The following is a 225,960-nucleotide window of genomic DNA, read 5'->3' as shown; positions in this document are numbered from 1 at the left end:
TCCGGCGCATTTTCGGCCATGAAATAGGTCACCGCCCATGCGGTCAGGGCGGGCACGGTCAGCAGGCTCAGCAGGCTGATCACGGCTGTGAGCGAAACGGACAGGGCCACATCCGCGCGCGCCCATTTGGAAATGACGTTGGATGTGACGCCACCGGGGCAGAACGCCAGCAGCATGATACCGGCGGAGAGGGCGGGCGGCAGATCAAAGGCAAGCACGATGCCAAAGGCCACGACGGGCAGGATGATCACCTGTGCGATGGCCCCGGCGGCAAATGCGCGTGGCGCCTTGAGCACGCGGGTGAAATCACCCACCGTCAGCCCGATGCCGAGGCTGAACATGATGATGGCCAGCGACAGTGGCAAAACCACGTTGATAAGTATGTCCATGACGTCCTCCCGCGCTCACGTTAACCGCGTTCTGCCAAGGTGCAACGTTTACCCTTGGTCAGGTCGTTTTCCATCGTCGTGCCGTCCTCAGAGCGGCCAGAAGACAAGGATCGCGGGGATTGAGACGGCCACGACAATGACCTCAAGCGGCAGACCGATCCGCCAATAATCCCCAAAGCTGTAGCCGCCCGGGCCAAGGATCAGCGTGTTGTTCTTGTGCCCGATGGGCGTGAGGAAGGCGGAAGAGGCCGCGACGGCCACCGCCATCAGGAACGGGTCGGGTGAGACGCCCAGCGTCTGCGCCATCTGGATGCCCACCGGGGCGGCCACGATGGTGGTCGCGGTGTTGTTGAGCACGTCCGACAGGCTCATCGTGACCACCATCAGCACGGTCAGCACCGCCCATGCGGGCATGCCGTTTGTGAGGGTCACCAGCCATCCCGCGATCAGCTCGGTCCCGCCCGAGCTTTCGAGCGCCGCACCCAGCGGGATCATCGAACCCAAGAGAACAATGACGGGCCACTCGATATGGGTGTAAAGTTCGGACAGTGGCACGATCTTCGACAGGACAAAGGCCACCACAACAAGCCCTAGCGCCACGGGCAGGTAAAGCAGACCGACGCTGGCCGCCGCCACCGCCCCGACAAAAAGACCGATGGCCAGCCACACCTTGTCGTCCGCCGTAACTGCCAGCCCGCGTTCGGCCAGGGGGAGCGCGCCGAGCCATTGCGTGACATCCGCCCCGGTGTCGCGGGGCACCAGCAGCAACAGGATGTCGCCCGCCCGTATCGGCGTCTTGCGGATCTGTTTGGTGATTTTCTGGCCGCCGCGCGATATCCCCATCAAGATCGTCGATTGCCGCCAGCTGAGCCCAACCGATTGCGCCGTGCGCCCGATCAGACGGGATTGGTCGGTCACGACGACTTCAATGATTTCAACACCTTCGCCCGCGGCCTTCAACTGGTCTTCGCGCTTGGCCTCGGCCACGGCGAGCCCGCTTGCGGCACGGAATTCATCCAGCGCATCGGGGGTGGCCTCAAGCACCAGCGCGTCCTCGGCCTGCAGCGCGCTGTTGCGTGCGCGCCCATAGCGCCGCCTGCCGTCGCGGATCAGCCCGATGATGGCGACATCCGCCTTTTCGGCGTCCTCTTCCAGTGCGCCCAAGCGCTGTCCGATCAGTTTGGACTCCGTAGGCACCGTCAGTTCCGCGATATATTGCGAGACCTCTTCGCTGACGCTTTTTTCGTCCTCCCGCGCCGGGATCAGCCGCCAGCCGACCAGCGCGACGAACAACAGCCCGGCAATGGCGGCCACACCGCCGACGGGGGCAAAGTCGAACATGCGGAACGGTTCGCCCAGACTGTCCTGCCGGATTGCCGCGATGATGATGTTGGGGGGGGTGCCGATCAACGTGACCATGCCACCCAGGATCGTGGCAAAGCTGAGCGGCATCAGGCTGAGCCCCGGACTGCGCCCGGCCTTGCGCGCGGTCTGGATGTCGACGGGCATCAGCAGGGCAAGGGCCGCCACGTTGTTCATGAAGGCCGACAACACCCCGCCGATGGCGCCCATCAGCGCGATATGGCTGCCAAGGCTGCGGCTGGCATCGACCAGCGTGCGCGTGATCAGGAACACGGCCCCCGAGCGGACAAGCCCGGCTGAGACCACCAGCACAAGTGCGACCACCAGTGTCGCCGGGTGGCCAAAGCCCGAAAACGCATCAGCGCTTGGGACAACGCCCAGAACGACGCCGATCATGAGCGCGCTGAAGGCCACGATGTCATAGCGGAACCGCCCCCAGAGCAGCAGGCCGAACACGGCGCCGAACAGCGAGAAAAGGATGATTTGATCGGTGCTCATGCGGCCTTTCCGATACATGTGTCATTGCGGGTGGCTGCACGTTGTCACAGGCCGGGTCAGGGGGCCAGCCCTCTCGGCCTGCGGCCTCACCCCCGGGATTTTTTGGAAACAGAGAAGGGTGCAGGTTGCGCCTGCATCGTGTCGTCCCAAGGCCTTGCCCCGCCTTGCCGCCTTGTCCTATATCGGCGCGGCAGGCATACCGAGATTTGAACGCGCGAAGGAGGCAGCCATGGCAGGCCACAGCAAATGGGCAAACATCCAGCACCGCAAGGGGCGTCAGGACAAGATCCGGGCCAAGCTGTTTTCCAAGATGTCCAAGGAAATCACAGTGGCGGCCAAGATGGGCGACCCGGACCCGGACAAGAACCCGCGCCTGCGTCTTGCGGTGAAAGAGGCCAAGTCGAACTCGGTCCCCAAGGACGTGATCGACCGCGCGATCAAGAAATCGCAGGCCGGTGAGGGGGATGAGTACGAGGAAATCCGCTATGAGGGCTATGGCCCCAATGGCGTGGCGGTGATTGTCGAGGCGATGACGGACAACCGCAATCGCACCGCCTCGAACGTGCGCTCGACCTTTACCAAGAACGGCGGCAACCTCGGCGAGACGGGCAGCGTTGGCTTCATGTTCGAGCGCAAGGGCACGGTCAGCTATCCGGCGGATGTCGGGGATGCCGACACCGTCATGATGGCGGCGATCGAGGCCGGGGCCGAAGATGTCGAATCCGGTGAAGGCGGCCACACGATCTGGTGTGCGGACACGGACCTTAACGAGGTGTCAAACGTGCTCGAGACCGAACTGGGTGAATCCGAGTCCACCAAGCTGGTCTGGCGCCCCACCACCACAACCGAGATGGACCTTGAGGCCATGCAAAAGCTGATGAAGCTGATGGATGCGCTGGAAGATGATGACGACGTCCAGCAGGTGACCACCAATTTCGAAGCCAGCGACGAGGTCATGGCGCAGCTGGACGAAGACTAACCCGATCGGGCAACACACCGTTCAGGCATTAAAAAACGCCGCCCCGGTCACGGATGCGGCGTTTTTCGTGAGTGGTGGTTTTTTGGTCTAGAAGAACAGCTGCCGTGCGGCCTGGCTCCACGTGGCGGCGGGCGCCCCTTGCGAGGAAGGCGTCTGACGGCGCAGGCGACGCATCAATCCTTTGAGGTCGTTGAGGCGGGTGCGCGCAGCATTGCCGCCGGCGCGGCTTTGGACCGACAAGATCTTTTCCTGCGTCTGCAGGGCGGCCTCGATCAACTCGAGGTCTTGAAGGGTCAGGTCAACGCTATGTGTCTCATCCAGCATCGGAGTCAGTCCTTGTTATCTTTGACCAGCATACGTTTTCATCAGGGATACGCTAATCATCTATGATCAGATCACTGTGATAACCACTACTGGTGACACCTTTTGGCACGAGGTCGCCATCCGGGTCTCAAGGATATAGGGTGTGCTGCGCGCAATTGCTCTGTGTTTGTGTGCATGGCTGGTGTGCAAAAAACGTATAGCTTGGATATGCTTGTGACCGGAACTTGCACCACTTGTGCCGCTCAGTTCACGGCGCGAGGTGTGCTGGAATGACAACTTTCTTGCCCGGCTTTTTTCTGTCGATCTCGCTGATCCTCGTGATCGGTGCGCGGAATGCCTTTGTGTTGTGTCAGGGGGTGGGGCGCGCCCACGTGGTCTGCGTATGTCTGGCCTGCGGGGTGTCTGATGCCCTGTTGATCGCGTCCGGTATTGCCGGGTTTGGGGCGCTTGCCCGGGCCGCTCCATGGGCTGAGCCGGTGATGCGCTTTGGTGGGGCTGCGGGTCTGCTGTGGTATGGATGGCGCCATGCCCGCGCGGTCTGGCGTGGGGGTGCCGCACTGACGGTCGATGGGGCAGACAGCCAAAGCGTGCGACAGGCGGTTCTCGCGGTGCTGGCGCTGAGCTGGCTCAATCCGCGCGTCTATCTGGACATGGGTGTGCTGATCGGTTCGATGTCGTTGCACTATGACAACCGGGGGATCTTTGGCCTCGGCGCGGTGATGGGCAGCGTCGCGTTTTTCTTTGCCCTTGGATATGGCGCGCGGCTTCTGGCGCCACTCTTTGCGCGGCCCCGTGCGTGGCGGGTGCTGGATGCGATCATTGCGCTGACCATGTGGGCCATCGCATTGAAACTGCTTTATCTTTAAAGGGCTGTAACGGGCTTGCAAGCCTCGACCCAAGCCCGCATTGATAGGGTATGCAACACGGCGACCCCAAACCCCTGAAGGGCATATTCTGGATGCTGGTGACGGGCCTTTGCTTTGTCGCTGTCACGGCGATTGTCAAATATATGGGCCCGCGTGTGCCCCCGGCCGAGGCCGCGTTTCTGCGCTATCTCCTAGGACTGGGTTTTCTCATTCCGATGTTGCCTGCGGTACGTGCGGCCCACCTGACGCCGCGCCAGTGGCGGCTGTTTACCTTGCGCGGAGTGTTTCATTCCGGCGGCGTGATCCTGTGGTTTTTTGCCATGACCCGCATTCCCATCGCCGAGGTGACAGCGATGAATTACCTGGCCCCGGTCTATGTCAGCGTCGGAGCAGCCCTGTTTCTCGGCGAAAAGCTGGCCATGCGCCGGATCGCGGCAATCGCCGTAGCCCTGATCGGCACAGCGGTCATCCTGCGCCCCGGTTTCCGGACGGTTGAGCAGGGTCATATCGCGATGATGTTTTGCGCCGTCACCTTTGCGGGGTCCTACCTGCTCGCCAAGGTTCTTGCGGATGAGGCAAAACCGGCCGTCGTCGTCTTCATGCTGTCGGTTTTCGTGACCCTTGGGCTGGCCCCGTTTGCGCTGGCGGATTGGGTCACGCCAAGCTGGGGCGATCTGGGGCTGCTCTTTGCCGTGGCCTGTTTTGCGACCGCCGGACACTACACGATGACGATGGCTTTTGCCGCCGCACCGGTCACGGTCACACAGCCGATCACGTTTTTGCAACTGGTTTGGGCCGTTGCGCTCGGCGCGTTGGTCTTTTCCGAGCCGGTCGACATCTGGGTGATCATCGGCGGCGGACTGATTCTGGCCTCGGTCACCTTCATCACGTGGCGCGAGGCGGTGCTGAAGCGGCGGCCTATCACGCCGCCGACCCCTGCGACCAAGATGTGATTTTTTATTGATTGACGAGTCAATAAAAAACCAGCAGGTTGGCGCGCACTGTCAATCTGGGGGTCAGATATGCCGAAACTTGGGATGGAGCCGATCCGCCGCGCTGCATTGGTCGAGGCCACAATCGCCGAGATCGGGGCGGCGGGATCGCTGGACGTCACGGTGGGGCAGATCGCCAAGCGGGCCGGCATGTCCACGGCGCTCGCACACCATTATTTCGGCGGCAAAGACCAGATATTTCTGGCGGCCATGCGCCAGATCCTGCGTGATTTCGGGATCGAGGTTGTGGCTGGCCTGCGCTCCGCCCGCACGCCGCGCGCCCGCGCGGAGGCGCTGATTGCCGCCAGTTTTGCGCCCTCCTGCTTTGCGCCCGCTACGGTCAGCGCGTGGATGACGCTTTATGCGCAGGCCACGACCCATCCCGAAACGCACCGGTTGCTGTTGCTTTACCAGCGCCGCCTGCGTTCAAACCTCACCCACGCCCTGCGCCCGCTCAGCCGTGATCCCCGCCGGGATGCCGAACTGCTGGGTGCCCTGATTGACGGGCTTTACCTGCGCGCAGGGCTGGGGGCAGATGGCTCGGTCGATACGGCCAAGGCCACGGCGGAGCGCGCCCTTGATACCCTCACCACAGGTGCGCCATGACCCGTCCCAACATCCTCATCTTCATGGTCGACCAGCTGAACGGCACCCTGTTTCCTGACGGTCCTGCGGACTGGCTGCACGCGCCGAACCTCAAGAAACTGGCCGCCTGCTCGACCCGGTTCAAGAACTGCTACACCGCGTCGCCACTTTGTGCGCCGGGGCGTGCAGCGTTCATGTCGGGCCAGTTGCCAAGTGCGACGGGCGTCTATGACAATGCGGCCGAGTTCACCTCGTCCATCCCCACCTACGCCCACCATCTGCGCCGCGCGGGCTATCAGACGTGCCTGTCGGGCAAGATGCATTTTGTCGGCCCCGATCAGATGCATGGGTTCGAGGAACGGCTGACCACCGACATCTACCCCGCCGACTTCGGCTGGACCCCGGACTATCGCAAACCCGGCGAGCGGATTGACTGGTGGTATCACAACATGGGGTCGGTCACCGGCGCGGGCGTGGCGGAAATCTCCAACCAGATGGAATATGACGACGCGGTCGCCTTTCATGCGACGCGCAAGGTCTATGATCTGGCGCGCGGCCATGACGCCCGGCCCTGGTGCCTGACAGTCAGCTTTACCCACCCGCATGATCCATACGTGGCGCGCAAGAAATATTGGGATCTCTACGAGGATTGCGAGCATCTCATGCCAACCGTCGGCCCGATCCCTTACGAGGATCAGGACCCGCATTCGCAGCGCATCTTTGACGCCAATGACTGGCGCAGCTTTGACATCACAGACGAGGACGTGCGCCGCTCGCGCCGGGCCTATTTCGCTAACATCTCCTATCTCGACGACAAAATCGGTGAGGTGATGGAAGCGTTGGAAACCACCCGGCAAGAGGCGATCATCCTCTTTGTTTCCGATCACGGCGACATGCTGGGCGAGCGGGGGCTGTGGTTCAAGATGTCTTTCTTTGAGGGCTCTGCGCGCGTGCCGATGATGATCAGTGCGCCGGATATGACCCCGGGTCTGATCATCGACCCGGTCAGCAATATCGATGTCTGCCCGACCTTGTGCGATCTGGCCGGGGTCAGCATGGACGAGGTCGCGCCATGGACGACAGGCCAGTCGCTGGTCCCGCAAGGGCAAGGGGTGGAGCGCACCGAACCGGTGGCGATGGAATATGCCGCCGAAGGCACCCAGGCCCCGATGGTGTCGCTGCGCTATGGCAAGTGGAAATACAACCGATGCGCGCTGGACCCAGACCAACTCTTTGACCTTGAGGCCGACCCGCATGAGCTGACCAACCTTGCCGAGGTCGCCGCACATCAGGGCACACGCGACCAGCTCAGGGCCAAATCCGAGGCGCGGTGGGATTTGGATCGCTTTGACGCTGATGTTCGGACCAGTCAGGCGCGGCGCTGGGTGGTTTATGAGGCGCTGCGGCAGGGGGGCTACTACCCTTGGGACTACCAGCCGCTGCAAAAGGCGTCCGAGCAGTACATGCGCAACCACATGGACCTCAACACCGTCGAAGAAAACCAGCGCTTCCCGCGCGGCGAATGAGCCTGTTTCTTCTGACCAGAAATACCACCGCCGGAGGCGAAATTGACCTATCCAACCCAACCCACCGCCAGCCATTTCATCAATGGTCGATATGTCGAGGATGACGGCGGCGCGCCCATCGACGTGATCTATCCCGCCACAGGGGCCGTGATCGGGCGGGTCCATTCCGCGACCCCGGCGATCATCGATCAGGCGCTGAATGCGGCGCGTGACGCCCAAGGCACATGGGCCGCGCTCAGCGGAACCGAGCGGGGCCGCATCCTGCGCCGCGCCGCCGACATCATGCGGGAACGCAATCATGATTTGTCGGTGCTGGAAACCTATGACACCGGCAAACCCTATCAGGAAACCTCCGTTGCGGACGCCACCAGCGGCGCGGATGCGCTGGAATATTTCGGCGGCATGGCCGCGACCCTGACGGGTGAGCATATCCAGTTGGGCGAGGACTGGGTTTATACCCGCCGTGAACCGCTCGGCGTTTGTGTGGGCATCGGCGCGTGGAACTATCCCACCCAGATCGCGAGCTGGAAAGGCGCACCGGCGCTCGCCTGCGGCAACACGATGGTGTTCAAACCGTCCGAAACCACACCGCTGTGTGCGCTGAAAGTGGCAGAGATTTTATACGAGGCAGGGGTGCCTGCGGGTGTTTACAACGTCATTCAGGGCCTTGGCGATGTGGGCGCGGCGCTGGTCAGTGACGCGCGCGTCGACAAGGTGTCACTGACCGGATCAGTGCCCACCGGGCGCAAGGTCTACGCCGCTGCGGCGGCGGGCATCAAGCATGTGACGATGGAACTGGGCGGCAAATCCCCCCTGATCGTCTTTGACGATGCGGATGTGGAAAACGCCGTGTCCGGTGCCATCCTCGGCAACTTCTATTCCTCGGGGCAGGTCTGCTCCAACGGGACGCGGGTCTTTGTGCAGAAGGGGATAAAGGACGCATTTCTCGACCGCCTCGCACAGCGCCTTGCGGACGCCGTCATTGGCGATCCGCAGGATCCGGCGACGTCCTTCGGACCGATGGTTAGCGAACGGCAATTGGGCATCGTGGAGGGCTACATCGCCAAGGGACAGTCCGAGGGCGCGCGGCTGGTCTATGGAGGTAAGCGACTGGAGCGGGAGGGGTTTTTTATCGAGCCCACCGTTTTTGCCGATGTCACCGATGACATGAGCATTGCGCGCGAAGAGATTTTTGGCCCGGTGATGGCCGTCCTTGATTTCGAGGACGAAGCTGAGGTGCTGGCGCGTGCCAATGATACCGAATTCGGGCTCGCCGCAGGCGTCTTTACCCGTGATCTGACCCGCGCGCACCGGGTGGCGGCGGGCTTTCAGGCGGGCACTTGTTTCATCAACTCCTACAATGATGCCCCGGTCGAGGCGCCCTTTGGCGGATCGAAATTGTCGGGCGTCGGGCGCGAAAACTCCAAGGCGGCGATCGAACACTACAGCCAGCTCAAGTCGGTCTATGTGCGCATGGGCGATCTGGAGGCACCGTTTTGAGAAGTCGGGACGCCCTTTTTGGCGCGCGCCCACCCGCCCACCCCGCACGCCAAAAAGGGCGGCATCGGGGGCGAGCGGTGCGCCGGTTGAAACAGAAGGATTTTGGCTGAGAGGTGCTTGAGGGCGCTGTGTGCGCCGCAAGTGACCTCATCGAGAATAAGACGCGATTCCCCGAAGCCCCAAGGACAGGCCGCGCTGCGCGCGGTGCTTCGCATCCTTGATCCTTCGCGGAATCACCAAGAGGTGAAAGATGGAAGCAGATTTTGTAATTGTCGGGGCTGGCAGCGCAGGCTGCGCCGTGGCCTATCGGCTGGCTGAGGCCGGGCAATCGGTGCTGGTGATTGAGCATGGCGGCACCGATGCGGGCCCGTTCATCCAGATGCCTGCGGCGCTGTCCTATCCGATGAACATGAAACGCTATGACTGGGGGTACCAGTCCGAACCCGAACCGCATCTGGGCGGGCGGCGTCTGGTTTGTCCGCGCGGCAAGGTGGTCGGCGGCTCGTCCTCGATCAACGGCATGGTTTATGTACGCGGCCACGCGATGGATTTTGACCATTGGGCCGAGGCGGGGGCCGACGGTTGGGCTTATGCGGACGTGCTGCCCTACTTCAAAAGGATGGAGACATGGGACGACGGCGGCCATGGCGGCGATCCGCATTGGCGCGGCAGTGATGGGCCACTGCACGTGATGCGCGGGCCGCGCGCCAACCCGCTGTTCCACGCCTTTGTCGAGGCGGGGCAACAGGCAGGTTATGAGGTGACCGACGACTATAACGGGCAGAAACAGGAAGGCTTCGGCCCGTTTGAGCAGACCGTTTACAAAGGGCGACGCTGGTCCGCAGCCAACGCCTATCTGAAACCTGCGCTGAAACGGCCCAATTGCGATCTGATCCGGGGGCTGGTCGAGCGGGTGGAGATGGCGGACGGTCGCGCCACTGGTGTGGTCTTGGCCGATGGGCGGATCGTGCGTGCCCGACGCGAGGTGATCCTGGCCGCCTCGTCGATCAACTCGCCCAAGATATTGATGCTGTCGGGTATCGGCCCCGCCGCCCATCTGGCTGAACATGGGATTGATGTGGTCGCCGACCGCCCCGGTGTCGGGGCAAATCTGCAGGACCATCTCGAGATGTATATCCAGATGGCGTCCAAACAGCCGATAACACTTTACAAACACTGGAACATCGTCTCAAAGGCCATGATCGGGGCGCAATGGCTGTTCACGGGAACGGGGCTTGGAGCCTCAAACCAGTTCGAAAGCTGCGCCTTTATCCGCTCTCAGGCGGGCGTGCCGTACCCGGACATACAGTACCATTTCCTGCCCATCGCCGTGCGCTATGACGGCAAGGCGGCAGCGGAAGGGCACGGATTTCAGGCCCATGTCGGGCCGATGCGCTCGCCCTCGCGCGGCGCGGTGACTTTGCGCTCAAATGATCCGAAGGATGATCCGGTGATCCGCTTCAACTACATGAGCACGGATCAGGACTGGGAGGATTTTCGCCGCTGCATCCGCCTCACGCGCGAGATTTTTGCCCAGCAAGCCTTTGAACCTTATGTGAAACATGAAATCCAGCCGGGTGCGGCGGCGCAAAGCGACGACGAATTGGACGCGGTCATCCGCGAACATGCTGAAAGCGCCTATCACCCCTGCGGTACCTGCCGGATGGGGCGGGCGGACGACAAAACGGCGGTCGTGGACCCGCAGGGTCGTGTCATCGGGGTTGATGGGTTGCGGGTGGTGGACAGCTCAGTCTTTCCTCGCATCACCAATGGCAACCTCAATGCGCCATCGATCATGACCGGTGAGAAGATGAGCGATCATATCTTGGGGCGCGACCCACTTGCGCGCAGCAATGACGCCCCGTGGATACACCCGGAGTGGGAGTCAACACAGCGTTAACGATTCCCCGCGATTGCGTTTGAAAAGTAAACGCAATCGCCCCACATAGAGGAGATGTTAAGAATTTGTTCTGCCCTTGTTCTAGTCTGCGCCAGCTTGCCCTCATGGGCGGACGTTGCGGGCCCCGTGCGTGTCATCGATGCGGATACGTTTGATGTGGGTGCAACCCGCGTGCGCCTGCACGCCATCGACGCCCCCGAACAGGACCAGATGTGCCTCACCGAACATGGGCTCGCCTTTGCCTGCGGGGCGTGGGTCAGCGAACAGGTAATTGCCCGTTTCGAGGGCCGCGTGGCCACCTGCGCACAGACAGACATCGACCGTTATCAGCGCGTTGTAGCCACCTGCCGGGTGGACGGCGTCGACATGGGGCAAGAGATCGTGGCCAATGGCTGGGCCTTTGCCTATCGCAAATACGGGATGGATTACGATCTGGACGAAAAGGCGGCTTATGTGGCCGATCGCGGCCTGCACGGGTTTCGCGTCCAATCCCCCGCCCAGTTCCGCGCCACCCGTGCCAAGGGGCGCATCCCTCTCGATCCCAATTGCCGGATCAAGGGCAACATCTCGAAAAACGGGCAGATTTTCCACGTGCCCGGACAGGAATTCTATGAACGCACCGGGATCAACACCGGTAAGGGCGAACGTTGGTTTTGTTCCACCGCCGAGGCGCAGGCGGCGGGCTGGCGGCCTGCGCGGCGCTAGCTGACCACGTAAGGCAGCACCCCGCGTGTGTCTGGATCGACCGACAATTGCCGCTCGAGCGGTGGGACAGAGCGCTGGTGACATTCCTTGCGCTCGCAGATGCGGCAGGAAATCCCGATAGGCTCAAACGCCGCGTCTCGACTGATGTCGAGCCCGTCTGCAAACACCAGATGCGGCGCGTGCTTGACCTCGCAACCAAGCGCGATGGCATAGCGGCGCACAGGTGCCCCGAACCGCCCCCCAGCCTTTGAGACGTCACGCGCAAGGCTGATATAGCGCGCGCCATCTGGAGTTTCGGCCAGTTGCCGCAGGAACTGGCCGGGCTGTTCAAAGGCACGGTGGACGTTCCACAGCGGGCAGGCGCCGCCAAAACGGGCGAACTGCAGCCGGGTCGCAGAATGGCGTTTCGTGATCGTCCCGGCCTGATCGACCCGCACAAAGAAAAATGGGATACCCTTGGCCCCGGGGCGCTGCAGCGTGGACAGACGGTGGCAGACTTGTTCGATGGAAGCGCCAAACCCGGTGGCGAGTTGTTCCAGATCGTGTCGCGTGGCCTGAGCCGCCTCAAGGAACGCTGTGTAGGGCATCAGCGCCGCCCCGGCGAAATAGTTGGCGAGGCCAATCTTGGCGATGGCGCGCGCCTCGTTGGAATGGAAACGCGCGAGGTCAAGCGTCGCCTCCAGCAGCGGGTCTTGACGCACAAGCGCGACCTGCAACAGCAGTTGGAACGTCTGGCTTTGATGGGTGGCGCGGGTCGATATGCTGAGCGTGCCCGCCTCCGGATCGAATTGGCGCAGCGTGTCGCTGTCGTCAAAACTGACAGTTACGCCTGCATTGGCCAGTGCCGAGACGGCGGCGACGCGGATGTTGCCGTGCCCGCCCTTGGCGGTGGCAAAATGCTCGGCAGCGCGGTCGACCGCGTCGATATAGTTGTCGCAATAATGAAAGAAATCGCGCACCTCTTCCCACGGGGACGGGCGCAGGCGGGCATCTTCGCGCCCCAGCGCCTCGTCGAGCGAGGCAAGCCGTTCGTGGGTTTGCCGGTAGGCGCGGTGCAGGTCAAGAAAGGCGCGCGCGAGCGCCGGAGCATTTGAGGCGACAAGACGCAGATCGGCGAGGGGCGGCATGTCGGCGACAAAGACCGGGTCGGCCAGCGCCTCGCGCATGTCCGACACGACCCGCGCGCCATCCCCGGCGCTCAACTCGGTCACATCCAGCCCGAATTCCTTGGCCAGACTCAGCACAACCGACGTGCTGACCGGCCTGTTATTGTTCTCCATCTGGTTCAGATAGGGCAGGGACACGCCCAGCTTGGCGGCAAAGTCCTTTTGGGTGAGGCTGACGCGTGTGCGCACTTCGCGCAGCTTGGCACCGGCATAGAGTTTTGGGCTGGCCATCCGAATCCCGTCTTTGCAGATTTGCATTTGCTGCAGGCTAGGTTTGCAAAGCGTCTGGTGCAACCCTTAGGCGAGGGTGAGGCGCCGCTCGCGACGGTAGACGGCTGTGATCGCCAGCAAGGCACAAACGCCAGTGCCGCACATCAGGCCCAGCAGTGGAAAGGCCCCGGTTTCGGGGGTCAGCAGGAAGCCGGCCAATGCCGACAGGGCCGCACCTCCGCCGATCATAATCGCCCCGCCAAGGCCCGACGCCGTGCCCGCCAAATGTGGGCGCACCGACAGCATGCCTGCGGTTGCGTTGGGGATGACCAGCCCGTTGCCCAGTCCCACAAACGTCATCATCCCGAAAAAGCTGATCGGGGTGCCAAGGCCTGCCACGAAAATCATCAGCGACAGGAAGGTGCCAAAGGCGTTTGCGATGCAGCCGAACAGCACCAGTTTGTTGACGCCAAATGTCGTGGAATATCGCCCGGACAGGAAGTTTCCTAGGAAGTAGCCCACTGCCGGCGCGCCGAAGAAAAAGCCCAACTCGGACGGACCCATACCAAAGACCTGCGTGCCCACAAATGGCGCGCCGCCCAGATAGGCAAAGAACGAACCCGAGCAAAAGGCCGCCGCCATCGAATAGCCCCAAAAGCGCGGCGAACGCAGCAGTTCGGGGTATTCCTTGAACTGCTCGATCAGGGTTTTCGAGGATTTTTGCGCCGTCTCGCCAAGGTCCGAGTAGACCAGCCACAGCATCAGGCCGCCGATGCCGAAAAACAGCCAGAACACCGATTTCCAGCCAAAGGCTTCGTCCAGCAGGCCGCCAAGAAACGGCGAAATCATCGGCACCACCGCCATGCCCATGGTCACGTAGCCGATCATCGATGCCGAATGGTCCTGATCATAGAGATCCCGGATCACCGCGCGGCTGAGCACCATGGCCACGGCGACAACCGCCTGGCTCATGCGAAAGAACAAAAAGACCTCTGCATTGGGCGCAAAGATGCAGCCCAGCGTGGCCAGCATGAACAGGGCGATGCCCCACATCAGCACACGGCGGCGCCCCAGATTGTCCGAGATTGGGCCGATGATCGTCTGCATCACCGCCGAGACTGCCAGGTACAGCGCCACGGACAGCTGCATGACGCTGTAGTCGGTCTCGAAATAGGCGCTCATGTTCGGCAGGCTGGGCAGGAACATGTTCATGACCATGGCCGACACCCCGGCCATCAGGATGAGCGTTGATATATGCGGTGGGGTGGAGCGGTCCAGAAAGCGGACCTTGGGGTGGTTGTCCATTTCTCCTGAGTTAGGACGGGATAACTGAACTGTCCAGTGCAGTTTTGCACGTGTGGGTGTGCTTTGCAGATTAGCAATTTGCAAAAGAGTCATGGGAAAGGCTTTGCAAATATTCCAAAAGCCCATTCACGTCAGGCGTTTGCCCTTGTATGATCCCGCAAAATCACCAGCGGGGACAGCATGAACGATATCCTGACCGAATTGGAATCGCGGCGCGCAGATGCGCGTCTGGGCGGCGGGCAAAAGCGGGTCGATGCGCAGCACGCGCGCGGCAAGCTGACCGCACGCGAGCGGATTGAACTGCTGCTGGATGACGGCTCGTTCGAGGAATTCGACATGTTTGTCACCCATCGCTGCACCGATTTCGGGATGGAGCAGCAAAAGCCTGCAGGCGATGGCGTCGTGACCGGATGGGGCACGATCAACGGGCGCATGGTCTATGTGTTCAGTCAGGATTTCACCGTTTTGGGCGGGTCGGTCTCGGCCACCCACGCCTCAAAAATCTGCAAGATCATGGACATGGCGATGGACAACGGCGCGCCGGTCATCGGGATCAACGATTCCGGTGGCGCGCGCATTCAGGAAGGTGTCGACAGTCTGGCAGGCTATGGCGAGGTGTTTCAGCGCAATATCAAAGCCAGCGGCGTTGTCCCGCAGATCAGCCTGATCATGGGCCCCTGCGCGGGCGGGGCGGTTTATTCCCCGGCGATGACCGACTTCATTTTCATGGTCAAGGACAGCTCTTACATGTTCGTGACCGGCCCCGATGTGGTCAAAACAGTCACCAACGAACAGGTCACGGCCGAGGAACTGGGCGGGGCCACCACCCACACCCGCAAATCGAGCGTGGCGGATGCCGCTTTTGAAAACGATGTAGAGGCGCTGGCCGAGGCCCGCCGCCTGTTCGACTTCCTGCCGCTCAACAACCGTCAGAAGCCGCCCGTGCGCCCGTTTTTCGACGACCCCGCACGCAGCGAGACCAGCCTTGATACGTTGGTGCCGTCCAATCCCAATACCCCCTACGACATGAAAGAGCTGATCGAAAAGCTCGCTGACGAGGGCGATTTCTATGAGCTGCAGGCAGAGTTCGCCAAGAACATCATCACCGGCTTTATCCGCCTTGAGGGGCAGACCGTCGGTGTGGTTGCCAACCAGCCCATGGTGCTGGCGGGCGTGCTGGACATCGACAGTGCGCGCAAGGCCGCCCGCTTCGTGCGGTTCTGCGACTGCTTCGATATCCCGATCCTGACCCTGATCGACGTCCCCGGATTTTTGCCCGGTACAACGCAGGAATATGGCGGCGTGATCAAGCACGGAGCCAAGCTGTTGTTTGCCTATGGTGAGGCGACGGTGCCCAAGGTGACCGTTATCACGCGCAAGGCCTATGGCGGGGCCTATGTGGTGATGTCGTCAAAACACCTGCGCGGTGATTTCAACTATGCCTGGCCCACGGCCGAGATTGCGGTGATGGGCGCCAAGGGCGCGACCGAGATCATCCACCGCGCCGACCTGGGTGATGCAGAGAAAACCGCACAGCACACAAAGAATTACGAGGACCGCTTTGCCAATCCATTCGTAGCTGCCGAGCGCGGGTTCATCGACGAGGTGATCCAGCCCCGCTCGACCCGCAAACGCGTGGCCCGCGCCTTTGCGTCATTGCGCACCAAAAACGTGCAGATGCCGTGGAAAAAGCACGACAACATCCCTTTGTGAGCGGTGTTCGACAATGCGGAGAATTGATCAAGTTGTAGAAGTGTTCACCGCTCTTGGCGGAGCGGCACGGTTGCCAGACGTGTACGCCTTTTTTGAAGCAACGGCCAACGAACCGCTTCCGAAGACGTGGCAAGAAGGCATCCGTGGCCGAATCTACGAGCACTCGTCCGACGCGGGAGGCGACCTCAAAACTGATTTATTTGAGAAAATAGAGGAGGGGTTCTGGAAGCTTCGAGGCGCCAATATAGAACCAAATTTGGTTGCTGAACGACGTGATTTGTCTGCTGATGAAGTTGTGGCCCGTGTGTTGGTCAAAGAGCATTGGCGCAGGCTTCCAAAGCAACGAGATGCGCAAGATCAACCCATCTTCCACCTCCTCAGCCAGGGCCCGCGCCCCGTCGCCCCGTTTTCCCATGCGGTGGAGGCCGATGGCTGGGTGATCCTTACCGGGCAGATGCCGACCGACCCGGATGCGCCGGACGCGCCGTTGCCTGACGGGGTCGAAGCGCAGACCGCCCGCGTGATGGAAAATCTTGAGATCATTCTCAATGGTCTCGGCCTTGATCTGTCTCACGTGGTGCAATGCCGCGCCTACCTGACCGAGTTTGAACGTGACTATGCGGCGTTCAACGAGACCTATCAGACCTACTTCCCCGCCGACCGCCGCCCGGCGCGCACCACCATCGGGGTCACCGCGCTTGCCGTGGGGGCGTTGGTCGAAATCGACTGCGTGGCCCGCAGGCCATGAGCGTGCGTTGGCATATCGTGGAGGAGGCGGGCGAAATGACCCTGTGTCGCCAATTGCCGCCCCGCTTTGATGTGGCAGCCTCTGCGCATCTGCCCCCGGCGCGGCCTGCGCGGCTGGCACATCAGATCCGGCAGGATCTGTGGCGGGCGCTGGCCAATGTGCGGGGCTTTTCGCCCGTTGTTCGCCTTGCGCCATCGGATACTGGCTGGCGGGTCACCGCCGGCGGGCGCGTGATGGGGCGCATCTCGCCGTCCGTTGAGTCCACGAATGATGCGCTGCTCAACGACGCCTCCAAACGGGCGCGATGGGTCAAAAGTGCGAGGCTCAACGCATGAGTACGTGGAAAAATCAGGCCTTTGTCATCTCTCATGCGGACGGCGGCACCTTTGAAGGGGCGGGGTTGCGCCCCTTCTTTGAATACCGCCAACTCGGCATCAAAGAGGCGACAGAAGGCAAATTCGGTGCCCACGTCATCCGCGCGGTGCCGGGCATGGAAAGCCCGGGCACATGGCACAGCCATGATCTGGATTTCCAGATGGTCTATGTCACCAAGGGTTGGGTTGTGTTCGAATACGAAGGGCAGGGCGAACATACCCTGCGTGCCGGATCGAGCGTGCTGCAGCCCCCCGGAATCATCCACCGCGAAGTGCGTCATTCCGACGATATGGAACTGATCGAAATCACCTCACCTGCCGACTTTACAACGCAGGAAGAAGGTGCAAAATGAATTGTCGTCACGCACATACGTTGGCGAACAGAACAGTGCGCAGGCAGATTTTCGCCCGCACAGCAGCCCCGGAGGGAGGAGCCCGAGACTGGAAACGGAACTGGGTCCGGGGCTGCGCTTTTTTCATAATGCTGGCGGGTTCGGCTGCGGCACAGGATGTGCCGTCCGGGCAGTCCGTGACCCTGCACGAGGCGCTGATTGACACCGTGAACGGCGAAAGCTGGCTGCGCCTGCGCTTTCTTGCGCCGCAAATCGCGCAGGACGGGGGCGGTGTGTCTTACGTGCAGGCCGAAGCGGATTTCGAGCAGCTCTGCCAGAACGTGGGTCTGCCCTATATCACCGAATACGACCTTGCGCCCGATCTGATCGTGGTTGCCCTGATGGATCGGCCCGTGCCGTTCGGACAAGCCGACCCCGATGCCACCCAGTTTATCGAGGCGTTCCGGATCGGTGCCGATGGCTGCATCTGGGAGGCGTTCTGATGCGCAGATCACTCATCCGGGGCAAAGATGGCGCTGCGGCTTTGTGGCCACAACCCGCGCAACGTGTTGCGATACCGTTTCTTTTGCTCCGGAATTGCCGTATATGGCGATTAAGGGGTCCCCAAGATCGCCTTACCTCGCAGGGCGTGCGTGCGAGCGCGCGTCCGAATTTTGAATACAGGAGAGACAGATGTCCAAGAGCATCAAAGTTTTCGGCCTCGTTGGCCTCATGGTTCTGGCCGCTGCATGCGGTCGCAACAACAACGAAGAATTCGTTGTGGTTGACCCAGAGCCGATCAGCCAAGAGCCAGTACACACAGGCAAGTTCAAGTAAGTTTGCAGGGCGGGCCTTTGCGTCCGCCCTCATTCCCCTCTCCGCGGGGGGCAGCCCATGCTGAAACATCGCGGATTCCCCGGACGCCTGTCCGGCACTGATTTCCAATTCACAATCCGACGCCCGAACCCCAAAGGGGTCACGCCGCTGACCCGGCGCGAGAGATTTCCCGACCGCCGTCCCCCTGACAAGCGGGCTGACGCGGCCTTTATGGCAGCGCTTTGGGCACAGTTCGGTCCCGAACCTTTCGAGCGCGGCAATCTGGATGCGGGACGTCTGTCCTGGCTGTTTGGCCGCGAGGTTGTCCCGGCCACGGACCCCTTTGATGTCGCTGATTACGAAGCACTTCTGGTCATTGACGAGTCGGTTGCAAGGGCCTCGTTTCCAGATGTATTTGACGGGGAGGCGGGCCCATGAGTACGACCGTCATCGGCGCAAAACCGCCAGAGTATTCCCGTATATGGCGAAACTTGGCTGATCGGCCGCAGTTCCGGAAAATCCGCTATGCGGGCTCGGCTGGCGCATGCAACGGTGGAATCGTGTCGGCGGTTCCCCAGAACAACCCCGTCGGCCAATACCATTTCCGTACCCCTTCCCCTGGTGGGCAGCAGGTGTTTCCCAACACCCTGCTGCCCACCTTTTTTTCGGGTATGCCAAGGCGTAGTTTCACTGTCCGGCGCCAGCGGCGGGCGGTTCTTTGCTCATTTCGGCAGGACCGCGCGCATTTTGGCCGGGCCGTTTCGGAACGATTGACCCTTTGCGAAGTTGAGGTATCCAGACCCCACACGAGCAAAGGAAAAAAATCATGGCTTTCAAACCAGTTATTCTCGCGACTGTTGCAGCACTTGGCCTTGCCGCCTGTGGTGACACGGTTGCAGAGCGCGCGGTCATCGGTGGTGCAGTCGGCGCAGGCGCCGGTGCAGTCACAGGCGGCAGCGTCGTTGGCGGTGCTGCAATCGGTGCTGCGGGCAACGTGCTTGCCTGCGAGCTGGACGTCGTCAACTGCTGACCCTCTGACGCCACACGCGTCATCCAACCAGACATTCTGTGAACGCCGTCGCGCATCCCTGCGTGGCGGCGTTTTGCGTATCACATCCAACTCAAGTGAGGCCCCATGTTCAAAAAGCTTCTGATCGCAAACCGGGGCGAAATCGCCTGCCGTGTCATCAAGACCGCGCGCAAGATGGGGATTTCCACTGTCGCGATCTATTCGGACGCCGACGCCCAGGCGCTGCATGTGCAGATGGCGGACGAGGCGGTCCATATCGGCCCGCCGCCCGCCAACCAGTCCTATATCGTCATTGAGCGTGTGATGGAGGCCATTAAATCCTCAGGCGCGCAAGCGGTCCATCCGGGCTATGGTTTCCTGTCGGAAAACTCGAAATTCGCCGAGGCGCTGGATGCCGCCGGCGTCGCCTTTGTGGGTCCCCCCGTAGGCGCGATTGAAAAGATGGGGGACAAGATCACCTCCAAAAAGATCGCCAAGGAGGCCGGGGTCAGCACCGTGCCCGGCTATATGGGTCTGATCGCGGATGCGGATGAGGCGGTAAAGATCTCCAACGAGGTTGGTTACCCGGTGATGCTCAAGGCTTCGGCCGGGGGTGGGGGCAAGGGCATGCGCATCGCCTGGAATGATGAGGAGGCCCGCGAAGGGTTCCAGTCTTCCAAGAACGAAGCGGCCAATTCCTTTGGAGACGACCGGATTTTCATCGAGAAATTCGTGACCCAACCCCGTCATATCGAAATTCAGGTGCTCTGTGACGCCCATGGCAACGGCATTTATCTGGGCGAGCGTGAGTGTTCGATCCAGCGCCGCAACCAGAAGGTCGTCGAAGAGGCCCCAAGCCCGTTCCTGGACGAGGCCACCCGCAAGGCGATGGGTGAGCAGGCTGTCGCACTGGCCAAGGCCGTCGGCTATGCCAGCGCGGGCACCGTCGAATTCATCGTGGACGGATCCAAGAACTTCTACTTCCTCGAAATGAACACCCGCCTGCAGGTCGAACACCCTGTGACCGAGCTGATCACCGGCGTCGATCTGGTTGAACAGATGATCCGTGTGGCGGCAGGCGAGCAACTCTCGATCACGCAGGATGACGTCAAACTGACCGGCTGGGCCATCGAAAACCGCCTGTATGCCGAAGACCCATATCGCGGCTTTTTGCCGTCCATCGGCCGTTTGACCCGTTACCGCCCTCCGATGGAGGTCGCGGCGGGCCCGCTGCTTGAGACCGACAAATGGCAGGGCGATGCGCCCGCAGGCCCCACGGCAGTGCGCAATGACACCGGCGTCTACGAAGGCGGCGAGATCAGCATGTATTACGATCCAATGATCGCGAAACTCTGCACATGGGGCCCGGATCGCGCCACGGCCATCGAGGCCATGCGCGTGGCGCTGGACAGTTTTGAGGTCGAAGGGATCGGCCACAACCTGCCCTTCCTGAGTGCCGTGATGGATCACCCGATTTTCGTCAGCGGCGACATGACCACCGCCTTTATCGCCGAAGAATACCCCGACGGGTTCGAAGGGGTGACACTGCCGCAGGCCGATCTGGCCCGTGTGGCGGCGGCCTGTGCGGCCATGCACCGGGTTGCCGAAATCCGCCGCGCGCGGGTGTCGGGCCGCATGGACAATCACGAGCGCAAGGTGGGCACTGAGTGGAATGTTACGCTGCAGGGTACGTCCTTTGACGTGACCATTGATGCTGACCACGACGGGGCCACCGTCAGTTTTGAGGATGGCACTGCACTGCGGGTGTCAGGACCGTGGACGCCCGGTGATCAACTGGCGTTGATGACGGTCGACAATGCGCCGCTGGTGCTCAAGGTCGGCAAGGTTTCGGGGGGCTTTCGCATCCGCACCCGAGGGGCGGACATGATCGTGCATGTGCGCACGCCACGTCAGGCCGAACTGGCACGTATGATGCCCGTCAAGACGCCGCCGGACACGTCGAAACTGCTGCTCTGCCCGATGCCGGGTCTGGTGGTGAAACTGCATGTCGAAGCAGGGCAAGAAGTGCAGGTGGGCCAAGCCCTGTGCACCATCGAGGCGATGAAAATGGAGAACATCCTGCGCGCCGAACGCAAGGGCACGGTGTCCAAGGTCAACTGCGCCGAAGGTGACAGCCTCGCCGTTGACGAAGTCATTCTCGAATTCGAGTGAGCGGGGCAGGCGGCATAAGCGGCTGGCTTTCAGCCATCGACCCGCGCGTCTGGCAGGCGGTGCTGGCGGGCCTGTTCGTGGCCATCGGCTGGCTGGTCAACGGCGCACAGAACCGGCGCGAGGCGACCCGCCTGCGCCGCGAGCAACGCGACGATGTGCAGCGCGCGCTGGTGGCCGAGATCAAGCACTATCTCGAAGTGCTCGAAACCGAGGATGTCGATGCCGCATGGGCAGAGATGCAGCCCCGCATCGCGCATGGCTATGTGCCGTTTCTGCCGAGCGAGGCGAACGACATGGTGTTTCAGTCGGTGCTGGGCAACATCCACATTCTGCCGAAAACGGTGATCGACCCGGTGGTGAAATACTATTCACAGCTCAAGGCGATCGAGATGCAGATCAAGGATTCCCGCCTGCCTGCCTTTGTCGAGGGCACGGATGCCGACAGCCGTGCACGGCGCGAGGCGGTCTATGAGGAATATCTGGGAATGAAGGTGCGCGCGCGCAAATTTGCGCTGGCAGCGCTTGCCAAGATGGGTGCAGATCCGAGGCTTAGTAGCCCGGACGCGGCCCGTTCCGGCCAGTGATAGGGGTAGAGCGTTTGGTCGGTTCAGTCATATCCGTCCCTCATAAATGCTGGTGGCAGATGCCACCCTTGCACAGCATCAATATAGAGCGCCGGGCGCTGTTTCACAAGATGTCTCAATCCCCTAGCCGATCAGACCTAAGGGCGGGTAAACGCGCCGGTCAACTGTCGTCATTCACCCGGCGTTCGCGGATTTCGCGCTGCCGCATCGGCATTTTGTCGATGGTGCGGGAAATCTCGCGCACATCCCACGGAAAGGGCTTGCGCAGCTTCACGCCGCCATCCTTGCCAATAAGCACCATCATGAACCCGCGCGGGCGCAATTTGGTGCGCAGCGCACTTTGCACGGACGGGTCAGTATCGGTCAGAACCACCACATCCCGCTGCTCGAGATCCTCGACGCGGGCCTTCAGATACTCCATCTGCAGACCAAAGCTTGAGTCGTTCGGACTGTCCGCAAAGACGATGATGGGGCGTTTTTCCCAGACAAATTGGCTCAAATCTTCCACATCACCCTCGATAAAGATCGAAGGAACAGGGGTCTCCCCATCCTCGGCGGCTGCCAGTGATCCGCCCAAAAGCCCTGCAATAACAACGGGTAGTACGTACTTCATGTGCTCTCCTGATGTTCGTTATGTAGCGGTTTTTTCGCCGATTACGACTGCCTGTCACATCATTTTTAGCTTTAATCGCTCTGCAAGTGTCTGCATGCAAGTCTTCCCCCGCGAGCGCACCCTATCGGCGCGCCACATGGCCCATAGGGCATCAAAAGGGGCACAGATGAAAGTCATTCTGCACATCGGAGCGCATCGCACCGCCACAACCAGCCTGCAATCCTATATTCGCCGCCACGCGGTTGAATTGCGCGGTGACGGCGTCGGGTTCTGGGGGCCTGTACGCACCCGCAAGGGGTTGTTTGCGGGTATTCAGCCCACGCCCGGTCTGGGTCTTGCCGCGGCACGCCGGGCCCGTGGGCGCATCCTGTTGCAGATGAAAAAGGCGCAGAACAACGGCGTCAAGACGCTGGTGGTCAGCGAGGAAAACATGATCGGCTCAGTGCGGCTGAATCTGCGCAAGGGGCGTTTGTACCCGGATGTGGGCGAACGCATGTCGCGCTATATCTGCGCCTTTGACCAGCGGGTGGACAAGGTGGTCATCTCGGTGCGCGGGCTTGATCACTACTGGGCTTCGGCCATCGCCTATGGTGTCGGGCGCGGTCATCCCCTGCTGGATGCGGACCGGTGTGCTGCCATATCGCAGCATATGCGCACATGGCGTGACGTGATTGCCGATGTGTCCTGCGCTGCCCCCCTGGCGCAGATCGAGGTGATCCCGTTCGAAGTGTCCGCAGGCCGCCCCGATCTGATGCTGAGCGCCTGCACCGGCCATGTCGCACCACGCGATGCAACGCCCGAATGGCTCAACCGTTCGCCCAATGCCCGCCAGTTGCGCGCTCTTCTGGCCGAACGTGGCGAGGATCCGCGCGACGTGCCGAACACACCAGACCGCTGGAGCCCATTTGACGCAACCGGGCGCGCCGCCCTGCGCGAATCTTATGCCGACGACATGCACTGGCTGGTGGCCGGTGCAGACGGGTTGGCCACACTGACAGAGGAACTGGACCAGACACGCGCGGGGAAAACCCCGCCACATGGTCCGCATCACAGAGGACAAGGACATGACATCGAAGAAAGGCGCATGGCGCAGCCTCGCTGAAGGCGAACTGCGCGGTAAAAGCCCGGACGATCTGACGTGGAAGACACTTGAGGGCATCGACGTCGCCCCGATCTATACCGAAGAAGACCTCGATGGTGTCGACCATCTGGGCACCATTCCCGGCGAAGCCCCGTTCACCCGCGGCGTCAAGGCCACGATGTATGCCGGCCGCCCCTGGACAATCCGCCAATATGCGGGCTTTTCCACGGCCGAGGAATCCAACGCCTTTTATCGCCGCGCGCTGGACGCGGGCCAACAGGGCGTCTCTGTCGCTTTCGATCTGGCGACGCACCGTGGCTATGACAGCGATCATGACCGGGTTCAGGGCGATGTGGGCAAGGCGGGTGTCGCCATTGATTCCGTTGAGGATATGAAGATCCTGTTCGACGGTATCCCGTTGGAAAAAGTCAGCGTTTCCATGACGATGAACGGCGCAGTTATACCAATCCTTGCGAATTTCATCGTCACCGGAGAGGAACAGGGCGTCGACCGCGCCGCCCTGTCTGGCACCATCCAGAACGACATCCTCAAGGAATTCATGGTGCGCAACACCTATATCTATCCGCCTGAACCCAGCATGCGGATCATCGCGGATATCATCGAGTATACCTCTGCCGAGATGCCCCGGTTCAACTCGATCAGCATCTCGGGCTATCACATGCAAGAGGCGGGTGCGAACCTTGTGCAGGAGTTGGCCTTTACCCTTGCCGATGGGCGCGAATATGTGCGTGCGGCCATCGCGCGGGGTATGGATGTGGATGCCTTTGCCGGACGCCTCAGCTTCTTTTTTGCCATCGGCATGAACTTTTTCATGGAGGCGGCCAAGCTGCGCGCCGCCCGTCTGCTGTGGCACAAGATCATGGCGGAGTTCGAACCCAAGAACCCCAAATCCTCGATGCTGCGCACCCATTGCCAGACATCCGGCGTCAGCTTGCAGGAACAGGACCCTTACAACAACGTGGTGCGCACCGCTTATGAGGCGATGGCGGCGGTGCTTGGGGGGACGCAATCCCTTCACACGAACTCCTTTGACGAAGCCATTGCTTTGCCTACACAATTTTCATCTCGCATCGCGCGCAACACGCAGCTGATCCTGCAGAACGAGACGGGTGTCACCAACGTGGTCGACCCGCTCGCGGGCAGCTATTACGTCGAAAAGCTGACCCACGATCTTGCGACAGAAGCCTGGAAGCTGATCGAAGAGGTCGAGGAAATGGGCGGTATGACCAAGGCTGTCGCCTCGGGCATGCCCAAGCTGCGGATCGAAGAGGCGGCCGCGACAAGGCAGGCGCTGATCGACAAGGGCGACGAGGTGATCGTGGGCGTGAACAAATTCCGCCTCGAGAAAGAAGACCCGATCGACATCCTCGACATCGACAACGCCGCGGTGCGCGACGCCCAGATCAAGCGCCTGAACCGCATCCGTGCCGAGCGGGACGAGGCAGCCTGTCAGGCCGCCCTTGATGCCCTCACACAAGGGGCAGAGGCCAGCGGCAACCTGCTCGAATTGGCGGTCAATGCCGCCCGCGCCCGCGCAACAGTCGGAGAGATCAGCATGGCAATGGAGAAAACGTTTGGCCGTCATCGGGCCGAGGTCAAAACCCTCGCTGGCGTCTATGGTGCCGCCTATGAAGGCGACGAAGGGTTCGCCGCGATCCAGAAATCTGTCGAGGCCTTTGCCGAGATCGAGGGGCGCCGTCCGCGCATGCTGGTCGTCAAGATGGGGCAAGACGGCCATGATCGCGGCGCCAAGGTGATCGCGACCGCCTTTGCCGATATTGGCTTTGACGTGGATGTCGGCCCTCTGTTCCAGACCCCGGCAGAGGCGGCGCAGGATGCGGTCGACAATGACGTGCATGTGGTCGGCATCTCGTCGCAGGCTGCCGGGCACAAGACGCTCGCGCCACAACTGGTGCAGGCGCTCAAGGACGCGGGGGCCGAAGAGATCATCGTCATCTGCGGCGGGGTGATCCCGCAACAGGACTACCAATTCCTCTATGATGCAGGGGTCAAGGCGATCTTTGGCCCGGGAACGAACATCCCGACGGCGGCGCAGGAAATCCTGACGATCCTCGAAAAGACAAAGGTTTAGGCGGTGATCTTCGACCATCTTGTCGTCGGCGCCATAACGCTGGCCGAGGCACAGGGTCATATCGAAAATGCCTTGGGCCTGCCTATGCAACCGGGCGGGCAGCATTCGGTGTTTCACACGCATAACGCGTTGATGGGGCTGGAAGACGGCCTGTATCTCGAAGCGATCGCGCCCGACCCGGACGCACCACCGCCTGCACGTCCGTGCTGGTACGATCTGGACCGCTTTGAAGGCCCTGCTCGCCTGTCCAACTGGGCCTGCGCGGTCGATGATCTGGACAAGGAACTGTCCAAAATGCCTGACGGGTGCGGCGCACCGGTCAAGGTCACGCGCGGTGCATTGCATTGGCACATGGCGGTCTCGGATCAGGGAACGACGCCCTTTGACAACCTTTGGCCTGCGCTGTTGCAGTGGCCCGCCGGGATCGTGCATCCCGCCACGCGGCTTGCCCCGACCGGCATACGCCTCAGGCGTCTGACGCTGGTGCATCCAGAGGCCGAACGCCTTGCCGATGCGCTGACCCGCCATCTGGACGACCCGCGTGTTGCTTTTGAGACCGGCTCCGTGGCGATGCAGGCCGTCTTTGACACGCCACATGGGCAGCGCACGCTGTGATCCGGAGGGCAGAGACATCGGATGCAGGCTGGATTGCTGCCCTGTGGACGGCGATGATCACCGACACTCTGTTTACCTTCACGACCGAGCCCAAAACGCCGGACGACGTAGCGAAAATGATCGCGACGCGCCCCTTTCTGGTGCTGCCGGACAAGGGCGGCTTTGCCACTTACAGCCCGTTCCGGTCGGGCCCGGGATATGCGGCGACGATGGAGCATTCGATCCTGCTTGATCCCTCTGCCCAAGGGCGGGGGGACGGGCGCAGGCTGATGCAGGCCTTGCTCGATCATGGGCGCAGCGAAGGGCATCACGCGATGATCGGTGCCGTCAGCAGCGCGAATCCCAACGCCATCGCCTTTCACGCCGCGATGGGCTTTGACACGGTCGCGCAGATGCCCGAGGTCGGCCGCAAGGGCGGGCAGTGGCTCGACCTGATCCTGATGCAAAAGCTGCTCTGAGACCCCAATCTTGGCTAACATGCGGCCCCGGCTTGGCCTATAAGCTTGGCTCATGTCACTTTGGACCCGTATATCCGACGCGCTGGCCGCCCTGTCCGCGGGCGAGGGTCTGACGGCGATCTTTGACCGTTTGCGCGCGCCACCAGAGCGCAGCGTCGCATTTGCCATCGCCGTGATCGCGCTGGGGGCCAAGATGGCCAAGGCCGACGGACACGTGACCCGCGACGAGGTCACCGCCTTTCGCGACGTCTTTCACATCGCGGCACAGGACGAGGCGGGGGCGGCGCGGGTGTTCAACCTGGCCCGCCAGGACGTGGCGGGGTTCGAGGAATACGCAACGCGCATCCATTCCATGTTCTCTGAACAGCCCGAAACCCTGACCGATCTGATGGAGGGGTTGTTCCACATCGCCATGGCGGATGGGTTCTACCACCCAAACGAGGATGCCTTTCTGGAGCAGGTGGCGCAGATTTTCGGGATTCCGGATGTCGAGTTTCGCGGCCTGCGCGCGCGTTTTGTGCCGGACGCGGTGCCTGATCCCTATTCGGTTCTGGGGGTCACACCGGATATGGATCTTGAGGACATGCGCGCCATCTGGCGCAAGCTGGTGCGTGAAAACCACCCGGATGCAATGATGGCCCGCGGTGTGCCCGAAGAGGCGGTCCGGCTGGCCGAAAAACGTATGATCGACATCAACCGCGCCTGGGAAGACATCCGGGCCAGCGCCACCTGATGCGCATCGCCACCTATAACATCGAGTGGATGAACAGCCTGTTTGCCGATGATGGCAGCCTGCTGGATGATGGCGGGTGGTCGTCGCGCCATGACGTGACGCGGGCCGATCAGATCGCGGCACTTGGGGTCGTCTTTCGCGCTTTGGATGCAGATGCGGTGATGGTGATCGAGGCCCCCGATGACAGCCGCAGCCGCAGTGCCGTGCCCGCGCTTGAGACCTTTGCCAGCCATGCCGGCCTGCGCGCGCGCAAGGCGATCATCGGCTTTGCCAACGACACGCAGCAGGAAATTGCGCTACTTTACGATCCGGATGTGATGCGCGCGCGCCATGACCCGCAGACCCATGCGGGCGCGCCAGCATTTGACGACGCCTTTGCCATTGATCTCGACATTGATGCGACGCAGGACCGCGTCGTGTTCTCCAAACCGCCGCTTGAACTGGCGATTGAGACGGCGGCAGGCTTTCAATTCCGCATGATCGGAGCGCACCTGAAATCCAAGGCGCCTCATGGCGCGACAAACCGGGACGAGGTGCTGCGCATCTCGATTGCCAACCGGCGCAAGCAACTGGCCCAGGCGATCTGGCTGCGCGCCCGTATCGCGGCCCATCTGGATCAGGGCACGCCGCTGATGCTGATGGGCGATCTGAATGATGGGCCGGGGCTGGACGAATACGAACACCTTTTTGGCCGCTCGTCGGTCGAGATCATTCTGGGGGACGGGGCGACCACGCTGTTTGACCCCCATGCCCGCACTGCCCTGCAACGCCGCCTCGGGGCAGCGCCCACCACCGCCCGGTTCTGGATCAGGCAGGAAAAACGGTTTTTGCAGGCGCTGCTGGATTACATCATGGTCTCGCCCGATTTGGCCGCGCGCGACGGGAGGTGGCGGATCTGGCATCCACTTGACGATCCGGAGTGCTGGGCGCAACCGATGTTGCGCGACGCGCTGGTCACTGCGTCGGATCATTTTCCGGTCAGCTTGGATATTGCGCTGTGAAGGCCCATATTAAGGGCATGAAACGTCTGATCCTGATTGTATCGCTCGGGCTCGCGCCCCCTGCCTATGCGCAAGGGGAAGAGGACAGCCTGTCGCTGATGGAACGCGGCGCGCAGATGCTGATGGAAGGGCTGATGCGCGAGATGGAACCGGCGCTGGAAGACCTGCAGGGGCTCGCCGAAGAGTTTGGCCCGGCCCTGCGCGACTTTACCGCCCAGATGGGCCCTGCCTTGCGTGACCTGCTGGACGAGGTCGAAGACTGGAGCGTCTACGAGCCGCCCGAGATGCTGGACAATGGTGACATCATCATTCGGCGCAAACCCCCGCAAGAAGATCCGCTGCCGGAACCGGACAGCGACGGTCAGATCGAGCTTTGATCACCGGGCCCGTAAGGCGCAGGTGTCCTGCGCCTAGCGCTTGCGCTGTTTGACTGTGACCTCGGCCTGAAGCGAGTCGGCCAGCGAGTTCAGCCGCGCTTCTGCCACTTCACCGAACAGCGGCATGGCATCCCGGGCAAGGTGCAGTTCCAGCTGACGCTTTTTCGGGAACCAGCGGAATTCGCCCAGCTTGGCATCCTTGTCCATCCACAGCATCGCGCCAAAGCGCATGGCCTTGCCGAGCACTTCGGCTTCCAGCTTGGTCTTGTCGTCAACCAGTTCGTAGAGCCCCTCGAAATGGGTGCCTTCGCGCTTGTTGGTGTAGCGGTGTAGCAAGGCGAGGCCGAGAAAGATACGCTCAGCGTGTTTGAGACCACCCAGGTTCGCGCGGGTGGCGTTGTCAAAACAGACCTCTGCGCGATAGTCGGGATGGGCGCGCCAACTGACATCATGCAACAGGCATGCGGCCTTGATCAGTCGTTTGCGCGCCGGTGGGGCGGATTTGAAGATTGGCTCGATGAAGGCATAGAGCAGCTTACCAAAGCCCGGCATGCGCGCGTCCTTGGCCTCGGCAAAGCGGCAGGCCTCGACCAGCGGGTCGCGGTCGCGCAGGCGCTGAGGCATCTGTTCGTACAGCATGCCTTCGCGGATGCCATAGCTGGAAATGGCGATGTCCTTGGGTTTGAACGTCTTGACCAGCCGCATCAGCACTTCGGCGGCGAGCGGCACCAGCGCCATCCGGGTGGAAGAGATGCCGCAGGCGGCGCGCAGGGCCTCGTGATCTTCGTGCTTGGCGATAAATTTGGCGGTCTGGCGCACAGCTTTTGGGGTCATGCGGTATTCGTGCAGCACCTGCAGCGGATAGCCGCGTCGGTGCATGTCGACCTTGCAGATGGCCCGCCACGACCCGCCCACCAGAAACAGGCGGTCGCGCTGCGCACCCATGGCGGCCTCCAGCCGCTCCATCGTGGCTTTGATATGGGCGGTGCGCCCCTTTTTGCCGCCCTTGACCGTCTGCAGCTTGAGCGGGCCAAGGTCCGAGGTTTCACGCCGCCCCACGATACCGCCCGAAATTTCGGCCAGTTCCATGGACGATCCACCAATGTCGCAGACCAGCCCGTAAGACCCGGGCCAGCCCAAGAGGACCCCTTGGGCGGACAGGCGCGCCTCTTCCCGCCCGTCGATGATCCGCACATACAGGCCTGTTTCGCGTTCCACGTCCGCACAAAAATCCGGCCCGTCGCTGGAGTCGCGCACCGCGGCGGTGGCCACAACCGTCAGATCAGACAGGCCCATGCCCATGGCGAGATGCTTGAACCGGCGCAACGCCCCAAGCGCGCGGACACGGCCCGTGGGGTTCAGATGCCCGGTGTCGGACATACCCGCCCCCAGGGCACACATGATCTTTTCATTGTAGAAATAGGCCGGGCTGCGCGCGGCACCGTCAAAGACCACCAGACGGACCGAGTTCGACCCCACATCCACAACCCCGACACGCGCCAGCGCGCGGGCGGATGGGTCTTCGAACAGCGGACGGCCAAAGAGGCCCCCGTCGTGATGCGGTTCGACCAAAGCGTTCATGGAAGCCCCCGTGGTGCCGTGCCTTGGTCAGTGATGGACCAGCGCGCCCTTCGGGTCAATGCGCGTGCGTCGGTGGGCGGCTCTGTTTCGGCTGCGCCGAAAGACGCCCGCCCGCCGACCCCGGCTGATGCGCTTTCAGTCTTCGGTGTGGGTCAGTTTGGGCACGTCCGACGCTCCCGCCGAACCGCGACCCGACAGTGACGGGTTTTCCATGAAAAAGCGGTGGCAGTTGAAAGCGAATGTGCCTTCGGGCAATTCGGGTCTGGTGAATGAGCCGTCAGGCGCCATCACCCAGCTTTGGGCCACATCGGCGAGGTTGGCGGCCATTACCTGGCTCACGATCTGGGCCTTGACGGTTGCGTTTTCGATTTCGACCAGGGTTTCGACCCGCCGGTTGAGGTTGCGCCCCATCCAGTCCGCGCTTGAGATGAACACGCGCGCCTTTTTCGACGGCAGCCCGTGGCCATTGCCGAAACAGACGATGCGCGAGTGTTCAAGGAAGCGGCCGACGATGGATTTCACACGAATATTCTCGGAGAAGCCTTTGATTCCGGGGCGCAATCCGCAGATGCCCCGGATCACGAGGCTGATCTTGACCCCGGCTTGCCCGGCGGCATAAAGCGCGTCGATCACCTCGTCATCGATCAGCGAATTCATCTTGGCCCAGATTTCCGCAGGCTTGCCCTTGGCCGCATGCTCGGCCTCGGCAGCGATCATTTCCAGCAGGCGCGGCTTCAGCGTCGTCGGCGAAATGGCGAGATTGGCGAGGCCTTCGGGCGGGGCGTATCCCGACAGGTAGTTGAACACTTTGGTGGCATCCCGCCCCAGCACCGGATCGCAGGTGAACAGGGACACATCCGTGTAGATGCGGGCGGTGATCGGGTGATAATTGCCGGTGCCGTAATGGGTGTAGGTCACCAGTTTCTTGCCCTCACGCCGTACCACGGTGCTGATTTTTGCGTGGGTTTTCAGATCGATGAACCCGTAGACCACATGCGCGCCTGCCCGTTCCAGACGGCGGGATTGGCGGATGTTGGCGGCCTCGTCAAAGCGGGCCTTGAGTTCGACCAGCGCGGTGACGGACTTGCCGTCCTCGGCTGCTTCGCACAGGGCTTCGACGATGGGCGAGTTTTTCGAGGTGCGATAAAGCGTCTGCTTGATCGCTACGACATCTGGGTCGCGCGCTGCCTGCTGCAGAAAGCGGACCACCATGTCGAAGGTTTCGTAAGGGTGATGCAGCAGCATGTCCTTTTGGCGGATCGCGGCCAGCATATCGCCTTCAAAATCGCTGACCCGTTCGGGCACGCGGGGCGTAAAGCTGGGCCAGAGCAGGTCGGGGCGGTTGTCGAGCACCAGCGCGCCGAGGTCGGAGAGACCCAGCATGCCATCGACTTCGACCACTTCGGATTCGCGCACGCCCAGCTCTTCCATGATCACGGCCTTGAGCGCCTCGGGGGCGCCTGCAGAATGGGTCAGGCGCACCACTTCGCCGCGACGGCGGCGTTTCAGCGCCACTTCGAATTCGCGCACGAGGTCTTCGGCCTCTTCCTCGACTTCCAGGTCACTGTCGCGCAGCACGCGGAATTCGAAATGCGCCTTGAGTTTGTAGCCGGGAAACAGGTTGGGGATGTGCAGGATCAGCAATTCCTCAAGCGGCAGGAATCGCTGGCCGGGCCCGGGCAAGGCGATAAAGCGGTCGATCTGCGCCGGGATCGGCAACAGAGCCTGCAAGGTGCGCTTGTCGGCCTTGCGCTCCATCTGCAGGGCCAGTGCGTAGCCTGTGTTGGGGATGAAGGGGAACGGGTGTGCTGGGTCGATGGCCAGCGGGGACAGAACCGCAAAGACCTCGGCGAGAAACACCTCTTCGAGATGGGCGATGTCCTCTTTGGTCAGCTCCTCCGGGGTGAGGACGTTGATGCCTTCGGCGTCCATTTGTTCGTGCAGGTCCACAAGGACCCTCTGTTGCTGGGTCAACAGGTTGCGGGCGTTTTCGTTGATCAGCACCAGCTGTTCGGCAGGGGACAGCCCGTCAGCGGCGGGCGTGGTGTTGCCTGCAATGGCCAGTTCGCGCAGGCCCGCGACGCGCACGGTGTAGAATTCGTCAAGGTTCTGGGCCGAGATCGACAGGAACCGCAGCCGTTCGAGCAGCGGCACGCGCGGGTTCTCGGCCTCTTCCAGCACCCGCCAGTTGAACCCCAGCCAGCTGAGTTCACGGTTGAAGAACCGACCCGGCCCGCTGGTGTCCAGCTCGGGCAGGTCAGTGGCGACCGGGAATGGCGAGGCAAGGAAATCTGCATCTGTCATGGCAGGGATATGGCGCTCACATGTGAAGGTTAGATGACGGTTATCCCCCAGGCGCGGTGCCCTTGTCCAGCAGCTCTGCCGCCAGCGCCCGGGTGACGGGTTTCTTGCGCGCAAGGCTGGTGGCATCAAGCGCCGTCACGATGCGCCCTGCTGCGTCAAAGCTGCGCTCCATATGGGTGACGAGATAAGGGATCACGTCCGGGCGCGGCGTCAGTTGGCGGTCGTTGAACAGTTTGGCCAGCACGGCGGCCAGCAGCTTGTCGTCGGGAGCATCGAGCGCGGCGTGGCCTGCGGCGTCAATGCGGCTTTGCAGGTCGGGCAGGGACATGCGCCAAAGCGACGGGGGCAGCGTGCCGGTCATCAGCAGGGGCTGGTTTGCCGCATGTTGCAGGTTGTGCAGGTGGAAAAGGGCGGTTTGTGCAGCCATGTCGCCTGCGATATCCGGCACATCCTCGATGGCAACGGGGCCGCTGGCCTCGATCATGTGGGGGTTCAGATCGCGCGCCGCGATGATCTGCGCGCCACTTGCGGCGGCCCAGACATGGGTGAGGTGGGTCTTTCCTGACCCGTCCGGTCCGCTGAGCACCAGTTTGTTCAGGGGCCAACTGGTCCAGTTGTCGATCATCGCCAGCGCAAGTGCGTTGGAGGGGGCGACCATGAAGTCGTCGCGCCCGAGCGCTGCGCGGGCAGGCAGGTCCAATCCCAGTTGCGTGGCCATGATCAGTCGTCGACCCCGTTGCGGTCCACCGCTTCGAGGCCCTGATAGAGGCGGCTGTCCTGATAGCGTTCGATCAGGAAGCGCACAAAGACACCCAGTGAGGCGGCCAGTGGCACCGCGACCAACATGCCGACAAAGCCAAAGAGCGCACCAAACACGGTCAGGGCAAGGATCAGCCAGACAGGGTGCAACCCGACGCTTTCGCCCACCAGTTTCGGAGTCAACACGTTGCCCTCGGCCACTTGACCGATCATGAAGATGATGCCCACGGCCGCGATCCAGCCCCATTCCCCCCAGAACTGGAACAGCGCCAGCCCAAGGGCCAGCGCGCCACCCACAAGGGCGCCCACGTAAGGGATGAAGGTGAGAAGGCCCGCGACAAAGCCCACAACCAGCCCGAATTGCAGCCCCACCAGCATGAGCGCGACGGCATAATAGGTGCCAAGCAAGAGGCAGACGGTGCCCATGCCGCGGATGAAGCCTGCGAGAGTTGCGTCGATCTCTGACGCGAGACGGCGGATCACCGGGGCATGGTCGCGCGGCAAAAGCTGGTCGACGCGGGCCACCATCCGGTCCCAGTCAAGCAGCATGTAGACGGCCACGACCGGCACGATCACGAACAGGACGATAACGTTGATCAGGCTTGCCGCAGAGGTGAGCGCGGAGTTGAGCAGCGCGCCACCCCGTTCGGAAATGGTCTGGCCCAATCCGTCGAGCGATTTGCGCACGGTGGAGCCTTCATCCAGCAGGCTGGGAAAGCGTTCGGCAAGGAAGGTGCCGATGTTGCGGGCGATTTCGGGGGCGGCGTTGAATAGAGCGACCGCTTGTTGGACGAGGTTCGGGATCACCAGAAGGACGAGCAGAACAAACACGATGATGGCGCTGATGGTGATTATGGCTGTTGCAAGCCCCCGGCTGCATCCATGGGCCTCGAGCCAGTCCGCGACGGGGTCCAGGAAATAGGCAATGGCCGCGCCCAGAAAGAACGGCAGCAACTGGTCCCCAAGCGCGTAGAGCAGCACGAAAAAGACCACCGCCGCGGCCCCCCAATATTTCAGCTGTTCGCGCACTGGCAGGGCCATGCTGGTCTCCGAGCGATTGGTGATGGCTTACAAATGCGGGGTTTTGACGGATGCTGCAAGTGCTTTGCCGTGATTGGCTGCTGTCAAACGGAGCGCTTGCGCGCACGCTTTTTCATGAGGGGCTCTGCCCCGGCGCTGGCGCACCTCCCCGGGATATTTCTCAATCAGAGAAGGGACGTTGCGGGTCTTTGTCCTTTGTCCTAATCAGGAGCGAATTGAAAAGGAGAGGTCCTCGTGCGTCTGAGCCGTTATTTTCTGCCCGTTCTGAAGGAAAACCCCAGCGAGGCGCAGATCGTCAGCCACCGTCTGATGTTGCGTGCCGGCATGATCAAGCAGGCGAGCGCGGGCATCTATTCCTGGCTGCCGATGGGCTTCAAGGTGTTGCGCAAGCTGGAAAACATCGTGCACGAAGAGCAGGCGCGCGCAGGCCATATGGCGATGCTGATGCCCACCATCCAGTCTGCGGACCTTTGGCGCGAGAGTGGTCGTTATGATGCTTATGGCGACGAGATGCTGCGCATTAAGGACCGGGGCGGGCGCGACATGCTGTTCACTCCCACCGCCGAAGAGTTGATCACCGACATCTTCCGCGCGCATGTGGGCAGCTACAAGGATCTGCCGCTGACCATGTATCAGATCCAGTGGAAATTCCGCGACGAAATCCGCCCCCGCTTTGGCGTGATGCGTGGCCGCGAGTTCCTGATGAAGGACGGCTATAATTTTGATCTGACCAAAGAGGATGCGCTGCACGCCTACAACCGCCATCTGGTCACCTATCTGCGCACCTATGAGCGCATGGGCCTGCAGGCGATCCCGATGCGTGCGGATTCCGGACCCATTGGCGGGGACGACACGCATGAGTTCCTCGTACTGGCCGAAACCGGTGAATCCGAGGTGTTTTATGACAGTGCAGTCACCGATCTGACCTTTGGCGATCGCGACATCGACTATGATGACGTGGCCCAATGCGCTGGCGTGATGGAGGAATTCACCAACCTTTACGCCCGCACCGACGAGACCCACGACGAGGCCTTGTTCAACGCCATCCCCGAAGGACGCCGTCGCGTGGCGCGCGGTATCGAGGTGGGGCAGATTTTCTACTTTGGCACCAAGTATTCCGAACCTTTGGGCGCTGTGGTGCAGGGCCCTGACGGCAAACAGGTGCCGGTCCATATGGGCAGCCATGGCATCGGCGTCAGCCGCCTGATGGGCGCGATCATCGAGGCGAGCCATGACGACAAGGGCATCATCTGGCCCGAAGGCGTCACGCCCTATCATTGCGGTATCGTGAACCTGAAACAGGGCGACGCGGAGGCGGATGCCGCCTGTGAGGCGCTCTATTCCAGCCTTGGTTTGCTGGGGCTCGAGCCACTTTATGACGACCGCAATGAACGGGCAGGGGGCAAGTTTGCCACCATGGACCTGATTGGCCTGCCCTGGCGCATCACCGTCGGCCCACGCGGTCTCAAGAATGGGGTGGTCGAACTGACCTCGCGTCGCACAGGCGTTAGCGAAGAATTGCCACCCGAAGAGGCCATCAAGCGCGTGGCGGAGATTTACGCGAGGTCCTGAGCGGGGATTGTGCTAGGCTGAGCGCAATGCAGGCGCGTGTTCTTATACTGTTGATCTTGATGGTGTTGCCCCATGCGGGGGCCGCGCAGGATGCGGATCGCATGAACGCCTTTCGCCAGGCCTATGCCGACTGGCTGGTGCGGCGCGAGATCAGAGGCACAGGTGCCATCGCTTATCGCGGCACGCCAAAGATGGCGATTGGCGATGCCACGGCCCCGATTGAGCTGGCCAGCGTCAGCAAATCCATCACCGCGTTGTGTGCGGCGGCTCTGTCGGATGCCGGGCAGCTCGACTTTGCCGCCAGCGTGCGTGACGTGCTGGGGCGAGGCCCAGATGTGAGCGTTGCCTCGCTTGTCACCCATACCAGCGGCATCGTCATGGATATCACGCAGCCGTTGATGGCGTTGTGGCTGAACTCGGACGAACATCGGGCCGAATTTGTGCTGAACCTGATGAAGGACCCTGTCGGCGCACCGGGCGAGTTTGTCTACAACAACGTGAATTACGCGCTGCTTGCGTTGGTGATCGAGGCCAGCACCGAGGGGTCCTATGAGGATATTTGCCGCCGTCTTGTTCTGGTGCCTGCCGGGGCAGACGGAGGACCGTCGCCCAAGAGCGGTGCGTTCCTCAGCTGGGGTGGCTGGATGATGTCGCCGCTGGATTACGCGCGCCTGCACAGCCACTGGTTTGGCGCGGCAACCCCGACGGGGCGTTCGCCGCTGGATTACCCCCACTTGGCACGCGGTGATAGCGGGTTATACTACGGGCTTGGCACCGCTTTTCGCGCCAACCACACCGGGGACGGGACCTATAATTTCTGGCATTTCGGATCGCTTTGCATGCCGGGCCTGCTGACCATCGGGACCTATGCGGTGACCTGGGGGGCAGAGTGGACGGTTATGGCGGGCTATGACGCGTGCGTCAGCGATGACGATCGCCGCGCGCTGGATTCGGTGATGGGCAAGGCCGCCTATGGGCCGCTCAAATGATCGTGCGCGTGGTGGCGCTGGCGGCTGGGCTGCTGGGTGGGGCGGCGGGATCGCAATTTCCAGAATATGCGCAGCAGTACACCCAGCGTCTGGGCGGGGCGGTCGACGCACTTGGCGAAGTGGTCGCCGATTTTGACGCCTCTGCCGCGGATGCCGGGCTGAGCCGTGATGCAGCGCTTGCCGAATTGCAGGGCAGCGCGTTTCTGGAGGCGCGCCGCCGCGATATGACCCGCACATTTCAGCGCTATGACAGGTTGCGCGAAGACTTGCGTATGCTGGAACGGGCTGGTCCGTTCATGCGGGCCTATCACGCCGCACGGATGACCGACCGCGATGTGGCGCGTGCGGCGATGGCGACGTTCGAGCCCGCAGTGCCCCTGACATTGCCAGGCGTGATCTTTGCCGGGACCGGATTTCTGGCGGGCATGATCGCGGTCTGGGCTGTGCTGCGCACTCTTCTTTGGCCGATCACGCGCAGGCGGGCAGTTGCGCCGGGGGCTTGACCTTGGGGCGCGCCCCGGCCACTTGTGACAAAACGCCCGAGCAGGAGCCGTAAATGGCCACCCAACCCGTCCCCTTTGCCCCGTTCGAGTGGCTGATCGCCTGGCGCTATCTGCGCGCGCGGCGTGCCACGGGTGGGGTGTCGACCATGACGTGGATCAGCCTGATCGGGATCACGCTGGCTGTGTTTGCTCTGATTGCGACCCTGTCCGTGCGCTCAGGCTTTCGCGCAGAATTTGTCGACACGATCCTTGGCGCCAATGCCCATGTGACCGTCTACCAGATCGGCGAGGTCACCCCGACCGGTGCAGTGGATCGCACCATCTCCGACTATGACGAGATGGCCGAGGCCCTGCGCGGCGTGCCCGGTGTCACCCGAGCGGCCCCCATCGTGCGCGGGCAGGTCATGGCCAACCTTCGCCAAAGCAATGCAGGCGTGCAAGTCTATGGAATGTCTGCCGAAAACCTCGCCAGTCTGCCGCGCATTGCAGACCCTGAAACGGCCCAAGGCGATATCGCCCGCTATGATCAGGGCATCGCCATCGGGTCGGGCGTGGCACTGGAACTGGGCGCGCAGGTGGGTGACCGGATCAAGCTGATCTCGCCCAACGGGGTCAAGACCGCCTTTGGCACCAGCCCGCGCATCAACGCCTACGAGGTCACCTATATCTTTTCCGCCGGGCGCTATGACATCGACCGGGTGCGGGTCTATCTGCCGCTGGCCGAGGCGCAGACATTTTTCAACCGCGAGGGCGTCGCGGACGAGATCGAAGTGATGGTGGACAGCCCCGAAGCGGTCGAAAGCTATGCCACCGCCCTGCTCGAGTCTGCCGGAGGCCGGGCGCAGCTGTGGACATGGCGCGATGCCTCGGGCGGCTTTCTGCGCGCGCTTGAGGTCGAGGACAACGTGATGTTCATCATCCTGTCCATCCTTGTGCTGATCGCGGCGATGAACATCGTTTCGGGCCTGATCATGCTGGTCAAGAACAAGGGGCGCGACATCGGTATCCTGAGGACCATGGGGCTGACCGAGGGCTCGGTGTTGCGGGTCTTTTTCATCTGTGGCGCGTTCACGGGGCTGATCGGCACGGCGATGGGTGTGGTGCTGGGCTGCCTGTTCGCGCTCTATATCGATCCGCTGTTTTCATTTGTGAACTACGTGATGGGCGGCGGTGTGTGGGACCCGTCCATTCGCGGCATCTATGCACTGCCTGCGCAGTTGAACCTGCCGGATGTGCTGAGTGCTGTGGCTCTGTCGCTGGGCCTGGCCTTTGTGGTCACGATTTTTCCGGCCCGCCGGGCGGCGCGGATGAACCCGGTCGAGGCGCTGCGCTATGAGTGATCCTGTGCTGACGCTGGAGGGTATCGCCAAGACCTACAATGCCGGGTTACCCAGCGAAGTGCAGGTGCTGCGCGGTGTAGACCTCAGCGTGGCGCCGGGCGAAGTTGTGGCCCTTGTCGCGCCTTCAGGTGCGGGCAAGTCGACGCTGCTGCACATCGCAGGTCTGCTCGATACGCCCGACACGGGCACCGTGACCCTTGCGGGCCAGAATCTGACCGGGCAATCCGACCGTCGCCGCACGCTGGCGCGCCGGGCGGATGTCGGATTTATCTATCAGTTCCACCACCTGCTGCCCGAATTCTCTGCCCTTGAGAACATCGTGCTGCCACAGCTGAGCAACGGCACATCCAAACCCGCCGCCGCCGAAAGAGCGCTGATGCTGCTGGACAAGGTGGGTGTGGCACCGCGCGCTGCGCATCGCCCGGCCGAGTTGTCGGGAGGCGAACAGCAGCGCGTCGCCTTTTGCCGCGCACTTGCCAATGCGCCGCGCCTTTTGCTGGCGGATGAACCGACAGGCAACCTTGATCCCGGCACGTCGGATCAGGTGTTTGACGCTCTGATGGCGCTGGTGCGCGATACGGGTCTGTCTGCGCTGATCGCGACTCACAACCTTGATCTCGCCGCGCGGATGGATCGCACGCTGCGGTTGGATGCGGGCCGTTTGACCGCGCCATGAGTGGCGCACAAAGGCCCGCGCTTCACTGTCACGCTTGACGAAGCTTGCGCGGTTTGCTCAGACTGAGCGTCGCGGCCTGTGCCGTGAGGGACCTGACCATGCCATCCGTCTCATTGGCTGACATAGAACGTATCGTTCAGGCTGCACTGATGCGGCATGGGGCCGGTGCTTTTGCCGCGGCCGAAGTGGCGCGTGCGGTGGCGCGAGCCGAGGCGACGGGCAACCGAATTTGCGGTCTGTACTATCTGGAAAGCTATTGTGCGCAGCTAAAAACGGGCCGGGTGCAGGGTGACGTGGTGCCTGCGGTGACCGCGATGCGCCCGGCGGTCATCCACGTGGATGCGCTGATGGGCTTTGCCCAGCCTGCCTTTGCCTACGGGCTGGCCCCCGCACTGGACGCGGCGCGCCAATACGGCGTGGCGACATTGGCGGTGGGCCATGCCCATACCTGCACGTCGCTGGGATATTTCACCGAACAGATCGCACAGGCCGGGCTGATCGGTCTGGGGATGACCAATGCCTCGCCCATCGTGGCCCCTCCCGGGGGCAAGACCCGAATGATCGGCACCAACCCCATCGCCTTTTCGGTGCCAGATGGGGACGGAGGGTTGGCCATGCAGTTCGATCAGTCCACCACTACAGTTGCCCTGGGCAAGATCACCATGGCCAAGGCAGCGGGCGAGAAAATCCCGCTGGGCTGGGCGCTGGATGCCGAAGGCAAGCCCACGACCGACCCGGAGGCCGCTCTGGCCGGGTCACTCGTGTCGATGGGGGGCTATAAGGGCTGGGGCTTTGGCCTGATGGCCGAACTGTTGGTGGCTGGCATGACCGGCGGCGTGCTCAGCCGCGATGTCAAACCCCTCAAAGCGCCCGAGGGACCGCCTCACGACCTTGGGCAGTACTACATTCTGATCGATCCCAGCGCGTCGGATGTGTTTCGTGACCGCCTTGCCAGCCTCGCCGAGATGGTCGGGCAGGACGAAGGCGGGCGGCTGCCCGGTCAGCATCGCATCATCGCCGACCCGGCTGATGTGGACGCCGCCGCTTGGGCGCAGGCGCAGGAACTGGCGGCAACCGAATAGGGAACGCCCGCCTTACGCCACCTGCGTCAGCCACACTCCGGTTGCCATCAGGGCAATCCCGCCAATCCGCGCCGGGCTGAGCGCCGTGGCTTGCGCGCCGAACAGACCAAAGTGATCGATGGCCGCGGCCGAGATCAACTGCCCGATCAGCACAAAGAACACCGCGTTGCCGATGCCGAAATGCGGGGCGATGAAGGTGATGGACAGCACATAAAACGCAATCAGCGCCCCGGCGAGAAACAGGTGTTTGGGGGCTGCCGCCACCTTGTTCAGCCCGTGCGCCCCGGTGAAGGCAAACACAATCGACGCCGCCAGCAGTGCCACCATGAACAGCACAACTGCCGCTGCCGCCGGATTGCCCAACCGTGTGCCAAGGGCAGCATTGAGCGCGGCAAGAATCGGGATGCCGATCCCGGCCAACAACATGATCAGGGCATAATGGGCCATGGGCGAGGTCTCCTTTTGCATCAGCCGCAGATTCCGTTCAGCTCGACCCCGTCCCAGGGCAGGCGCACATCGTGTTCGCGCGATTGAGGCAGGTCGGCCACGGGCATGGCCTTGGAAATCAGGGCATGCAACCGCTTGGTGCGGGGCGCTTGCGGGGCGAGGGCGCGGCAGCAGACAAACTCTTCGACGATGGAGCCTTGTTGTTCGTAGCCGAATTCGGAAAACTGACGTTCTGCCTCGATATCAAAGAGATAGGGGTCGTCGCTCACCTGATGTTCGCGCGCGGCGCGCAGGGGGGAATAGCCCGTCACGGCCCGGTTTTGCCATTGCCAGACATGGGTCAACTCATGTGCGAGCAGCATGGCGGCGATCAGGTTGATCTCGTCCGGGTAGTCCGGAACGTAGTCGTCCAGATACCAGTCCTTGTCGAACAGCACGCTGTGCCAGAGGGCGACGGCGGCAGGTTTGGCGGTGATGATTGCGTCCGTGGGCGGCGGCAGGATCAACTCGCGACATGTGGTGCGGGGCCGGGCCTTGCGCCGGAATGTCACGGCCCGTGTCGGGGAGCCTTTGACCAGCCGCACCCGATCCGTGTTCAGAGCGTCACCGTGGATGGTCGCGGAAAAGGCGATTTCGGCGGGGGTCAGAGGCCGACCGCAGCTTGCAAGCAGGGTCAGGATCAAAAGGGCACGCAGGATCATGGGCGCAGTAGGGGACAGATCGGGAAAAGGTTCAAGACGCGATTGAGTGAGATTCGGGCGAGCATTAACCCGGCAGCGCGAATGTGGCGGTGGCATGGGCAATGGGCTTGGCTGCGGGCAGGGCGGAGAGGGTGCAGCGTGCAAAGATCATGGAGCGTCCAGCGCGGATGATTTCGGCCTCGGCCCTGACAGACTCACCACTTCCGGGCCGCAGGAACTGGGTGTCGAGCGTAACCGTCGCCACCGGCATCATCCGCCCCAGATGCGCTCCGGCGGCCAGAACCATGGCCGTGTCGGCGAGTGTGGCAAGCGCTTGGCCCGACACAATCCCGCCCACCCGCGCGATGTCGTCGGTGATCGGGATGTCGAGGGTGAGGCCGGATGTGCTGCAGGCCGTGACGCGCGGGGACAGCGCCAGCACCCAAGCGGCGAAATTCTGGTCGAGAAAGGCCTGAGCGTCTGCGTTTGTAATCATGGCGCCAGCCTGCGCCAGCCCATCGGCGGATTCAAGCCGGTGTGCGCGATGTGGTCAAAACCAGTTCTCTAAAATGCCTTGAAGATGCCTTGCTTTGGTAAACACGTGTTCACCTTTTGAGGGCAAAAGAGGGGGAGCCACGGTCCGAGTTGTGGTCCGTTGGTTTGGTAACGAGTATGGAGCGGGGGCGAGAGCCCCCGTTCCTTTTTGTGCTTTTTTGGGTGCTTGATTGCCCTGATTGGCTGGGCGGACGGGCGGTTGCGGACCGCACGCGCCCTATCCCAACGTGCCGCCTTGCAGCACGCGAGAAGAGTCGGGGCATCGCTGTGCTCACAAGGCGGAATCAAGGCCGCAGGCCGCCGCCCAACGATGGGGCGGCTTGGTTCGGTCTCGAAGAACGCGCCGCGAAAACGCCCCGCGTTTTCGCCGCCCCCGACCGCCCCCATGGGCGGGGGCGACTGCGTCACCCCCGGGGTCTTTCGACCCTCTGCGGCCTCAAAGGCTCCACTGGAGCCGATGCAAGACGGCCTCCGACCCGCGGTCGGGGGCTACAACGGAATCGTATGGTAAGGTTGACTAAGATCGAAGGATTTGAAGTTAAAATGAATTCTGGATGGAGCTCCAAGACTGTACAGTCCGTCTTTATTTATTCCCGGTAATCCGATGCGTTTATTGATGCATAAGTGTTCAAACTTTTCCTCGTCAGGATAGGCAATTGAATACCCCAGACGACATTGCGTACATACCGCACACGCCCAGATTTCCGCTTCCGCAAAATACAAGATACTGTTGGCTGCTCCTGCATTGGTCATGCAGAGTTCGCAAAAATAGTTCATCATGGATTGGTTGGCCATTCATCGGTTCCCCTATGACACATAGAAAACCATCGCATAAGCAAGCCACTGCCAGCAATGCACGGCAAATCTGCTGTAACTTACGAAATTGCCACTGATCTATTTAGTTTAAAGAAATCAACGCCTAACTCAAACATCCAACTCCTCCACAAACCGCGCGTTCTCCTGAATGTACTGAAACCGCATCTCCGGCTTTTTGCCCATCAACCGTTCCACCAGATCACCTGTCTCTCCGGGCTCATCATCGTCTATGCTCACTCGGATCAGTTTGCGGGTCGCGGGGTTCATCGTGGTGTCTTTGAGGTCCTTCGCGTCCATTTCGCCCAGACCCTTAAAGCGGGAGACGTCGATTTTGCCCTTGCCGCCCAGACCTTGCTCCATCAGCGCGTTCTTTTCGGCCTCATCGAGGCAATAGACCCGTTTGGCCCCTTGCGTCAGGCGAAACAGCGGCGGGCAGGCGAGGTAGAGGTGGCCAGCGTCAATCATGGGGCGCATCTGGGTGTAAAAAAACGTCATTAACAGCGCTGCGATATGGGCGCCGTCCACGTCCGCGTCGGTCATGATGATGACCTTGTCATAACGCAGGTCGTCAACGTTGAACTTGGCCCCAAGACCGACCCCAAGGGCTTGGGACAAATCGGAAATCTCGGCATTGGACCCCAGCTTCGAGCTTGCCGCGCCAAGTACGTTCAGGATCTTGCCGCGCAGAGGCAAGAGCGCCTGGGTCTTGCGGTCCCGCGCCATCTTGGCCGACCCACCCGCAGAATCGCCTTCGACGATGAACAGCTCGGTCCCTTCGCGCGCCTTGTTGGAGCAGTCGGTCAGTTTGCCGGGCAGGCGCAGCTTTTGCGTAGCGGTCTTGCGCGCGGTTTCCTTTTCCTGACGGCGGCGCAGCCGTTCCTCGGCCCGCAGCACCAGAAAATCGAGGATCGCGCCTGCGGATTTCGTGTCCGCCGCCAGCCAGTTGTCAAAGTGGTCGCGGACCGAGTTTTCGACCATGCGTTGGGCGTCGACCGTGGCGAGGCGATCCTTGGTCTGGCCGACAAATTCCGGCTCGCGAATGAAACAGGACACCAGCGCGCCCGCCCCGGTGACCAGATCCTCGCGGGTAATGGTCGAGGCCTTGCGGTTGTTCACCAACTCGCCATAGGCCTTGATCCCCTTGAGGATCGCGGCCCAGAACCCGGCCTCGTGTGTGCCGCCTTCCGGCGTGGGCACTGTATTGCAATAGGACTGGATGAAGCCGTCGCGCGCGGGCGTCCAGTTGATTGCCCATTCGACCTTGCCCGGCACCTTGAACTTTTCAAAGCTGACATTGCCTGAGAACGGGGCCTCGGCATAGGTGGTGGCGCCGGCCATGACTTCGTTCAGGTAATCGGCGAGACCCCCGGGAAAGTGGAACGTGGCCTCGGTCGGGGTATCGCCGTCCTGAATCGCCGTCTTCCAGCGGATTTCGACGCCCGAAAACAGATAGGCCTTGGAGCGCGCCATCTTGAACAGCCGCGCAGGTTTGAGCTTGAGCGAGCCGAAAATCTCGGGGTCCGGATGAAAGGTGACAGCCGTTCCACGCCGGTTGGGGGCAGCACCGATCTTTTCCAGCTTGCCCTGCGGCAGGCCGCGCGAGAATTCCATGGCGTAAAGCTCGCGATTGCGCGCCACCTCGACCCGCAGATGATCGGACAGGGCGTTCACGACGGAAGAGCCGACGCCGTGCAGGCCGCCTGACGTCTCGTAAGAGTCGCCGGAAAACTTGCCACCCGCATTCAGCGTGCAAAAGATGATCTCGAGCGCGGATTTGGTCGGGTCCTTGGGGTGCGGATCGGTGGGGATGCCCCGCCCGTTGTCGCGCACGGACACATGGCCGTTTTCGTGCAATTCCACCTCGATCCAGGTGGCGTGGCCCGCGACGGCCTCGTCCATGGAGTTATCGATGATCTCGGCCACCATGTGGTGCAGGGCGCGGTCATCCTTGCCGCCAATATACATGCCCGGGCGCAGCCGGACGTGTTCCATATCCTCCAGCACCTGAATGGAAGAGGCGTCGTAATCCGAGGCCTTGGCGGCCCCGCTCAGCAGGTCGGTCATGGCAGCTGCTCTTTATTGTTTGTTTGGCGCTGAGTATGGCAGACCGCGATTTGCGGGGGAAGGGGTTTGCGCGTGTCCTGACCGGGCAGGCCCATACGAAACAGGCGGACCCAAGGCCCGCCTGCAAAGTCGTTAACTGTTGTGTTGCGTCAGTCGCGCGTCTTGCGACGGCGCATGGCGCCAAGGCCGCCCAATGCCGCGATCATCAACCAGCCTGCCGCAGGCAGCGGAACGGGTGATGTGTCCGACAAGGATGCGGTGAACAGAAAGTCGTTCGAGCCGGGGCTGCTTGCGATCCAGCCGCGTCCGGCGATACCGGTCGACGAACCCAGACGGTGCCCGTCATTGGCAAACTTGAAGTAATAGCTGCCGTTGGACGATGTGCCCAGCGAGATCACCTCGGTACCAAGTGTGAGTGTGCCGCTTGAATTGGCTGTCTCCTGCACAAAGAACCCGCCGCCAAGGTCGGTCAGGCCGGACAGCGTGTAGGACAGGGTGTAGGCGTTGCCCACGGTCCCGACGCCTGTGCTTTCAAACACCGACCCGCTCAGCGTCGCTTCGAAGGTTGTGTCGTTATAGGTCAGCTGCGCAGCAGAGCCATTCCCGAAGGTGAAGAAACGCGCGCTTGGCTGTGCGCCGTCAAGGCGGATGCCATAGTCAAAGTTGCCGCGCTGGTTTCCATCCGGGTGATCGGCCAGATTGTAAGTGTAGGTCGCTGCCTGGGCGATCGTCGCGCCAACAAGCGATGTCGCCATAACAGCGAACGTCATCATTAATTTTCTCAAAACACGTCCTCGCCCAAAAATTAAACTAACTCCGCCCAAGTTACGCCATATTCACAGAAGGGAGCGATTGATTTCTGAGACTGGAAATACTACTTTCGCGAGAAAATCTTGCATTAATCGTTTCTTAACAAATCCTTACGCCGCTTTTCTGGGTAAAAAGATTCTCGCGGTATTACCCACCAATTTCGGAACAACATCCCGTAAATCCACGGAATCGTTTCTGAGTGCTACCTGTAGTTGGTAGGTCCCGCCGACGCGCCAATTCCGCACACAATGCGCGAATCGGGGTGTATTATCGCCCCGATCCTCAAAGTCGCTGCCATTTTCATCCCGGCCAGCGTGCGCCCAGAATGCCTGCAACCTGCTGTTCGTCGATCACACGGCGGTAGTGTTTCATGCTGTGATCGGGGCCAAAAACCGAGCGTCGCGCGCGCGCCTTGTGTACACGGCCCATATGGTGGAACGAGCCGGGCAGGTCGCACACCGCGTCATCATCGCGGTTGATGCAAAGGCACAGATGCGAGTGCTTGATCGCCCCCCGGCTGCGGCGTGGGCGTGGGGCAGCAAAGCCGATGCCGGGCACGCCGTAGGTCCGCACGAGGATCTGCGTCGCCGCTGCCCCCAGTGAATGTCCTATGATGAATTTGGGCCGCAGCCGTTCGCGTTCGAGCCACGCATAGATCATCTGCGCGTGCCGCAAGAACCCTTGGTGCCAGATCGTGCCCGAGGCTCCGGCCTCGGTGTCGTCATCGTTCAGGCGGAACCGTTTGCCGCCGATATTGAGGATGCGCAGGTTGAACTTGAGGTAATCGGCGACCGAGTTCGACCCCGGGATCAGCAGGATATCCCCTTTGAGGAACAGCGCCTGCACGTCATCCTCATCCAGTTCCTTGCGCAGGGCAGTGGCCAGTGATCCGTGTCCGCGCCCCGCATAAGAGGCTTCGGCCATCTGGGCGGCCAATTTGATTTCATAGCTATGTGACATGACAAATACCTTCGTTGAATGCTGCCACTATGACGCGAAAATGCGCGCAAGCAAAGCGTGGATCAAGCCAGCCAGTCCCGGATGATGCTGGCAATCCGGTCGGGGTGCTGGTGCAGGACCCAGTGATCACCGTCCGCAATCGAGACGCGGGTGAGGTCAGGCACGAAATCCTCCAAGCCTTCTGTGGCCTCGGGCAGCAAGGCGGTGTCCCCTTCGCCCCAGATCAGCAGATGCGGGCAATGCACCATGAACCTGTCGGTCGGCAGATCGGGCAATTCGACCGGCTTGCGGTGGTCAGCCACCACCAACGGCGAGGCACGGTACCAGTTGATCATGCCCCGCAGCCCCGATTGCCGCCACGCGGCCTTTTGCGCCTCAAGCACGTCGCCTTGCAGCCATTCGGTATTCATCTGCGAGGAAAACAACTGCATCAGCCGGGCAAAGTCGTCCTTTGCCAGCGCCGCATCGGACCCTTCATTGCGCAGCGCGTTGATGTATTGCGAAGCTTCCGATTGTGCGCCTCCGGCGGCGATGGCGCGTTGAAAGACGATTGGGTGTACGCCGTTGGCCACAATCAGGTGGCTGACGAGTTGAGGCATGAACATCGCCAGCCCATAAGCCACCGCTGATCCCCAATCATGGCCCATCACGATCACCGGCTCAGGGCCAATCAGGGCCGCCATATCCCCCACCAGCGCCTCCATCGCATAGTCCTCGACCGCGTCCGGAGCATAGCTGCCACCATAGCCGCGCTGATCTGGCGCGATGCAGTGAAACCGGTCCGACAATTGCAGGGCCAATGTGTTCCACGCCCCGCCATATTCGGGAAAGCCGTGCAGCATCAGCAGCTTGGGCAGCCCTTCGACCCCCCATTCACGCACAGTGAAAATGTTGCCGTTCAACTCACGCTCTGAGACCCGCATCATTCGCCGCGACCTTTCGTTTCGAACCGCAGCCCCTTGGCGGTGCGGGCAGCAAACCCGGCCCAATAGGTGTGATCCTCGCTCGGTTTGCCTGCATCATCGAGCGCGTGCAGCCCGTCGTTCGATTTGGGGATCAGGTCGAGATAGGCGGCCATGTCAGACTCGCCTTGCAGGTGCAGCCCCATGAAGGCCGTGGCGAAATGCTGGGCGATGTTGTTCATCCGCGTCGTGTCCCAGACGGCGTCGGCGTAGTGTTCAAAGGGTGCGAAATCGAGCGTGTCCGAGGGCAGCCACGCCTCTGCCGGGGCGGGCATCGGGGCGGCTGCGTTGTGGTTGGCGTGGTCAAAGGTCAGCAGGTGCCGCTCGGTTCCGACCGCGCCGTCGAACACCCCGCGCATGGCCTCGTATACGGACACATCGTCATCGCTGCCCGCCATCAGCATCAGCGGCACACGCAGTCCTGCGAGCCCTTCGAGATCCCAGAACCCCGCATTGTTGCCCCATGGCCCGATGGCGATGATGGCCTTGATCCGCGGGTCCATCAGCGCCTCATGGCTTTCGGACCCGGCAAGGTGCTGTTCCAGCAGCCCGTTTGGCGTGCCCCAACTGAATTCGGTCGAGGCCTGTGTGACCCCCGCCCCGCCAAAGATCAGCGCGCCGTATCCGCCCATGGAATAGCCAATGACGCCAGTGTTGGCCGCGTCGATGATGGCACCCAGTGGCCCGTCCAGTGCCGCCATGTGATCCACAACAAAGGCCTGATCAAGCGGGCGGTTCAGCAGGGTCGAGCCAAAGGCATCCTGATCGGAATAGGTACTGTCGGTGTGATCGACGGACACTGCCACGTATCCTTTGGAGGCGAGGTTTTCGCCCAGATGGCTCATCAGGTAGCGGTTGCCGGGATAACCGTGGCTGATCACGATCAGCGGAAACTGTGCCCCCGAGGCGGGCACCGCATCGCGCGCCGCCCGGCCCGTCAGTGTCACCTCCGTCACGCCGTCGCGCAGAATGGCGGTGTAGCTGCCGCCCTCGACCGTGCCCAGTTCCGCCGGATACCAGACCTCGAGCGTGAGGGGTCGGTCATAGCGCGGCACTTCGCCGCCCGAGACGTTCAGCACGTCGATACTGTCGGGGATCGTGGCGCTGAGCGTTTGGACACCCACAGGAAACAGACCAAAGCCTGCCAGTTCCGGCGCGTCGGGTCGAATGCGGTCGATGGGATTGGCAAGGGCCGCTCCCGTCAGGGCAGCGGCGGCAAGGGTGGCCATGGCCGGGATCGGGCGCAGTGTCATGTCAGTCTTCCTTTGCAGGTGTTCCGGCGGTGAGGCGCGCCGGAGTTATTCCCCATTTACGGGAATCATTGTGACAGAGCGGGGCTGTCGATCAAGACCTATCACCAGCACGTCAGACCGGCGTCTCTCTGCCCAGTTTTATTGCCCACAGGGTTGAGGCCCATCGGCGGCGTCGCTACATGCATTCCATGTCCAATTTGCGCGCGCCCCTGCTGGCCTTGTGCCTGTTTTTTGTCCCGACCCTTGGGCAGGCGCATCCGCATGTGTTCATCGATGCGTCCTTGCGCGCTGTGGTCGATGCCGATGGCATGTTCAAGGGGCTCGAAGTGCAATGGGCCTATGACGATTTCTATTCCCTGCTGATCTTTGCCGATCTGGAGTTGGATTCCGATGGCGATGGCCGCCTGCGCCCGGACGAGGTGAAGCGTCTGGAGGGGTTCGATCTGCAATGGGTCGATGGCTATGAGGGCGACAGCTATGCCAGCCTCAATGGTCGACCGGTGGCCCTTGGGGCGCCGCAGTCGCGCGGCACCAGGGTTGAGGGCGGGCGCATCATCACCACCCATTTCCGCCCCGCAAACGCTCCGGCAGCGGGGCTGCAGATCAAGGCCTATGATCCGACCTTTTATACCGCTTACGAACTGGCCGGGCAGGTCGAGGTCGACGGCCCCTGTACCGCCCGCATCGAAGCAGCCGATCTGGACGCGGCCTATACCAAGCTGGAAGAGCTGCTTTACGCCACGCCGGAATCCGAGGCGACCGATTACTACCCAGAAGTGGGTGAGTCTTTTGCCGATACGGTGATGCTGTCATGCGCGCCCTGAGGATTGGCGTTTTGCTGGTCGCTGCTGCCGTCTTGCTGTGGCTGTTCGGCTTTGGCGGGATGTCGGATCTGTCCCAATGGGCCAATGCCCAGCAACGCGAAACCCAGAATGCGCTGGCCCAAGGGTTGCGGGCCGTCCGCGCGGGCGAGGCCGGGGCCTGGGCCACTCTTATGGGCCTGTGCGCCGCTTACGGCTTTTTCCACGCGGCGGGGCCGGGCCATGGCAAACTGGTGATTGGGGGCTATGGTGCGGCGGCCCGTGTGACGGCGGTGCGTTTGTCGGCCCTTGCCGTCGCTTCATCTCTGGCGCAGGCGCTGGCAGCGATCCTGCTGGTGGGTGCCGGGGCACTCGTGCTCGGGTGGAGCCGCACTCAGATGACCGACGCTGCTGACAAGGTTCTCGCCCCGGCCAGTTTCATTGCTATCGCACTGGTGGGCACGTGGCTGGTGATCCGCGGCGCGCGCCGGGCGTGGTCGGCCGCCGCCCATCCGGTGGACGCCGACGGGCACTGCCACACCTGCGGGCACGCCCATGGCCCCAGCATCGATCAGGCCGAGGCGGTCACCTCATGGAAGGACGCTGCAGCCATCATCGCCTCGATCGCCATCCGCCCCTGCACCGGGGCCGTGTTCCTGCTGATCCTGTGTTTTGCCCTTGGCATCCCATGGGCCGGTATTGCCGGGGCCATTGTCATGGGGCTTGGCACTGCCGGTGTCACGGTTCTGGTCGCGCTGGCGGCCGTGGGCACGCGCCGCTCGGCGCTGGCCGGGTTCAGCGGGGCCGGGGCCGTGCGTGCCATGGCCCTCGTCGAGGTTGTTGCAGGCGGTTTGATCGCACTTGTCGCCACCGCTTTGGCCCTGCCGCTGCTCTGAGACAGGGCCGCACAGGCACCTTTGTGATTGCCGAACACTGCAGGGCTTTCATTGCCCAAAAAGCAGGCGTAAGACAGTCCGATGGCCCTCTCGCATATGTCATATTCCGGTCACGCCCGCGCGGTGCTGGTCCTTGGTCTGCCGCTGATCGGCGGGCACCTTGGCCAGACGGCCATCGGGATCACCGACACGATCATGCTGGGTCGCTACGGGGTCGAGGAACTGGCCGCGATGACCGCGGCGGGGTCGTTCTTTTTCGTGCTGTTTCTGATGGGGTCGGGCTTTGCCTGGGCGGTGATGCCCATGGTGGCGTCCTATCACGCCGAGAATGACGAGGTTGCGCTGCGCCGCGCCACCCGCATGGGTCTGTGGCTGAGCACCGGATTTGCGGTGGCGGTAATGCCGCTGATGATCTGGTCAGAGGCGATCCTGCTGGGCCTTGGGCAATCCGAACAGGTGGCCCGCGACGGGGCCGATTATCTGCGTATTGCGGGCTGGGGGATCATCCCTGCGCTCATTGTGATGACCTTCAAAAGCTACCTGGCCGCCCTTGAACGCACGCAGATCGTGTTGTGGATCACGCTGGTGGCGGCGTTGGTCAATGGCCTGGCGAACTATGCCTTTATCTTCGGCAACTGGGGTGCGCCCGAAATGGGGATCGAAGGGGCGGCTATCGCCTCGGTGGCCACGCAACTGGTGTCGCTGGCGGGGGTGATTGCTTATGCGCTCTGGGCCTTGCCGCAACACGCCATCCTCGTGCGCCTCTGGCGGCCTGATTTCGAGATGCTGGGCCGGGTGTTTCAGCTTGGCTGGCCGATTGGGCTGACCTCCTTGAGCGAAGTGGGCCTCTTTGCGGCCTCCGCCTTCATGATGGGCTGGATCGGGACAATTCCGCTGGCCGCGCACGGGATCGCGCTGCAACTGGCCTCGATCACCTTCATGGTCCATCTCGGGCTTGGCAACGTGGCCACAATCCGGGCAGGCAACGCCTATGGGCGGCGCGATCTGGATCACATGAAACGCGGTGCGCGCATGGTGATCGGCATGAGCGTTGGCATGGCGCTTGCAACCATTGTGCTGTTTGTCGCGATGCCCGTGCCGCTGATCAGCATTTTTGTGGATGCCGGGCAGGAGGCCCGCAACGAAGTGGTCGCCATCGGTGTCGTGCTGCTGGCGCTGGCCGCCCTGTTCCAGCTGGTGGATGGGGCGCAGGTTGTGGCACTTGGGCTCTTGCGCGGGGTGCAGGATGCCAAGGTGCCGATGGTGCTGGCGGCAGTGTCCTATTGGGTTGTGGGCATGCCTGTGTCTTACGTACTGGGCTTTGTTGTCGGCTGGGAAGGCGTCGGTGTCTGGCTGGGGCTGACAGTGGGGCTGGCCTTTGCCGGGGTGGCGCTGATGGTGCGGTTTTGGTGGGTCATGGTGCCGCGACTGGGACGCGGCGACGCGCCGGACGGAGGCGATGATGTGCCCTTGGACGGCGCACCCGTGGTGCGCAAACAGCGCCCTTAATTGCCCGATGTCAGCCTGTCGGCCTTCTTGCGCACAAGGACTGAACGCAGATCGTGCATCGCCAAAAGCAGCGCGTCGGTCACATCCTCGAGCTGTTCATCGCTGGCGCGCGATTGCGCCCATTGGGTGGTGAGGTTGAGGTAATCCACGGCCCTGTGGATGTCGTCGATGTCGCGATGGGCCAGCACATTGGCCCGCTCGTCCATCCACGCCTTGATCCGCGCCAGATCATCCTCGGACAGGACACGGTCGCCCTGCGGCTTGATCTCGCCATTGCGAATGTTGACCACGGCGATCTGGTCCATCTCGATCCGACGCTGGCGGTTTTCGGTGTCCACCCGGAACACCGCCGCCCCGTTTTCGCGCACGCGGAAATAGTAGTCAGGTAGTTCGGTGCCCATCGCCCCCGCCTCAGGTCAGTCCCGCACAGAAGGTCTGAATGCGGCTGCACGCCTCTTTCAGCGCCTCGTCGGACGTAGCGTAGCTGACCCGAAAGTTGGGCGATACCCCGAATGCCGCGCCGAACACCACGGCAACTCCGGATTCCTCGAGCAGCGCCGTGGCAAAGGCTTCGTCATCGACAATCACGCTGCCTGCGGCACTGGTTTTGCCGATCAGACCCTTGATCGAGGGATAGACGTAGAACGCGCCTTCGGGCACCGGGCACTCCATGCCCTCGATGGCATTCAGCATCTCGACCACCAGATTGCGGCGCCGCACGAACTTGTCGTTGTTGGGGGCAAGGAAATCCTGCGGCCCGTTCAACGCCTCGACCGCCGCCCATTGGCTGATCGAGCAGGGGTTCGAGGTCGATTGCGACTGCACCTTGCGCATCGCCTTGATAAGCGGCTCCGGGCCTGCTGCATAACCGATGCGCCAGCCTGTCATCGCATAGGCCTTGGAGACCCCGTTGACCGTCAGCGTGCGTTCATAAAGGCCCGGTTCAACCTCGGCAGGGGTGCAGAATTTGAACCCGTCATAGGCGAGGTGCTCATACATATCATCCGTCATCACCCAGACATGGGGATGGCGCATCAGAACGTCCGTGAGGCCTTTTAATTCGTCATGGCTGTAGCCAGCACCCGTAGGGTTCGAGGGCGAGTTGAAAATCAGCCACTTGGTCTTGGGGGTGATTGCCGCCTCAAGCTGTTCAGGTGTCATCTTGAAGGCGGATTCGATGCCGCAGGCCACGGTCACGGGCGTGCCACCGGCCAGCAGCACCATGTCCGGATAGCTGACCCAGTAGGGGGCGGGCACAATCACCTCGTCGCCAGGGTTCAGCGTTGCCATCAGCGCATTGTAAAGCACCTGCTTGCCACCTGTGCCCACGGTGACCTGCGCGGGGGTGTAGTCAAGGCTGTTGTCCCGCTTGAACTTGGCGCAGATCGCCTGTTTCAGCTCTGGAATGCCGTCCACAGCGGTGTATTTTGTCTTACCCAAGGCAATGGCGACGACAGCGGCATCCTTGATCGATTGAGGTGTATCAAAGTCCGGCTCGCCCGCGCCAAGTCCGATCACATCCCGCCCCGCCGCCTTCAACTCGGCCGCTTTTGTGGTCACAGCGATGGTGGGGGACGGTTTGACGCGGTCGAGCGTCGCGGAAAGGAATGTCATGTCGGTCCGAGCCTCGTTAGTAAGGGGTTGACCCCGTCATAGGCCTGCCGTCCGGTGCGGGCAAGCGCCGCGCGCGCAAACACAAGGAGAATGGTCATGGAAGATGCAGTGGACTGGTACAGTGCAGCGACAGCAACTTTCGGAGATCGCGTCGCCGCCGCGCGCGAGGCCGCTGGCATGTCGCAAAAACAACTGGCCAAGCGGCTGGGTGTGCGGCTGACAACCCTGCGCGGTTGGGAAGATGACCTGAGCGAGCCGCGCGCAAATCGTCTGTCGATCATGGCCGGTTTGCTCAACGTGTCGATGATGTGGCTGATCAACGGCGAGGGCGAAGGGCTGGTTGGCCCTTTGGACACACGGCCCGTGACCGATGAAACCCGCAGCATCCTGACTGAATTGCGCGATTTGCGCGCCGATATGCTGGCGCGCGCCGAACAGGTGGCGCGGTTGGAAAAGCGCCTGCGCGCGACGCTGGACATGTCCGGCGATGAGTGACGAGCCGCGCGACCACCGCCTGAAACGGCTGCACATGCGCTCGATGCGGCGCGGGATCAAGGAAATGGACCTGATCCTGTCGGCCTATGCAGGGGCTCATCTGGCAGACATGGACGCGGCCCAACTGGGCACATATGACGCGCTGCTGAACGAGAACGATCAGGATCTGATCCGCTGGGTGACCGGGCAGGAACCGGCGCCAGAGCCGTTTGCGGAGCTGATTTCCGATATTTCACAGACCTTTCAGGGGAAAAAGCCAAGCGATTTCGACGCTTAACTGAATATTTGCGAATCATGTCCATTTTCTGACCCCGAGCAGACACTGAGTCGGAGAACGCGGATGAGCATTCAGGACCCCATCGCCCAACCCACCGGGCAGGAAGACACCACGCCGCGCAATAACGCGGGTTTCATGATCGGCTATCTCGAGGCGCTGTCGCTGGTCGAACGGCTGCACCGGTTGCTGCTGGACGTGATCAAGGACGAATTCGAGCGAGTCGGCGTGCTGGAAATCAACGCGGTTCAGGCACTGCTGTTGTTCAACATCGGCGACAACGAGGTGACGGCGGGCGAATTAAAAAGCCGCGGTTACTATCAGGGCTCAAACGTCAGCTACAATCTCAAGAAACTGGTCGAAATGGGGTACATGCACCATCAGCGTTGCGAGATTGATCGCCGCTCGGTCCGGGTCAAGCTGACCGACAAGGGCAGCAAGATTCGCGATGTGGTGTCAGAACTGTTCCTGCGCCACGCCGATGGCCTTCAGGCCAAGGGCGTGCTGGGACCAGAAGGTATCGTGGATATCACCGCGTCGCTCAAGCGGATGGAACGCTACTGGACAGATCAGATCCGCTATATCTACTGACCAGGCAGGCGCGGGTGCGACACCCGCGGTATATCCCCGAGGATCAGCGTCTCCAGTTCCCGCTCCAGCTTGCGGGCCATGGCATTTGCATAATCTTCAAACCCAAGCGCGGTTTCCACGAAACTGTCCGAGCCGACGATGACATTGGCCTGAAAATAAGCCGACAGCCCCGAAATCTCGGCCTGCCTGATATCGCCCAGCGACGGGGCATCGGCACCAATGACCAGCGCATTGATGGTGATGCCTGTCGGTTCGATCTCGCGTTTGATGTCGACGGGGCGGGGACCAAGGTTAGACTTGCCATCACCGGACAAATCCAGTGTTCGTTTCCAGCACTCGGTGCGCTGATCGAGATGCCCCAGACCTTCGCGCATTGCCAGTCCAAGGGCGGTGCCGGGCGTCGCATTGCGCCGCTGCACGCTGCGCAACTCCCCGATGATACCGTTCAGAACCTGAGGCCCGGTGACGGCTGTCCATGGCAGGACAACGGTCGGATCTTCGGGGCCGCTCCACTCATAGACCAACAGATGCACGGGCGTGCCGGGCATAATGAGCAACGCCTGACGAACCTTGGGGTCATCAAAAGCCGCCGCCAAGCCATCCATCTGCAAACGGTATTCGCGCGCATCGACCGATCCCGACACATCGAGCCCCAGCGCCAGCGCCTGCCGACAGGCGGCCTCTGCGGTGCCGCCAAGTGCGCCAAGCGCAAGTGCGGCCAGCAGCGCTCTCATCCGGCTTGCCGCTTGTCGATCAGACCGCCGATCACAGGCGGCGTCAGCTCGCGTTCCAGCTTGCGCCGCATCGCGCGTTCGTAATCCTCGAACCCCTGTGCCACTTCCATGAACGCCCCGGGCCCCCACAACACTTCGTTCTGATAAAATTCGATCAGTTGGGTCTCCGAGGCAAACTCGGCCGCATTCACCACCAGCCCGTTCACCGTGATATCGGCAAAATCGAACTCGCGATAGGCAAGCTGAGGTCCGAACCCTTCGTTGTTCTGTCCGTCCCCGGCCATGTCGATGGTCTGATAGAGGCAATTCGGTGCGCGGCGCAGCATTTCCGACCCGTAGCCAAGGGCATAGCCCATGGCCGTGGGAAATTCATTGTGGCTGCGTTTGCTGGCCGCAATCGTTTCCGCCGCGGTCAAAAGGGCCGCTGGGCTGTCGATCAGGATCCAGTCCAGCACAACCTCCTGATTGTAGCGACCCGACCATTCAAACACCGCCAAAGCCACCGGGGCATCAACGGCAAAGAAGGCAGCCCGGACCTCAGGCGAGGTAAGCGCGGCGACAAGGCCACCACGCTGCAACTGATCTTCGGTTGCATCCACAGATGACGACACATCCAGCGCCAACAGCAGCGCCAGACGGCACGCAGCCGCTGGCGAGGCCGCAAGACAGGCGACCAGAATGGCCGCAGTTCTTACCAATGGCCCGTGTTTTCCATGCTGGCCCAAGGCTCTGCCGCGGGCAGGTTGTCGCCGTCCTGCAGCAACTCGACCGAGACGTTGTCGGGCGAGCGCACAAAGGCCATGCGCCCGTCACGTGGCGGGCGGTTGATGGTGACGCCATTGTCCATAAGGTGCTGACACATATCGTAAATATTCTCGACACTATAGGCGAGATGCCCGAAATGGCGGCTGTCATCGGGCAGGGCGTCATCACCGTCCCAGTTATAAGTCAGCTCGACCGGGCAATCCGGCTGATCAGGCGGTGCCATGAAAACCAACGAAAAGCGCCCGCTTTCGACGTCAACGCGCCGGGTCTCTTCCAGCCCCAGAAGTTTGTAGAACGCCATCGAGGCGTCCAGATCTTTGACCCGGACCATCGTGTGCAGGTATTTGGTTGGCATCGTTGCGACTTTCCTTGTTAGGCAAATATATGCGCTAATCTATCACGTCGCGCGGGCAGGGCCAGCGCCTCTCAGAACTTTGATTGAATGCCGAGGCTGATGGTCGTTTCGCTGATTTCGAACCGGTTCACGTTGGAGGATCGCCGCCCGGTGCGCACCTGCACTGTGGGTGCAAATCCCGCGAAATCGTAATCGGCAAAGAACAGCGACACGTCGCCATAAAGCGACGTATCTTGCCGCCCGCCATCAACAGGGCGGACCAGCACATAAGAATCGTAGTCGGTATATCCGTAGGTGAGGCCGGTGGTGACCTGCACAGGCCCGACTTGTTTGGCAAAAGTATAGCGCGCCCGCAGGCTTGCCGTCTGGAAATCGGCGTTGATGTTGTCGCCCGACACGTCCTGCACCGTGACCCCAATGCTCAGCCGGTCCCCGCCCGCCAGTTTGTGCCCAAGGTTTGCCCCCAGCGTCAGCACATTCGCATCGCGCAAGGACGAGACGGCGGACAGCCGCTGCTCGACCACGCCGCTCAGCGACAGGCGGTTGTTGGGGGACAGGCGCACGTCGCGCTGCACCAGTACCTTGGCAAAATCATAGGACCGATTGCCGCCCGACCAACTGGCCCCGAAGGCCGCCCCGAGGGTCATCGCGTTGCCAGCCGCGCCCAATGCGAATTGATGATTGACGCCCAGTTCTGCATAGGTCGAGGCAAAATCGCTGTTGGTAACGTTGGGCGCGATGGTGCGCGCCTCGCTCGACAGGTCCACCCGGCGGGTGTAGAGGCGCGCATTTGCCGTGGTGCGCGACGACTGATCCGCGCGCAGGCGATAGCGCAACTGCACATCCAGCACTCCGACCGTGCCCGAAAGCGCGCGCGAGCTGCCCTGGAACTGGCCCAGCGTCGGCACGCCATTGATGACCTCAAGCACGTTGTCCGTGCCGTTGTTGACGTTGTCGGACGGGGCAACAGAGAGGTTGATGTTGAAACGCAGGGGGTTGGCCGCCCGGGCGCGGGCATATTCGCGCGCCACCAGTGTGTCCTGCTGCGGCGTGTCCGCGTGGGTCGCCGCGATGCGCAACCATGCCTGAGACGCCGTGGGCCGTTCCTGTTGGGCGGCCACGCTGGCGGCGGTGCGCGCGGCACCAAATTTCTGCACGTCCGTCTCGGAATAGCGGTAGGACAGGCGCGCTGCAGCGCGGGCAAGGCGTGGATCATCCAGCCGCGAATGGGCTGCTGCCAACACGCCGTAGGCAAAGGGATCTTTGGCATCTGCCTGAAGCAGACCCATGGCAATCTGGCGCGCCAGTTCGAATTGCCCGTTGTGCAACGCCTGCCGGGCCACCAGCCGCGCTTCATCCAGACTGAATGTCGCGCTGTCGTCAGTCCCTGCGTTTTGCGGTGCGGCGACCGTCGCCCAAAGTGCAACGACCCCCGCAACAAGTGCGCGTTTCATAGCGATCAGGGTTGCAGGGCGTTGACGCAGATTGGATCAGTGTTGCCCGTCTCACAGAGGTCGAGCACGAACACGCCATACTCCAATTCGTTTTCCAGATCGTCCGAGAATTCGCTCAGGGTAATGCCACCCGCCATCGCGTTGCCACCGGGCCCACCAATGACACCAGCGAAGTCACCGATGTCGTTTCCGACAGGATTGGACGGCGTACCAGAGTTGGTGTCGGTTGCGTCAAATTCCACGTTGCCGCTGAACGTACCGTCGCCAGCCAGCGTACCTTCGACCAAAACGAGGTCGGGCAGATCGGCGAAACCACCGGAAAACACACCTGTCCGGTCGTAAATCTCGCCTTCGACCGACATATCGTTGAGGTCGACGTTCACAAACATCAAACCGCGCACATAGGCGGTTTGCGACGGGGTATTCACATCCGGATCAACGCCAACGACGGGAAACAGGTCGGTGATGGGGCCGGAGCTGTTGATGCCGCCCGCGTAGTTTCCGTAATAGGTGACGTCGAACCGGCTCTCCGGTGCGGTGGGCGCCGAATAGGTGCCCGAGCGTTCAAAGAACGACCCGCCAAAGAACTTGTTGAACTGCGGACCTGTCATCACAACCCCGGCCTGCAATCCTTCGCGGCTGGCCACAAACGCTGTCGCATGGCGGCCCAGCGGGTCGTTCTGACCGGTAAAGGTGACATAGCCGGGCGCGAATGTGCTGGCGATGGCCCTGTATTCATTGACCAGTGGCACCCCGTCCTGCGTGAGGCCGGTGACCGTCAGCGTGTTCGTCGCTGCGTTAAAGTCGATCCGTTCCAGATCGTTCAGGATGGCCGCAGGCACACCTGACACCGGCGTCCCCGTACTGGGAGGGGTCGTTGTTGTCGTCCCGTCTGTGAATGGATTGCCATCCCCGCACGCCACTACCCCGAGGGCGAGCGCACACATTGCTGCTGTCCGTTTCATACCTGCCAAACCTTTTGCGGTTTAATTTTTCTGCCTCTTTGGGGCGAGACTCTGCGCCAATCGTTCAAAAGTCAACGAAATCTTGAGGCTATGGCACAGACCTCAACCAGAACCGTTGCCAAAAGCGCACCCTCATATGGTGGTTCACGTATCAACTTCCACCATATAGAGTGAACGCCTGACAGATTCTGTGGATAAAGGATGGGACCCATGCCGCTTGAACCGGACCAGCTTGCCGAAATCGAAGACCTGCGCGCCAATCCCCAGCCGACTTTGCGCGCCACAGTTCCGGCGATGGAGGCGCATCTTTATCATGCCCGCCCCGTGCTGGATCACGGCTTTGTCCGGGTCATCGACTATATGGGCGACGATTCAGCCATCTGTCAGGCGGCGCGCGTGAGCTATGGCAAGGGCACAAAATCCGTGCAGAATGACGAAGGGCTGATCCGCTATCTCATGCGTCACTGGCACTCGACCCCGTTCGAGATGTGCGAGATCAAGCTGCACGTCAAACTGCCCGTCTTTGTCGCCCGCCAGTGGATTCGCCACCGCACGGCCAACGTCAACGAATACTCGGCCCGCTATTCGATCCTGGATCGCGAGTTTTATATTCCCGAGCCTGACGCGCTGGCCGCCCAATCCGTGATCAACAACCAGGGGCGGGGGGCGACGCTGGAAGGGGCCGAGGCCGCACGGGTCCTCGAAATCCTGAAAACCGACAGCAACCGGGCCTATGACAATTACGAGGCGATGATCTCGGATGAAGGCCAATCCGGCCTCGCCCGCGAACTGGCCCGCATGAACCTACCCGCCAACATCTACACCCAATGGTACTGGAAGGTGGACCTGCACAACCTCTTCCACTTTCTGCGCCTGCGCGCGGATGCCCATGCCCAGTACGAGATCAGGGTCTATGCCGAAGCGATCTGTGAGATGGTCAAGGATTGGGTTCCGGCCGCCTATGGCGCGTTCGAGGATTACCGGCTGGGCGGGGCGACCATGTCCGGTAAGGCGCTGGACTGCGTGCGCCGCATGATCAAGGGCGAAGAGGTGACGCAGGAGACGTCGGGGATGAGCAAGGGGGAATGGCGGGAGTTTATGGGGGTTGTGAACGACCCCGCTTAGCGGGGATGAAACGCTCCGGGGGAGCGTTTCAAGTTCAAAACGGGCGCGGCGCAAGACGCGGCCAAAGCAGGTGAGATAATGTCGACAGTAAAACCATTCGCTTTTGTCTTAATGCCATTTTCTCATGAATTTGATGACATCTACAAGTTCGGTATCAAGAAATTGGCAGAGAGCTTTGATGTCGTTGCAGAACGTGTAGATGAACAACACTTTTCAGAGTCAATTCTTGAACGAGTTTACCGACAGATCGAAAATTCGGACTTTGTCATTGCTGAAATGACTGGAAAAAACCCAAATGTGTTTTACGAAGTTGGGTATGCTCACGCAAAGGGAAAGCTGTGCGCCCTGGTAACGCAGAGCGCGACGGATATTCCTTTCGATCTGAAACACCATACTCATGTAATTTATGATGGTAGCATAGCTGACTTAACAGAGAAATTGGGTCCAAAAATAGAATGGTTGAAAGCGGAAACATTGAGGAGGCGCGAGCAACGTATTCAGGTAAGCCATAGTTCAGACCCCGGATTTTTAGAGAAAAGTGAGTTCAGGCACTCCGGTAGCATGGACTTGGAAGTTACTCTGAGAAACGAATCCAAACATCGCAGTCCCGAGATTGAAGCATATTACTTTGTGACCACTAGACATTGGAATTTGAGCGTTGATGGAAAAGACTGTCCGCAAGATGACTTTGAGGGACAAAATGGCCTAGAACTGAGAAAACACCTGATTAGACCAGACATAAACCGATTGTCACCTGATGCGTTCACCCAAATTAAAACCAAGTTCTCTCGTGAATTTTGGACAAAGTGGAGTGGCGACGAGGAAAAAAGGACATACCAGTCAAAAGGCATCGTTACGCTTGAAGTTGTAACGTCGGAGGGAACTCTGACCTATGAGTTGCCTGTACAAACTACATTTGACGAGATCCCCTTCTAATTGCTCAGGTCGGTACGCTTTTGAGGGTAAGCGCGGAATCAAGGCCGCAGGCTGCCGTGCCAGCGCCGACCCCGGGGCTCCGCCCGTTCGCACCTCAAACCCTCCCCCGGAGGGTTTGCCGCTTTGCGGGCCGGTGCTCACCCCCGTCGTCGCGCCCGGTCTCGCAGGGACTCCACCACGTCCGGGTTCATCGCCTCCCACTCTTTCCATCGCCTGTACCCTTCGATCTGGGCGGCGGGGCCGGTGAGGTCTTGGGCAAAGCGAACCTTGACCGCGTGGTAGTGCCCCATGCACCGCGTCCATTCGTCGGGCGCGGGGAATTGCGTTTCGGCGGCGATTTCGCAGGCATAGTACAAGGCCAGCAGGCGCAGGAATTCTGACATTTCTCCTCCGAATGGTGGGAAGGGACTGTTTTCAGATTAGCCGGGAATGAAGCATATTTGAGTAAATTCGGCGTTAACCGACGGGGCGGCGCATCCGCGCGGACCGTCGCTGCAAGCAAGAAGAAACATGGCCCACGCACCGCACAACGCTGAACGGTTCCGTGGGCAAAGCGGGCGGCGCCTGCGCTCAAACGCGGCCGCCCGGGCAATCATGTGGTGCATGCTGCGATGGCATGTACCGTCGTCAACCCAGTCGCTCAGAGCAGTTTCAGATCGTCTGCCATTTCACGTCCGTCGCGCCCTTCGCGCATTTCAAAGCCGACCTTCTGGTTGTCAGCCAGCCCTGTCAGCCCCGACCGTTCCACAGCTGAAATATGTACAAAAACATCTTTTCCGCCGTCGTCAGGGGCGATAAATCCGTAGCCTTTTGTGGTGTTGAACCACTTCACGGTGCCAGTTGGCATGGTCCGTGCCTCCTTTTGCCTTGCAGTCTGTCCCGCAGATGCGGGGTTCTTCCAATGCGCCGTTGCTCCCGGATCCGGGTGACGCATGGTTCATCAGATTGCTCTTTGGGCTTGAAAATCAAGTCGGCAGGGGTGCAAACCGGGCCAGTTGCCGCTTAATTCTACGAAAAAGTGAAGGTTGGTATGGAAATATACGGTTTGAAAACCTGCGACACCTGCCGCAAGGCGATCAGGGCGCTGCCGCAGGCCCGCTTTGTCGATGTGCGCGCAGATGGCGTACCGGACGCGGTGATGACGCAGGCGCGCGCGCAGTTTGGTGCGGCCATGCTCAACACCCGTTCGACCACGTGGCGGGGCCTGTCAGAGGCGGAACGGGCCGAACCGCCAGAGGCGCTGTTGTCCGCCCATCCGGTCCTGATGAAGCGCCCGCTGATCGCGGATGGCGACGTGCTGCACCTTGGCTGGAGCAAGGATGTGCAGGCGGCGCTGGGTGTGGCTTAGGCTTCGACCGCGCGCGGTTTCAGCGCCCGGTCAAAGGACAGCGGCCCGGCGCCCTTGATCACCAAAAGCAGCAGCAAGAACATCCACAACGCGCGCTGGTCCATGATCAGGCTGTTGGACGGCGCGTCGAACCACGCCCCCAACACCAGCCCGTCGCCCCATTTGTCATGGCCGTTGAGATCGGTCAGCGACTGCACCACGATGAAGGCGATCATGCCCAGCGACGCCAGCCGCGTCATCAGACCGATGATGATCAGCACGGGCAGGATGAATTCGGCGAGTGTTCCAGCCGTCACCACGGCCCAGTGGTACACGCCCAGTTGCGTGATGTCATAGCCGACGCTTTCCATCACCTTTGGAAAGACCTGCGCATAGGCCCCGAGCGAGGGTTGGAACACGCCGAACAGCCCTTCGCCAACCTTGGTCAGACCCGACACCCAGAAATAGGCCGCAAGGATGGCCGCAAAGAGGAACCGCGCCAGCGTGGGCAGGATCCAGTCGGCGCGCTCAAGCGGGGCGAACAATGCGGTGTGCAGGCGTCTCAGGGCGGTCATGGGCTATTCCTTTGGGGTCGTGAGGTCGGCGATGGCGTTGGTCTGGATCAAGAGGCTCAGCAGCGGCGTGAGATCAAAGTCCGGATCATGCGCGCTGGCTGCGTCCTGGGCTGCGGCCAGCGTGGCCCCGGCGCGGATTTGGGTGATCCATGCGACTTGTGCTGCGTCCAGCGCATGCGGTACGGGGTCAAATTCGGTGCGGGTGATGAGGGCCGATTGCGGGACGCTGCGCGGCTTGTCCGCCCCTTTGGCGGTGTTGTAGCGCCAGATTTCGACCAGCGGCCAGGGCGAGCGCACAAGCTCAACCGCCGGGGCGAGGGTCAGGGTCGAGGCCATCAGGACATCCGTGGTCACCACGCCCAGCCGGGCCGGATCAAAAGCGGGCGCGTCGGCGGCGTGGTAGGAGCGGCGCAGCGCCAGTTCCAACCGAGACACGTCCGGCAGGTAGGCGATGTGGGACAGCGGTGCAAAGCCCTCGAGAAAGGCGGGCATCGCGCCGCCATAATGCATCATCAGCGGCGTTTCGGGCGGGTGCGCCCGGACAAAGAGCCGTGCCAGCTGGTCAAAGTTCTGCGTGCCGAGCAGCTTGTGCAGTACCGGGAATGCGGTGCGCAGCGCCTCGATCAGGGCGACGGTCACGTTGTTGCGGTAGACGTCGAACCGCTTGGCCGCGGGGCGCCCCTGACCGTCGCGCAGGCCCGTCGGTGTTGGGGCCTCGGGGTCGAGCAGCGCGGCTCGGAACTGGGAGTGCAGCTTGGTCATCTGCGCCTAGCCAGACACATGGGCGGAGAGCGTCAGCGCCGCGCGCTCCGCTTCGGCGCGCAGGGTTGGCCAGTCGGGCACGTCATTGTCCCATTCGACCAGAACGGGGGCCGGGCCGATGCCCGCAAGCGCGTGATCCAGCAGCGCCCAGACGGGATCGGCCGTGGCGCTGCCATGGCTGTCAATCAGCAAAGGTGCGCCGTGGTCATCGGCGTCCTCGGCGTGACCACCCACATGGATTTCCCCAACGGAAGTGAGGGGGTAGGCGTCGAGGTAACCGCGGGGCGTGTAGCCCAGATTGGTCGCCGAGATGAACACGTTGTTCACATCCAGCAACAAGCCGCAGCCCGTGCGGCGCACCAGCGCGCTCAGGAATTCGGTCTCGCTCATCGTGCTTTGCTCGAAGGCGAGGTAGCTGGACGGGTTTTCCAGCAGCATCTGACGGCCCAGAACGTCCTGGACCTGATCAATGTGATCGGCAACGCAGGCGAACGTGGCCTCGGTATAGGGCAGGGGCAGCAGGTCATCGAGGAATTCGGCGCCGTGGGTCGACCAGGCCAGATGTTCGGAAAAGCTGGCCGGTTCCAGCCAATCGACCAGCGTCTTGAGACGGGCCAGGTGGCCGGCGTCCAGCGGGTCTTGGCCACCGATGGACAGACCGACCCCGTGCACCGACATTGCAAAATCGGGGCGCAGGGCGCGCAGTTGTGCGTGTGGGCGTCCGCCGTCACCCATGTAGTTTTCAGCATGGATTTCCAGCCACTTCACCGGTCCGGGATCGGCGCGCAGGTCGGTGAAGTGCTGGGCTTTGTATCCGACTCCGGGGGCGGCGGGCAGGCGGTGCGCAGGGGATGTCGCATCCAGCATGGTGTGGCCTTTCCGAAACGGGATCAGGTTTGCTGCGCCCCGGCAGGAGAAGGGAGCGCAGCCGTCGGTCTTTTGCCGTGCGCTTAGGCAGGCAGGTCGCGGTTCAGCTCTTCGAGCGAGCCTGTGCGCGCTGTGCCGTCTGCCATCGCGGGCAATTCGATTTCGGCGCAGGTGCCTGCATCGACCAGTGTCCATGCGTTGCCCTGATAATCGGTGACGGATGTGCCCGCGCATGTGGTGCCGGGACCGGCGGCGCAGTCGTTTTCACCAGCAAGCGAAACGCCATAGCATTTCTCTTTGCCAGCGGCTTGCGCTGGTGTTGTTGACTGTGCGGCCAGGGCGGCGGCGACGGCACCGGCGATGGCAACAGATTTCATTGTGTTCGACATTTTCAAACTCCCTATGGATGTTCGTGGCATAACTGTGTGTGCCCTGAACTAAGGTACTCTCCGGGCAGATTACCACTCACAGCGCCGTGAGTCACAGAGCCGTTACAGGATGTTAGAATTTGAGCCCGATTTGCGCACAAACGGGCTCAAATGTTGCAGATTTTCGCCTAGCGCAGGTCGGGCGGCGTGGCCTCTTTTGACAATTCCGCGCTGACGGTGTCGAGCGGCTGAACGCTGGTCTGTTTTTCGCCAAGACGGCGCACCGTGACGGTCCGTTCCTCGACTTCGCGCGCGCCCACGGCAAGGATCACAGGCACCTTGCCAACCGAGTGTTCGCGCACCTTGTAGTTGATCTTTTCGTTGCGGATGTCGGCCTCGGCCCGGACGCCCTGACGGCGCAGGGTTTCGACAACTTCGTGCACATACTCATCCGCATCCGAGATGATCGAGGCCACAACCACCTGACGCGGTGCCAGCCAAAAGGGCAGCTTGCCAGCGGAGTTCTCGATCAGGATGCCGATGAACCGCTCGAACGAGCCAAGGCAGGCGCGGTGCAGCATATAAGGCCGCTGTTTTGATCCATCGGGTGCGATGTAAGTCGCGCCCAACCGTTCGGGCAGGTTCGGGTCCACCTGGAAGGTGCCGCACTGCCAGACCCGACCAATCGCATCGGTCAGTTTGAAGTCGAGCTTGGGCCCGTAAAACGCCCCTTCGCCCGCGTCCAGAGTGTAGGGATGCCCGGTGGCCTTGATTGCGTTTTCAAGCGCGGCCTCGACATGATCCCAGCTTTCTTCGGACCCGACCCGCTTTTCCGGGCGAGTGGCGAACATGATTTCAAAACTTTCAAACCCGAGGTCGGCATAGACCGACGACAGGTAGGTGATGAATGAGGCGCATTCCGCCTCGATCTGGTCCTCGCGGCAAAAGATGTGCCCATCGTCCTGCGTGAACCCGCGCACCCGCATAATGCCGTGCAACGCGCCCGAGGGCTCGTAACGGTTGCAAGATCCGAATTCGGCCATGCGCAGGGGCAGGTCGCGATAGGATTTCAGACCCTGATTGAAGATTTGCACATGGCACGGGCAGTTCATCGGTTTGAGCGCGTTGATCGCCTTTTCGCGGGCGTGTTCCTCGTCCACTTCGACGATGAACATGTGTTCCTGATACTTGTCCCAGTGCCCGGACGCTTCCCACAGCTTGCGGTCCACGACTTGTGGCGTGTTGACCTCGACGTAACCCGCTGCACGCTGTTTGCGGCGCATGTAGTCCTGCAACTCGGTGTAGATCGACCAGCCGTTGGGGTGCCAGAACACCTGACCGGGGGCCTCTTCCTGCATGTGGAACAGGTCCATCTCGCGGCCCAGCTTGCGGTGGTCGCGCTTGGCCGCCTCTTCGAGCATGTTGAGATGCGCGCGCAGCTTTTCCTTGCCGGTGAAGGCGACGCCGTAGATGCGTTGCAGCATCGCGCGATCCGAATCCCCGCGCCAATAGGCGCCCGCGATGGACATCAGCTTGAACGCATCACCCGGCACCTGCCCGGTGTGTTGCAGATGCGGGCCGCGGCACAGGTCCTGCCAGTCGCCGTGCCAATACATGCGCAAGGGCTCGTCCCCCGGAATGGCGTCGATCAGCTCGACTTTGTAAGGCTCACCACGGTCCTTGTAATACTGGATCGCGACATCACGCTCCCACACTTCGGTGCGGACGGGGTCGCGCTTGTTGATGATCTCGCGCATCTTTTTCTCGATCACGCCGAGGTCTTCCGGAGTGAACGGCTCGGCCCGGTCAAAGTCGTAATACCAGCCGTCCTTGATGACGGGGCCGATGGTGACTTGGGTGTCGGGCCAAAGCTCCTGCACGGCGCGGGCCATGATGTGGGCCAGGTCGTGGCGCACCAATTCATTGGCCTGTTCCTCGTCGGCCATGGTGTGGATGGCAATCTGTGCGTCGCCGTCAATCGGCCATGCCAGATCCCAGTGCTGACCGTTCACAGTCGCGCTGATCGCCTTTTTGGACAGGGATTTCGAGATGCTTTCGGCGACGGCGGCAGGGGTTACTCCGGCCTCATAATCGCGCGCATTGCCATCGGGGAAAGTCAGAGAGATTGGGGCCATATCGGCACTCCTCGTCAGTTTGGCGCCCACGGAACGCCCGGTTGCGGGTTATGTGTGTTGCGGCATGTGGCAGGGGGCGCGCGTTTCGTCAAGCATCCGCGCTGTCCCAAACCGGGAAAAGACGCGCAGTGCGGCCCGGATACGTCAGGTCACGGTATACGATCGTGTGCCGAAAAAGCGACTTTTGGCGGTCTTTTTGCGACGTTTTGGGCTGGACCTTTGCGCGGGAACACCTACTTTGGATGGCAGTTCACTATCGGAAACTTCTGATCGCAAGAGGAACGCGCAGTGCCCAAATACAACACGACATTCGAACTGAGCATCGAAGAACTCGACCTGATCGAAGACGCGTTGCGGCGCCGGAAGCTGGCCCAGACACAAGCGGACCTGAAAGCTGGCAAATCCGGCGATGGTGCGCGTCAGATCCACGAGCTGCTGGGCAAGCTGCACAATCAAAAGACATTCTATCGCCCCGCCAAGGGCACCTATGTGGGCGGCTGATCCAGCCGCATGCCAAATCGCGGCCCGCTGGTGCTGCGCCGCAGGAACCCGCAGCGTTCGTAGAACCGCCCGGCCACATGATTGTCGGGATGCGTGCCCACGGTGATAAAGCTGCAGTCCAGCGCTCGCGCCGTGTCCTGACAGGCGCGCACAAGTGCCGCACCCACCCCATGCCCGCGCGCGTCGCGGTGCACGAAGAGGTGGTGCATATCCATCCCCCGCACCCCGAACGCCAACTGCGCCATCGGCATGAGCGCGGCATAGCCGATCGCCTGTGACCCACCGCGCGCCACCAGAACGTGGACCCATGGATTGGGCCCCAGTGCATCGCGCATCAGCCGTGCGGCATCTATGTCCGGCACATCGTCGTGATGCGCGGCCAGCGCGCTGATCATGGTGACAACCTGCGGCACATCGGCTGCGGTTATCTTCTCTATGGTGATGGGCATCTCTGCCTCCTTTTCTCGAACGGGCCGCGTTCGGGAAGGCAGGGATATAGCCGCTCGAACGCGGCTATTTGGGTGTTACGCAGGCACACCAAAAGCACGCAAGGGATGCGTGCCAGAGTAATAGCGGTGTGCGATGCGAATGCTCATGCCCGCACTCAAGCCGGATGGCCCGCGCCCGTCAAGGGCACGGGATCACTTCAGGCGGTAAAAAGGGCCCACGCCATCACAAGGCAACAGATCCAGCCACCGGTAAAGATCAGCGGGCGGGCGGGAAACCGTGTCGTGCCAGTGATATAGCCGATCGCATGGGCGATGCGCAGGATCAGAAATGCAACGCTGGCCCACAGGGTCAGGGCGCTGAACCCGTCCGCCCGGTCCACCAGCAACACCAGAATCGCAAAGGGCACGGACTGTTCCAGAAGGTTGAGATGCGCGCGATAGGCGCGCCGCACCCAGGGGCGGTGCACATTGGGGTCCGGTGGCAGGATGAACCCGTCAGGCGCGTCCGCGGGAAGAGAGCCGGGCGGGGCGGTGGCTGCGCCGATGATATAGGGCATCCAAAGCGAGGCGGCCATGACCGCGAGGCCAGCGAGGATCGTCAGTTCGATGGGCATGAATTATGCCTCCGCCGCGCCGCGGGAGCCGAAATGCGCGTCCTGTCCGGTTTCGAGCCAGGTCTTGAGCCCGGCCGCCCAGCGGGCCCAGCCATCTGCCACCCCTTCGCCTGCGACCACTGGAAAGGTCAGGTCGTAATGTTCGACGGTGAGCTTGATGAAATCGCCTTCGGGTTCCAGCAGGTAGATTACGCGACTGGGCGCGCCGCCGCCCTCCCAATGCGGTTCGAAGGTGGATTCGATGCGGGACTTGGGGTCAGTCTTGAGAACGGATTGTGACATCAGCGGCGTGTCATCGGGCAGCAACAAGGTGGTGCGCGCACCATCCCGCGTCGCGTGGCTGGCCATAAAATGATAATGGGCCACGTTCTTTTCATCCGACAGTGCATCCCACAGCCGGTCTTGGCTGGTCTTGATATAGGTTTGCATAACGAAATCAGGCTTTTGCATGGGGTCTTTTCCTTCGAGCTGAGATTTGAGGTCAAGTACCGCTCGGGCCGCCGGTTTGACGAGCAAGGGCTCGATCCAGCGGTCAATGGCCTGCTGCAGAGGCAAGGCGTTGAGGTAGTGATGCTTGAAGCGCCCCACCTTTTTCGTGGTGATCAGCCCGGCCGTTTCCAGCACGCCAAGGTGCTTCATCACCCCGAACCGCGTCATGTCCAGATGCGCCTGCAATTGTTGCAGGCTCTGTCCATCACGGGTGCGCAGGCTGTCGAGCAATGTGCGGCGCGCGGGGTCGGAGAGGGCTTTGAACAGGGCATCCATGGTATGTCTATATGTGATTCTTTAGTCACGTGACAATATGGTCACCTAAATAAATCCGCAAGGAATTCTCCCAGCGTCAGGATGGACAGTGCGCAGCACCCTGCGCATGATCCCTGCAAAACCAAAGGGGAGAGGGGCAAGCATGGCAGCGCCTGAATATCTGGAAACAGCGCAAGGACGGCGGCTGGCCTATCATCTGACGCCCGGGGACGGGCCGACGGTTGTGTTCCTGGGCGGCCTCAAATCCGACATGGAGGGGACCAAGGCGATCCACCTCGAGGCGTGGTGTGCCGCACATGGCCGCGCATTCCTGCGATTCGACTATTCCGGCCATGGCGAAAGCTCGGGCACGTTCGAAGAAGGCTGCATCGGCGACTGGGCAGAAGATACGGCACATGTGTTAACATACCTTACCAGCGACGCACTGATCGTAGTGGGCAGTTCGATGGGGGGCTGGCAGGCGCTGCTTTTCGCCCGCGCGCATCCCGACCGGATCGCGGGTTTGGTCACCATCGCCGCAGCGCCCGATTTCACCGAAGACGGTTATGCCGCGTCCTTCACCAAGGACCAGTGGGCCACGCTTGAGAGGGACGGGCAGGTCGAGATGCCCTCGGACTATATGGAGCCCTACATCATCACCCGCCGTCTGATCGAGGATGGCCGCGACCAGTTGGTGCTGCGCGCGCCCTTGCCGCTGCCCTTTCCGGTGCGCTGCCTGCAGGGCACTGCCGACACCGCCGTCAGCACCGAAACGGCGGTGCGGCTGCTGAACCATGCCGAGTGTCCCGACATGCGCCTGTTGCTGGTAAAGGACGCTGATCACCGGTTTTCGGACGGTCCCTGTCTGGGCGTGATCGAGGCGGCGATCACGGAAATTCTGGACACGGGCGCATGAGGCGGGTGTTGGGCTATGTGCTGGTCGGGATTGTCGTCGTTGTCGTGGCGCTGTGGCTGTTTGGCCCCTATGAGGATGCGACGCTGACGCCGCGCCCCGTGACGGTCGATGCGGACTTGGACTCCTATTTCGCGGGCGTCGAGGCGGGGTTTGATGACATCACCCCCGGCGTGGAAAAGCGGGTGATCTGGGCGGGCGATGCGGGCGCGCAGACCGAGTGGGTGATCCTTTATGTACATGGGTTTTCGGCGACGTCTGAAGAAACGCGGCCAGTGCCGGACCGCCTTGCGGCAGAGCTTGGGGCCAATCTGATCTTTACCCGCCTGCAAGGCCATGGGCGCGATGGCGCAGCGCTGGCCACCGGCACGGTGCAGGGTTGGGCCACTGATCTGGACGAAGGGCTGCAGGCCGCGCGGATTGCCGGGCGCAAGATCCTGATCATGTCGGCCTCGACCGGCGGCACTTTGGTGGTCGCACTTGGCCAGAATGCCGAGATGATGGAGGGGGTTGCGGGGCTGATCTTTGTCTCGCCCAATTTCGGCATCAAGAATCCGGTTGGGCGGCTGCTCAGCTGGCCTGCGGCGCGCTATTGGCTGCCGCCGCTGGCAGGGGCGGAGCGCAGTTTCGCCCCGCAAAACGACGCCCATGGCACCTATTGGACCACGGAATATCCCAGCGTGTCGGTGATGCCGATGGCCGCCCTGATCGATGCGGCCAACGCGCAGGATCACACAGGCCAAACCATCCCGGCGCTGTTCTGGTTCTCGCTGGAGGATCAGGTGGTTGAGCCTGAACGGACGGCCGAGGTGGCCGCGGTCTGGGGCGGAGGGGCCACGGTGGTGAACCCCGATCTGGGTCCCGGGGATGCCCCGTTCGCCCATGTTATTGCCGGCGATATCCTGTCGCCGGGGCAGAATGATGCAGCGGTTTCAGGTATGCTGGACTGGGTGCGCAAGCTGGAGGGGCAATGATGGAGCAACGGGTTTCACTGATCACATTGGGGGCACGGGACGTGGACGCGCTGGCCGCGTTTTACGAGGCGTTGGGCTGGGCGCGGGTGGACAGTCCGGACGGCGTGATTGCCTTTGATCTGATCGGGCAGACGCTGGGATTGTATCCGCTAGCGGGGCTGGCGGACGAGATTGGCGTATCCGTAGACACGCTGGGGCACGGCGCGATGGCGCTGGCCCACAACGTGCGTGAAAAGGGCGATGTAGCCGCGCTGCTCGCGCAGGCCGAGGCGGCGGGGGCACGGGTGCTGAAACCGGCCGCGGACGTGTTCTGGGGCGGGCATCACGGCTATTTCGCAGACCCCGAAGGACACATCTGGGAAGTGGCGTTCAACCCGTTTTCCCCGCTTGGCCCGGACGGCGCCTTTCAGTGGAACGGGGTTGGCTGATGCGGCGACCGGCCAGCATGTGGAGCCTTGAGACCCTGGGTCGCGTGCGCCTGTCCAAGCACTTTTTCATGCGCGATTTCCTGTATTCGGAGATCGGAAACTTTCACGAAATCAGGAACCTGCCGCGCGATCCTGATCTGGCCATCGCCAACGGGCGGATGCTGTGCACAGAGCTGTTGGACCCGTTGGAAGAGACCTTTGGGCGGCTCGCGATCCGCTCGGGCTATCGCTCGCCCGAGTTGAACCAGTACGGCAACGAGAACAAGCTGAACTGCGCGCGCAACGACAATCCGCTCGAGTGTCACATTTGGGACTGGGGCACGGGCGAGGCTGCGATTGCAGGCACGTCGCTGGCGATTCCGTGGTTCACGAATCGCTATGAGGCGGGGCGTGACTGGCGCGATCTGGCGTGGTGGATACATGATCATCTGCCCTATTCTGCAATGTGGTTTTTCCCCAAGCTTTGCGCCTTCAACCTTGATTGGCGCCCCACGCCGCGGCGCATGATCGGCAGCTATATCGCGCCCAAGGGGCTGTTGTTGCGCAGCGTGCAGGTCCCGGATGAGCCACTGGAGGAACGGCGCAAACGCTATGCTGACTTCCCGCCGTTTCGCGGAATTGCATATCCTTGATCCGCAGCAACATCTTGGGCTTGCCGCGCCGCTTCGGGCAAGCCATTGTGGCGTCAGGGACCAACAGGGGATGGTTGACGAAATGAGGCTGTGGCATGGCTGAGCCGTTGGTTTTGCTACCGGGAATGATGTGCGATGCGCGCCTGTTTGGTCCGCAAATCGCTGAGTTGTCCGCCGAATTCTCGATCATGGTCTCGCCCATCACACGAGGCGAGCGGGTCGAAGAGATCGCCAGTGGATTGCTGGACGAATTGCCCGCCCGCTTTGCCCTTGCGGGCCTGTCCATGGGCGGGATCGTGGCGATGGAGCTTTTGCGCCGCGCGCCGGACCGGGTCACCCGTCTGTGCCTGATGGACACCAGCCCGCTGGCCGAAACGCCGCAGGCCTCGACCGCGCGCGAACCTCAAATCGTCAAGGTGCGCACGGGGCAATTGCAAGAGCTGATGCGCGACGATGTGCTGCCGGAATATCTGGGCCCGGGCCCGTTTCGCGCCGAGATCACCGAGCTGATGCTGGACATGGCCGACGCCCTTGGGCCGGAGGTGTTTGTGCGCCAGTCCCGCGCCCTGCAGCGCCGTCGCGACCAGCAGGGTACCCTGCGCAAATGCAAGGTGCCGACGCTTGTCCTGTGCGGTGAACATGACGCGCTGTGCCCGGTCAAACGGCACAGTTTCATGGCCGAGTTGATCCCCGGCGCAGAGCTGCGCGTGATGGAGGGAGCGGGCCATATTCCGACCCTCGAAAGGCCCGCTGAAGTCACGCAAGCACTGCGCGACTGGATGCGGCAACCGCTGATTTTGCGCTAGAGGGCGCATTCGGCGCTATATCGGTGTTTTACTGATTGTTCAGAAAGGTTTACGGCGCAAAGTGGTTGTGCACCGGGCGTGCACACACTGTGCACCACCTGTGCACCGGGCGGATGCATTTGGCGATGGATTAACGCCCCGTGCGGGTCAGAACTCAGCCTTGTGGAGCGGTGGCAGCGGCGCGTTCGTCTTTGCTCAGCACGTAGATTTCCGCGACCGGTTCCAGCGTGGCGGGATCAAAGAACGGGGTCGCCTTCCAGCCCCCCGTCAGGCGCGCCGGGATCGCGTTGCGCGCGAGCGTCAGCACCGCGTGACGCAGCCCGTCGTGATAGGAGGTGCCGTCGCCTTTCTGGACGTTGGCGCGGGTCTTGACCGGGCCCAGGGGACTGGCATCCGGCGTGCGGTCGGTAAAGAAGGCGGCAAAGGCGACCTTGGGCGAGCGCAGCGTGTTGAACAGCATCGCCCCGCAGCAGCGCGCATGCCAGCGCAGAATGCCCTTGGGCGAGAGCGAGAACACCGCCAACTGGTCCGCGCCTGCCTCGAAGTGGATGCGGTTGGGCGTGGTCTGGTAAAGCTGCACCGGACCATCGGGCGCGCTGTTGTCGGGGTCGGCAAAAACGATCGCCGCGCGACAGTCGCCGCAATAGCAGTCGACCCGGTTGCCATTGCCGGGGCTGACGCCGCGCAGGGTGCCCCGCACAGTGCCGCAGGTGCAGGAAAAGGGCAGATCGACGCCTGCCATCCCGCTCAGGCCGCTTTGTTCTTGTTGGCCGGTTTCTTCTTCGCGGTACCGGGCGAATTGGCGTCGATGAATTCGAGCACCAGCGGGCGGATGTTGTTGCGCCAGCTTTTGCCCGCAAAGATCCCGTAATGGCCTGCGCCTTCTTCGACGTGGCTTGCCTTTTTCTCGTCCGGCAGGCCCGTGCACAGATCAAGCGCGGCGATGCACTGGCCGGGGGCCGAGATGTCATCATTGGTGCCCTCGACCGTTTTCACGGCCACGGTGGTGATCTTGCCGATATCGACCGCTTTGCCGCCCACGGTGAACGCGTTCTTGGCGATTTCGCCGTTCTTGAAAATGCGGTCCACGGTGGAGAGGTAGAATTCGGCCGTCATGTCCATGACAGAGAGATATTCGTCGTAGAACTTGTTGTGCTTGTCGTGATCGCTGGCGTCGCCGCGCGCCACGGCGCCAATCTGGTCCTGAAACGCCTTGGCGTGTTTTTCACCGTTCATCGAGATGAACGAGGCCAGTTGCAGAAGGCCCGGATAGACCATGCGCCCCACGCCCGGATATTTGAACCCGACGCGCTGGATCATGGTTTCCTCAAGCTGGCCCATGGTGACGCGGCGGCCAAAGTCGGTCACGTCCGTCGCGTTGGCATCCGGATCAATCGGCCCGCCGATCAGGGTGAGCGAGCGGGGCTGGGCCTTGGGGTCTTCTTCAGCCAGATAGGCGGTGGCGGCCAGCGTCAGCGGCGCGGGCTGGCAGACAGCGATCACATGGGTGTCGGGGCCGAGGTGGCGCATGTAGTCCACCAGATAAAGCGTGTAATCCTCGATATCGAACTTGCCGGCGCTGACGGGAATGTCGCGCGCATTGTGCCAGTCGGTGACGTAAACTTCGCAATCGGGCAGCAGCGACATCACGGTCGAGCGCAGCAGCGTGGCGTAGTGGCCCGACATTGGCGCGACCAGCAGCACCTTGCGGCTGCGTTTCTTGCGGCCCGGTACGTTGAAATGGATCAGATCGCCAAAGGCGTTCGGCACAACGATGTCGATGCTGATGGGGTGGTCCTTGCCGTCTTCGCAGGTGACCGACGGGATGCCCCAATCGGGTTTGACCACCATGCGCTGGAAGGTCCGTTCGGTGACTTCGCCCCAGGCACGCATCCATTCCATGGCCGGGTTCGGGATCATTGCAAATGCCGGATAACTGCCCAAGGCTTGCGCGGATGCGCCCAGCCATTGGTTGGTGTTCCGCATCGTTTCCATCAAATCGTAACTGGCCATGTAGCGCATCGTGCACTCCTCATACAAACGGGGGCGGGCGCGCACTGCCCGCGTGGGACTTGGTGTCGCTTTGCCCCCTGAAACATGCGACGATATAGGGGCACCAATTGGGCAGGCCCAAATGCTGCATGTGCGAAGACTACGGGGAAGATGTTAACATGACAACCAAGACGACAGAAAACACCACAATTGGTGCAGTCTCGGGCGAAAACCTCGACAAATTGAACACAAATCTTAAGAAAGTCGAAGAACTGACGCAGCGTCTGACCCAGGTTATGTCGCATCGCAGCATGCACAACGCCGCTTTGGACGGCCCGAATCAGGAGTTGTTCACCAAGGCCGCCACCGCCTATTGGTCTGAGGCCTTGCGCGACCCGGCCAAGGTGCTGGAGCACCAGTTGCAGTTCTGGTCCAAGTCCGTGACCCATTTCGTTGAGGCTCAGCAGGCGCTGTCCAGTGGCAAGCTGCAGGCCCCCGCCGATCCCGGTCCCAAGGACCGCCGCTTTGCCAATCGGCTCTGGGACACGCATCCCTATTTCAACTTCGTCAAGCAGCAATACCTGATCAATGCCGCCGCCGTCGAACAGGCCATTGATGATGTCAGCGACATGGACAGCAAGGAAAAGCAGCGCCTTGCCTATTTCGGCCGCCAGATCCTCGACATGATGGCACCGACCAACTTTCTGGCCACCAACCCCGACGCGCTGGAAAAGGCGGTCGAGACCGAGGGCCAATCCCTTGTGCAGGGGCTGGAGAATCTGATTTCCGATCTTGAGGCCAACAATGGCGAGCTGATCGTCAAGCTGGCCGATGACAAGGCGTTCGAGCTGGGCGGCAACATCGCCACAACGCCCGGCAAGGTGATTTTCCGCAACAAGATGATGGAGCTGATCCAGTACACGCCCACCACCGAGAAGGTGCACAAGATCCCGCTGGTGCTGTTTCCGCCGTGGATCAACAAATTCTACATCCTCGACCTCAAGGCGCAGAACTCGATGGTCAAATGGCTGGTCGATCAGGGTCACACGCTGTTCGTGGTGTCCTGGGTCAACCCGGATGCGGCCTATGCGGGCGTCGGCCTTGAGGACTATGTGCAGGACGGATACCTGACCGCGATCAACGAGGCTAAGGCGATCACCGGTCAGAAACAGGTCAACGCCATCGGCTATTGCATTGCGGGCACCACGCTGTCGCTGACGCTGAGCCTGCTGAAACAGCGCGGCGATAAGTCCGTCAAATCCGCCACCTTCTTTACCGCCCTCACCGATTTTGGCGATCAGGGCGAATTCGCGCCGTTCCTCACGGATGACTTTATCGATGGGATCGAGGCGGAATGTGCCGACAAGGGCATTTTGCCGTCCGTCATCATGGCGCGCACCTTTACGTTCCTGCGCTCCAACGATCTGGTCTATCAGCCTGCGATCAAGAGCTACATGATGGGGCAGACGCCACCGGCCTTTGATCTGCTTTACTGGAACGGGGACGGGGCCAACCTGCCGGCCAAGATGGCGATGCAGTATTTGCGGGGGCTGTGTCAGCGCAATGAGCTGGCCACCACCGGCTTTGATCTGATGGGCCATCACCTGACGCTGGATGATATTGACGTCCCGCTGTGTGCCATTGCCTGCGAGACCGATCACATCGCGCCGTGGAAGGACAGCTATCGCGGCATTCAGGCGATGGGGTCCAAGGACAAGACATTCATCATGACCCAGTCGGGTCACATCGCGGGCATCGTCAATCCGCCGACCAAGAACAAGTACGGGCATTATACCAACACGGACCTGAACCTTGATTATCAGGACTGGGCCGAAAGTGCGGAGTTCCACGAAGGGTCGTGGTGGCCGCGTTGGGGTGAGTGGCTGAAGAAGCGGGCAGGGGCGCAGGTCAATGCACGCGATCCGGGTGATTCTGCGCACCCGATTCTGTGTGATGCGCCCGGAACATACGTTACCGTCAAGGCGAAACCCTAGAAAAACTGCCATTTTGTCGTTGCTTTTCGTAGGGTTAACTTTTTTGCTGCAGCGCAGCGAAAATACTTGAAATGCTGCGGCGCAGCATCTATGTTCTGGTTCAGGAATTAAACCGTGGGTCCTCCCCCCACACCTGAACACAAAGGACTGATACAATGGCTAAGACACAAGACATGAGCGCGATGTTCAAAGACGTTATGGGTTCTTTCCCCGTCGACACAGCATCCATGGAAGACGCTTTCAAAACAGCGACATCGCTGAACGAAAAGCTGAGCACCGTCGCAATCGACGCGGCTGAAAAATCGACAGAAATCTCGTCCAAATGGACAAAAGAGACTCTGGCCAAACTGGCGGACATGTCGAAAGCCAAAGCCGAGCCAGCCGACTACGCCAAGGCAATGACCGATTTCGCATCGTCCTACGCCGAAGTGACAGCCGAGCACATGGCCGCTTTCGCTGAAGTTGCGAAAAAAGTCCAAATGGACACCGTCGAGCTGATGATGGCCGCTGGCAAAGACATGAGCGAAGACGCTTCTGCCGCCGTGAAAAAAGCCACAGGCGACATGACAGCTGCTGCCAAGAAAGCCGCTGCTGCAAAGTAAGCGCACAAGAGATATCGCGCCCACCTTCCTCCCTGAACGGGTGCGATGACTTTGGCGGGTCCTGCGGGGCCCGCCTTTTTCTTTGCCTCAGGCCCTGAGCGACCGGGCGAGCCAGTCATAGACGCGACGCACCCGCGGGCTGGTGCGCACCTCACCATGTGCAGTCAGCCACATCGGCAGGGTCGCCACCGCATTGTCGCCGGACACCCGGACCACCCGCGGGTCCGCATCGCCCACGGACATCTGGCCAAAGCCGATGCCGCATCCGGCCACAACCATTTCCCAACACGCCACCTGATCGTCGCAGCGCAGTGCAAAACTGTCGCGCGTCACCTCAAAACCTGCGCGCGCAAACCCGTCGATCAGCAAAGTGCTGCGGTCATAGCCAATCAGGACATGGTTGCGGATATCCGCAAGGCTATCCGGTTGCCCATGTTGCGCGATATAGGCGTGGGCGGCATAGGCCGCCACGGGCACGTCGGCCACGTGCTGCGCGATCACGTCCTGCTGCGTGGGTCGGTACATCCGCAGCGCGATATCGGCCTCGCGCCTGAGCAGATTGTCGGTGCTGTCCGAGGCGACAACCTCGATCGCGATTTCCGGGTAAGTGTCGCGCAGAGATTTCAATTGCGCGGGCAGCACATAGGTGGCCACAACCTGGCTGGCCGTGATGCGCACGGTGCCGGCCAGATCGCTGCCGCGCCCCGTGGCGGTCATTGCAAAGCGGGCGGCGGCATCCGCCATCTGGCCCGCATGTGCGACAAGGTCTTTGCCTTTTGCGGTCAGCGCCATGCCGCCCCGGCTGCGGTCGAACAGCCGTGTGCCAAGGTCGCTTTCCAGAAGGGCGATGTGACGGCTGAGCGTGGGTTGGCTGCTGCCAAGTGCACGGGCGGCGGCCGAGAGCGATCCGTGTTCGGCCACGGCGGCGAAGGATTGCATTTGGGTCCAGTCGGGGGTAAGCATCTATTATCCAATTATGAATGGAAACTATCACATTTAGCCAAATGATATCGGAAATCAAATGCTTTATCCAGATGTCAGAGGATCAATCGGCGAAAGGATATCAGATGGGTCATGTGATTGTTTTGGGCGCAAAGGGTCGGTTTGGCCGCGCCGCAGTGGCGGCTTTTGAGGCGGCGGGATGGAACGTGACCGCACTGGCGCGGTCCTGGCCCGCCGGGGCGGGGCCGACACGCGTGTTACTGGATGTGACGGATGTCGCCGCGCTGAAACAGGCCTGCGCCGGGCAGGACGTGATCGTCAACGCGGTCCACCCGCCGTATCACCACTGGCCAACAGCGGTGCCGCGGATCACGGCTGCGGTCATCGCTGCGGCGCAAAGTTCGGGTGCCACGGTGATGATACCGGGCAACATCTACAATTACGGCGCGGACCTGCCGCCGGTACTGTCCGAAACAACCCCTTGGGTCGGCAATACGGGCAAGGGTGCCATTCGCATTCGTATGGAGCAGGCGTACCGCGATGCAGGTATCCGCACCATCGTGTTGCGCAGCGGGGATTACTTTGAGGGCGCAAAGACCGGAAACTGGTTCGAAGATCACATTGCCCCCAAGGCCGCGCAGGGCAAGTTGAGCTATCCCGGCCCGCGCGATCTGCCCCATGCCTGGGCCTATCTGCCGGATATGGCCCGTGCCCTTGTGGGCCTTGCGGAGCAGCGTGAGCGCTTTGATATATTTGAGGAATTCGGGTTTGAGGGCTATACGCTGACGGGCGATGAGCTGGGCGCGCTGATCGGGCAGATCATGGACCGCGAGATGCGCTTTACCCGTTTTCCATGGTGGGCGGTGCGCACTACAGCACTTTGGTCGCCCTTGATGCGCGAGGTGCTTGAGATGCGCTATCTCTGGAACCGTGCCCACAGTATGGACGGCCGCAAGTTGCGCGCGGCTCTTCCAGGCTTTGTGCCGACCCCGGTCGAGGTCGCCTTGCGCGCGGCAACCGGTGCAGATTTGCCCCATCGCGAAGGCATCCCGACCCCCGCCTGAGCCGACCCACGCGCCACCTTTCTTTTTCCCGGGAGTGCGCCTAAGCTGCAATGCAGCACGCACGCTCGGGGAGAACAGCATCGTGACGGATAAACCAGCACCGCTCTTGATCAAACGCTATGCCAGCCGCCGTCTCTACAACACCGAGACCAGCGATTATGTGACTCTTGAGGATATCTCGGGCTTCATCCGTGACGGGCGCGAGGTGCAGATTGTGGACCTCAAGACCGGGGATGATCTGACGCGCCAATACCTGTTGCAGATCATTGCCGAACATGAAAGCCGCGGGGACAACGTGCTGCCCGTCGATGTTCTGAACGATCTTGTGCGCAGTTACATGGGGGGCGGGGCGTCGGTGGTGCCACAGTTCCTGCAGGCCTCGTTCGAGATGCTGCGCGACGGGCAGAGCAAGGTGATGGAGAATGTCACGGCCCTGAACCCGATGACCAAGATGCCCGGGTTCGAGTTGATGCAGGCCCAGCAGGAGGCGTTCATGAAAGCGATGACCGGTGGTTTGACCCCCGGTTGGACCGGTGGAGCCGCCCCGTCCGAGGGGGAGCCCGAGGAAGAGGCCGAGGATCTGGCCACCATCAAGAAGCAACTGGCCGAGTTACAGGCCAAGCTGTCCAAACTGTCCTGACAATGGCGGGCGCACCTACAGGTGCGCCTTACGGGTAGAGCACGTCCGTGCGGTGTGTGTCTCGCGCAATCCAGTCGAAATAGCGCTGCCGCAGCCCGGTGGCCACCGGCCCTGCGGCGCCGTTTGAAAAGTGCCGGTCATCGACCCGCGCGACCGGGATGACCCCGCCGCCGGAGGAAGACAGGAACACCTCGTCCGCGCCCCAGAATTCTTCAAGCGGCAGGGGCCGGACCGCGCTGGTCAACCCCGCCTCGGCGCACATGTCGAGCACCGTCTGGCGTGTGATCCCGTGCAACACACCTGCATCCGGCGTGACCACCTTGTCTCCAAACACCGCAAAGACGTTGAATCCCGGCCCCTCGGTCACGTTGCCCTGATGATCGAGCAATAGCGTCGTTTCAAATCCCCGATCCTTGGCCTCGAACAGGCCGGAGGTGAAATCGCCCCAGTGGTAGTTCTTGACCCTCGGGTTCACGCTGTCCGCCGGGATGCGCCGCACGGATTTGGCGATCCAGACCGAGGTGCCCTGGGCTGCCGCGTCGGGTTTGACGATGTGCACGTAAGGCACGCACCACGCATAAAAGTGGTTGGCGCAGTCGCGCGGGTCGCGGCTGCCTGCGATGGGGTTGCGCCCCCGTGCGGCGACCATGGCGACGTAGGCGTCCTGCAAGCGGCTCGCGGCCACCATGTCCTGCAGGGCCGCGCAGATGGCGGCGTGGTCCATGCCAATGTCGTAGCGCCCGGCGGTGAGTGAGGCGATGAAGCGGGTGACGTAGTCGTCGAGCCGGAAGAACGCGCCCCGCCAGACCGGCACCACGTCATAGGCGATGTCGCTATGGGTCAAGCCCCAGTCGGTGACGGGAATGGCGGCGTCGGTGATGGGGATGATCTGGCCGCCCATCCAGGCGGCTCCTTGGTTCAGGTCTGTCATGAGCGTGACGCTAGCGCCTGGGGTTGGGCGGGGGAAGGGGGGCATCGCCATTGTCTCTCGGACCAATGGCGTTCCAATGGCGATCTCCCGGCTGCGCCTCCCCCGTAGTATTTTTGGTCAGAAGAAGTCAGGCGGCCCTGGATTCCGTGGCGACACTGATCGCGTGCAGCAGCACATCGGCCACCGCATTGAGCGTGTGCGTGGGCAGGTGCACCGGCAGGCGCACGTCACAGGCCCGCATCAGCATTTTGCGCGTCTGGGGTAGTTCGGGCAGGTCGGGTATGAATTGCCAGTTCCAGAAGGCGCGCGCATTGTCCGCACTGGCGCCAAAAACCTGCACCTTGACCCCGTCGGCCCCTGCGGCGGCGACAAAGGCCGCGACCTGCGCGTCGGTCATGTTGATCAGGTTGAACTGGATGGAATCCGGTGCGCGCACCTCGCCCTTGAGCGGGTCGGGGACGTGGATATGCGGGCTTTGGCCCAGCAGATCGGCCACATGGTCGTGGTTGCGCCGCCCATCCTCGACCCGGCGGGCAAGATGGGGCAGTTGCGGGCGGATCACCGCAGCCGACAGGTTCGACAGGCGCAGGTTGTAAAGCGGCAAGCGATTCTGATGCGTGGCAAAGGCGTCCTGCAGGACGGGGTGTTTTTTCCAATTGTGCTCGTAAGCGCCGGACATGATGATGGCGCGCGCAACCAGATCGGCGTCGTCGGTGATCATGATCCCGCCTTCGCCTGCGTTGATCATCTTGTAGGACTGGAAGGAAAAGCAGCCCACTTTGCCCAGCGTGCCGATCTTGGCCCCGTTCCACGTGGTACCAAGCGAGTGGGCGGCATCCTCGATCACCGGGATGTCTGCGGCATCGCACAGCGCCATGATCGCATCCATATCCGAGGTGTGCCCACGCATGTGGCTGACGATCACGGCGCTGACGGTCGGCAGCTTGGCGGCGAAATCGTCGATGTCGATGCGGTAGTTGTCGCCCACCTCGCAGAGCACCGGCAGGCAGTCGGCATGCAGGACCGAAGAGGGCACAGCGGCAAAGGTAAATCCGGGGATCAGCACGCGCGCATCGCGCGGCAGGTCCAGCGCCTTGAGCGACAGGAACAGGGCCGCAGAGCAGGACGATACGGCGAGCGCGAATTTGCTGCCCATCATCTGTGCGAATTCCGCCTCAAGCAGTGAGACGGGTGCATCCGCAGCGGCGGTGTAGCGGAACAGGTCGCCTGAATTCAGCAGGCGGTCGATCTCGGCGCGCGCGGCTTCGGGGATGGCTTCGGCGCTGTGCATGTCGGGGATGCCCATATTTCAGATTCCTTATGCATGGTTTCCAGTTTTGTAAAACTGTTCGCAGGAAAAAGAAACGGTTTTGTGACGTTCAGGCGGGTCACAGCCGGTGTGTTGCTGGTTTGGTATAGAGCGCCTAGAGGCCGAGGCGGTCGCGCAGGGCGTACCATGTCATCGCCAGCGCCAGCAGCGGCGTGCGCAGGCGCGGCCCGCCCGGAAAAGGCTGGGCGGGAATCGCGGCCATCGTGTCAAAGCCGCGCGATTGGCCGAGGATCGCGTCCGCCATCAGCTTGCCTGCATGGGTCGCAGTGCCCACGCCATGCCCGGAATAGCCCGAAGCCGACAGCGCATTGGGTGCGATGCGCGCGAGATAGGGCAGGCGTCTCATCGTGATGGCCAGCGTGCCGCCCCAGGCATAGTCGATGGGGATGTCGGACAGATGCGGAAATATCTGTACCATCTGTTTGCGCACCACGCCCGCGATGTCACTGGGAAAGCGGTAGCCATAGCTTTCCCCGCCGCCAAACAGCAGGCGCTTGTCATGGCTGAGGCGAAAATAGTTCACCACGAACCGGCTGTCGGCGACGGCGATGTCCTGTGCCAGCACGCGCGCGGCCTCGTCCCCCAAAGGTGTCGTGGCGGCGACAAAGTTGTTGATCGGCATGACGTTGCGCGCCACGCGCATGTTCAGATCACCGAGATAACCGTTGCAGGCGAGGATCAGATGGTCGGCCCGGACCACACCGTCGGCGGTGCGCAAAGTGACCTGTGACCCGTGGTCGATGGACTGAACGGCGCTGCGCTCGTACAGAGTCGCGCCCGCCCGTTCGGCAGCGCGAGCCAGCCCAAGGGCAAAGCGCAGCGGGTGCAGATGGCCTGCCGTGCGGTGCAGAATGCCGCCGCAATAGGCGGGTGAGGGGCACAGGGCAGAGAGGGCGTCGGCGTCCAGCACCTCCATCTGCAGATCATAGTGATGCGCCATGTGGGCGGCGTACTCGTGCAAGTCGTCGACTTCGCCCTTGGTCTCGCCGACATGGGCAAGACCGGGGCGCAGGTGGCAATCGATGTCGTGATCGCGGATCAGGGATTGAACAAGGTCCAGCGCGTCCTGTGACAGCGCCCAAAGATCGCGGGCGGCCTGCATGCCGACCAGTTTCTCCAGAGACGGCTGTTCAAGGCGCTGCCCCCAACCAAGCTGCCCGCCATTGCGCCCCGACGCGCCAAAGCCTGCGCGATGGGCCTCAAGCACAACCACGCTGTGCCCGGCCTGGGCCAGATGCAGTGCGGCGGACAGGCCGGTATAGCCCGCGCCGACCACGCACACATCCGCGCGTACTTCGCCCTGCAAAGGCGCGCGCTGCGCGGGTATGTCGGCGCTGGCCGCATACCAACTGTCCGGATAGGCGCCGGGACGATCATTGGCGTAAAGCAGGTCCATCAACTTCTCTGATTTAGAAAAATCCCCCCCGGAGGGCCGGGATGCCGCTTAGACATTGGTCAGCAAATGCTCGCGCTCCCACGGGGAAATGACTTGCAGGAATTCGTCATATTCGGCGCGTTTGACGATGGCATAGACGCGGGCAAATTCCGGGCCCAGCACCTTGTGCAGGGGCGCGCAGCCTTCGAACAGCTCAAGCGCGTCGCCGAGCACGCGGGGGATGTCGCCTTCGCCCTCATAGGCGTCACCCTTAAATTGCGCGCCGGGGCGTCGTTCCTCCATCAGGCCGAGATAGCCGCAGGCAAGCGAGGCCGCGATCCCGAGATAGGGGTTGCAGTCCATGCCCGCGATGCGGTTTTCAACGCGGCGGGCTTGCGGCGATGACAGGGGGACGCGGATGCCGGTGGTGCGGTTGTCGCGGCCCCACGCGAGGTTGATGGGTGCTGCGTGATCCTTGACGTAGCGCCGGTAGCTGTTGACGTAAGGCGCCATCACCGCAAGGGCGGCGGGCATGTAATTCTGCAATCCGGCGATGAAGTGGAAAAACGCATCCGTGTCACCACCCTGAGGGCCGACAAACAGATTCTTGCCGGTGTCGATGTCGAGGATGGAGTGGTGGATGTGCATCGCGCTTCCGGGCTCGTCCGCGATGGGTTTGGCCATGAAAGTGGCAAAGCAGTTGTGGCGCAGTGCCGCCTCGCGGATCAGGCGTTTGAAGTAGAACACCTCGTCCGCCAGCTTGACCGGATCGCCGTGCAGCAGGTTAATTTCCAACTGACCCGCGCCGCCTTCCTGTGTGATGCCGTCGATCTCGAACCCCTGGGCTTCGGCAAAGTCATAGATGTCGTCGATGACGGGGCCGAATTCGTCCACGGCCGTCATCGAATAGGCCTGCCGCGCGGCGGCCGGGCGACCCGAGCGGCCGGTCATCGGCTTGATTTCCTGCGCCGGGTCGAGATTGCGGGCAATCAGGAAGAACTCCATTTCCGGTGCAACAACCGGTTTCCAGCCCTGATCCTCGTACAGCTGCACCACCCGTTTCAGCACATTGCGCGGGCTGAAGGGGACGGGGCGGTCCTTGCGGTCATAGGCGTCGTGGATCACCTGCAGAGTCCAGTCCCCGGTCCAGGGGGCGGCGGTCGCGGTGGTCATGTCGGGCTTGAGGATCATGTCCTTTTCGATGAACCCGTCCTCATCCGCCGCCTCGCCCCAGCCGCCGGTGATGGTCTGGTAAAAGATGCTGTCGGGCAGATGGAAATAGGCCTGCTTGGCGAATTTCGAGGCGGGCACCGCCTTGCCCCGCGCGATGCCGGGCAGGTCGGATATGACGCATTCGACCTCGTCCAGCCGCCTGCCTTCGAGGTAGAGGCGGGCCGCATCGGGCAGGTCGCTTAGCATAGGCTCGCTCATGGGTCAGGTCTCGCGTTTGAGGAAGGCGGCCATGTCGGCAGCAATTGTCGATTGGTGGGTGGGCTCGGGCAGGGCGGCGCGGGCGGCATCAAGCTGCCCGTCCGGCACGACACCGGGGCCGCGATAAGTGGCGAGCGCGTCGACCATCTCGGCCCCGAATTCGGGGTGAGGCTGGATGGTCCAGATGCGGTCCCCATAGACGAGGGCGGCGTTCTGGCAGGTGTCGGCGCTGGCGATCACCGAGGCGGTGGGTGGCACGTCCACCACCTGATCCTGATGCCATGCGTTGATGGCGAGCGCTTGGCCCTTGTAGTCATAGCTTTGCCGTCCCACGACCCAGCCGCCATCCCATTTTTCGACCTTGCCGCCCATCGCCTGCGCGATGATCTGGTGGCCAAAGCAGATGCCCAGCATGGGCCGGTCCGCGCCATGGATGTCGCGGATCAGCTCTTCGAGCGGGGGGATGAACGGGTGGTCCTCGTACGCCCCGTGTTTGGAGCCGGTCACGATCCAGCCCTCGCAGGCCTCGGGCCCGGACGGAAACTCCATATCCACCACATTGAAGGTTTCAAACGCGAACCCGTGTCCGCCCAGCAGGCGGGCAAACATCGCGTCATAATCCCCGATCGGCCCCTGAACTTCGTCAGGTGCGTGACCGGTTTGCAAAATGCCGATTTTCATGGATCACCTAAGGTTTACGGCGCAAAGATAAAGCAGGCCCTAGACCGTGTCGAGGTAGATTTCGGTCTGCTCTTCGACGCTGAGTTCGCTCATATACTGCGCCTCTTGCCGCTTGGTCATGACGAAATTGCGGATCAGTTCAACATCAAAGATACGGGCGGTTTCGGGGTTGGTCTCGAACGCATCAATGGCGTCTTTCCATGTCATCGGCACCGATGGCAGGTCTTGGGCATAGGCGTTGCCGGAGATGGGCGCGGGCGGTTCGGCGCCGTCTTCGATCCCGTTGATCGCAGCCCCCAGAACGGCGGCGATAGACAGGTACGGGTTCACATCGCCCCCGGCCAGACGGTGCTCGATACGTCGCGCGGCAGGCGGGCCCGAGGGGATACGGATGGCCGCCGTGCGGTTCTCGTAGGCCCAGGCGATGCCGGTCGGGGCATGGGCGCCGGGCACGAAACGGGCATAGGAATTGGCGTGCGGCGCAAAGATCAGGGTGGAGCCGGGCATGCCATTCAGGCACCCGTTCACCGCATGACGCAGCATGTCACTGCCGGTGGAGGAGCCATCGTCAAAGACGTTCTTGCCGCTCTCGTCCAGCACAGAAAAATGCATGTGCAGCCCGTTGCCTGCGTAGTCTTCGTAGGGTTTCGCCATGAAAGAGGCGGCAAAGCCGTGTTTGCGTGCCATGCCCTTGACCAGCATCTTGAACAGCCACGCGTCATCCGCTGCCTTCAGCGCGTCGGACTGGTGCATCAAGTTGATCTCGAACTGGCCCAGACCTGCCTCGGAAATCGAGGTGTCGGCGGGGATGTCCATCGCTTCGCAGGCGTCATAAAGCTCGGAAAAGAAGTCGTCGAACTGGTCCAGCGCGCGCAAGGACAGGATCTCGCCCGCGACCCGGCGCTTGCCCGAGCGGGGGGACATCGGCACCCGCAGGCGCTTGCCTGCATCATCGATCAGGAAGAATTCAAGTTCTACGGCAACAACGGGCGTCAAACCTCTGGCTTTGTAGCGTTTTTCAACTTCGGCGAGGGCATGGCGCGGATCGCCCATAAAGGGGCGTCCATCCTCGTGATACATCCAGATCGGCAGAAGACCGGATGCGTTTTCGAGCCACGGCATGGGCATGAACCCCCGCTCGGTTGGTTTCAAAACGCCGTCCCGGTCGCCCGATTCCATCACAAAGGGGCTGTCGTCGATATCCTCCCCCCAGATGTCGAGGTTCAGCACGGACATGGGAAACCGGGTGCCGTCGGTGGCCACCTTGTCGGCAAAACGCACGGGCATCCGCTTGCCCCGCGCCACGCCATTCAGGTCCGACGCCGCCACCCGGATCGTGCGGATGTTGGGGTTTTCGATCAGCCATTCATGCATTGGTCTTTTTCTTCTCTGATTTAAAAAAATCCTCCCCGAAGGGCCGGGGTCAACTGGCCTTAGCGGATCAGATTGGGGCGCAAGCGCAGCTTTTGGCGCGCGTTGGCGGGAAGGTGGCGGTTGAGGTGTGTGTTTACCAGTCCAAAGCCTGCAATAATCACCAGCGTGAGCAGGATGAAATACATCGCGAGGATGGGATAGGGCACAAAGGGGTTAAACGTCTTGTCCGCAAAATAGCTGGCATAATAAAGCGCATCACCCCGTTGCTGCCAGGCCGGAAAGCCCGAGAAATAGACCAGCGTGGTGGCGTGAAACAGAAAGATGGCCTCGTTCGTGTACGCGGGCCAGGCGAGGCGCAGCATGGTCGGAAACACCACCCGGCGGAACCGCAGCCAGCCAGACAGGCCGTAGGCATCTGCCGCCTCGACCTCGCCCTTGGGGATGGATTGCAGCGCGCCATAGAAAATCTGCGCCGAATAGGCGGCGGTGTTGAGAAACAGCACGATCAGCGCGCCCAGCCAGGCGGCGGTGAAGGGTGAAAAGAACGGATAGACGCCCTTGAGGCTGAGAAACAGGAAATAGGCAAAGAAGAACTGGATGAACAGCGGCGAGCCGCGGAACAAAAAGATGAACCACTCGGCCGGCTTGCGCAGCCATGGGTTCGCCAGTCCCTTTGCCACGGCGATGGCGGTGGCAAGGAAAAAGCCGGTGCACAGCGCCATGACCCCGAAATAGACGTTCCAGATCATGCCTGACCCGATCAGCGTGAATTGTTCGCACAGGGTGAAATCAGAGCGTGGCAGCAGCCGCTCGCCAATCCCGATGGCGCGCAACCCGTAATCCTGAATGGTCTGAAGACACGACACTACGCAGCCACCCCTTTGCGCTGCGCTTCGCCACCCGAGGTGGCCTGGCCGCGGGTGAGACCCGCCATGATGCGGGTCAGGATTTTTTCCGACCCCCATGTCATGAAGAGGTAAAACACCAGAAGGGCAAAGAAATACCACATCCGCCAATCGCCATGCGGATAAGAGGTGAATTGTGCCGTCTTGGTCCCGCCCAACTCGCGTGCCCAATAGACGACATCCTCGATCCCCAGCAGGAACAGCAGCGGTGTGGCCTTGATCAGCACCTGCCAGAGGTTCGAAAGCCCGGGCAGGGCAAACACCCACATCTGCGGCACCAGCACCCGCCAGAAGGTCTGGCGCGGGCTCATCCCGTAGGCCTCGGCGGTTTCAAGCTGTGCCTTGGGCACAGCCCGCATGGCCCCAAAGATCACGTTGGCCGCAAAGGCCCCGAAGACGAGCGCAAAGGTGATGACCGCAAGGCCAAAGGCATAGGTCTGGTGGACCACCTGCGGGGCACTGCCCAGCGGCAGCTTGGCCTGCGGGCAGACCAGAAAATCGTTGCCCTGACGGATCGGATCGGTCCAGTCCGGGCACAGCACCTGATGGCGCATCCACTCAAACCCCTGATCCAGCGCGATGACGAAGAACAGGAAAAACGCGATGTCCGGCACCCCGCGCACGATGGCGATGTATCCCTTGCCGAACCACGACAGCGGCAGGATGCTGGACCGTGCCGCCATCGCTCCGCCAAAGCCGAAGGCCAGCGCCACGGGGGCGGTGACGGCCAGAATCCCGAGTACCTTCAGAAAGCTGTAGTAAAAGGAAAAATGCACACCCGTGGTCAGATAGCAGGTCAGCCAACTGAGCGTGGCCAGCGTGTCGGGGTCGGTGCAGTAAGAGAACATGTAAGGGTGGCTCCGGCGCAGTTCTGCAGAGACTAGCGAAAAGTCGCCGCCGTACCAGCCAAAACGCACATCGCCCCGCCACCAGTACGGCAGCGGGGCGTGAGCGCATCAGGTTTGGTCGTTGCTCAGCTTTTGCGTCGCGCCAGTCGCAGACCGCCAAGGGCCGTCAGCAGCAGCAAGGCACCCGCTGGCAGCGGCACGGCAGGTGGGTTTGTCACCACGTCGCGGCTGTTGAGGGCTGCAATGTCATAGACCCGCGAGAAGATGCCACTCGGAGCAATGCGCAACCCGGTTGTATACTCCTCTCCGTCGGCAAAGCCGAAATCACTGAGATCCCAGCCGTAGATGCCCCCGCCAAAGTTGCTGCCGCCTTCACCGATGTTGAAAGATCCGAGGAATGCCCCCTGCAAGCCACCGGGAAAAAATGTTTCGTCGGCCAACGCGAGCACGCCATTGTTGTTGTCGCCGAACGCGACAAGATCGATGCCGGCGCCGTTGAACAGCGTGTTGTCAGTGAATGCAAAGGCAAGTGTCGCCTGCGGGTTGCCGTTGAGGTTGAAGTTCAATTGGAACTCCGTACCAAGGTCGCCATCGGCACCGTTGGCAGGTGTTCCGGCCCCGCCGACGCCCGTTGCGACTTCGGAGAAGTCGGCAAATGCGTTGTCGTTGAAGGACACTGTGCCGATGGTCGTTGTCGCTTGCGCTGCGCCGACCATAAAGCCACCTGCGAGCAGCGCGGCCAAAAATGTATTTTTCATGTGGAAACACTCCAAGGTCATTAAAACTAAAGACAAAAAGAGGATGGTGTCGCGGGATGTCAAATCGCAAACGGCCACTTTTCCGAAATGAAAACGTGGAAATACCCGCAATGGGCGCAATCGTGCCTGCACCCCGTTTTATTCAAGGTGCAGCGGCGCATGCCCTAGGGTTCATTTTTTCAAAATGAAAAACGCCTGCATCGCGTGGTTTGCGCCAATAGCGGGCGAAAACAGGCGACACAGGCGTCTAAGGAATCAAGGCCCGTGGGCCTGTGATCGGGTTTAGTACTGGGCTGTTTCCTCGCCGAACCACTTGACCAGAATCGCGTTGAGCGAGCCGTCGGCTTTCATCTCGGTGATGATCGCGTCGAACTTTTCCTTCAGCTCGGTGTCGGATTCACGCAGGCCCATGCCGATGCCGCCGCCAAGGGGCACTTCTGGCCCGACAAAGACCAGCTCTCCGCCCGAGGCATCCACCAGTGGCGCGAGATAGTCGCGGTCGGCGAAGACGGCGTCCGCCTCGCCATTGCGCACGGCGGCAACGGTTTCTTCGGGGGTTGCGAATTCGACCAGTGTCGCGCCGCTTTCGGCGATGTAGCCTGCCTGAATGGTCGCTGTTTGTGCTGCGATCACGCCGCCCTCGACATCGACACCGTCAGCGGCACCCACATAGGCGGAGGCGGTGGGGGGGAAGTAATCCTGGGTGAAGTCGATGACCTCGTCACGTTCGTCCGTGATGCTCATTCCGGCCATGATCGTGTCGTAGTTCGAGGACACGAGGTTTGGAATGATGCTGTCCCAGTCGTTCTTGACCCATTCGCAGGTCAGTTCGGCGCGTTTGCACAGCTCGTCGCCCAGCTCGCGCTCGAACCCGTCGACTTCGCCCGCGTCGTTGATGAAGTTATAGGGAGGGTAGGCGCCCTCGGTGCCCATGCGCACGACCGAGTGGCCGTCGGCAAGAGCGAATGTGGCTGTCATGGCAACAGCGACAGTGCTGAGTAGAATGGATTTCATGAGTGATACTCCCGTTTTTTGGTTTTTTGTTTACGCAGCGTGGGTTGCAGACAGGAACCCGCGCAGACGTTCGGATTTGGGCGCGCCAAAGAGGTCCTTTGGCGACCCTTGTTCTTCGATCAGGCCCTGATGCAGGAACACGACGTGATCCGAGACATCGGCGGCCAGTTTCATGTCGTGGGTGACGATCAGCATGGTGCGCCCTTCGCCCGCCAGATCCTTGATCACGCGGATGACTTCCTGTTCCAGTTCGGGGTCAAGCGCGCTGGTTGGCTCGTCAAAAAGCAGCGCCTCGGGCTCCATGCAGAGTGCGCGCGCTATGGCGGCGCGTTGCTGTTGCCCGCCAGACAATTGGGCGGGAAAGACGTCGCATTTGTCGCCGATGCCCACCTTGTCGAGATAGCCGCGTGCGGCCTGTTCAACCTCGGCTGGATCGCGGCGCAGCACGGTCACCGGCGCCTCCATCACGTTTTGCAGGATGGTCATATGGGCCCAGAGATTGAATTGCTGAAACACCATGGACAGGTTCGTGCGGATGCGCAGTACCTGTTTGGGATCAGACGGGCGGCGGCCATGGGCCTGCCCGGCCCAGGCGACGGGCTCGCCCTTGAACATCACCTCGCCCTGCTGGCAATCCTCAAGCAGGTTGCAGCAGCGCAAAAGCGTCGATTTGCCCGAGCCCGAAGAGCCGATCAGAGAGACCACATCACCCTTGCGCGCGGTGATATCCACACCCTTGAGAACCTCAAGCGACCCGTAGGCCTTGTGAAGATTGCGGATTTCGATGACGGGCTGATCTTGCAAAGGGCGCGCTCTTGTTGGGCAGTCAGGCGGTATAAGGGCGCAAATTCGGGGTCATGTCCACGCCCAATTCGCCGCAATCGCAGGGCAATTGCCCAATTTGACGTCGGGTGATGCCGAATTGGTCACGGCATGGGCGGGATAGGGATGGCGCGGTAGATCGCCTCGGGGATTTGCACCAGCCCTTTGAGCAGCAGGATGTCGCGATCGGCGGCGTCCATGGTGTGAATGGACCGTGTCACGGCCTGCGCAATCGGTTTGGGATCCCGCGATTGGGCCGTGATCAGGGGCAGGCCCGGGGTTGGTTTGGTGCGCATGAAGGCCTCGAGCCCGGCAAAGACCTGCGGTTCGGCCCGGTCCCACATCATGTAGCTGATGGCATCAATGGCCGCGTAGTCGGCGCGTCCATCCAGCACCGCATTGGCAGAAGCAAGATGCGCGCCGGTCTGCATCGTTGCCGCCGGTCGCAGCCCCTTGTCGGCCAAAAGCGCCACAGGTGCGGCCCAGCCCGATTGCGACAGCGGGTCGTTAAAGGCGATGGTGCCGCCGCGCGCGAGATCGCGCAAGGAGCGGGAATCACCCCGGCGGCGCACGATATAGCTGTAGTAGTAACCCTGTGGACAGTCGCGCAGCCCGTAATCCGGGGTGCCGACCAGATTGACCTGCCCATAGAGCCGCGCGCGAAAAGGCAGCCCGCAGGTCTGGGCCAGCAGCAGGTCGTCCGATTGCCATGCCTCCCACGGGTCGATGTCGCGGCTCAACGCATCAGGGCCATGGCCAAGTTCGGTGCGGATGGCGTGCCAAAGCCGGTCATATGCGGAAGCAGCGTGCGGCATGTCATACATGCCCAAAAAGGTGATCACTTCGACACGCGCTGTCGGGCGAGGGCGCTGTCTGGGTCGGAAATGCCCAAAAGGTTGGTGACAAGGCGCAAAAGCGCGTCTTCTTCCTGTGCGCGCTGGCCGTCAGCAAGGACAACCTTCCAGAGGGCCTCGATCACGGCCAGCCGATCCTCGTATGCCACCGCATCCTTGATGGCGCGGGTAAAGCGCACGGTGTCAGGGGCTTCGGCCTCCATCGCTTCGGCCTCGGTGCGCAGGGCGGTGACCTCTGCCGCGGGCAGGCCATAACGGTCCTGGGTGATCTGATCGATCAAGCGCTGCTCGTCACCGCTGTAGTCATTGTCCGACCGGGCCACACGCACCAGCAGTGCTGTCAGCGCCAGCCGTGCGTCACCGTCCGTTATCGGGGCGGGGTCAGGCTGGATCAATCTGTTGAGGAGGTCCTTGAACATGACATGCATATACGTGTGCGCCCGGCATTAGCCAAGCGCGCGCGACTTTATGTTTGCACTGTCTTCGGGGGTGATGCCCATGGTTGCCTCAATCTGATGCAAGGTGGCCTCTTCGATTTCGGCGTGATCGCCATCGGCCAGCAGCACCTGCCACATCGACAACGCAAGGTTGAAGCGGTCGTCGTAAGGCACTGTTTCTCTGAGGATTTCGCCGAATTCCGGCGTGCCGGGCGCGTGCCGTTCCAGGGCCTCGCAGGTGGCGCGCAGCTTGGCGGCCTCAATCGGTTTGAGGTCAAAGGTGCGCGACAGGACCCGGTCAATCGCGCCCACTTCGGCGGCGCGGTAGTCGCGATCGGCCATGGCGATGCGCACCAAAAGCGCGCCCAGTGCCAATTGCGGCGTCGGTTCGGGCAGTTTTGGCGTTTCCTTGGGCCGTTTTGGAAACAGGCGTTCGAACATCGGGTTGCCCCTAGCTGAGTGTATCGAAGCGAGTTTTCAATTTTGCGGCCTCTTGGGCAAGTCCAAAGGGCGGGCGGATCACGAACAGGCCCGATCCGATCATCCCGTGTCCCGGTCGCGCAGGTGGAAAGCGAACTTCGTGGCGCAAGGCGTCGTGGTGATCTTTTTCAAGCGTTTTCAGCATGCTGTGATGTGATCCTGAGGTCAGGATCGGATACCACAGCACGATGATGCCCACATTCCATGCGCGGACGTATTTTTTGATATGGCCCGGAATGGTGGCATAGTCGTCCTTGATCTCGAAACTCGGGTCGATCAGCAAAAGACCCCGGCGCGGGTCCGGAGGCAGCATCGCATGGGCCATGGCAAAGCCGTCCGTGCGGCGACACTTGGCTGTGGGCAGCGCCAGTTCGAGGTTCAGATGCTCGCCGGGATGCAGTTCGGCCAGCGTAATCCGATCCGTATCGCGCAGGGTCTGCACCGCGATGAACGGCGAGCCGGGATAGGCGCTTTGCCCATGAGTTTCAGTGGTTTGCGCGAGGCAGCGCATGTAGGGATGGCTGGCTTCAAACCAGTCTTTGACCCGCGCAATGCCTTGTTTTGCCTCCCCGGTTTTTACCGCCTCATCCGCGCTCAGATCATAAAGCGCACGGCCCGCATGAGTTTCGATATAGCTGAGCGGTTTGTCCTTGCGGGTGAGATAGTCGAGCATCCAGGCCAGCAAGCTGTGCTTGTGCACATCCGCAAGGTTCCCGGCATGATAGATATGTTGATAGCTGAGCATGGCCCCGGGTGTAGCGCACTGGTGCGCGCGCGCAACGCACAAGTGCCCGGTTTCGGGCGGGTCGCGCGAATCGGGGGCGGCGCGACCGCACGTTACAGATCGAGAGTGCTGGCGTAGACCAGCCGTTCTTCGATCACACGGCGCAACCGGACGCCGTCACGCACGAAGCGATCCGCGTAGTAGCGTTCGAATTCGCGCACCATCAGACGGGTGGGTCGCCCGCCTGTGTCGGGAAGGTCTGCCGTGATGGACCACAGGGGCGGGTCAATCATCGGCGTGGCAATTTGCGCCGCCATCAGGGTCCGCGCCGCTGTCGCGGACAGGCGTACATCGGCACCTGCGCGGGTTGAGATCACGCGCTCGGTTTCGGCGGCGATGGCGGCCTCGTTGAAAATGCCACCCGTGCGTCCGGGCGTGATGCTCAGCGACCCACTGCCGCCGCCCACGATGGCGCTTTGCAGGATGGCAAAGTCGGTCCAGGCCAGATCGCTGTCCATGTTTTCCGGTCGGGTCTGCACCACCAGTTCAAACCGGTTGCGCCCGGTGTCGCGGTCTTCGGGCGGGTAGAAGGGGACGCCGGTCACCGGGCTTGTCGAGAACCACGGCACGTCGGCGTCAAAGGCCACGGGGCCCAGTTGCGGTGCAGGTCCGCGCAGGGTCAGTTGCACCGATCCGTCCTGTGCGGTCAACCGCGCACGGCGGCGGGGCAGGACTTGAGCGAACTCTGCCAGGACCACCTTGGAAATCCGCGCGCTGGGCAGGGCGTTGGGCTGGTAGCGCACCAGCGCAAGCCGCACGAAGGGCATGTAGGCCGCACCCGGGTTCAGTGCGACATCGCAATACCAGAGCCTGCGCGTCGGGTCCCAATGCACGCGGTGGCCGATCACCCGGACTGCTTGTGCGTTGGGTTGTTCCTGCAGGCGCACAGATTCGTCCGTGACCGCCGCCGGGAAATCGCTGATCCGTGTGCGATCCCGTGGCGCGCCAGAGACCCAGAGCGGGTCCGCGCCCCATTGTGTGACCAGCGCCTGCCGGTCTTCGGGGATCTGTGTGAAGGGCGCGGCGTCGCCCTGAATCACAACGCCCAGCAATTCGCCGTCCCCAGACGAGAACCATGGTCGGTCCAGCCAGACCCGCAGCCCGTTGCCATAGCGCGTGCTGTCCGCGCCATAGGGAATGTCGGAGTCCTGCCAGCGGAAAGTCGGCACCACGTAAAGGACGCGCGGGTCATCCGGCGGGGCAGTGGCGGGCACGATGGTGTTGGCCGTATCGCCCAAGGGGTTGCGCAGCACTGGCGCGCCGGGATCATCCACGGCCCCGGTCACGACCCCCGGGCCCTCGGCCACGGGCCCAAGACGGGTCACAAGGTCAGGCTGGTCGTAGATCGCTGGCGGCAGGTATTCGCGAAACCGGGTCGAGGCCCGCACCCGGTAGCGGATCAGCCGGAACCGGGCGTCGCCGATCTCGTGCACATCGCCGCGCGCGCGGGGGCGGTTTGCATCATGCATCTGCGCGTTGACCGCGTTGGACAAGACAAAGTCATTGTCATGGTTTTCCGAAAGCAGGATCTCGCCCAACTGACCCTTGCGGTGCACCCGCTCGGGGCCGTCCGCATTCAGATCGTCGATCCATTCGTGCCAATCCGCCTCGATCTCGAACTTGCCGGTGGAGGGGCCGTGCAGGCGGACCGCCCGGCACTGGATGCGTGCTGAATGCCCGCCTTCTTCGCGCTGGGCCGACATCTTGATCAGTTCGGGCTGGCAGACCGGGGCTTGCGTCGCGTGCACCATGGTCAGATCGCGCCACGGGGTGATCATCCAGTGTGCGCCAAGCGCAGAGCGGCTCCAGACACTGCCTTGATTTTGCGGCGCTTCACCGGCCCAGCGCAGGATCCCGAAGGACCCCAGATGGTCGGGATCAACGAAGGAGGAATAGCGCATCCGCGCGATCCGCCCCTTGGGCAGGAACAGGGTGAGCGTGCGGTCTTCTTCGTTCCATTCGGGCGCACCGTCATCGGCAAATGCCTCGTGGCAGGGCAGGTCGGTGATATTGGCGGGCCGCTCGGCCAGCAGAATGCGAAAGCCGTCCTTGTCCGGCCAGGGTTTGGAGTAAAAGACGAGCAGCACGGATTCCGACTGGCCCCCATCCTGCAAGGTGGTGATGGCGCAATGATCGCCAAGAATCCGATCAGCACCGACCCCGGGGAGGGTATGACCGGGGGCTGCGCGGATCGCGATGCCGGCAGCGGCCACGTCCGGCAGATAGGGCGTCTGCACCTTGGGTTCGCCGTGGATCACGTATTGGCCGCCCACGATCCGTTCGCCCACGGGGTTTTCCGGGGTCGGCAGATCGGGGGGCAGGTCGGTTGTCTTGGCGATACTGTTCAGAACGGTTGGCGTAACCAACGTGACTTGCGCGCCGGGCGTGTCGTCATAAAGGGTGCCGTCCTCGCGGGCGGCGATTTCGTAACCCGTCTTGATCCGCTGCCAGTCGCTGAAATAGGGATCGAACGCGCCATGGGTTTCGCATTGCTGTTGCGAGGATTTGGGCGGCACGAGGTGGCGTTCGTTCATCGGGGCATAGTCGAAATCGGCGCTGGCGGGCAGGCCGATGGCGACCGAGATGTCGGGGGTCGAAAGATAATTATCCGCCGACACATCGAAATTCGAGCGGATCACCATGCGTTCGAGGCTTTCGCCTTCGGACAGGCGTGTGCGGCCCACCATGGCAGGCGGATCGACCGGCTCGAACCGCCAATAGCCGACGGAGTCGGTCACTTGCGCCTCTTTTTCCAACGTCGGGTCGTCAAAGCGCAGGCTGTTGCCCGCGATGTCCACCAGCCGAGCGCGGAACCGATAGCTCCAGCCAAAACGCAGCCGGGGCAGGGTGCCCTTCTGGGCGCGCCAATCGACAGCGACGTTGTTGCCGTCCACGGCCTCGGGCAATTTGTCGGTGGGTTCCTCGGCCTGCAGTTGCGTGCCTTCGATCTCGCGCGAGCGGATGTTGCGCCCCGGGCGCGGGGCAGACAGGCTCCACCCCGCCCAGCGGAACAGGGATTCGTGCACGTAATGGTCGTCAGGCTTGGCCTCGTCCGAAGAGGTGGACGCGCCCGAGACGTGGCCCTCATCGCCGGGGAAATCAAGCGGTTCGCCCTGTTTGATCAGCCGGTAGTCGCCTTCACGCGCGTGCAAGGAACGCCATGGGCCGGGTGTCGGGTCTTCGGCATGGGCGGGCGGTTCGGGCCAGACGTCGATGCGGTGGCCCTTGGTGATGTCCTCGGCGAAATAGGTGATCGCACTGCCATTGCCCGAGGTGAGTTCGGTGTTCTTGAAATCCGCCGCCTGTGTGGCCCCGGCCAGCGATGTAGCGCGTCCGTGGTGCGAAATGCCGAACCCGCGTGCGCGCAGGGCCGCAACGGGCTGTTCGTCACCGGTGGTGTAGGTCACAGCGCCGTCGATGCGGGCGGGGTTCAGGTGCTTTGCCACCAGCCGTTGGGCGGACAGGGTGAACCCGGCTGTCTTGAGGGCGGCGCCATCGGCATCGACCTGATAGACGTCAAAGGGTCCGCTTTCCTTGTTCTTTTCGCCCCAATTGTCATCGGCATGGCGCAGGCGCAACACGCCGCGTTCCATCGTGTCGCCAGCCGGGCGCGCAGCAAAGCGTTGCTTGTCATGGGTCCATGCGGTGCGCGGTGCGCTGTCATTGCTGTCGTCGTGGCCATTGCTCCACTTGACTTGCAGCGACATGACGCCTGTGGACCCGCCCGGAGCGGTCGAAAACAACCCGGCAGGCGCGCCGCGCGTGTTCACGGTAAAATCGAGCACCAGCCCAAGCGCGCGCAAAAGGTGCCCGTAATCGCCGTAAGAGGCGATGATGCGGTGAAAGTCGAAGTCGGGCACTTTGGGCGGTTCGGGAATGTTCTGGTAGGACGGGACGCGCATCTTTTTCTCGTCCCGCGTGGCGCGCGTGCGCCGGTAGAACCGGTCAGCCTGATAAAGGCTGTATTCCTCGGCGCTGGCGAACTGGTCCATCAGGACCGCGTCGGGGCGGTTGACCAGCGGCGTGCCCGGCCCGCCGGGGCGCGGGTTGTACCAATCGGGGGGAAGGGAGCGGTTTTCGACGCTGATCCGTTCGGGCGCGCCGCCGGGTGTCGAGCCTGTGACAGGGCCGGGCACGTCGGTGGTGTAGACGGATTTGCGCCCAAACACGATGCGGTTCAGGACCGGATCAACCGGGTTTTCCTCACCCAGAAACCGGTCAAATCCGGGCAGCGGGATTTCGATTTGCCGATCCCCAAGGTTGATCACTTGGGTGCGCGTGCCGAGATCCTCGAGCATGTCCTTGAGGGCCAGATCGGCCTCTTTCCACGGCAAAAGCGTGGGATGATCCCCGCCTCCGGTGGCGGCAATCTGGGCATAGTGGCGCCGCACAGCCCCGAGCACGTTGCGCACGGAGTATGATCGCCAATTGGCCTTGCTGAAATCGGGATAGACAAAGCCTGCCACTGGCGTTGCCTTGTGAAACAGCTTGGCCCAAAGGGTGCTGTCGGGTTTCGAGGTCAGTTCAAGTTCGAAGTCCTGCCCCCCGGTGGCCAGCACGAAACTTGCGCCTTGCAAGGTCGCGGGCCAGTCGAGAAATTCGGGGAAGGCCTCGAGCACCTGTTCGTTCGGGGCCTGCGGCGTAAGCCGTGGTGAAACGACGGCCGAGACCCGCAGCGCGCCATTCTCGTTGCGCCCATCGGGCAGGACCGTCCACATCAACCTTTGATCAGCCATGGTCTCGCCCTCCCTTACGCGAACGCTTCGCAGTGATCGCGCCACGCGTAGTCGGTGTTTGCATCAATGGCGGCGAGTTCATCGGCCAGCGGCACTTCGGGCTTGAACCCCATCATCTCGCGCAGGTTCGGGTCGCCATTTGACCCGGCAAACTTGCGCTCGCAGGTGATCGTGACCGAGCCGGAAAAGATGAACACGGTGATTTCGATGGTGAGCTGCGCCTTGCCCACGCATTTGCCGGACTGGAACTCATAGCGCAGTTCCAGATAGAGCTCGATCGAGGCCGAGATGATGCCCAGCACATCCACATGCCCGCCCAGCCGGAAATAGCCGGTGAGCGAGGCATCGTCCTGCTCCATCCGAAAATAGAAACCCGCCATCACCTCGACGCCGCCCGAGGCCACGCCCAGATCAATCGAGAGGCTCGCGCCGAATTCCAGTGACGCCTCGAGGATCTGAACGCCAGACGGGTCGATGGTGATGCCAAAGAAGCCGCCGCCGCCAAACATGTAGACCGTCAGCAGGAACGGCTGTTCGCGGGTGCAGAAGTTGAAGCGGACGGATAGGGGCTGGCCGATGAACGGCACGGTGAACCCGGCGCCGAGAGAGATGTTCTGGATGTTGAGAACACCGCAGGTGATGCCGGGCAGGGCGATGTCAAACCCTGCATCGATGCCTTGCGGCGTGATGTCGAGGTAGGGTGGGTCCGAAAACCCGTCCAGCGGGATCAGGTCACGCAGGGTTTCGACAAAAGACAATGGGCCGACAAATTTGATGTCGTTGAACAGCACATCGACGTCCGTCTTGGCCTTGCTGTCGATGGAGAATTCGATCTTCTCGAACATCAATTCGAGGAATCCCGCCTCACCGATCAACACCAGATCGAAATTCTTGAGCCCGCAGATGACCGAGATTTTCGGCGCACTTGACCCGTTCTTTTTTACCTTGGCCTCGACCGCGACCGAAAAGCCGCGCTTGTCATTCACACGGAAGATCGGGTCGGTACTGGGCCAGGACGAGATTTCGGGGTTCCAGTCAAAGCGGATCGTCAATTCATCGCCAAAGAGCCCCGCGATGGTCGAGACAAAGCCAAGCACCTCTTGTGTGGCCTCAAGCACATCCACGATCTGTTGCCGCGCGGCCCCGTCCAGCAGGTCAAGCCCGTTGATCGTGTCGGTGAAGGGCCCAAGGGCGTTGTTGACGTCATCGACCTTGCTTTGAAAGACGGTGGCATCCTCAAACAGGCTGCCAAGGGCGGCAGGGTCGCCGACAATGGCGCTGAGCGCGTCAAACAGGGTCTGGCCCTGAGAGATCAGCGTTGGCAGATCGGCAATGTCGTTCAGCACTGCCTCGAGCTTTTGGCAGATCGTCAGACCTTGCTGGCGGAAGCCTGCGGGCAGCGACTGCCCGCCAATCTGGGCGTTGAGGGCGGTGCGTACTTCTGCAAGCGCGCTTTGTGCCTGCGCGATCGTGGTGGGCAGGCCGGGCAGAGACGGGGCAGGCAGGCCCGCGTCCAGCACGGTGCCGATGGCGCTCTGCAGTTCGCTCGCGACGGCATCAATGCCACTGACCAGATCCTGCGCCTTGCTGACGATGTCGGCCTGCTGGGCCGGTGTCAGGGCCGCCGCCTGCGCAATCGCATCCGTGAGCCCGGCACGGAACACGACGATGGCCGCATCGGCAATGCCTGCCGGACCCGAGGCGATGTTGGATATGATGCCATAGGCCCGGATCAGCGTGTTGATGAAATTCTCGATCTCGTTGCCGGATTCCTGTTGGAATTTCGGTATCTTTTCCTGATTGTCATCCAGGTCGGACACCAGATCGATGATCGCACCCAGCGGGATGCAGCCAAAGATCAGCGGCAAGGGCAGGGCACCGATGCTGTCGGTCTTGGGAAATCCGGCGGCCTCGGGCACAGTGCCGTTGATATATAGCGGCACATCCGACGTGATTGGCCCGCCGATCCGCGAGAGGGCCTTGGGCACCATATTGGGCTGCACGAACCCGCCCGAGCGATCCCCTTGGGCCGAGAAATCCATCTGGGCGGGACTCGCGCTTTGATCGATATCGACAAACACCTCGCCCTTCTGGGCCAGCCCGACCTTGAGATAGGTTTGGTTCCAGGTCAGCTTGCTTGGCTCATTTGAGCCGGTCAGGTGCGACACGGCCCCGATCCGCGCGTCCACCGAGGTCACAACTGGGGTCCAGATCGGTTGCAACAGCTTTTCACTGGCCGCCTCGAGCGGCGCATTGCCCGGATCGGCAAAGCCGCCAAAGCGCATCTGTTCGACCTGCACTGACGTATCGCCGGTCTTTTTGCTGGTGGCGAGCGCGACCTGCTGCAGTTTCAGCGCGGCGGTGTTGCGCGCAGGCTGTGCGTCATAAGCTTGCGCGGCGCTGGCGGCGTTTTGCGCGGCGGTGATGTAGTGGATCGGGTCGTCATCCGGGTTGCCGGGTGCAGCGACCGTGTTGTCCATGAAAATGATCGGCAGATCAAAGGCGATGCGCCGCCCGTCCAGATCGGTTGCGACCCATTGAAAGCGGAACGGCTCGTTCGCCACCATGGGCCAGAACATCGTCTGACCCCGCCCGGGTTGTGCCTCGGAACCGGCGGGGGGATCGAGCGGCGGGGTGAGATCGGTCAAAAGCTCCACGCGGGAAAACGGGAACTGCAGGGCAAGGCTGCTGTCGCCATCCTTGAGGGCCGCATTGTCATAGACCCGTTCCCGCTCGCGCCGGGCGATGAAATACTGTTTGCGCAGGTAGGCGCGGTTTTGTGGCGCTTGAAGATCGCTGTTGGTGCCGCCGAGGCCATTGTGGAACTTGCGCTCCGTGACCTCGATCAGCGCCATACGGTGCCCGAAAGGAAAGGCGCCACCCTTGAACACCACACGCACATAGTGGTCGCGTGCCATCGAGGCGCGGTGCACCCATTCCTCGACCGAAAGGCCTTGCGGCACCTCCCACGCGCCCCGGCTGTCAAGCCAGCCGCCCAGCGACGACAGCATCATCTGGTTGGTGTCGATGGGTTCGGGGCGGTAGCCGGTGATGCTCCAGTTGGAGGACAGATGCGCGATCTGCAGCCGCGCGAAATCCGACATCGCATTGCGAAATGGTGCGGTTGGCGGTTCGGTTTCAGGCACGATGTCCATGGAATTGTAGGTCGGCCGCATGGTCGAGGCCGATCCCTCGCCGGTCTTGGCCCAGACTGCGCGGATGGTGCGGTTTGTGTCCCGGTTGGGCGGTTCGATCACGTCGCCATTGCCCTTGGGGGCGACCAGCCGCGAATGCCACAGCTCGGTTGTGCCTGCGGGCGACGTTTGCGGCGTGCTCGCATGGCGCCACCGCTCGCCTGTGTGGGGCGAGACGATCAGCCGCCATGGCATCTCGATGGATGTGGTTGTGGAATTGGGGTTCGAGGGGCGCGTCGGACGGGTCAGGACCCGCGTGGGCGAGATCGTAAAGCGGGGCGGAAGTTGTTCGCTTGCCACGAGCCCGGTGCCCGCCCCGATCTGGCGCAGGCGCAAGGTGGCCTCATCCGCGCCCAGAACAAGGCTGCGCGCGGCAAAACCCGACAGGGCCGCCCGCTGGGCCGGTGTCATCCGGCCAATCTCGCGCCGGTCAAACAGTTGCCCCAACTCGAGCGCGGGGCGGAAGCGGGTCTGGCGCGGCTTGGCGGCCGAGGACACTTTCATCGTCAGGGTCTGGACCGCATCGAGCACCCCTTCGAGGGTCCAGGGGATGGTGGTGCCCGATGGCACGCGAAAGACCAGACGAGATTCATCCGCAATACGCGCCCGCACGGGCGGGGCGTCAGGCGTCTCACTGGCGCTGAGCGCATTGGCATCGACAAAGCCGGGCGGCGCCGCCTGATAAAACGCCTGTTCGGTGATCGATTGCGGCGGAAAGTGCAGGATCAGGTAACCGGTGCCGCGACCGGTCTTTTTCAGCATCGGTGGATTGCCGGGTTCGATGGTCAGGCTGCGCAACTCGATGCGCAATGCCAGCAGGTCCAAAGCGCGCACAACCGGCGTGCCCGAGCGACTGGACTCAAAGATGTTGAACACGTGATCAACCGGAACTGGGATCAAAATGCCCGGCCTCAAAATGGTGTTTGTTATCGTCCTCGTCAAATTCGTGGACCCGGGCCGACGCCGCAGCGTTCGTCTGGCCATACTTCCCCCCAAACCGCGGCATAAAAATTCTACCGCTGAGGTTTACGTTAGGTCAGTTTGCACAATAATGCCACTACGTGGGGTTGCATCGGCTAATTTTGGCCGAAACAGATTGCGACATGGGAAGGTGATTTTGGCGGTCAGGATGCAGACGAAGCGGCGCGATCAAAGCGCCGAAAATCTCTATTAGTATTGCGTTCTCAAAGGCTTACGGTTCAGTCGGATTCGACTGTACCGCGCCTCAGACCAACCGCGACACTTCTTTCGCTGCGCGTACGAAGTCCTCGAACAAGGGGTGCGGCGCGAAAGGTTTGGATTTCAGTTCGGGGTGGAACTGCACTCCGATGAACCACGGATGATCGGGCCATTCCACGATCTCGGGCAGGCGGCCATCGGGCGACATGCCGGAGAATTTGAGGCCCGCCTTTTCCAGTTGCTCACGGTATTTGATGTCCACCTCGTAGCGGTGGCGGTGGCGTTCGTCGATATTGGTGGTGCCATAAGCGGTCGCCACGCGGCTGTCGGCGCTCAGTACGGCATCGTATGCGCCCAGACGCATGGTACCGCCCTTGTCGTCACCGACCTTGCGTTCGACCTTGTGATTGCCCTGCACCCACTCTTTGAGGTGATAGACCACAGGTTCAAATCGCTTTTTCCCGGCCTCATGGTCAAATTCTTCGGACCCTGCCGCCTTGAGGCCCGCGACATTGCGCGCCGCTTCGATCACCGCCATCTGCATGCCGAGGCAGATGCCAAGATAGGGCACTTTGCGGGTGCGCGCGAACTCGGCGGCCTTGATCTTGCCTTCTGTGCCGCGCTCGCCAAATCCGCCGGGGACAAGAATGGCATGGAAGCCGCCAAGATGGGGGGCGGGGTCTTCGGTGTCGAAAAGTTCGGCGTCGACCCACTCGACCTTGACCCGCACGCGGTTGGCCATGCCGCCATGGGTCAGCGCCTCGGCAATGGATTTATAGGCATCCTCAAGTTGTGTGTACTTGCCGACGATAGCGACATTCACGACCCCTTCGGCGTTGTGAATGCGGTCGCTGACGTCTTCCCATTTGGTGAGGTCCGGCTTGGGGGCAGGGCTGATCTGGAACGCGTCGAGCACGGCCTGATCCATGCCCTCGCGGTGATAGGCCAGCGGGGCGTCATAGATTGTGCCGAGGTCCTGCGCTGCGATCACGGATTCGGGGCGCACGTTGCAGAACAGGGCGAGTTTTTCGCGTTCCTTGACCGGAATTGGCCCTTCGGAGCGGCAGACGAGAATGTCGGGCGCGATGCCGATGGAGCGCAGCTCCTTGACCGAGTGCTGGGTGGGCTTGGTTTTCAACTCTCCGCTTGCCTTGATGAACGGCAGCAGCGTCAGATGCATAAAGATGCATTGGCCGCGCGGCTTGTCCTGCGAAAACTGACGAATGGCTTCGAAAAATGGCAGGCCTTCAATGTCGCCGACGGTGCCGCCAATCTCGCAGAGCATGAAATCGACCTCGTCATCGCCGATCTCGATGAACTCTTTGATTTCATTGGTCACATGCGGGATCACCTGGATGGTCTTGCCGAGGTAGTCGCCGCGCCGTTCCTTTTCGAGCACGTTGGAATAGATGCGACCCGACGAGACAGAGTCGGTCTTGCGCGCAGCCACGCCGGTAAAACGTTCGTAATGCCCCAGATCAAGGTCGGTTTCTGCGCCATCGTCGGTGACGAACACTTCGCCATGTTCAAAGGGCGACATCGTGCCGGGATCGACGTTCAGATAGGGGTCAAGTTTGCGCAGCCGCACCGAGAACCCACGCGCCTGCAGCAAGGCGCCGAGGGCCGCCGACGCCAACCCCTTGCCAAGCGATGACACAACGCCGCCGGTGATGAAAATATAGCGCGCCATATAGTGGAGTCCCCCCGTGGTTCGTCTTTGGCAAAAGGCCATTTGCGGGAGGCTCGAAAAAGCATTCCCCACGGGACCTCAGTATAACAGGATTCGTTTTGCAGGGGCAAGGCGCGCGCAACATGATGTTGCAAGTGCGCGCAAAGCCTCAAGATTTCGTTGGTATGTGCTTAATCCGCGCTTGGGACCAGCGGTGCGTTGTCATCTGCGGACGGGGGCAGCAGGTCGCCTCCGGGTGGCACCAGATCGTCGGCGGGTGTGTTCTGCGCAGGCGGAGTGATGCCCAGCTGGTCGATGACGGACGTGCCGGCCGCTTTTTGCGCGGCGATGATCGTCAACGTGATCGATGTGATTATAAAGCAGATCGCCAGAACCCAGGTCACCTTGCCCAATGCGGTGGCCGCGGGCCGTCCGGCCGTTGCGCCGCCGCCGCCGCCCATGCCCAGACCGCCCCCTTCAGAGCGCTGCATCAGCACCACGGCGATCAGGCCGAGGGCGAGGAACAGGTGGACGATGAGAACGACATTTTCCATGGACGGGGATGAGACCTTTGCTGCGCGATGGGCGGTATGTATGCAGAAACGCTTTGACCCGCAAGCCGCCTTTCGTGGCAATTTGGAACAGCTGTGACATCGCTGGCATCACGGGGTGATCTGGGGGGTGGATTTCCGGGTGCAGGTCCCGCAAAGTTGCGCCATGCCCCATGACCATTCCGATCACGACCATCCTCACAGTCTTTTGCCACCGGACCCCGCCCTGCGGGTCAAAGCGCTCGAGACGATCCTGACGCAGAAAGGGCTGGTGGACGCCGCCGCCCTTGATGAGATCATCGACACCTATGAAAACCGTATCGGCCCGCGCAACGGCGCGCAGGTGGTGGCGCGGGCGTGGGCTGATCCCGAATTCAAGGCTGCATTGCTCGCCGACGCCGACCCGGTGCTGGCCGAGCTGGGCTTTTATGGCCGTCAGGGCGAACACATGGTTGTCGTCGAAAACACCGATGCGGTGCACAACATGGTCGTCTGCACCTTGTGTTCCTGCTATCCGTGGCCGCTGCTTGGCATTCCGCCGGGCTGGTATAAATCGGACGCCTACCGCGCCCGCGCCGTGCGTGAGCCACGCAAGGTGCTGGCCGACTTTGGCGTGACCCTGCCCGCAGACTGCGCTGTGCGCGTTTGGGATTCGACAGCCGAGGTGCGCTATCTCGTGCTGCCGCAACGCCCCGTGGGAACGGAAGGATTGGACGAGGCAGCGCTGATGGACCTCGTCAGCCGCGATTCGATGATCGGCTGCGGATTGGCGGGTCCTCAATGACCCGGGTGCATGATATGGGCGGGCGGTTTGGCGACGGAGCGGTCGTGCCTGAACCCGAGGACGTCAAGTTTCACGCTGACTGGCATCCGCGCGCCTTGGCGCTGACGCTGGCCTGCGGGTCGCTGGGTCTGTGGAACATCGACGTCTCGCGCCATGCACGCGAGCGGTTGGCCCCCAAGGATTACGCCCGTTTTGTCTATTACGAGAAATGGATCGCGGCCCTTGCCGATCTGCTGGTCGAGACCGGCGCGCTGAGCGCGGATGAACTGGCCAAGGGGGAGGGGAGCGGGGAAAGCCCGCTGGCGGCCAAGCGGTTGGCGGCGGATGCGGTGGCGGGCGTGCTGGCCAAGGGCGGGCCTGCGGACCGGTCCAGCAATATCACCCCGCGTTTTGCGGTCGGAGATGCGGTGCGCCTGCGGTCCTTGCCGGAAAACACGATTGTTGACGGCGGTCACACGCGTCTGCCCGCCTACGCTGCAGGTGCTACAGGCCGGATCGTGCGGATGCACGGCACCCATGTGTTGCCCGACAGCAATGCGCACCGGCTGGGTGAAGCGCCCGAGCCGCTTTATGCGGTGGGCATTCGCGCCGTTGACCTTTGGGCGCATCCCGAACATCCGAATGACGAGGTGATCCTCGATCTGTGGGACAGCTATCTGGACGCGCTATGAGGCCGGAACCTGCATTCGAGGCCCCGTGGCACGCACAACTCTTTGCTTTGACCGTCCATCTGAACGAGACGGGGGTTTTTGCCTGGCCGGACTGGGCGACGCGGTTCGGCGCGACGCTGAAACGGCGCGGGCTGGAAAAGGACCTCAATGGCGGCGACGATTATTTCGAGGCGTGGCTTGAAACGCTCGAGGCGTTGCTGACTGAGACGGGGGCCACCGAAGCTGCGGCCCTCGCCGAGATGCGGGCGGCTTGGAAGGCGGCCTATCTGCGCACGCCACATGGTCAACCGGTGACGATCAAGGCGTGAGGCGACAAGATAGCAAGAGGCCAGCGCCCCGTGCTTCATCTAGTTGTACGGACTTCCGAAACTCTGAACCTTTACGACCAACATTCGTTTCTAAATCCTACCGAATGGTCGAAAACCAATACCACACACATGCATTACGCAGGCGGCGATGTGCCTCTGATCGTCGGGTCCTGACAACAGGTGTGTACGAGGAACTATTCGTCCACGTCATCCATGTCGGCCTGACCGGACAGATAGCGGCGCACATGGCTCCAACTGAGGCCGACGCCCAGCACGATGGACAGGGCAATCAAACCGAGCCACGTGTTGAACCCGGGATTGTCCAGATCGACAATACCCAGATCGTAAAGCACCCACAGGATCGCGCCCACCAGCGCCAGCACCAACAGCATCCCGAACGGCCCGATCGAGCGCAGCGTGGCGCGCAGGTAGATGATGTAGCCCACCGTCATCAGCAGCCCCACCAGTACCGCGATGGACAGGTTTGCCGCCCCGTGATCCAGCACCCAGCGGACATAGTTGAACTCGGTCGGGTTATAGGTTGCGGCCAGAAGGACAAAGGCAAAGAGCCAGCGCCAGAAAAAACCCGTCATGATATGCGTCCTTCGTCCCGTTTTGCTGCGTGATGCCGTGAATTGGGTGAAATCTCAACCGGGCGAAGGCGTGGGCCGCGGTTTTTTCGCCTGCGCGGCGCAGATAGCGGTTTGCCTTGCGCGGGTGCATCGCTATAGGTGCGCGGGTTTGGTCGCACCCCGGCAGGTGCGCGGATTTGGATTAAAAGGGGCAGGTTCATGGCCAATGTGGTGGTTGTCGGCGCGCAATGGGGCGACGAGGGCAAGGGCAAGATCGTTGACTGGCTGAGCGAGCGGGCGGATGTGATCGCGCGCTTTCAGGGCGGGCACAATGCGGGCCACACGCTGGTCATCGACGGCGAAGTCTACAAGCTGCATGCGCTGCCTTCGGGTGTGGTGCGCGGCGGCAAGCTGTCCGTGATCGGCAACGGCGTGGTGCTGGACCCCTGGCACCTGATCAAGGAGATCGGGACGATCCGCGCCCAGGGCATCGAGATCACGCCCGAAACGCTGATGATTGCCGAAAACACGCCGCTGATCCTGCCGATCCACGGCGAGTTGGACCGCGCACGCGAGGCGCAGAATTCTGTGGCCAAGATCGGCACCACCGGGCGCGGCATCGGACCGGCTTATGAGGACAAGGTGGGCCGCCGCGTGGTGCGCGTGGCCGATCTGGCGGATCCGGCGACGCTGGAACTGCGGGTGGATCGCGCGCTGGTGCATCACGACGCGCTGCGCCGGGGCCTGGGTCTGGAACCTGTGGACCGCGATGCGTTGCTGGCGGCACTGAACGAAGTTGCACCCGCGATCCTCGCCTATGCAGCCCCTGTCTGGAAGGTGATGAACGAGGCGCGCAAATCGGGCAAGCGTATCCTGTTTGAAGGGGCGCAAGGCGCACTGCTCGACATTGATTTTGGCACCTATCCCTTTGTGACCTCATCCAACGTAATCGCCGGGCAAGCGGCCACGGGTGTCGGTGTCGGCCCCGGCGCCATCGATTTCGTGCTTGGCATCGTCAAGGCCTATACCACCCGCGTGGGCGAGGGCCCGTTCCCGAGCGAGTTGTTTGATGCAGACGGCGACCGGCTGGGCGAGCGCGGCCATGAATTCGGGACCACCACCGGGCGCAAGCGGCGCTGCGGATGGTTTGATGCCTGTCTTGTGCGTCAGACCTGCGCGACCAGCGGTGTGAATGGCATTTCACTGACCAAGCTGGATGTGCTGGACGGATTCGAGACGTTGAAAATCTGCGTGGGCTATGAACTCGATGGCAAACAGCTGGATTACCTGCCCACCGCGGCGGACCAGCAATCGCGCTGCACACCGATCTACGAGGAAATGCCCGGCTGGCCGGAATCGACCGAAGGCGCGCGCAGCTGGGCGGAATTGCCCGCCAATGCGATCAAATATGTCCGCCGGGTCGAAGAGTTGATCGACTGCCCCGTTGCCCTACTTTCCACCTCACCCGAGCGGGAAGACACGATCCTTGTCCGCGACCCCTTTGCCGACTGAGGAGGCCTGATGGCCCTGCGCTACAAGACCCGGAAATGGCTGGCCCTGCTGATCCTGATCGTGGGCCTGCCGCTATATATCATCGTGGCGGTGAACCTTGTGGCGCTGCTGGAACGCCCCTCGATCCTGGTCGAATTGCTGATCTATGTCGGGCTCGGCATCATCTGGGCCATTCCGCTGAAATTCGTGTTCAAGGGCATCGGACAGCCGGACCCGGACGCCTGATTCTCATGCTATCCTTGCGCTGACAACGCAAGGAGAACAGCATGCAGGTGGACCCACCCATCCCGATCTGGCGCAGCTTTGACGAGGCCAAGGCGCGCGAATTCTATATTGATTTTCTTGGCTTCGAGGTCGTGTTCGAACACAGGTTTGGACCTGACGCGCCGCTTTATATGGGCGTGCGGCTGGGCAACTGCGAATTGCACCTGTCAGAGCATTTTGGCGATGCCAGCCCCGGCGGGTCGATGCGGATCGGGGTCGAGGATGTGCATGCGCTATGTGCTGCGCTGAACGCCAAATCCTATCGCCACGCGCGTCCCGGTGTGCAGGAGCAACCGTGGGGGATGGACGATATGTCGATTTCTGATCCGTTCGGGAATAAGTTGATCTTTTGCACGGATCGTCAGGACTGACGGGCGCGCCAGACGTCGCGTTCAACCACGTAGCAGCGCCAGATCCCGGTCTTGTCGCCGATATCGCGCGCCGCTTCCTCGACAAAGCGCGCACCGATCTTGAGGGTCGCTTTTTGCGAGCGGATGTTGGTCGGGTCGACGTGCAGCCAGACCTGATCCATGTGATCAAAGGCGTGATCGAGCATCAGCGTTTTCATCTCGCGATTCGTGGTGCCGCCCCAAAAGGCGCGGGTGAGAAAGGTGAAACCGATGCCATAGGCGCCCGGCGCCTCGGGGGTTGGGTAGTAGCGCGAGCAGCCGATGACCTTGCCGCTGGACCGCTCGGCGACAATCAATGTGCCGCCCGCGTTCAGCAACATCTCGAAATAGGGCGCGAAGACTTCGGCTTTGTGGCGATCACTGGAAGGGTGCCCCGCCCAGATGCCCGGGTCGCTGGCCGCATCCCCAAGGGCAGCAGCGTCATCGCGCTGCAGCGGGCGCAGGTGCAGCGTCGGTCCCGTCAGTGTGGGTTGGTCGGGAAAGCTCATGGCAGTTACATTCATGAAAAAAGGCGCCCCGACAAGGGCGCCTCTTTGTTGTTCAATATGGTGGGTCGGTTCAGCCCGCTTCGCGTTGCTCTGGGCGGTAGCCGATGTCGCCGGTCACAGCAAAGCGACCACCGGAGATCTTTTCGATCTTGCCCGCGCGCAGCAGCTGGCCAAAGGAGCGCAGGCCGTCTTCGCGGCTGAAGTCCTCTTTTTCGACCTGGCGCACTTTCTTCATCAGCTGGGGGCGCGAGAACTGGTCGCGACCCTCGACAAAGCTGAGATAGCTTGCCGCCGCTTCGAGCAGGGCGGGCAGGTCATGCGCGCCGAGTTCAGCGACATAGTCGGCAAAGCTCTCGTCGCCCTTGGTGTCCTGTGTCGTGGCCTCTTGCGGGGTTTCGACACGGCGGGGGCGCACGGGGCCTTTGGGGGCTGAGTCAACGTCAACGCGCTGTTCGGCCACCAGCTTGAGCGGTGCGGGGCGTGCGTTTTCGGGACGGTCGCCGCGGCTTCCGCTCACTTCGGGGCGACGTGGCTTGACCACCTCGGCCAGATCCGAGCGGAATGCGCCCTCGTCTTTGATCGAGTCGTTGCCGATGTCGGCATCTGCCTTTTTGGCTTTGACGGCGGCCTTGAGATGGGCAAAAGCGTCGCGACGGTTTGACCCTTCGGGCTCTTCCATCTGGTTTTCGGCCTCGGCCATCAGGCGCGACACGTCATCGTCCTTCAGCTCTTGTGCCTTGGGCTGAGCTTCAAAGGCTGCGACGTCTTCAACGGCCTCTTCGGAGGTGTCATCGTCCGCTTCGATCTCGTCAGTTGCTTCGGCTGGTGCCTCCGCTTCTGCTGCGATCTCTTCTTCCTCGTCGGCTGGCGCTTCTTCGGCTTCTGCGGCGACCTCTTCGGCGTCTTGTGCCGCGTCGGTGTCGTCCTCATCACTGTCAGCCATCACGTCGTCCGCATCGCTGTCGGCCACTTGCTCGGCTTCACCGTCCATTTCGACCGGTTCGGACTGTGCGTCCTCTTCGCCCGGGAACTCGGCCTCGACCTGTGCCAGTTCGGCCAGCAACTCGGCTTCTTCCTGATCAGACAGCGAGGTTGGGCCTGCGTCGTCCTGATCGTCGGTGTCGACCTCTTCCAGCTGACCGCTGGCAAGGGCGGCGTCGATGTCCGCGCGTTTGACCTTGATCACGCGGGCACGGCGGGGTGCTTCGGGTGCGGCCTCTGCCTCAACTTCGGCGTCATCTTCGGCCTCGGCGTCGTCAAAGAGGTTTTCGCCCGTATCAGCCATTTCGGCGTCGCCTTCATCGGCGGCCATGAACTCGGCAAGGGTATCCGGACCCATGTCGTCCTCGGCAACGTCGGACGCATTTGCGTCGTCGCTTTCTGCCTCGGACTGGCTTGCCGCCTCTGCGGCCGCATCGGCGTCGAAACGGGCAAGGATGGCGGCGACATCGTCGTCTTCGCCTTCGGCTGCGCCGTCTTCTGCGCTTGCTTCGTCGTCGATCTTGAACGCCTCTTCGATGTCGCGTGCGGCGTCGGCCACAACGTCCTCGGACGCGTCTTCAGCTTCTGCGTCGTCGGTGATCGAAGTGGCAGAGACACTGGGCGCCATGTCTTCGGCGTGCTCGTCTTCGAACAGTTCGTCCTCGGCGGCGTCTTTCTGGCCTTGCGAAACAACGGCGCGGATGCGCTGCAATTTGGCGGCAATACTGTCAGCAGGTGTGACTCGGGCAGTGGGGGCCACGTCTTCGGCGACGGCATCCTCGGCGATGGCATCTTCTTCGCTGTGGTTCGCCATGGCGTCCATGTCGTCCTGGCTGGCGGCAAAGAAGGCTTCGGCTTCGGACGGGGTGTCCTCTTCCTCTACGTCCACTTCAGCTTCAGCTTCTGCCTCGACAGCTTCGTCTTCGGCTTCAGCCTCCGCGGTTTCGTCTTCGGCGTCAGCGGATGTGTCCTCATTGCTGGCTTCGATGACGTCTTCGTCTTCGATTGCCTCGTCTTCGGCGACGACCTCTTCGACGGCAACGTCTTCGGCAATGACCTCGACGGGGGCGTCTTCTGCAGCGTCTTCGGCTGCGACGTCCTCTGTGGTGTCTTCAGCGTGCGTCTCGTCGGTGACCTCTGCCGCAGCTTCGCTTTCGGTGGGCTCGGCCACGGGTGCGTCCTCAGCCTCGGCTGCGGCAACATCCTCTGCAACCAAGTCCTCTTCCGCGACCTCTTCGGGCGCGGCAGTGACCTCGGCCAACTGGGCTGCGGCCACAACGGCGGCTGGGGCTGCGGCGGCAAGGGCGTCGCTGGGTTGCGGGTCCGACGCGCTCAGCACGATGCGGCCCTCATGTTCACGGGCTTGCACGCGGCGCGAAATCTCGCGTTCAGCGATGCGGGTCAGCATTTCTGCGTCCGGTTGGGGCGGTTCGGCCCCGAAATAGCGGTCATCAGCGGCCAGATCGCGGAAATATTCCGCAATTGCCTTCATCGTACCGAAATTGTCTTCAAAACCTTCCAACGTACAGGAAAATGTACCGTAGGAGACCGTCAGAATTTTGTTATTCATTGTCATAGGATGCTCGTCCTCTGCCTGTCTGCGGAGGTGTCATAGGCTGCAATACCGGACCAAAGCGGCCCGAATCTGTGCCGAGGAGGGTATCATTTCGTGGCGACATTGTGATCTGTTTCCAGAAATTGCATTAAAAAGCGATGAAACGGACAATTGTTTACAGTTCTGACCCGGTGACCCTTCTTGGCGGCGGGGCTGCATTAACCAAGGATGTCGCCGAGGCGCTGGCCCTGGCTCCGACCTGTGTTGCAGCGGATGGCGGGGCGGAGCTTGCGCGCGTGGCGGGTGTCCCGCTTGAGGCGCTGATCGGGGATTTTGACAGCGTGGCTGCCGATACGCTGGCCCTGACCCCGCCCGAGCGGCGTCACCATATCACCGAGCAGGACAGCACGGATTTCGACAAGGCGCTGCGCCATATCGAGGCGCCGGTCGTTGTTTGCGTTGGGTTTCTGGGCAAGCGGCTGGATCATCAGTTGGGTGCGCTCAATGTGCTGGTAGGACGCCCTGATCGGGCGTGCGTTCTGTTGGGAGAGAGCGAGATCGCGTTTTTGTGCCCGCCCCAGTTGCAGGTCGACACCGCGCGCGATGACATCGTGTCATTGTTTCCACTGGGGGATTGCGCGGGTACGTCCACCGGTCTGCGTTGGTCTATTGACGGTTTGAAGTTTCATCCTTTGCATCAGACCAGTACGCTGAACGCTGCCGAAGGACCGATCGCATTAACCATGGATCGACCGGCGATGATCGTGATGCTGCCGCGCGCCTATCTGGGTGAGATCACGCAGGCGCTGGCGCGCGCGCCGCAAGACGCGCGATGGCCCGCTCGCGCAGAACGATATAGAGACCAGACGCAATCGTGATGCAGATGCCGACCGCCGCCAGCCCGTTTGGCAGGTCGGAAAACACGAGGAAGCCGATGATCGTGGCGACCGGAATTTCGAGGTACTGCATCGGCGCCAGCGTGGCCGAGGGCGCAAAGCGCAGTGACCATGTCATCAGCAGATGTGCCATTGTCCCAAGGATGCCGATGGCCATCAAGAGCGAGGCCTCGTTTCCGTTCACGGCAATAAAGTTCAGAGGGGCGATCCCTGCATCACGCGCCAGCCAAAGAATGGGTCCGAGGATCGCGACCGCCATCACACCGCTCACAGCCTGAAGCCCGATCGGGTCGGTGTCCTTGGCAATTTGCCGTGTGACCAGCATGAAGATGGCAAAGTTCACCGCAACCAAAAGGGGCAGCAGGGCAGGCCAGCCGACTTCGACAAAGCTGGGCTGCACCACCAGAAGCGTGCCGACAAAACCGACGATACAGGCAATCAGGCGACGGCTGCCCACCTCTTCGCCCAGCACATATTTGCCGAGCAGCAGCATCAGGAATGGCATGATGAAGGCGATGGCGACCGCATCCGCCAGGGGCAGGTATTGCAGGGCGGTGAACATACCGCCAATCCCGACGATGTGCAGCACCGTGCGAAAGGCGGTCAGCCGCAGCACCCGCCCGCTCATTTTCCACGCGCGCCGTCCGAACCAGACCAGCGGAATCAGGATCAGGGCCTGAATGGCAAAGCGCACGAACAGCAACTCGCCCAGTGGCACGGACTGGCCCAGCAGTTTGGCCACGGCGTCCCCCATCGGGGCCACAATGCAAAATCCCAGCATCAGAAGGATGCCGAGAAGGGGACGGTCCTGGCTCATGCGCGGCACCCTAACAGCGGCTTCGGGCGTGGCAATGCTGCAATTGCAGCGTTCGTGACGCGTATTGGCGTCAGTTGGTCGGTGAGTGGCTCTGTTTCGCTGCGCGAAAGGCGCCCACCCGCCGACCCTTGGGCAGCTTTGGCGTATTATGGATCAACGGTGTGGCTGGTTGTGTTGCGGTGCAAAGCAACCTTAGCAATTTGGTATGTTCACCGCCAAACCGCCAAGGCTTGTCTCTTTGTATTTCTCGCTCATATCCGCACCGGTCTGACGCATGGTTTCGATGCAGGCGTCGAGCGGAACCAGATGCGTGCCGTCGCCGCGCAAGGCAAGGCTGGCGGCGCTGACCGCCTTGATCGCGCCAAGACCGTTGCGTTCGATGCAAGGGACCTGCACGAGGCCCTTGACCGGATCACAGGTCATGCCGAGGTGGTGTTCCAGCGCGATTTCGGCGGCGTTCTCGATCTGCTCGGGGCTGCCGCCCATCACGGCGCAGAGGCCCGCGGCGGCCATGGCAGCGGCACTGCCGACCTCGGCCTGACAACCTGCTTCGGCTCCGGAGATCGAGGCGTTGAACTTGACCAACCCGCCAATGGCGGCGGCCGTCAGCAAAAAGTCCTCGATATGGGCCTCACTCGCGCCGGGGACATGATCGAGATAGTAGCGCAAGGTCGCGGGCAGCACGCCTGCCGCTCCGTTTGTGGGGGCGGTGACGACCTGCCCCCCGGCTGCGTTTTCCTCGTTCACGGCCATGGCATAGACCGCCATCCAGTCGTTGATCGTGTGCGGCGCGTTCAGGTTCATGCCGCGCTCGGCCTGCAGCTTGTCGTGGATGTCCTTGGCGCGGCGGCGCACGTTCAGACCGCCGGGCAGGACGCCGTCCGTGGTCAGGCCGCGTTCGACGCAGTTGTTCATCACCTGCCAAAGGCGCTGCGTGCCCGCGCTAAGGGATTCCGGCGTGCCGCGCGACACTTCGTTGGCGCGTTTCATGGCGGCGATGGATTTGCCGGACGCCCTGGCCATGTCGAGCATTTCGGCGGCGGACTTGAAGGGGAAGGGGACGGGCGCGCCCTCGTCGGTGTCCTTGCCTGCGGCGAGTTCCTCTTCGGTCATCACAAAGCCGCCGCCGATGGAATAAAACACCTGCCGCAGGATCACGTCGCCCTGCGCGTCCGTTGCCATCAGGATCATGCCGTTGGCGTGCCCGGTCAGTTGCGTGTCGTAGTCAAAAGCGAGGTCAACCTTGGGATCAAAGCGCAGCGGGGGCAGGCCCTCGGGGTGGAGGGTGTGGTCCTTGGCCAGCGCGGCCAGAGTCTCTTCGGCGCGGTCGTGATCATAGGTGTCGGGCTTGAACCCGGCGAGGCCCAGAATGGTGGCGCGGTCGGTTGCATGGCCCACGCCGGTAAAGGCCAGCGAGCCGTGCAACGAGGCGCGGACACCGGCGAATTTGAACGGCGAGGCGCGCATCATATCGAGAAACCGCGCAGCCGCCATCATCGGCCCCATCGTGTGGGACGAGGACGGGCCAATGCCCACCTTGAACATGTCGAATACGGAAAGGAACATTTAGGTGGCGGATCCTTCTGGCGGGGTCGCGGGCCGGGGGGCAGAGAAGGGGGTGGCCCCCAACCCTTCGGCGGCGATGGCGCGGTGAACGGGCTCTGTCTGCTCCATCAGGAGTGCAAAGTCCATCAGCCGCGGGTGATCGGACAGATCGAACCACGCAGGACCGCCATAGATCGCACACCAACGCAGCATCGGGGCGAGATAGCAGGACATGGCACTGATCGGCCCTTCAAGCCAAGCGACGTCCTGCGCCTGTTCGAGCAGGCCCAGCATATGGGTGATCTGCGCGCGCGCAGGGGTGCGGATATCTTCGATGTCACCTTTGGTATAGATGTGTGGATAGAACATGATCCGCAGCATTGGGTGCAGCGTGTTGCCGAGCCAAACCAGCCATTTGAGGGCGGCGGCACGCTCCGACCCTGCCTTGGGCATTAGTTTCCCGTGCTGTTCCGAGAGGTAAAGCAAGATGGCCGTTGTTTCGAACATCGCACCGTCGGGCGTTTCCAGCGCGGGGATCAGACCATTGGGGTTCAGGGCAAGATAGGCGGGGCTGGATTGGGCCTGTTTGCTGCGATCGACCAGCCTCGTTCGATACGGGACCCCCTGATGTTCCAGCGCAAGCCGGATCACCAGAGAGGCATTGTCGGGGGCGTAATGCAGCACGTAACTCATGGGCCAGAAATAGCGCAGCCACGCCGGTAGCCATGGTCGATATACGACCCATTGCGATGAATTTTGAGCATGCTTAACGCGGTCTTAACCAAACGGACGCTTCAATGGCGGCAGGAGGAGCTGCCAAATGCGACTGCTGATAATCTTTCTATCCGTCTGTGCCTGTCTCATGCCCTGGCGCATGGCGCTGGCAGGGGATCTGCTGCTGGATCAAGCGGCCATCATGTCAGGGGATAGGACGCAAGGGTCATAGGGGCACCAAAACCGCGCAGGCTGTGCTGACCCAGATTGGTTGACGGGGCAGGGCAGATTGCGGCGAAGTTTGCCGTGGCGATCAACGGCGTGCCGAGCGTGCGCGTCATGCCCTCGCAGCGGCTGGCCAGACCGACGGCGGGGCCGGTTGCGGTGAAATCAAGGCGCCGGGCGGTGCCGACATTGCCATAGATCACCGTGCCCACGTGCAGCCCGATGCCAAACTGCAAGGCGGGCAGGCCGTCGCTGCTGCGGGCCCGGTTGGCGTGATCTGCGCGCGCGAACGCCTCTTGTGCGCTGGCAAGGGCGGCGGCGCACATGTTGGCGCGGGGGCGTTTGGTGTCGTCAAACGGAAAGATAGCCAGCACCCCGTCGCCTATAAATTTCAGCACTTCGCCGCCATGTTCGTCGATAGCCGTGGCCACGCAGTCGAAATAGGCGTTCACCGTGTCGAGGTAGGCCGCACTGTCCAGCGTTTGTGACAGGGTGACCGACCCGCGCAGGTCAGAATAGAGGATGGCGCAGTCGATCATTTGCCCGTCGCCGCGCTCGACCTGTCCGTCCAGCACCTGCTGGCCGCTGATTTTGCCAAGATATGTTTCGAGGATTTCTCTGGCGACAAAACGGTCGATGTCCGCACGCAGGCAGACACACAATGCAGGCAGGACACGTTCCAACCCCTCCAGGTCCGCTTGGGTGAAACCTGAAAATCGCTTGGTTGCGAATGCAATTGAGGCGCCGCGAAACTGGTCGGAAATACGCTCATACAGATGATGTGTGCGCCCAAAACTTCTGCTGTATGCGGCGTAGTACGTCATGCCGCGAGCGGCGAGTTGCTCAAACAAGGGAAAGCGGGCAATCTCATCCGGGTCACGCAGATCGGCAAAAAGGCGATCCATCTTGCCTCTGGACAGTTCGCCAAAGGGTGAATCGAATAACTCCAGACTATTGCGTACGACCTGACGCGGCACCGTCTGGGTGCTGACTTGCCCGGTCTCCTGTTCCCATTGCACATCCAGCAATCCGATCGTGGGATGCAGGATCGAGCGGCCTATGCTGATCCGTGCCACCGGCACCCCCCCTTCGACGAGGCGTCTGCCGAAGGTCTCGACAATACTGGTGAGCGGGTTTTCATCCAGCGCTTCTTGCATCAGCCAGTCAATGATATTGTCAAACAGGTCGGCCACGTCGCAAATGCTCTTGATTCAAAGTGTTGGTGTTATCTGTTTCGCAGATTGAGCCAATTGTCACTCACCTTGCGCCATATGCGCGCGCCTTTGGGGTCGCAACACTGCGGGCCTGCCTCTATAACGCCCAGACCACGCCGAGGAGTCGCATATCATGTCCGGAGAATTGTCCCCCATCGACAAGGCCAAATTCGTCGCCGCCAAGCGGGCGGCTGATTATGTGGAGGACGGGATGCGCGTCGGGCTTGGCACCGGCAGCACGGCCGCATGGCTGGTGCGCTGTCTGGGCGAGCAGGTGCGCGAGGGTGGTTTACGCTTCAAGGGTGTGCCAACCTCGACCCGCACCGCCGATCTGGCCCGCGAAGTGGGGATCGAAGTGATCAGCCTTGATGAGGCCAAGTGGCTCGACATCACCATCGACGGGGCGGACGAATTTGATGGTGATCTGAACCTGATCAAGGGCGGGGGCGGGGCGCTCTTGCAGGAAAAGATCGTGGCGACCGCCTCTGATCAAATGGTGGTGATCGCCGATATCGGCAAAGAGGTCGAGCATCTGGGCGCCTTCCCGCTGCCGATCGAAGTGATCCCTTTTGGCTGGCAGACCACGCAAGCCCTTGTAGAAGAAACACTTATTTCCATGGACGTGCTGGGTCGCCAGTCGTCTTTGCGGATGAATGGCGAGCGTCCGTTCATCACGGATGAGGGCAATTACATCCTCGATCTGCACCTGCAACGCATCGGCAACCCGCGCCAGTTGGCTTTGGTCATCAACCAGATGCCGGGCGTGGTTGAAAACGGGTTGTTCATAGATATCTGTGACGTCGTCGTGGTCGGCTACGGAGACGGGCGCGTCGAAATACGTGACATCAACGAAGGCACAGTTGAGCAGGACCGCCTTGATTTCCTCGAGACGGACAACCTGTTCACGGATCTTGCAGAATAAGGACCAATCCGATGGCGGACTATGATTATGACCTGTTTGTCATTGGCGGTGGATCAGGCGGCGTGCGCGCCGCCCGCGTGGCTGCCGGAGATGCGGGGGCCCGCGTCGCCCTGGCCGAAGAGGACCGCTATGGCGGGACTTGCGTGATCCGGGGCTGCGTGCCGAAAAAGCTGATGGTCTTTGCCAGCGAGTTTGCCGAAACCGCAAGTGTCGCCAACGCCTATGGCTGGAACATGTCGTCAGGCAGCTTTGACTGGAGCAGCTTTCGCGGCCATCTGGAAAAGGAACTGGATCGCCTTGAAGGGGTCTATCGCACGCTGCTGAAAAACTCTGGTGTGGACACGTTCGATGCCCGCGCGCGCCTCAAGGATGCGCACACCGTCGAGATGTCCAACGGCGAGACGCGGACCGCCAAGACCATTCTGGTCGCCACCGGTGGCCGTCCCGTGCGTCCCGACATGCCCAATGCCGATCTGGGCATTGTTAGCGACGACATCTTTCACCTCGAAACCCTGCCCAAGTCCATTCTGATCATCGGCGGCGGTTATATCGCCTGCGAGTTCGCCTGCATCCTGCACGGGTTGGGCGTTGAAGTGACACAGTATTATCGCGGCGCGCAGATCCTGCGTGGCTTTGATGACGAGGCGCGCGGACTGATCGCGGAATCGATGCGCGAACGCGGGATCGAGCTGCACACCGGCACCAACATCGTCGAGATGGCGCCCGCCAGTGCGGACCATTCGATGACCGCCGTCCCCACCGCATCGGATGCGGCCATGGGCGCCAGCGCTCAGCAAGGCTCGGTGATGGCGGGTGAAGGTGACACAGGCGCAAACCGGGGTGGCCCTGTCTGGATCAAGGCCACCAACGGGCACGAGCGGGTTTTTGACTCCGTGCTTTTTGCCACCGGGCGTGACCCCAACACCCGCGATATGGGCCTCGAAGAGGTTGGTGTCGAAATCGGACGTCGCGGCGAGATCGTGGTGGACGAATTCTCCAAAACCGCCAGTGACAGCATCTATGCCATCGGCGACGTTACCAACCGCGTGAACCTGACACCGGTCGCCATTCGCGAGGGCATGGCCTTTGTCGAAACGGTGTTCAAGAACAACCCCACAGCCGTCGATCACGATCTGATCCCGTCGGCCGTTTTTACCCAGCCCGAGATGGGCACCGTGGGTCTGAGCGAAGAGGATGCGCGCGAGCGCGAAGAGGTTGAAGTCTATTGCACTTCCTTTCGCCCGATGCGCACGGCCTTTGCCGGCAAACCCGATCGCGTGCTGATGAAGCTGGTCGTGAGCAAGGCCAACCGCACCGTGCTGGGCTGTCACATCGTCGCACCGGACGCGGGTGAAATGATCCAATTGGCCGGAATCGCCATAAAAATGGGTGCAACAAAGGAAGATTTCGATCGCACGGTTGCGGTTCACCCCACAATGTCCGAAGAGATCGTAACGATGAAGACACCCATGCGGACTGCTTGAATTTCTGATAAAAAAGCACAGGTACAGGGACAAGGTGCAGCACGACTGCACGGCAAGAGGAGAACTACACCATATGGCTGGCAATACGGGCGGCCCCTGGGGGGGTGGCGGAAAATCGGGCGGTGGAGATGACGACGGTCCACGTCGCCCCGATCGCGGCAATGGCGGGCAACGCCCGAACAATGACGGACCGCAGATCCCTGAAATCGACGAGTTGGTCAAAAAGGGCCAGGAGCAACTGCGCGTCCTGATGGGCGGTCGCGGTGGCGGAGGCACAGGTGGTGGTCGCGGTGGCGGTGGCGGGGCTGGTCCCTTCCTTACCCGTGGCACCGTTGGGATCGCCATTGTGGCGGCGATTGTGCTTTGGGGGATGGCGAGCTTTTACACCGTCCGCCCCGAAGAAAAGTCAGTGGAGCTGTTCCTTGGCGAATTTTCGGCCATCGGCGAGCCGGGCCTGAACTTTGCCCCATGGCCGGTGATCACCGCCGAAGTGATCGCGGTCACAACCGAACGCACCGAAGAGATTGGTGTGGGTCGCGCCGGTTCCGAAGCGGGCCTGATGCTGACCGGTGACGAGAACATCGTCGACATCGACTTCCAGGTGCAATGGAACATCAACGATCCAAGCGCTTTCCTGTTCAACCTGCGTGATCCGCGTCCAACAATCCGGGCCGTGTCTGAATCGGCGATGCGCGAGATTATCGCGCAGTCCGAACTGGCCCCGATCCTCAACCGCGACCGTGGTGTGATTGGCGACCGGTTGCAGGACCTGATCCAGTCCACGCTGGACAGCTATGGCAGTGGCGTGAACGTCATTCGTGTCAACTTTGACAAGGCCGACCCGCCCGTTGAGGTGATCGACGCCTTCCGCGACGTTCAGGCCGCCGAGCAGGAACGTGACCGTCTGCAAAACGTGGCTGATGCCTACGCCAACCGTGTGTTGGCCGAAGCCCGTGGTCAATCCGCGCAGCTCTTGGAAGAAGCCGAAGGGTATCGCGCCCAGCAGGTCAACCAGGCCGAAGGTGAGGCGTCCCGCTTCTCCGCTGTTCTGGAGGAATATGCCAAGGCGCCCGACGTAACCCGTAAGCGTCTCTATCTTGAGACGATGGAAACTGTGCTGGGCCAGATGGACAAGATCATTCTGGATGAATCCGCCGGTGGCGGGGGGCAGGGCGTTGTGCCCTATCTGCCGCTGAACGAGCTGCGCCGCAGCAACACCGGAGGGTCGAACTGATGCGTCGTACTACATATCTGCTGCCGATCATCGTGATCCTTGCCGCCGTTGGCCTGTCGTCGATCTATATCGTGGACGAGCGTGAGAAAGCGCTGGTTCTGCAATTCGGTCGTGTCGTCGCCGTCAAGGAAGATCCCGGTCTCGCCTTCAAGATCCCGCTGATCCAAGAAGTCGTGCGCTACGACGACCGGATCCTCAGCCGTGACATCGACCCGCTTGAGGTCACACCGCTGGATGATCGTCGTCTCGTTGTGGACGCCTTTGCCCGCTACCGGATCGTGGACGTCAATCAGTTCCGTCAGGCTGTGGGTGCAGGCGGTATCGCCTTTGCCGAAGATCGCCTTGATTCGATCCTGCGGGCCGAAACACGCGAAGTGCTGGGTTCGGTGTCGTCCAACGACATCCTGAGTTCGGACCGGGCGGCATTGATGCTGCGCATCCGCAACTCGGCCATCGCGGAGGCCCGCGCGCTGGGTGTCGAGATCATCGACGTGCGTCTGAAACGCACCGACTTGCCCTCGGAAAACCTCGACGCGACCTTTGAGCGGATGCGTGCGGAACGTGAGCGTGAGGCGACGGACGAACGCGCCCGCGGTAACGAAGCGGCCCAACGCGTACGTGCCCAGGCCGACCGGACGGTGGTTGAACTGGTGTCCGACAGCGAACGTCAGGCCGAGATCATTCGTGGTGAGGCTGATGCCCGGCGCAACGCGATCTTTGCCGAAGCCTTTGGCGCGGACCCGGAATTCTTTGAATTCTATCGCTCTCTGACAGCTTACGAACGCGCGCTGAAGGGCAGTAACTCGACCATGGTGATGTCACCGGACAGCGAGTTCTTTAACTACCTGCGCTCGGATCAGGGCACCCGCAGCGCCGAAGGCGACTGATGGCCTGGGTGTTTCTGGCCCTTGGGCTGGTAATGGTCGTAGAGGGGCTGGCCTATGCGCTGGCCCCTTCGCTTATCGAACGGGTGCTTGAGGCGTTGCGCAGCCTGCCGATCCCGGCGCGGCGGCAATTCGGGCTTTTGGTGGCGGTCAGCGGCCTGATCTGCCTGTGGCTCGCCTTTTTCCTTGGCCTCTAATCGCGCAATCTTCACGCGTTGGTAACACGGTGTTGAAACCGTGAACGCGTAACCCATCTTTAATGTTGCATGGATGCAACCCTACATGCACCCTGTGCGCAATCGCGCAAATGTATGTGCAGAATGGCCATATCCGGCCCAGTGACGTTCCAGGAGAGACCTGATGCAAACACAGGCAATCGCTGTATCAAAGCAGATTCCAAACCCAAACATAATGCGGGCCCTTTGGCTTGGGGTCCTTGCACTGGCCTTTGTGCTTGTGCAGGCCGTGATGGCCCACGCCCGACCCGAAAGCCTCGCGCCCCTGGCCGAGCAGATCAGCCCCTCGGTGGTGAACATCACCACCTCGACCGTGGTCGAGGGCCGCACCGGTCCACAGGGCATCGTGCCCGAAGGCTCGCCCTTCGAAGACTTTTTCCGTGAGTTTCAGGATCGCAACGGGCAGGGCAACCGGCCCCGCCGCTCGTCCGCGCTTGGCTCGGGCTTTGTGATTTCCGAAGACGGCTACATCGTCACGAACAACCACGTGATCGAAGGGGCCGACGAGATCCTGATCGAATTCTTCAATGGTACCGAGTTGGAGGCCGAATTGATCGGCACCGACCCGAATACCGATATCGCCCTGCTCAAGGTCGAAGCCAGCGGTGCGCTGCCTTTCGTGCCCTTCGGCGACAGCGACGGCGCCCGCGTGGGTGACTGGGTGGTTGCGATGGGCAACCCGCTGGGCCAGGGCTTTTCCGTCTCGGCTGGCATCGTGTCGGCGCGCAATCGTGCACTGTCGGGTACCTATGACGACTACATCCAGACAGACGCGGCCATCAACCGGGGCAACTCGGGTGGTCCGCTGTTCAACATGGATGGCGAGGTGATCGGCGTGAATACGGCGATCCTGTCGCCCAATGGCGGCTCGATCGGCATCGGCTTTTCGATGGCGTCCAACGTCGTGACCCGCGTGGTCGACCAGTTGCAGGAGTTTGGCGAAACCCGCCGCGGCTGGCTGGGCGTGCGCATTCAGGACGTGACCGACGACATCGCCGAAGCGATTGGCCTTGAGCCTGCCGCAGGGGCGCTGGTGACATCCGTGCCCGAAGGTCCGGCCCTGGAAGCGGGCATGAAAGACGGTGACGTCATCCTCAGCTTTGCAGGTGTCGATGTCGAAGACACCCGTGGCCTTGTCCGTCAGGTTGGCAACAGCCCGGTGGGCGAAACGGTGCGCGTCGTGGTGTTCCGCGACGGGGAAACCGTGACGCTGCGCGTGACGCTGGGCCGTCGTGAAGAGGCCGAAGGCGCTGTGCCTGCGGTGGTCGAGGGCCCCGAGGACACGCCCGCCGATCCCGTGACCAAGGATGTTCTGGGCCTGACTCTCAGCACCCTCACGGACGAGATGCGGACCGAGCTTGGTCTGGGCGAAGATCAGGATGGTCTGGCTGTGACAGCGGTCGATGAAACGTCCGAGGCTTTTGAAAAAGGTCTGCGCGCCGGTGATGTGATCACCGAAGCGGGCCAGCAAAAGGTGACGTCCATTGCCGATTTCGAAACGCGTCTGGAAGAGGTCAAGGACGCCGGGCGCAAATCCCTGCTGCTGCTTGTGCGCCGGGGTGGTGATCCACGCTTTGTGGCGCTGAGCCTGGCCGAGTAGGCCTCTGCACCGAAAGAATCGAAAAGGCGCCCTTTGGGGCGCCTTTTTTGTTTGGAGAGGATCGGGGTCTGTCAGCCTGCCGCTGGCTGGACCACTGCGATCAGACCCAGCTTGCGGGCGGCGGCCACGGACAGTGTCTTGCTGTCGAGCCCTTCGTCACGCTGATAGCGTTGCACGGCGGCTTGCGTGGCATTGTCGATCTCGCCCGTGACAGCGCCACGGTAATAGCCGCGCGCGGCGAGCGCGCGTTGCAGGGACGAGACGAATTCGGGTGTCAGATCGGCGGCGCAGGGCACTTCGTACCATGTGTCGCGGCGGGGTCTGACCACCTCTTGGTGGGTTTCATCCTTGTAAATCGGGGCCGCCTGGACCCGACCATCGCTGCTGATCTGGGCGGGCTGCAACAGGACCTTACGGGTGACCGTTTCGACCACCGCCGGGCTGACCGTCTTGCCCCAGCAGGTGCCGGGGGCCGCGCCGGGTGGCGAGGTGGCCAGCGACACGGGGTCAATGTTGGAGGAGGTGACAACCGCGTTTTCAGCGCAGGCTGTGACAAGAAGCGCTGCCGCAAGGGCAGGGATTAGGGATATGGATCGCATGCTCGGGCCTCTGATTGGGCTTTTTTGTAAGCATAGCGCGGGGCGGGCGATCTGCATAGTCCCCGCTATTTGCGCCCGTCCCATGTTTCGGTACGCGTCTCGGCGGCCATCTGGCGGCCTGTGTCCTCGGCCAGCAACTGATCAAGCAGGGGCGAGATATCCTCGATCTCTTCGGCCAGCACGTGGGTGACGCTGTGGGCGCGCTGCATCCGCCCGGTCACCCGCAACATGCGCCCCGCCACCACCGCCCTGCGGAACCGTTCGTAGATGTGGCGCCAGACGATGATGTTGACCACGCCCGTCTCATCCTCGAGCGTGACGAAAATGACCCCTTTGGCGGTGCCCGGGCGCTGGCGCAGGATCACAAGGCCCGCCACCGCCACCCGCGCATTGACGGGCGGCATGTCCAGATCGCAGGCGCGCAGGCAGGACGGCGGGCGCGGCCAGGATCGGGGGCCTGTCCCTTGTGATGAGGGGCTGGAATTTTGAGCGACACGCATGTGAACAAAGATAGAACAAACCCGCCACGCCGCAAGGGGAAAAGACGTGTGACACAAAAGGGGCTGGCGGGGCGAAAAAGGGACCGTTAAAACCCTTCGGAGCGACAAAACCGAAGGGGCGCATTTGATGGCCAAGATTACCTATATCGAACACGGCGGCACCGAGCATGTGGTGGACGTGGCCAATGGCCTGACGGTCATGGAAGGCGCGCGAGACAACAACATCCCCGGCATCGAAGCCGATTGCGGCGGTGCCTGTGCCTGTTCGACCTGCCATGTCTACATAGCCCCTGACTGGGTGGAAAAGCTGCCCGCCAAGGACGATATGGAAACCGATATGCTCGATTTCGCCTACGAGCCGGACGAGACCCGCTCGCGCCTGACCTGCCAGCTGAAAGTGACGGATGCACTGGACGGGTTGGTCGTACAGATGCCCGAAAAACAGATCTGAGGATGCCGGGCAGGGCGCCGCGTCGACTGTTGCGCATGTGGCCCGGTTGCGCCCGCGGCGCGCGGCTGGCCTTGGGCCTGTGGCTGGCGTCCACGGCGCTGGTGGCAAGCGGTGCGCAGGCCCGCGATGCCTGTACGCCCGGCGACGGCGCGATCCTCGCCCAGACCTGTTTTCTGGGCGATCCACCCCCCGCACAACGCTATGGCCACGACATTCTTGGCGACACGCCGGAATGGGCCAACCTGACCCTCGATTGGGGCGCGGGTGCCGATGCAGCCTATACCGGCGGTGCGCCATCGCTGGTCATGCGCCTTGAGCGCGGCATTTTCGAAGACGTCGCGCCGCGCATCATCGCGTTGGACAACGATCCGCTGCCCGAGGTTTTGGTGGTCAACAGCGAGCCGGGGCGGGGTGCGCGCATCCTGATCCTCGATACGCAGGCGGATGGCGTGCGCGCCATCACCGGCCCGTTCATCGGCCAGCAGAACCGATGGTTTGCTCCGCTGGGGGCGGCTGATCTGGACGGGGATGGCATTGTCGAGGTGATGTGGATCGACCGGCCCCATTTGGCCAAAGTGCTGCGCGTGGCGCAGGTGCGCGGCGATGCTCTGGTGCAGGTCGCAGCCCTTGACGGGCTTACCAATCACCGCATCGGCGAGGCCGACATTGCCGGTGGTGTCCGCGATTGCGGCCGTGGGCCAGAGATGATCCTCGCCACGGGCAACTGGTCGCAGCTGGTGGCGATCAAATGGGACGGGGCGCAGTTTTCCAGCACCACGTTGGGGCGCGATACAACCCGTCCGGCCTTTGCCAAGGCGATGGCATGCAACTAGCACGACGCGCGGCACTGCTGTGTCTCTTTGCCCTGCCGGTCATGGCGCAAGAGCGTCTGACACCCGACGAATTCCTTGATCTGCTGGACCAGCGCACCGCGTCCTTTTCCACATTCCCCAACCGCCAGCCCGTGGGGACCGAACAGTTCCTGTCGCGCACCCGAACTGTCTGGGCCCGCGCCAACGGCACCTGCGCATATGGCACGGTCAGCGCAGAGGAGGGGCAGGTGTGTTTTAACTATGACGACGACCTGCCCGGCGCGCGCCATTGCTGGGTTCCGTTTTTGCGCGATGCACGGCTTTTTGTGGCCTCGACCAGTGATCTGGGCGAGGTGCAGGAGGTCGTGCAGATCACCGATGATCCGGTCGCGTGTACGGAGGCGCCGATTTCCTGACGCGACGCATCCTTCCTTGAGGCCGAGCTATCGAAGGCTCCGCCAGGGTTTATTGCGGCATAAACCGAGGCTCGCCATAGCGCAGCCGCGATACCCTAGCCGTCCTGATCCAGCGCCCGCCAGCCGATGTCACGTCTGCAAAAGCCGCCCGGGAAGTCGATGGCATCGACCATGGCATAGGCCTGTTTGGCCGCGTCTTGCAGTGTGTCCCCGCGCGCTGTGACGTTCAGAACGCGCCCGCCAGAAGCGGTAACCGCGCCATTCACTGACGTCGTACCTGCGTGAAACACCATCTGGCTGCTGGTCTCGGGCAGGGCGTCGAGCCCGCCGATCACAGCCCCCTTGTCGTAAGCATCGGGGTACCCATTGGCCGCCATCACCACCGTCATCGCGTGATCGTCGGCCCAGTTTACCTGCGCCTCGGCCAGCCGCCCTTCGGCAGCGGCATGCATCAGATCAAAGGCCTGCGCACCGAGGCGCATCATCAGTACCTGACATTCCGGATCACCAAAGCGGACGTTGTATTCCACCAGACGCGGTGCGCCATCCTCGATCATCAACCCGGCATAAAGCACCCCCTGATAGGGCATGCCGCGCGCCGCCATCTCGGCCATGGTGGGGCGAATGATTTCGGCCAGCGCGCGTTCGGCGATGGCATCCGTCAGCACGGGCGCGGGGGAGTAAGCGCCCATGCCGCCGGTGTTGGGGCCGGTGTCGCCTTCGCCGACGCGCTTGTGATCTTGGGCTGTACCGATGGGCAGCACGTCACTGCCGTCGCAAAGCACAAAGAACGAGGCTTCTTCGCCGGTCATGAACTCTTCGATCACCACTTCGGCGCCCGCACCGCCAAAGGCGCCGCCGAACATGTCATCGATGGCGGCATGCGCGTCTTCAACCGTTTCGGCGATGATCACGCCTTTGCCTGCGGCCAGACCATCGGCCTTGACCACGATGGGCGCACCTTCAGCGCTCACATGGGCCTTGGCCGCTGCGGCATCGGTGAAATGGCCATAAGCGGCGGTGGGGGCGTTGGCGGCGTCGCAGATTTCCTTGGTGAAGGCCTTGGAGGCTTCGAGCTGGGCCGCGGCCTGACTGGGGCCAAAGACCAAAACGCCTGCATCGCGCAAACGGTCGGCCACCCCGGCGGCCAGCGGGGCCTCGGGGCCGACAATCACGAAATCGATGGCCTCTTCCTCGACAAACCCCGCAACCGTGCCGCCATCATTGATGTCGAGAGCCGCGCAATCGGCGATGGCCGCAATGCCCGCATTGCCCGGGGCCACCACCAGCCGGTCACACTTTGGGTTCTGCAACACGGCCCAGGCCAGGGCATGTTCGCGACCCCCGCCGCCGAGGATGAGGATGTTCATGGGCTAGCACTCCTTGGCCTTTGTTGCCCCGCGTTCTAAGCTGCGCGGACCTCGCGTACAAGGACAGCCCATGGACCTTTTGGATGACCCCGTTCCCGGATCCAACACGCCCGAATTCTCGGTCTCGGAAATTGCGGGCCGGGTCAAGAAACTGATCGAGGGCGAATTGGGCTGGGTGCGCATCAAGGGCGAGGTCGGGCGCGTGGTTCTGGCGCGCTCGGGGCATCTTTATTTCGACCTCAAGGACGACCGCAACGTGCTGTCCTGCATGACGTGGAAAGGGCAGGTCAGCGATCTGGGCACCATGCCCGAGGAAGGGATGGAGGTGGTGGCCGAAGGGCGCATGACGGCTTCCGGCTTCCAGTCCAAGTTCTCGCTCAACGCCCAGCGGATCGCGATTGCAGGCGAGGGCGCGCTGATGGCGCTGCTGGAAAAGCGCAAGAAGGCACTGGCGGCCGAGGGGCTGTTTGATGAGGCGCGCAAAAAGCCGTTGCCCTATCTGCCCGAAGTGATCGGGGTGGTCACCTCGCTGCAAGGGGCAGTGATCCGCGACATCCTGCACCGCCTGCGGGATCGGTTTCCGCGCAAGGTGCTGATCTGGCCGGTGGCAGTGCAAGGCGCGGCCTGCGCACCCGAAGTGGCCCGCGCAATTGCGGGGTTCAACGCGCTAAGCCCCGGTGGCAGCATGCCGCGCCCCGATCTGATCATCGTGGCCCGGGGCGGTGGATCGGTCGAGGATCTGTGGGGCTTTAACGAAGAGGCGGTGGCCCGTGCGGCGGCAGCCTCCGACATTCCGCTGATTTCTGCGGTTGGGCACGAAACGGACACGACGCTGATCGATTTCGCCTCTGACCAGCGCGCACCCGCGCCGACAGCGGCGGCCGAGATGGCGGTGCCTGTGCGCCACGAACTCGCCGCTTGGGTGGAACAGGCGGGGGCCCGGATGTCGACAAGCGTGAGCGGTGGGATGTTGGCCCGCCGCCAGCGCCTGCGCGATCTGGCCCGTGCCTTGCCACGCCCAGACGCGTTGGTCGAAGGGCCGCGCCAGCGACTTGATGTGTTGGGTGACCGGTTGGGCCCGGCCCTGATCGCGGGTGTGCAGCGCCGTCGCGTGCGCCTGTCCGATGTATCGGGCAGCCTGCGCCCGGCGGTTCTTACGCGCCAGATGCGTACTGAACGCCAGCGCCTGACAGCGATGTCGGACCGACTCGCCCCGGCCTTGTCCCGCATTGCAGCCCGGCGGCGCGAGCAATTGGAGGCGCGGGTGAGCCGCTTTACCCCCCGCCTGCTCGCGCAGGACGTCGATCAGGCCAAGGTCCGGTTCGAAACGATCTGTGCCCGCCTGCAAGCCACCGGAACCCGCCAGATCGAGCGGCTGCGCCAGCGTCTGGACGGAATGGACAGGTTGCGCGAAACGCTCAGCTACAAGGCGACGCTGGCGCGGGGCTATGCGGTGGTGCGTGGCGCGGGTCAGATCGTGACAACCAAGGCTGCGGCAGAGGCGGCACCCGCACTGGAGATCGAATTCAGCGATGGGCGGCTCAAGCTTGGGGGCGGGCAGAGCGTGCGCAAAGCCAAGGCCAAACCGCCCGAACAGGGGTCACTGTTCTAGGGCGCAGCGCAGCTACGCCTTACGGGGGAAGACGCGGTTTCAGACGCCGATCTTGGGCCCGTAGCAGATCATCTCTTCGCCCACGTCCTGCGCCTCGTAGAGCGCCTCGCTTTCAGGGTTGTTCTCGAAACTCGCGATCAATCCGCCTGCGCCGCGCTCGAATGTCCAGCATTGCGGGTCGGGACGGTCTTCGTAGACAAAGCAGATGTTGGAGCCTTCGGCGTACCAGTACCCTTCCTTGCATTCCCCGTCGAGGAACGACCAGGTGACACGCCGGTTTTCGTGATATATTTCAGCACCATAAGGCGCGCCAGACTGACCATAGTAAAGGGTCTTTCCGGTCACATAGGCCTCAAATTCAGCCGCTGACATCGGGTCGGCCACAACGGGCGTGGCAAGAGAGAACAGGACAAGCACAGGCAACAGATAACGCATGGGCGCATCTTGGCAGAGCCTGGCGGCGAGAGCCAGTCGCAAGGACGTGATCAACTGGTCTGCGGCATCAAGTCGCCGCTCTGGTCCGCACGCCCGCGCCATGCTGCAACCCGGCGATCCATCAGCCGCCGCCAAAGTGGCGGGACCAGCGCGATCACCGCCATGACGGGCAGGGACTGGGGCAGCATCGGCATGGTCTGTGCATCCAGTTCAAGCTGGGGAAAGGCCTTTGCGGGGCGAGTATGGTGCGCCGAGTGGCGCGGCGCATTCAGCATCATCGCCGAGGAATACCAATGCGGCGCGTTCCACGAATGCTGCGGCCCCATCGGTTCGCGCCGCCCATCGCCCATCACGCGCCGTTCCAGCCCGTAGTGCTGGACATAGTCCGACAGCATCAACTGGATCTGCGCATAAATCGCGATGGCGACCAGCCCGATCAAACCTGCGGTGTCGCCAATGGCATAGGCAGCCGCAAGGCTCGCAATCGCGCCGCCCACATAAGCAAGGTAGGGGGCGGGCCAGCGCGCGCCGCCATGGCGCTGTCGTTCGGCCCGCAGACCGGCGCGGAAACTGCCCACCCATGTGCGTGGCAGATATGCCCAGAATCCCTCGCCGCGCCGCGCGGTGGCCGGATCCTTGGGCGTGGCCGCATGCACGTGATGCACCAGCCGGTGCGCGCTGGTGTGATGCCCGAACAGAAGGCTCGCATAATTCGCCGCGCCCAGCCGGAACGCCCATCGGTCCGAGCGGTGGATCAACTCATGCGCGTTGGAGTTCGAGATTTGCCCGAAGTAAAGACCGCAGCCAATTAACAGCAGCACCTTGTCGAGCAGCGGCAGGCTTTCGTTCATCGCCCAGACAGCGCCCCCAAGAACCACGAAATGCACAAGACCAAGGGCGACAGACAGGCGATGCCCGTCCGCATCGCTGACCGGTGCCACCCGCCCGATCTTGTCCAGACCAAAGGTCAGCACGGTGATTGCCAGAATAGCACTGATCGCCGAGATGCCCCCCCAAAGGCAGGCCGCCAACAACAGCGTAGCGGGCAAAAACGTTGCAACAACAAAGGGCAACAAGCGTAACATCTACCAGAATCACTCCGACATTTGGTTGCGCGCAGCCTATCACGGCAGGCCTGCGCACGCCTTAACCGCAATGCCGCAGGTCCCCCCCGTGTCCCATGCGCGCCACAGTGTGGTGCATCGGCGCGGTATTTACGCCGCGACCGGTCGCTTTTGGGCTGATTGCACGGGCACGGCGCTGATAGAGTCGGGGCAAATCGGGCCAAGGGAGTGCGGCATGGCGCTGGATCAGTCAGAAAAAGGCAAAGGTGTCTGGAAATCCGGCAAGGGCCGGGGCCGGGTGCGTCCCAAGGGCCGCGCGCTTGAGGATCAGGCCTGGGACGAGGTCCGCGCCCTGCTCGGAGACCGTCCGCGCCGCGCCGATCTGCTGATCGAATTCCTGCACCTCATTCAGGATGCGCACGGCCATCTCGGCGCAGCCCATCTGCGCGCGCTCGCAGAGGAAATGCGCATGAGCATGGCCGAGGTCTACGAAGTCGCGACCTTTTACGCCCATTTCGATGTGGTCAAAGAGGGTGAGGCCCCACCGCCCGCGTTGACCATCCGCGTGTGCGACTCGCTCAGTTGCGAACTGGCCGGAGCTCAAGCGTTGAAATCGGCCCTTGAGGACGGGCTTGACCCCGCCGAGGTCCGCGTCTTGCGCGCGCCCTGCATGGGCCGCTGCGATACGGCCCCGGTGCTCGAACTGGGGCACAACCATATCGACAACGCGACCCCGGAAAAAGTGCAAGCGGCGATTGCAGCAGGCGATACGCACGCCCATGTGCCGGAGTATGAGACCTTTGAAACCTACATAGGATCAGGTGGTTACGAGACGTTGCGCACCCTGCGTGCGAACGGAGACTGGCAGGACGTTCAAGCCCGGATCAAGGAAAGCGGCCTGCGCGGCCTGGGTGGTGCAGGATTTCCGTCGGGTACCAAATGGGGCTTTGTGCGCGGCAATGAAGGACCACGCTATCTGGCTGTAAACGGGGACGAGGGCGAGCCCGGAACCTTCAAGGATCGCTACTACTTGGAGCGTGTTCCTCACCTGTTTCTCGAAGGCATGTTGATCGCCGCATGGGCGGTCGAGGCTGAAACCGCATTCATCTACATGCGCGACGAATACCCCGCCGTGCTGGAGATTCTGGCCCGCGAAATCAAGGCGCTGGAGGCCGCGGGCGTCGTCGCGCCGGGCTATATCGACCTGCGCCGCGGGGCCGGTGCCTATATCTGTGGCGAAGAATCCGCGATGATCGAAAGCATCGAAGGCAAGCGCGGCATGCCCCGCCATCGCCCGCCTTACGTGGCGGCCGTGGGTATCTTTGGACAGCCGACGCTGGTGCATAATGTCGAAACCCTGCACTGGATCGCGCGGATCTGCCGCGAGGGGCCAGAGGTGCTGAACGCCACGGAAAAGAATGGGCGCACCGGCTTGCGCAGCTACTCCGTTTCGGGACGCGTGGCCAAGCCGGGGGTGTACCTTTTGCCTGCGGGGTCAACCATCACCGACATCATCGCCGAGGCAGGCGGCATGGCCGACGGTCATGTTTTCAAGGCCTACCAACCCGGCGGGCCGTCCTCGGGCCTGTTGCCCGCCACAATGGACGACATCCCGCTCGATTTCGACACGTTGCAGCCCCATGGCACCTTCATCGGCTCGGCGGCGGTTGTGGTCCTGTCTGATCAGGACCGGGCGCGGGATGCCGCCCTGAACATGCTGCGGTTCTTTGAGGATGAAAGCTGTGGCCAATGCACGCCTTGCCGCGTGGGTTGTGAAAAAGCGGTTAAGCTGATGCAGGCCGACACATGGGATAAGGGCCTGCTGGGCGAGTTGTGCACCGCGATGACGGATGCGTCGATCTGTGGACTGGGGCAGGCGGCCCCCAACCCGATCAAGCTGGTGATGCAGCATTTCCCGGATGAGGTGTGATAGCGCTTGCCGGTTTCCAACTCCTAAGACTTCTGGTACGTCGACGTTTGTTGCTTGGTGGAGATCGGCGTGGTGCAACACATTGCGAGTATGTGGTTTGACGGCCCGCTGCGGTTTGTGGATCAAGTGTGTTTGCGCTCTATGGCGGCATCTGGGATGGATGTTACTCTCTTTACCTATGGCGATGTGACAAACGTTCCGACGGGCATTACTGTTCGGGACGGTAACGAAATTCTCGATCGCAGTCTCGTCAAACGTCTCGTACCAATTGCAAAGAAGGCTCAAGCCGCATGGTTGCCAACTGTGCAGTTCAGCGATTTTTTTCGCGTGTTTCTACAAAAAGCAGGGGAAGAGAAAATTTGGCTGGATACAGATGTGTTGTTATTCCAGCCTTTCGAATTTGATCTTTCGCAAGTCTACTTCGCTCGCGAAAGCAAAGTCGGGATCGGCGCTTCAGTTTTTTATTTGCCTCCAAAGCATCCAATCATTGCGGAATATGAAAGGCTGCTGGAACAGGATGATCTGACTCCAGATTGGCTTGAATTCAAGCGACGCGTCGTGCGACCGGCATTTTACAAGCTCACGCGAACTGCTTTCTCACCTTCCGATCTGGGGATCACAATATATGGGAATGAGGCTTTCCGTTCACTGGCTCGTCGTCATGGCGTTTTTGGTCAGGCTCGACCAAAATATACCTTTTATCATTGGACTGGTTCGCAATGCGAAGATGTGTACAAAGCGGTGCCTTGGTCATTCTTTTACGACGACCCAAAACACATTGGGCTTCATATTCACAAAAAGACAGAGGATGCACTTCATCCAGAGGTGGGTAGCTTGTGGCATAGCGCAATGGTGAAATATGCATGAATTTGGCGACGCTTGTCCCCACAGTATTCGCGAGTGATTGAGTGGCATTTTTCAAGAAACTCAAGGATCGCTTGTTCAAATCCTCCTCCAAGATTGATGAGGGGCTTGAGGCGATTGTCGACGATGGTGGCGTCGAGGAGCAGGTCGAGGTTACGCAGGTTGATCCGGAGGAGGAGCGGGCCGCAGAAGAAGCGCGCTCTGCCGACGCAGCCCGTCTAGCCGAAGAAGCCCGCGCTGCTGAGGAGGTCCGTTTAGCAGAAGAGGTCCGCCAGGCGGAAGCAGCCCGTCAGGCGGACGCCGCCCGCGCCACCGAAGAGGCACAACGCGCCGCAGCCGAACAAGCCGCCGCCGAGGCTCGTGCCCGTGCCGAAGCCGCGGCGGCAGAGGAAGAACGCAAAGCCGCCCTTGCTGCCGCCGAAGCACTGGCCAGCGAAGAAGAGGCCGCCGCAGCTCGCGCCGCCGCCGAAGAAGCGGCCCGTGTTGCCGCCGAAGAAGCGGCCAATGCCGCCGCCGAAGCGGCTCGGGCAGCGGAAGAACGCGCCCGCGCCGAAGCCGAACAGGCCGAAGCCGCTCGCCGCGCCGAAGAAGAACGCGTCGCCCAAGAGGCCGCCGCCCGTCGCGCCGAAGCTGAAGCAAAAGAAGCCGAACGTCGCGCCGCAGCCGCCGCGCTGACCGAACCGACCCCATCAGAGCCCTCAAAGAAACCCGGCCTTCTGGGCCGCCTCATGGGGCGCACCGAGGCCAAGACGGTCGTCCGCCGCACGCTGGACGACGACATGCTCGAACAGCTCGAGGAATTGCTGATCGCCGCCGACATGGGTGTCGATACGGCGCTGCGCGTCACCGCCAATATGGCCGAGGGGCGTATGGGGCGCAAACTCTCGGTGCAGGAAATCAAGGAACTCATGGCGGGTGAAATCGCGCGGATCATGGAGCCCGTGGCCAAGCCGTTGCCGCTCTACCCCCAGACCCCGCAAGTGGTGCTGGTGGTGGGTGTGAACGGGTCGGGCAAGACCACGACCATCGGCAAACTTGCCAGCCAATTCCGCGCCGCCGGCAAATCCGTCGTAATCGCAGCAGGCGACACCTTCCGCGCAGCCGCCGTCGAACAATTGCAGGTCTGGGGTGACCGGGCAGGGGTGCCCGTGCTGACCGCCCCCGAAGGATCCGACCCCGCCAGCCTCGCCTTTGAGGCGATGACCAAGGCGCAGGATTCCGGTGCGGATCTGCTCATGATCGACACCGCAGGCCGCCTGCAGAACCGGGGCGATCTGATGGAGGAACTGGCCAAGATCGTGCGCGTGATCCGCAAGAAAGACCCAAGCGCGCCGCATAACACGCTTCTCGTGCTGGATGCCACGACCGGGCAGAATGCACTCAATCAGGTCAAAGTATTCCAGGAAGTCTCGGATGTCTCCGGCCTTGTGATGACCAAGCTCGATGGCACAGCCAAGGGCGGCGTATTGGTTGCTTTGGCCGACAAGTTCGGTCTGCCGATCCACGCCATCGGGGTGGGTGAACAGATCGATGATTTGCAACCCTTTGATCCCGAAGACTTCGCCGCCGCGCTCACAGGTCTCGACATCGCGTGACAGGGTCCACCTTCTCTGTTTTGAAAAAATCCTCGGGGGGCCCGAAGGGCGGGGGCAGACAGCCCCCTCGCCGGATGCCATGACGGACTGGCTGATCAGCATCGAGGGGACTGAAACAGGCCATCGGATGGCCCTTGTCCTTGCCCTGCTGGCGGCCTTTCTGCATGCAGTGTTCGGCGCGTTGCAAAAGGGGCGACACGATCCGTGGCTGACGCGCGGGGCGATTGATGCCTCCTACGGGCTGATGGCCGCCCCCTTTGCGCTGCTTGTGGTGCCCTGGCCCGAGGCGCATATGTGGCCGATCTTTGCCACCGTCTTTGTGATCCACGCCATCTACAAGCTGCTGCAGGCCTGGGCCTATACCAAGGGGGCCTATACGGTTGTCTACCCCGTGGTGCGCGGCACCGGGCCGCTGTTTACGGTGATCGGGGCCTATTACCTGTTCGGAGAGGTCTTTACCCTCACCCAGTGGCTGGGGGTTGCGGTGCTGTTGGCAGGCATCTTTGGGCTCGCGCTGTACAACATGCTCTACCTCACCTCCGAGCGGGACACGCTGAACGCGGCCCTTGGGCTGGCGGTGGTCACGGGACTGTTTGTGGCGCTTTACACGACCTATGACGCCTACGGCATCCGCGCGACGGAAAACCCGTTCACGTTTCTAGCGTGGTTTTTCATGATCGACGGTCTCTTCATGCCGCCCATTGCCTATATGCGCTGGAAGCGTATGCAAAACCCGCCCTCATTGCCGCCTCTGGCGTTGCGCGGTGTGATCGGCGGGGTGGTGGCGTTTTTCAGCTTTGGCTCGGTCATGATGGCCACGCGGCTCGACAAGGTCGGTGAGGCGGCGGTGCTGCGCGAAACATCCACTGTCTTTGCGGCCATTATCGGTTGGCTGGTGCTGAAAGAAACGGTAGGACCACGCAGAATTGCCCTGATGGCGCTGATCGCGCTGGGTGCGGTGATCGTGGAAATGGGCGGATAACGAGGGCAGAGAATGAGTGAAGCACGCGACATCAACCCGATCCTGAAACAGGTTCTCGAACTCGGGCCTCCGATCGTCTTTTTCCTGATCTACCTGCGGATCAGGGACGAAACCTATACGTGGGGCGGGACCGACTATTCCGGTTTCATCGTGGCTACGCTGATCTTTGTGCCAATCCTTCTGGTGGCGATGGGTGTGCTCTGGGCGATGACGGGCAAGCTGTCGCGTATGCAGATATTCACCGCCTTCATGGTGATCTTCTTTGGCGGGCTGACAGCGTGGTTCAATGACGAGCGGTTCTTCAAGATGAAGACATCGATTGTCTACGGCATATTTGCGCTGCTTTTGGGCATCGGGTTGCTGCGCGGGCAAAGCTGGCTGGCTTATGTGCTCAATGATGCGATGCCAATGCGCCATGAGGGTTGGATGATCCTGACCCGGCGGCTGTGTGCAATGTTTGCGAGCCTCGCAGTCGCCAACGAGGTTATCTGGCGCACCATGTCGACGGACGCCTGGGTCAAGATCGAAACCTTCGGCTTTCCCATTGCGCTGATTGGGTTTTTATTCTGGCAAATCAACGCGCTGCAATCCTATCTGATCGAAGAAGGCGACCCGCCGGAGGCGCAGCAGTAGCTACGCCTTACAGGGCAAAAGGGTGTGTAAGGCCGAGGTGTCCTCCGCCCGACATCAGCCGACGTGGAACAGGGTCGAGAACATGCGCGGGTCGATGCTGTCATTGGCAAATGTCACGCCTTCGGTCAGCACGGACACCGCGTCATGGCTGTGCAGGCTTTCCTGATGGCTGGCCACCACGCGGAAATCGCCGACACGGACATCCGCCAGCAACTGTTCACAGAACAGACGTGCCGCGTCCTCGACAAAGATCGGGTTGGCCGCGTTCAACTCGGCAAAAGCCTGTTCGTCTTCACGCTTGACCATCACCTGCGTCTCGGTTGGCACGGCGCGACGGCAAGCCTCGATCAGGTCTTCGAACCACAGGCATTGCGCCTCTGCGTCCAGCACAACCGAAATCCGTGCGACGGATCGCTGCGAATGCGGCGTCGCCAATTGCCCACGGGTCGCGCGGGCGTGTTCTGACAGCTCCAGCGAGCAGGGGCAGGTTGAGGAGTAGACATAGTCCAGATGCATGATCTTTTTGCGCACGCCAGCCTGTTCCACCAGTTCCAGCGCAATGTCGTAATACTGATAGCCCGACAGGCCCGAGCGCAAGGAGTCCACCTTCATCGGGAAGGAAAAGCGCATCTGGATGCGCGCATCAAAAGACTCCAGATCGGATTTGTAGTCGTCCAACGCCGCCTCGATCACCTCAAAACTAAAGGTTTCCTCGGCGTATTTGTAAAACGACCGCATGATCCGGGACATGTTGATGCCCTTCTTGTCGGCCTCAAGGCTGACCGTGCCGGTCACGGAGGTTTCCAGTGTCAGCGCGTCGCCATCGCGGGTTTGCACGCGCAGAGGCAGGCGGAAATTCGAGATGCCCACGTGCTGGATCTGCTGGTTGGCACCGCGGATCAAACTCGATGGACCGTTTTGCAGGTCAGGCAGGGTCGCCTTGTAGTGATCGTTGACGGCAAAATCAGAAGGGTAATCACGCTCGAACGCGGGGTAATCTACTGCATCCGAGCCCGGCACAAGGCGGGCGACTGAAGGGTCAAGTTCAAGCATTTCGGTGGTTGTGGCGGATTTCGCCCAGCGGCGCAGCACATCCAGTGCCGCTTCGGCTTCGTCGCGTTCGGGTATTGCAGTGATGTCGGGCGTATGAATGTTCATAGAAGTAGCCCCCCTTTCTGTCTTGCGTTGAACAGCATGTAAGCCGTTCAGGCGTCTTGTCCAATAGTGCTAACGCATACGTGCGCGGATGCAACATGGATGACAAATAGGCGGGGGTGTCGTCAATTTCTGGCAGTTGGCCGCCCGAATGCGACCAACCTGCATTATTGTGCCTGATCAAGGGCCTGCAGGATGTCTCCAATCAGGTCCTGAGCGTCTTCGAGGCCGACAGACATGCGCACAAGACCCGGCGTGATGCCAAGATGATCCTTTTGATCCTGCGGCAGGCGCTGGTGCGTGGTGGTGGCCGGGTGGGTCAGAATCGACTTGGCGTCCCCCAGATTGTTCGAGATCACCGGGATGCTCAGCGCGTTGAGGAATTTGAACGCCGCCGCCTGTCCGCCCGCAAGGTCGAGCGACAGAACCGTACCCCCGTTGCCCTCCATCTGGCGCTGCACCAGCGCGTTCTGGGCATGGCTGTGATGGCCCGGATAGATGACGCGCGACAAGGCGCCGTGTCCTTGCAAAGCGTCGGCAATGGCAAGAGCCGAAGCGGCTTGCGCGCGCACCCGTAAATCCAGTGTTTCCAGACCCTTGAGCATCACCCAGGCCGTGAAAGGCGACATCGAACCGCCTGTGTGCTTCATGTAGGGCTCAACCGTTTTGCGGATGAATTCGCGCGTGCCAAGGATGATCCCACCCAGCGCGCGCCCTTGCCCGTCAATATGCTTGGTCGCCGAATAGATCACCACATCCGCGCCTTGCTCGATCGCGTTCGAAAACACCGGTGTGGCAAAGACATTGTCGACCAGAACCGTTGCACCAACCGCGTGGGCAAGCGCGGAGACGGCCGCAATATCAACGACTTCGAGCGTCGGGTTGGAAAGTGCCTCGAAAAAGACGGCCCGCGTGCCCGGTGTGATCGCTGCGCGCCACTGATCAAGATCGGTGCCGTCTACGAACTCCACTTCGACCCCGTAGCGGGTCAGGATGTCCTCGAGCACGTAAAGGCACGATCCAAACAGCGCACGCGATGACACAACCCGGTCGCCCGCCTTGAGCATCGAGGTCAGCGCTCCGGACACGGCCGCCATGCCAGAGGCCGTGGCAAAACCGTCCTCAGCCCCCTCGAGCATTGCAATGCGGTCTTCGAACATGGCCACGGTCGGATTGCCGTAACGGGCATAGATGAACTCGTCTTCGCCTGCGGATTCAAAGCGCTGGGCGGCGGCTTCGGCGCTGTCATAGACAAAGCCCTGGGTGAGAAAGATCGCCTCGCTCACCTCGCCGTACTGACTGCGGCGGGTGCCGCCATGCACGGCGCGGGTGCGCGGATTCCATGTGTCGCTCATGTGTGTTGCTCCAACTTCGGCGGGCCTGAAATCGGGGTCAGGCCACAAAAAACCCCCAAGCGCGGTCAAGCGAAAGGGGGGCTTTCATCCTGACCTTTTAGCGGAGTTTTCCGACCTGACCTTCGGGTGAAAGCGTCGGGGTGGCCCGCAATCCGGTAACAAATCGCCACGGCGCATCCAATAGGCGCAGATCGGGGGCAGGTCAACACCGTCACGGTCCTGAAACTTTAAATTCATGTCTGCGTCGTATGTCTGGATCATAGCAGCCCCACTAGATGTGGTAGGAGGTGCTTTGATGCCCATCCTGAGACTGAATGCAGGCCCCGACGGCTTGTCACTTCACGGCTCTCCGGCCGCGGCCATTCCTGCGATCCGCACTGCCGCCAAAGGCACCGGGCCGGTGATGGTTCTGATCCATGGCTGCAAATACGACCCCACAGACACGAGCCACTCACCCCACACCTCGATTTTCGGCACCGAACCGCATCACCACAAGGTGGGTCATGTGAAATGGCTGCGCCATCTGGGCTTTTGCACCGGGGATGTGGACGAGGGGTTGGCCATCGCTTTTGCCTGGCCCGCGCGGGGTACGCTTTGGCGTGCGCAGCGTGCGGCCCGGGTGGCGGGGCGGCATCTGGCGGATGTGATTGCGCTGCTGCGCCTCCGCGCGCCCAACCGCCCCATTCACGTGATCAGCCATTCGATGGGGTCCGAGGTGATCTTTGAGGCGCTGACCAATCTGCCCCCAAATGCGGTGCAGCGCATCATTGCGCTGTCAGGGGCCAGCTATGCCAGCCGCGCCACTGCGGCGATGCAAAGCCTTGCGGGGCGGAGTGCTGAGCTTTTCAACGTGACCAGCCGGGAAAACGATGTGTTCGATTTCATGTTCGAGCGTCTGATCGCACCACCCGTGCGCGGCGACTGGGCGTTGGGCAACGGCATTGTGTTGCCCAATGCGGTCAACATCCAGCTTGATTGCCCGCGTACGCTGGCCGCGCTGACCCGCTTTGGCGGGCATATCGCATCGCCGCGCCGCCGCATGTGTCACTGGTCGGGCTATACCCGTCCTGGCGTGTTGCGCTTCTATGCCCATGTGCTGCGCGCCCCCAAGGTCGTCACCTTGCGCGAGATCCAGCAAACGCTGCCCGAGGCCGCCGCCCCCCGCTGGTCACGCATGTTTGCACGCCCGCGCGTCATGCTGAGCTTGCCCATGGCGGAGAAACCCGCATCATGATCCCCGTACATCACGGGGGAGTAGCGGATGATCGACCTGTATTTCTGGCCCACGCCAAACGGCTGGAAAGCCTCTATCGCGCTTGAAGAATTCGAACTGCCCTACACCACACATCTGGTGGACATTGGCAACGGCGATCAGTTCAAGCCCGAGTTTCTCAAGATATCTCCGAACAACCGCATGCCCGCAATCGTCGACCCTGACGGGCCGGACGGCGCGCCGATCTCGATCTTTGAATCCGGGGCGATCCTGCAATATTTGGCGCGCAAAACGGGCAAGTTTTGTGGCGCGACCGAGCGTGAGCGGATCGCGGTTGATCAATGGCTGATGTGGCAAATGGGAGGGGTCGGGCCGATGGCCGGGCAGACCCACCATTTCCTGAAATACGCGCCGCAAATGGGCCACGACATTCCCTATGCCAAAGACCGCTACCGGGGCGAGACAGGGCGCCTATACGGTGTTCTTGACCGGCAACTGGCGGAACATGAGTTCGTGGCCGGCGCCTATTCCATCGCCGACATGGCGATCTGGCCCTGGGCCTCCCTATGGGAAGGGCAAGAGCAAAGCCTTGAGGACAAACCGCATCTGGCGCGCTGGCTTGATGCGGTGGGCGCACGTCCTGCCGTGCAGGCAGGCCGTGCCCTGCATGCTGACAAGCGCAAGACCCAGCATGACCAGAAAGGCAAGGACCTGCTGTTCAAGCAAGGGCAATAGCTGACATCCAGCCCTCTGATTTCACTGCAATTCAAATACCTTACCCGCTGCCCGCAACCCGGCTATGCAGGATTGGCAATGGTATTCTGCGCTGCGGCATCCTAAGTCTGAACCATCGGGAGGACGAGAAATCAAACCCATACGAGGTAACCGATGGCTTATGTAACACAGTCCCTTTCCACCCCATTTTCCAGCATCTGGGCCGGCATCTCCGGCTTCTTTGCAAATGTCGGCCGCGCGATGATCGTGTCGTCCTCGGCTGAGGCGCGTTTGCGCAAGGTCGAGTTTTTGAACGCGAAATCCGATGAAGAACTGGCCGCTCTGAACCTGCGCCGCGAAGACATTCCGGCCTTTGTGTTCCGCGACCTGATGCACATCTGAACAAGGCGCAAAAGCCCGGGCAACCCTTGGGCTTTTTGCTTGGCCCCGCTCTCTGCGCCGCTGCACCGCTTGACACCCCGCCCGCAGCCCTTCAACGCTGGGCGCGATGTTTGACCTGCGCCCTGTTGGATACGTGATCGGTTTGCTTGTCGCGATGCTTGGCGCCGCGATGGTGGTGCCGATGGTCATGGACCTTGCGGACGGCAACGGCCACTGGGCGGTGTTTGCCGAAAGCGGCGTTGTCACCCTGCTTGTGGGCAGCGCCATCGCGATGAGCTGTTCCAACAGCGTGCGCGAAGGGCTGACGATCCAGCAGACCTTTTTGCTGACCACCGGGGTCTGGCTGGCCTTGCCCGTCTTTGGGGCCTTGCCGTTTTATCTCGGCGCGACCGAGGCCCGCTTTGTCGATGCGTTTTTCGAGGCGATGTCGGGGCTGACCACCACTGGCTCCACCGTGTTTTCCGGGCTTGAGGCGTTGCCGCGCGGTCTGCTGTTGTGGCGGGGCATCCTGCAATGGCTCGGTGGCATCGGGATCATTGTTGTGGCCATGGTGTTCCTGCCCGAACTGCGGGTGGGCGGCATGCAGATTTTCCGCACCGAAGGCTTTGATACCTTTGGTAAAATCCTGCCTCGAGCCACGGAAATCGCCAGCCGCATTTCGGTCATCTATGTGGGCCTGTCGCTGATCTGTGCGCTTGCGTATATCAGCGCGGGCATGGGCCCGTTTGATGCCGTGGTGCATGCCATGACAACCATCGCAACGGGCGGTTTTGCCAATTACGATGCCTCTTTTGCCGCCTTCGACGCGCCGGTGTCTTACGTGGCCTGCCTGTTCATGATCATGGCGGCCTTGCCATTTGTCCGCTTTGTTCAGCTAAGCGCAGGCACCGCCCGGCCGTTGCTGCAAGACACGCAGATCCATGTCTTTCTCGTCACCGCATTCATCATCGCGGCCCTGATCACCGGCTGGAACCTGACCAATGCCAATGCGAGCGGCGAGGAAGCGCTGCGCTTTGCCCTGTTCAACTCGGTGTCGCTGATGACGGGCACGGGCTATGCCAATGCCGATTACGGCCAATGGGGCAGTTTCGCGATTGCGGTCCTGTTCTTCACCGGGCTGATCGGGGGCTGTGCGGGTTCGACCGCCTGCTCGATCAAGGTGTTCCGCTATCAGCTGCTGTTTGCCTCGATCAAATCTCAGCTGCAAAAAACGCGCACCCCGCATGGCATCTTTACCCCGCGCTATGCGGGCCGCCCGGTGGGCGAGGACGTGTTGAACTCGGTCATGTCATTCCTGATGTTCTTTACCGTCACGCTGGGCCTGTTGTCGGTGGCGCTGGCGATGACGGGCCTCGATTTTGTCACGTCGCTGTCTGGCGCGGCCACGGCGCTGGCCAATGTGGGCCCCGGATTTGGCGACCAGATCGGGCCTGCGGGCAACTTTTCGACGCTCAACGACACGGCCAAATGGCTGCTGGCCGCCGCGATGCTGATCGGGCGGTTGGAGCTGATGGCCGTCTACGTGATCTTTACCGTTGGTTTCTGGAGAGCCTGAATGGAACGACCCCTTGGTGCCCAAATCTCGCACATGCTCAAGGATCGCGGGGTCGATGTGATCTTTGGCATTCCGGGCGTGCACAATCAGGAAATGTATCGCGGCATCGAAGAGGCCGGGATCACCCATGTGCTGGCGCGCCACGAACAGGGGGCGGGGTTCATGGCTGATGGCTATGCGCGCGCAACGGGCAAGCCGGGAGTGGCTTATGTGATCACCGGGCCGGGGCTGTGCAACATCATGACGCCGATGGGGCAGGCCTATTCGGATTCGGTGCCGTTACTGGTGATATCGAGTTGTCTGGACGAGACAGCGGCCAAGCGTGGTCAGCTGCACCAGATGAAGGATCAGCGCGGCGCGGCAGAGACAGTCTGTGACTGGTCAGAAGAGGCGCGCACGGCAGAGGCCGCCTATGCGCTGGTGGATCGCGCATTGATCGAGTTCGAAACCAAGCGTGCGCGCACCAAACACATTCAGGTGCCGATTTCCGTTCTGGAAGGGCGAGCAGGCCCATTTCAGCGATGGCGGCCCGAGACCGCAGGTCCAAGCGACGGCAAGTTTTCCGTTACCCGCCTGCCTGGTGCGATCACATCCACTGCGCCGTTGGATGTGGTCGATATGTTGGCGATGAAGCTGTTGCATTCGGAACGTCCGCTTTTTGTGTTCGGCGGCGGCGCCGTGATGCTTGGCGTGCAAGGCAGCTCGGTCCGTTCGGTCCTCAGTCAATGTAATGCTGCGGCCTTTACCAGCTACGCGGGGCGCGGCATCGTTCCGTCGGATTGGGAATTGTCATTTGGCTCCACCCTGGCCCGTCCCGATAGCGCAGCGGTGCTTGATGCCAGCGATTGTGTTGTATTTGTGGGCACGGATATGGCTCAGGTCGATACGTGGCGCGACAATGCCGGTCACCGTCCCGGCGCCTATCACATCAATACCGATTCCGAAGTGTTGGCGCGCGCCCATCCGTCTGATTGGTGTCTTCAACAGGAGGCGTTGGATGTGATGGTCAAGCTGGATGTGGCCTTGTCCAAGCACAGGGAAAACGTCTCAAAACCTCCCAAATCGGGATGGTCGCCAGATATCGTTGCCGGATATCGTGCTCGTTGGCGGGCAGAACTCGACGCCGAACGCCCGGGCATTGTCCCCATCTGCGACGCCCTGCGCGACGCCGTCCCACCCGACACCATGATCTATTCCGACATGACCCAACTGGCGTACGCCGCCAAGGAGGTCTGGGACATGGACCGCCCCGGGCACTGGCACCACCCCACGGGGTTCGGCACGTTGGGCTACGCGACCCCTGCGGCCATTGGGGGCGCCGTGGCGCGTAAAGGTAAGCCGACCATGGCGATCATCGGGGATTACGGTTTTCACTACACCATGGGCGAACTGGGCGTGGCGGTTGAGCTGGGCCTGCCGCTCCCCATCATCCTGTGGGACAATGCCAAGCTGGGCGAGATCGAGGCTTCCATGGTATCCGCCCAGATCGCGCCCAATGCCGTGATCGCGCGCAATCCGGATTTCTGCAAACTGGCCGAAGCCTTCGGAGCCAATGCAGTTGCCCCGCAAACGCTGACCGAGATGCAAGAGGCCGTGAAAGGCGCTTTCACCGCAGACGGCCCCACCCTGATCTACCTCACTCCGGCAATCAGCCCGTAAGTTTCTTCTGACCAAAAATACCATTGGGGAGGCGCGGCACGCGCCGGGGGCAAAGCCCCCACTCAATCCCCCGCGCGCCTAGTCCCAGCAGCTGACCAACACGGTCATGCCCGTTGCCTCACCGGTAAGATCCACCGGGTCGATGGGTGTCGCACTGTCCGTCCCGGCAGCGGCCATGCCCGCCTGTTCCAGCACACCCTGCAAGGCACCCCGGTCGAGCGCGAAGCGCACGCCTTGCGGCAGGGCGCGGCCTGATTGCGCCTCGGGCAGCAACATGCCCAGAACACCGCCGCCTGCATCCAGCACTGGCCCGCCCGCATCGCCGGGCAGGGTGCCCATGTCCATGCGTAGCACGTCAGGCTCTCCGCCAAGACCCCGCACATCGCTGAGCGTGCCAAAGGTCATGGATGGCGCGCCCAGCACGCCCTCGAAACTGTACCCCGACGTTGCGACCTCGGACTGCAGACGCGGGGTGATGTCGCTGAACCGGGCCACGGCCAGCGGGGCCAGATCGGTGGTGGGCGTCAGCACGGCCACGCCGCGCGCAGCATCCACAAGGGCCACATCTGCTTCGGTCTCGCTGTCGAGCGTCACGCGTCCGCAGGATCCCACCACTTCGGAGGTGGTGATCACGGTCCCCCGCCGATCCACGAAAAAGCCCGAGCGCGACAGGCGCGGTTTGCGCACCTCGAGGCCAGAGACGAGATCGATGGCCTGTTCCTCGGTGGTGGCGCTGGGCGGGATAACCCCGGCCAACCGTTCAAGGCTGTTGCTCATCTCGGCAATCAGGCGCGAACGCCGTTCCTCATCGCCCGCAGGCCAGATCAGGGTAAAGCCTTTGATCTGCCCGTCCTGCAGCGACACGCGGGTTTCGGAAATGCGGGTCGCATCCTCGCCCACCAACGTGAATGACAGGTCCCGCCGTTCGCGCGGCCCGTCCAGCGGCACGATGTCGAGGGTCTGCATGATGTCATAGAGGCCAAACAGGGTCGATTGATCGCCCGCCTGACTGATCAGCAGCACGGTCGCATCAATCTCGCCCGACGACGTGTAATGGGCAAAGGGGTATTCGTATTTCTGGAAGGCAACCACGTCCATGGGCAGGATGATTTCGATTCCGGCGGTCTCGTCACGGACGGAGGCGAGGCCCAGATCGTTCAGCACGGCATTGTAGTCCCGCAAAAGGGCCGCGCGTTGGCCGGTGGTCAGAATGCCCGTGGCCTCAAACCCTTTCTGGTCCTGCCATGCGGACATGGCGGCGCGCGTGCCACGGCCAAAGGCGCCGTCGATGGCACCGGGATAGACCCCGGCCCATTTCAACATGATCTGCAACTGCTCGCGTCCGGCGCGGGTCAGCAAGCGTTCGCTGCGCTGGGCCTCGGCGCGGGTTTCATCCGGGGCAGGCGGAGCGGCCACGGGTTCTGCGGCAGGTGTCGGCTCCACCGGGGGGGAGGCTGCAGGCGTGTCCACAGGTGCCTCAACCGCGCCGCGATCCAGCACATTGGCGCCCACGGGCCAGAATTGCTGTCGGAAGGTCGTGCCAAGGGCGATGTAGCTGTCCCGGGGAATGACCCCTTCGTTGCGGTAGACGCGCAGCACCTGTTCGGCGTCAGGGCGAGTGTAGGGCCCAAGGGCGATCCCGTACCAGCCACCGCCAAGGGAAAAGCCGTTCACATCCGGCACATCGGCGGCATAGGCCCGGGCGCGATCTGTCGCCTCGCTGAGGCTGGGTTGGGCTTCGATCTGCACCCACACCACATTGTCCTGCGCAAACCCCGCGCCGCACCACACGAGGATCACCGCCCACGCAAACGCTACCCGTCTGAAAATCACCCGATATCCCCTTTAAAGGTCTTTGTGCCGTTTTTCCTGATGCGCAGACTAAGCAGGAAACCGCGCAAAGAAAATGGGGGAATACCCGCAAAAAAGACACCGCACGTGCAATTGACCTCCCCATGGGCGGGCCGTAGGAAAGGCGCGCATCCATCAAGGGGCCATGCGCCATGTCCAACCTGCCCGAAACACCGCGTTCCTTTCAGGACATCATCCTGAGATTGCAGTCCTACTGGGCCTCCAAAGGCTGTGCGATTCTGCAACCCTACGACATGGAAGTCGGAGCAGGGACGTTCCACCCTGCGACAACATTGCGCAGCCTTGGCACGCAGGCCTGGGCCGCAGCCTATGTGCAGCCCTCGCGCCGCCCCACGGACGGGCGCTATGGCGAGAACCCGAACCGGCTGCAGCACTATTACCAATACCAGGTGCTGATCAAACCCAGCCCGCCCGATCTGCAGGAACTGTATCTCGGCTCGCTTGAGGCCATTGGCGTGGACATGGCCCTGCACGACATCCGCTTTGTCGAGGATGACTGGGAAAGCCCGACGCTGGGCGCATGGGGTCTGGGCTGGGAAGTCTGGTGTGACGGCATGGAAGTGTCGCAATTCACGTATTTCCAACAGGTTGGCGGGCATGACTGCCATCCCGTCTCGGGAGAGCTGACCTATGGGCTCGAGCGGCTCGCGATGTACATCCTTGGCGTCGATCACGTGATGGACATGCCGTTCAACAATCCGCAAACCCCCATCCCGCTGACCTACGGCGACATCTTCAAACAGACCGAAGAGGAATACGCACGCTGGAATTTCGACGTGGCCAATACGGACGTGCTGCTGGATCAGTTCAAGGAGGCCGAGGCCGAATGCGAAAAGATCCTTGCTCAGGAACATGTGGACCCCAAGACCGGCAAGCGGATCATCATGGCGCACCCGGCCTATGACCAGTGCATCAAGGCCTCCCATATGTTTAACCTGCTGGACGCGCGCGGCGTAATCTCGGTCACCGAACGGCAGGCCTATATCGGACGGGTGCGCGCGCTCGCCAAGCAATGTGCGGATGCGTTTGTGCAGACCCGCGCGGGCGGCTGGCAGCCCGAGGACGCGGCGTGAACGGGAAAATCATTGTGAGCAGCATCCTTGTTTCGGCCGTCCTTGGCGGTGCCGCCCTGTATTATCTGCAGGTCTACGGGTTTTACGAACCGGTGGCCGAGGCCCAGGTGCAGCTTGTGTCAGTGGTGTCAGACGCGCCCGAGCCGATCACCATCGACGCCTTCGAGGCGATTGACGCGGACAGCTCGCCCATCCGCTACCGCGCCTGTTTCACCACGGATATGTCGCTGTCGCTGCTCACCGAAACCTTTGTCGGGCTCGAAGATGCAACGCCGCGCAATGCGCCGCACTGGTTTGACTGCTTTGACGCCGACGCGATCGCCGCCGAACTCTACGCAGGCACGGCGCTGCCGTTTCTGGGCCAGAAGAACGTGGAATTCGGCGTCGACCGGATTGTCGCCATCACCGAGGACGGGCGGGGCTATGTCTGGCACGAACTCAATGATTGTGGCGAAAAAGCCTATGACGGGACCATCGTGGGCGAAGAATGCCCAAAACGGGACAGTGAATAATGCCTGATCTTCTGATCGAACTCTTTTCCGAGGAAATCCCCGCGCGCATGCAAAGCCGTGCTGCGCAGGATCTGCAAAAGCTGGTGACCAATGGGCTGGTCGAGGCGGGGCTGACCTATGCCTCGGCGGCGGCCTTTTCCACACCGCGCCGCCTCACCCTGACAGTCGAGGGGTTGCTTGCCAGCTCGCCCACCACCCGCGAAGAGCGCAAAGGCCCCAAGGCCGACGCCCCGGAAAAGGCGATCGAGGGGTTCCTGCGTGGCGCGGGCCTCTCCCGCGATCAGATCGAAACGCGCGAGACGCCCAAAGGTGCCGTGCTGTTTGCCGTGATCGAGAAACCGGGTTGCCCGGCGGCAGAGATCATTGCCGAAGTGTTGGAAAGCACCATCCGGAATTTCCCTTGGCCCAAGTCGATGCGCTGGGGCAGTGGTGCGCTGAAATGGGTGCGCCCGCTGCATTCGATCCTGTGCATCCTCACGGATGAGGCAGGCTGCGACGTGGTGCCGCTGGATGTGGACGGGATCACCTCCGGGGCGACAACCCAAGGCCACCGCTTCATGGCACCTGCACAGATTTCTGTAACGTCCTTTGAGGATTACAGTGCAAAGCTCAAGCGCGCCAATGTGGTGCTGGATGCCGCCGAACGGGCTGACGCGATCTGGCATGCAGCGACCAACACGGCCTTTGCAAGCGGGCTTGAGGTGGTCGAGGATGCGGGCCTGTTGGCCGAGGTCGCGGGCCTGGTCGAATGGCCTGTGGTGCTGATGGGCCGGATCGGGGACGACTTCCTCGACCTGCCGCCCGAAGTGCTGCAGACCTCCATGAAAGAGCACCAAAAGTTCTTCTCGGTCCGCAATCCGAAGACGGGTCGAATCGAACGCTTCATCACCGTCGCCAACCGCGAAACCGCGGACAATGGGGCTACGATCCTCGCCGGCAACGAAAAGGTGCTGAGCGCACGCCTGTCGGATGCAAAATTCTTTTGGGAGAATGACCTGCGCGTCGCCAAATCCGACATGAGTGTGTGGACGCAAGCGCTTGAAAACGTGACGTTCCACAACGAACTTGGATCACAGGCCGACCGCATCAACCGCATCGCTGCCCTGGCCCGCGAACTCGCGCCCGTCGTCGGCGCAGACCCTGACATGGCCGAAGAGGCCGCGCGTCTGGCCAAGGCCGATCTCAGCAGCGAAATGGTCTATGAATTCCCGGAACTTCAAGGGCTTATGGGGCGGTATTACATCGAATCTGCCGGTCGCAATGCAGCCGTCGCCGCCGCCGCGCAGGAACATTACTCGCCATTGGGTCCGTCCGACGATGTGCCCACAGCGCCTGTTTCCGTGGCCGTCGCGCTCGCGGACAAACTCGACACGCTGACAGGCTTCTGGGCGATAAATGAGAAACCCACGGGGAGTAAGGACCCTTTTGCGCTACGTCGAGCGGCGTTGGGGGTTATTCGGTTGGTGTTGGAGAGTGGCACAAATTTACGTTTGAACTCTGTATTAGTCACACAACTGGCTTTGATGCTTGGCAACAGCCAAGTCGAAGTAACTCGTGAAGCATACATGAAGTACATTCGCCAAGCTGACGATGCCGGCTTGGACTTCGTTGCCGATGATTTCTGGAAGGCCTTCCTGGAAGTAGCTCCAGATATGGACCAAGATATTCAAGAAGAAGCGATCGCTGCGGCTCCACATGCCGCAAACAACCTGCTGTCCTTTTTCCACGACCGCCTGAAAGTGTACCTCAAGGACCAAGGCATCCGCCACGACATCATCGACGCCTGCATCGCGATGGAGGGCAACGACGACCTCACACTTCTGGTCAAACGCGCCAAAGCCCTCTCCGAAACCCTCGCAACGGACGATGGCCAAAACCTCATCCAGGGCTTCAAACGCGCCAACAACATCCTCACCCAGGCCGAAGAGGCGGACGGCGTCGAATACTCCTATGGTGCGGACCCCAAATTCGCCGAAACCGATGAGGAACGCGCGCTGTTCACCGCCCTCGACGCCGCCGAGGCGCAAATCACCCCGGCCATGGCCGCGCAGGACTTCACCCCCGCCATGTCCGCCATGGCGACCTTGCGCGCACCCATTGATGCGTTCTTTGAAGCCACGCAAATCAACACCGACAACCAGACCGTCCGACGCAACCGGCTGAACCTGCTCAGCCGTATACGCACCCTGTGCCTGTCGGTCGCGGACCTCACCAAAATCGAAGGCTAAGGCTTCTTCTGACCAAAAATACCACGGGGGGAGGCGCATAGCGCCGGGGGGCAGAGCCCCCATCCGGCCCGCCGCAGGCGCATGCACATCAGCCCTCTTGTCACATAAGCGTTAAACTCTATGCTGCGCGCGAAGAGGAACGCCGCAGTGCAGAATAACCCGAACACAACCCTCGTCACACCCGACGCGCCCATCGCCACCGAAACCCATGGGGGACGGGCGAAATGCCTGCAAAGACTGGCGCGGCTGGAGCTGCCGGTTCCGACCACGGTGGCGCTGTCCTTTGACGCGGTGCACCGGATTGCGAGCGGCCATCTGCCCGATATCGACGCCATCCTGCGCCAGTTCCCGCAAGACGCGCTGCTCTGCGTGCGGCCCTCGTCCGAAGACCCCGACTGGGGCGGCCCTTCCGCCATTCTGAATATCGGCACCAACGATGCGCGCTACGAGGTGCTCTGTGGCACGCTGGGACCGGATGCGGCGGCGGCCATCTTCACCCGCTTTGTGCAAAGCTATGCGATCCATGTCGACCGGCTGGACCCGGACATGTTCGACGAGATCACGGGCGAGGGACCTGCCGCGCTTGCCGAAGTCCTCAGCGCCTATGAGGGCGAGACCGAAATGCCCTTTCCCGCCACCCGGGCCGAACAACTGGCCGGGGTGCTCAAATCCATGGCCCGCGCGTGGGAGGGCACGTCAGCCCGCCTGCTGCGACAGGCCAAGGGCGCGCCGCTCGATGCAGGGCTCGGCCTTGTCATCCAGCAGATGGCCTTTGGCGTGGGGCAGGGCGAAAGCGGGTCGGGCGTGCTGCAACTGGTCTCGTCCAAGACCGGCATGCCGCAGATCACCGGGCGTTATCTGCGCCAGTCGCAGGGGCGCGACGCGCTGGCACAGGATGCCGACAGTCTTTACATCTGCCGCGACCCGCGCGGCCCCTCGCTGGAAGATACCGTGCCAGACTGCTTTGCCCAGCTCGTTGATCACGCCAAGCTGATGCGCGCCAAGCTGCGCGAGGAAATGCAGCTGGAATTCGCTGTGGAAAACGGACAATTGCGCATTCTGGACGGGGTGCGAGTGGCCCGATCGTCCCGCGCGACGGTGCGCATCGCCGTACAACTGGCCCGCGACGGCATCATCCCGCGCCAGGAGGCGCTGATGCGGATCGAGCCCAATGCGCTCAATGAATTGCTACACCGCCAGATCGACCGCCATGCCAAGCGGGACCTGCTGGGCAGCGGCATTGCCGCCAGCCCCGGCGCGGCCACCGGCAAGCTGGTCTTTTCCGCCGCCGAAGCGCAGGCCAGTGCCGCGCGGGACGAGGATTGCATCCTTGTGCGCCGCGAAACCTCGCCCGAGGACATCCGTGGCATGCACGCGGCCAAGGCCGTCATCACCGAACGCGGCGGCATCACCAGCCACGCCGCGGTGATCGGGCGCGGCATCGGTCTGCCATGCGTCGTGGGGGTCTGCGACATCCGCTTTCAGACCCAAAAGGGACAACTGCTCACCAAGGACGGGCGCGTGATCCCTGCGGGAGAGGTCGTCACCGTGGACGGCACCAACGGCACCATTCTGCTGGGCGCCCCGGCCATGCAGGAGGCGTCTCTCGATGACGCCTTTCAGGACCTGATGGACTGGGCCGACGAGATGCGCGACATCGACATCCGCGCCAATGCCGACACCCCTGCTGACGCCCAGACCGCGCGCAACTTTGCCGCCCAGGGCATCGGTCTGTGCCGGACCGAGCACATGTTTTTCGATCCCGGCCGCCTCACCGTCATGCGCGAGATGATTTTTGCCGAGACCAGCGATGACCGCCGCGCCGTGCTCGAACGGCTCTTGCCGATGCAGCGCGCGGATTTCATTCAGCTGTTCAACATCATGCAGGGCCAGCCGGTCTGCATCCGCCTGTTTGACCCGCCCTTGCACGAATTCCTGCCCACCGACCGCAACGGCCAGCGCGAACTGGCCGAGGCGCTTGATCTGCCTCTGTCCGTGGTGACCCGACGGATCGAGGCGATGATGGAATACAATCCCATGCTGGGTCTGCGTGGCGTGCGCCTTGGGGTGACGATGCCTGAAATCTACGAAATGCAGGCCCGCGCCATTTTCGAGGCCACGATTGAGGCCAGCCGCGACGGCGACCCGGTTGTGCCCGAGATCATGATCCCGCTGGTCAGCGCCAAGCGTGAAGTCGAACTGGTGAAAACCAATGTCGACGGGATCGCGGCAGCCGTGGCGACCGAAAAAGGGGCCGAGTTCACCTACCGCCTTGGTGTGATGGTCGAAACGCCCCGCGCCGCCTTGCGCGCCGGAGACATCGCCCAGCATTGCAGCTTTCTCAGCTTTGGGACCAATGACCTGACGCAAATGACCTATGGGCTCAGCCGTGATGATGCAGGCCGGTTCATGTCCGACTACGTGCGTCAGGAGGTCTTTGTCGAAGATCCGTTCCATACGCTCGACATTGATGGCGTGGGCGAATTGCTCAAACTCGGGTCAGAACGGGGGCGGGCGGCACGCCCCGACATCACCCTTTCGATCTGCGGCGAGCATGGCGGCAACCCCGAATCAATTGCATTCTGTCGTGCGGCGGGTTTTGACTATGTGTCCTGTTCGTCCTTCCGCGTGCCCGTGGCCCGCCTTGCCGCGGCACAATTGGCCATCTCCAGTCAGATAACCAAGTCTTAACAATTGGTTAACCGCCCGCTGGTTCGTCTGAGACGCCCAATGCGCGCCTGAGTGCAAGGCACCATCCCGCTTGCTGCAGTGCAGAAAACTGGACGTACGCGTTTTTTTTGTCTAGACGGCGCTTTGATCTAAAGATCCTGGGGGTCATTACATGCGTTTTACATTCAAGCCCGCCGCCACGCTGGCGGCAATTTTTGCTTTGGCGACAAGCCTGTCTGCCGAAGCACCAAGCCATGATGCAAGCAGCGCCGTGCGCAAGGCCGAAGCCCGCGGGCTCAGCACTGTGCCAACGTCGCGCTTTACCGGTCTGCTGACCGCGCCCGAAGGCGTCACCGAAGTGTCGTTCTCGCGCAGCTGGCTGGACACGCAGCCGACCCCGAGCGGCAATGCCAATTGGGCCTGCCTGACAGAGGCCCTGTACTTCGAGGCCCGCGGCGAGACCCTGAAGGGTCAGTTTGCCGTGGCCGAGGTGATCATGAACCGGGTCAAAAGCTCGCGCTTTCCCGACAATATCTGTGCCGTGATCAATCAGGGCACCGGGCGCAAATACCAGTGCCAGTTCACCTATACCTGCGATGGCAACCCCGACACGATCCGCGAAAAGGGCGCCTATCGCAATGTTGGCAAAGTGGCCCGCGCCGTGATGGATGGCCGCGCGCCCGCGCTGACAAGTGGTGCCACGCACTATCACACCACCGCTGTGCGCCCCAAATGGTCGCGTGTGTACAGCAAGACGGCTGCCATCGGTGTGCACGTCTTTTACCGCCACACATACCGGACGGCCACGAACTAGGCTCCCGTGTGACGCTTTCAGGTGCGGGGGCGGCGCGTTTGCCCCTGTCCATGCCATAAGGCGGGCGCTAGAACGGCCACGCTGATCCTTTTGCAAAGGCGCCTTACATGGCCTCTGAAATCCGCCTCGCCTTCTCTCATCCGTCTGAACGGTCCGAGGCCACGGCCACCGGTGCACCGCTGGATCGCATTTCGGTGCGCGATCACATCGTGGATGTTGAAATCGGCGCCTTTCAGGCTGAACGCGGCGTCACGCAGCGCATTTGCTGCAATGTGGTGGTCGAAGTCCGCCCGCTGACCGGGCCCATCGACGATGATGTCGACCGCATCCTCAGCTATGACAAGGTGACTGAGGCGATTGCCTATGAGTTGTCGGACGAACGTCTGAACCTGCTTGAAACCCTCGCCGAACGGGTGGCCGACCGTATTCTGCTGGAACCCCAGGCGATGCGTGTCTTTGTCCGCATCGAAAAGCTGGATCGCGGCCCTGGCGCGCTGGGGGTCGAGATTGTGCGCAGTCGCGGCACGGTGCACCCGGTCACGGCGCAGACAGATGGCGACGTGCTGCACCCCGAACTGGTGTACCTGTCCAACGCAGCCATTGCGGCACCGCATCTTGGCGCATGGATCGACCAGCTTGAGGCCATGGGCCGCCCGCTGATCTTTTGCGTCGGCCCCTCGGATAACGCCGCACCCGCCGCGAGCCACCCATTGGCGCAACGCCGCATCGACCTGCTCGCGATTGAGCAGAACGCATGGGTGCTGGCCGCCCGCGATGCCCGCTGCAAGGTGGTCGAGACCCGCACCGAGCTTGATTGGGCCATGCGCAACGGCCAGATCTGCGTCTGGGCACCCTCCAAGATCGTGCTGGATGCGGTCGATGGCCCCTCTGCCAAGGGTGCGGATGCGGTGGCGCTCGCCTCTTGGTTTGCTGCCACGTTTGAGGCGCGCGAGATGCTGGTGATCGGGGATGATGCGCCCGCAGATACGTCCGTCGCTTTGCGCGTGATCGCCGCCACCCAGGCCGCAATCTAAGCGATGCGTTACCTCAGACCGCTTATGCAGGTGGGCCCAATGATGCCGCCGGAGGCCGTGCGCGTGGGCTGGTGCTGGTTCACCCATGTCGAGGTGCTGTCCCGCCAGGATGCCCCGCAGGTAATCCCGGCCAGTGAATTAAGCGACGGCGAACGGGCCCGCTTTGTCAGCCACGGCGATGCCCCGCACCTCATGGGTATCCTCAACACCACGCCGGACAGTTTTTCCGATGGGGGCGCCTTTGACACGCTGGAGGCGGGGATCGCCCATGGCCAGACGCTGGTCGCGGCAGGGGCGGATATCCTTGATATCGGGGGCGAATCCACGCGCCCCGGCGCTGAACTTGTGCCTGCCGAGACTGAAATTGCGCGCACAGCACCGGTGATCGCAGGCCTGCGCGCCGCCGGGATAAACACACCAATCTCGATTGACACGCGCAAGACTGACGTCGCCGTTGCAGCGCTCGATGCAGGGGCCAGCATCGTCAACGACGTCTCGGGATTTACCTTTGATGCGGACCTCGCACCCCTCTGTGCCGCGCGCGGCGTACCGGTCTGCGTGATGCATGCGCAAGGTGAGCCGCAGACCATGCAGGCCAATCCCACTTATGACGACGTGCTGCTGGACGTCTATGACGCGCTGGCCGCGCGGATCGAAGGTCTTGTGGCCACCGGCATCCCACGTAGCGAGATCACCGCCGATCCGGGCATCGGCTTTGGCAAAACGCTTGACCATAACCTCGCCATCCTCAACCGGATCAGCCTGTTTCATGGGCTGGGCGTGCCGATCCTGCTGGGGGCATCGCGCAAACGGTTTATCGGCACGATCGGCAACGCACCGGAGGCCCGCGACCGCGCGCCCGGCTCCATCGCCGTGGCGCTGGCCGCCATCGCCCAGGGCGTGCAGATCATCCGGGCTCATGACGTCGCCGAACACGCGCAGGCCATTGCGCTGTGGCGCGCTGCTGTGGCACATCCCTGACATGAGCAAACTTTTCGGTACAGACGGCGTGCGCGGCACCGCCAATACATCCCCCATGACTGCGGAAATGGCACTGCGCATCGGGGCCGCCGTTGGGCGGTATTTCCGCCGCGATGGGGATTCCGTTCACCGCGTCGTCATCGGCAAGGACACGCGCCTGTCGGGCTATATGTTTGAAAACGCACTGACCGCGGGGCTGACCAGTACAGGCATGAACGTGCTGCTGTTGGGGCCTGTGCCGACACCGGCTGTGGGGCTGCTCACACGCTCGATGCGGGCGGACCTTGGCGTGATGATCTCGGCCAGTCACAACCCGGCTGCGGACAACGGGATCAAGTTCTTCGGCCCCGATGGCTATAAATTGTCGGACGCCGCCGAGGCCGAGATCGAGGCGCTCGTCGCCTCGGGGGTTGAGCCGGTCGCTGCCACCGATATCGGACGGGCCAAGCGGATCGATGATGGCCGGTTCCGCTATGTCGAGCGGGTGAAATCTTCCTTCCCGCGCCAGATGCGGCTGGACGGGCTCAAGGTGGTGGTGGACTGCGCCAATGGGGCCGCCTACCGCGTCGCGCCCGAGGCCCTGTGGGAATTGGGGGCGACCGTGATCCCCGTGGGCACCGCGCCAAACGGGTACAATATCAATGACGGATGTGGGTCGATGCACCCGCAGACCGCGGCCGAGGCCGTGGTGGCGCACGGTGCGGATGTGGGCATTTGCCTCGATGGCGACGCGGACCGCGTGATCTTGCTGGACGAAGAGGGGCGCGTGGGCGACGGGGATCAGTTCATGGGGCTGATGGCCGCACGCTGGGCCGCCGAAGGTCGCCTGAAGGGCGGCGCGCTGGTCGCCACTGTCATGTCCAATCTCGGGCTCGAACGGTTTTTGCAAGGCAAGGGTGTGGGCCTTGAACGCACCGCCGTTGGGGACCGCTATGTGGTTGAACGCATGCGCTCAGGCGGGTTCAACCTGGGCGGAGAGCAGTCGGGCCATATCGTGATGACGGATTACGCCACCACGGGCGACGGGCTGATGGCTGCGCTGCAGTTTCTCGCGGCAATGATCGAGACGGGCAACCCCGCAAGCGAGGTCATGCATGTGTTCGACCCGGTGCCGCAACTGCTCAAGAACGTCCGCTATGCATCCGGGCAGACGCCGCTCGACATTCCTTCGGTTCAGGCCGCAATTGCCGAGGCCGAAGCGCGCCTTGACGGCAACGGGCGGTTGCTGATCCGCAAGTCTGGGACCGAGCCGCTGATCCGCGTGATGGCGGAAAGCGAAGACGAAGGCATCCTGAACCAAAGCGTCGATCAGGTGGTCGCCGCCGTTCAAGACGCGGTCGGGACAACGCCGTAGGGCGGGGTTTCACCCCGCCGCCCGGAACAAGCGGCGCAGCGCCCCTTACTGGCTGAGGCCAACGCCGATCAGGATCAGCACCATCGCCAAAAGCAGGCTGGCGGGCAGCGGCTCGCTCAGGATCAACGCGCCCATCAACACCGACCACACCGGCACCTGATAATTCGTCAGTGACATGAACACAGGCCCCGCGCTGCGGATCACCATGACCCGCAACAGGTTGGCCGCCGCCGTCGGCACAAGGCCGAGAAAGCCGATGACCAGCAAGGTCTTGGTGTTGGGGAGGGGCGGCAACCCTTCGTTGATCAGCGCGAGCGGCACGGTGATTGCCGCAGCGATCAGCAACAGAATGGTGGACAGCCCAATGGGATCAATCGTGGGAAGACGACGCATCATCACCGAGCTGATCCCATAACAGCAGGCGGCCGAAACGCAGGCAATCCGCCCCGCTGTTTCAAGTGTGGCGCCTGAGCTTTCAAAGGCCTGCCCGCCGATCAGTACGCAAACCCCGACAAATCCGATTCCGAACCCGAGCGATCTGCGCCATGTCAGCCGCTCGCCCGGCACTAGGAAATGGGCCAGCGGCAGCACGATCAGCGCGACGGACGCCATCGACACGCCCGCAAAGCCACCGGTCACATATTGCTGACCCCAGGCGAGCAGCATGAAGGGGATGGCGGTGCTGAACCCGCCAATGGCCAGAACGGCGACCTTGGTGGCGGAAGATGGGGGTGCTGCAAACAGCGCCTGACCTCGCCATTGCCAGATCGGCACCATCACCGCCGTGGCAAAGACGATGCGGTATGCGGCGAGCCAGAAAGGCGTGATTCCCTCCAGCGCCACCTCGGTCACCAGAAAGGTGGCCCCCCATGTCAGGCCCAGCGTTGCGACCATGGCCCAGCTGACCCAGGTGATGTTGGGGCTATCGGTCATGTAAGGCTTTGCTGTCGGCGGGGGCCTGATCCCGTTCGGTCATGCCGTAATCCCGCATGACCCCGGCCACGCGCAGGCGGTAATCGGCAAAGTGGATGTCGCGCCCCGACGATTGGGCCGCGCGGTGCTCGGGCAGGCGGCGCCAGTGTTCCAGCGCCGCCTCGTCCTCCCAGAAGGAGAGGGAGAGCAGCTTGCCCGGCTCCATCAGCGACTCGAACCGCTCGACCGAGATAAAGCCGGGGATGTCGGCGAGGTGGTGTTTGAGGGCGGCGGCACGCTCCATATAGGCGGCGCGGTGGCCGTCCTTGGGCCAGACTTCGAAGATGACGGCGATCATGTTTGCCTTCCTTTGGATTTGGGGTGTCTTGGCGGATCGAGGCGGGGTTGTCCACCGGTGTCCCATGCAGGGACATCCGCCGAGGCACTAGATATCAATGGGTTACAGAGGTGAATTTACCAATCGTTAGGATTTGGTGGCGCGTTGTGGGGGCATGGTGGGGTGAATCCCCACCCTACCGATGCACGGATTTCAGCCATGTGCGGTCCTCCTTGAGGATGAATTTTTTGGACTGGGCAAGGGCGTAATTCTCGCGTCCCAAGGGATCATCGGCGAGGCGCGCGCGGTAGGCCTCGTAGGCGGCAAGGCTTTCGATGTGATAGATGCCGTATGCCAGGGTCGAGGACCCTTCGTGCGGGGCGAAATAGCCCACAAGGTCGGCGCCGCAGCGCGGAATGGCCTCGCCCCAGCGCGCGCCATATTCGGCAAAGGCGGCGCGCTGGGTCGGATCGATCTGGTATTGGATGATGCAGGTCAGCATGGGGTCTCTCTCCGTTTTGGTATGGGTCCGGGATAGCGTATTGCGTGACGTGAATGCTTCGGTTACGGTCGAACTATGAAAGAAGGCCCAGATATCTCTCAGGTGGCCGCGCTGATCGGCGATCCGGCGCGGGCCAATATCCTGACGGCCCTCATGGACGGGCGGGCGTTGACGGCGTCTGAACTCGCAGGTGAGGCCGGGGTGGGGCTGTCTACGGCCAGCGGGCATTTGTCAAAACTGACCGACGGACAGCTGATCCGCCCACGCAAACAGGGGCGACACAAGTATTTTCAGCTGGCCGATGATGATGTGGCGGGCGTGCTTGAGGCGCTGATGGGGCTGGCGGCGCGGCGTGGAGCCACACGGGTGCGTACCGGGCCGCGCGATGCGCAGATGCAGCAGGCGCGGGTCTGTTACAACCACCTTGCAGGGCGCATGGGGGTGCAGATGTACCGTGCGCTGCTGGCGCGTGGCGCACTGGCGGAGCAGGACGACGAGGTGTCGCTGACGGATACGGGTGTTGTTTTTGCCACCGGGTTTGGCATCGACATCGCCGCGTTAAGAGACGCGCGCGCGCCGCTGTGCCGGTCCTGTCTGGACTGGAGCGAGCGGCGCAATCACCTTGCTGGCAGCCTTGGACGCGCCATGCTGGCGCGTATGGAGGAGACGGGCTGGATCCGGCGCGTCCCGGGGCATCGAGTGATCCGGGTGACGGCCAGGGGGGAGCGGGGGTTTAACGAGGTTTTTGGGGGGTGATGGGCAGATTGCCCATCCTACGCAAAGCGGTGGATGGGGGTTGGCGAAGGGCGGGAGTGAGCCCACTGTGACCGTTGTTGCGGCCGATACGAATGTCTGATTACTTTTTTCAAGCTCGAACCGTGCCACACCCAAACTGAGTTTTTCTAGGGCTTCGTGGCGCAGGATAACGCATTCACTTCAGTGAATGTCATGGGTGCGGCTGAAGCTGCGGTCTTTGGGGCATCTTCGGAAAGAGATGCGCGCTTAGATTGTCGATCCATCTTTATCATTCCAGCCGCATTCGCCAGCCATTCCAACACTGAGCTGCCAACGCCCTTCCTCCAGCACACAAATGTAAAGGGCGTCGATTGCGGCAATTTCCGACCCATCAGATTTCAGGCGTCGCAGGTTCCTGAGTTCGGCCAATGCAGCATAATCGTTGCACATAGTGACGACGACTTCCTCAATCTCGGTGTGGTCGAAACCTTCAGCTTCGAGCGTGAAAAACTGCTGCCGCAGCTTCGAAACAAGCGCGTCCTTGTCCGGAATGTGAAGATTGCCGCTTGGAACGATGTAAGTGGCAGGCTCAGAGAAGAGCGATGCCATCTTTTCAAAGTCGCGAGCGTTCCACGCAAGGAGGTACGTTTCAATGAGGTCAGCGATTTCTTCCTTAGCCAAGGCGACCTCCCGAATTCCGAACATCTGAGTAATACCCGATTTTGACCAAGTACGTACGAGAAACCGCCGTTCAGCGGAAAGATTGTTCCGTCCGCTTCGTCCCGCAGAGCCGACTTTGTATGCGTTTTAGAATTCCAAACCTGTCCTGACCCTGGCTCAACGTGAGCCGGGCCAGCGACAGCCCGTGGGATGGCGAGCCGACTTGGCCGCTGGTGCGCTTTATGGCTGCCAAGTTCATCTTGCCGATCAGCTGTTTGCGAAGGGTGTCATATCGCCATCCCGCCGGGACGGGCTGGCAATGGCCCGGCGCCTGCGGCTTGACTCCGGGCGGAGGAGTACGTTGTTCGAACGGCTGCTTCGTCCGCAAATCGGACACCGAATCAAAAAGGAGCGCTCTTGCGGGCGCTCCTTTTCTTTGTTCAGAAGGTGGACTCAGTTCTTGGCCTTGTCGACCATCTTGCCTGCGGAAATCCATGGCATCATGGCGCGCAGTTTTTCACCTGTTTCTTCGATCTGGTGGGCGTCGTTGATGCGGCGTGTGCCTTTGAAGAAAGGCTGGCCGACCTGGTTTTCACCCATGAAGTCACGCACGAATTTGCCGGTCTGGATGTCGGTCAGGATGTCCTTCATCCGCGCCTTGGTTTCGTCATAGGGCAACACGCGTGGGCCAGAGACATATTCGCCGTACTCGGCTGTGTTCGAGATCGAGTAGTTCATGTTGGCGATGCCGCCTTCGTAGATCAGGTCGACGATCAGCTTCACTTCGTGCAGGCACTCGAAATAGGCCATCTCAGGGGCGTAGCCCGCCTCGACCAGAGTCTCGAACCCCATGCGGATCAGCTCGACCAGACCACCACAAAGCACGGCCTGTTCGCCGAAGAGGTCGGTTTCGCATTCTTCGCGGAAGTTCGTCTCGATGATACCCGAACGGCCACCGCCGATGGCGGAGCAGTAGGACAGCCCGATTTCCAGCGCGCGGCCGCTCGCGTCGTTGTCGACCGCCACGAGGCAGGGCACGCCGCCGCCTTTGACATATTCGCCGCGCACGGTGTGGCCGGGGCCCTTGGGCGCCATCATCACAACGTCCACGCCCGCTTTGGGTTCGATCAGGCCGAAGTGCACGTTCAGGCCGTGGGCGAAGGCAATTGCTGCCCCTTCACGAATGTTTTCATGCACGTATTTCTTGTAGGTTTCGGCCTGCAGTTCGTCGGGCATGGTGAACATGATCAGGTCGGCCCAGGCTGCTGCTTCGGCGATGCCCATGGTCTTCAGGCCTTCGCCTTCGGCCTTGGCGATCGATGCCGAGCCTTCGCGCAGGGCGACGACGACGTTCTTGGCGCCGGAATCGCGCAGGTTCAGCGCGTGGGCGTGGCCCTGGGAGCCATAGCCGAGAATGGCCACGTTCATGTCCTTGATCAGGTTGATGTCGCAATCGCGGTCGTAATACACGCGCATGTCTGGGTCCTTTCGGGTTGATGTGCTGGGGGCGTTATACGGGCGGAGGTGAGGGGCGTCAGCGTTGGTATTTGAGTTTATTTTGCCAAGTGAAGGGTGGATCATGCGTAGTTTTACAGATATGCGGTGAAATCATGCTTGATGATCTCGACGGCCGTATCCTGCGTCAATGGCAGGCCGATCCCAGCCTCGCCCCGGCGGAACTGGCCGCGCGTGCCCGTGTGAGCGTGGGCCAGCTGGCCCGTCGTCAGGCGCGGTTGCGCGCGGCGGGGGTGGTCAAGGGGGTGGCTGCGGTCATTGATTGGGCGGCGCTGGGATATGCGGTTGAAGTGTCCCTGCGCGTGACGCTCGACAAGACGCAGGGCAATGCCTTTGACGATTTTATTGTTGAGGCCCGCAATGTGCCGGAAGTCATTGAAATCCAGACCTTTCTGGGCCGTGTGGATGTCCGCCTGTCGGTGATTGCCCGCGATATGTCTCATTATCAGCATCTCTATCGCAGCCGCATCCTGACCTTGCCGCATATTGCCGATATCGAGGCGCTGATGCATGTGGCGCGCATCAAGAGCGATCCGGCGCTGCCGCTGTGAGTGCGCTGGATGATATCGATTTTGCGATCCTGCGCCTGCTGGCGGAGGATGCGGGGCAGGGGGCGGGGGCCATCGGTCGCGCCTGCGGTCTGTCCCAGCCTGCCGCGTGGCGCCGCATCAAGCGGCTGCGCGATGCAGGGATCGTGCGCGGTCAGCGTCTGGTTCTGGATGCCGAGGCGTTGGGGTTTGGGGTCACCGTGTTTTTGGGGGTGAAGCTCGCCACCAAGGGTCGCGTGAGCCTTGAGGATTTCGAGCGGGCCGTGGGCGCAATCCCCGAAGTGCAGACGGTCGAGCATGTGCTGGGTCTGTATGACTACCGCCTGCGGGTTGTGGCGCGCGATCTGCCGGATTTTGAACGGGTCCTGCGCCGCCGCATCATGACGCTGCCGGGTGCGGGCGAGGTCGAGGCAAATGTGCTGCTGAGCGAGGAACGCAGGCCGGGCCCGCTGGGCCGTTGTCGTTAACACTTTGGTGTTGCCCTTGCGTTAGGTATACGCAGGCAGAGCAGGGGGAGGCACGTTGAAAATCGAAAGCAAATGGGATGTCGTCCTGTTTTCACTGGTGGTGACCGTCACCAGTATGGTTTGTGCCGTGACCCTCAACTATCTGATCTTTCCCGCCGAATACCTGTCGCGCACGGTGCCCGGCACGATGGTGATCGTCACGCTGGTGACGATACCGACCTGCCTGTTTGTGGGTTCGAAAATCCGCGAGAATGTACACCTGTCACAAGAGCTGCGCCGTCTGGTCGAGCGTGACAGGCTGACGGATGTGGCCACCCGCGATTTCTTCTTTAACCGCATGGCCAAAGTGCCTGATGCCTACGGCATTTCACTGATGGTCGATATCGACTTTTTCAAGCGGGTCAATGACACCTACGGGCATCTGACCGGTGACCGGGTGATCACGCATGTGGCGTCGCTGCTGCGCGGGGCGGTTCGGCCCGGTGATATCGTCTGCCGCTTTGGCGGCGAAGAATTTGTGGTCTTTCTGGCCGATGCGGATCACACCGGCGGGGCGGCCATGGCCGAACGGCTGCGCGCGCTGGTCGCCGAGAGCCCGATTGACGAGGCTGGCACAACGCTGAGCGTGACGGTGTCCATCGGCGGCTCGCTCAAAGAAGCGACCGATCATATCGAAACCGCGATCCAGCGCGCAGATGATGCGCTCTATCGGGCCAAAAACGGGGGGCGCAATCAGGTGCATATGCACCCCATCGGAAACCCGCGCCCGGTGGCTGTGGGCGAAACCAGCTGAACCCTGCCGTGGTATACTCAAGTAGACTTTGCCGTCCCCTGCCTGCTCCGCTATGTGTATCTGGAATGAGGAGAGGAGGGGCCGATGCCCGCATTGCTCGACACCGTGGACCCACAGGGCCTCGAAGAATTCTCGGTCGTTTTCACCGACCGCTCGCTCAACCATATGAGTGCTGCGTTTCAGGGGGTGATGAACGACATCTCGTCCATGCTGAAAGAGGTCTATGCCGCTGACGCAGTGGTGGTTGTGCCCGGTGGCGGCACCTTCGGGATGGAGGCGGTGGCCCGCCAGTTCGGACGCGGTGCGGACGTTTTGGTCGTGCGCAACGGGTGGTTTTCCTATCGCTGGTCGCAAATCTTTGAGTTGGGCGACCTCACCGCCGCGACCACCGTGTTGAAGGCCCGCCAGACCGGCAATGCCAGCCCGTCCCCCTTTGCTCCGGCCCCGATCGAAGAGGTGGTGGACACGATCCGCACCCAGAAACCCGGTGTGGTCTTTGCCCCGCATGTGGAAACCAGCGCCGGTGTGATCCTGCCGGATGAGTATGTGGCCGCCATGGCCGAGGCCGCCCACGAGGTTGGTGCGCTCATGGTGCTGGATTGCATTGCGTCGGGCTGTGCCTGGATCGATATGCGCGCCCTTGGCGTCGATGTGCTGATCTCTGCCCCGCAAAAGGGCTGGAGTGCCTCGCCCTGTGCGGGTCTTGTGATGCTGTCGGATCGTGCCGTGGCGCGGATGGAAGAGACCACGTCGGACAGTTTCGCAATTGATCTCAAGAAATGGCACCAGATCATGATGGCCTATGAGAATGGCGGTCACGCCTATCACGCCACGATGCCCACGGATGCCTTGCGCGACTTCCGCGACACGATGAAAGAAACGCAAGAGTACGGCTTTGACAAGCTCAAGGCGGCGCAATGGGAGCTGGGCAATGCGGTGCGCGCGATGATGGCCGAAAAGGGCATCACCTCGGTCGCGGCCGATGGGTTCGGCGCGCCGGGTGTGGTGGTCAGCTATACCGCTGATCCCGACATCCAGACCGGCAAACGCTTTGCCGCGCAAGGCATGCAGATTGCCGCCGGTGTGCCGCTGCAATGCGATGAGCCTGCAGATTTCCGCACCTTTCGCATCGGGTTGTTCGGGCTCGACAAGCTCTATGATGTGGACGCGACCGTGGCCCGGTTGGCGCGGGTGGTTGATCAGGTTTTGTAAGGGTTTTCGGGGGTTTGCCGGGCTGAAGCCTGGCCTGCGCCCTGACCTTCGCCCGGCCTATGCGCCGCCTGAAGAGCTGCGGGTTCCGAGGCCGAGTTGCATGAGGGTTTTGCGCACGGGTCCAACCTCGTGCAGCGCTTTGAGCCCGAAGGCGCGCGCGTCGCGGGCCCATGGGGCGGTGGCCTGACTGGCGCGGTTGAGCAGGTCGATCCCCGTCACCCGCAGGCGAATATCCCCAAATCGGGCCTTGTGATAGGCGGTGAGCATTTCGCCGTCCCCCAGACCTTCGGGGCGTTTTTGCGCCAACTCCAGCAGCGTGGCGGTGTCAGCCAGACTCATGTTCAGCCCCTGTGCACCGATGGGGGGCACCACATGCGCGGCCTCTGCGATCAGGGCCAGGCGAGTGGCCGACAGGCGTTCGGCGTATTGGCTGATGATCGGCCAGATCGAGCGGCGCGAGGCCAGAGTCAGAGGCCCGAGGATCTGGCAACTGCGCGCCGTCATTTCGGCCTCGAAATCGGGCACATCCAGATTCATCCGCGCCATGCTGACCGCCCCGTCATCCATCCAGACAACGGCGGAGGACGGCATCCCTTCGTGATCGGGCAGCGGCACAAGGGTGAAAGGCCCGCCGGTCTGGTGCACTTCGGTCGAGACGTTTTCGTGCGGGATCGGGTGGGTGACGGCAAAGGCGAGCGCCTTTTGCCCATAGCGCCGCGTGGTCACGCCGATGCCCGCCGCAGTGCGCATGGGCGAGCCGCGCCCATCGGCGGCAATCACCAGCCGGGCCGAGATGCGGCTGCCATCGCTCAGGCCCACGCGCGCCTCGGCGGTGCGCCCAAGCAGGCTGCGCGTGCCAACGCCGGGGCGAAAGTCGACGGTGTCGAGGGCGGCGAGCCGCGCCACCATTTCGCGCCGCAGCCGCCAGTTTGGAAGGTTCCAGCCAAAGGGCAGATCGGAGACATCGCTGGCGCGGAACGCTTTGACCTCGCGCGCGGACCCATCCGTGCCGCCCGCATCGACGATCTGCATGACCTCTAGGGCGGTGGCATGGGGCTCAAACGCGGCCCAGAGCCCGGCCTGTTCCAGCAGGTCTCGGGCCGGTTGCAGCATGGCCGTGGTGCGCATGTCCGACCCTTCGGCCTCGCGCTCGGTCACCGGCGGGGCTGGGTCGACGCAGATCACGTGGAACCCGGCCGTGCCAAAGGCGGCCGCGGCGGTCAGCCCGGCAATGCCGCCGCCGGAAATCAGGATGTCGCACTGGGTGATGTCGCTCATGACGGGCCTCCGTTGCCCCAGATGTATGCCATCCGCGGGCGGGGCCAAGGTGGCATCCTGTCCTACCCCACCAGCCGGGCCAGAAAATCGCTCAGATCATCGGTATGATGGTGGATGTGGTCCTGTGGAGCGGGGTCGGGGGCCACATGCACCGTCTTCATCCCCATCGCATGCGGGGCGGCGAGGTTGCGCGCCTCGTCTTCGAACATCGCACCCACGTGCGGGTCCAGCGCGTCGCGGGCAAAGACCTGATCAAACGCGCTTTTTTCCGGCTTGGGCCGGTACCCTGCATGTTCGACCCCGTAGACGGCGTCAAACAGACCCGAGAGGCCCCGCGCGGCCAGAACCCGCTCGGCATACGGGGCCGAGCCGTTGGTGTAGACGATGCGCCGCCCCGGCAGGGCGCGGATGCGGGCGGCCAGAGCGGGATCGGGGGTGAGCGCGTCAAAGGAGATGTCATGCACGTCCACGAGGTAGGGGTCGGGATCAATGTCATGCTCGCGCATCAGCCCGGCCAGCGTGGTGCCGTGGGTGCGCCAGTAGTGCACGCGCAGCCGGTCCGCCTCGGCCCGGTCGACGCCAAGGGCGGTCATCACGTAAGCCACCATGCGCGCCTCGATCTGGTCGAACAGGCGGACGGACGGGTGATAGAGCGTGTTGTCGAGGTCAAAGACCCAGGCCCGCACATGGGCAAAATCGGCAGCTGGCATGGGCCGAGCATTAGGCGCGATCAGGCGCGCGCGCAACCGCAATAGGGTTGCGCAGGCCGTGGGCTGGGCCCTAGTGTGAAGCAAATCAACGACTTGTCAGGCCTTTTCATGCCCTCAGCGCGCGCGTCCAGCACCGATGCCTATTCCCTGATCCTCGAAGCGATTGACATCGGCACCTATCGCCCCGGCGACCGGCTGGTGGAAAGCGAGCTGGCCGAACGGTTCGGCGTGTCGCGCACGCCTGTGCGCGAGGCGTTGCAGCGGCTTGAAACCCAATCGCTGCTGGCGCGCGACGGGCGCAGCCTGATTGTCGCCTCGCTGGATCACAACCAGATGTCCGAGCTCTACGTGGTGCGCCGCGAGCTGGAAGGGCTGGCCGCATCCCTTGCCGCGCGCCATGCCACATCAGAAGAGGTCCGCATCCTGCGCGGGATGGTCGAGGACGACAATGCGTTGATTGGGGACCCCGCCGCGCTGGCCCGCGCCAACCGGCGCTTTCACAAGCAAATCCATCTGGCCTCGCACAACCGCTATCTGGTGCAGCAACTGGATCTGGTGCATCGCACCATGGCGCTGATGGCGACCACCTCGCTTGCCGCCGTGGGCCGCACCGAAATCGCCCAGAGCGAGCATGACAAGATCGTCGCCGCGATCGAGGCCAAGGACGAGGCGGGCGCGGGGGCGGCCTTGCGCGAACATATCTCGGTCGCCTTCATGACCCGCCTGAAACAGGACGCCGATGCCCGTCAGGACGAGGGCTGAGTGTCTTCGCTTTGGCCATGGCCGTGCTGGGTCTTGTCCCAATAGAACGGCTTGGCCACCAACTCGTAAAGCGCCTTGTAACTGGCGAGCGAGCCCAGCGGAAAATAGAACACCAGCGTCGGCACCCATTTGAGAAGGTGGCGGTGGTTGCGATCCGACACCGCCAGCAGGCCGATGGTGATGTTGAGCAGTTCTGTTGCGATAAAGAACACCGCCAGCATCCAGAAGATGCCCGCCCCCAGCGTGTTCATCACCGGATGGGGCAGGCCGAAGATGGGCAGCCAAAAGCTCCAGAGCAGCGGCAGCGAGGCAAATTGCGCCACGGTGGCCATAAACATCGCCTGAACGCCAAGAAACCGCATCCAGCCGAGATCGCGCAGCAGTGCGCGGGGCCGCCGCATGTGGACGAAATAGGTGATCAGGTAGCCTTTGATCCAGCGCGAGCGTTGCTTGACCCAGGGCCAGGCCCGGCAATTGGCCTCTTCGTATGTGGCGGTGGGGATGAGTTCGGTGGTGTAGCCGCGCCGCGCCAGCCGCAGGCCCAGATCGGCATCCTCGGTCACATTGTGGGCATCCCAGCCGCCCAATTCGTCCAGGATCGAGCGGCGGAAAAACAGCGTGGTCCCGCCCAGCGGCAGGACCAGTCCAAGGCGCGAGACACCGGGCAGCACCAGCCGCCACCAACTGGCATATTCGATGGTAAAACAACGTGATAGCCAGTTCTGGCGCGGGTTGTAGTAGTCCAGAATACCCTGCAGACAGGCCACGTTCGGGGCGGCATCTTCGAAATGGGCGGCGACCTTTTCCAGTTGGTCGGTCTCGGGCGCATCTTCGGCGTCCCAGACCCCGATGATGTCGCCGTTGCAGAAATCGAGCGCATAATTCAGCGCGCGGGGTTTGGTGGTGATGGTGCCGTCATCCGGCACCTCGATCACCCGCATCCAACTGGGCAGATCGGTGCGCGCAAGCGTGGCGCGGGTAACCGCATCCTTGGCTTCGAGCACAAGAACAACGTCAAGCAAGGCCTTGGGATAGCTGAGTTTTGAAAGGCGCTGGATCAGCGCCTCGGCGATCCGTTCCTCGTTGAACAAGGGCACCATCACCGAAATGCGCGCCATCCGTGGCCCTTGCACGCGCGGCAATGGCTGCACATCCGCAGGCACCCGGTGGGTGATTTGTGCGGCGAGGGCAAGGGCCTTGAGCGTGGTTGTCATCGCCAATGTCACAACCGCAAAGCCGATCAGCAGCGTGAACGCCCAGGCGGGGAATGCAACGGCCAGCCCAAGGGCCAGAGCGATCAGCACCCCGGCCTGCACCCGCCCCGTCATCGCGCCAAGACACCACGTGCGGCAACTGTGTTCTTTGGACAGGCGGGTGACGGCGTGCCGGGCGAGATAACCCTGAAACAGGCGGCTGGTCTGGGTGATGATCTGATCCTGATCGGCGATCACAGGCAACAGCATCGGCGCGCCATCAGGCAGGGCGGCGGCAAGGTCCTTTAGCTGGTCAGGCCGGGTGGTGGCAATCAGCAGCGTCCGCCCGATCCAGCGCCACGGCACCACGCCAAAACGCTGGCACAGATGGGCGGGCAGGGCGCGCGCCATCCCCGGGCTTGGCGGGTCAATCGACAAATCGACCCGGTCGGTATCATGCTGGATGGCAAGGGCAGAGAGCACATCCTCGCGCGCCACATGCCCTTCGGCCACGAGGATTTCGCCGATGGGTGCATCGATGCGGCGCTGGATGGCCAGCGCGTGCAGCAATGTGGTCTGGGTGATCAATCCATCGTTGACCAGTTGCCGCCCCACCGGCAGGGCGGGTCGATCGTGCCGCGCAACAGGGCGTGGCGCGGACAAACGCAGTAAGGGATCACTCATGGTGGGGTCCGAACCTCTGGGTCGGGCCCACTGTGCGCACGCATGGTTAATGATGCGTTAAATCTGACGCAGATCTGGTCAGGTTGACCGGATTTGTGTCAGGCCCGCTGTGCCTCCATCGCGGCAGCGAACCGTTCGAACAGATAATAGCTGTCTTGCGGGCCGGGGCTGGCCTCGGGGTGGTATTGCACCGAATAGACCGGCTTGCCGCTGACGCGGATGCCGCAGTTCGATCCGTCAAAGAGCGACGTGTGGGTTTCCTCGACCCCGTCGGGCAGGCTTTGGGCGTCCACGGCAAAGCCATGGTTCATCGAGGTGATCTCGACCTTGCCGGTTTCGAGGTCCTTGACCGGGTGGTTGGCACCGTGATGGCCGTGGTTCATCTTGATCGTCTTGGCCCCAAGGGCCAGCGCCAGCATCTGGTGGCCCAAACAGATGCCAAAGACGGGCAAATCGTGGGTCAGCACGTCGCGGATCATCGGCACGGCATATGCGCCCGTGGCTGCCGGATCGCCGGGGCCGTTGGACAGGAACACGCCGTCGGGATTGTGGGCCATCACCTCTTCGGCGGTGGCGGTCGCGGGCAGGACGGTTACATCGCATCCCGCGCTTGCCAGACAGCGCAGGATGTTGCGCTTGGCGCCGTAGTCGATGGCGACAACCTTGTATTTGGGATCGGTCTGGGGCGCATAGCCTTCCGGCCACGCCCACCGCATCTCGTTCCAGCGGTAGGATTGGGCGCAGGTGACATCCCGCGCCAGATCCATGCCCTCAAGCCCGGCAAAGCCGCGCGCGGCGGCGACCAGCGCGTCGGTGTCGAAATTGCCGTCCGGGTCATGGGCGAGTGCGACATGGGGCGCACCGGCCTGCCGGATGGCGCGGGTCAGGCGGCGGGTGTCGACGCCGCCGATGGCAATGCGCCCGCGTGCGGCCAGCCAGCCTGACAGCCCTTCGACCGCGCGCCAGTTCGACGGCGCGGTCGGCATCCACTTGACTACCATGCCGCTTGCGACCGGATCGCCCGTCTCGTCATCTTCGGGGGTGACGCCGGTGTTGCCGATATGCGGGAAGGTGAATGTGACGACCTGACCTGCATAGGACGGGTCGGTCATGATTTCCTGGTAGCCGGTCATGGCGGTGTTGAAACACAGCTCTGCGACGACCTCGCCAGTGGCGCCGAACCCGACCCCGTAAAACAGCGTCCCATCGGCCAGGGCAAGGCAAGCAGTCGGCGCGGTGGAGGCAGTCGTGTTCATGGGGTAACCTTTGGCAGCAAGGAGGCAAATCAGGGCAAAAGCGGCAAATTGCGCGGAAACTAATGGCAGGGCCGGGTCGGGTCAAGCCGGATTAGAATTTTGGACTATTGAGCGTTTTCAACATGTTACGTGGCGTCGCATCGCTTGCGGCATTGTCCGACTTGGCCTATGACTAAGCGCTTAACACGTGGCCATGGGGATGGACATCGAATATGGATTTGCGCACGAAGATTTCGGCCGCGCTCAAGCAGGCCATGAAAGACAAGGAAGCGGACCGTTTGTCGACCTTGCGGTTGATCAATGCCGCCATCAAGGACAAGGACATCGATGCCCGTGCCGCCGGTCAGGACGACGGTGTCGCCGACAGCGAAGTGCTTGCGATCCTTGGAAAAATGTCCAAGCAGCGCGTCGAGAGCGCCCGCACCTACGAAGAAGGTGGCCGCCTCGATCTGGCCGAGCGGGAGCTGAGCGAGATCAAAGTCATCGAGGAATTCCTGCCCCAGCAACTGGACGACGTGGCCGCGGCCAAGGCCGTTGAGGAGGCTATTGCCGAAGTGGGTGCGGGCGGCATTCGCGACATGGGCAAGGTCATGGGCGTGCTCAAGGCCAAGTATATGGGCCAGATGGACTTTGGCGCCGTCGGCCCGATGGTCAAGGACCGCCTCTGCGGGTGATGGGCCTTTGGCGGAAGACACCTCCGCCTTACGGGGATGCGGGGATGCAAGGCGTAGCTGTTGCTGCGCCTTTTTTGTGATCAGCGTTTCAGCGCCCGGATCAGATCATCATAAAGCGCGACACGCTCTTCCTCGCTGAGGAAGGCCCCGATTTCGACCTCACGCCCCATGCCCTTGAGTGTCACATATTGTGGCACCGGCCCCTCGCGTTCGTATTTCAGCACCTGTGTCCAGTAGCGATTGCAGTCCCATTCCTGGGTCTCGCCCTTGGGGTTGGTGCGGATCAGATGCGCCTGTTCGCCATTCAGCGTCAGCACCTCAAGGATCTGGCGCGCGCGACGGTTGCGCCTGAGCGCATAGAAGATGCCCCAGACCGCCAGCATTAGAAACGGCAACAGCCCCCACAGCACGACACTGCCCAGCAGAGGCAGGGCAGGGATGAGAATGAGGGTGAAGGTGGACAGCACAAAGGCCGCCATGCCCGTTTGCGGCAGCGAGTTGTGCGGCCAAAGCTGCAACTCCTGCGTCGGGCTGTCGGGCGGTGTGGTCCACTGGTAGGGCATGGGTGTCAGTATAGCTGCGTCGTGGCCCAAGTCGAAGGGCAGGTTGTCGCGGTGTGCGGAACGGTGCCGCCATTCGTGCTCGGCGTCGCGCGTTCGCGGTCACACCGACCGTTTGCGCAGGGAAGAGAAAATCAGGCCGATCAGAGGCGTCACCCAAAGTGCTGCCAACAGTGCAAAATAGGAAAGCGTTGCGATGTCATGGGCACGGGACCGGGCGGCATATTCCTGCACAAAGCTGTTTCTTTCCTCAGCGGTTGCGCCCTCCAGCAGTGCGGACATGTCCAAAAAGCCGACGGGTTGCAAAAGCACCAAACCACCCCAGGCCAATACTATGACCCAGTGCAGTACGTATCCGGCAACAGGGGGCATCTGTGGCGGCCACCTGCGTGTGACCCACAGCCAAGGTGCCGCAAACAGCAAAACGAACGCGGGAATGGCGAGGTCCTGCAAAAGCGCAGGGGTGGCGGCGGCCAGTGCGTCCACGCTGCATTCGCCCGTACCGGACAGGCCAGAGACATTCAAAAACCCGAGCACGAATCCGCAGATCAGCAGCGCAGCGCCGAGGCTCGCGGCATGGCCATAGGTCGGGGCCTTGCGCGACCACATGAACACGCTCAACGCGATCAAAGCGGCGAGGATAAGCGCAGAAGGGGTGTCCAAGGTGGCAGGCGAGGTCACGTGGATGTCCGGTTGAGGAAGGGGGCGCGCGATATGACGGGGCATTCGACCGCTTGTCCAGCGCACATGGGGGCTGGTCTTCCCTTACTCAACACAAAGTCGCGCGCCCGTCAGGCAGGCGCGCGCTGTTCACGCGGTACCGCCGCCTCAGAGGTCGATTGCGCCAATCACCGGTGCCGAGGTTGGATCAGGTCGCAAGCCGCGCTGTTGGGCAGCACCCGAGGCCAGTTCCTCGCGGTAGAGTTTCAGCAGCCCCTTGGTGCCATCTGGCAGGCCCGCAATCGTGCCCAGGGTGCTGTCCCCTGCGGCCTCGGCGCGCAGGTAGGAGCTGGTCAGCAGGCGTTGCTGAAAGGTGGTCAGCGTGCCGGTGGAATCGTAACCCATGTAGCGCTGGTAGTCCGAGATGGCCCGCCGCGTCGAAGGGCCGACCCGTCCATCAACCGATCCTGCATCAAAGCCGAAATAGTTGAGCGAGGACTGGATCTCGCGCCCTTCGGTGGTGGCAGGGATGCTGGGACGATAGGATTTCTTGGGCGCCACATAGCGGGGTTGGGCGGCATAGGTCTGCGGCGTGCGGGCGCGTTGTCGCTGGATCTGGGCGCGCTGAACGCGTTGCTTGCGCACCTCTTTCTGGATGACCGCGCCGGCGATACCGCCCAGAACGGCCCCGGCCAGAAAATCGCGCCCGTCAGCGGCCACACGGGTGGCGGGGATCAGGGCGATAGAGGCCGCCACAACGGCGGCAGTGAGTTTTGTCGACAGCATGTCATTGTCCTTTGTCTCTTGGTCCTGCGACAGGCCGGGCCGGGGTGTTCGGGCACCATGATCTGGCGGGCAGCAGTTGCGAAAGGATATGGGCGGGCCCCACGCCCGCGAAAGGGGTGGCCGCCCATGGGGCCGGTTCTGGGCGGCGGGATGCCCATTGGGCAGGGGATACCGGCGGAGCACTGCCCGAATGGCGGGGTTGTTATTGCATAACAGAGGCAAGATCGGGGCGCAGTTGGTTCACTCTGCCCCGCTGCGGGGTGCGCGGCGCAGGGCCAGCGCATAAAGGGGGATGCTCACCAGCAGGCACAGCGCAAGGGTCGAGATCACCGCACCGCTCAGGGTCAACACAGAGATGTTGTGCGCCCACGCCTCATATTCGACATAGCGGCGCGGTGGCGACAGCAGGAACAACTGCAGGAGGCTTGGGCCAAGTGTCCCAATAACCAACCCCCACACCGATGCAATCAGGACCCTCGGCGCAATCGGCCGCGCATAGCGCTGCGCGGCCCATAGCAAAGGGATGGGCAGTGCGAACATGAGGGCGGTTCCAAGTATCCGAGGGCCGTGGGCAACGACGTAATAGGTGTCGTGAAAGGTGCCCTCTGTCGGACTGCGCAAAACGAGGGTCTGTGTCATCAGATAAGCCGCCAAAGCCACCACCGCGAGGCTGAGCGTGGCCACGAGCAACAGGCGATGTGCCGCCCAACCGCGCCATGTGGCGAGCGCCAAGGGCAAGATGATGATCAATGCGCTCAGGCCGGAACCGGGGATCACAGATGCCTCCTTGGGACGGAAAAAAGGCCCCTGCGCAAACAGGGGCCTTTTGAGAATGTCATGTCAGGGTCGGCTCGTCAGGGCTTGGCCGTCTCGTTTTGAGCGTCGTGGGGATGATCGGTGTCCACCCACTCGTCAAACGTATCGGGGTAGCGGTGCGACTTGTCCCACTCCTCCTGCTTGGGCAGGATTTCGAACGTGTGCTCTGGCGGTGGGCTGGGCAGGGTCCATTCCAGCGTGTCCGCATATTCGTTCCATGGGTTATTCTCGGTCACCTTGGCGCCGTAGCGCAGCGAATAGAGGATCACTCCGAAGAAGAACAGGAACGAGGCAAAGCTCAGGAAGGCGCCCCAGCTCGACCACACATTCCAGTAGGCAAATGCCTCCGGGTAGTCGATGTAGCGGCGTGGCATGCCCTGACGGCCCAGAAAGTGCTGTGGGAAGAAGGTCAGGTTGGCACCGATGAACATCGTCCAGAAGTGCAGTTTGCCCGCCCATTCAGGGTACATGCGGCCCGTCATTTTGGGGAAGTAGAAGTAGATACCCGCAAAGATGCAGAACACGGCCCCGAGCGACATCACGTAGTGGAAGTGTGCCACCACGTAGTAGGTGTCATGATAGTAGCGATCCACCGCCGCCTGGCTGAGCACGATGCCTGTAACGCCGCCAAGCGTGAACAGGAACAGGAAGCCGAACGCCCAGAGCATGGGCGTTTTCAGCTCGATCGAGCCGCCCCACATGGTCGCGATCCAAGAGAAGATCTTGACCCCCGTCGGCACCGCGATGACCATCGTGGCCAGCATGAAATAGGCCTGCTGGTTCAGCGACATGCCCACCGTGTACATGTGGTGCGCCCAGACGACAAAGCCCAGAACACCAATCGCGATCAGCGCCCAGACCATGGGCAGGTAACCAAAGACAGGCTTGCGGCTGAACGTGGCGATCACATGTGAGATGATGCCAAAGCCAGGCAGAATGATGATGTAGACCTCGGGGTGGCCAAAGAACCACAGGATGTGCTGGTAGAGCACCGGATCGCCGCCACCGGCAGGATCAAAGAAGGCAAAGCCAAAGTTGCGGTCCATCAGCAGCATGGTGATTGCACCGGCCAGAACGGGCAGGGACAGCAGGATCAGCCAGCTTGTGATAAAGATCGACCACGAGAACAGCGGCACCTTGAACAGGGTCATGCCGGGGGCACGCATGTTCAGGAAGGTGGTGATCATGTTGATCGCACCAAGGATCGAAGACGCGCCCGAGACGTGGACCGCAAAGATCGCAAGGTCCATCGACATGCCCGCCTCGTTGGTCGAGAGCGGCGGGTACAGCACCCAGCCCACGCCCGACCCGGCCTGACCATTGCCGCCCGGTGCCAGCACCGAGCAGATCGCAAGCGTGGTGCCCGCAACGTAAAGCCAGAAGGACAGGTTGTTCATCCGCGGGAACGCCATATCCGGCGCGCCGATCTGCAAAGGCATGAAATAGTTGCCAAATCCGCCAAACAGGGCCGGAATCACGACAAAGAACATCATCAGGATGCCGTGGCCAGTGATCAACACGTTCCACAAGTGCCCGTTGGGGGTACATTCGCCAGCGGCCGCCGCCGTCAGACGCGCGCCCTCCATGCACATGTACTGGACACCGGGGTCCATCAGTTCCATCCGCATGTAGACGGTGAAGGCCACCGAGACAAAGCCCACAAGGGCCGACACGACCAGGTAGAGAATGCCGATGTCTTTGTGGTTGGTGGACATGAACCAGCGGGTAAAGAACCCGCGTTCGTCTTGATGTTCGTGGCCGTGGATGGCTGCGTCTGCCATGCGGTGCCTCCTAAATATGTGTTTTCAGCGCGTGCAGGGTTCCCGTCCACACAACGCGTTGTTGAGTCTTCTAAAGATTTGCGTGTGCCGCTTCAATGACAGATCGTTGCTCGGAGCGGGATGAATTGTCGCGCATGTGCACGGCAAGACCATTTCGCGCGTCGGTAGTGCCTGCGCGATGCGTTATCCTGCCAGTTGTGCTGCGCGTCAGGCAGTTTGCTGCGCGATCAGCGGCGTTGCCTTGTCGATCCCGTAAGGCTTGATCGCGCGCTGCTGATGCGTCTTCAACAGCAGCTGCGTTTCGTAGCGGCGCAGGATCGGGCGCGCGGCGTGGCTGTGGCGGCTGGTATTGAGCGACGCGCCTTGGACAAACTGCCAGCCATCCGCATGGGCATCACGGGGCGCGTCTGCCACGTTCAGATAGCTTTCGCTCCACAACCCGTTGGCCAGGACCATCGCATGATTGGCAAACAGCAGGTGGTAATAGGTGACCCCCTGTCGCGGCATCTCACCGCGGGCGAGCCCGGCGGTCTGCAGATGACGGGCGGGCAGCAGCACCTGCGAGGACGCAAACAGCGCCTCGGCAAAGGGCGAGGCATAAAGCAGGCAATGGGCCGGGGACAGGCGCACGCTTTGGACGGCATCAAACAGCGCGCCATCCACCGTCAGGGGGCGATGGGCGGGCACGCGCAGCAGATCCTTGACCGGGATATATAGTGCACAAATGCCGATAATGGGCTGCGTGCCGTGATCATAGGTTGGCACCATATCGCCGGGGCGCAACTCGCAGACCGGCTTTTCTCCGTGGCGGGACAGGATCAGCGTGTCCTCGGCAAAGCAGGCTATGTCAGGTGTGCCGGGAGTTGGTGTCGTTTCGACAAAATTGCCGTTGGCGTCGCGGGCAAAGGCAGTGCCATTGGGCGCGCTGCTGTTGATGCTTTCGCCGCCGCCGACTTGCGTGGCGGATGTGGGAAAGCCGTCGGGCAGGGTGGGGGTACGCGGCGGCTGGCCATAGGAAAAGCTGATATAGGTATTGGTGTTGGGATCGTAGAGAAAGATCGTGTCGAACTTCTGCCCCTCGCCATCGGGGATGAAGTTGCCGTTTTCCGCGATACCGGCATCGTAAAACCCGCCGGAATCGCCACCTTCGTAGTTGCCGACCACGGTTGCCGTTTCACCGTCGTTCAAGGTGGCGGTGGCCCCAAAGGTGTAAAGCAGCCCGTTCTTTTCAGACCAGACCTGATAGCCGGCGAGCGAAATTGTCTCTCCGGACACGTTGCCGAATTCGATGAATTCATCGGCCTTGTTGGTATTACCGTCACCATCGGTGTCGATGGCCTGTCCACCTGCGTTGTCAGCGAGGATTTCGCTGAAGAACACACCGTTCAAGAGATCTGCCATGAGTACTGCTTTTCGTTTTTAGTTAACGCACGATTAACCAGAGCAGGAGGGCGCAAATGTGACACGCGGGCGGTGCTTTTGGGGCGATTTTCAACGTGAGGATTAGCGTTCAAATACCTGATTGAACGTTGTTTTCAGGGCCACATCCACATCGTCGATGGTCACGGGCAGGCCAAGATCGACAAGGCTGGTGACCCCGTGATCGCGGATGCCGCAGGGCACAATTCCGTCGAAATGGGACAGATCCGGTTCCACGTTGATCGACAGTCCGTGAAAGCTGACCCATTTGCGCAGACGGATGCCGATGGCGGCGATCTTGTCTTCGGCGCAGGTGCCGTCCGGCAGGGGCGGCTTTTCGGGGCGCTGTACCCAGACCCCAACGCGGCCCGGGCGAATCTCGCCGCGCACGTTGAACGTATCGAGCGTGGCAATCACCCAGGCTTCGAGCTGTTGAACAAAGGCGCGCACATCACGTCCGCGCTTGCCCACATCAAGCAGGGTATAGGCGACCCGCTGGCCGGGGCCGTGATAGGTGTATTGCCCGCCCCGGCGAGTCTCGAAGACGTCAAAGCGGTCCGGGTCCGTGAGGTCTGCCGCCTTGGCCGAGGTCCCGGCCGTGTAAAGCGGCGGATGTTCAAGCAGCCAGATGCATTCCTCGGCCTCGCCCGCGGCAATGGCCGTGGCGCGCGCCTCCATCCAGGCTTCGGCGGTGCGGAAATCGGTCAGACCGGGCGAGGTGATCCACTCCACCATCGCGCTCAGGCGGCCTTTTCCTCTTGGGCGACCTGTTGCAGGATTTGTGCATAGGTGTCAGCGCCTTGCGCGCCGGTCACGAGGTATTTTTCGGCAAAGATCATCGACGGCACACCCGAGATGCCACGCGACGTCCAGACCGCCTGTTTTTCGCGCACCGACGCGGCAAGAGCGCCCGATTCCAGCACCTGGGCGGCATCGGCGCGCACGATCCCGACGGAGTCGGCCACATCCAGCAGCACGTCGATTTGCGACACGTCCTGTTGTGCGGTGAAATAGGCCTCGAACAGGGCCAGCTTCAGCGGGTGCTGCAGGCCGAGACTCAGCGCAAATTCAAGCAGTTGATGCGCCGCAAAGCTGTTGACGATGCGGCTGTCGGGGGAAAAGGCGAAATCGATGCCCAACGATTGGCCGATCTGTTGCAGATGCGCGCGGTTCTGGGCGGATTGCTCGGGGCTGGCCCCGTATTTCTCGGCGATATGCTCGGTCAGGTTCTGCCCCTCGGGGCCCATGCCGGGGTTCAGCTCGAACGGTTGCCAGCGCACCCGCGCGCCCATGCCGGTTGCGCCAAGGGCCTGTTCGAGCTGGCGAAACCCCACGATGCACCACGGGCACATCACGTCCGAGACGATATCGACCTGAATGACGGGGGCGGTGTCTGGCTGTGACATGGGCGGGTCCTGATGCGTGGGGGCAAGGCGTGCCTTTTACATCATGCACTATGCTGCGGAATTCAAGCAGTGAGGCGGTTTCCGGGCGGGGTAGGGAATTAATGACTTTGCGAATCCGCCCATGGTGGTACCCTGCGGCCATATTATCCGGAGGGTTTTCATGTTCACCAAGACCATTACAGCTTCGATCCTGGCATTGTCCGTCGCGATCGTTCCGGCTGGGCGCGCCGCTGCCGATGCAGGCGATTTCGTGGCTGGCGCCATCATCGGCGGGATCGTCGGGCACGCCGCCACCAAGCAACACCAACGCAAAAAGGCATCCACGCGCACCTACAAGCCGCGCGCCTCGCGCATCCCATCCACGCAAGAGGGACGGGAAATTCAGGCATCGCTGAACTATTTCGGGTTCAACGCCGGGACGGTCGATGGCCAGCTGGGCCAGCGCTCGCGCAATGCGGTGTCTGCCTATCAGGCCTATCTGGGCTATCCGTCGACAGGCTATCTGTCGCCGTTCGAACAGAACCTGCTGATCAGTTCCTACAACCGCGCGCAGGCCGGTGGCTATACGGTGACCCAACAGGTCGCGTCCAACCCTGACGGCACCCGCGGTTTGCTCAAGACCTACCGCGCAGAGCTTGCCGGTCAGACAGTTGCCCCCGTGCAGGGCACCACGATCGTGGTGGCCCCTCAGCCCGCCGCACCTGCAACGACAACCACGACGACAACCGTTGTGGCCGCCAACCCGGCACCTGCTGCGGCACCCGCAGCACCTTTGGCTGCGGCCCTGCCAAGTTTCCTTGGCAATGGTGCGTCGCCCTCGCTGGCCTCGCATTGCAACACCGTGTCGCTGCTGACCAACACCAATGGCGGCTTTACCACGGCTGCAGCCATGACCGACCCGCATGTGGCGCTGAACGAACAGTTCTGCCTCGCGCGCACCTATGCCATCGCCACCAGCGAAGACATGATTTCACGGGTGCAGGGCTTTACCCCCGACCAGATCGCGGCACAGTGCAAACAGTTTGGTCCCGCAATGCAGCCCCATGTCTCGGCCCTCGCGCTCAAAAGCCAGGCCGAGGTTGTGCGGGACGTGGCCGGGTTCATCCTGACCACCGGCATGTCGCCCGCTCAGCTCAAGGGCACCGCGCAGATCTGCATGGGCGTGGGTTATCGCACCGATGACATGGATGTGGCATTGGGCTCGGCCCTGATGCTGTTTGCCATGGGGGATCACGTCTATGGCGAGTTGATGGGCCACCATCTGGCGCAAGGGTTCGGCACGTCCAAGCGCGTCGATGCCGCCCGTGTGTGGTATGCCGAGGGACTCAAGGCCGTCGACAATGGCGCGCCTGCGGTCTTCGCCCCCGGCCAGCCCGAGCGTACCGAGTTGCTGCGCAAGGCCTCGCTGAGCCTTGGCACATCCAACTCCAGCGTGACGCCGGTGCAGCCGCTGGTTCAGCCTGCGGCGTTGCCCACATTCGGCGTTGCCAGCGACTAAGCCGTCTCCTTTGAAATCACGCAAAGAACCGGGGCCTTTCGGGGTTCCGGTTTTTCTTTGCAAAGTCCTCTTGGCAAGGGGGACGTTGCCCGCTAAAGACCCTTCACCAAGTCAAGGCATGCGGCCGTGGCGGAATTGGTAGACGCGCAGCGTTGAGGTCGCTGTGAGGTAACACTCGTGCGAGTTCGAGTCTCGCCGGCCGCACCATTGGCTCTTTGTTCCGCAAAGATGCCCACACCCTCCAAACACTGGCTAACGTCTGGCGATCCGCAAAAGCGACCAGAGCAGATAGCTCTGTTCCGACCGATGTCGCATACAGTTCGCCACCAATCCAAATCAAGCAAGCCAAGAGCCCGGCACCGCACCGTTTTGACTTATGTTTGTGCGCCCTGCGCAATTTTTCCGCCGCCATGCCATGATCAACATGGGTCCCGCTTGTGATCCATCCGACCCCTTGCCATCAAAGGCCCATGACTGCCCAACTGCCCCTTTTGGTGTTCTCCGACCTCGACGGAACGCTGATCGATCACCACAGCTATGACTGGTCCCCGGCTGCGCCCGCGCTGGCCGCACTCAAGTCCATCGGCGCCGGGGTGGTGCTGGCCAGCAGCAAGACGGCCGTGGAAATCGACCTGCTGCGCCGCGAGATGGGGCTGCAGGATTGGCCTGCAATTGTCGAGAACGGGGCAGGGGTGCTGGCGGCTCATGCTGCGCCTCAGGGTGAGGCGGCGCAATACGACGCGCTGCGGCTGGCTCTGACACGCGTGTCGCCGTCCTTGCGCCAGCACTTCACAGGTTTTGGCGACATGACACCCCAAGACGTCTGCGACGCCACGGGCCTCACGCGCGAAGGTGCGATGCTTGCCCAGACCCGTGCATTCTCCGAGCCGGGGCTGTGGCACGGCACGGAAGTCGAGAAGACCGCCTTTCTTGCCGAACTCGCAACAAAAGGCATCTTTGCCCAGCAGGGTGGGCGGTTTCTCACCCTGTCCTTGGGGGCCACCAAGGCCGATCAGGTCGCAGCCCTGACCCAGCAATTCCAGCCCAAAACCACGGTCGCCCTTGGCGATGCGCCAAACGACATTAAGATGATTGAGGCATGTGATTGGGGGGTGGTGATCGCCAACCCGACCCGTCCACCGCTGCCCCCACTGGCAGGCGAGGCCGAGGGGCGGGTCACACGCACGCAAGAGCCAGGCCCGGCGGCGTGGAACAGCGTCATGCTCGAGACGCTCGCCCGCCTTAACCTGAACTGAGGACTGATTTTTGGCCGATTTTCACCAGAACGGAAACATTACCACCCTGCACAACCTGCGCACGCGGTCCTCGGCGGAACTGGCGGACGAGTTGGCGGCCTATGCCCAGACCCGCAAGATTTCCCTGATCCTGCCATGTCTCTATTCAGAGCTGGAAGGGGACGCGATGCCCCACATCCTGTCCGAGCTGTCTCAGGTCAAATACCTGCACCGCATCATCATCGGTCTGGACCGCGCGGACGAGGCGCAGTTCCGCCACGCCAAGGGCTTTTTCAAGGGCCTCAACCAGAACCACATCGTGATCTGGAACGATAGCCCGCGGATGTTGCAACTTGGCGCGCGGCTTGAGGCGATGGGGCTTTATCCGGCTGAGCAGGGCAAAGGCAAGAACGTGTGGTCGGCGCTGGGCTACCTCATCGCCTGTGCGGACAGCGCGGTGATGGCGATCCATGATTGTGATATCCTGACCTATGACCGCGAGATGCTGGCGCGGCTGGTCTATCCTGTCACAAACCCCAATTTCCCCTATCAGGTGGCCAAGGGGTATTATCCGCGCGTTGGGGAAAACAAGCTGAACGGCCGGGTGACGCGCCTGCTGGTCAGCCCGCTGCTCATTGCGCTGAAACGGGTGGTGGGGGATCGCGATTACATCGATTATCTGCGCAGCTTTCGCTATCCGCTGTCGGGTGAGTTCGCGATGCGCACGTCGATCCTGCCGGATTTGCGTATCCCCTCGGACTGGGGCCTCGAGATCGGCGTGCTGTCCGAGGCCTGGCGCAATCTCGCGCCCAAGGCGGTCTGCCAGGTCGAGATTTCAGATGCCTATGATCACAAGCACCAGAACCTGAGCGCAGATGACGCTGATCAGGGCCTGTCGCGCATGTCCACCGACATCTGCAAGGCCATCTTTCGCAAGCTGGCGGCCGATGGCACCATCTTTACCCCCAATGTGTTTCGCACGCTCAAGGCCACCTATTATCGCAGCGCCCTTGATCTGCTGGAGGCCTATTACAACGATGCCAAGATGAACGGTCTCGCTATTGACCGGCACAGCGAGGAACGCTCGATCGAGCTGTTTGCCGAGAACATCATGCGCGCGGGGCAGGTGTTTGTGGAGAACCCGCACGAAACCCCGTTCATCCCCACGTGGAACCGGGTGCATTCCGCCGATCCCGCCTTTCTGACCGACATGCTGGCCGCAGCGCGCGCGGATGATCGGGAGTTTCAAGGCGCGGGTTAGGGGGGCGGTGTCAGGTTTAGTTTCGGAAAGGGTGGCGTTTTTAGCGACATGTGTCCGTTGGTTTTGCGGGCCGAAGTGGAGGTTCGAACACCACACCACCCAGCCCGGACTCAAGCCGAAGGCGCCGGGCGATCGCCAGCCCGTCCCGGCGGGATGGCGACATGGTTTCTGTCGTACACCGTTGATCGGGAAGGTGAACTTGGCAGCCTTAAAGCGCAGTAGCAGACAGGTCTGATCGCCACCCCACGGGCTGCCGAAGGCTCGGCTTGCGTTGGTGCGAGGGTCAGGGCGGAATTGGATCTCCAAAACGCAAACAAAGTCGGCTTAGCGGACAAAACAGACCTTGGATTTTTATTCTTCGCTGACGCAGCATCGCTTGCCACGTGCGGCGGGCTTCTCGCTGCGTTGCAGCCCATGTCGCGAAAGCGGACATTGCATACAGGTTTCGAACGACTGATCCAAACCGCGTTTTTCGCAGCATAGGCCTGCGTCACACGCTGGGGGTCTCGGCTGTTCCAACCATCCTCGGCAGCGCGCACTTTTTGCGCGGCAGTTGTTTCGGAAAAAGGCGGAAAGGGCGGGCGGCTCACAATGAAGCTCCAGACAGATTTCATGAATTTGTTTGCGCCAAAAGTGGCGGATTGGGCCGACCTAGCTGGACATTTCCAATGGACGTAAAAAATGACGGTCATAGCGCCTGATACAGTCCGTATCCTCGGCAAATTTATATGCTTTCTGGCATTCGCTGTCTGTCAGGCTCTTGATGCGATAGGTCTCATAATCCGCCAGAGAGGGGAACGAAAACAGGCAGACGGCCAAGTCGTTCGGGCTTTCATGCGGCAAATAGTACCCATGATGCGCCCCTCCGAATCTCTCGACCAAGGGGATCCACACACGCGCATATTCTTCGAATTCAGGTATTTTAGATGGGTTCAGTTCATATTGGACATAACAGGTTATCAACGACTTTTCCTAACATGGTATTTCTGACTAAGGCTTCGTATTTGCTGGTGGCAAGGTGGTGTTCTAACAGGCCGTTTCCCGGCCGATCGCAACACAGAAGAACACAGTGTTATGGAGGAAGCCCCTCACACGCCTCAACCTGATCAAGACATGAGGACCATGATGGTTGTTCAGAAACGAAAGTCCTAAACTTTTCAGCCACCGTGGGTTCTGCGCGTAGTGAACCCGCCGGAACGACCATTCTTGATCCGTCGCCGCTTGCCCAAGGAACGCCAGAACCGCAAACGCGGCAGAACGATTTAGATATATCCCGACCAGGCATTTTGTAGGCGACAATTTCGTTGCTACCAGACAGCCACTCGAACCTTTCGGCCGCTATGAACAGATTTGACGCGAAGGCCGATCCGGTGATCTGTCTGCACTGATCGCAACTACACAAGAACATTGTGTCGAATGCGTTGACGACCTCGAACGAGACCGCGCCGCACAGGCAGTTTCCTTTGATTTTCTGCATTGTCCTGATCCTTTGTAACTGGCGTTGACTGGTGAACGGGCCGCCTTAGGGTGCGGTGTCATCTCGCAGAAACTCAGCAAGGGCTTCGAGAATCCGGCTCGGCGCTTCGAGCTGCGGCAGGTGCCCCACGCCGGGAAACGATTGAAACGATGACTGCGGAATGCGTTCATGAAGCGCCTTTCCCCGTTCAAGCGGAATCCACGGATCGTCCGCTCCCCATAGAATGGTCACCGGGCATCGGATGTGACCGAACATCGGTTCGACGTCCGCGGTGAAGCGCTCGTCGGCTTGAGAGAATTGCCGATAAAAACTCCCGCGACCGTCTTCATCGAGCCACGGTTCGACAAGTTTCGAGAAGTCTTCACTGTCGATCTCGTTGACGAGAGCGCCCCGGATATAGGCTTCAACAACTGCCTTGTGGATATGCGGTGGCAGGCCGGTGAAGGCCTCGACATGCCGCCCGACGTGATCGAAAAAATCCGAACCCCATGGGCGCATTGCGACAACGTTCATCAGAACATATTTCTCGAAATCACAGCCATGCAGAAGATGCGCGCGCAAAGTTGCCGCGCCGCCGAAATCATGTGCTAACACGCGGGGGCGATCCAGTTTCCAGTGTGCCAACATCTCCGCGAACACGCTGCCCTGTACGTCGAGTGCTGTGGCTTTCTCGGGTCGCTTATCGGATTGCCCGTAGCCTGGCATGTCATACCAGTGGACGCGGTAAGTTTCAGCCAGTGCCGGGATGACGCGATGCCACGAAAAAGAAGACCACGGCCATCCATGCGCAAGAACGAGGTCCGGTCCATCACCTGCACTTCCGGCGGCAACCGAACCAGCGCTTGTCACGACGGTTTCGCCCAACGACCAGCTCCTTTTAAGTTTTTGCATCGGTTCAATCCTTTGTGATGGGGTCGACAAGGTGGCCCACGCGACGCAACCGGTGCTCAGCCTGCGAGATCATTCTGTGAAGCGTGGCTTGCGCGGGTTCGCGAGACCGGATGAGATCAGCTGCCTCGCCGACAATAACGGCAGTTACGTCTGTGTCGTCAGCCGTTTGTGACGCCTCGAAACGCTCTTTCTCGGCAGCGAGGTTTCGCGTGAGACCGTCGATATCCGCGCTCCATTGCCGCGTGAAGGTATTGCGCATCGTGCGCAGGTTCCAATCCGTAGGCCAGTCAAGCCCACGAGCTATGTCAAATACGGAACTGCGTTCCGTATCGTCTCCCGAAACGCGCAGAGCAGCTTGTTTGGCATTTTTACTGGCGAGGGATTCATCGCTGGCAAAGAAGGCGGTTCCACACAAGACACCCGAAGCGTCAAGCGCCAGAGCCGCAGCCAGACCACGTCCATCAGCGATGCCGCCTGCCGCTATGACTGGTATTCCTTGCGCGATATCCACAACCGCCGGGACAAGGGGCAACGTCGCTCTGGTGCCGCCGTGCCCGCCTGCCTCTGTGCCCTGCGCCACGATGGCATCAACGCCAGCATCGACAGCTTCACGCGCCTGTTCGAGCGTCTGCACCTGAACGATCAGCTTTGTCTGCGCGTCCTTAATGTGATGGAGAAACGGTTTAAAATCACCGAACGAGAGCATGAGCGCAGCAGGGTTTCGCGCGAGGGCAAGATCGAGCAATTGTGGCTGGCGGGCCAGCGACCACGTGATAAAGCCCACCCCGATCCGTGCATCCCCCGCTGCATTGAATTCGCGCATCTGCCAATCGGCGTCGCCATAGCCGCCGCCGATCAGACCCAAACCACCCACCTTGCTTACGGCCGCAGCGAGCGCCCCGCCGCTGACACCTGCCATGGGTGCCAACAGGACAGGATGTTCGATGTCGAACAGATCACAAAGGGATGTGCGGATGGCCATTCAGGTCAGCCTGCCGCGTCGCGTCTATACTGGTCGACCGGTAGACCTCCGATCCCCCAATCCTCAAGCGCCACTTCGTCAATAACAACAAAAGTTGTTGCCGGAGATTTGTCGAGCACTCGGACCAGCAGGTCGGTCACGCCGCTGATCAACGCGGCCTTTTGATCAGGGGTGACACCCTCACGCGTCACCTTGATGTTTACATAGGGCATATCGCGTCCTTTCAGCTATCGCGTTCGGTGATTTGGAAAATTTTGGCCATGATCCGCCATGCCCCGTCGGTTCGCACAAGCGTCAGAAAGTCGATGAAATCCTTTGTACCGATGGAACATCGCACACGGGCAAAAGCGGTGTTTTCCCCCGCAAACTCTATGGCGTCGATCACATCACGCCGGGGTTCATTGCGCGAGGCTGAGGACACGCGCTTGGCCACTACCGCGAAGTACTCATCCATCGTGCGATAAAGCAGTGGTGTTTCATCCGCCGTCGCATAGATCGCTTTTGGGTGAAACACGCTGGCCAATCTGTCGGTGTCTGCGTAATAGAGACCATCGAAATAGGTCCCTAACACGTCAGATACTGCGGCGAAGTCGGTCATGCCGCCTGCTCCATGAGACCTTCGGCAACCATCGCTTTGATCGAGGCGGGACGCGCCGCAATACGTGCCACGTAGGCTTGGGTTCGCGGATACGCGGCAAGGCTCAAGCCGACAAAACCTGCCCAGTTCAGCACCACAAATGCATAGGCATCTGCGACGGTGAAGGTGTCGCCGAGCAGAAAGGGACGACCGTCTGCGAGACGTTGCTCGACATGCGCCGCGCGGCGCCCGACACCTGCCTCGACCCTCTTTCTTGCATCACCATCAAGTTCCCGACCCGAAAAAAACGGGCCAAAAGACACGTGCAGTTCTGACGAGATGAAGTTCAGAGCTTCCTGAAGCCGGGTGCGCGCCAGCGTGCCGTTCGGTGGCGCAAGATCGGCGTCTGGTGATTGGTCGGCCAAATATTGCAGCACGGCTGGATTTTCGGTGATGATCTCGCCGTCGTCGTTGATCAGAGCCGGAACATAGCCGTTCGGACTGATCTTTAGGAAATCACCACCAGCCTCGGTTTTGTTTGCATCGGTGTCTGTCTTGTCCAGCTCGAACGGGATGCCGAGCTCGTTCAGGATGATGTGGGATGCCAATGAGCACGCGCCGGGTTTGTAATGAAGTTTCATTTGTCTTAGCTCCTGTTTGCTGTGTTGATAATTCAGAGATGGCGCATGTGATAACCGTTGACAACTAGATTACCTCTGGTTACTTGATTATCGAGTTACCAAAAGGAAACCTGGTTACCCAAACATGCCGCTTAAGGTCCGTAAGAACCAAAGCCCAGATCCCCCGCAGCCCTGCATGCTGACGCACTGTATGGCTGTGATTTCAGGCGCATGGGCGGCCAACGTGATCTGGTCGCTCCGTGCCGGTCCGCGCCGTTTCAACGAGTTACGGGCGGACATCCCCCCGATTTCGGCCAAGGTGCTCTCTACCCGGTTGAGTGAGCTGGAACAGCGCGGGGTGCTGTCGCGCAACGTACAGCCAACTTCGCCACCTTCTGTTGAATATATGCTGACCGATCTGGGCGGAGAACTTGTGCCCGCACTTGAGGCCATCGTGGAGGTAGGCCACAGGCTGAAGATGCGCGACGGCGGATGACGCCTTTCCATGTGATGTGATACCTACGACGCTTGGATCAGTTCGATCCTGTAGCCGTCAGGATCTTCGATAAAAGCAATGGTTTCGCGTTCGCCCGTTTCATCCGGTGCCATCTTCATCGGTCCGGGAGCACGGAGAATTTCGATACCTAAATCTGATAGGTGCCTGCACACCTGTACAATGTCGTGCACTTGCACCGCGATATGACCGTAACCCGTGCCATGGGAATAGCTGTTGTCCCCCCAGTTGTAGGTCAGCTCGATCAGCGCGTCGCTGTTGGCATAGCCGACAAACACCAGCGTAAATTCCGCATCTGTAAAAGTCTCACGCCGCGCTTCTTGCATGCCAAGTGCATCACGATAGAACCGCAAAGATCGATCAAGGTCGCGGACGCGCAGCATCGTATACAATATAGCGTATGGGGTGTTTTTAGGTTTCGTTTCAGTGTTCATTTTTGACCGCCCGAATTGTGCTGTGGACTAGGGACAGACGGTATCCGCCCCCAGAAATTTGCGTTAACGGCAGATTTCGCCCTGATAGCGCACCAATCCGACAAGGTTGTCGTTGTCGCGCAGGTCCACAAGGCCATAGCTGTTGAACTGGCCTGAGTAGCCCTTCATCGTGCCGCGTGTGACGTCTGGCTGAATGTCGTAGGTGATCTCGAGCATAAAGCGCCCCGGCTTGCCCGGCACGGCTGTCAGAATGCCCAGATCTTTGGTTTGGAACGCACCGCCATCTGCGCGGCCAAAGTAGTGTTCCATATCCATCTCAAGACCCGTTTCAGTCTCGCGGGTGGCCGTGATCTTACCAGCCGCATTTTGAACAGCACCGGTCAAAACCGCCGAGATGATCATCGGCTGGCCTTCGCCTTCGCCAAAGAAGTTAGGGATGGCGACGCCGCCCATTTCAAAGCAATCGGCAGCCATTGCGGCAGTTGAGGACATCGCAAGCGCCATGATGGCACCAGAAAAGGAGTTCAGTTTCATGTCATTTCCGTTCAGTTGAAGAGGTTAAAGGTAGTAGGGAGAGTTGAGACTGCGGCTTGCGGCCTCGGTCACGCGGGCATCGAAGACGCGCGTATAAAAGGCAGCGTTCATCGCGGCTGTCGTTTTCGGGAATTCATTGATGGCAAAGTCCAACGCATTTTCGACAGTGTCGAAAGCGTCCAACCCACCCAGCGTGTTTGTATTGAGCCCACTTAGCCAGATCTTGGACATCAATCCCTTTTGCCTGCGTAAGACCGGATTTCGGTCCTGCCATGGTGCGTTTTCAAAGGGCACAGCGACCTGCACTTCGGTGTAAACAAATGCGCCCGGCTCGGCTGTGACCTGTCCGCCAAAATGGGGCGCATCCATAGCCGCGCTGGCCTCTGCGGTGGCCTTGTTGTCAAAAACCCGGGTTGTCTGCGCCACGCCAAAGTCGCGGGCAAGAGCAGGAAAGAAATCCGTGCAGTACAGCAGGGCATCTTCCACGCTGGCAAAGCCATTAAACCCACCGATAGAGTGATTGCCCAGCCCGGAAAGCCACGTTTTGTCAACAAACCCGGGTTGGGCCGCGATGGCAGCATTCAGCTTTTCCCAAGGGACATCCGTGAAGGGTACGGACGCTTGCAATTCTGTGTAAACGAAGGCGTTGGCAGGCATGGTTTGGTGTTCCTTTTGATTGGATTGCGCAGTTGCAGCTGACCCGTGAGCGGTCAGCCCTATTGCCGCGAGGGGAATGGCGGCCAGCCCTGCGGTAACTTTGCGCCGTGACATTGGCGCAGTTCCACCGGGCGCGTGCCGGGGCACACGTGAAGCCATGTCGTCTTCTCCTTAAGATTGGGGCCACCTACCTTGGTGGTTGTCTTGGGGTGGGTGTCGAAATATAACGATCCCTATATATCGCTATTCTGATTGGCGCTCTCCGTCAATCAAATAATATAGTGATCGTTATTTTTTGAGGTAAAGGACTGACGTAGATTGAAAAAATCAGAACTGACCAAGATGAGACTGCTTGAGGCGTCGGGCCGAGCGTTTCGAAGAGAGGGCTATTCAGGGATCGGGGTCGACTCAATCGCGAAAGATGCTGGCGTGACGTCCGGTGCATTTTACGCTCATATGAAATCTAAAAATGATGCGTTCCGCGCGGCCCTGATCGCAGGCCTAGAAGAGGTCCTGTCTGCATTGACCGCGTATCGCGAGACCCACGGCGACCAGTGGCCCATTGCTTTTGCTGAGTATTACCTTGGGCACGATCATCGGCTTGATCTTGAAGGCGTCTGTGCCATGACCAGTCTGACACCGGACGTTGTCAGGGCTGATCCAGAGGTGCGGTCAGAGTATGTCACCCTGATGGAGCGCATTGTGAATGAGATTGCGAAACATCTCCCCGGTGATGGGCCCACACAGGACCGCGAGGCAAAAGCATGGGCCTTTCTTTCGGCACTTATTGGGGGGCTTACACTTGCGCGTGCCATAGGGCCCGGCGCTGCCGCAGACGAGGTTGAGCGCGCCAGCAAGGCGGCCGCTTTAGGCGTTATCGGTTTTCCGGCGGCCTAGGTGGACCTGATGCGCGCCTAAACCAAGGTGAGAGATATTGAGGAGATTTTTGCTATCGTAAGCGCGGTTGCTCCAGATCGCTTAGAAAACACTGCCGATGTTGTGGAAGGCAGCAATCGCTCGACAGACCTCTGTTTCTACTTGGGTCAATCCGTAAAGCTTCGCGAACCGATCTAGTCGAAGGTATGGAATTCGTTCGAGATCAATGACGTGACAAGTGCCCCATCTAGTCCCTGCTCCAACTCAGCTTTGCTGTCGCTGAGGGCGCGAAACCATACCGACCGGGCGCTGCACGCCGTCTCAGCAGCGCCGATGCGGGAGGAAGCGGGATTTCGCCGCGCTAGGTTCGAAGGTCACGTTCAACCGGGCACACTCCTTTGAACGTTCCGTGCGTCGGCTCACATCATGTTTGAGTTGCAGCGTGACAATCATATCGAGCATTGTCGCTAGTCTCTGGGGACAGCGGGAGAGCCCGGGTTCGGACCGTCATAGACGATCTGCGATCAGATCGAACACGAGCCTGATCCGCGGGTTGGTTTTCAGTTCGCGGTGAGCGACCAGCCAGGTTTCGATCTCGATTTGCTCGAAATCCGGGAACGGGTTTTCCAGCTCCGGATAGGCGTCGCCGATATCGACCGGCAGAATTCCGATCCCCAGTCCTTGCCGGATGAGCGCAACGGAAAGCGTTACGCTTGACGTGAGGAAGTTGAAGTTCGCCGTCGTGAGCTCGATCCCGCGCGATGCCATGAGTGCCAGCCGTTGTTCGGGCGCATCAAACCCGACGAAGTGCATCTTCGAGAGATCAGCGGCACTCGACGGACGGCCGACTTCGTCCAGATACTGCTTCGATGCGTAGAGCTGCCCCGCCGTGTCGCGCAGCCGTTTGGCGAACAGATTTTCGTCCTGCGGGCGCCTGTGCCGGATCGCGATGTCGGCTTCGCGCCGTCGCAGGTCGCTGTTTTCATTCGAAGCGATGATCTCGATCTGAAGTTCGGGCGCTCTGGTCCGCAGGTCCTTGAACACTCGCGGCAGGAAATAGGTCGCCATGCCGTTGGTGGCAGAGATCACCACCTTGCCCGTGACGGCTTCGGACTGTCCGGTCGCCGTCAGGGAAATGCGGTTGGCGGCATCTCCCATGCTGCGAAAATGCTCCAGCAACTCCGTGCCGGCCTGCGTCAGAAGCAGTGCTCGCGATGTCCGCTCGAACAGGGTCACACCGAGCGCGTCTTCAAGACCCGCGACCTGGCGGCTGAGGGTCGGCTGCGTCAAGCCAAGTGCGCGGGCGGCAGCCGATAGCGACCCTTCTTCGGCGGTCGCGAGAAACGCGCGCCTGGTTCCAATCGAAAGCTGATCGTTGCCACTCCATTATCTGCGTATACCGGACCCAGAGAAATGCACAATTTCGTATTGCAGGCATTCGGTCCAGAACGGTCTCGACAACGATCCTGGCCGAACGGACCTGTGCGATGACCATAGACGAACAAAAGTGGACCACTTCTTCCCTGCCAGCCGCATCGGCAAGCATCCCCATCGCAAGGGGTTGCATCGGGTCTTGGGAGATCGCTTTGCGTCGTCGTACGCGCACCGCGGGAGACCTCGCCGGCTTGTACGATGATGCGTCCAAAAGCTGGGCACGTATGTCGCGTCGCTTCCGGCTCGAAACGGCGTATCGTGAACCGCTGTTCGCAAGCGGTGTGGCGGAAGCGCTCGTGGGACAGGAAGCTCTGGTTCTCGATTGTGGAGTAGCGAGCGGCAGCCTGTCGCTGGCGCTCGCAAGTATCACCACGGACTCGCCTGAGTACCACTGCATCGATACGTCCGGCGCAATGCTGGCAGCGGCGGACGCCGAGTTGCGCCGCGCGGGAATTGCAGCCCGGCTTCAGCAGTCCGACATCCGGACCATTCCCTATCCCGATCGCACGTTCGACGTCGCGATGGCGGCGCACGTCCTCGAACACCTTGCCGAACCCGACGTTGCGCTCCGCGAGATGGTTCGCGTGCTCAAACCGGGCGGCATCTTGTTCGCCTGCATGACACGACGGTTTGTGTTCGGGACATTCGTGCAGCTTCGCTGGCGCACCTGGATGGTCAGCGAACGGCAGGGCATCGCACGGCTACGAGAAATTGGCCTGGACGATATCGGGTTCCAGCCGATCGGACTGGGGTTCGGGGCTGGCCAGGCCAGCACGGCTTTCTGGGCGCGAAAGCCGGTTGGGACGGTCCGCTTGTCACGGACCGAAGGTATCACGCCCCGTGGGGAGCCCGCGCGATGACGTCTCTGCGCCGATCCGAATGGGCGTTGCTGGCGTTCATACTGATCTACTCGCTTGGACCCACCGTTGGTGGACTGGTACGCATGTTCGAACTGACCGGCGGTCCGGCCATCTTGCCCCCGAACCCGCGCGCTCTGGCCGATCCGCTCCCGATCACGCTGCATATCCTGACCAGTCTCGTGTTCTGCATCGCCGGAGCGCTTCAGTTCCTGCCCAGCATCAGGCGCCACAACCCGGCATCCCATCGCATCAACGGGCGCGTCGTCGCCATCGCGGGATTTGTGTCGGCGGCGACCGGTTTGTGGATGACGCACATCTACACATTCCCGACCAGCCTTCAGGGAAACCTCCTCTACTGGGTTAGGATCGGGCTTGGATCGTTGATGATGGGTCTGATCGTGTGGGCGGTGATCGCGATCCGGTCTCGCAATATCTTCCGGCACGCCGCTTCGATGCTGCGCGCCTACGCGATCGCGCAGGGCGCATCGACGCAGACTATGATTGGGATCGTCTGGATCGTCCTTGCCGGATCAGAGGCGAGTGGGCCGGCGCGCGACGCCATCATGGTGTCAGCGTGGGTTTTCAACCTGGCGGTCGCCGAGGTCCTGATTAGGCGTTTGCCGAAGCCCAGGGCGCAGCCGGCTGCACCAAGACGGCAGTGACTTACCATCGAACACACTCAGGAAAGGACTTGAGATGAACAACTCCACAAGAGATCCACGCGTACTCCTTACGGTGCTCTGGATCTTCGTCGTCCTGAACTTCTTTGCCAGGGACATTCACGAACTGGGCCGGCCAGGCATGCTGGAACAAATGATGTCAGGCGTGATTGATGGGGTCGAGATCACCGAAGCCTTGATGCTTCTGGGCGGTGTAATGATCGAGATTCCCATCCTCATGGCTGTCCTTGCCCTGGTGCTTCCTCGACACATCAACCGGTGGACCAACGCCGGTGCCAGCCTCCTCACGGCGGCCATGATTATCGCGGGCAACCTCGATCCGGACCTCGACAACCTGTTCTTCATGATCATCCAGCTGATTGCCCTGGTCATCATCACTCGCGTCGCATGGTGGTGGTCAGAAGATCAGTTGCCTGACGTTTCAGCTCGATCTCGATAGCTATGCCGATTGCAGGCCAGCATATCACCTAGCTTCGTTAGGTGGCCCACTTGCGAAGCGGTAGAACCCCCGTGAGGGAGCCACCGCGACTTTCACTTAGGTCCCGAATGACCGCAGTTCTCCCATCACGGGAAGAAGGAGACATCCGTGCATTCGTCCATCGCCATCGTCCTGTTGCTCGTACTGTCCGCCCTTGGCGGTCTTCATTTCTACTGGGCCGGCGGCGGCCTCTGGCCCGGTCGGGACCGAAACTCACTCCTTCGGATCGTCCTGGGCATCGAAGGCGCGAAGGGTAGAATTCCTCCGGGTCCTACGACGATGGTCGGCGTAGCCTTGTGTGTTGCGGGCATCCTGCCGATCTTCCATCAGGAACTCATCGTGCTGCCACTACTGGAAGGAGCATTGGGCGCGCGGTTGTTACCGATCGCAGTAGCGCTCGCAGCGTTGACCTTCGCGGTTCGGGGACTTGCCGGATACGTCCCGGTCTGGCGGCGAATTATGAGCGGTGAGCCGTTCGCGACGCTTGACGTTCGCTACTACTCACCCCTCTGTCTCGCAATCAGCGTTGGCTTCGGCATGCTGCTTCTGTAGCTGAAAATCATGACTGCGAAACGGGCGTGCTGGAACGCTGCGGATATCCAGTTCGAACCCGAAGAGGCCAATGTCGCAGAATCGGCGAATGGCGGCATTCCACACCGATTTGTGGTTTTGCCCGAGGGACCGAGCCGACTGGCGATCGCGGTGCTACATCTTCATCTTTTCCCAAACCTTCATAGCAGCGCTGCGCGATCACATTAAAAATACAGGAAAGATAGAATGAGCAAATCGGAAAGGTTTTGGGATCAATCCGCTAGCAACTATGACAACACAGAAAAGAAATTTGAGTTCATTCATAGTCGCAGCCGCGAAAACACAAAAAGATATCTGAAGGATACCGACATTGTGTTGGACTACGGATGTGGAACAGGCACGACGGCCTGCGAGATATCCGGCTTGGTCAAGAGCGTGCGCGCGATTGATATTTCAACCGGGATGATCGAAATTGCAAAGGGAAAGGCCGCAACAGGTGGCGTCGTCAACGTTGATTTCGAACAAGCTGACATCTTCGATGAAGATTTCGAGAATGGTTCATTCGATGTGGTGTTAGCATTCAACATGCTGCACACAGTGCCTGATCCGGAAAGTGTCGTGCAAAGAACGGTTGAACTGCTGAAACCTGGCGGGTTGTTTATTTCTGTAACACCGTGCTTGGGCGGCAAAAAGTCAGCATTGGTTTCACTGCAAATTCTGCTGGTCAGAGCGTTGTTAAAGGTAGGGGTTATCCCGGTCCCCATTCGACAACTAAGGAGTGCAGATTTGGACGAACTGATGGATGATGAAAGGTTGCCGGTTATCGAGACTGAAGAAATTTTTATGGGTGCATCTAGCTATTTTATGGTTGCAAAGAAGGTATCCTAGTCTCGCGCCCTGAAGACCGGGCATGGAACGCAAATGAAGTTATGGATGCCCTCCGCCATGTTATGGCGGAGGGCTTTTCTTTTTGGAGATGCATGCGATGCGATCTAGCACGTCTGGCCGAGCTGAAATAGTTGCGCAGTTGTCGGAGGTCATGACAAACGCCTTTGTCGCTCGTTAGCGAAATCCAGACGTTCAAGTATGAACTGTGGATGTCCGATTCGGCCCGCACTCCTGTCGTTGCTAGCTCGGATTTCGCTGGGACAAGCACGAACGGCCGGTCTTCTGGCTGCGCTGCGGCGCAGACGTTTGCAGCGATGAAGCAGCATTTCTGCTGCGAGCGCGTGCAGCGAAAACTGGCCACTTCCGCTCAGGGCTCAAAGCCGTCCTTCACTCCAACCGCGCAGAAGGCACGCGGACGTTTCCAGCACCGCAGATCACCTCAGACACATGCGCGGAGTCAAGGCCGCGCGCAGTAGCATTTCGCTGAGCCGCCCGTCGCACCAAAGGTGCGCCGACGATAGACTGGCATACCTTCAATATAATGGCACGGCGATGTGGTTGGTCTTGGTCTGACAGGCGCGCGAAGCGATATTCTTGATCCCTAGAGTGCCCCGGAACGCGCGTACCATCGCCATCCCGCGGCCCACCGATGCGCGGCTTGTGTCGAGGGTCAGAATATCACCTTGGGTTCGAAACCGCCCTCCCCACGCGCTCACCAAGCACGCAGTGTTCGGGCGAAAGCTCTGAACGAATGGTAAATACGCCTCAGTAAGCCATTGAAAGGTCTAGGCCGACATGCTGTCCCAGCGTGGGACACGTCGCAAGGCCTTATCCCGCCCACGTCTGTGACGCCCTCAGTCAAACAGCTTGAGTAGGCCCCGTTTCACTTCGTTTTCCAGCTTGTCTTTGGCGGCCTCCTTGAGGTCCTGCCCTTCATCGATCACGTTCAGCTCTTCGGCGGCCTTGGCACGCAGCGCGTTCTTGGCCTGCAGCTTGATCCGCTCTTTTTCCTCGGACAGGTTCAGATCGATTGCCGCCTCAAGGTCGGGCCGGATGCTGACATCAGACCACGGCCCCACGAGGCGCACAGGGATCGCGATGCCGTTGCCCTCGTTGGCGCGCAGGGCAACGGGCGTGAAGGTGTAGTCGATGGTTTGCTGTCCCAGCCCAACCTGTCCCGCCCCACGCGCCTCGTAATTGGACAGTTTCAGCAGCAGGTCATTGTTGCGCATCACGCCCTTGTCGATGGTCCATGTGGCCCCAAGGCTGTCAAAGACGGTTGTCCCGCCCCCGACCGCGCCCGAACGCATCAGCCGGTCCAGATCGATCCCCAGAATGGTGCCTTGCCCAAAGCTGATCGCGCCCTTGCCGGACAGGGATTTCATGATCGCATCCACACTCTGCCCCACCCCGAGAAAGGACATCTCGGCATTGGCAGCACCCGTCAGCCGCTCGATCCCCGCCGCATCGCGCAGCACTGCCTGCATGTCGATGGCGGTGGCAAAGAGTTTGCCCCCCACCGATAGGCCGGAGCGGTTGTTCATCACGAACTCGCCCGTGAGGGTGCCGTTATAGGCCGCCACCCTGCGCAGCTCGAAGACCATACGGCTGTTGTCATTACGCAAAAGCGTGCGGGTCTCACCAAGCTTGAACTGGCCCAAATCAATCGAACTGGCCGTGAGCGCGATCTGCCCGTCAAAGCCGGCAAGGCCGCTGGCGTCGATCCGGTCCGTGGGCCAGCCACTGCCCGCCGAAGCAGGCGCGCGGCCGCCGCCGCCACCGCCGCTTTCGCCACCTGTGGCCCCTTTCAGATCAAGAGCGCCTGCATTCAGCTGCGCGTTGATCTGCGGCTTGCCGTTCAGTTCAATATCCGCAGCGCCGGTCAGCGCATTGCCCCCCAGATCAACCTTGAGATCGCGCAAAGACAGGCGCCGGTCCGCAGTCAGCGTAAGATCAGTGCTCAGATCAACCGATTGCCCCAGCCCCTCGGGCAGTCCCGGCGCAGGCAGTGCGAGGGCCGCCAGAAAGGCATCGGTGTCCGGGATGTCCAGTGTCAGCCGCCCGGCGACGTCTCCGGTCGTGCTGCCGCGCCCATCCAGCACGAGCGTGCCGCGTGCGGCGGTGATCGTGGCCCCAATGGTCTGGACCTGCCCGGTGATAAACCCGGCAAAGCCGCCGATCGTGGCGTTGACGTCCACATCCGTCCCGGCAGGGCTGAGGCGCGCCACAACCTCCGCCGCGCCCGGCCGTTCGGGCCAGTCGAGCGCCAGATCAACGCCGGAATAGGACACAAGATCCGCCCCTTCCGCGTCATAGACCAGCGTGGCATCCGTCACCGTCAGCTTTTCGATCCACACCGATTGCGGAGTGCGGGTGGCGGGTGCCACCTCGGTCTCGATCTGCGCCTCGCCGCTGGCATCGGTGAATATCCAGCTGGCCCGCCCGTCCTTGCGGCTTTCCAGACGGATGGTCGGCCGTGTCGCCTCGATATTCGTGATCCGGATTTCGCGACGCAGCAGCGCCATTGCGTCCACCCCGATGGCCGCATTCTCTGCCGTAAGCATCGGCCCCTGCTCGGACCAGTCCGCATTGCCAACCTCAAGCCCGCCAACGCTGACCCCCAGCACCGGCCACAGCGTCATCGACACATCGCCTGTGATGCTGACATCGCGGCCCGTCGCGTTACGCATCTGGTCCGCCGCCAGTCGCGCGATCCGGTCCGCAGGCAGAAAGAACAGCGACACCGCCGCCGCAAGGATGAGGACAAGGAAGAATCCGATGATCCGCGCAATCCATTTCATGGGCCTGCTCCGTTCTGATGACGTGTTGACATCAGCCTAGCGCAGGGCAGGCGCGCACCCCAACCCTTTTCGCCGCAGATGTGATCGCATATGAGGCGGGGTATGAGCACAAATCCGCCAGACCTTCGCCCCGACCTCGCGCCGCGCGCGCGGATGGATCCCAACCGCCGCCCCGGCCAGCCGACCATCGGCATGGTCAGCCTTGGCTGCCCCAAGGCGCTGGTGGACAGCGAACGCATCCTGACGCGCCTGCGCGCCGAGGGCTACGGCATCTCGCCCGATTACTCCGGGGCGGATGCGGTCATCGTGAACACCTGCGGCTTTCTCGACAGCGCCAAGGCCGAAAGCCTAGAAGCCATCGGCGAGGCGCTGGTCGAAAATGGTCGCGTGATTGTGACGGGCTGTCTCGGCGCCGAGCCTGACTATATCACCGGCGCGCATCCCAAGGTCCTCGCCGTGACCGGCCCGCACCAATACGAACAAGTGCTGGATGCCGTCCACAGCGCCGTGCCGCCTGATCCAGACCCGTTTGTCGATCTGCTGCCTGCCCGCGGTGTCAGCCTGACCCCGCGCCATTTCAGTTACCTCAAGATTTCAGAGGGCTGCAATCACAAGTGCAAGTTCTGCATCATTCCGGACATGCGCGGACGCCTCGCCTCTCGCCCGGCCCATGCGGTTGTGCGCGAAGCGGAAAAACTGGTCGAGGCTGGTGTGCGCGAGTTGCTGGTGATCAGCCAGGACACCTCGGCCTACGGTGTTGATATCAAACACGCCGACGCCCATGGCCACCGCGCCCATATCACCGATTTGGCCCGCGATCTGGGATCGCTCGGGGCCTGGGTGCGCCTGCACTATGTCTACCCGTATCCACATGTGCGCGAGCTCATTCCGTTGATGGCCGAAGGGCTGGTCTTGCCCTATCTCGATATTCCCTTCCAACATGCCCACACCGACACGCTGCGCCGCATGGCCCGTCCCGCAGCGGCCGAACGCACGCTGGACCGCATCGCCGAGTGGCGGTCGATCTGCCCCGAGATCACCCTGCGCTCGACTTTTATTGTTGGTTATCCGGGCGAGACCGAGGCCGAGTTCCAGACCCTGCTCGACTGGCTGGACGAGGCGCAACTGGATCGTGTGGGATGCTTTCAGTACGAAAACGTCGAAGGCGCACGTTCAAACGCCCTGCCCGATCATGTTGCTCCGGAGGTCAAACAGGACCGCTGGGATCGCTTTATGGAAAAGGCCCAAGCCATTTCCGAGACCAAGCTGGCGGCCAAAGTCGGTCAGACTCTACAAGTGATCGTGGACGAGGTCGACGAAGAAGCCGCCACCTGCCGCACCAAGGCTGATGCCCCCGAAATCGACGGCAACCTGTTCATTGATGAGGGGTTTGAGGCGTTGAAGGCGGGCGACATCGTGACGGTCGAGGTGGACGAGGCCGGGGAATATGATTTGTGGGGGCGGTTGGTTTAGAGGTTCGGGACGCGGGGTTGAAGTCGCTTTGGAAACCGGCAATGCGGGACTTTGCTGCCGTTCGCGTCTTTGAGTTTGCGGCTTTTGATCATGATATAGTTTGACCGAAGGTCAGTTTGTTGCCGTCCGGATCTCTGAAGCCAATTTCGCGCATTCCCCAGGTCTGATTTACTGGCGTCTTGCCGCCGTCTGGTACGGAAAGGCGTATCCCGTTTTTGATGAAGCGCTCGCAAACCTCATCTACATTATCCACCCTGACATAAACGGAGGCACCAAAAGCTCCGTTTTCTCTTCTATGGCTGCTCAAATGGAGCATGTCGCCCTCTCGCGAAACCGCGGCATATCTTGAATCGAATTGCTGCGGGTCAGGGTCGGGGGCAACCACCAAATCAAAATCGAGAACTCTCGTGTAGAATTCAACAGAAACAGCGACGTCCCGGCAGTCAAGAAAAGGTTCTATCGGCACTTCGTCAATCCTCACATTTTCCTCTGGCCTCAGAGAATACTCGATTTCTTGGCGCCAAACGACCTTCGTAGTTTGACACGGAGCATTGGTAACTATGGGCTCGAAGCCGCCATTTGCAACTTGTCCTCTCAGCACCCGGATCGGAGTCAAGCGAAGCGCCGATCCATCGCCAGTCCGCCCGACCGGGCTGGCGATTTGGTGAAACTTGCTTTGACATGGCAGCGGCGCGATATTCTTGATCCATAAACCGCCCGGGAATGGGCGTTGCTTCGCCACCCCGCGGACTGGCAATGACTCCGCGCTGGACCGCAACAATGGGCTCAAAGCTGACCAACACGGCTTTCCGCGATACCAATACGTTTCACACCCGGTTGGTGATCCAGCGGCACTGATAGGGCGCGAGCGTGATGCTGTCATCATCCGCCGTGATCGCCTCACCGCTCAGCAGGTCGAACCAGTCCTCATCATCAATCAGGTTGATCGACTCGCGTGCCATCTCCACCGTCTCGCCGCTTACATTGTGCAGGGCAAAGATCGACTGGTGCCGATCAAGGCTTTGCCGCCAGACGCCGAACACATCATCGCGCAGGGACATGGTGAATTGCGTCGCATTGGGGTGAAAGGCGGGTTGTGCTGCGCGGATCCGCAACCGCTCGGACAGGGCGGCCAGCACGCGCGCATGAATGCTGCTGGAATCATCGAGCAGCGCGTTCAGCGTCGGGTAGTGCCAGTTGTGTCGGTTGATCGCGCGGTTCATGCCGCGCCGCTCGACCTGTTCGTGATCGTTGGGGGTGGCCAGCATCGAATGGATGTAAAAGGCCGGGATGCCTTCGAGCGACATCACGATGGTCTGCGAGCAGATGAAGCGCTCAAAGTGATGGTCATCCGCCCCGGCGAACGTCCGCCCCGTCGCCTCGAAAAAGGTTGTGTTGATCTCATACGGCGCCTCGCCGCCGCCGGGCAGGGCGCGCATGGACACGAGGCCGCCGATATCGCGGATCACGCCAATCATCTTGTCCTGCTCTTCCGCGGGCAAAATCCCTTCGGCGGGGCGCATGCCGATACCGTCATGGCTGGCGGTAAAGTTGAGGTAGGCACAGCCCAGCTGCGCAGGTGGCATGCCCTTTTGCCAGCGCCGCAAATAACTGGCCGAGCCTGACATCATCGCATGCAGGATCAGCGGGGGCAGGGGAAAGTTGTAGATCGCATGCGCCTCATCCCGTCGCCCGAAATAGCTCAGGTTCTCGGCCTTGGGCACATTGGTTTCGGTGAGCAGAATGACCGTCTCGGCGGCGTAATCGCACAGCAGCCGCATCAGTTTCACCACCGCATGGGTCTGGGGCAGATGGATCGAGGGCGAGCCGACCTCTTTCCACAAGAATGCCACCGCATCGAGGCGGATGATCTGCACCCCGTTGTCCACATGCAGGCGGATGATGCGCAGGAATTCCAGCAGCACTTCGGGATTGCGGAAATCGAGATCAATCTGGTCGTGGCTGAACGTGCACCAGACATGGCGCGGCCCGTTTGCGGTCTCGACCTTTTGCAGCAAGGGCGTCGTGCGCGGGCGCACCACCATGTCGAGATCGTCCGTAGGAGAGGCCTCGAAAAAGAAGCGGTCATAGGGCGCCTGCCCCTGCCGATAGGCGTTGAACCACGCGCCCTGGCTGCTGACATGGTTCAGCACCAGATCGGACATCAGATGAAACTCATTCGCGATCCGGTTGATATCCGCCCAGTCGCCCAACTGTGGGTTCACGCTGCGAAAATCGGACACGGCAAAGCCGTCATCCGAGGTAAAGGGAAAGAACGGCAGGATATGCACCCCGTTCACCACCCCCTTCATCCGGCGCAGCAGGAAATCATGCAGCAAATCCAGCGGTTTGTGCACGCCATCGAGGATTGAATTGCCATAGGTGATTAAGAGCGCATCGCGTTCCGTCCACAGGTTGTTGCTGGGCTGACGGCCCCGTTTGCGCGGGCGCGTGCCTTCGGGCCAGAACGCATCGACAATCTTGCTCGATAGGATGTCGGAATCGAGATCCGGATAGATCTGCGCGACCAGCTTGCCGAGGCGCTGGCCGAAACTGTTCTTGCTGGTCTGCATGCGCGCGTCCGGGGCCATTTCCGATGTACTGAAAAAAGCATCTTTCTCGAAGGCTTGCCTAGTCAAAAGGGCTTAAATCAGTGTGCTAGGGTGGCAGGTGCCTGCGTTCTGCACAGAACTTGGAGGCATGGGCCGGGCCAGGCGCGTTGAGTTTGCACAAATAGCGGTGCCAGACGGACCCCGTGGCGCGAACCGCCGCCCTTGCACCCGCCGCGCCCTTTCTATCCAATTGCGCGCAACGCAATCGCCAAGCAGGAGGCCGCATGCCCGCGCCGCTGGACAGTCTGAAGGTCGTCGAATTTGCCGGGCTTGGCCCTGCACCGCTGGCCGGTCAATTGCTGGCTGATCTGGGCGCGCAGGTCACGGTGATCGACCGCGCCTCGGGCAAGGTGGACGCAACAGATGTGAACCGGCGTGGCAAACGCTCACTCGCGCTGAACCTCAAATCCGAAGACGGGCGCGCGCTGGCCCATGCCCTGATCGCGTGGTCCGACATACTGATCGAAGGGTTCCGCCCCGGTGTGATGGAACGCCTTGGTCTTGGCCCCGCCGATTGCCCCGACACGCTGATCTATGGCCGCATGACCGGTTGGGGGCAAACCGGCCCGCTGGCGAAAGCAGCGGGGCACGACATCACCTATCTTGCCACGTCCGGAGCCCTCAGCCTGATGGGCAGTGCCGACGCCCCGCCCAAACCGCCCCTGAACCTCGTGGCGGATTACGGCGGCGGGTCGATGTTCCTGCTTTACGGGCTGCTCGCGGCGGTGATCTCGCGCGGGGTGACGGGCAAGGGGCAGGTGGTGGATGCGGCGATGATCGACGGCGTGCCTGCCATGATGGGCCTGATCCACGGGATGATGGCGCAAGGGGTGTGGACCGACCAGCCCGGCACCAACTGGCTGGATGGAGGAGCGCCATTTTACCGCTGTTACCGTTGCGCCGATGGGCGGGACGTGGCCGTGGGCGCGCTCGAGCCGCAGTTCTACGCGCTGTTGCTCGATGGGTTGGGCCTTGGCGACGCCGATCTGCCGGACCAGAACGACCGCGCGGGTTGGCCGGATTTGACGGCGCGCTTTGCGGCTATCTTTGTCTCTGCGCCACGCGATCACTGGGCGGCGGTCTTTGCCGGAACGGACGCCTGCGTCGCCCCGGTCCTGACGCTGGAAGAGGCCGCGCGCGACCCCCATCTGGCACAGCGCGGGGTCTATGTAGCTCCGGGCGGCATACGGCAAGCCGCGCCCGCGCCCCGCTTTTCCGCCAGTGACGTGCCACAGCCGACAGCGCCGACAGCCCCCGGTGCCGACACCGAAACGGTGCTGGCCGAACTGGGCTATGACGACCAGACAATCCGCACCTTGCGCGCCAGCGGTGCGCTCACATGAAGGCGCTGATTGCAGGCGGCGGGATCGGCGGTCTTGCGTCTGCCATCGCCCTCAGCCTGCGCGGGTGGGAGGTGGCGGTCTGCGAACAGGCCCCCGCGCTCAGCGAAATCGGCGCGGGCCTGCAAATCTCGCCCAATGGCTGGCGCGTGCTGGCGGCCCTCGGTGTCGCGGAGGCGCTGAAAGAGACCCTGTTCGAACCCGAGGCCATCGAGATGCGTATGGGGCAGGGCGGGGGCCGCGTCTTTCGCTTGCCGATGCGGGGTTATGCGCAGGCGCGCTGGGGGGCACCGTACATCCATATCCATCGCGCCGATCTGGTGGCCGCGCTGGAACAGCGGCTGCTGGACCTGCAAGCGGATGCCATTCTCACTGGGCAGGTGGTCAGCGGCTATGACCAAAGCGACACTGAGGCCCGCCTGATCATGGGCGACGGCAGCACGCAAACGGGCGACATCGTGATTGGTGCGGATGGGCTGCATTCGGTCATCCGCGCGCAGCTGCTGGGCCCGGATCATCCGCGCTATACCGGCAACGTGGCGTGGCGCGCTGTGGTGCCGCTCGACCGGCTGGGCGATCATGCGCCGCCACCCTCTGCCTGCGTCTGGGTCGGGCACAAGCGCCATGCTGTCACCACGCGGCTCAGGCGCGGAACCCTCGCCAATTTCGTCGGCATGGTCGAAACGCCCGAGCCCGCCCCTGAAAGCTGGCGCGCCACCGGCAGTCGCGCTGATGCGCAGGCCGCGTTCAAAGACTGGGCACCCGAAATCTCCACCCTGATCGATCACGCGGACGCGCTGCACCGCTGGGCGCTGTTTGATCGCGCGCCCCTGCGACGCTGGCACGAGGGGCGGGTGGCTCTGCTCGGGGATGCGGCGCACCCGATGTTGCCTTCGATGGCGCAAGGCGCTGTGCAAGCCCTTGAAGATGCGTGGGTTTTGGCAGAGATGCTTGAGCGTCACGCAACGCCAGAGGCGGGGTTTGCCGCCTATTTCAGCACCCGGATTACACGCACATCGCGGGTGCAAAAAGGATCGGCCGCCAATGCGCGGTTGTTCCACCACGCAAACGCACTTGGGCGCTGGGCGTTCTACCGGCCCATGGGCCTGGCCGCAGGCCTGGCGCCCAATGCATTTCACGCACGCCAAGACTGGGTCTATGGATTTGACGCCACCGCCCCTTAGGCGCGCAGTTTCATGCGCACCGATTTAGGGGTCTCGCCCGTCCAGGTCTGGAACGCGCGGTAAAACGAGTTCGGATCGCTATAGGCCAGCAAATAGCTGATCTCTTCCACCGTCAGATCGGTCGTCGCGAGGTAGTGGCGGGCCAGGTCGGCCCGCGTCGCATCCAGCAAGGTCTGAAAGCCGGTGCCCTCGGATTTCAAATGCCGCTGCAGGCTGCGCGCGCTCATGCGCAGGCGGGCGGCGGCGGCCTGCACGCTGGCCTCTCCGCCGGGCAGCATCTCGGGCAGGATATTGCAGACCCGCGCGCTCATCGTCTGATCTGCATTCAGCGCCTGCATCTGGCGCTGAAAGGACGGCTCAAGCTGCGCCCATTGGTCGGGATCGGCAGAGAGCAGCGGGCGGTCGGCATCTTCTTGGGCGATGCGCAGGGTCGCGGATGCACCTGCGCTGATGCCGATGTCACAGCCCAGATATTCCTCGATCCGCGCATGACACGCCACACGCCCTGGCAATGTGGCGTGGCGCGGCACGATATGATGGCCTGTACAGGTGCGTATGGCCTCGATCACGAACACCAATTCGGTGGCGGCAAAGCTGTCGGGCAGGGGGTGGGCGGCGACGTTGGAGGATTTGGTGATGCTCAGCGCGCCGCTGTCGCCCCGGCGCAGGGCCAGATGCAGCGGCCCGGTCAGTGGCTTGAACAGCGCCAACCGCTCAAGCCCGATGGCGACGGTGGGGCTGCAGGTGAAGGCGAAAAAGGCCGGGTTGAACGGCCCGCGCGCATAGGCCTGCCCCAGCATCAGGGGCGTGTCATCGTGCGCGGCTTCGGCCAGCATCGCGTGCCAGCCGGCAAAGTAGTCTGCAGGGGTCACACCGCGCCCCTCATGTTCCAGAAAGTCGGCCGGGAAATGCATGCGTCGCAACACATTGCGCGGGTCGATCTGCAACAGGCCGCACACCTGCTCAAGGGTGCGGGCGATCTTGTATCGCATCTCGGTGGTGTCGCTCATGCAGGCAATCTGCGGCAGGCGCGTGGATTTGACCAGAGCCCTGGCGGAAAAAGACAGGCATTTGGCGCGATCGGTTAGATTTTCTCGGCCTGCCGGTGCCTCACTCCGCCTTCTGGCAGAAGTACAGGGCGATGTAGGGCGGCATATTGGTGTGGGCCTGACCTCCGCCTGCCTCAAAGACCCCTGCGCTGGCCCGTCCAACCTTGACCCCCCTCGCCGATTGCGAGGCCGACACGTTGAAATATGGAACGTTGGTGCTTGTACCCGCATCTCGCCAACCCAGATCATTGGCGACGCTGACACGGGCGAGATCATGCGAATGGCTTGGCATTTGCGCTTCGCTCAACGTGACTTCAGCCTCACCACCCGTCGTGCCGACAACCGGATAGGCGGCACCGGCGCCCAGAATGAACCGGTCCTTGGCCGCTTCAAACGGGACCCATCCGCTGGGACAGGTCTTTTCGCCTTTGGCCGAGACGTAGGCCACGATGGCGCGGGTGTCGGGGTGATTTCCGACGGCCGGTACGGCTGCATCCTGTGATCCGTTCATACCGGCCGCGAGGGTTTCAATACGCAAGGACAACCCGTCCAGTGCATCCAGCCGGGATTCCAACGCATCTATGCGGCGTTGTGCGTCCGCCAACTCGTCCTGCGCGCGCTCAAGGCAGGCAAAGGCGCGAAACGCCTCCTGGGGTTGGTCCGCCTTCAGATCATCACAATGGAGAACGGCCTGCGCCGCCGCGGGAGACGCCAACAGCGCCAAAGCGCCCAGTATCAGCCATGGGTTTGGTTGCATCTCAAAATCTCCGTCATGGTGCCATTGGCGTCGGTCAGGCAGGATTGCAGGGTTGGCGGGGGTGCGATCAGCCCTTCGGCAAGATCGCGCAACGAGGTCCCCAAAAGGGTCACCATCAGCGTGTTGCCCGCGACCAGAAGCACGGCGCACACGAGTGCCGCCAGACCAAGGCGCACAAGAAGGGGGCGCTTGCGACGGGTGGGCCGTGTTGTGGGCGTATCGGGATAGATCAATTCCCAAAGGGCGCCTTCGCCTTCGCCCTTGTGCACCCGCGCCCCCATGGAAAACAGGATCGCCTTGAGGTCGGGGTCGTTTTCGTCAAACACACCCAACCGCTTGCGGATCACGGAAAAGCTGCGACGGCGTTGCGGGTATTGGGGGTCATCAAACAGCGCTTCGATCTCGCGCGTCACCTGCGCGTTGAACTCGGCCTTCTTGTCCGCCACGTCCTGATCATCAGCGGCGCTGATCAGTTCCTTGCGCAGGGTGAGCAGGTCAGAAATCATGTGTCAGGCAATGCTGTTACGATCAATAGACGGATCGTGACAGAATTTGCTGTTCTGCACAACTTTGGCGATCAATGCGGGGCAACGGACGTGGTTTGGCGCTGCCCCCCTTTCGTGTCAGGACTTGTTCATCCGGTTTTCGATCAGATCTTCGACGACGGACGGATCGGCCAGGGTCGAGGTGTCGCCAAGTGCGCCGAAATCATCCTCGGCGATCTTGCGCAGGATGCGGCGCATGATCTTGCCGGACCGGGTCTTGGGCAGGCCCGGCGCCCATTGGATCAGATCGGGTGAGGCGATGGGGCCAATCTCCTGGCGCACCCATGTGCGCAGCTCTTTGCGCAGATCTTCGGACGGCTCCTGTCCGTTCATCAGCGTGACATAGCAATAGATGCCTTGTCCTTTGATATCATGGGGGTAGCCCACAACCGCCGCCTCGGCGACAGTGGCGTGGGCGACCAGCGCGCTTTCCACTTCGGCCGTGCCCATGCGGTGGCCCGAGACGTTGATCACATCATCAACCCGGCCCGTGATCCAGTAATCGCCGTCTTCGTCCCGGCGGCACCCGTCCCCGGTAAAGTAATAGCCCTTGTAGTCGGAGAAATACGTCTTTTCGAACCGTTCGTGATCTTCCCACACGGTGCGCATCTGCCCCGGCCAACTGTCGGAGATGCAAAGGACACCCTCGACGCCGTTGCCGTCGATGATGTCGCCGGTGGCCGGTTCCAGCACAACTGGTTTGATGCCAAAGAACGGTTTCATCGCTGATCCGGGCTTGGTCGCATGGGCGCCGGGCAGGGGGGTCATCAGGTGGCCGCCGGTCTCGGTCTGCCACCACGTATCGACGATGGGGCAACGCCCGCCGCCGACGACGTTGTGATACCAGTTCCACGCCTCGGGGTTGATCGGTTCGCCCACGGTGCCCAGCAGTTTGAGCGAGGACAGATCGGCCTTTTCCACAAAGCTGTCACCCTGACCCATCAGCGCGCGCAAGGCGGTGGGAGCGGTGTAGAACTGTGCCACCTTGTGTTTCTCGCAAATCTGCCAGAACCGCGAGGCATCGGGGTAGGTCGGCACGCCCTCAAACATCAGGGTGATGCCGCCATTGGCGAGCGGGCCGTAGACGATATAGCTGTGGCCCGTGACCCAGCCCACATCCGCCGTACACCAATAGACGTCCCCGTCGTGGTAGTCGAACGTGACCTCATGGGTGAGGGCGGCATAGACGATGTAACCGCCCGTCGTGTGCACCACGCCCTTGGGCTGTCCGGTGGAGCCTGAGGTGTAGAGAATGAACAGCGGGTCTTCGGCCCCCATCTCTTCGGGCGGGCAGTCGGCATCGACCCCGGCGGCGGCCTCGTGCAGCCAGTGATCAAGGCCATCGCGCCACGCGATCTGCTGACCAGTGCGCTTGACCACCAGACAATGGGTGTCGTGCATCACGTTGATCAGCGCCTGATTGACGTTGTCCTTGAGGTTGGTGACACGCCCGCCCCGCGGCGCTCCATCTGCGGTGATCACCACCTTGGCGTCACAGCCCGACACGCGCGCGGCCAAAGCGTCCGGTGAAAACCCTGCAAAAACAATCGAATGGATCGCGCCGATCCGGGTGCAGGCGAGCATGGCATAAGCCGCCTCGGGGATCATCGGCAGGTACAGAACCACCCGGTCGCCTTTGCCCACCCCCAGCGATTTCAGCACATTGGCCATCTTGCAGGTCTCGGCGTGCAACTGGTTGTAAGTGATGTGCTGGGCCTCATCTTCGGGGCTGTCAGGCTCCCAGATGATGGCCGTCTGATCGCCGCGCGTGGCCAGATGGCGGTCGATGCAGTTGGCCGAGACGTTCAGCGTCCCGTCGGCGTACCAGTTGATGTTCACATTGCCAAAGTCATAGCTGACGTCCTTGACCTGGGTATAGGGCTTGATCCAGTCGATTCGCTTGCCCTGTTCGTTCCAGAACGCCTCCGGATCGCTGATCGAGGCGGCATACATCGCATCATATTTCGCGGCGTCCACATGGGCGCGGGCGATGGTATCGGCGCTGGGGGCATAGGTTTTGCTATCGGACATGGGTGTTCCTCCGGTCGTCAGTCTGATCCTTGGGGACTCGCGTTGCGATCACACCGCCAGAGCCGTTGGCGGGTGAGATGCGATGCGGCCTCCTCCATTTGTCGTGATCATACGCAAAGCTGAAAAGAAAGGAATAAAAGGCTGGATTGAAACGATTTTGTTGTGAAAGTTTTTGACCGTGCCGGGCGAGCTTGTAAATTTTTGCACTAGATCGGTAAATTCCATCATCATTTCTGCGCCTTGGCTGTCAAGGCACACAGCGCCGCGAGAGGCCATATCGAATGCACGTTACGGGCACAGTTTTGGCAAGCGGGCATGGCAGCGCTAACGCGCAGGACGGTCCGGTATGGCGATGGCCGCATTGTGCGATATCTCGCACAGTTCGCCTTGCCGTCGGGTCTTACAGCCGCGCACAATTTCATCTAACAGGCTGATCGGAAACAGTTTTTCATCTCCAGGGCCACACCGTTCGAATCTGTCGTTGCATGATCGCGCGGGATGCGTCTTTCATACCCGTGTGGGTCTGGCTTTGTGGGAGGCATTGACGGATGCAATCGGCGCGCCCCGCGCGCATGTGCATGCAGGATGCCCCCGCGATCAGGATCAGGCCAAAATCGAAAAAACGCGGTGCAGCAAGTGCCGCAACGGGAGGAATGAAATGTCGAAATACCTGTCTGGCGCAGCGGTCTGCGCGATCAGTTTTGCCTTTGTCACCGAGGCTGCGGCCACCGAATGGAACGTCTCTGTCTGGGGCAAGCGCCGCGCCTTTACCGAACATGTCGAAAAGCTTGCCGAACTGGTCAGCGAAAAGACCAACGGCGAATTCACCATGAACGTCAGCTACGGCGGTCTGTCCAAGAACCGCGAGAACCTCGACGGGATCTCCATCGGAGCCTTCGAGATGGCGCAGTTCTGTGCCGGCTACCACGCTGACAAGAACCGGGTTGTGACTGTGCTGGAACTGCCCTTCCTCGGGGTTGAAAACCTCGATCAGGAAGTTGCCGTGGCCCGCGCCGTCTATGCCCACCCCGCCGCCACCGAAGAGATGGCGCAGTGGAACGCCAAGCTGCTGATGACCAGCCCCATGCCGCAATACAACCTCGTCGGCACCGGCGAGCCGCGTGACGAGCTGTCCGAGTTCGAAGGCATGCGCGTGCGCGCGACGGGCGGTCTTGGCAAGGCGTTCGAGGCGGTCGGCGGTGTGCCCACATCCGTGACCGCAACCGAAGCCTATCAGGCCATGGAAGGCGGCGTTGTGGACACAGTGGCCTTTGCCCAGCACGCGCATTTGTCCTTTGGCACAATCAATCAGGCCGACTGGTGGACGGCCAACCTGAACCCCGGCACCGTGAACTGCCCCGTGGTTGTGAACATCGACGCCTATGACTCGCTGAGCGACGAACATCGCGCGGCGCTCGACAGCTCGATCCCCGAGGCGATCGACCACTATCTCGCCAACTACGCCGAACTGCTCGAACGCTGGGATTCCGTGCTGGAAGAGAAGGGCGTGAAAAAGGTCGAAGTCTCGCCCGAAGTGATCGCCGAATTCCAGTCGGTCGCAGGCAAGCCGATCCACGACGCATGGATTGCCGACATGGAAGCGCAGGGCCTGCCAGGTCAGGAGCTTTACGATCTGGTCGTCAAAACACTGGCTGAAGCCAAAGGCGGCAGCTGATCAACGCGGGGCCGTCCGGGACATCGGGCGGCCCCAGCCAATAACAAAACATGGGGGGAGGTAAGTCATGGCAGGCTCTGCTGCGGTGCTTGAGGATTCCAGTCTGCTCAGTCGGCTGGACCGCGCATTGTTACCGCTCGAAAGGTTCGGCGCGCTGCTCTCCGGCCTTGCGATCTTTTCCCTGATGTTTCTGGCCGCCTATTCGGTGACGGGGCGCAAGTTCTTTGCCTCGCCACTGATGGGCTATGTCGATTATATCGAGGCGGCGATGCCGATCATCGCCATCATGGGCGTCTCTTACGTGCAGCGCGACGGCACCCATGTGCGCATGGATATGCTGGTCAGCGCGCTCAAGGGCCGGATCCTGTGGTTTTTCGAACTTGTCTCGGTGCTGCTGATCCTCGTGCTGATCGTGGCGCTGACATGGGGGGCGTGGGAACATTTCGACCGCTCCTTTGACTGCGCGCGCCCGCTGTGCAGCCGCGACAGCTCCATCGACATCGGGTTGCCGATCTGGCCCTCCAAACTGGTGGTGCCTATCGCTTTTGGCATCCTCACCCTGCGCCTGCTCTTGCAGGCCTGGGGCTATGGGCGGGCACTGGTGCTTGGCCTTGAAAACCCGGTGGCCGTGCCGCTGACCCTGACCGTGGCCGAACAGGCCCGGCTCGAGGCCGAAGCGCTGGAAGGACAAGATTGATGGAGCCCATTGATATCGGCCTCTGGGTCAGCGCCGGGCTTCTGGTCTTTGTCCTTCTGGGCATGCGCGTGGCCTTTGCCGCCGGGCTTGCGGGCTTTGTCGGGCTGGTCTGGCTGCGCTGGAACGGGTTTGACTACGACCCCGAACGGTTCTGGAAAGCGCTCGAGATCAGCGTCAAGGTCGCAGGGCTCACCCCGCATTCCAAGGTCTCCGCACAGGTGCTGAGCCTCATCCCGGTCTTCATCCTGATCGGCTATCTCGCCTATCACGCCAAGCTCACCACGGCCCTGTTCACCGCGGCCAAGCGCTGGATTGCATGGGTGCCGGGGGGCCTTGCGGTGTCCACCGTCTTTGCCACCGCAGGGTTCGCCGCCGTGTCCGGCGCGTCCGTGGCCACGGCGGCGGTGTTTGCCCGCATCGCCATCCCTGAGATGCTTAAAATCGGCTATAACAAGCAGTTCGCCGCAGGGGTCGTCGCCGCGGGCGGCACGCTGGCCTCGCTGATCCCGCCCTCGGCCATCCTCGTGATCTACGCCATCATCGTCGAACAGGACGTGGGCAAGCTGCTGCTTGCTGGCTTTGTGCCCGGCGCGTTTTCGGCCCTCGTCTATGCGGGCCTGATCATTGGCATCGCCATGGTGTTCAAGACGGTCGGCCCGCCGGTGGGTGGTTTTACATGGCGCGAACGGTTTGAATCCCTGCCCCCTGCGATGCCGATCTTTGCGGTCGTGATCATCATCATCTTCTTTGTCTACAACCCGTTCGGAGATGCGTGGGGCACCCCCACCGAAGGCGGCGCCATCGGGGCCTTCATCATCTTTTTGATGGCGCTCTATCGCGGCATGCGCTGGGGCGAGCTGAAACGCGCGCTTCTGGACACCGCCAAGCTGACCGTGATGATCTTTTCGATCATCTGGGGCGTGCTGATCTATGTGCGGTTCCTCGGCTTTGCCGAACTGCCCGCGGCCTTTTCCGACTGGATCACCTCGCTTGAAATGTCGCCGATGCTGATCCTGATCTGCATCCTGCTGGGCTATGCGGTGCTGGGCATGTTCATGGACGCCATCGGCATGCTGCTTTTGACCCTTCCGGTTGTCTATCCGGCCGTCATGGCCCTGAACGGAGGCGAAACCGTCGCCGCCGCTGACAGCGCCTTTGGCATGTCCGGCCCGATGTGCGCGATCTGGTTCGGGATATTGGTGGTGAAAATGGCCGAGTTCTGCCTGATTACGCCCCCCATCGGCCTCAACTGTTTCGTGGTGGCAGGCGTGCGCGATGATCTGACCGTGCAGGACGTGTTCAAGGGCGTCACCCCCTTCTTCATCGCCGATGCCGCCACCATCGCCATGCTCGTCGCCTTCCCGGGCATCGTGCTGTGGCTGCCGTCACTTGCGGGGTAGGGGCCGCGCTTTACGCTTTTGTCTGATCCGGGTGCTTGGTGGTGGTATAGCGAAAGGCGGTTTTGAACGCGGTGTGCCGGACTTCGCGGTCGTCCATCTGCCGCTAGCCTGTGCGCTTACTCTGCGCAACCAACACGCCAAGCCCGACGATCATGGCACCTGAGGCGGCCCGCCAATCCCAGACACCGCCAAGAGCAATAAGCATCATCATCACGTAGAACGGTGCGATGTTTACGTGAAACGAGGTCAGAGCCACACCCAGTCGTTCCACGGAGGCGATGAATAGAATTTGCGACAGAGCCATGGCAGCAACTGAATAGACCGCAAGCAGACCCAGTTGCCGGGTATCGATACTGGACGGGAGGGCAACATCTCCGGTGATCGCGGCGACGCCAAAGATGAGAGCTGTAAACAGGGCAGCACCCACAAAGGTGATGGCGCTTCGACCGATGGGCGTCAGGTCCGGGAAATCCCGCACCGCCGCATTCGACGCCCAGGCAAAGCAGAACCCCGACACAATGGCCATCATCAATCCCAGGCCGAGATCCACACTATAGCTGCCGCCAACCGCCACGGCCCCGCCCGCGACAGACGCCGCCAGTCCAAGGATGAATCGCATATTCAAAAGCCGTTTGCGCCCCACCACCTCGACGATGGTTGCAGCAATAGGCGTCGTCGTCGCAATGAGCGCCACAGTGATCGGATCGGTATACCACTGGGCGAAAAGCAGAAGGTTCGTGCCCGTACCAAACCCTATGGCACCAATCCAAAGCGCACGTCCCCAATTCGCCTTGGCCAAGGCCATTGGACCATCCACAAGGGCCCAGAGGGGCAACAACACAGCCAGCGCCATGGCCAGGCGCAGCAGCATCAGGGTGATGGGATGCCAGGCGTCAAGCAGGATCTCGGCGGCCGGAAACCCCGCCGCCCACAGCAGCATCGAACCGACGGCGAACCCGTTGCCAGAGACAATATGGCTGCGCGCAACGGTGCGAGGCACCATCGTCTGTTCGGGTGGCACCGAAGCCATCCGTCATCTCCTGTCCGTAATTTGTGATAGGCCAGAATGCGGCCCGAGGGTCAGTTGGCCAGAATCATACATGACCGTCTGTTCCGTTTTCGACCTGTGGTCGCAAACGGACTATGCGCCGTGTGCCTGTTTGATCATGTGCTGCGAAAAATCGGGTAGGTATGTCCCTGGCACAGGCCGCGCATATCCGCGATGCGTATGCGAGCGCTGCGTGGTGGTGCATCTCTCAGGGCCGTTTGCATGTTTCGCCAAAGCATCATCGGACGGCGTGTTCGGCGCTGAAAAACGCATCGACAACCTGAGCGGCCCAGTCGGTGCGCAAGCCAGACGAACAAAAAAAAGCGCCCGTCCATCTGGCCCCGCAACGCCTCAGCGCAACGCCAGCAACACTTCTATCGCGGCAAGGCCCGCTTCGATCTCGTCCACAACGCGTTGTTCCATTGCGGGATCATCAGACGAGAAATGTGCATACCACTCGACCATAGACGTGCCCAAAGGCTCGACCGACAGGGTCGCGGTATAATTCTCGATTGGCACTGATGCCCCGACGGTCTTGTATGTGTAGGACAGGCTGGCCTCGTGGGCGATCCGCTTTTGCGTGACGGCGACCCCGTCTTGGGTGGTCAGAACGTGGACAAGCGATCCGTCCATAACCTTCAATGTGCAACCGCTCACGTCGGGGTGCCAGTCGTCGATGTCGCAGAAATCGCCAATGTTGTGCCACGCCCTTGTCGATTGGCATCTAAGTGCGCAGATTTGGGCATGTTCATCAGGCGCCTTCGCTACTCAAAACGGCCTGAGCCCGCATCAAACCACTACCTGAATTTCAGGGTCCTCAGTTCCTCTCCAGCAGCCAAAGCCATGATCCATCAGAGCGCGTATGCAGCACGTGCTCCAAAATCCTGTTGTAGGCGTAATATGTTTCGCAGGTCGGGGATGACATCGAACGCGCGAGCGCCTGGAGTTCTTCGTAGAACGGGTCCCGGGTGTTTGTGTCCAAGATTGACTGTGAGCGGCCCAATTCACAGAATTCACCACCGGCATAGGTTTCACCATTTTCCGCTGCGCTTTGCCGCGTTTCCAAAGCCACGCGTTTGACCATAGCCTGCAGTTGACGCAGTCTTTTGACAAAAGATGCATCGGCATCGCGCAGTGGCGTGGGTTCGGTGCCCAGTTTCATCAGTCGCATGGGCTCGGTGAACCGTGCGAGCGACACCTGTCTTTCGTAGCTGGTACCGATAAATCTGTGCGCCGGACCCGCGTCGGCGCTGATCGCTGCCGGGATGTCCGTGCCGGGGCGCGCCGCATCAAAATCCCGCCAAATCCGTGGCGTGGCGACACCCGGTCGGACCCCGTGGGTCAGCGTCAATTCTGGCAACGCTTTCAGCCCCCCATCCCATGGAAACCGGCGCGGTTGGTCCAGCACATGCGCTTGCCCGTTCCATGTCAGCGACCAAAGGCTGAGGGGGGCACGGACGCCGGTATTTGGGGCGATCCCGGTTGGCACAGGGGGGTGCACCGTAAAACTGTCCGGTGTGAACACGACGTTCAGATGGGGAAAAATCCAGCTTTCCTTGCATAAATCGCCCGCAATGTGGGTCCCGGCCTTGATCAGATCGGTGATCTCACCCCGGGCAAAGTCGCCAGCCTCGCAACCTTGCCCGGTCAGGTCATAGTTGATCGCCAACGGGGCCGCCATTTCGCAAACCGGTGTTGCAGTTGTGCCGCTTTGGTCCGAGACAAAGGACAGGCCACACCGAAAATGTACGAAGTGTCGGACTGGCGCGCGCCGGGCACCGGTTACGGCGCGTTTCACAGCCCGAAGAGCTCCGATGGCGCCGTTGCTATCGCCAGGTCCGGTTTCAACGGACGCACTCTCTGTAACGAACCTGAGGCGGTCTTCATATATTACGATGGGGCGCTCGAATTGGGGAAACGCGTAATCTGTGTTCAATGCGTCCGGTACCCACGCATACCTGCGGTGTTTTGCACGATAGATAAGTGCAATGCCGGTTGCATTTAACCATGCAGTGTTCGCTTTGCTGGATGCAAGCCTCAGCTCGGAGGCGACAGGATCTTCAGAGACATTGGCACCTTCGTCCATCGTGGCGCGGTAGTCCAAAAACGCTTTTTCTGCGGCTACCAGTAATTCCCTGCGCTCCGCTGTCACTGCGTCAGCGGTCGCTTGCACATGCAAAAGTACATGGTCGATGGCCGCATCCGCAGGTTTGACATTTACATCGAAAAACGCACCAAGGGAGTCATGCGCGGCCTTCAACCCCTCAAGCATGACCTGATTTGTCGCGTTGTCTGAATTGCGGAGCCATGAATTCAAGACCGGCCGCGCGCGTTCGGCATCTGTCATCTTCTTGCTCATTATGGCTATATCGGCGTCCAACCGTTCCCGCATATCGCTTTGCGTGATCGACCCCAGCGCCCACAACCAGTCCGCGCTGCCCGCAACATCCCCATAGGTCAAAGGCGCGGCAGGCATCGCAATGTCATCCATAAACCACGCGACCGCAGGAGGATCGGGGTGATCCAGACCCGTCAAAACAGAAGACGGCAGCACCGCTTCAATGCCCACAACAATGCCCATAACAGCGGAAAACTTGGCGAACCGCGCCAATCGGGGCCGCTGAGCAGAGTGCCGCGCGACATGCGCAATGATCGCATCACGCCATTTCCGCAATGGGGCCGAGTTGGCGAACGGCACTCTCACGTGGCCAGCCTGAGAACGATCTGAAGCACGCGGTACCCCAGATACCCGGCCAGAAGGACCATCGGTTTGTTGTAGATGATCGACCAGAGCCCGCGGGACTCCGATGGTTGCCTGTGCCGCGCGCCATGTGAAGCAAACCGAGCATCGGGTGCGGCGCGAAAGGCGGGCGCATCGCCTTGAATTTTGCGGTTACGCGCGATGACCCTGTGCAGCCAACTGAACTGATGGCGCTCCCAAGTGTGGCGCCCGTGATGTCTGCTCCAGCCGAAGGTGTCGTCCAGCAACACAAGCAATTTGCGGGTCAGCCAACTGGGATAGACCAGTTCACCATCGCTGCTGTGCTGACCGGTCGCCTCACAGATTTTGGCGCGCAGCCGGTTGTCGAGGTCCTGATACTCGTCAATGACCTGCAACTCGTCGCGCGCCAGAATGGCCTTGATCTGATCGGGCAGGTCCCACAGCCCACGCTGGATAGCCGCGTCTATGTCCTGCATGGCGGTACCCACCGGGGACATGTCTTTCCACTTCATCTCGGCGCGATCAAAGTGGGAGCCGTGGTCGTCCTTGCCGTATGCGTTCTGTTCTTCTGCAAACAGACCTGCCGCATCGACCGGATCGGGCACATCACCCGCAAGATTTGCGCGATCCAGCACCGGTTGGAAAAGGTTCAGCACGACGTTGTAGGCGCGCGCGCTGTAGCTGTCGGTGGGTTTGCTTTCAAAGAGACGCAGGTCATTGGCCAACACAACCATCAAGGTGTCGTTCAGCCACGTCGGGCGGGTGATCTCGAACAGTTCCCATTGCGGCAAATGATCGCCCTTATGCTCGGTATCGCCCTTGGCCAGAATATAGTTGATCAGTTCTGCGCGGAAATGGGCCTCTTCGATGTCTTCATTGGCAATCATGCGTTCAGAAACCTGCGCGACAAAGACGTCTTCATCCTTGCCGCCGCCAAGCATCCATTCCAGCGTGTCCTTTACCAGAAGCCCATAGGCGTTATCAGCGGTGCGCCAGCCGATGTGCTTGTGAAACGTCCACTTGACCGGCGTGACGGGCGTTGGGGCGGGCTCTGGGCGATCTTCGCTGATCTCGGGTGCGGGCTGCGCTGCGCGACGGGTGTCATTGCCCCGCGCGATGGCGCGCGCATTGGTAAAAGCTTCGCGCAGCGCCATAAACGCCGCGCGATCGTCTTCGGGGCGGGTGGTTTTGAGCAAAGCGGCATAGGCGGTTTTGACCTCTGCCTCTGTCGCGGTGGCCCGGTTCAAACCAAGCAATTTGAACGGATCAGTCAAACACACCGGCCCCGTCAATTGCGCTCAGGTATTCGCCCAGCTTGCGCCGCCCCTGTTCAATGGCGCGATTGTCATAGGTGCGCAGCACCGTCTCAAATTCGCTCAGCAGGAAACCGATTTCCTGACGCTGCACGCCAAGCGCATTTGCATAGGCGGCCGACGCTTGCGAAATCAACGCCTCGTTCACGGCCAGATCGCGAGGATGCACCTTGATCTTCTCCAACTCCTTGAACCGCTTTGCAATCATCTGCGCGCTCATCGCACCGGGCGCGTTTTCGATGATCAGCGTTTTGGATTGCCCGGTGGACACGACGGTCGAGATGACTTCAAGCACACCGGAGCTGTCATAGGTGAAACGGACATCGACTTTTTCGTAGTCGTGCCGGTTGTAGGGCAGGGCAAACTGATAAGACCCGATCGGAATGTTGTCCTTCACATAAGGCGCCTCGCCCTGAAAGACCTTGAGATCGATCCGCGTCTGACCCTTCTGAGAGGCCTCCACAATTGTGTTGCGACTTGCCGGGATCGTCGTGTTGCGCTCGATCAGGGGTGAAAAAATGCCGTGTTCGTCCTGACCATCCGGGCCTGTTCTGTGTGACGTCTCAAAGCCCAAAGTGAACGGACAGACATCTGTCATCACGACATCATCAAGTGCCGCGTCACGCGCAACCAGCCCGGCCTGCACAGCCGCGCCCAACGCGACAACCGTGTCTGGATCAATCGAATGCTCGGGAAACCGTTTGAACAGTTTGGCAATCAGATTGCGCACCGACGGCATCCGGGTGGCACCCCCGACAAGAACGATCCGATCAATTTCTGAGGCCTTGAGGTTGGCGTCCGAAATGGCCCGTTGCAACGGAACCTTCATTCGGTTGATCAGGTCCTCGCTGAGCGTCGCAAAGGTATCGCGGCTCAGGGTCAGCGTGTGCGCCTGCTCTCCGTCGCGATAGTCCACGCTCACCCGCGGTTCGTCAGAGATACGGCATTTGGCCTGATCTGCCAGCTTGCGCAGACGTGACAGATCAGCGGCTGACAGATCGGTGGCCTTACGCCCCAGTTGTTCTTGGAAATGATCCAGAATGCGGTTGGTGAAATCCTCACCCCCCAGAAACGCATCCCCCGCAGAAGAGCGCACTTCCATCACCCCTGAAAACATCTCAAGGATCGACACATCAAAGGTGCCACCGCCCAGATCGACGACAAGAAACGTGTTCTCGGCCTCCTTGTCCTGTAATCCATAGGCCAGGGCCGCCGCCGTGGGTTCATTGATCAGGCGGCGCACGGTCAACCCCGCCAGTTTGGCCGCATTGATGGTCGCATTGCGCTGAATTTCGTTGAAATAGGCAGGGACCGAAACGACCGCTTCGGTGACGGTTTCGCCAAGATACGCCTCGGCGTCGGCTTTCAAGGCGCGCAACACGAAACTGGACAGGTCTTCGGGTGTATAGGTCTTGCCCTGAAGTGTTGAGGTCTTGTCCGTCCCCATCAGGCGCTTGAAACGCGCAGTCGCCGTGTGAGGATTGTTGATCAGGTGATCCTTGGCGGATGCGCCGACAAGAATGCGCTCTTCGCCGTCCATATAGACAGCCGAAGGGGTCAACGTGGACCCTAGCGCATTCGGGATCAAAATGGGCCCATCTGGCGTGAAAACCGATACCAGGGAATTGGTCGTGCCGAGGTCTATTCCAACAATCATGTGAGCGTTTTCATCCGGATGCGAGGATTTTGATGGGGTGGGAGTGCAGCCTGCGACGCCGCAGTGTTTTCAGAAATCAGCGCCGCGCGGCTCCACCAGATGACGGTGTGTCGAATTGAGAGGACGTTTGTCGCGGGAGATGTCTTGCAATGGTTCGACTCGAGCTGGGTAATTGTAACTTCAGGAGGCAGGGCGCAGGTCAATTGTTCTCTAAAACGCGCAGGTGTTAAAGGGCGGAATGCCTGAAAAGCTGCTCTTTTCCGTCTCTCGATCGTTTGCCATTTGGCGGACGCGTTTTCGCCGCGCGCCACGCGAACCTCTACATTGGCGTTCCTGACGACGTGGGCCCGGGTTGGACGGCGCGGTATTTCAGGGCCAGCCCGGTCCCACAAAGGCGCCCCTTAACCCTCTCTTAACAAACCCCACCGCACGCTCTGTTAACCCGACCAAGCGTGCATAAGCGGTGTACAGGTTGTGCACAGGTTGTGCACGCATGGTGCATTCCCCAAATCCCTTGTTTCACAGCCGTTAACCCTGATTCGTCACCCTAAGCTGCACAACACCCACCGTGCGTTGCGCGCGGTGGCTTACCCAACCAGCCGGATCGGGTTCGACCACGCCCGTTTGCCCGCCGCATCGATCACCGTGACCCGTATCCAGGGCGAGTTGCGCAGCCGCTTTATTGGCATCACGGCGCGGGTCATCGACGCGCCATACACTGCCGGGGCGACCGACCCGTGCCCCTGCACCACGACCACGGATGCCGTCGAACAGGTGACAATCACCTCGTCCTCGGTGACCTCGATCCCGCGCAGATCCGGGCCAGTCGAGGCATAGAATTCCCCGCGCTTCAGGGCGGCCAGCAGCAGGTCCGGATCATTGGCCTCGGCCTTGACCATGACCCAGCCGCCAAAGGCGTCGGGGGCCTCAAAATGTGCATCATCCGTGGCAATCAGCGTGACGTCCCGCCCCTCGGACAACAGCAGATCGGCATAGAACATCCCATCCGCGCGATCACACTCCACCGCGCAGCCGTGGTTATAGATCTCGACCGCATGGGCCGATGTGATCGAGCGGGCATCGTCCATCGTCATGCCCGACCATTGCGGATGGGCGATTGCAACAAAGGCCCCGGCAGCACGGGCGCGGGCCGCGATTTCGGGGCCGGTCTCCTGATCGGGAATCGGGTTGAATTGGGGCGAATTCGAGGGTGCAAAATCTGCGGGAAGTCCCACCGCGAGGATGTGCCACAACTCGCCATTCTCCATCGCGCCGGAATGCAACTCGGCCCCGAGGATGGTGGTGAATGCGTCATCCCGAAACGGCACCGTATCGGCGATGGGATAGTCAAACTCGCCAACGAAGTGATCGGTAAGTGCAATGAAATCATAGCCTTCCGCCTTGTAACGACGGCAAACCTCGGCCGGGGGAATTGCCCCGTCCGACAGATCCGAATGGGTGTGCAGGTTGCCGCGCCAGAACGAACCAGGGGCAGAGAAAGCGGACGGGATCATCGCATGTGACCTTTCGAGGCAGGGGCAGATCAAGTGCGCCCATCTGTGGCACAGCCGTTTGGTTCGGGGAACCACCCGTTTTCGAAAACCAGCTTGCGCAATCCGCACTGGCATCTGGCAGGGCGCGGCCAAGACCCCGCGCAAAATCCGAAAAACCGAATCGAAACTTGCACTTGACCGGGTCGGTGCCTACTCATGTCCTCGCCCCGCATCCCAGAGGAGAGCCGCCCCATGGCCGCTGACACAGAGACAAAAACCTACGACCTGTTCGTGATCGGCGGCGGGATCAACGGCTGCGGCATCGCGCGGGATGCGGCGGGGCGCAACATGAGCGTGGCTCTGGCCGAGATGAATGATCTGGCCTCGGCCACGTCCTCGGCCTCGACCAAGCTGTTTCACGGCGGGCTGCGCTACCTTGAATATTTCGAGATCAACCTCGTACGCCACGCGCTGGAGGAACGCGAAATCCTGCTGCGTGCCATGCCCCATATCAGCTGGCCCATGCGCTTTGTGCTGCCCTACAGCGCCGATATGAGGTTCGAGGGGGAAACGCCGGTCTCGAAAATACTCGCCCGCGTCATGCCCTGGATGAAGGGGCGGCGGCCTGCGTGGATGATACGTCTGGGCCTGTTTATGTATGACAATCTGGGGGGGCGCAAAATCCTGCCCGCCACCTCTACGCTGAACCTGCGCACCGCCCCCGAAGGCGCGCCTCTGATCGACAAGTTTGAAAAGGCTTATGAGTATTCCGATTGCTGGATCGAGGACTCGCGCCTTGTGGTCCTGAACGCCCGTGATGCCGAACAGCGCGGCGCCCGGATCATGGTGCGCACCAAGGTCGAAGGGGCCAAACGGACAGGCGATCATTGGGATATCACCGTGCGCGATCTGGCCACGGACACCACCGAAGTGATCAAGGCGCGGATGCTGGTCAATGCCGGTGGTCCGTGGGTCGGTGACATCATCCACGGCAAGCTGGGGCTCAAGTCAAACGAGGGTGTGCGGCTGGTACGTGGCAGCCACATTATCACCAAGCGGCTGTTTGATCACGACAAGTGCTACTTCTTTCAGGGCACAGATGGGCGCATCATTTTTGCCATTCCTTACGAGACGGATTTCACTCTGATCGGCACCACGGACGCCGAACATCACGACCCCGATGTGCGGCCCGAATGCACCGATGTCGAGCAGGACTACCTGATTGATTTCGCAAACAAATACTTCAAGCAGACCATCAGTGCGGACGACATCGTCTGGACCTATTCCGGGGTGCGCCCGCTTTATGATGACGGGGCCAGCAGTGCCACGGCAGCAACGCGGGATTATACGCTCAAGGTGGATACAAATGGCGGCGCGCCGATCCTGAACATCTTTGGCGGCAAAATCACCACCTACCGAAAGCTGGCCGAGGATGCGATGGACAAGATCGTGCCGTTCTTTCCCGGCACCTCGGGCCATTGGAGCGCGGGCGTGCCGCTGCCCGGGGGTGATTTTCCGGTCAATGGGGTGGCCAGCCTGATCCGCAAGCTGCATGTCGACTACCCGTTCCTCGATGATTTCTGGGCGCGGCGTCTGGTCAAGGCCTATGGCACCGATGCCTGGGACGTTCTGGGCGAGGCGGTCAGTGCTGACGATCTCGGCGAAGCCTTTGGCGCGACCCTGACCGCGCGCGAGATCGACCACCTGATGACCCATGAATATGCCCGCACCGCCCAGGACGTGGTCTGGCGGCGCAACAAGCTGGGCTTGCGTCTGAGCGCGGACGAGATCGCGACCCTTGATGCGTGGATGCAAGATCGGCACGCCGCCGCGGTCTGAAGCCACTGGTCGCCACGTTCGGAGCATAGACCCATGACAGTGTCCTTTGATGACCCCATCGCGGTGATTGCGGATGTCCACGGAAACGCGGATGCGTTGAGGGCCGTGCTGGCGGATATCGACCAGCTTGGGATCACCACGATCCTCAACCTCGGGGACCATTTCAGCGGCCCGCTTGTCGCGGCTGAGACGGCACAATTGCTGGCCGATCGCGACATGATCAGCATCAGCGGCAACCATGACCGCTGGCTGATCACGCAGACCTATGAGGATATGGGCATCTCGGACAGGGCGGCCCATGACCAGTTGGGCGAGGCCGATCTTGACTGGCTGCGCGGCTTGCCTGCAACACGCCGGCTCGGCGATCAGGTGTTCATGTGCCATGGCACCCCGTACAGCGACACCACCTACTGGCTTGAGCGGGTG

At 61.7% G+C, this 225,960-nt stretch carries 225 protein-coding genes, 1 tRNA gene and 1 pseudogene (2 of these 227 cut by a window edge); 111 read left to right on the top strand and 116 right to left on the bottom strand.

The genetic code is table 11. The features are described from left to right. Together Q1A89_RS15435 and Q1A89_RS15430 are read right to left on the bottom strand one after the other, a co-directional pair. Positions 1-389, bottom strand: partial view of a bile acid:sodium symporter family protein gene (locus Q1A89_RS15435; RefSeq protein WP_299730119.1) — the beginning only. The gene continues 484 nt to the left of window position 1, outside the view; only the first 389 of its 873 coding nucleotides appear in the window; the start codon lies at positions 387-389; the stop codon falls past the left edge of the window. 87 nt (positions 390-476) lie between these two features. Next, complete coding sequence (locus tag Q1A89_RS15430; RefSeq protein WP_299730116.1) at positions 477-2,249, bottom strand: SLC13 family permease; 1,773 nt, start codon at positions 2,247-2,249, stop codon at positions 477-479. A 229-nt stretch (positions 2,250-2,478) separates the two neighbouring features. Here Q1A89_RS15430 and Q1A89_RS15425 point away from each other — a divergent pair, with 229 nt between their 5' ends. Further along, on the top strand, positions 2,479-3,228 hold the full coding sequence (locus Q1A89_RS15425; protein WP_299730113.1) for a YebC/PmpR family DNA-binding transcriptional regulator: 750 nt from the start codon (positions 2,479-2,481) through the stop codon (positions 3,226-3,228). A gap of 87 nt (positions 3,229-3,315) precedes the next feature. Here Q1A89_RS15425 and Q1A89_RS15420 read toward each other — a convergent pair whose 3' ends face one another. After that, positions 3,316-3,552, bottom strand: a complete 237-nt coding sequence (locus Q1A89_RS15420; RefSeq protein WP_299730110.1) for a hypothetical protein — start codon at positions 3,550-3,552, stop codon at positions 3,316-3,318. A 269-nt stretch (positions 3,553-3,821) separates the two neighbouring features. On the opposite strand from Q1A89_RS15420, the gene Q1A89_RS15415 reads away from it, so the two are divergent. The 7 genes from Q1A89_RS15415 (at position 3,822) to Q1A89_RS15385 (ending at position 11,626) form a co-directional block, all read left to right on the top strand. Continuing rightward, on the top strand, positions 3,822-4,418 hold the full coding sequence (locus tag Q1A89_RS15415; RefSeq protein WP_299730107.1) for a LysE/ArgO family amino acid transporter: 597 nt from the start codon (positions 3,822-3,824) through the stop codon (positions 4,416-4,418). Between the two features lie 50 nt (positions 4,419-4,468). Beyond that, on the top strand, positions 4,469-5,371 hold the full coding sequence (locus tag Q1A89_RS15410; RefSeq protein ID WP_299730104.1) for a DMT family transporter: 903 nt from the start codon (positions 4,469-4,471) through the stop codon (positions 5,369-5,371). Positions 5,372-5,440: 69 nt separating this feature from the next. Continuing rightward, entirely contained in the window at positions 5,441-6,016 is a 576-nt protein-coding gene (betI, locus tag Q1A89_RS15405) for a transcriptional regulator BetI (RefSeq protein ID WP_299730101.1), read from the top strand. Then, the gene (gene betC, locus Q1A89_RS15400) at positions 6,013-7,521 is read left to right on the top strand and encodes a choline-sulfatase (protein WP_299730098.1); all 1,509 of its coding nucleotides are present in this window, start codon (positions 6,013-6,015) and stop codon (positions 7,519-7,521) included. The genes betI and betC overlap by 4 nt, the downstream gene beginning before the upstream one ends. Before the next feature lie 42 nt (positions 7,522-7,563). Next, a complete protein-coding gene (gene betB, locus Q1A89_RS15395) occupies positions 7,564-9,021 on the top strand; it encodes a betaine-aldehyde dehydrogenase (protein ID WP_299730096.1) in 1,458 nt (485 codons plus the stop codon). A gap of 250 nt (positions 9,022-9,271) precedes the next feature. Further along, positions 9,272-10,921, top strand: coding sequence for a choline dehydrogenase (gene betA / locus Q1A89_RS15390; protein ID WP_299730094.1), 1,650 nt, complete (start codon positions 9,272-9,274; stop codon positions 10,919-10,921). Between the two features lie 54 nt (positions 10,922-10,975). Continuing rightward, the gene (locus tag Q1A89_RS15385; protein ID WP_299730092.1) at positions 10,976-11,626 is read left to right on the top strand and encodes a thermonuclease family protein; all 651 of its coding nucleotides are present in this window, start codon (positions 10,976-10,978) and stop codon (positions 11,624-11,626) included. Here Q1A89_RS15385 and Q1A89_RS15380 read toward each other — a convergent pair. Both Q1A89_RS15380 and Q1A89_RS15375 read right to left on the bottom strand, forming a co-directional pair. Continuing rightward, on the bottom strand, positions 11,623-13,023 hold the full coding sequence (locus tag Q1A89_RS15380) for a helix-turn-helix transcriptional regulator (protein WP_299730581.1): 1,401 nt from the start codon (positions 13,021-13,023) through the stop codon (positions 11,623-11,625). The genes Q1A89_RS15385 and Q1A89_RS15380 overlap by 4 nt on opposite strands. Positions 13,024-13,089: 66 nt before the next feature. Next, on the bottom strand, positions 13,090-14,307 hold the full coding sequence (locus Q1A89_RS15375; protein ID WP_299730090.1) for a multidrug effflux MFS transporter: 1,218 nt from the start codon (positions 14,305-14,307) through the stop codon (positions 13,090-13,092). A 180-nt stretch (positions 14,308-14,487) separates the two neighbouring features. Here Q1A89_RS15375 and Q1A89_RS15370 point away from each other — a divergent pair, with 180 nt between their 5' ends. From Q1A89_RS15370 to Q1A89_RS15325, 10 genes are all read left to right on the top strand, one after another. Beyond that, on the top strand, positions 14,488-16,020 hold the full coding sequence (locus Q1A89_RS15370; RefSeq protein ID WP_299730088.1) for an acyl-CoA carboxylase subunit beta: 1,533 nt from the start codon (positions 14,488-14,490) through the stop codon (positions 16,018-16,020). A 13-nt stretch (positions 16,021-16,033) separates the two neighbouring features. Further along, positions 16,034-16,768, top strand: a complete 735-nt coding sequence (locus Q1A89_RS15365; RefSeq protein ID WP_299730085.1) for a RidA family protein — start codon at positions 16,034-16,036, stop codon at positions 16,766-16,768. Next, positions 16,765-17,103: a hypothetical protein gene (locus Q1A89_RS15360; RefSeq protein WP_299730082.1), complete on the top strand. Its 339-nt coding sequence runs from the start codon at positions 16,765-16,767 to the stop codon at positions 17,101-17,103. The genes Q1A89_RS15365 and Q1A89_RS15360 overlap by 4 nt, the downstream gene beginning before the upstream one ends. Then, positions 17,100-17,495: a cupin domain-containing protein gene (locus Q1A89_RS15355; protein ID WP_299730079.1), complete on the top strand. Its 396-nt coding sequence runs from the start codon at positions 17,100-17,102 to the stop codon at positions 17,493-17,495. The genes Q1A89_RS15360 and Q1A89_RS15355 overlap by 4 nt, the downstream gene beginning before the upstream one ends. A 128-nt stretch (positions 17,496-17,623) precedes the next feature. Continuing rightward, positions 17,624-17,977 (top strand): DUF6497 family protein, encoded by a 354-nt coding sequence (locus Q1A89_RS15350; RefSeq protein WP_299730076.1) that lies wholly within the window; start codon positions 17,624-17,626, stop codon positions 17,975-17,977. A gap of 190 nt (positions 17,978-18,167) precedes the next feature. Continuing rightward, positions 18,168-18,311 (top strand): hypothetical protein, encoded by a 144-nt coding sequence (locus tag Q1A89_RS15345; protein WP_299730073.1) that lies wholly within the window; start codon positions 18,168-18,170, stop codon positions 18,309-18,311. Positions 18,312-18,368: 57 nt separating this feature from the next. Next, the gene (locus tag Q1A89_RS15340) at positions 18,369-18,728 is read left to right on the top strand and encodes a hypothetical protein (protein WP_299730070.1); all 360 of its coding nucleotides are present in this window, start codon (positions 18,369-18,371) and stop codon (positions 18,726-18,728) included. A gap of 388 nt (positions 18,729-19,116) precedes the next feature. Beyond that, on the top strand, positions 19,117-19,320 hold the full coding sequence (locus Q1A89_RS15335) for a hypothetical protein (RefSeq protein ID WP_299730066.1): 204 nt from the start codon (positions 19,117-19,119) through the stop codon (positions 19,318-19,320). A gap of 105 nt (positions 19,321-19,425) precedes the next feature. Further along, positions 19,426-21,471 (top strand): acetyl/propionyl/methylcrotonyl-CoA carboxylase subunit alpha, encoded by a 2,046-nt coding sequence (locus Q1A89_RS15330; RefSeq protein WP_299730064.1) that lies wholly within the window; start codon positions 19,426-19,428, stop codon positions 21,469-21,471. Next, positions 21,468-22,055 (top strand): hypothetical protein, encoded by a 588-nt coding sequence (locus Q1A89_RS15325; RefSeq protein ID WP_299730060.1) that lies wholly within the window; start codon positions 21,468-21,470, stop codon positions 22,053-22,055. The genes Q1A89_RS15330 and Q1A89_RS15325 overlap by 4 nt, the downstream gene beginning before the upstream one ends. Before the next feature lie 160 nt (positions 22,056-22,215). Here Q1A89_RS15325 and Q1A89_RS15320 read toward each other — a convergent pair whose 3' ends face one another. After that, the gene (locus Q1A89_RS15320; RefSeq protein ID WP_299730057.1) at positions 22,216-22,668 is read right to left on the bottom strand and encodes a DUF4174 domain-containing protein; all 453 of its coding nucleotides are present in this window, start codon (positions 22,666-22,668) and stop codon (positions 22,216-22,218) included. A 166-nt stretch (positions 22,669-22,834) separates the two neighbouring features. On the opposite strand from Q1A89_RS15320, the gene Q1A89_RS15315 reads away from it, so the two are divergent. From Q1A89_RS15315 to Q1A89_RS15285, 7 genes are read left to right on the top strand one after another with little or no spacing between them, the layout of a single operon-like run. Beyond that, positions 22,835-23,770 (top strand): hypothetical protein, encoded by a 936-nt coding sequence (locus Q1A89_RS15315; protein WP_299730054.1) that lies wholly within the window; start codon positions 22,835-22,837, stop codon positions 23,768-23,770. Beyond that, positions 23,733-25,862, top strand: coding sequence for a methylmalonyl-CoA mutase (gene scpA / locus Q1A89_RS15310; protein WP_299730051.1), 2,130 nt, complete (start codon positions 23,733-23,735; stop codon positions 25,860-25,862). Before Q1A89_RS15315 ends, scpA begins: the two co-directional genes overlap by 38 nt. Positions 25,863-25,865: 3 nt before the next feature. Further along, positions 25,866-26,477, top strand: coding sequence for a VOC family protein (locus tag Q1A89_RS15305; protein ID WP_299730048.1), 612 nt, complete (start codon positions 25,866-25,868; stop codon positions 26,475-26,477). Continuing rightward, a complete protein-coding gene (locus tag Q1A89_RS15300; RefSeq protein ID WP_299730045.1) occupies positions 26,474-26,935 on the top strand; it encodes a GNAT family N-acetyltransferase in 462 nt (153 codons plus the stop codon). Before Q1A89_RS15305 ends, Q1A89_RS15300 begins: the two co-directional genes overlap by 4 nt. 52 nt (positions 26,936-26,987) lie before the next feature. Further along, positions 26,988-27,668 (top strand): molecular chaperone DjiA, encoded by a 681-nt coding sequence (locus tag Q1A89_RS15295; protein ID WP_299730042.1) that lies wholly within the window; start codon positions 26,988-26,990, stop codon positions 27,666-27,668. Beyond that, positions 27,668-28,669 carry an endonuclease/exonuclease/phosphatase family protein gene (locus tag Q1A89_RS15290; protein WP_299730039.1) on the top strand — a complete coding sequence of 334 codons (1,002 nt, stop codon included), beginning with the start codon at positions 27,668-27,670 and terminating at the stop codon, positions 28,667-28,669. The genes Q1A89_RS15295 and Q1A89_RS15290 overlap by 1 nt, the downstream gene beginning before the upstream one ends. Positions 28,670-28,686: 17 nt before the next feature. Continuing rightward, positions 28,687-29,046 (top strand): hypothetical protein, encoded by a 360-nt coding sequence (locus tag Q1A89_RS15285; RefSeq protein ID WP_299730036.1) that lies wholly within the window; start codon positions 28,687-28,689, stop codon positions 29,044-29,046. Between the two features lie 33 nt (positions 29,047-29,079). Here the strand turns inward: Q1A89_RS15285 and Q1A89_RS15280 are convergent, their stop codons facing one another. The 4 genes from Q1A89_RS15280 to Q1A89_RS15265 form a co-directional block, all read right to left on the bottom strand. Further along, a complete protein-coding gene (locus tag Q1A89_RS15280; protein ID WP_299730033.1) occupies positions 29,080-30,627 on the bottom strand; it encodes a Ppx/GppA family phosphatase in 1,548 nt (515 codons plus the stop codon). 135 nt (positions 30,628-30,762) lie between these two features. Then, on the bottom strand, positions 30,763-32,931 hold the full coding sequence (locus tag Q1A89_RS15275; RefSeq protein ID WP_299730030.1) for an RNA degradosome polyphosphate kinase: 2,169 nt from the start codon (positions 32,929-32,931) through the stop codon (positions 30,763-30,765). A 40-nt stretch (positions 32,932-32,971) separates the two neighbouring features. After that, positions 32,972-33,649, bottom strand: coding sequence for a DnaA/Hda family protein (locus Q1A89_RS15270; RefSeq protein ID WP_299730027.1), 678 nt, complete (start codon positions 33,647-33,649; stop codon positions 32,972-32,974). A 2-nt stretch (positions 33,650-33,651) separates the two neighbouring features. Next, positions 33,652-34,731, bottom strand: coding sequence for an AI-2E family transporter (locus Q1A89_RS15265; protein WP_299730025.1), 1,080 nt, complete (start codon positions 34,729-34,731; stop codon positions 33,652-33,654). A gap of 234 nt (positions 34,732-34,965) precedes the next feature. Here Q1A89_RS15265 and proS point away from each other — a divergent pair, with 234 nt between their 5' ends. From proS to Q1A89_RS15235, 6 genes are all read left to right on the top strand, one after another. Then, complete coding sequence (gene proS / locus Q1A89_RS15260) at positions 34,966-36,303, top strand: proline--tRNA ligase (RefSeq protein ID WP_299730023.1); 1,338 nt, start codon at positions 34,966-34,968, stop codon at positions 36,301-36,303. A gap of 101 nt (positions 36,304-36,404) precedes the next feature. Beyond that, positions 36,405-37,292, top strand: a complete 888-nt coding sequence (locus Q1A89_RS15255) for a serine hydrolase domain-containing protein (protein ID WP_299730020.1) — start codon at positions 36,405-36,407, stop codon at positions 37,290-37,292. After that, the gene (locus Q1A89_RS15250) at positions 37,289-37,795 is read left to right on the top strand and encodes a DUF2937 family protein (protein WP_299730017.1); all 507 of its coding nucleotides are present in this window, start codon (positions 37,289-37,291) and stop codon (positions 37,793-37,795) included. Before Q1A89_RS15255 ends, Q1A89_RS15250 begins: the two co-directional genes overlap by 4 nt. 53 nt (positions 37,796-37,848) lie before the next feature. Then, positions 37,849-39,135, top strand: coding sequence for a lipoprotein-releasing ABC transporter permease subunit (locus tag Q1A89_RS15245; RefSeq protein WP_299730014.1), 1,287 nt, complete (start codon positions 37,849-37,851; stop codon positions 39,133-39,135). Continuing rightward, positions 39,128-39,811 (top strand): ABC transporter ATP-binding protein, encoded by a 684-nt coding sequence (locus Q1A89_RS15240; protein WP_299730011.1) that lies wholly within the window; start codon positions 39,128-39,130, stop codon positions 39,809-39,811. The genes Q1A89_RS15245 and Q1A89_RS15240 overlap by 8 nt, the downstream gene beginning before the upstream one ends. A 98-nt stretch (positions 39,812-39,909) precedes the next feature. Next, positions 39,910-40,893, top strand: a complete 984-nt coding sequence (locus Q1A89_RS15235) for an Ldh family oxidoreductase (protein ID WP_299730578.1) — start codon at positions 39,910-39,912, stop codon at positions 40,891-40,893. Positions 40,894-40,905: 12 nt separating this feature from the next. Here the strand turns inward: Q1A89_RS15235 and Q1A89_RS15230 are convergent, their stop codons facing one another. The 9 genes from Q1A89_RS15230 to Q1A89_RS15190 form a co-directional block, all read right to left on the bottom strand. Then, a complete protein-coding gene (locus tag Q1A89_RS15230; RefSeq protein ID WP_299730008.1) occupies positions 40,906-41,340 on the bottom strand; it encodes a DMT family transporter in 435 nt (144 codons plus the stop codon). A 20-nt stretch (positions 41,341-41,360) separates the two neighbouring features. Beyond that, positions 41,361-42,041: a hypothetical protein gene (locus tag Q1A89_RS15225; protein WP_299730005.1), complete on the bottom strand. Its 681-nt coding sequence runs from the start codon at positions 42,039-42,041 to the stop codon at positions 41,361-41,363. Between the two features lie 64 nt (positions 42,042-42,105). Continuing rightward, positions 42,106-42,516 carry a PaaI family thioesterase gene (locus Q1A89_RS15220; RefSeq protein WP_299730002.1) on the bottom strand — a complete coding sequence of 137 codons (411 nt, stop codon included), beginning with the start codon at positions 42,514-42,516 and terminating at the stop codon, positions 42,106-42,108. Positions 42,517-43,064: 548 nt separating this feature from the next. Beyond that, positions 43,065-43,370, bottom strand: coding sequence for a hypothetical protein (locus tag Q1A89_RS15215; protein WP_299729999.1), 306 nt, complete (start codon positions 43,368-43,370; stop codon positions 43,065-43,067). Positions 43,371-43,499: 129 nt separating this feature from the next. Further along, on the bottom strand, positions 43,500-45,455 hold the full coding sequence (gene parE / locus Q1A89_RS15210) for a DNA topoisomerase IV subunit B (protein ID WP_299729996.1): 1,956 nt from the start codon (positions 45,453-45,455) through the stop codon (positions 43,500-43,502). A gap of 149 nt (positions 45,456-45,604) precedes the next feature. Beyond that, complete coding sequence (locus tag Q1A89_RS15205) at positions 45,605-46,210, bottom strand: VPLPA-CTERM sorting domain-containing protein (protein WP_299729993.1); 606 nt, start codon at positions 46,208-46,210, stop codon at positions 45,605-45,607. A gap of 355 nt (positions 46,211-46,565) precedes the next feature. Then, positions 46,566-47,225, bottom strand: coding sequence for a hypothetical protein (locus Q1A89_RS15200; RefSeq protein ID WP_299729990.1), 660 nt, complete (start codon positions 47,223-47,225; stop codon positions 46,566-46,568). 62 nt (positions 47,226-47,287) lie between these two features. Then, positions 47,288-48,151: an alpha/beta hydrolase gene (locus Q1A89_RS15195; RefSeq protein WP_366524498.1), complete on the bottom strand. Its 864-nt coding sequence runs from the start codon at positions 48,149-48,151 to the stop codon at positions 47,288-47,290. Further along, complete coding sequence (locus tag Q1A89_RS15190) at positions 48,148-49,440, bottom strand: dienelactone hydrolase (protein ID WP_299729987.1); 1,293 nt, start codon at positions 49,438-49,440, stop codon at positions 48,148-48,150. The genes Q1A89_RS15195 and Q1A89_RS15190 overlap by 4 nt, the downstream gene beginning before the upstream one ends. A 188-nt stretch (positions 49,441-49,628) precedes the next feature. Here Q1A89_RS15190 and Q1A89_RS15185 point away from each other — a divergent pair, with 188 nt between their 5' ends. From Q1A89_RS15185 to Q1A89_RS15175, 3 genes are all read left to right on the top strand, one after another. Beyond that, positions 49,629-50,264, top strand: a complete 636-nt coding sequence (locus Q1A89_RS15185; RefSeq protein ID WP_299729984.1) for a DUF1007 family protein — start codon at positions 49,629-49,631, stop codon at positions 50,262-50,264. Further along, positions 50,252-51,136, top strand: a complete 885-nt coding sequence (locus Q1A89_RS15180) for a hypothetical protein (protein ID WP_299729981.1) — start codon at positions 50,252-50,254, stop codon at positions 51,134-51,136. Before Q1A89_RS15185 ends, Q1A89_RS15180 begins: the two co-directional genes overlap by 13 nt. An 81-nt stretch (positions 51,137-51,217) precedes the next feature. After that, positions 51,218-52,645 carry an MATE family efflux transporter gene (locus Q1A89_RS15175; protein WP_299729978.1) on the top strand — a complete coding sequence of 476 codons (1,428 nt, stop codon included), beginning with the start codon at positions 51,218-51,220 and terminating at the stop codon, positions 52,643-52,645. Here Q1A89_RS15175 and Q1A89_RS15170 read toward each other — a convergent pair. Both Q1A89_RS15170 and Q1A89_RS15165 read right to left on the bottom strand, forming a co-directional pair. Continuing rightward, on the bottom strand, positions 52,642-53,046 hold the full coding sequence (locus tag Q1A89_RS15170; protein WP_299729975.1) for a hypothetical protein: 405 nt from the start codon (positions 53,044-53,046) through the stop codon (positions 52,642-52,644). The two genes, Q1A89_RS15175 and Q1A89_RS15170, sit on opposite strands and share 4 nt — an antisense overlap. Before the next feature lie 10 nt (positions 53,047-53,056). Beyond that, positions 53,057-54,259, bottom strand: a complete 1,203-nt coding sequence (locus Q1A89_RS15165) for a pyridoxal phosphate-dependent aminotransferase (RefSeq protein WP_299729972.1) — start codon at positions 54,257-54,259, stop codon at positions 53,057-53,059. A gap of 96 nt (positions 54,260-54,355) precedes the next feature. Here Q1A89_RS15165 and Q1A89_RS15160 point away from each other — a divergent pair, with 96 nt between their 5' ends. The 3 genes from Q1A89_RS15160 to Q1A89_RS15150 all read left to right on the top strand — a co-directional run bounded on the left by Q1A89_RS15160 (position 54,356) and on the right by Q1A89_RS15150 (position 55,619). Then, entirely contained in the window at positions 54,356-54,754 is a 399-nt protein-coding gene (locus tag Q1A89_RS15160; protein WP_299729970.1) for a helix-turn-helix transcriptional regulator, read from the top strand. Then, a complete protein-coding gene (locus Q1A89_RS15155; protein WP_299729967.1) occupies positions 54,747-55,031 on the top strand; it encodes a succinate dehydrogenase assembly factor 2 in 285 nt (94 codons plus the stop codon). The genes Q1A89_RS15160 and Q1A89_RS15155 overlap by 8 nt, the downstream gene beginning before the upstream one ends. 135 nt (positions 55,032-55,166) lie before the next feature. Then, positions 55,167-55,619, top strand: a complete 453-nt coding sequence (locus tag Q1A89_RS15150) for a winged helix DNA-binding protein (protein WP_299730572.1) — start codon at positions 55,167-55,169, stop codon at positions 55,617-55,619. Here the strand turns inward: Q1A89_RS15150 and Q1A89_RS15145 are convergent. The 5 genes from Q1A89_RS15145 to Q1A89_RS15125 form a co-directional block, all read right to left on the bottom strand. Further along, positions 55,613-56,353, bottom strand: coding sequence for a DUF1194 domain-containing protein (locus Q1A89_RS15145; RefSeq protein ID WP_299729964.1), 741 nt, complete (start codon positions 56,351-56,353; stop codon positions 55,613-55,615). The two genes, Q1A89_RS15150 and Q1A89_RS15145, sit on opposite strands and share 7 nt — an antisense overlap. After that, on the bottom strand, positions 56,350-57,051 hold the full coding sequence (locus Q1A89_RS15140; RefSeq protein WP_299729961.1) for a DUF1194 domain-containing protein: 702 nt from the start codon (positions 57,049-57,051) through the stop codon (positions 56,350-56,352). The genes Q1A89_RS15145 and Q1A89_RS15140 overlap by 4 nt, the downstream gene beginning before the upstream one ends. Next, positions 57,045-57,473, bottom strand: coding sequence for a VOC family protein (locus Q1A89_RS15135; RefSeq protein WP_299729958.1), 429 nt, complete (start codon positions 57,471-57,473; stop codon positions 57,045-57,047). The genes Q1A89_RS15140 and Q1A89_RS15135 overlap by 7 nt, the downstream gene beginning before the upstream one ends. Before the next feature lie 71 nt (positions 57,474-57,544). Beyond that, positions 57,545-58,927, bottom strand: coding sequence for a surface lipoprotein assembly modifier (locus Q1A89_RS15130; RefSeq protein ID WP_299729955.1), 1,383 nt, complete (start codon positions 58,925-58,927; stop codon positions 57,545-57,547). A 5-nt stretch (positions 58,928-58,932) separates the two neighbouring features. Continuing rightward, positions 58,933-59,892, bottom strand: a complete 960-nt coding sequence (locus Q1A89_RS15125) for a hypothetical protein (RefSeq protein WP_299729952.1) — start codon at positions 59,890-59,892, stop codon at positions 58,933-58,935. A 210-nt stretch (positions 59,893-60,102) separates the two neighbouring features. Here Q1A89_RS15125 and thyX point away from each other — a divergent pair, with 210 nt between their 5' ends. Together thyX and Q1A89_RS15115 are read left to right on the top strand one after the other, a co-directional pair. Then, on the top strand, positions 60,103-61,017 hold the full coding sequence (thyX, locus tag Q1A89_RS15120) for an FAD-dependent thymidylate synthase (protein WP_299729949.1): 915 nt from the start codon (positions 60,103-60,105) through the stop codon (positions 61,015-61,017). A 78-nt stretch (positions 61,018-61,095) separates the two neighbouring features. Then, complete coding sequence (locus tag Q1A89_RS15115; protein WP_299729946.1) at positions 61,096-61,953, top strand: nucleoside 2-deoxyribosyltransferase; 858 nt, start codon at positions 61,096-61,098, stop codon at positions 61,951-61,953. A 137-nt stretch (positions 61,954-62,090) separates the two neighbouring features. Here Q1A89_RS15115 and Q1A89_RS15110 read toward each other — a convergent pair whose 3' ends face one another. Both Q1A89_RS15110 and Q1A89_RS15105 read right to left on the bottom strand, forming a co-directional pair. Continuing rightward, the gene (locus Q1A89_RS15110) at positions 62,091-62,336 is read right to left on the bottom strand and encodes a hypothetical protein (RefSeq protein ID WP_299729943.1); all 246 of its coding nucleotides are present in this window, start codon (positions 62,334-62,336) and stop codon (positions 62,091-62,093) included. A 257-nt stretch (positions 62,337-62,593) separates the two neighbouring features. Continuing rightward, entirely contained in the window at positions 62,594-62,800 is a 207-nt protein-coding gene (locus Q1A89_RS15105) for a cold-shock protein (RefSeq protein WP_299729940.1), read from the bottom strand. Positions 62,801-62,983: 183 nt separating this feature from the next. Between Q1A89_RS15105 and Q1A89_RS15100 the strand changes: the two genes are divergently transcribed. Then, a complete protein-coding gene (locus Q1A89_RS15100; protein ID WP_299729937.1) occupies positions 62,984-63,301 on the top strand; it encodes an ArsC/Spx/MgsR family protein in 318 nt (105 codons plus the stop codon). Here Q1A89_RS15100 and Q1A89_RS15095 read toward each other — a convergent pair. The 5 genes from Q1A89_RS15095 to thrS all read right to left on the bottom strand — a co-directional run bounded on the left by Q1A89_RS15095 (position 63,298) and on the right by thrS (position 67,987). Next, positions 63,298-63,855, bottom strand: a complete 558-nt coding sequence (locus Q1A89_RS15095) for a DoxX family protein (protein WP_299729934.1) — start codon at positions 63,853-63,855, stop codon at positions 63,298-63,300. The two genes, Q1A89_RS15100 and Q1A89_RS15095, sit on opposite strands and share 4 nt — an antisense overlap. A gap of 3 nt (positions 63,856-63,858) precedes the next feature. Continuing rightward, on the bottom strand, positions 63,859-64,617 hold the full coding sequence (locus Q1A89_RS15090) for a DNA-binding domain-containing protein (protein WP_299729931.1): 759 nt from the start codon (positions 64,615-64,617) through the stop codon (positions 63,859-63,861). A gap of 6 nt (positions 64,618-64,623) precedes the next feature. Next, complete coding sequence (locus tag Q1A89_RS15085; protein ID WP_299729929.1) at positions 64,624-65,484, bottom strand: DUF692 domain-containing protein; 861 nt, start codon at positions 65,482-65,484, stop codon at positions 64,624-64,626. Positions 65,485-65,567: 83 nt separating this feature from the next. Next, the gene (locus Q1A89_RS15080; protein WP_299729926.1) at positions 65,568-65,873 is read right to left on the bottom strand and encodes a DUF2282 domain-containing protein; all 306 of its coding nucleotides are present in this window, start codon (positions 65,871-65,873) and stop codon (positions 65,568-65,570) included. Between the two features lie 167 nt (positions 65,874-66,040). Beyond that, the gene (thrS, locus tag Q1A89_RS15075; RefSeq protein ID WP_299729923.1) at positions 66,041-67,987 is read right to left on the bottom strand and encodes a threonine--tRNA ligase; all 1,947 of its coding nucleotides are present in this window, start codon (positions 67,985-67,987) and stop codon (positions 66,041-66,043) included. A 288-nt stretch (positions 67,988-68,275) separates the two neighbouring features. Between thrS and Q1A89_RS15070 the strand changes: the two genes are divergently transcribed. Then, a complete protein-coding gene (locus Q1A89_RS15070; RefSeq protein ID WP_299729920.1) occupies positions 68,276-68,488 on the top strand; it encodes a hypothetical protein in 213 nt (70 codons plus the stop codon). Here the strand turns inward: Q1A89_RS15070 and Q1A89_RS15065 are convergent. The 3 genes from Q1A89_RS15065 to Q1A89_RS15055 form a co-directional block, all read right to left on the bottom strand. Then, a complete protein-coding gene (locus Q1A89_RS15065) occupies positions 68,473-68,937 on the bottom strand; it encodes a GNAT family N-acetyltransferase (RefSeq protein WP_299729917.1) in 465 nt (154 codons plus the stop codon). The genes Q1A89_RS15070 and Q1A89_RS15065 overlap by 16 nt on opposite strands. 197 nt (positions 68,938-69,134) lie before the next feature. Then, entirely contained in the window at positions 69,135-69,551 is a 417-nt protein-coding gene (locus tag Q1A89_RS15060; RefSeq protein ID WP_299729914.1) for an MAPEG family protein, read from the bottom strand. A gap of 3 nt (positions 69,552-69,554) precedes the next feature. Further along, positions 69,555-70,316 (bottom strand): SRPBCC domain-containing protein, encoded by a 762-nt coding sequence (locus Q1A89_RS15055; protein ID WP_299729911.1) that lies wholly within the window; start codon positions 70,314-70,316, stop codon positions 69,555-69,557. A gap of 142 nt (positions 70,317-70,458) precedes the next feature. On the opposite strand from Q1A89_RS15055, the gene Q1A89_RS15050 reads away from it, so the two are divergent. The 5 genes from Q1A89_RS15050 to Q1A89_RS15030 all read left to right on the top strand — a co-directional run bounded on the left by Q1A89_RS15050 (position 70,459) and on the right by Q1A89_RS15030 (position 74,048). Beyond that, positions 70,459-71,211, top strand: a complete 753-nt coding sequence (locus tag Q1A89_RS15050) for an alpha/beta hydrolase (protein ID WP_299729908.1) — start codon at positions 70,459-70,461, stop codon at positions 71,209-71,211. After that, on the top strand, positions 71,208-72,182 hold the full coding sequence (locus Q1A89_RS15045; protein WP_299729905.1) for an alpha/beta hydrolase: 975 nt from the start codon (positions 71,208-71,210) through the stop codon (positions 72,180-72,182). Before Q1A89_RS15050 ends, Q1A89_RS15045 begins: the two co-directional genes overlap by 4 nt. Further along, on the top strand, positions 72,182-72,610 hold the full coding sequence (locus Q1A89_RS15040; protein ID WP_299730570.1) for a VOC family protein: 429 nt from the start codon (positions 72,182-72,184) through the stop codon (positions 72,608-72,610). Before Q1A89_RS15045 ends, Q1A89_RS15040 begins: the two co-directional genes overlap by 1 nt. 17 nt (positions 72,611-72,627) lie before the next feature. Next, positions 72,628-73,242, top strand: a complete 615-nt coding sequence (locus tag Q1A89_RS15035; RefSeq protein ID WP_299730568.1) for a hypothetical protein — start codon at positions 72,628-72,630, stop codon at positions 73,240-73,242. A 95-nt stretch (positions 73,243-73,337) separates the two neighbouring features. Then, positions 73,338-74,048 carry an alpha/beta fold hydrolase gene (locus Q1A89_RS15030; RefSeq protein ID WP_299729902.1) on the top strand — a complete coding sequence of 237 codons (711 nt, stop codon included), beginning with the start codon at positions 73,338-73,340 and terminating at the stop codon, positions 74,046-74,048. Between the two features lie 154 nt (positions 74,049-74,202). Here the strand turns inward: Q1A89_RS15030 and Q1A89_RS15025 are convergent, their stop codons facing one another. Both Q1A89_RS15025 and phaZ read right to left on the bottom strand, forming a co-directional pair. Beyond that, positions 74,203-74,790: a DUF6151 family protein gene (locus Q1A89_RS15025; RefSeq protein ID WP_299729899.1), complete on the bottom strand. Its 588-nt coding sequence runs from the start codon at positions 74,788-74,790 to the stop codon at positions 74,203-74,205. Positions 74,791-74,795: 5 nt separating this feature from the next. Continuing rightward, positions 74,796-76,070: a polyhydroxyalkanoate depolymerase gene (gene phaZ / locus Q1A89_RS15020; protein ID WP_299729896.1), complete on the bottom strand. Its 1,275-nt coding sequence runs from the start codon at positions 76,068-76,070 to the stop codon at positions 74,796-74,798. 149 nt (positions 76,071-76,219) lie between these two features. Here phaZ and phaC point away from each other — a divergent pair, with 149 nt between their 5' ends. Continuing rightward, a complete protein-coding gene (phaC, locus tag Q1A89_RS15015) occupies positions 76,220-78,034 on the top strand; it encodes a class I poly(R)-hydroxyalkanoic acid synthase (protein ID WP_299729894.1) in 1,815 nt (604 codons plus the stop codon). Positions 78,035-78,189: 155 nt separating this feature from the next. Next, positions 78,190-78,636, top strand: a complete 447-nt coding sequence (locus Q1A89_RS15010; protein ID WP_299729892.1) for a phasin family protein — start codon at positions 78,190-78,192, stop codon at positions 78,634-78,636. Positions 78,637-78,723: 87 nt separating this feature from the next. On the opposite strand, the gene Q1A89_RS15005 is transcribed toward Q1A89_RS15010, so the two are convergent. Then, complete coding sequence (locus Q1A89_RS15005) at positions 78,724-79,599, bottom strand: LysR family transcriptional regulator (RefSeq protein ID WP_299729890.1); 876 nt, start codon at positions 79,597-79,599, stop codon at positions 78,724-78,726. Positions 79,600-79,703: 104 nt separating this feature from the next. Here Q1A89_RS15005 and Q1A89_RS15000 point away from each other — a divergent pair, with 104 nt between their 5' ends. Then, positions 79,704-80,642 (top strand): NAD(P)H-binding protein, encoded by a 939-nt coding sequence (locus Q1A89_RS15000; RefSeq protein ID WP_299729887.1) that lies wholly within the window; start codon positions 79,704-79,706, stop codon positions 80,640-80,642. Between the two features lie 82 nt (positions 80,643-80,724). Beyond that, entirely contained in the window at positions 80,725-81,282 is a 558-nt protein-coding gene (phaR, locus tag Q1A89_RS14995) for a polyhydroxyalkanoate synthesis repressor PhaR (protein ID WP_299729884.1), read from the top strand. Positions 81,283-81,310: 28 nt separating this feature from the next. Here phaR and Q1A89_RS14990 read toward each other — a convergent pair whose 3' ends face one another. The 19 genes from Q1A89_RS14990 to secG all read right to left on the bottom strand — a co-directional run bounded on the left by Q1A89_RS14990 (position 81,311) and on the right by secG (position 106,638). Then, a complete protein-coding gene (locus Q1A89_RS14990; protein ID WP_299729881.1) occupies positions 81,311-82,213 on the bottom strand; it encodes an aminotransferase class IV in 903 nt (300 codons plus the stop codon). Positions 82,214-82,340: 127 nt separating this feature from the next. Next, positions 82,341-83,519, bottom strand: a complete 1,179-nt coding sequence (locus Q1A89_RS14985; RefSeq protein ID WP_299729879.1) for a DegT/DnrJ/EryC1/StrS family aminotransferase — start codon at positions 83,517-83,519, stop codon at positions 82,341-82,343. A gap of 118 nt (positions 83,520-83,637) precedes the next feature. After that, on the bottom strand, positions 83,638-84,939 hold the full coding sequence (locus tag Q1A89_RS14980; RefSeq protein WP_299729876.1) for an FAD-binding oxidoreductase: 1,302 nt from the start codon (positions 84,937-84,939) through the stop codon (positions 83,638-83,640). A 48-nt stretch (positions 84,940-84,987) separates the two neighbouring features. After that, positions 84,988-86,349 (bottom strand): glutamine synthetase family protein, encoded by a 1,362-nt coding sequence (locus tag Q1A89_RS14975; protein WP_299729873.1) that lies wholly within the window; start codon positions 86,347-86,349, stop codon positions 84,988-84,990. A 3-nt stretch (positions 86,350-86,352) separates the two neighbouring features. Then, positions 86,353-87,030 (bottom strand): type 1 glutamine amidotransferase, encoded by a 678-nt coding sequence (locus tag Q1A89_RS14970; protein WP_299729870.1) that lies wholly within the window; start codon positions 87,028-87,030, stop codon positions 86,353-86,355. A 39-nt stretch (positions 87,031-87,069) separates the two neighbouring features. Then, the gene (locus Q1A89_RS14965) at positions 87,070-88,404 is read right to left on the bottom strand and encodes a glutamine synthetase family protein (protein WP_299729867.1); all 1,335 of its coding nucleotides are present in this window, start codon (positions 88,402-88,404) and stop codon (positions 87,070-87,072) included. Positions 88,405-88,463: 59 nt separating this feature from the next. Further along, positions 88,464-89,270 (bottom strand): ABC transporter permease subunit, encoded by an 807-nt coding sequence (locus Q1A89_RS14960; protein WP_299729864.1) that lies wholly within the window; start codon positions 89,268-89,270, stop codon positions 88,464-88,466. Next, positions 89,270-90,157: an ABC transporter permease subunit gene (locus tag Q1A89_RS14955; protein ID WP_299730565.1), complete on the bottom strand. Its 888-nt coding sequence runs from the start codon at positions 90,155-90,157 to the stop codon at positions 89,270-89,272. The genes Q1A89_RS14960 and Q1A89_RS14955 overlap by 1 nt, the downstream gene beginning before the upstream one ends. 125 nt (positions 90,158-90,282) lie before the next feature. After that, positions 90,283-91,026 (bottom strand): VPLPA-CTERM sorting domain-containing protein, encoded by a 744-nt coding sequence (locus Q1A89_RS14950; RefSeq protein WP_299729861.1) that lies wholly within the window; start codon positions 91,024-91,026, stop codon positions 90,283-90,285. Between the two features lie 171 nt (positions 91,027-91,197). Beyond that, positions 91,198-91,929, bottom strand: a complete 732-nt coding sequence (locus Q1A89_RS14945) for a transporter substrate-binding domain-containing protein (RefSeq protein WP_299729858.1) — start codon at positions 91,927-91,929, stop codon at positions 91,198-91,200. A gap of 30 nt (positions 91,930-91,959) precedes the next feature. Further along, the gene (locus tag Q1A89_RS14940; RefSeq protein ID WP_299729855.1) at positions 91,960-92,733 is read right to left on the bottom strand and encodes an ATP-binding cassette domain-containing protein; all 774 of its coding nucleotides are present in this window, start codon (positions 92,731-92,733) and stop codon (positions 91,960-91,962) included. Between the two features lie 122 nt (positions 92,734-92,855). After that, on the bottom strand, positions 92,856-93,575 hold the full coding sequence (locus Q1A89_RS14935) for a PhnD/SsuA/transferrin family substrate-binding protein (RefSeq protein ID WP_299729852.1): 720 nt from the start codon (positions 93,573-93,575) through the stop codon (positions 92,856-92,858). Positions 93,576-93,589: 14 nt separating this feature from the next. Beyond that, positions 93,590-94,024, bottom strand: coding sequence for a TerB family tellurite resistance protein (locus Q1A89_RS14930; protein WP_299729849.1), 435 nt, complete (start codon positions 94,022-94,024; stop codon positions 93,590-93,592). Positions 94,025-94,051: 27 nt separating this feature from the next. Continuing rightward, the gene (locus Q1A89_RS14925) at positions 94,052-94,483 is read right to left on the bottom strand and encodes a TerB family tellurite resistance protein (RefSeq protein ID WP_299729846.1); all 432 of its coding nucleotides are present in this window, start codon (positions 94,481-94,483) and stop codon (positions 94,052-94,054) included. Positions 94,484-94,493: 10 nt separating this feature from the next. After that, a complete protein-coding gene (rlmJ, locus tag Q1A89_RS14920; RefSeq protein WP_299729844.1) occupies positions 94,494-95,267 on the bottom strand; it encodes a 23S rRNA (adenine(2030)-N(6))-methyltransferase RlmJ in 774 nt (257 codons plus the stop codon). Between the two features lie 92 nt (positions 95,268-95,359). Continuing rightward, entirely contained in the window at positions 95,360-100,042 is a 4,683-nt protein-coding gene (locus Q1A89_RS14915) for a hypothetical protein (RefSeq protein ID WP_299729842.1), read from the bottom strand. A gap of 14 nt (positions 100,043-100,056) precedes the next feature. Next, the gene (locus Q1A89_RS14910; protein WP_299729838.1) at positions 100,057-104,136 is read right to left on the bottom strand and encodes a hypothetical protein; all 4,080 of its coding nucleotides are present in this window, start codon (positions 104,134-104,136) and stop codon (positions 100,057-100,059) included. A gap of 325 nt (positions 104,137-104,461) precedes the next feature. Next, positions 104,462-106,105, bottom strand: coding sequence for a CTP synthase (locus Q1A89_RS14905; protein WP_299729835.1), 1,644 nt, complete (start codon positions 106,103-106,105; stop codon positions 104,462-104,464). Between the two features lie 170 nt (positions 106,106-106,275). Next, positions 106,276-106,638 (bottom strand): preprotein translocase subunit SecG, encoded by a 363-nt coding sequence (gene secG / locus Q1A89_RS14900; RefSeq protein WP_299729831.1) that lies wholly within the window; start codon positions 106,636-106,638, stop codon positions 106,276-106,278. A 163-nt stretch (positions 106,639-106,801) separates the two neighbouring features. Here secG and nthA point away from each other — a divergent pair, with 163 nt between their 5' ends. Genes nthA through Q1A89_RS14885 form a run of 3 tightly spaced genes read left to right on the top strand, consistent with a single transcriptional unit; the run spans position 106,802 to position 108,398 of the window. Next, positions 106,802-107,419: a nitrile hydratase subunit alpha gene (nthA, locus tag Q1A89_RS14895; RefSeq protein WP_299729828.1), complete on the top strand. Its 618-nt coding sequence runs from the start codon at positions 106,802-106,804 to the stop codon at positions 107,417-107,419. Then, on the top strand, positions 107,416-108,090 hold the full coding sequence (gene nthB, locus Q1A89_RS14890) for a nitrile hydratase subunit beta (protein ID WP_299729825.1): 675 nt from the start codon (positions 107,416-107,418) through the stop codon (positions 108,088-108,090). The genes nthA and nthB overlap by 4 nt, the downstream gene beginning before the upstream one ends. Beyond that, positions 108,087-108,398: a nitrile hydratase accessory protein gene (locus Q1A89_RS14885; RefSeq protein ID WP_299729822.1), complete on the top strand. Its 312-nt coding sequence runs from the start codon at positions 108,087-108,089 to the stop codon at positions 108,396-108,398. Before nthB ends, Q1A89_RS14885 begins: the two co-directional genes overlap by 4 nt. A 194-nt stretch (positions 108,399-108,592) precedes the next feature. Here the strand turns inward: Q1A89_RS14885 and Q1A89_RS14880 are convergent, their stop codons facing one another. Continuing rightward, entirely contained in the window at positions 108,593-108,991 is a 399-nt protein-coding gene (locus tag Q1A89_RS14880) for a DUF6524 family protein (RefSeq protein ID WP_299729819.1), read from the bottom strand. A gap of 198 nt (positions 108,992-109,189) precedes the next feature. Between Q1A89_RS14880 and Q1A89_RS14875 the strand changes: the two genes are divergently transcribed. The 3 genes from Q1A89_RS14875 to Q1A89_RS14865 are packed head-to-tail and all read left to right on the top strand — an operon-like array spanning position 109,190 to position 111,117. Next, positions 109,190-110,482 carry an adenylosuccinate synthase gene (locus tag Q1A89_RS14875; protein ID WP_299729816.1) on the top strand — a complete coding sequence of 431 codons (1,293 nt, stop codon included), beginning with the start codon at positions 109,190-109,192 and terminating at the stop codon, positions 110,480-110,482. Positions 110,483-110,491: 9 nt separating this feature from the next. Next, the gene (locus tag Q1A89_RS14870) at positions 110,492-110,707 is read left to right on the top strand and encodes a DUF2842 domain-containing protein (RefSeq protein ID WP_299729813.1); all 216 of its coding nucleotides are present in this window, start codon (positions 110,492-110,494) and stop codon (positions 110,705-110,707) included. Positions 110,708-110,748: 41 nt separating this feature from the next. Then, positions 110,749-111,117 (top strand): glyoxalase superfamily protein, encoded by a 369-nt coding sequence (locus Q1A89_RS14865; protein WP_299729810.1) that lies wholly within the window; start codon positions 110,749-110,751, stop codon positions 111,115-111,117. On the opposite strand, the gene Q1A89_RS14860 is transcribed toward Q1A89_RS14865, so the two are convergent. Both Q1A89_RS14860 and Q1A89_RS14855 read right to left on the bottom strand, forming a co-directional pair. Beyond that, positions 111,108-111,644, bottom strand: coding sequence for a GNAT family N-acetyltransferase (locus tag Q1A89_RS14860; RefSeq protein ID WP_299729807.1), 537 nt, complete (start codon positions 111,642-111,644; stop codon positions 111,108-111,110). The genes Q1A89_RS14865 and Q1A89_RS14860 overlap by 10 nt on opposite strands. A gap of 70 nt (positions 111,645-111,714) precedes the next feature. Next, entirely contained in the window at positions 111,715-114,195 is a 2,481-nt protein-coding gene (locus tag Q1A89_RS14855; protein WP_299729804.1) for a hypothetical protein, read from the bottom strand. A 143-nt stretch (positions 114,196-114,338) separates the two neighbouring features. Between Q1A89_RS14855 and Q1A89_RS14850 the strand changes: the two genes are divergently transcribed. After that, positions 114,339-115,058 carry a thiamine diphosphokinase gene (locus Q1A89_RS14850; protein WP_299729801.1) on the top strand — a complete coding sequence of 240 codons (720 nt, stop codon included), beginning with the start codon at positions 114,339-114,341 and terminating at the stop codon, positions 115,056-115,058. On the opposite strand, the gene Q1A89_RS14845 is transcribed toward Q1A89_RS14850, so the two are convergent. From Q1A89_RS14845 to Q1A89_RS14830, 4 genes are all read right to left on the bottom strand, one after another. After that, complete coding sequence (locus Q1A89_RS14845) at positions 114,976-115,893, bottom strand: DMT family transporter (protein WP_299729798.1); 918 nt, start codon at positions 115,891-115,893, stop codon at positions 114,976-114,978. The genes Q1A89_RS14850 and Q1A89_RS14845 overlap by 83 nt on opposite strands. Positions 115,894-116,085: 192 nt before the next feature. Beyond that, positions 116,086-117,459, bottom strand: a complete 1,374-nt coding sequence (locus Q1A89_RS14840) for an L-serine ammonia-lyase (RefSeq protein ID WP_299729795.1) — start codon at positions 117,457-117,459, stop codon at positions 116,086-116,088. After that, a complete protein-coding gene (locus Q1A89_RS14835) occupies positions 117,460-118,131 on the bottom strand; it encodes a glutathione S-transferase family protein (RefSeq protein ID WP_299729792.1) in 672 nt (223 codons plus the stop codon). A gap of 221 nt (positions 118,132-118,352) precedes the next feature. Continuing rightward, on the bottom strand, positions 118,353-119,570 hold the full coding sequence (locus Q1A89_RS14830) for an adenylate/guanylate cyclase domain-containing protein (RefSeq protein ID WP_299729790.1): 1,218 nt from the start codon (positions 119,568-119,570) through the stop codon (positions 118,353-118,355). Positions 119,571-119,724: 154 nt separating this feature from the next. Between Q1A89_RS14830 and rpiA the strand changes: the two genes are divergently transcribed. The 6 genes from rpiA to Q1A89_RS14800 all read left to right on the top strand — a co-directional run bounded on the left by rpiA (position 119,725) and on the right by Q1A89_RS14800 (position 125,951). After that, positions 119,725-120,513 (top strand): ribose-5-phosphate isomerase RpiA, encoded by a 789-nt coding sequence (rpiA, locus tag Q1A89_RS14825; RefSeq protein ID WP_299729787.1) that lies wholly within the window; start codon positions 119,725-119,727, stop codon positions 120,511-120,513. Positions 120,514-120,524: 11 nt separating this feature from the next. Continuing rightward, positions 120,525-121,997 (top strand): FAD-dependent oxidoreductase, encoded by a 1,473-nt coding sequence (locus Q1A89_RS14820; protein WP_299729784.1) that lies wholly within the window; start codon positions 120,525-120,527, stop codon positions 121,995-121,997. A gap of 73 nt (positions 121,998-122,070) precedes the next feature. Then, entirely contained in the window at positions 122,071-123,231 is a 1,161-nt protein-coding gene (hflK, locus tag Q1A89_RS14815; RefSeq protein ID WP_299729781.1) for an FtsH protease activity modulator HflK, read from the top strand. Next, complete coding sequence (hflC, locus tag Q1A89_RS14810; protein WP_299729777.1) at positions 123,231-124,118, top strand: protease modulator HflC; 888 nt, start codon at positions 123,231-123,233, stop codon at positions 124,116-124,118. The genes hflK and hflC overlap by 1 nt, the downstream gene beginning before the upstream one ends. Then, positions 124,118-124,312, top strand: a complete 195-nt coding sequence (locus Q1A89_RS14805) for a DUF2065 domain-containing protein (protein WP_299729774.1) — start codon at positions 124,118-124,120, stop codon at positions 124,310-124,312. Before hflC ends, Q1A89_RS14805 begins: the two co-directional genes overlap by 1 nt. Before the next feature lie 163 nt (positions 124,313-124,475). Continuing rightward, positions 124,476-125,951 carry a DegQ family serine endoprotease gene (locus tag Q1A89_RS14800; RefSeq protein ID WP_299729772.1) on the top strand — a complete coding sequence of 492 codons (1,476 nt, stop codon included), beginning with the start codon at positions 124,476-124,478 and terminating at the stop codon, positions 125,949-125,951. Positions 125,952-126,022: 71 nt separating this feature from the next. On the opposite strand, the gene Q1A89_RS14795 is transcribed toward Q1A89_RS14800, so the two are convergent. Both Q1A89_RS14795 and Q1A89_RS14790 read right to left on the bottom strand, forming a co-directional pair. Then, positions 126,023-126,550, bottom strand: coding sequence for a peptidoglycan-binding domain-containing protein (locus Q1A89_RS14795; protein ID WP_299729769.1), 528 nt, complete (start codon positions 126,548-126,550; stop codon positions 126,023-126,025). A 65-nt stretch (positions 126,551-126,615) separates the two neighbouring features. Next, the gene (locus tag Q1A89_RS14790) at positions 126,616-127,050 is read right to left on the bottom strand and encodes an OB-fold nucleic acid binding domain-containing protein (protein ID WP_299729767.1); all 435 of its coding nucleotides are present in this window, start codon (positions 127,048-127,050) and stop codon (positions 126,616-126,618) included. 127 nt (positions 127,051-127,177) lie between these two features. Between Q1A89_RS14790 and Q1A89_RS14785 the strand changes: the two genes are divergently transcribed. From Q1A89_RS14785 to Q1A89_RS14775, 3 genes are read left to right on the top strand one after another with little or no spacing between them, the layout of a single operon-like run. Next, a complete protein-coding gene (locus Q1A89_RS14785) occupies positions 127,178-127,501 on the top strand; it encodes a 2Fe-2S iron-sulfur cluster-binding protein (RefSeq protein ID WP_299729765.1) in 324 nt (107 codons plus the stop codon). 35 nt (positions 127,502-127,536) lie between these two features. Next, a complete protein-coding gene (locus tag Q1A89_RS14780; protein ID WP_299729762.1) occupies positions 127,537-128,334 on the top strand; it encodes a VCBS repeat-containing protein in 798 nt (265 codons plus the stop codon). After that, the gene (locus tag Q1A89_RS14775) at positions 128,325-128,729 is read left to right on the top strand and encodes a hypothetical protein (RefSeq protein ID WP_299729759.1); all 405 of its coding nucleotides are present in this window, start codon (positions 128,325-128,327) and stop codon (positions 128,727-128,729) included. The genes Q1A89_RS14780 and Q1A89_RS14775 overlap by 10 nt, the downstream gene beginning before the upstream one ends. Before the next feature lie 95 nt (positions 128,730-128,824). Here Q1A89_RS14775 and purD read toward each other — a convergent pair whose 3' ends face one another. Then, positions 128,825-130,099: a phosphoribosylamine--glycine ligase gene (purD, locus tag Q1A89_RS14770; RefSeq protein WP_299729756.1), complete on the bottom strand. Its 1,275-nt coding sequence runs from the start codon at positions 130,097-130,099 to the stop codon at positions 128,825-128,827. Positions 130,100-130,169: 70 nt separating this feature from the next. Between purD and xseA the strand changes: the two genes are divergently transcribed. After that, entirely contained in the window at positions 130,170-131,711 is a 1,542-nt protein-coding gene (gene xseA / locus Q1A89_RS14765) for an exodeoxyribonuclease VII large subunit (RefSeq protein WP_299729753.1), read from the top strand. A 39-nt stretch (positions 131,712-131,750) separates the two neighbouring features. On the opposite strand, the gene Q1A89_RS14760 is transcribed toward xseA, so the two are convergent. Continuing rightward, the gene (locus Q1A89_RS14760; protein WP_299729751.1) at positions 131,751-132,146 is read right to left on the bottom strand and encodes a hypothetical protein; all 396 of its coding nucleotides are present in this window, start codon (positions 132,144-132,146) and stop codon (positions 131,751-131,753) included. Positions 132,147-132,196: 50 nt separating this feature from the next. Further along, positions 132,197-133,231, bottom strand: coding sequence for an alkane 1-monooxygenase (locus Q1A89_RS14755; protein WP_366524497.1), 1,035 nt, complete (start codon positions 133,229-133,231; stop codon positions 132,197-132,199). Positions 133,232-133,445: 214 nt separating this feature from the next. On the opposite strand from Q1A89_RS14755, the gene Q1A89_RS14750 reads away from it, so the two are divergent. From Q1A89_RS14750 to Q1A89_RS14730, 5 genes are all read left to right on the top strand, one after another. Next, positions 133,446-135,140, top strand: a complete 1,695-nt coding sequence (locus Q1A89_RS14750; protein ID WP_299729749.1) for an NAD(P)H-dependent oxidoreductase subunit E — start codon at positions 133,446-133,448, stop codon at positions 135,138-135,140. Positions 135,141-135,194: 54 nt separating this feature from the next. After that, positions 135,195-136,007: a hypothetical protein gene (locus Q1A89_RS14745; protein ID WP_299729747.1), complete on the top strand. Its 813-nt coding sequence runs from the start codon at positions 135,195-135,197 to the stop codon at positions 136,005-136,007. 41 nt (positions 136,008-136,048) lie between these two features. Further along, positions 136,049-137,599, top strand: a complete 1,551-nt coding sequence (gene ftsY / locus Q1A89_RS14740) for a signal recognition particle-docking protein FtsY (RefSeq protein ID WP_299729744.1) — start codon at positions 136,049-136,051, stop codon at positions 137,597-137,599. Between the two features lie 79 nt (positions 137,600-137,678). Next, a complete protein-coding gene (locus Q1A89_RS14735; RefSeq protein ID WP_299729742.1) occupies positions 137,679-138,581 on the top strand; it encodes an EamA family transporter in 903 nt (300 codons plus the stop codon). Positions 138,582-138,593: 12 nt separating this feature from the next. Next, on the top strand, positions 138,594-139,214 hold the full coding sequence (locus Q1A89_RS14730) for an inner membrane-spanning protein YciB (RefSeq protein WP_299729740.1): 621 nt from the start codon (positions 138,594-138,596) through the stop codon (positions 139,212-139,214). 54 nt (positions 139,215-139,268) lie between these two features. On the opposite strand, the gene folE2 is transcribed toward Q1A89_RS14730, so the two are convergent. After that, entirely contained in the window at positions 139,269-140,372 is a 1,104-nt protein-coding gene (gene folE2, locus Q1A89_RS14725) for a GTP cyclohydrolase FolE2 (RefSeq protein ID WP_299729738.1), read from the bottom strand. Positions 140,373-140,536: 164 nt separating this feature from the next. Next, positions 140,537-141,724 carry an O-succinylhomoserine sulfhydrylase gene (gene metZ, locus Q1A89_RS14720; protein WP_299729735.1) on the bottom strand — a complete coding sequence of 396 codons (1,188 nt, stop codon included), beginning with the start codon at positions 141,722-141,724 and terminating at the stop codon, positions 140,537-140,539. Positions 141,725-142,019: 295 nt separating this feature from the next. Between metZ and Q1A89_RS14715 the strand changes: the two genes are divergently transcribed. The 5 genes from Q1A89_RS14715 to Q1A89_RS14695 all read left to right on the top strand — a co-directional run bounded on the left by Q1A89_RS14715 (position 142,020) and on the right by Q1A89_RS14695 (position 147,267). Beyond that, positions 142,020-142,958: an alpha/beta hydrolase gene (locus tag Q1A89_RS14715; protein WP_299729734.1), complete on the top strand. Its 939-nt coding sequence runs from the start codon at positions 142,020-142,022 to the stop codon at positions 142,956-142,958. Between the two features lie 27 nt (positions 142,959-142,985). Continuing rightward, on the top strand, positions 142,986-143,672 hold the full coding sequence (locus Q1A89_RS14710; protein WP_299729732.1) for a glutathione S-transferase N-terminal domain-containing protein: 687 nt from the start codon (positions 142,986-142,988) through the stop codon (positions 143,670-143,672). A gap of 153 nt (positions 143,673-143,825) precedes the next feature. Beyond that, positions 143,826-144,053, top strand: coding sequence for a hypothetical protein (locus Q1A89_RS14705; protein WP_299729729.1), 228 nt, complete (start codon positions 143,826-143,828; stop codon positions 144,051-144,053). Positions 144,054-144,159: 106 nt separating this feature from the next. Next, complete coding sequence (locus tag Q1A89_RS14700) at positions 144,160-145,608, top strand: TrkH family potassium uptake protein (protein ID WP_299729726.1); 1,449 nt, start codon at positions 144,160-144,162, stop codon at positions 145,606-145,608. Continuing rightward, complete coding sequence (locus Q1A89_RS14695) at positions 145,609-147,267, top strand: thiamine pyrophosphate-binding protein (RefSeq protein ID WP_299729722.1); 1,659 nt, start codon at positions 145,609-145,611, stop codon at positions 147,265-147,267. Between the two features lie 78 nt (positions 147,268-147,345). Here the strand turns inward: Q1A89_RS14695 and Q1A89_RS14690 are convergent, their stop codons facing one another. Further along, positions 147,346-149,100 carry a serine protease gene (locus Q1A89_RS14690; protein WP_366524496.1) on the bottom strand — a complete coding sequence of 585 codons (1,755 nt, stop codon included), beginning with the start codon at positions 149,098-149,100 and terminating at the stop codon, positions 147,346-147,348. Positions 149,101-149,270: 170 nt separating this feature from the next. Here Q1A89_RS14690 and Q1A89_RS14685 point away from each other — a divergent pair, with 170 nt between their 5' ends. From Q1A89_RS14685 to glmM, 8 genes are all read left to right on the top strand, one after another. Next, positions 149,271-150,212 carry a glycine--tRNA ligase subunit alpha gene (locus tag Q1A89_RS14685; protein ID WP_299729720.1) on the top strand — a complete coding sequence of 314 codons (942 nt, stop codon included), beginning with the start codon at positions 149,271-149,273 and terminating at the stop codon, positions 150,210-150,212. After that, positions 150,209-150,724: a DUF6446 family protein gene (locus Q1A89_RS14680; RefSeq protein ID WP_299729717.1), complete on the top strand. Its 516-nt coding sequence runs from the start codon at positions 150,209-150,211 to the stop codon at positions 150,722-150,724. The genes Q1A89_RS14685 and Q1A89_RS14680 overlap by 4 nt, the downstream gene beginning before the upstream one ends. Continuing rightward, positions 150,724-152,952, top strand: a complete 2,229-nt coding sequence (glyS, locus tag Q1A89_RS14675; protein WP_299729714.1) for a glycine--tRNA ligase subunit beta — start codon at positions 150,724-150,726, stop codon at positions 152,950-152,952. Before Q1A89_RS14680 ends, glyS begins: the two co-directional genes overlap by 1 nt. A gap of 120 nt (positions 152,953-153,072) precedes the next feature. After that, positions 153,073-155,643, top strand: coding sequence for a putative PEP-binding protein (locus Q1A89_RS14670; protein ID WP_299729711.1), 2,571 nt, complete (start codon positions 153,073-153,075; stop codon positions 155,641-155,643). A gap of 151 nt (positions 155,644-155,794) precedes the next feature. After that, positions 155,795-156,436: a cell wall hydrolase gene (locus Q1A89_RS14665; RefSeq protein ID WP_299729708.1), complete on the top strand. Its 642-nt coding sequence runs from the start codon at positions 155,795-155,797 to the stop codon at positions 156,434-156,436. A 107-nt stretch (positions 156,437-156,543) separates the two neighbouring features. Further along, a complete protein-coding gene (locus Q1A89_RS14660) occupies positions 156,544-157,470 on the top strand; it encodes a dihydroneopterin aldolase (protein ID WP_299729705.1) in 927 nt (308 codons plus the stop codon). Between the two features lie 3 nt (positions 157,471-157,473). Further along, positions 157,474-158,451, top strand: a complete 978-nt coding sequence (gene folP, locus Q1A89_RS14655; RefSeq protein WP_299729701.1) for a dihydropteroate synthase — start codon at positions 157,474-157,476, stop codon at positions 158,449-158,451. Between the two features lies 1 nt (position 158,452). Then, on the top strand, positions 158,453-159,805 hold the full coding sequence (gene glmM, locus Q1A89_RS14650) for a phosphoglucosamine mutase (RefSeq protein WP_299729699.1): 1,353 nt from the start codon (positions 158,453-158,455) through the stop codon (positions 159,803-159,805). 45 nt (positions 159,806-159,850) lie between these two features. On the opposite strand, the gene Q1A89_RS14645 is transcribed toward glmM, so the two are convergent. The 3 genes from Q1A89_RS14645 to Q1A89_RS14635 all read right to left on the bottom strand — a co-directional run bounded on the left by Q1A89_RS14645 (position 159,851) and on the right by Q1A89_RS14635 (position 161,556). Then, positions 159,851-160,738, bottom strand: a complete 888-nt coding sequence (locus Q1A89_RS14645) for a DMT family transporter (protein WP_299729696.1) — start codon at positions 160,736-160,738, stop codon at positions 159,851-159,853. Continuing rightward, on the bottom strand, positions 160,728-161,075 hold the full coding sequence (locus Q1A89_RS14640; protein ID WP_299729693.1) for an antibiotic biosynthesis monooxygenase: 348 nt from the start codon (positions 161,073-161,075) through the stop codon (positions 160,728-160,730). The genes Q1A89_RS14645 and Q1A89_RS14640 overlap by 11 nt, the downstream gene beginning before the upstream one ends. A 175-nt stretch (positions 161,076-161,250) precedes the next feature. Continuing rightward, complete coding sequence (locus Q1A89_RS14635) at positions 161,251-161,556, bottom strand: NIPSNAP family protein (RefSeq protein WP_299729689.1); 306 nt, start codon at positions 161,554-161,556, stop codon at positions 161,251-161,253. Between the two features lie 75 nt (positions 161,557-161,631). On the opposite strand from Q1A89_RS14635, the gene Q1A89_RS14630 reads away from it, so the two are divergent. Further along, the gene (locus tag Q1A89_RS14630) at positions 161,632-162,312 is read left to right on the top strand and encodes a winged helix-turn-helix domain-containing protein (RefSeq protein WP_299729686.1); all 681 of its coding nucleotides are present in this window, start codon (positions 161,632-161,634) and stop codon (positions 162,310-162,312) included. Between the two features lie 246 nt (positions 162,313-162,558). On the opposite strand, the gene Q1A89_RS14625 is transcribed toward Q1A89_RS14630, so the two are convergent. Together Q1A89_RS14625 and ilvC are read right to left on the bottom strand one after the other, a co-directional pair. Further along, positions 162,559-162,972, bottom strand: coding sequence for a nuclear transport factor 2 family protein (locus tag Q1A89_RS14625; RefSeq protein ID WP_299729683.1), 414 nt, complete (start codon positions 162,970-162,972; stop codon positions 162,559-162,561). 432 nt (positions 162,973-163,404) lie between these two features. Continuing rightward, positions 163,405-164,427: a ketol-acid reductoisomerase gene (gene ilvC, locus Q1A89_RS14620; protein ID WP_299729680.1), complete on the bottom strand. Its 1,023-nt coding sequence runs from the start codon at positions 164,425-164,427 to the stop codon at positions 163,405-163,407. A 134-nt stretch (positions 164,428-164,561) separates the two neighbouring features. Between ilvC and Q1A89_RS14615 the strand changes: the two genes are divergently transcribed. From Q1A89_RS14615 to Q1A89_RS14600, 4 genes are all read left to right on the top strand, one after another. Then, on the top strand, positions 164,562-165,017 hold the full coding sequence (locus Q1A89_RS14615; RefSeq protein WP_299729677.1) for an Lrp/AsnC family transcriptional regulator: 456 nt from the start codon (positions 164,562-164,564) through the stop codon (positions 165,015-165,017). Continuing rightward, the gene (locus tag Q1A89_RS14610; protein ID WP_299729674.1) at positions 165,014-165,481 is read left to right on the top strand and encodes an Lrp/AsnC family transcriptional regulator; all 468 of its coding nucleotides are present in this window, start codon (positions 165,014-165,016) and stop codon (positions 165,479-165,481) included. Before Q1A89_RS14615 ends, Q1A89_RS14610 begins: the two co-directional genes overlap by 4 nt. Before the next feature lie 55 nt (positions 165,482-165,536). Further along, positions 165,537-166,274, top strand: coding sequence for a GGDEF domain-containing protein (locus Q1A89_RS14605; RefSeq protein ID WP_299729671.1), 738 nt, complete (start codon positions 165,537-165,539; stop codon positions 166,272-166,274). A gap of 84 nt (positions 166,275-166,358) precedes the next feature. Next, positions 166,359-167,486: an aminotransferase class V-fold PLP-dependent enzyme gene (locus tag Q1A89_RS14600; RefSeq protein ID WP_299729668.1), complete on the top strand. Its 1,128-nt coding sequence runs from the start codon at positions 166,359-166,361 to the stop codon at positions 167,484-167,486. Positions 167,487-167,543: 57 nt separating this feature from the next. Here Q1A89_RS14600 and Q1A89_RS14595 read toward each other — a convergent pair whose 3' ends face one another. Next, a complete protein-coding gene (locus tag Q1A89_RS14595) occupies positions 167,544-168,764 on the bottom strand; it encodes a UbiH/UbiF family hydroxylase (protein ID WP_299729665.1) in 1,221 nt (406 codons plus the stop codon). A 62-nt stretch (positions 168,765-168,826) separates the two neighbouring features. After that, positions 168,827-169,474 carry a pyrimidine 5'-nucleotidase gene (locus Q1A89_RS14590; protein ID WP_299729662.1) on the bottom strand — a complete coding sequence of 216 codons (648 nt, stop codon included), beginning with the start codon at positions 169,472-169,474 and terminating at the stop codon, positions 168,827-168,829. A gap of 108 nt (positions 169,475-169,582) precedes the next feature. Here Q1A89_RS14590 and Q1A89_RS14585 point away from each other — a divergent pair, with 108 nt between their 5' ends. Beyond that, on the top strand, positions 169,583-170,236 hold the full coding sequence (locus Q1A89_RS14585; protein ID WP_299729659.1) for a GntR family transcriptional regulator: 654 nt from the start codon (positions 169,583-169,585) through the stop codon (positions 170,234-170,236). Here the strand turns inward: Q1A89_RS14585 and Q1A89_RS14580 are convergent. Both Q1A89_RS14580 and carA read right to left on the bottom strand, forming a co-directional pair. Further along, on the bottom strand, positions 170,221-172,113 hold the full coding sequence (locus tag Q1A89_RS14580) for a glycosyltransferase family 2 protein (RefSeq protein WP_299729655.1): 1,893 nt from the start codon (positions 172,111-172,113) through the stop codon (positions 170,221-170,223). The two genes, Q1A89_RS14585 and Q1A89_RS14580, sit on opposite strands and share 16 nt — an antisense overlap. Positions 172,114-172,211: 98 nt before the next feature. Then, positions 172,212-173,369, bottom strand: coding sequence for a glutamine-hydrolyzing carbamoyl-phosphate synthase small subunit (gene carA, locus Q1A89_RS14575; protein ID WP_299729652.1), 1,158 nt, complete (start codon positions 173,367-173,369; stop codon positions 172,212-172,214). 212 nt (positions 173,370-173,581) lie between these two features. On the opposite strand from carA, the gene Q1A89_RS14570 reads away from it, so the two are divergent. Continuing rightward, on the top strand, positions 173,582-174,043 hold the full coding sequence (locus tag Q1A89_RS14570) for a GatB/YqeY domain-containing protein (RefSeq protein ID WP_299729649.1): 462 nt from the start codon (positions 173,582-173,584) through the stop codon (positions 174,041-174,043). Positions 174,044-174,123: 80 nt separating this feature from the next. Here Q1A89_RS14570 and Q1A89_RS14565 read toward each other — a convergent pair whose 3' ends face one another. The 8 genes and pseudogenes from Q1A89_RS14565 to Q1A89_RS14530 all read right to left on the bottom strand — a co-directional run bounded on the left by Q1A89_RS14565 (position 174,124) and on the right by Q1A89_RS14530 (position 181,471). Next, the gene (locus tag Q1A89_RS14565) at positions 174,124-174,606 is read right to left on the bottom strand and encodes a DUF2244 domain-containing protein (protein WP_299729646.1); all 483 of its coding nucleotides are present in this window, start codon (positions 174,604-174,606) and stop codon (positions 174,124-174,126) included. 99 nt (positions 174,607-174,705) lie between these two features. Continuing rightward, positions 174,706-175,329 (bottom strand): hypothetical protein, encoded by a 624-nt coding sequence (locus Q1A89_RS14560; protein WP_299729643.1) that lies wholly within the window; start codon positions 175,327-175,329, stop codon positions 174,706-174,708. A gap of 102 nt (positions 175,330-175,431) precedes the next feature. Further along, positions 175,432-176,049 carry a peptidoglycan-binding domain-containing protein gene (locus Q1A89_RS14555; RefSeq protein WP_299729640.1) on the bottom strand — a complete coding sequence of 206 codons (618 nt, stop codon included), beginning with the start codon at positions 176,047-176,049 and terminating at the stop codon, positions 175,432-175,434. Between the two features lie 240 nt (positions 176,050-176,289). After that, the gene (locus Q1A89_RS14550; protein ID WP_299729637.1) at positions 176,290-176,826 is read right to left on the bottom strand and encodes a hypothetical protein; all 537 of its coding nucleotides are present in this window, start codon (positions 176,824-176,826) and stop codon (positions 176,290-176,292) included. A gap of 149 nt (positions 176,827-176,975) precedes the next feature. After that, a pseudogene (gene ctaD / locus Q1A89_RS14545) lies at positions 176,976-178,646 on the bottom strand (cytochrome c oxidase subunit I); the annotation flags it as partial. A gap of 207 nt (positions 178,647-178,853) precedes the next feature. Next, entirely contained in the window at positions 178,854-180,047 is a 1,194-nt protein-coding gene (locus Q1A89_RS14540; protein WP_299729634.1) for a Hint domain-containing protein, read from the bottom strand. Between the two features lie 102 nt (positions 180,048-180,149). Next, positions 180,150-180,800 carry a lipoyl(octanoyl) transferase LipB gene (lipB, locus tag Q1A89_RS14535; RefSeq protein ID WP_299729632.1) on the bottom strand — a complete coding sequence of 217 codons (651 nt, stop codon included), beginning with the start codon at positions 180,798-180,800 and terminating at the stop codon, positions 180,150-180,152. A gap of 5 nt (positions 180,801-180,805) precedes the next feature. Continuing rightward, positions 180,806-181,471 (bottom strand): DsbA family oxidoreductase, encoded by a 666-nt coding sequence (locus Q1A89_RS14530; RefSeq protein WP_299729630.1) that lies wholly within the window; start codon positions 181,469-181,471, stop codon positions 180,806-180,808. A 160-nt stretch (positions 181,472-181,631) separates the two neighbouring features. On the opposite strand from Q1A89_RS14530, the gene Q1A89_RS14525 reads away from it, so the two are divergent. The 4 genes from Q1A89_RS14525 to Q1A89_RS14510 all read left to right on the top strand — a co-directional run bounded on the left by Q1A89_RS14525 (position 181,632) and on the right by Q1A89_RS14510 (position 185,465). Further along, positions 181,632-182,969, top strand: a complete 1,338-nt coding sequence (locus Q1A89_RS14525; RefSeq protein WP_299729628.1) for a peptidoglycan-binding domain-containing protein — start codon at positions 181,632-181,634, stop codon at positions 182,967-182,969. 120 nt (positions 182,970-183,089) lie between these two features. Then, positions 183,090-183,176: transfer RNA gene (locus tag Q1A89_RS14520), tRNA-Leu, on the top strand. 263 nt (positions 183,177-183,439) lie between these two features. Continuing rightward, complete coding sequence (locus tag Q1A89_RS14515) at positions 183,440-184,225, top strand: HAD hydrolase family protein (RefSeq protein WP_299729626.1); 786 nt, start codon at positions 183,440-183,442, stop codon at positions 184,223-184,225. Between the two features lie 10 nt (positions 184,226-184,235). Beyond that, complete coding sequence (locus Q1A89_RS14510; protein ID WP_299729624.1) at positions 184,236-185,465, top strand: glycosyl transferase; 1,230 nt, start codon at positions 184,236-184,238, stop codon at positions 185,463-185,465. A gap of 110 nt (positions 185,466-185,575) precedes the next feature. Here Q1A89_RS14510 and Q1A89_RS14505 read toward each other — a convergent pair whose 3' ends face one another. The 8 genes from Q1A89_RS14505 to gstA form a co-directional block, all read right to left on the bottom strand. After that, positions 185,576-186,079, bottom strand: coding sequence for a DUF1348 family protein (locus tag Q1A89_RS14505; protein WP_299729622.1), 504 nt, complete (start codon positions 186,077-186,079; stop codon positions 185,576-185,578). A gap of 37 nt (positions 186,080-186,116) precedes the next feature. Further along, positions 186,117-186,428, bottom strand: coding sequence for an NIPSNAP family protein (locus Q1A89_RS14500; RefSeq protein WP_299729620.1), 312 nt, complete (start codon positions 186,426-186,428; stop codon positions 186,117-186,119). 109 nt (positions 186,429-186,537) lie between these two features. Continuing rightward, positions 186,538-186,873 carry a GFA family protein gene (locus tag Q1A89_RS23505; RefSeq protein ID WP_366524502.1) on the bottom strand — a complete coding sequence of 112 codons (336 nt, stop codon included), beginning with the start codon at positions 186,871-186,873 and terminating at the stop codon, positions 186,538-186,540. Positions 186,874-186,987: 114 nt separating this feature from the next. Continuing rightward, positions 186,988-187,833, bottom strand: coding sequence for an alpha/beta hydrolase (locus Q1A89_RS14495; RefSeq protein ID WP_299729618.1), 846 nt, complete (start codon positions 187,831-187,833; stop codon positions 186,988-186,990). A 4-nt stretch (positions 187,834-187,837) separates the two neighbouring features. Continuing rightward, positions 187,838-188,815 (bottom strand): nitronate monooxygenase, encoded by a 978-nt coding sequence (locus tag Q1A89_RS14490; RefSeq protein WP_299729616.1) that lies wholly within the window; start codon positions 188,813-188,815, stop codon positions 187,838-187,840. Between the two features lie 5 nt (positions 188,816-188,820). After that, the gene (locus Q1A89_RS14485; RefSeq protein WP_299729614.1) at positions 188,821-189,027 is read right to left on the bottom strand and encodes a 4-oxalocrotonate tautomerase family protein; all 207 of its coding nucleotides are present in this window, start codon (positions 189,025-189,027) and stop codon (positions 188,821-188,823) included. Between the two features lie 11 nt (positions 189,028-189,038). Continuing rightward, on the bottom strand, positions 189,039-189,413 hold the full coding sequence (locus Q1A89_RS14480) for a nuclear transport factor 2 family protein (RefSeq protein ID WP_299729612.1): 375 nt from the start codon (positions 189,411-189,413) through the stop codon (positions 189,039-189,041). Then, the gene (gstA, locus tag Q1A89_RS14475; RefSeq protein ID WP_299729610.1) at positions 189,410-190,033 is read right to left on the bottom strand and encodes a glutathione transferase GstA; all 624 of its coding nucleotides are present in this window, start codon (positions 190,031-190,033) and stop codon (positions 189,410-189,412) included. Before gstA ends, Q1A89_RS14480 begins: the two co-directional genes overlap by 4 nt. A gap of 190 nt (positions 190,034-190,223) precedes the next feature. Between gstA and Q1A89_RS14470 the strand changes: the two genes are divergently transcribed. After that, positions 190,224-190,508, top strand: a complete 285-nt coding sequence (locus Q1A89_RS14470; protein ID WP_299729608.1) for a helix-turn-helix domain-containing protein — start codon at positions 190,224-190,226, stop codon at positions 190,506-190,508. Between the two features lie 23 nt (positions 190,509-190,531). Here Q1A89_RS14470 and gloA read toward each other — a convergent pair whose 3' ends face one another. The 3 genes from gloA to Q1A89_RS14455 form a co-directional block, all read right to left on the bottom strand. Next, entirely contained in the window at positions 190,532-190,960 is a 429-nt protein-coding gene (gene gloA / locus Q1A89_RS14465) for a lactoylglutathione lyase (RefSeq protein WP_299729606.1), read from the bottom strand. Between the two features lie 63 nt (positions 190,961-191,023). Next, a complete protein-coding gene (locus tag Q1A89_RS14460; protein WP_299729605.1) occupies positions 191,024-191,494 on the bottom strand; it encodes a hypothetical protein in 471 nt (156 codons plus the stop codon). 24 nt (positions 191,495-191,518) lie between these two features. Beyond that, positions 191,519-192,151 carry a hypothetical protein gene (locus Q1A89_RS14455; protein ID WP_299729603.1) on the bottom strand — a complete coding sequence of 211 codons (633 nt, stop codon included), beginning with the start codon at positions 192,149-192,151 and terminating at the stop codon, positions 191,519-191,521. Between the two features lie 342 nt (positions 192,152-192,493). Between Q1A89_RS14455 and Q1A89_RS14450 the strand changes: the two genes are divergently transcribed. Then, positions 192,494-193,048, top strand: coding sequence for a TetR/AcrR family transcriptional regulator (locus Q1A89_RS14450; RefSeq protein WP_299730556.1), 555 nt, complete (start codon positions 192,494-192,496; stop codon positions 193,046-193,048). A 486-nt stretch (positions 193,049-193,534) separates the two neighbouring features. Here Q1A89_RS14450 and Q1A89_RS14445 read toward each other — a convergent pair whose 3' ends face one another. Next, entirely contained in the window at positions 193,535-194,317 is a 783-nt protein-coding gene (locus Q1A89_RS14445; protein WP_299729601.1) for a LysR family transcriptional regulator, read from the bottom strand. A gap of 197 nt (positions 194,318-194,514) precedes the next feature. Here Q1A89_RS14445 and Q1A89_RS14440 point away from each other — a divergent pair, with 197 nt between their 5' ends. From Q1A89_RS14440 to Q1A89_RS14420, 5 genes are all read left to right on the top strand, one after another. Continuing rightward, a complete protein-coding gene (locus Q1A89_RS14440) occupies positions 194,515-195,321 on the top strand; it encodes a class I SAM-dependent methyltransferase (protein WP_299729599.1) in 807 nt (268 codons plus the stop codon). An 83-nt stretch (positions 195,322-195,404) separates the two neighbouring features. Beyond that, positions 195,405-195,983 carry a DUF2306 domain-containing protein gene (locus tag Q1A89_RS14435; protein ID WP_299729597.1) on the top strand — a complete coding sequence of 193 codons (579 nt, stop codon included), beginning with the start codon at positions 195,405-195,407 and terminating at the stop codon, positions 195,981-195,983. A 34-nt stretch (positions 195,984-196,017) separates the two neighbouring features. Next, the gene (locus Q1A89_RS14430) at positions 196,018-196,440 is read left to right on the top strand and encodes a DUF6326 family protein (RefSeq protein ID WP_299729595.1); all 423 of its coding nucleotides are present in this window, start codon (positions 196,018-196,020) and stop codon (positions 196,438-196,440) included. Between the two features lie 147 nt (positions 196,441-196,587). Beyond that, the gene (locus tag Q1A89_RS14425) at positions 196,588-197,031 is read left to right on the top strand and encodes a DUF3995 domain-containing protein (protein ID WP_299729593.1); all 444 of its coding nucleotides are present in this window, start codon (positions 196,588-196,590) and stop codon (positions 197,029-197,031) included. Positions 197,032-197,256: 225 nt separating this feature from the next. Beyond that, positions 197,257-197,898 carry a class I SAM-dependent methyltransferase gene (locus Q1A89_RS14420; protein WP_299729591.1) on the top strand — a complete coding sequence of 214 codons (642 nt, stop codon included), beginning with the start codon at positions 197,257-197,259 and terminating at the stop codon, positions 197,896-197,898. Positions 197,899-198,752: 854 nt separating this feature from the next. Here the strand turns inward: Q1A89_RS14420 and Q1A89_RS14415 are convergent. After that, entirely contained in the window at positions 198,753-200,699 is a 1,947-nt protein-coding gene (locus Q1A89_RS14415; RefSeq protein WP_299729588.1) for an AsmA family protein, read from the bottom strand. A 102-nt stretch (positions 200,700-200,801) separates the two neighbouring features. On the opposite strand from Q1A89_RS14415, the gene rimO reads away from it, so the two are divergent. Then, positions 200,802-202,172: a 30S ribosomal protein S12 methylthiotransferase RimO gene (gene rimO, locus Q1A89_RS14410; protein ID WP_299729585.1), complete on the top strand. Its 1,371-nt coding sequence runs from the start codon at positions 200,802-200,804 to the stop codon at positions 202,170-202,172. Positions 202,173-202,260: 88 nt separating this feature from the next. On the opposite strand, the gene Q1A89_RS14405 is transcribed toward rimO, so the two are convergent. Together Q1A89_RS14405 and Q1A89_RS14400 are read right to left on the bottom strand one after the other, a co-directional pair. Further along, positions 202,261-202,914 (bottom strand): VOC family protein, encoded by a 654-nt coding sequence (locus Q1A89_RS14405; RefSeq protein WP_299729582.1) that lies wholly within the window; start codon positions 202,912-202,914, stop codon positions 202,261-202,263. 85 nt (positions 202,915-202,999) lie between these two features. Next, entirely contained in the window at positions 203,000-204,745 is a 1,746-nt protein-coding gene (locus Q1A89_RS14400; protein ID WP_299729579.1) for a sugar phosphorylase, read from the bottom strand. Between the two features lie 263 nt (positions 204,746-205,008). Between Q1A89_RS14400 and Q1A89_RS14395 the strand changes: the two genes are divergently transcribed. Both Q1A89_RS14395 and Q1A89_RS14390 read left to right on the top strand, forming a co-directional pair. Next, positions 205,009-206,127, top strand: coding sequence for a CaiB/BaiF CoA-transferase family protein (locus Q1A89_RS14395; protein ID WP_299729576.1), 1,119 nt, complete (start codon positions 205,009-205,011; stop codon positions 206,125-206,127). After that, a complete protein-coding gene (locus Q1A89_RS14390) occupies positions 206,124-207,308 on the top strand; it encodes an FAD-dependent monooxygenase (protein ID WP_299729573.1) in 1,185 nt (394 codons plus the stop codon). The genes Q1A89_RS14395 and Q1A89_RS14390 overlap by 4 nt, the downstream gene beginning before the upstream one ends. Here the strand turns inward: Q1A89_RS14390 and Q1A89_RS14385 are convergent. From Q1A89_RS14385 to Q1A89_RS14365, 5 genes are all read right to left on the bottom strand, one after another. Continuing rightward, complete coding sequence (locus tag Q1A89_RS14385) at positions 207,305-208,318, bottom strand: AraC family transcriptional regulator (RefSeq protein ID WP_299729570.1); 1,014 nt, start codon at positions 208,316-208,318, stop codon at positions 207,305-207,307. The genes Q1A89_RS14390 and Q1A89_RS14385 overlap by 4 nt on opposite strands. A 100-nt stretch (positions 208,319-208,418) precedes the next feature. Next, positions 208,419-209,114 carry a hypothetical protein gene (locus Q1A89_RS14380; RefSeq protein ID WP_299729567.1) on the bottom strand — a complete coding sequence of 232 codons (696 nt, stop codon included), beginning with the start codon at positions 209,112-209,114 and terminating at the stop codon, positions 208,419-208,421. Then, positions 209,093-209,620, bottom strand: coding sequence for a hypothetical protein (locus tag Q1A89_RS14375; RefSeq protein ID WP_299729564.1), 528 nt, complete (start codon positions 209,618-209,620; stop codon positions 209,093-209,095). Before Q1A89_RS14375 ends, Q1A89_RS14380 begins: the two co-directional genes overlap by 22 nt. Positions 209,621-209,737: 117 nt before the next feature. Next, positions 209,738-211,690 (bottom strand): acetate--CoA ligase, encoded by a 1,953-nt coding sequence (gene acs / locus Q1A89_RS14370; RefSeq protein WP_299729561.1) that lies wholly within the window; start codon positions 211,688-211,690, stop codon positions 209,738-209,740. 48 nt (positions 211,691-211,738) lie between these two features. After that, positions 211,739-211,966: a hypothetical protein gene (locus Q1A89_RS14365; RefSeq protein WP_299729558.1), complete on the bottom strand. Its 228-nt coding sequence runs from the start codon at positions 211,964-211,966 to the stop codon at positions 211,739-211,741. Between the two features lie 382 nt (positions 211,967-212,348). Between Q1A89_RS14365 and Q1A89_RS14360 the strand changes: the two genes are divergently transcribed. From Q1A89_RS14360 to Q1A89_RS14350, 3 genes are all read left to right on the top strand, one after another. Next, positions 212,349-213,365 carry a C4-dicarboxylate TRAP transporter substrate-binding protein gene (locus Q1A89_RS14360; RefSeq protein WP_299729555.1) on the top strand — a complete coding sequence of 339 codons (1,017 nt, stop codon included), beginning with the start codon at positions 212,349-212,351 and terminating at the stop codon, positions 213,363-213,365. Between the two features lie 67 nt (positions 213,366-213,432). Next, positions 213,433-214,062 carry a TRAP transporter small permease gene (locus tag Q1A89_RS14355; RefSeq protein ID WP_299729552.1) on the top strand — a complete coding sequence of 210 codons (630 nt, stop codon included), beginning with the start codon at positions 213,433-213,435 and terminating at the stop codon, positions 214,060-214,062. Beyond that, positions 214,062-215,462 carry a TRAP transporter large permease gene (locus Q1A89_RS14350; RefSeq protein ID WP_299729549.1) on the top strand — a complete coding sequence of 467 codons (1,401 nt, stop codon included), beginning with the start codon at positions 214,062-214,064 and terminating at the stop codon, positions 215,460-215,462. The genes Q1A89_RS14355 and Q1A89_RS14350 overlap by 1 nt, the downstream gene beginning before the upstream one ends. A 103-nt stretch (positions 215,463-215,565) precedes the next feature. On the opposite strand, the gene Q1A89_RS14345 is transcribed toward Q1A89_RS14350, so the two are convergent. The 6 genes from Q1A89_RS14345 to Q1A89_RS14320 all read right to left on the bottom strand — a co-directional run bounded on the left by Q1A89_RS14345 (position 215,566) and on the right by Q1A89_RS14320 (position 223,716). Beyond that, complete coding sequence (locus Q1A89_RS14345) at positions 215,566-216,492, bottom strand: DMT family transporter (RefSeq protein WP_299729546.1); 927 nt, start codon at positions 216,490-216,492, stop codon at positions 215,566-215,568. A 369-nt stretch (positions 216,493-216,861) separates the two neighbouring features. Beyond that, positions 216,862-217,248 carry an SRPBCC family protein gene (locus tag Q1A89_RS14340; protein WP_299730553.1) on the bottom strand — a complete coding sequence of 129 codons (387 nt, stop codon included), beginning with the start codon at positions 217,246-217,248 and terminating at the stop codon, positions 216,862-216,864. Between the two features lie 79 nt (positions 217,249-217,327). Next, positions 217,328-219,121 carry a hypothetical protein gene (locus tag Q1A89_RS14335; RefSeq protein ID WP_299729543.1) on the bottom strand — a complete coding sequence of 598 codons (1,794 nt, stop codon included), beginning with the start codon at positions 219,119-219,121 and terminating at the stop codon, positions 217,328-217,330. Between the two features lie 89 nt (positions 219,122-219,210). Continuing rightward, positions 219,211-220,506 (bottom strand): hypothetical protein, encoded by a 1,296-nt coding sequence (locus Q1A89_RS14330; protein ID WP_299729539.1) that lies wholly within the window; start codon positions 220,504-220,506, stop codon positions 219,211-219,213. Then, complete coding sequence (locus Q1A89_RS14325) at positions 220,499-222,202, bottom strand: molecular chaperone HscC (RefSeq protein ID WP_299729536.1); 1,704 nt, start codon at positions 222,200-222,202, stop codon at positions 220,499-220,501. The genes Q1A89_RS14330 and Q1A89_RS14325 overlap by 8 nt, the downstream gene beginning before the upstream one ends. Before the next feature lie 587 nt (positions 222,203-222,789). Continuing rightward, a complete protein-coding gene (locus Q1A89_RS14320) occupies positions 222,790-223,716 on the bottom strand; it encodes a CehA/McbA family metallohydrolase (RefSeq protein WP_299729533.1) in 927 nt (308 codons plus the stop codon). Positions 223,717-223,947: 231 nt separating this feature from the next. Between Q1A89_RS14320 and glpD the strand changes: the two genes are divergently transcribed. Both glpD and Q1A89_RS14310 read left to right on the top strand, forming a co-directional pair. Continuing rightward, positions 223,948-225,534 (top strand): glycerol-3-phosphate dehydrogenase, encoded by a 1,587-nt coding sequence (glpD, locus tag Q1A89_RS14315; protein WP_299729530.1) that lies wholly within the window; start codon positions 223,948-223,950, stop codon positions 225,532-225,534. A 33-nt stretch (positions 225,535-225,567) separates the two neighbouring features. Beyond that, on the top strand, positions 225,568-225,960 hold the 5' portion of the coding sequence (locus Q1A89_RS14310; RefSeq protein ID WP_299729527.1) for a metallophosphoesterase family protein. The gene runs 363 nt beyond the window's last position; only the first 393 of its 756 coding nucleotides appear in the window; it begins with the start codon at positions 225,568-225,570; its stop codon lies beyond the right edge, outside the window.

The organism is uncultured Tateyamaria sp. (assembly GCF_947503045.1).
Classification (GTDB): domain Bacteria; phylum Pseudomonadota; class Alphaproteobacteria; order Rhodobacterales; family Rhodobacteraceae; genus Tateyamaria.
The sequence above is the reverse complement of the archived record's forward strand: the minus strand, read 5'-3'. Positions and strand labels throughout refer to the sequence as shown.

Coding starts and splice junctions, on each gene's coding strand:
- Q1A89_RS15110 (WP_299729943.1), bottom strand. CDS start 62,336: ATGTCAGAATTCCTGCGCCTGCTGGCCTTGTACTATGCCTGCGAAATC.
- Q1A89_RS14480 (WP_299729612.1), bottom strand. CDS start 189,413: ATGACCGACTTCGCCGCAGTATCTGACGTGTTAGGGACCTATTTCGAT.
- Q1A89_RS15005 (WP_299729890.1), bottom strand. CDS start 79,599: ATGCTTACCCCCGACTGGACCCAAATGCAATCCTTCGCCGCCGTGGCC.
- Q1A89_RS14325 (WP_299729536.1), bottom strand. CDS start 222,202: ATGATTGTTGGAATAGACCTCGGCACGACCAATTCCCTGGTATCGGTT.
- Q1A89_RS15030 (WP_299729902.1), top strand. CDS start 73,338: ATGGCTGAGCCGTTGGTTTTGCTACCGGGAATGATGTGCGATGCGCGC.
- Q1A89_RS14975 (WP_299729873.1), bottom strand. CDS start 86,349: ATGAGCGAGCCTATGCTAAGCGACCTGCCCGATGCGGCCCGCCTCTAC.
- Q1A89_RS15215 (WP_299729999.1), bottom strand. CDS start 43,370: ATGGCCAACCAATCCATGATGAACTATTTTTGCGAACTCTGCATGACC.
- Q1A89_RS14400 (WP_299729579.1), bottom strand. CDS start 204,745: ATGCAGACCAGCAAGAACAGTTTCGGCCAGCGCCTCGGCAAGCTGGTC.
- Q1A89_RS15275 (WP_299730030.1), bottom strand. CDS start 32,931: ATGACAGATGCAGATTTCCTTGCCTCGCCATTCCCGGTCGCCACTGAC.
- Q1A89_RS14935 (WP_299729852.1), bottom strand. CDS start 93,575: ATGTATGACATGCCGCACGCTGCTTCCGCATATGACCGGCTTTGGCAC.
- Q1A89_RS15235 (WP_299730578.1), top strand. CDS start 39,910: ATGCCATCCGTCTCATTGGCTGACATAGAACGTATCGTTCAGGCTGCA.
- rpiA (WP_299729787.1), top strand. CDS start 119,725: ATGTCCGGAGAATTGTCCCCCATCGACAAGGCCAAATTCGTCGCCGCC.
- Q1A89_RS15375 (WP_299730090.1), bottom strand. CDS start 14,307: ATGGACAACCACCCCAAGGTCCGCTTTCTGGACCGCTCCACCCCACCG.
- glmM (WP_299729699.1), top strand. CDS start 158,453: ATGAGCAAACTTTTCGGTACAGACGGCGTGCGCGGCACCGCCAATACA.
- Q1A89_RS15295 (WP_299730042.1), top strand. CDS start 26,988: ATGTCACTTTGGACCCGTATATCCGACGCGCTGGCCGCCCTGTCCGCG.
- Q1A89_RS14420 (WP_299729591.1), top strand. CDS start 197,257: ATGAGCAAATCGGAAAGGTTTTGGGATCAATCCGCTAGCAACTATGAC.
- folE2 (WP_299729738.1), bottom strand. CDS start 140,372: ATGAACATTCATACGCCCGACATCACTGCAATACCCGAACGCGACGAA.
- Q1A89_RS14495 (WP_299729618.1), bottom strand. CDS start 187,833: ATGCAAAAACTTAAAAGGAGCTGGTCGTTGGGCGAAACCGTCGTGACA.
- Q1A89_RS14880 (WP_299729819.1), bottom strand. CDS start 108,991: ATGACGGGTTTTTTCTGGCGCTGGCTCTTTGCCTTTGTCCTTCTGGCC.
- Q1A89_RS14365 (WP_299729558.1), bottom strand. CDS start 211,966: ATGGCCTCTCGCGGCGCTGTGTGCCTTGACAGCCAAGGCGCAGAAATG.
- Q1A89_RS14820 (WP_299729784.1), top strand. CDS start 120,525: ATGGCGGACTATGATTATGACCTGTTTGTCATTGGCGGTGGATCAGGC.
- purD (WP_299729756.1), bottom strand. CDS start 130,099: ATGAACATCCTCATCCTCGGCGGCGGGGGTCGCGAACATGCCCTGGCC.
- Q1A89_RS15350 (WP_299730076.1), top strand. CDS start 17,624: ATGCTGGCGGGTTCGGCTGCGGCACAGGATGTGCCGTCCGGGCAGTCC.
- Q1A89_RS15385 (WP_299730092.1), top strand. CDS start 10,976: ATGTTAAGAATTTGTTCTGCCCTTGTTCTAGTCTGCGCCAGCTTGCCC.
- Q1A89_RS15330 (WP_299730064.1), top strand. CDS start 19,426: ATGTTCAAAAAGCTTCTGATCGCAAACCGGGGCGAAATCGCCTGCCGT.
- hflC (WP_299729777.1), top strand. CDS start 123,231: ATGCGTCGTACTACATATCTGCTGCCGATCATCGTGATCCTTGCCGCC.
- nthA (WP_299729828.1), top strand. CDS start 106,802: ATGCCCCATGACCATTCCGATCACGACCATCCTCACAGTCTTTTGCCA.
- Q1A89_RS15430 (WP_299730116.1), bottom strand. CDS start 2,249: ATGAGCACCGATCAAATCATCCTTTTCTCGCTGTTCGGCGCCGTGTTC.
- Q1A89_RS15095 (WP_299729934.1), bottom strand. CDS start 63,855: ATGACCGCCCTGAGACGCCTGCACACCGCATTGTTCGCCCCGCTTGAG.
- nthB (WP_299729825.1), top strand. CDS start 107,416: ATGACCCGGGTGCATGATATGGGCGGGCGGTTTGGCGACGGAGCGGTC.
- xseA (WP_299729753.1), top strand. CDS start 130,170: ATGGACCTTTTGGATGACCCCGTTCCCGGATCCAACACGCCCGAATTC.
- Q1A89_RS15340 (WP_299730070.1), top strand. CDS start 18,369: ATGCTGAAACATCGCGGATTCCCCGGACGCCTGTCCGGCACTGATTTC.
- scpA (WP_299730051.1), top strand. CDS start 23,733: ATGACATCGAAGAAAGGCGCATGGCGCAGCCTCGCTGAAGGCGAACTG.
- Q1A89_RS14505 (WP_299729622.1), bottom strand. CDS start 186,079: ATGAAATCTGTCTGGAGCTTCATTGTGAGCCGCCCGCCCTTTCCGCCT.
- Q1A89_RS14435 (WP_299729597.1), top strand. CDS start 195,405: ATGTTCGAACTGACCGGCGGTCCGGCCATCTTGCCCCCGAACCCGCGC.
- Q1A89_RS14540 (WP_299729634.1), bottom strand. CDS start 180,047: ATGGCAGATCTCTTGAACGGTGTGTTCTTCAGCGAAATCCTCGCTGAC.
- Q1A89_RS14985 (WP_299729879.1), bottom strand. CDS start 83,519: ATGGGCATCCCCGACATGCACAGCGCCGAAGCCATCCCCGAAGCCGCG.
- Q1A89_RS14710 (WP_299729732.1), top strand. CDS start 142,986: ATGATCGACCTGTATTTCTGGCCCACGCCAAACGGCTGGAAAGCCTCT.
- Q1A89_RS14685 (WP_299729720.1), top strand. CDS start 149,271: ATGTCCAACCTGCCCGAAACACCGCGTTCCTTTCAGGACATCATCCTG.
- Q1A89_RS15265 (WP_299730025.1), bottom strand. CDS start 34,731: ATGGCCCTGCCAGTGCGCGAACAGCTGAAATATTGGGGGGCCGCGGCG.
- Q1A89_RS14840 (WP_299729795.1), bottom strand. CDS start 117,459: ATGTTCCTTTCCGTATTCGACATGTTCAAGGTGGGCATTGGCCCGTCC.
- Q1A89_RS14990 (WP_299729881.1), bottom strand. CDS start 82,213: ATGACAGACCTGAACCAAGGAGCCGCCTGGATGGGCGGCCAGATCATC.
- Q1A89_RS14395 (WP_299729576.1), top strand. CDS start 205,009: ATGCCCGCGCCGCTGGACAGTCTGAAGGTCGTCGAATTTGCCGGGCTT.
- Q1A89_RS15425 (WP_299730113.1), top strand. CDS start 2,479: ATGGCAGGCCACAGCAAATGGGCAAACATCCAGCACCGCAAGGGGCGT.
- Q1A89_RS14515 (WP_299729626.1), top strand. CDS start 183,440: ATGACTGCCCAACTGCCCCTTTTGGTGTTCTCCGACCTCGACGGAACG.
- Q1A89_RS14415 (WP_299729588.1), bottom strand. CDS start 200,699: ATGAAATGGATTGCGCGGATCATCGGATTCTTCCTTGTCCTCATCCTT.
- Q1A89_RS14845 (WP_299729798.1), bottom strand. CDS start 115,893: ATGAGCCAGGACCGTCCCCTTCTCGGCATCCTTCTGATGCTGGGATTT.
- Q1A89_RS14600 (WP_299729668.1), top strand. CDS start 166,359: ATGCCCGCATTGCTCGACACCGTGGACCCACAGGGCCTCGAAGAATTC.
- Q1A89_RS14375 (WP_299729564.1), bottom strand. CDS start 209,620: ATGATTTCTGACCTGCTCACCCTGCGCAAGGAACTGATCAGCGCCGCT.
- Q1A89_RS14590 (WP_299729662.1), bottom strand. CDS start 169,474: ATGCCAGCTGCCGATTTTGCCCATGTGCGGGCCTGGGTCTTTGACCTC.
- phaZ (WP_299729896.1), bottom strand. CDS start 76,070: ATGCGCTACATGGCCAGTTACGATTTGATGGAAACGATGCGGAACACC.
- Q1A89_RS14355 (WP_299729552.1), top strand. CDS start 213,433: ATGGCAGGCTCTGCTGCGGTGCTTGAGGATTCCAGTCTGCTCAGTCGG.
- Q1A89_RS15360 (WP_299730082.1), top strand. CDS start 16,765: ATGAGCGTGCGTTGGCATATCGTGGAGGAGGCGGGCGAAATGACCCTG.
- Q1A89_RS14640 (WP_299729693.1), bottom strand. CDS start 161,075: ATGATCGCCGTCATCTTCGAAGTCTGGCCCAAGGACGGCCACCGCGCC.
- Q1A89_RS14705 (WP_299729729.1), top strand. CDS start 143,826: ATGGCTTATGTAACACAGTCCCTTTCCACCCCATTTTCCAGCATCTGG.
- lipB (WP_299729632.1), bottom strand. CDS start 180,800: ATGGTGGAGTGGATCACCTCGCCCGGTCTGACCGATTTCCGCACCGCC.
- Q1A89_RS14715 (WP_299729734.1), top strand. CDS start 142,020: ATGCCCATCCTGAGACTGAATGCAGGCCCCGACGGCTTGTCACTTCAC.
- Q1A89_RS15195 (WP_366524498.1), bottom strand. CDS start 48,151: ATGATGCGGGTCTCAGAGCGTGAGTTGAACGGCAACATTTTCACTGTG.
- phaC (WP_299729894.1), top strand. CDS start 76,220: ATGACAACCAAGACGACAGAAAACACCACAATTGGTGCAGTCTCGGGC.
- Q1A89_RS14665 (WP_299729708.1), top strand. CDS start 155,795: ATGCGTTTTACATTCAAGCCCGCCGCCACGCTGGCGGCAATTTTTGCT.
- Q1A89_RS15180 (WP_299729981.1), top strand. CDS start 50,252: ATGCGCGCCCTGAGGATTGGCGTTTTGCTGGTCGCTGCTGCCGTCTTG.
- Q1A89_RS14385 (WP_299729570.1), bottom strand. CDS start 208,318: ATGAGCGACACCACCGAGATGCGATACAAGATCGCCCGCACCCTTGAG.
- hflK (WP_299729781.1), top strand. CDS start 122,071: ATGGCTGGCAATACGGGCGGCCCCTGGGGGGGTGGCGGAAAATCGGGC.
- Q1A89_RS14440 (WP_299729599.1), top strand. CDS start 194,515: ATGACCATAGACGAACAAAAGTGGACCACTTCTTCCCTGCCAGCCGCA.
- Q1A89_RS15040 (WP_299730570.1), top strand. CDS start 72,182: ATGGAGCAACGGGTTTCACTGATCACATTGGGGGCACGGGACGTGGAC.
- Q1A89_RS14945 (WP_299729858.1), bottom strand. CDS start 91,929: ATGAAATCCATTCTACTCAGCACTGTCGCTGTTGCCATGACAGCCACA.
- Q1A89_RS14885 (WP_299729822.1), top strand. CDS start 108,087: ATGAGGCCGGAACCTGCATTCGAGGCCCCGTGGCACGCACAACTCTTT.
- Q1A89_RS15290 (WP_299730039.1), top strand. CDS start 27,668: ATGCGCATCGCCACCTATAACATCGAGTGGATGAACAGCCTGTTTGCC.
- Q1A89_RS15365 (WP_299730085.1), top strand. CDS start 16,034: ATGCGGAGAATTGATCAAGTTGTAGAAGTGTTCACCGCTCTTGGCGGA.
- Q1A89_RS14460 (WP_299729605.1), bottom strand. CDS start 191,494: ATGAAACTGAACTCCTTTTCTGGTGCCATCATGGCGCTTGCGATGTCC.
- gloA (WP_299729606.1), bottom strand. CDS start 190,960: ATGAACACTGAAACGAAACCTAAAAACACCCCATACGCTATATTGTAT.
- carA (WP_299729652.1), bottom strand. CDS start 173,369: ATGAACACGACTGCCTCCACCGCGCCGACTGCTTGCCTTGCCCTGGCC.
- Q1A89_RS14645 (WP_299729696.1), bottom strand. CDS start 160,738: ATGACCGATAGCCCCAACATCACCTGGGTCAGCTGGGCCATGGTCGCA.
- Q1A89_RS15170 (WP_299729975.1), bottom strand. CDS start 53,046: ATGGGCACCGAACTACCTGACTACTATTTCCGCGTGCGCGAAAACGGG.
- Q1A89_RS15250 (WP_299730017.1), top strand. CDS start 37,289: ATGATCGTGCGCGTGGTGGCGCTGGCGGCTGGGCTGCTGGGTGGGGCG.
- Q1A89_RS15315 (WP_299730054.1), top strand. CDS start 22,835: ATGAAAGTCATTCTGCACATCGGAGCGCATCGCACCGCCACAACCAGC.
- rlmJ (WP_299729844.1), bottom strand. CDS start 95,267: ATGCTCAGCTATCAACATATCTATCATGCCGGGAACCTTGCGGATGTG.
- Q1A89_RS15280 (WP_299730033.1), bottom strand. CDS start 30,627: ATGAACGCTTTGGTCGAACCGCATCACGACGGGGGCCTCTTTGGCCGT.
- Q1A89_RS14915 (WP_299729842.1), bottom strand. CDS start 100,042: ATGGCTGATCAAAGGTTGATGTGGACGGTCCTGCCCGATGGGCGCAAC.
- Q1A89_RS14700 (WP_299729726.1), top strand. CDS start 144,160: ATGTTTGACCTGCGCCCTGTTGGATACGTGATCGGTTTGCTTGTCGCG.
- Q1A89_RS15055 (WP_299729911.1), bottom strand. CDS start 70,316: ATGGATGCCCTGTTCAAAGCCCTCTCCGACCCCGCGCGCCGCACATTG.
- Q1A89_RS15245 (WP_299730014.1), top strand. CDS start 37,849: ATGGCCACCCAACCCGTCCCCTTTGCCCCGTTCGAGTGGCTGATCGCC.
- Q1A89_RS15205 (WP_299729993.1), bottom strand. CDS start 46,210: ATGGCGACATCGCTTGTTGGCGCGACGATCGCCCAGGCAGCGACCTAC.
- Q1A89_RS15130 (WP_299729955.1), bottom strand. CDS start 58,927: ATGAAACGCGCACTTGTTGCGGGGGTCGTTGCACTTTGGGCGACGGTC.
- Q1A89_RS14490 (WP_299729616.1), bottom strand. CDS start 188,815: ATGGCCATCCGCACATCCCTTTGTGATCTGTTCGACATCGAACATCCT.
- Q1A89_RS14735 (WP_299729742.1), top strand. CDS start 137,679: ATGACGGACTGGCTGATCAGCATCGAGGGGACTGAAACAGGCCATCGG.
- Q1A89_RS14860 (WP_299729807.1), bottom strand. CDS start 111,644: ATGAGCTTTCCCGACCAACCCACACTGACGGGACCGACGCTGCACCTG.
- Q1A89_RS23505 (WP_366524502.1), bottom strand. CDS start 186,873: ATGTTCTTGTGTAGTTGCGATCAGTGCAGACAGATCACCGGATCGGCC.
- Q1A89_RS15160 (WP_299729970.1), top strand. CDS start 54,356: ATGGAAGATGCAGTGGACTGGTACAGTGCAGCGACAGCAACTTTCGGA.
- Q1A89_RS14430 (WP_299729595.1), top strand. CDS start 196,018: ATGAACAACTCCACAAGAGATCCACGCGTACTCCTTACGGTGCTCTGG.
- Q1A89_RS15285 (WP_299730036.1), top strand. CDS start 28,687: ATGAAACGTCTGATCCTGATTGTATCGCTCGGGCTCGCGCCCCCTGCC.
- Q1A89_RS15370 (WP_299730088.1), top strand. CDS start 14,488: ATGAACGATATCCTGACCGAATTGGAATCGCGGCGCGCAGATGCGCGT.
- glyS (WP_299729714.1), top strand. CDS start 150,724: ATGCCTGATCTTCTGATCGAACTCTTTTCCGAGGAAATCCCCGCGCGC.
- ilvC (WP_299729680.1), bottom strand. CDS start 164,427: ATGCGCGTGTATTACGACCGCGATTGCGACATCAACCTGATCAAGGAC.
- Q1A89_RS14965 (WP_299729867.1), bottom strand. CDS start 88,404: ATGCATGAATGGCTGATCGAAAACCCCAACATCCGCACGATCCGGGTG.
- Q1A89_RS15150 (WP_299730572.1), top strand. CDS start 55,167: ATGATCGGCTATCTCGAGGCGCTGTCGCTGGTCGAACGGCTGCACCGG.
- parE (WP_299729996.1), bottom strand. CDS start 45,455: ATGACCGACCTGCTGAGCGGGGCCGCCAAGGCCTCGGATTACGACGCC.
- secG (WP_299729831.1), bottom strand. CDS start 106,638: ATGGAAAATGTCGTTCTCATCGTCCACCTGTTCCTCGCCCTCGGCCTG.
- Q1A89_RS15190 (WP_299729987.1), bottom strand. CDS start 49,440: ATGACACTGCGCCCGATCCCGGCCATGGCCACCCTTGCCGCCGCTGCC.
- thyX (WP_299729949.1), top strand. CDS start 60,103: ATGCCGCTTGAACCGGACCAGCTTGCCGAAATCGAAGACCTGCGCGCC.
- Q1A89_RS14485 (WP_299729614.1), bottom strand. CDS start 189,027: ATGCCCTATGTAAACATCAAGGTGACGCGTGAGGGTGTCACCCCTGAT.
- Q1A89_RS14615 (WP_299729677.1), top strand. CDS start 164,562: ATGCTTGATGATCTCGACGGCCGTATCCTGCGTCAATGGCAGGCCGAT.
- Q1A89_RS15145 (WP_299729964.1), bottom strand. CDS start 56,353: ATGAGAGCGCTGCTGGCCGCACTTGCGCTTGGCGCACTTGGCGGCACC.
- Q1A89_RS14780 (WP_299729762.1), top strand. CDS start 127,537: ATGTGGCCCGGTTGCGCCCGCGGCGCGCGGCTGGCCTTGGGCCTGTGG.
- rimO (WP_299729585.1), top strand. CDS start 200,802: ATGAGCACAAATCCGCCAGACCTTCGCCCCGACCTCGCGCCGCGCGCG.
- Q1A89_RS15115 (WP_299729946.1), top strand. CDS start 61,096: ATGTCGACAGTAAAACCATTCGCTTTTGTCTTAATGCCATTTTCTCAT.
- Q1A89_RS14470 (WP_299729608.1), top strand. CDS start 190,224: ATGGCTGTGATTTCAGGCGCATGGGCGGCCAACGTGATCTGGTCGCTC.
- Q1A89_RS14580 (WP_299729655.1), bottom strand. CDS start 172,113: ATGAGTGATCCCTTACTGCGTTTGTCCGCGCCACGCCCTGTTGCGCGG.
- acs (WP_299729561.1), bottom strand. CDS start 211,690: ATGTCCGATAGCAAAACCTATGCCCCCAGCGCCGATACCATCGCCCGC.
- Q1A89_RS15085 (WP_299729929.1), bottom strand. CDS start 65,484: ATGCTGGATGCGACATCCCCTGCGCACCGCCTGCCCGCCGCCCCCGGA.
- Q1A89_RS14775 (WP_299729759.1), top strand. CDS start 128,325: ATGCAACTAGCACGACGCGCGGCACTGCTGTGTCTCTTTGCCCTGCCG.
- Q1A89_RS15000 (WP_299729887.1), top strand. CDS start 79,704: ATGGGTCATGTGATTGTTTTGGGCGCAAAGGGTCGGTTTGGCCGCGCC.
- Q1A89_RS15415 (WP_299730107.1), top strand. CDS start 3,822: ATGACAACTTTCTTGCCCGGCTTTTTTCTGTCGATCTCGCTGATCCTC.
- Q1A89_RS14670 (WP_299729711.1), top strand. CDS start 153,073: ATGCTGCGCGCGAAGAGGAACGCCGCAGTGCAGAATAACCCGAACACA.
- Q1A89_RS15080 (WP_299729926.1), bottom strand. CDS start 65,873: ATGTCGAACACAATGAAATCTGTTGCCATCGCCGGTGCCGTCGCCGCC.
- Q1A89_RS15420 (WP_299730110.1), bottom strand. CDS start 3,552: ATGCTGGATGAGACACATAGCGTTGACCTGACCCTTCAAGACCTCGAG.
- Q1A89_RS15225 (WP_299730005.1), bottom strand. CDS start 42,041: ATGATCCTGCGTGCCCTTTTGATCCTGACCCTGCTTGCAAGCTGCGGT.
- Q1A89_RS14785 (WP_299729765.1), top strand. CDS start 127,178: ATGGCCAAGATTACCTATATCGAACACGGCGGCACCGAGCATGTGGTG.
- Q1A89_RS14955 (WP_299730565.1), bottom strand. CDS start 90,157: ATGTTCTCTTACTGCACCGACCCCGACACGCTGGCCACGCTCAGTTGG.
- Q1A89_RS14850 (WP_299729801.1), top strand. CDS start 114,339: ATGAAACGGACAATTGTTTACAGTTCTGACCCGGTGACCCTTCTTGGC.
- Q1A89_RS15320 (WP_299730057.1), bottom strand. CDS start 22,668: ATGAAGTACGTACTACCCGTTGTTATTGCAGGGCTTTTGGGCGGATCA.
- Q1A89_RS14350 (WP_299729549.1), top strand. CDS start 214,062: ATGGAGCCCATTGATATCGGCCTCTGGGTCAGCGCCGGGCTTCTGGTC.
- Q1A89_RS15230 (WP_299730008.1), bottom strand. CDS start 41,340: ATGGCCCATTATGCCCTGATCATGTTGTTGGCCGGGATCGGCATCCCG.
- Q1A89_RS15060 (WP_299729914.1), bottom strand. CDS start 69,551: ATGCCCATCGAACTGACGATCCTCGCTGGCCTCGCGGTCATGGCCGCC.
- glpD (WP_299729530.1), top strand. CDS start 223,948: ATGGCCGCTGACACAGAGACAAAAACCTACGACCTGTTCGTGATCGGC.
- folP (WP_299729701.1), top strand. CDS start 157,474: ATGCGTTACCTCAGACCGCTTATGCAGGTGGGCCCAATGATGCCGCCG.
- Q1A89_RS15105 (WP_299729940.1), bottom strand. CDS start 62,800: ATGCCAACTGGCACCGTGAAGTGGTTCAACACCACAAAAGGCTACGGA.
- Q1A89_RS14585 (WP_299729659.1), top strand. CDS start 169,583: ATGCCCTCAGCGCGCGCGTCCAGCACCGATGCCTATTCCCTGATCCTC.
- metZ (WP_299729735.1), bottom strand. CDS start 141,724: ATGAGCGACACATGGAATCCGCGCACCCGCGCCGTGCATGGCGGCACC.
- Q1A89_RS14855 (WP_299729804.1), bottom strand. CDS start 114,195: ATGAATAACAAAATTCTGACGGTCTCCTACGGTACATTTTCCTGTACG.
- Q1A89_RS14565 (WP_299729646.1), bottom strand. CDS start 174,606: ATGCCCTACCAGTGGACCACACCGCCCGACAGCCCGACGCAGGAGTTG.
- Q1A89_RS14595 (WP_299729665.1), bottom strand. CDS start 168,764: ATGAGCGACATCACCCAGTGCGACATCCTGATTTCCGGCGGCGGCATT.
- gstA (WP_299729610.1), bottom strand. CDS start 190,033: ATGAAACTTCATTACAAACCCGGCGCGTGCTCATTGGCATCCCACATC.
- Q1A89_RS15090 (WP_299729931.1), bottom strand. CDS start 64,617: ATGACCAAGCTGCACTCCCAGTTCCGAGCCGCGCTGCTCGACCCCGAG.
- Q1A89_RS14730 (WP_299729740.1), top strand. CDS start 138,594: ATGAGTGAAGCACGCGACATCAACCCGATCCTGAAACAGGTTCTCGAA.
- Q1A89_RS14450 (WP_299730556.1), top strand. CDS start 192,494: ATGAGACTGCTTGAGGCGTCGGGCCGAGCGTTTCGAAGAGAGGGCTAT.
- Q1A89_RS15050 (WP_299729908.1), top strand. CDS start 70,459: ATGGCAGCGCCTGAATATCTGGAAACAGCGCAAGGACGGCGGCTGGCC.
- betI (WP_299730101.1), top strand. CDS start 5,441: ATGCCGAAACTTGGGATGGAGCCGATCCGCCGCGCTGCATTGGTCGAG.
- Q1A89_RS14660 (WP_299729705.1), top strand. CDS start 156,544: ATGGCCTCTGAAATCCGCCTCGCCTTCTCTCATCCGTCTGAACGGTCC.
- Q1A89_RS14930 (WP_299729849.1), bottom strand. CDS start 94,024: ATGTTCAAGGACCTCCTCAACAGATTGATCCAGCCTGACCCCGCCCCG.
- Q1A89_RS15125 (WP_299729952.1), bottom strand. CDS start 59,892: ATGAAACGGACAGCAGCAATGTGTGCGCTCGCCCTCGGGGTAGTGGCG.
- Q1A89_RS14750 (WP_299729749.1), top strand. CDS start 133,446: ATGGCGCTGGATCAGTCAGAAAAAGGCAAAGGTGTCTGGAAATCCGGC.
- Q1A89_RS15255 (WP_299730020.1), top strand. CDS start 36,405: ATGAACGCCTTTCGCCAGGCCTATGCCGACTGGCTGGTGCGGCGCGAG.
- betC (WP_299730098.1), top strand. CDS start 6,013: ATGACCCGTCCCAACATCCTCATCTTCATGGTCGACCAGCTGAACGGC.
- Q1A89_RS15355 (WP_299730079.1), top strand. CDS start 17,100: ATGAGTACGTGGAAAAATCAGGCCTTTGTCATCTCTCATGCGGACGGC.
- Q1A89_RS14455 (WP_299729603.1), bottom strand. CDS start 192,151: ATGCCTGCCAACGCCTTCGTTTACACAGAATTGCAAGCGTCCGTACCC.
- Q1A89_RS15155 (WP_299729967.1), top strand. CDS start 54,747: ATGAGTGACGAGCCGCGCGACCACCGCCTGAAACGGCTGCACATGCGC.
- Q1A89_RS14390 (WP_299729573.1), top strand. CDS start 206,124: ATGAAGGCGCTGATTGCAGGCGGCGGGATCGGCGGTCTTGCGTCTGCC.
- Q1A89_RS14695 (WP_299729722.1), top strand. CDS start 145,609: ATGGAACGACCCCTTGGTGCCCAAATCTCGCACATGCTCAAGGATCGC.
- Q1A89_RS14345 (WP_299729546.1), bottom strand. CDS start 216,492: ATGGCTTCGGTGCCACCCGAACAGACGATGGTGCCTCGCACCGTTGCG.
- Q1A89_RS14635 (WP_299729689.1), bottom strand. CDS start 161,556: ATGCTGACCTGCATCATCCAATACCAGATCGATCCGACCCAGCGCGCC.
- Q1A89_RS14630 (WP_299729686.1), top strand. CDS start 161,632: ATGAAAGAAGGCCCAGATATCTCTCAGGTGGCCGCGCTGATCGGCGAT.
- Q1A89_RS14970 (WP_299729870.1), bottom strand. CDS start 87,030: ATGAAAATCGGCATTTTGCAAACCGGTCACGCACCTGACGAAGTTCAG.
- Q1A89_RS14835 (WP_299729792.1), bottom strand. CDS start 118,131: ATGAGTTACGTGCTGCATTACGCCCCCGACAATGCCTCTCTGGTGATC.
- Q1A89_RS14800 (WP_299729772.1), top strand. CDS start 124,476: ATGCAAACACAGGCAATCGCTGTATCAAAGCAGATTCCAAACCCAAAC.
- Q1A89_RS14755 (WP_366524497.1), bottom strand. CDS start 133,231: ATGTTACGCTTGTTGCCCTTTGTTGTTGCAACGTTTTTGCCCGCTACG.
- Q1A89_RS15345 (WP_299730073.1), top strand. CDS start 18,168: ATGTCCAAGAGCATCAAAGTTTTCGGCCTCGTTGGCCTCATGGTTCTG.
- Q1A89_RS15380 (WP_299730581.1), bottom strand. CDS start 13,023: ATGGCCAGCCCAAAACTCTATGCCGGTGCCAAGCTGCGCGAAGTGCGC.
- Q1A89_RS15025 (WP_299729899.1), bottom strand. CDS start 74,790: ATGGCAGGCGTCGATCTGCCCTTTTCCTGCACCTGCGGCACTGTGCGG.
- Q1A89_RS15270 (WP_299730027.1), bottom strand. CDS start 33,649: ATGGCCACGCAACTGGGATTGGACCTGCCTGCCCGCGCAGCGCTCGGG.
- Q1A89_RS14980 (WP_299729876.1), bottom strand. CDS start 84,939: ATGGACCTGCTTTACGCCAATGATCGTCCCGGCGCCTATCCGGACAGT.
- Q1A89_RS14870 (WP_299729813.1), top strand. CDS start 110,492: ATGGCCCTGCGCTACAAGACCCGGAAATGGCTGGCCCTGCTGATCCTG.
- Q1A89_RS15220 (WP_299730002.1), bottom strand. CDS start 42,516: ATGATTACAAACGCAGACGCTCAGGCCTTTCTCGACCAGAATTTCGCC.
- Q1A89_RS14555 (WP_299729640.1), bottom strand. CDS start 176,049: ATGCTGTCGACAAAACTCACTGCCGCCGTTGTGGCGGCCTCTATCGCC.
- Q1A89_RS14760 (WP_299729751.1), bottom strand. CDS start 132,146: ATGCGTTATCTGTTGCCTGTGCTTGTCCTGTTCTCTCTTGCCACGCCC.
- Q1A89_RS15035 (WP_299730568.1), top strand. CDS start 72,628: ATGTGGAGCCTTGAGACCCTGGGTCGCGTGCGCCTGTCCAAGCACTTT.
- Q1A89_RS15410 (WP_299730104.1), top strand. CDS start 4,469: ATGCAACACGGCGACCCCAAACCCCTGAAGGGCATATTCTGGATGCTG.
- Q1A89_RS14925 (WP_299729846.1), bottom strand. CDS start 94,483: ATGTTCGAACGCCTGTTTCCAAAACGGCCCAAGGAAACGCCAAAACTG.
- Q1A89_RS15200 (WP_299729990.1), bottom strand. CDS start 47,225: ATGTCACATAGCTATGAAATCAAATTGGCCGCCCAGATGGCCGAAGCC.
- Q1A89_RS15335 (WP_299730066.1), top strand. CDS start 19,117: ATGGCTTTCAAACCAGTTATTCTCGCGACTGTTGCAGCACTTGGCCTT.
- Q1A89_RS14905 (WP_299729835.1), bottom strand. CDS start 106,105: ATGGCGCGCTATATTTTCATCACCGGCGGCGTTGTGTCATCGCTTGGC.
- Q1A89_RS15010 (WP_299729892.1), top strand. CDS start 78,190: ATGGCTAAGACACAAGACATGAGCGCGATGTTCAAAGACGTTATGGGT.
- Q1A89_RS14865 (WP_299729810.1), top strand. CDS start 110,749: ATGCAGGTGGACCCACCCATCCCGATCTGGCGCAGCTTTGACGAGGCC.
- Q1A89_RS14805 (WP_299729774.1), top strand. CDS start 124,118: ATGGCCTGGGTGTTTCTGGCCCTTGGGCTGGTAATGGTCGTAGAGGGG.
- Q1A89_RS15135 (WP_299729958.1), bottom strand. CDS start 57,473: ATGCCAACCAAATACCTGCACACGATGGTCCGGGTCAAAGATCTGGAC.
- Q1A89_RS14530 (WP_299729630.1), bottom strand. CDS start 181,471: ATGTCACAGCCAGACACCGCCCCCGTCATTCAGGTCGATATCGTCTCG.
- thrS (WP_299729923.1), bottom strand. CDS start 67,987: ATGGCCCCAATCTCTCTGACTTTCCCCGATGGCAATGCGCGCGATTAT.
- Q1A89_RS15240 (WP_299730011.1), top strand. CDS start 39,128: ATGAGTGATCCTGTGCTGACGCTGGAGGGTATCGCCAAGACCTACAAT.
- betA (WP_299730094.1), top strand. CDS start 9,272: ATGGAAGCAGATTTTGTAATTGTCGGGGCTGGCAGCGCAGGCTGCGCC.
- Q1A89_RS14525 (WP_299729628.1), top strand. CDS start 181,632: ATGTTCACCAAGACCATTACAGCTTCGATCCTGGCATTGTCCGTCGCG.
- Q1A89_RS15175 (WP_299729978.1), top strand. CDS start 51,218: ATGGCCCTCTCGCATATGTCATATTCCGGTCACGCCCGCGCGGTGCTG.
- Q1A89_RS14570 (WP_299729649.1), top strand. CDS start 173,582: ATGGATTTGCGCACGAAGATTTCGGCCGCGCTCAAGCAGGCCATGAAA.
- Q1A89_RS15185 (WP_299729984.1), top strand. CDS start 49,629: ATGTCCAATTTGCGCGCGCCCCTGCTGGCCTTGTGCCTGTTTTTTGTC.
- Q1A89_RS14795 (WP_299729769.1), bottom strand. CDS start 126,550: ATGCGATCCATATCCCTAATCCCTGCCCTTGCGGCAGCGCTTCTTGTC.
- Q1A89_RS14560 (WP_299729643.1), bottom strand. CDS start 175,329: ATGCCCCGTCATATCGCGCGCCCCCTTCCTCAACCGGACATCCACGTG.
- Q1A89_RS15065 (WP_299729917.1), bottom strand. CDS start 68,937: ATGCCCATCACCATAGAGAAGATAACCGCAGCCGATGTGCCGCAGGTT.
- Q1A89_RS14790 (WP_299729767.1), bottom strand. CDS start 127,050: ATGCGTGTCGCTCAAAATTCCAGCCCCTCATCACAAGGGACAGGCCCC.
- Q1A89_RS14320 (WP_299729533.1), bottom strand. CDS start 223,716: ATGATCCCGTCCGCTTTCTCTGCCCCTGGTTCGTTCTGGCGCGGCAAC.
- Q1A89_RS14875 (WP_299729816.1), top strand. CDS start 109,190: ATGGCCAATGTGGTGGTTGTCGGCGCGCAATGGGGCGACGAGGGCAAG.
- Q1A89_RS15165 (WP_299729972.1), bottom strand. CDS start 54,259: ATGACATTCCTTTCCGCGACGCTCGACCGCGTCAAACCGTCCCCCACC.
- Q1A89_RS15100 (WP_299729937.1), top strand. CDS start 62,984: ATGGAAATATACGGTTTGAAAACCTGCGACACCTGCCGCAAGGCGATC.
- Q1A89_RS14380 (WP_299729567.1), bottom strand. CDS start 209,114: ATGCAACCAAACCCATGGCTGATACTGGGCGCTTTGGCGCTGTTGGCG.
- Q1A89_RS14360 (WP_299729555.1), top strand. CDS start 212,349: ATGTCGAAATACCTGTCTGGCGCAGCGGTCTGCGCGATCAGTTTTGCC.
- Q1A89_RS15045 (WP_299729905.1), top strand. CDS start 71,208: ATGAGGCGGGTGTTGGGCTATGTGCTGGTCGGGATTGTCGTCGTTGTC.